The 230,686-nt window shown below is 33.2% G+C and carries 210 protein-coding genes and 6 tRNA genes (1 of these 216 running past the window's edge); 124 read left to right on the top strand and 92 right to left on the bottom strand.

The window, feature by feature from the left end; all coding sequences use genetic code 11:
- The 3 genes from LPB248_RS07730 to tsaB form a co-directional block, all read left to right on the top strand.
- A protein-coding gene (locus tag LPB248_RS07730; protein ID WP_177210924.1) for a TolC family protein crosses the window boundary here: on the top strand, positions 1 to 995 show its 3' portion. The gene continues 388 nt to the left of window position 1, outside the view; only the last 995 of its 1,383 coding nucleotides appear in the window; its start codon lies beyond the left edge, outside the window; its stop codon occupies positions 993 to 995.
- 6 nt (positions 996 to 1,001) lie between these two features.
- Positions 1,002 to 2,294: an efflux RND transporter periplasmic adaptor subunit gene (locus tag LPB248_RS07725; protein WP_177210923.1), complete on the top strand. Its 1,293-nt coding sequence runs from the start codon at positions 1,002 to 1,004 to the stop codon at positions 2,292 to 2,294.
- Between the two features lie 108 nt (positions 2,295 to 2,402).
- Positions 2,403 to 3,077: a tRNA (adenosine(37)-N6)-threonylcarbamoyltransferase complex dimerization subunit type 1 TsaB gene (gene tsaB, locus LPB248_RS07720; protein ID WP_177210922.1), complete on the top strand. Its 675-nt coding sequence runs from the start codon at positions 2,403 to 2,405 to the stop codon at positions 3,075 to 3,077.
- Between the two features lie 6 nt (positions 3,078 to 3,083).
- Here tsaB and LPB248_RS07715 read toward each other — a convergent pair whose 3' ends face one another.
- Both LPB248_RS07715 and LPB248_RS07710 read right to left on the bottom strand, forming a co-directional pair.
- Positions 3,084 to 3,896: a mechanosensitive ion channel family protein gene (locus LPB248_RS07715; protein WP_177210921.1), complete on the bottom strand. Its 813-nt coding sequence runs from the start codon at positions 3,894 to 3,896 to the stop codon at positions 3,084 to 3,086.
- A gap of 86 nt (positions 3,897 to 3,982) precedes the next feature.
- The gene (locus LPB248_RS07710; RefSeq protein WP_177210920.1) at positions 3,983 to 4,393 is read right to left on the bottom strand and encodes a YtxH domain-containing protein; all 411 of its coding nucleotides are present in this window, start codon (positions 4,391 to 4,393) and stop codon (positions 3,983 to 3,985) included.
- A 235-nt stretch (positions 4,394 to 4,628) separates the two neighbouring features.
- On the opposite strand from LPB248_RS07710, the gene LPB248_RS07705 reads away from it, so the two are divergent.
- The 6 genes from LPB248_RS07705 (at position 4,629) to LPB248_RS07680 (ending at position 10,709) form a co-directional block, all read left to right on the top strand.
- Positions 4,629 to 6,437: a type VI secretion system Vgr family protein gene (locus LPB248_RS07705; RefSeq protein WP_177210919.1), complete on the top strand. Its 1,809-nt coding sequence runs from the start codon at positions 4,629 to 4,631 to the stop codon at positions 6,435 to 6,437.
- A gap of 2 nt (positions 6,438 to 6,439) precedes the next feature.
- Complete coding sequence (locus LPB248_RS07700) at positions 6,440 to 6,928, top strand: hypothetical protein (protein ID WP_177210918.1); 489 nt, start codon at positions 6,440 to 6,442, stop codon at positions 6,926 to 6,928.
- 9 nt (positions 6,929 to 6,937) lie between these two features.
- Positions 6,938 to 8,074 carry a phospholipase effector Tle1 domain-containing protein gene (locus tag LPB248_RS07695; RefSeq protein WP_177210917.1) on the top strand — a complete coding sequence of 379 codons (1,137 nt, stop codon included), beginning with the start codon at positions 6,938 to 6,940 and terminating at the stop codon, positions 8,072 to 8,074.
- Positions 8,075 to 8,126: 52 nt separating this feature from the next.
- Positions 8,127 to 9,068: a DUF2931 family protein gene (locus LPB248_RS07690; protein ID WP_255463046.1), complete on the top strand. Its 942-nt coding sequence runs from the start codon at positions 8,127 to 8,129 to the stop codon at positions 9,066 to 9,068.
- 99 nt (positions 9,069 to 9,167) lie between these two features.
- Complete coding sequence (locus LPB248_RS07685; protein WP_255463045.1) at positions 9,168 to 10,109, top strand: DUF2931 family protein; 942 nt, start codon at positions 9,168 to 9,170, stop codon at positions 10,107 to 10,109.
- A gap of 189 nt (positions 10,110 to 10,298) precedes the next feature.
- Positions 10,299 to 10,709 (top strand): hypothetical protein, encoded by a 411-nt coding sequence (locus LPB248_RS07680; RefSeq protein ID WP_177210914.1) that lies wholly within the window; start codon positions 10,299 to 10,301, stop codon positions 10,707 to 10,709.
- Positions 10,710 to 10,791: 82 nt separating this feature from the next.
- Here the strand turns inward: LPB248_RS07680 and LPB248_RS07675 are convergent, their stop codons facing one another.
- Positions 10,792 to 11,691, bottom strand: coding sequence for a NifU family protein (locus LPB248_RS07675; RefSeq protein ID WP_111376655.1), 900 nt, complete (start codon positions 11,689 to 11,691; stop codon positions 10,792 to 10,794).
- Between the two features lie 143 nt (positions 11,692 to 11,834).
- On the opposite strand from LPB248_RS07675, the gene LPB248_RS07670 reads away from it, so the two are divergent.
- Positions 11,835 to 12,824: a type IX secretion system membrane protein PorP/SprF gene (locus tag LPB248_RS07670; protein WP_177210913.1), complete on the top strand. Its 990-nt coding sequence runs from the start codon at positions 11,835 to 11,837 to the stop codon at positions 12,822 to 12,824.
- An 11-nt stretch (positions 12,825 to 12,835) separates the two neighbouring features.
- The gene (locus LPB248_RS07665; RefSeq protein ID WP_111422435.1) at positions 12,836 to 13,354 is read left to right on the top strand and encodes a gamma carbonic anhydrase family protein; all 519 of its coding nucleotides are present in this window, start codon (positions 12,836 to 12,838) and stop codon (positions 13,352 to 13,354) included.
- 86 nt (positions 13,355 to 13,440) lie between these two features.
- On the opposite strand, the gene LPB248_RS07660 is transcribed toward LPB248_RS07665, so the two are convergent.
- The 6 genes from LPB248_RS07660 to LPB248_RS07635 form a co-directional block, all read right to left on the bottom strand.
- On the bottom strand, positions 13,441 to 14,154 hold the full coding sequence (locus LPB248_RS07660; protein ID WP_177210912.1) for a LytR/AlgR family response regulator transcription factor: 714 nt from the start codon (positions 14,152 to 14,154) through the stop codon (positions 13,441 to 13,443).
- Positions 14,155 to 14,261: 107 nt separating this feature from the next.
- The gene (locus LPB248_RS07655) at positions 14,262 to 14,972 is read right to left on the bottom strand and encodes an intradiol ring-cleavage dioxygenase (RefSeq protein ID WP_177210911.1); all 711 of its coding nucleotides are present in this window, start codon (positions 14,970 to 14,972) and stop codon (positions 14,262 to 14,264) included.
- A 12-nt stretch (positions 14,973 to 14,984) separates the two neighbouring features.
- The gene (locus tag LPB248_RS07650) at positions 14,985 to 16,100 is read right to left on the bottom strand and encodes a sensor histidine kinase (protein WP_177210910.1); all 1,116 of its coding nucleotides are present in this window, start codon (positions 16,098 to 16,100) and stop codon (positions 14,985 to 14,987) included.
- A complete protein-coding gene (locus LPB248_RS07645) occupies positions 16,101 to 16,433 on the bottom strand; it encodes a DUF4907 domain-containing protein (protein ID WP_177210909.1) in 333 nt (110 codons plus the stop codon).
- A complete protein-coding gene (locus tag LPB248_RS07640) occupies positions 16,420 to 17,427 on the bottom strand; it encodes a Kelch repeat-containing protein (RefSeq protein WP_177210908.1) in 1,008 nt (335 codons plus the stop codon). The genes LPB248_RS07645 and LPB248_RS07640 overlap by 14 nt, the downstream gene beginning before the upstream one ends.
- 14 nt (positions 17,428 to 17,441) lie before the next feature.
- Positions 17,442 to 18,284, bottom strand: a complete 843-nt coding sequence (locus tag LPB248_RS07635) for a DUF6268 family outer membrane beta-barrel protein (RefSeq protein ID WP_177210907.1) — start codon at positions 18,282 to 18,284, stop codon at positions 17,442 to 17,444.
- Between the two features lie 231 nt (positions 18,285 to 18,515).
- Between LPB248_RS07635 and LPB248_RS07630 the strand changes: the two genes are divergently transcribed.
- A complete protein-coding gene (locus tag LPB248_RS07630) occupies positions 18,516 to 19,841 on the top strand; it encodes a DUF4270 family protein (RefSeq protein WP_177210906.1) in 1,326 nt (441 codons plus the stop codon).
- A complete protein-coding gene (locus LPB248_RS07625; protein ID WP_177210905.1) occupies positions 19,842 to 21,077 on the top strand; it encodes an aromatic hydrocarbon degradation protein in 1,236 nt (411 codons plus the stop codon).
- A 4-nt stretch (positions 21,078 to 21,081) separates the two neighbouring features.
- Here the strand turns inward: LPB248_RS07625 and murI are convergent, their stop codons facing one another.
- The 8 genes from murI to LPB248_RS07585 all read right to left on the bottom strand — a co-directional run bounded on the left by murI (position 21,082) and on the right by LPB248_RS07585 (position 29,524).
- The gene (murI, locus tag LPB248_RS07620; RefSeq protein ID WP_177210904.1) at positions 21,082 to 21,858 is read right to left on the bottom strand and encodes a glutamate racemase; all 777 of its coding nucleotides are present in this window, start codon (positions 21,856 to 21,858) and stop codon (positions 21,082 to 21,084) included.
- 149 nt (positions 21,859 to 22,007) lie between these two features.
- On the bottom strand, positions 22,008 to 22,511 hold the full coding sequence (locus tag LPB248_RS07615) for an OmpH family outer membrane protein (protein WP_170830271.1): 504 nt from the start codon (positions 22,509 to 22,511) through the stop codon (positions 22,008 to 22,010).
- Positions 22,512 to 22,525: 14 nt separating this feature from the next.
- Positions 22,526 to 23,551, bottom strand: coding sequence for an OmpH family outer membrane protein (locus LPB248_RS07610; protein WP_177210903.1), 1,026 nt, complete (start codon positions 23,549 to 23,551; stop codon positions 22,526 to 22,528).
- Between the two features lie 42 nt (positions 23,552 to 23,593).
- Complete coding sequence (locus tag LPB248_RS07605; protein WP_177210902.1) at positions 23,594 to 26,341, bottom strand: outer membrane protein assembly factor; 2,748 nt, start codon at positions 26,339 to 26,341, stop codon at positions 23,594 to 23,596.
- Complete coding sequence (locus LPB248_RS07600) at positions 26,274 to 27,014, bottom strand: isoprenyl transferase (RefSeq protein ID WP_177210901.1); 741 nt, start codon at positions 27,012 to 27,014, stop codon at positions 26,274 to 26,276. The genes LPB248_RS07605 and LPB248_RS07600 overlap by 68 nt, the downstream gene beginning before the upstream one ends.
- 1 nt (position 27,015) lies before the next feature.
- Positions 27,016 to 27,708, bottom strand: coding sequence for a DUF6089 family protein (locus tag LPB248_RS07595; protein ID WP_177210900.1), 693 nt, complete (start codon positions 27,706 to 27,708; stop codon positions 27,016 to 27,018).
- 173 nt (positions 27,709 to 27,881) lie between these two features.
- Entirely contained in the window at positions 27,882 to 28,766 is an 885-nt protein-coding gene (locus LPB248_RS07590; protein ID WP_177210899.1) for an NAD kinase, read from the bottom strand.
- A gap of 98 nt (positions 28,767 to 28,864) precedes the next feature.
- Positions 28,865 to 29,524, bottom strand: coding sequence for a CBS domain-containing protein (locus LPB248_RS07585; protein WP_177210898.1), 660 nt, complete (start codon positions 29,522 to 29,524; stop codon positions 28,865 to 28,867).
- Positions 29,525 to 29,639: 115 nt separating this feature from the next.
- Between LPB248_RS07585 and LPB248_RS07580 the strand changes: the two genes are divergently transcribed.
- From LPB248_RS07580 to LPB248_RS07540, 9 genes are all read left to right on the top strand, one after another.
- Complete coding sequence (locus LPB248_RS07580) at positions 29,640 to 30,353, top strand: pyridoxine 5'-phosphate synthase (RefSeq protein WP_177210897.1); 714 nt, start codon at positions 29,640 to 29,642, stop codon at positions 30,351 to 30,353.
- 26 nt (positions 30,354 to 30,379) lie between these two features.
- Positions 30,380 to 31,144 (top strand): alpha/beta fold hydrolase, encoded by a 765-nt coding sequence (locus tag LPB248_RS07575; RefSeq protein ID WP_177210896.1) that lies wholly within the window; start codon positions 30,380 to 30,382, stop codon positions 31,142 to 31,144.
- Between the two features lie 54 nt (positions 31,145 to 31,198).
- The gene (locus LPB248_RS07570) at positions 31,199 to 31,543 is read left to right on the top strand and encodes a phage holin family protein (RefSeq protein ID WP_177210895.1); all 345 of its coding nucleotides are present in this window, start codon (positions 31,199 to 31,201) and stop codon (positions 31,541 to 31,543) included.
- Between the two features lie 113 nt (positions 31,544 to 31,656).
- Positions 31,657 to 32,979 (top strand): trigger factor, encoded by a 1,323-nt coding sequence (locus tag LPB248_RS07565; RefSeq protein ID WP_177210894.1) that lies wholly within the window; start codon positions 31,657 to 31,659, stop codon positions 32,977 to 32,979.
- Positions 32,980 to 33,300: 321 nt separating this feature from the next.
- Positions 33,301 to 33,975, top strand: a complete 675-nt coding sequence (gene clpP, locus LPB248_RS07560; RefSeq protein ID WP_129748748.1) for an ATP-dependent Clp endopeptidase proteolytic subunit ClpP — start codon at positions 33,301 to 33,303, stop codon at positions 33,973 to 33,975.
- 177 nt (positions 33,976 to 34,152) lie between these two features.
- Complete coding sequence (clpX, locus tag LPB248_RS07555; RefSeq protein WP_177210893.1) at positions 34,153 to 35,385, top strand: ATP-dependent Clp protease ATP-binding subunit ClpX; 1,233 nt, start codon at positions 34,153 to 34,155, stop codon at positions 35,383 to 35,385.
- Between the two features lie 205 nt (positions 35,386 to 35,590).
- Complete coding sequence (locus tag LPB248_RS07550; RefSeq protein WP_177210892.1) at positions 35,591 to 36,853, top strand: hypothetical protein; 1,263 nt, start codon at positions 35,591 to 35,593, stop codon at positions 36,851 to 36,853.
- A gap of 542 nt (positions 36,854 to 37,395) precedes the next feature.
- On the top strand, positions 37,396 to 37,782 hold the full coding sequence (locus tag LPB248_RS07545; RefSeq protein ID WP_177210891.1) for a hypothetical protein: 387 nt from the start codon (positions 37,396 to 37,398) through the stop codon (positions 37,780 to 37,782).
- A 574-nt stretch (positions 37,783 to 38,356) separates the two neighbouring features.
- The gene (locus tag LPB248_RS07540; RefSeq protein ID WP_255463041.1) at positions 38,357 to 38,998 is read left to right on the top strand and encodes a murein L,D-transpeptidase catalytic domain-containing protein; all 642 of its coding nucleotides are present in this window, start codon (positions 38,357 to 38,359) and stop codon (positions 38,996 to 38,998) included.
- 161 nt (positions 38,999 to 39,159) lie between these two features.
- Here LPB248_RS07540 and LPB248_RS07535 read toward each other — a convergent pair whose 3' ends face one another.
- Complete coding sequence (locus tag LPB248_RS07535) at positions 39,160 to 40,125, bottom strand: GlxA family transcriptional regulator (RefSeq protein WP_177210889.1); 966 nt, start codon at positions 40,123 to 40,125, stop codon at positions 39,160 to 39,162.
- Positions 40,126 to 40,266: 141 nt separating this feature from the next.
- Here LPB248_RS07535 and LPB248_RS07530 point away from each other — a divergent pair, with 141 nt between their 5' ends.
- From LPB248_RS07530 to serB, 6 genes are all read left to right on the top strand, one after another.
- Positions 40,267 to 40,677 (top strand): VOC family protein, encoded by a 411-nt coding sequence (locus LPB248_RS07530; protein ID WP_177210888.1) that lies wholly within the window; start codon positions 40,267 to 40,269, stop codon positions 40,675 to 40,677.
- 36 nt (positions 40,678 to 40,713) lie between these two features.
- A complete protein-coding gene (locus LPB248_RS07525) occupies positions 40,714 to 41,118 on the top strand; it encodes an SRPBCC family protein (RefSeq protein WP_177210887.1) in 405 nt (134 codons plus the stop codon).
- Between the two features lie 118 nt (positions 41,119 to 41,236).
- Positions 41,237 to 41,647 carry a VOC family protein gene (locus LPB248_RS07520; protein ID WP_177210886.1) on the top strand — a complete coding sequence of 137 codons (411 nt, stop codon included), beginning with the start codon at positions 41,237 to 41,239 and terminating at the stop codon, positions 41,645 to 41,647.
- Position 41,648: 1 nt separating this feature from the next.
- Positions 41,649 to 42,089, top strand: a complete 441-nt coding sequence (locus LPB248_RS07515; RefSeq protein WP_177210885.1) for an SRPBCC domain-containing protein — start codon at positions 41,649 to 41,651, stop codon at positions 42,087 to 42,089.
- A 70-nt stretch (positions 42,090 to 42,159) separates the two neighbouring features.
- Entirely contained in the window at positions 42,160 to 42,597 is a 438-nt protein-coding gene (locus LPB248_RS07510) for a VOC family protein (RefSeq protein WP_177210884.1), read from the top strand.
- Between the two features lie 156 nt (positions 42,598 to 42,753).
- Positions 42,754 to 43,983, top strand: coding sequence for a phosphoserine phosphatase SerB (gene serB, locus LPB248_RS07505; RefSeq protein WP_177210883.1), 1,230 nt, complete (start codon positions 42,754 to 42,756; stop codon positions 43,981 to 43,983).
- 363 nt (positions 43,984 to 44,346) lie between these two features.
- Here serB and LPB248_RS07500 read toward each other — a convergent pair whose 3' ends face one another.
- Together LPB248_RS07500 and LPB248_RS07495 are read right to left on the bottom strand one after the other, a co-directional pair.
- Positions 44,347 to 44,589: a redox-active disulfide protein 2 gene (locus tag LPB248_RS07500; RefSeq protein ID WP_177210882.1), complete on the bottom strand. Its 243-nt coding sequence runs from the start codon at positions 44,587 to 44,589 to the stop codon at positions 44,347 to 44,349.
- Positions 44,590 to 44,604: 15 nt separating this feature from the next.
- Entirely contained in the window at positions 44,605 to 46,116 is a 1,512-nt protein-coding gene (locus LPB248_RS07495) for a GH3 auxin-responsive promoter family protein (protein ID WP_177210881.1), read from the bottom strand.
- Between the two features lie 241 nt (positions 46,117 to 46,357).
- On the opposite strand from LPB248_RS07495, the gene LPB248_RS07490 reads away from it, so the two are divergent.
- A complete protein-coding gene (locus tag LPB248_RS07490) occupies positions 46,358 to 47,152 on the top strand; it encodes a DUF2797 domain-containing protein (RefSeq protein ID WP_177210880.1) in 795 nt (264 codons plus the stop codon).
- A gap of 255 nt (positions 47,153 to 47,407) precedes the next feature.
- Positions 47,408 to 48,490 carry a glycosyltransferase family 9 protein gene (locus tag LPB248_RS07485; protein WP_177210879.1) on the top strand — a complete coding sequence of 361 codons (1,083 nt, stop codon included), beginning with the start codon at positions 47,408 to 47,410 and terminating at the stop codon, positions 48,488 to 48,490.
- 129 nt (positions 48,491 to 48,619) lie between these two features.
- On the opposite strand, the gene LPB248_RS07480 is transcribed toward LPB248_RS07485, so the two are convergent.
- The 3 genes from LPB248_RS07480 to sppA form a co-directional block, all read right to left on the bottom strand.
- Complete coding sequence (locus tag LPB248_RS07480; protein ID WP_177210878.1) at positions 48,620 to 51,223, bottom strand: AsmA-like C-terminal region-containing protein; 2,604 nt, start codon at positions 51,221 to 51,223, stop codon at positions 48,620 to 48,622.
- Positions 51,224 to 51,396: 173 nt separating this feature from the next.
- Positions 51,397 to 52,344 carry an alpha/beta hydrolase family protein gene (locus LPB248_RS07475; protein WP_177210877.1) on the bottom strand — a complete coding sequence of 316 codons (948 nt, stop codon included), beginning with the start codon at positions 52,342 to 52,344 and terminating at the stop codon, positions 51,397 to 51,399.
- A gap of 11 nt (positions 52,345 to 52,355) precedes the next feature.
- Complete coding sequence (sppA, locus tag LPB248_RS07470; protein ID WP_177210876.1) at positions 52,356 to 54,113, bottom strand: signal peptide peptidase SppA; 1,758 nt, start codon at positions 54,111 to 54,113, stop codon at positions 52,356 to 52,358.
- 138 nt (positions 54,114 to 54,251) lie between these two features.
- On the opposite strand from sppA, the gene folK reads away from it, so the two are divergent.
- Positions 54,252 to 55,385 carry a 2-amino-4-hydroxy-6-hydroxymethyldihydropteridine diphosphokinase gene (gene folK / locus LPB248_RS07465; protein WP_177210875.1) on the top strand — a complete coding sequence of 378 codons (1,134 nt, stop codon included), beginning with the start codon at positions 54,252 to 54,254 and terminating at the stop codon, positions 55,383 to 55,385.
- An 86-nt stretch (positions 55,386 to 55,471) separates the two neighbouring features.
- Here folK and LPB248_RS07460 read toward each other — a convergent pair whose 3' ends face one another.
- From LPB248_RS07460 to LPB248_RS07450, 3 genes are all read right to left on the bottom strand, one after another.
- Positions 55,472 to 57,661, bottom strand: a complete 2,190-nt coding sequence (locus LPB248_RS07460; protein WP_177210874.1) for a T9SS type B sorting domain-containing protein — start codon at positions 57,659 to 57,661, stop codon at positions 55,472 to 55,474.
- Between the two features lie 42 nt (positions 57,662 to 57,703).
- Entirely contained in the window at positions 57,704 to 58,240 is a 537-nt protein-coding gene (locus LPB248_RS07455; RefSeq protein WP_177210873.1) for an RNA methyltransferase, read from the bottom strand.
- 75 nt (positions 58,241 to 58,315) lie between these two features.
- The gene (locus tag LPB248_RS07450) at positions 58,316 to 58,747 is read right to left on the bottom strand and encodes a DUF1573 domain-containing protein (RefSeq protein WP_129748767.1); all 432 of its coding nucleotides are present in this window, start codon (positions 58,745 to 58,747) and stop codon (positions 58,316 to 58,318) included.
- 159 nt (positions 58,748 to 58,906) lie between these two features.
- On the opposite strand from LPB248_RS07450, the gene mutS reads away from it, so the two are divergent.
- The 4 genes from mutS (at position 58,907) to LPB248_RS07430 (ending at position 62,587) form a co-directional block, all read left to right on the top strand.
- Positions 58,907 to 61,513, top strand: coding sequence for a DNA mismatch repair protein MutS (gene mutS, locus LPB248_RS07445; protein WP_177210872.1), 2,607 nt, complete (start codon positions 58,907 to 58,909; stop codon positions 61,511 to 61,513).
- A gap of 162 nt (positions 61,514 to 61,675) precedes the next feature.
- Positions 61,676 to 61,748, top strand: a tRNA-Gly gene (locus tag LPB248_RS07440).
- 15 nt (positions 61,749 to 61,763) lie between these two features.
- A tRNA-Leu gene (locus LPB248_RS07435) sits at positions 61,764 to 61,849 on the top strand.
- Positions 61,850 to 62,203: 354 nt separating this feature from the next.
- Complete coding sequence (locus LPB248_RS07430) at positions 62,204 to 62,587, top strand: DUF1508 domain-containing protein (RefSeq protein WP_177210871.1); 384 nt, start codon at positions 62,204 to 62,206, stop codon at positions 62,585 to 62,587.
- A 121-nt stretch (positions 62,588 to 62,708) separates the two neighbouring features.
- On the opposite strand, the gene LPB248_RS07425 is transcribed toward LPB248_RS07430, so the two are convergent.
- Both LPB248_RS07425 and LPB248_RS07420 read right to left on the bottom strand, forming a co-directional pair.
- A complete protein-coding gene (locus tag LPB248_RS07425; RefSeq protein WP_008467260.1) occupies positions 62,709 to 62,924 on the bottom strand; it encodes a hypothetical protein in 216 nt (71 codons plus the stop codon).
- A 317-nt stretch (positions 62,925 to 63,241) separates the two neighbouring features.
- Complete coding sequence (locus LPB248_RS07420; RefSeq protein WP_177210870.1) at positions 63,242 to 64,471, bottom strand: 3-deoxy-D-manno-octulosonic acid transferase; 1,230 nt, start codon at positions 64,469 to 64,471, stop codon at positions 63,242 to 63,244.
- Between the two features lie 136 nt (positions 64,472 to 64,607).
- Between LPB248_RS07420 and LPB248_RS07415 the strand changes: the two genes are divergently transcribed.
- The 5 genes from LPB248_RS07415 to LPB248_RS07395 all read left to right on the top strand — a co-directional run bounded on the left by LPB248_RS07415 (position 64,608) and on the right by LPB248_RS07395 (position 69,282).
- Positions 64,608 to 65,741 (top strand): DegT/DnrJ/EryC1/StrS family aminotransferase, encoded by a 1,134-nt coding sequence (locus LPB248_RS07415; RefSeq protein WP_177210869.1) that lies wholly within the window; start codon positions 64,608 to 64,610, stop codon positions 65,739 to 65,741.
- Between the two features lie 3 nt (positions 65,742 to 65,744).
- Positions 65,745 to 66,185, top strand: coding sequence for a nuclear transport factor 2 family protein (locus LPB248_RS07410; protein WP_177210868.1), 441 nt, complete (start codon positions 65,745 to 65,747; stop codon positions 66,183 to 66,185).
- 15 nt (positions 66,186 to 66,200) lie between these two features.
- Complete coding sequence (gene galE / locus LPB248_RS07405) at positions 66,201 to 67,217, top strand: UDP-glucose 4-epimerase GalE (protein WP_177210867.1); 1,017 nt, start codon at positions 66,201 to 66,203, stop codon at positions 67,215 to 67,217.
- A 77-nt stretch (positions 67,218 to 67,294) separates the two neighbouring features.
- Positions 67,295 to 68,200: a DMT family transporter gene (locus LPB248_RS07400; RefSeq protein ID WP_177210866.1), complete on the top strand. Its 906-nt coding sequence runs from the start codon at positions 67,295 to 67,297 to the stop codon at positions 68,198 to 68,200.
- 107 nt (positions 68,201 to 68,307) lie between these two features.
- Positions 68,308 to 69,282, top strand: coding sequence for an integrase core domain-containing protein (locus LPB248_RS07395; RefSeq protein ID WP_177210027.1), 975 nt, complete (start codon positions 68,308 to 68,310; stop codon positions 69,280 to 69,282).
- A 198-nt stretch (positions 69,283 to 69,480) separates the two neighbouring features.
- Here the strand turns inward: LPB248_RS07395 and fabD are convergent, their stop codons facing one another.
- Complete coding sequence (gene fabD / locus LPB248_RS07390) at positions 69,481 to 70,353, bottom strand: ACP S-malonyltransferase (RefSeq protein WP_177210865.1); 873 nt, start codon at positions 70,351 to 70,353, stop codon at positions 69,481 to 69,483.
- 71 nt (positions 70,354 to 70,424) lie between these two features.
- Positions 70,425 to 70,787 carry a DUF983 domain-containing protein gene (locus LPB248_RS07385; protein WP_177210864.1) on the bottom strand — a complete coding sequence of 121 codons (363 nt, stop codon included), beginning with the start codon at positions 70,785 to 70,787 and terminating at the stop codon, positions 70,425 to 70,427.
- Positions 70,788 to 70,882: 95 nt separating this feature from the next.
- On the opposite strand from LPB248_RS07385, the gene LPB248_RS07380 reads away from it, so the two are divergent.
- Positions 70,883 to 71,746, top strand: a complete 864-nt coding sequence (locus LPB248_RS07380; RefSeq protein ID WP_177210863.1) for a helix-turn-helix domain-containing protein — start codon at positions 70,883 to 70,885, stop codon at positions 71,744 to 71,746.
- Positions 71,747 to 71,934: 188 nt separating this feature from the next.
- Here LPB248_RS07380 and LPB248_RS07375 read toward each other — a convergent pair whose 3' ends face one another.
- From LPB248_RS07375 to LPB248_RS07365, 3 genes are all read right to left on the bottom strand, one after another.
- On the bottom strand, positions 71,935 to 72,468 hold the full coding sequence (locus LPB248_RS07375; RefSeq protein WP_177210862.1) for a YceI family protein: 534 nt from the start codon (positions 72,466 to 72,468) through the stop codon (positions 71,935 to 71,937).
- Positions 72,469 to 72,750: 282 nt separating this feature from the next.
- Positions 72,751 to 72,981 (bottom strand): (4Fe-4S)-binding protein, encoded by a 231-nt coding sequence (locus LPB248_RS07370; RefSeq protein ID WP_012023810.1) that lies wholly within the window; start codon positions 72,979 to 72,981, stop codon positions 72,751 to 72,753.
- Between the two features lie 166 nt (positions 72,982 to 73,147).
- Complete coding sequence (locus LPB248_RS07365; protein WP_149208427.1) at positions 73,148 to 73,864, bottom strand: pirin family protein; 717 nt, start codon at positions 73,862 to 73,864, stop codon at positions 73,148 to 73,150.
- Positions 73,865 to 74,237: 373 nt separating this feature from the next.
- Here LPB248_RS07365 and LPB248_RS07360 point away from each other — a divergent pair, with 373 nt between their 5' ends.
- A complete protein-coding gene (locus LPB248_RS07360) occupies positions 74,238 to 75,212 on the top strand; it encodes an integrase core domain-containing protein (RefSeq protein WP_177210027.1) in 975 nt (324 codons plus the stop codon).
- Positions 75,213 to 75,486: 274 nt separating this feature from the next.
- Here LPB248_RS07360 and LPB248_RS07355 read toward each other — a convergent pair whose 3' ends face one another.
- The gene (locus LPB248_RS07355) at positions 75,487 to 75,846 is read right to left on the bottom strand and encodes a hypothetical protein (RefSeq protein ID WP_177210861.1); all 360 of its coding nucleotides are present in this window, start codon (positions 75,844 to 75,846) and stop codon (positions 75,487 to 75,489) included.
- A gap of 6 nt (positions 75,847 to 75,852) precedes the next feature.
- The gene (locus LPB248_RS07350) at positions 75,853 to 77,334 is read right to left on the bottom strand and encodes a helix-turn-helix domain-containing protein (protein ID WP_177210860.1); all 1,482 of its coding nucleotides are present in this window, start codon (positions 77,332 to 77,334) and stop codon (positions 75,853 to 75,855) included.
- 197 nt (positions 77,335 to 77,531) lie between these two features.
- Between LPB248_RS07350 and aceB the strand changes: the two genes are divergently transcribed.
- A complete protein-coding gene (gene aceB, locus LPB248_RS07345; RefSeq protein ID WP_177210859.1) occupies positions 77,532 to 79,133 on the top strand; it encodes a malate synthase A in 1,602 nt (533 codons plus the stop codon).
- Positions 79,134 to 79,299: 166 nt separating this feature from the next.
- Complete coding sequence (aceA, locus tag LPB248_RS07340) at positions 79,300 to 80,580, top strand: isocitrate lyase (protein WP_177210858.1); 1,281 nt, start codon at positions 79,300 to 79,302, stop codon at positions 80,578 to 80,580.
- A gap of 107 nt (positions 80,581 to 80,687) precedes the next feature.
- Here aceA and LPB248_RS07335 read toward each other — a convergent pair whose 3' ends face one another.
- The 8 genes from LPB248_RS07335 to LPB248_RS07300 all read right to left on the bottom strand — a co-directional run bounded on the left by LPB248_RS07335 (position 80,688) and on the right by LPB248_RS07300 (position 89,175).
- On the bottom strand, positions 80,688 to 81,263 hold the full coding sequence (locus LPB248_RS07335) for a Crp/Fnr family transcriptional regulator (protein WP_066032734.1): 576 nt from the start codon (positions 81,261 to 81,263) through the stop codon (positions 80,688 to 80,690).
- Positions 81,263 to 81,583 carry a DUF6370 family protein gene (locus LPB248_RS07330; protein ID WP_177210857.1) on the bottom strand — a complete coding sequence of 107 codons (321 nt, stop codon included), beginning with the start codon at positions 81,581 to 81,583 and terminating at the stop codon, positions 81,263 to 81,265. The genes LPB248_RS07335 and LPB248_RS07330 overlap by 1 nt, the downstream gene beginning before the upstream one ends.
- A gap of 2 nt (positions 81,584 to 81,585) precedes the next feature.
- The gene (gene purT, locus LPB248_RS07325) at positions 81,586 to 82,746 is read right to left on the bottom strand and encodes a formate-dependent phosphoribosylglycinamide formyltransferase (protein WP_177210856.1); all 1,161 of its coding nucleotides are present in this window, start codon (positions 82,744 to 82,746) and stop codon (positions 81,586 to 81,588) included.
- 487 nt (positions 82,747 to 83,233) lie between these two features.
- The gene (locus LPB248_RS07320; protein WP_177210855.1) at positions 83,234 to 85,102 is read right to left on the bottom strand and encodes a peptidase U32 family protein; all 1,869 of its coding nucleotides are present in this window, start codon (positions 85,100 to 85,102) and stop codon (positions 83,234 to 83,236) included.
- 159 nt (positions 85,103 to 85,261) lie between these two features.
- Positions 85,262 to 85,852, bottom strand: coding sequence for a hypothetical protein (locus LPB248_RS07315; RefSeq protein WP_177210854.1), 591 nt, complete (start codon positions 85,850 to 85,852; stop codon positions 85,262 to 85,264).
- A gap of 123 nt (positions 85,853 to 85,975) precedes the next feature.
- Positions 85,976 to 86,431: a ferritin-like domain-containing protein gene (locus LPB248_RS07310; RefSeq protein WP_177210853.1), complete on the bottom strand. Its 456-nt coding sequence runs from the start codon at positions 86,429 to 86,431 to the stop codon at positions 85,976 to 85,978.
- Positions 86,432 to 86,811: 380 nt separating this feature from the next.
- The gene (locus LPB248_RS07305) at positions 86,812 to 88,002 is read right to left on the bottom strand and encodes a pyridoxal phosphate-dependent aminotransferase (RefSeq protein ID WP_177210852.1); all 1,191 of its coding nucleotides are present in this window, start codon (positions 88,000 to 88,002) and stop codon (positions 86,812 to 86,814) included.
- Positions 88,003 to 88,077: 75 nt separating this feature from the next.
- Positions 88,078 to 89,175 carry a fatty acid desaturase family protein gene (locus LPB248_RS07300; RefSeq protein WP_177210851.1) on the bottom strand — a complete coding sequence of 366 codons (1,098 nt, stop codon included), beginning with the start codon at positions 89,173 to 89,175 and terminating at the stop codon, positions 88,078 to 88,080.
- Between the two features lie 107 nt (positions 89,176 to 89,282).
- Here LPB248_RS07300 and rsmG point away from each other — a divergent pair, with 107 nt between their 5' ends.
- Positions 89,283 to 89,912, top strand: coding sequence for a 16S rRNA (guanine(527)-N(7))-methyltransferase RsmG (rsmG, locus tag LPB248_RS07295; protein ID WP_177210850.1), 630 nt, complete (start codon positions 89,283 to 89,285; stop codon positions 89,910 to 89,912).
- A 587-nt stretch (positions 89,913 to 90,499) separates the two neighbouring features.
- Here the strand turns inward: rsmG and LPB248_RS07290 are convergent.
- The 7 genes from LPB248_RS07290 to map form a co-directional block, all read right to left on the bottom strand.
- A complete protein-coding gene (locus LPB248_RS07290) occupies positions 90,500 to 91,231 on the bottom strand; it encodes a hypothetical protein (protein WP_177210849.1) in 732 nt (243 codons plus the stop codon).
- Positions 91,232 to 91,552: 321 nt separating this feature from the next.
- Entirely contained in the window at positions 91,553 to 93,178 is a 1,626-nt protein-coding gene (gene pruA / locus LPB248_RS07285; RefSeq protein WP_177210848.1) for an L-glutamate gamma-semialdehyde dehydrogenase, read from the bottom strand.
- Between the two features lie 154 nt (positions 93,179 to 93,332).
- The gene (apaG, locus tag LPB248_RS07280) at positions 93,333 to 93,719 is read right to left on the bottom strand and encodes a Co2+/Mg2+ efflux protein ApaG (protein ID WP_008467225.1); all 387 of its coding nucleotides are present in this window, start codon (positions 93,717 to 93,719) and stop codon (positions 93,333 to 93,335) included.
- A 79-nt stretch (positions 93,720 to 93,798) separates the two neighbouring features.
- Positions 93,799 to 95,052, bottom strand: coding sequence for a DUF5103 domain-containing protein (locus LPB248_RS07275; RefSeq protein ID WP_177210847.1), 1,254 nt, complete (start codon positions 95,050 to 95,052; stop codon positions 93,799 to 93,801).
- 74 nt (positions 95,053 to 95,126) lie between these two features.
- Entirely contained in the window at positions 95,127 to 98,033 is a 2,907-nt protein-coding gene (locus LPB248_RS07270; protein ID WP_177210846.1) for a DEAD/DEAH box helicase, read from the bottom strand.
- Positions 98,034 to 98,144: 111 nt separating this feature from the next.
- Entirely contained in the window at positions 98,145 to 98,918 is a 774-nt protein-coding gene (locus LPB248_RS07265) for a class I SAM-dependent methyltransferase (RefSeq protein ID WP_177210845.1), read from the bottom strand.
- Between the two features lie 19 nt (positions 98,919 to 98,937).
- Positions 98,938 to 99,756, bottom strand: a complete 819-nt coding sequence (map, locus tag LPB248_RS07260; protein ID WP_177210844.1) for a type I methionyl aminopeptidase — start codon at positions 99,754 to 99,756, stop codon at positions 98,938 to 98,940.
- Positions 99,757 to 99,991: 235 nt separating this feature from the next.
- Between map and LPB248_RS07255 the strand changes: the two genes are divergently transcribed.
- Complete coding sequence (locus tag LPB248_RS07255; protein WP_177210843.1) at positions 99,992 to 101,245, top strand: DUF445 domain-containing protein; 1,254 nt, start codon at positions 99,992 to 99,994, stop codon at positions 101,243 to 101,245.
- Between the two features lie 46 nt (positions 101,246 to 101,291).
- Here the strand turns inward: LPB248_RS07255 and LPB248_RS07250 are convergent, their stop codons facing one another.
- Both LPB248_RS07250 and gpmI read right to left on the bottom strand, forming a co-directional pair.
- Positions 101,292 to 102,266, bottom strand: a complete 975-nt coding sequence (locus LPB248_RS07250) for an integrase core domain-containing protein (protein WP_177210027.1) — start codon at positions 102,264 to 102,266, stop codon at positions 101,292 to 101,294.
- Positions 102,267 to 102,487: 221 nt separating this feature from the next.
- Positions 102,488 to 104,005 carry a 2,3-bisphosphoglycerate-independent phosphoglycerate mutase gene (gene gpmI / locus LPB248_RS07245; protein WP_177210842.1) on the bottom strand — a complete coding sequence of 506 codons (1,518 nt, stop codon included), beginning with the start codon at positions 104,003 to 104,005 and terminating at the stop codon, positions 102,488 to 102,490.
- Positions 104,006 to 104,527: 522 nt separating this feature from the next.
- Between gpmI and LPB248_RS07240 the strand changes: the two genes are divergently transcribed.
- Positions 104,528 to 105,253 carry a murein L,D-transpeptidase catalytic domain family protein gene (locus tag LPB248_RS07240; RefSeq protein WP_177210841.1) on the top strand — a complete coding sequence of 242 codons (726 nt, stop codon included), beginning with the start codon at positions 104,528 to 104,530 and terminating at the stop codon, positions 105,251 to 105,253.
- On the opposite strand, the gene LPB248_RS07235 is transcribed toward LPB248_RS07240, so the two are convergent.
- Both LPB248_RS07235 and LPB248_RS07230 read right to left on the bottom strand, forming a co-directional pair.
- Positions 105,242 to 106,825: a murein L,D-transpeptidase gene (locus tag LPB248_RS07235; RefSeq protein ID WP_177210840.1), complete on the bottom strand. Its 1,584-nt coding sequence runs from the start codon at positions 106,823 to 106,825 to the stop codon at positions 105,242 to 105,244. The genes LPB248_RS07240 and LPB248_RS07235 overlap by 12 nt on opposite strands.
- 1 nt (position 106,826) lies before the next feature.
- A complete protein-coding gene (locus LPB248_RS07230) occupies positions 106,827 to 107,264 on the bottom strand; it encodes a GNAT family N-acetyltransferase (protein ID WP_177210839.1) in 438 nt (145 codons plus the stop codon).
- 135 nt (positions 107,265 to 107,399) lie between these two features.
- Here LPB248_RS07230 and LPB248_RS07225 point away from each other — a divergent pair.
- Both LPB248_RS07225 and LPB248_RS07220 read left to right on the top strand, forming a co-directional pair.
- Positions 107,400 to 107,472: transfer RNA gene (locus LPB248_RS07225), tRNA-Gly, on the top strand.
- Between the two features lie 96 nt (positions 107,473 to 107,568).
- Positions 107,569 to 107,641 (top strand) — tRNA-Gly (locus tag LPB248_RS07220).
- Positions 107,642 to 107,774: 133 nt separating this feature from the next.
- On the opposite strand, the gene pepE is transcribed toward LPB248_RS07220, so the two are convergent.
- Entirely contained in the window at positions 107,775 to 108,482 is a 708-nt protein-coding gene (gene pepE / locus LPB248_RS07215) for a dipeptidase PepE (protein ID WP_177210838.1), read from the bottom strand.
- A gap of 163 nt (positions 108,483 to 108,645) precedes the next feature.
- On the opposite strand from pepE, the gene LPB248_RS07210 reads away from it, so the two are divergent.
- The 7 genes from LPB248_RS07210 to LPB248_RS07180 all read left to right on the top strand — a co-directional run bounded on the left by LPB248_RS07210 (position 108,646) and on the right by LPB248_RS07180 (position 114,750).
- Positions 108,646 to 109,413 (top strand): carboxypeptidase-like regulatory domain-containing protein, encoded by a 768-nt coding sequence (locus LPB248_RS07210; protein WP_177210837.1) that lies wholly within the window; start codon positions 108,646 to 108,648, stop codon positions 109,411 to 109,413.
- Positions 109,400 to 110,128, top strand: coding sequence for a carboxypeptidase-like regulatory domain-containing protein (locus LPB248_RS07205; protein ID WP_177210836.1), 729 nt, complete (start codon positions 109,400 to 109,402; stop codon positions 110,126 to 110,128). The genes LPB248_RS07210 and LPB248_RS07205 overlap by 14 nt, the downstream gene beginning before the upstream one ends.
- Positions 110,118 to 110,873, top strand: coding sequence for a hypothetical protein (locus LPB248_RS07200; protein ID WP_177210835.1), 756 nt, complete (start codon positions 110,118 to 110,120; stop codon positions 110,871 to 110,873). The genes LPB248_RS07205 and LPB248_RS07200 overlap by 11 nt, the downstream gene beginning before the upstream one ends.
- A complete protein-coding gene (locus LPB248_RS07195; protein ID WP_177210834.1) occupies positions 110,870 to 111,376 on the top strand; it encodes a DUF6702 family protein in 507 nt (168 codons plus the stop codon). Before LPB248_RS07200 ends, LPB248_RS07195 begins: the two co-directional genes overlap by 4 nt.
- A 66-nt stretch (positions 111,377 to 111,442) precedes the next feature.
- Complete coding sequence (locus LPB248_RS07190; RefSeq protein WP_177210833.1) at positions 111,443 to 113,686, top strand: M1 family metallopeptidase; 2,244 nt, start codon at positions 111,443 to 111,445, stop codon at positions 113,684 to 113,686.
- 153 nt (positions 113,687 to 113,839) lie between these two features.
- On the top strand, positions 113,840 to 114,187 hold the full coding sequence (locus tag LPB248_RS07185) for a twin-arginine translocase TatA/TatE family subunit (protein ID WP_111422740.1): 348 nt from the start codon (positions 113,840 to 113,842) through the stop codon (positions 114,185 to 114,187).
- Positions 114,187 to 114,750: a phosphatase PAP2 family protein gene (locus tag LPB248_RS07180; RefSeq protein WP_177210832.1), complete on the top strand. Its 564-nt coding sequence runs from the start codon at positions 114,187 to 114,189 to the stop codon at positions 114,748 to 114,750. Before LPB248_RS07185 ends, LPB248_RS07180 begins: the two co-directional genes overlap by 1 nt.
- Before the next feature lie 295 nt (positions 114,751 to 115,045).
- Here the strand turns inward: LPB248_RS07180 and LPB248_RS07175 are convergent, their stop codons facing one another.
- The 6 genes from LPB248_RS07175 to LPB248_RS07150 all read right to left on the bottom strand — a co-directional run bounded on the left by LPB248_RS07175 (position 115,046) and on the right by LPB248_RS07150 (position 119,816).
- Complete coding sequence (locus LPB248_RS07175) at positions 115,046 to 115,687, bottom strand: O-methyltransferase (protein ID WP_177210831.1); 642 nt, start codon at positions 115,685 to 115,687, stop codon at positions 115,046 to 115,048.
- A gap of 110 nt (positions 115,688 to 115,797) precedes the next feature.
- Positions 115,798 to 116,196, bottom strand: coding sequence for a hypothetical protein (locus tag LPB248_RS07170; RefSeq protein WP_177210830.1), 399 nt, complete (start codon positions 116,194 to 116,196; stop codon positions 115,798 to 115,800).
- A 177-nt stretch (positions 116,197 to 116,373) separates the two neighbouring features.
- The gene (locus LPB248_RS07165) at positions 116,374 to 116,925 is read right to left on the bottom strand and encodes a hypothetical protein (protein WP_177210829.1); all 552 of its coding nucleotides are present in this window, start codon (positions 116,923 to 116,925) and stop codon (positions 116,374 to 116,376) included.
- Positions 116,926 to 116,935: 10 nt separating this feature from the next.
- A complete protein-coding gene (locus tag LPB248_RS07160; RefSeq protein ID WP_177210828.1) occupies positions 116,936 to 118,387 on the bottom strand; it encodes a hypothetical protein in 1,452 nt (483 codons plus the stop codon).
- A 5-nt stretch (positions 118,388 to 118,392) separates the two neighbouring features.
- The gene (locus LPB248_RS07155; protein ID WP_255463038.1) at positions 118,393 to 118,962 is read right to left on the bottom strand and encodes a YceI family protein; all 570 of its coding nucleotides are present in this window, start codon (positions 118,960 to 118,962) and stop codon (positions 118,393 to 118,395) included.
- A gap of 293 nt (positions 118,963 to 119,255) precedes the next feature.
- Positions 119,256 to 119,816 carry a YceI family protein gene (locus LPB248_RS07150; RefSeq protein WP_177210826.1) on the bottom strand — a complete coding sequence of 187 codons (561 nt, stop codon included), beginning with the start codon at positions 119,814 to 119,816 and terminating at the stop codon, positions 119,256 to 119,258.
- Positions 119,817 to 120,263: 447 nt separating this feature from the next.
- Between LPB248_RS07150 and rlmN the strand changes: the two genes are divergently transcribed.
- Positions 120,264 to 121,310, top strand: coding sequence for a 23S rRNA (adenine(2503)-C(2))-methyltransferase RlmN (gene rlmN / locus LPB248_RS07145; protein WP_177210825.1), 1,047 nt, complete (start codon positions 120,264 to 120,266; stop codon positions 121,308 to 121,310).
- Positions 121,311 to 121,479: 169 nt separating this feature from the next.
- On the opposite strand, the gene LPB248_RS07140 is transcribed toward rlmN, so the two are convergent.
- Complete coding sequence (locus LPB248_RS07140; protein ID WP_177210824.1) at positions 121,480 to 122,346, bottom strand: hypothetical protein; 867 nt, start codon at positions 122,344 to 122,346, stop codon at positions 121,480 to 121,482.
- 158 nt (positions 122,347 to 122,504) lie between these two features.
- Here LPB248_RS07140 and LPB248_RS07135 point away from each other — a divergent pair, with 158 nt between their 5' ends.
- The gene (locus tag LPB248_RS07135; RefSeq protein WP_177210823.1) at positions 122,505 to 123,482 is read left to right on the top strand and encodes a polyprenyl synthetase family protein; all 978 of its coding nucleotides are present in this window, start codon (positions 122,505 to 122,507) and stop codon (positions 123,480 to 123,482) included.
- A gap of 52 nt (positions 123,483 to 123,534) precedes the next feature.
- Here LPB248_RS07135 and LPB248_RS07130 read toward each other — a convergent pair whose 3' ends face one another.
- Entirely contained in the window at positions 123,535 to 124,215 is a 681-nt protein-coding gene (locus tag LPB248_RS07130; protein ID WP_177210822.1) for a hypothetical protein, read from the bottom strand.
- A 227-nt stretch (positions 124,216 to 124,442) separates the two neighbouring features.
- Between LPB248_RS07130 and LPB248_RS07125 the strand changes: the two genes are divergently transcribed.
- The 4 genes from LPB248_RS07125 (at position 124,443) to dnaG (ending at position 129,010) form a co-directional block, all read left to right on the top strand.
- The gene (locus LPB248_RS07125; RefSeq protein ID WP_177210821.1) at positions 124,443 to 125,003 is read left to right on the top strand and encodes an RNA polymerase sigma factor; all 561 of its coding nucleotides are present in this window, start codon (positions 124,443 to 124,445) and stop codon (positions 125,001 to 125,003) included.
- Positions 124,990 to 125,712, top strand: coding sequence for a hypothetical protein (locus LPB248_RS07120; RefSeq protein WP_177210820.1), 723 nt, complete (start codon positions 124,990 to 124,992; stop codon positions 125,710 to 125,712). Before LPB248_RS07125 ends, LPB248_RS07120 begins: the two co-directional genes overlap by 14 nt.
- A gap of 68 nt (positions 125,713 to 125,780) precedes the next feature.
- The gene (locus LPB248_RS07115) at positions 125,781 to 126,809 is read left to right on the top strand and encodes a hypothetical protein (RefSeq protein ID WP_177210819.1); all 1,029 of its coding nucleotides are present in this window, start codon (positions 125,781 to 125,783) and stop codon (positions 126,807 to 126,809) included.
- A 128-nt stretch (positions 126,810 to 126,937) separates the two neighbouring features.
- Entirely contained in the window at positions 126,938 to 129,010 is a 2,073-nt protein-coding gene (gene dnaG / locus LPB248_RS07110) for a DNA primase (RefSeq protein ID WP_177210818.1), read from the top strand.
- Between the two features lie 93 nt (positions 129,011 to 129,103).
- Here the strand turns inward: dnaG and LPB248_RS07105 are convergent, their stop codons facing one another.
- A complete protein-coding gene (locus LPB248_RS07105; RefSeq protein WP_008467169.1) occupies positions 129,104 to 129,733 on the bottom strand; it encodes a response regulator transcription factor in 630 nt (209 codons plus the stop codon).
- A 92-nt stretch (positions 129,734 to 129,825) separates the two neighbouring features.
- The gene (gene nadE, locus LPB248_RS07100) at positions 129,826 to 130,632 is read right to left on the bottom strand and encodes an NAD(+) synthase (RefSeq protein ID WP_177210817.1); all 807 of its coding nucleotides are present in this window, start codon (positions 130,630 to 130,632) and stop codon (positions 129,826 to 129,828) included.
- Positions 130,633 to 130,731: 99 nt separating this feature from the next.
- Here nadE and gldB point away from each other — a divergent pair, with 99 nt between their 5' ends.
- The 3 genes from gldB to LPB248_RS07085 all read left to right on the top strand — a co-directional run bounded on the left by gldB (position 130,732) and on the right by LPB248_RS07085 (position 132,776).
- Positions 130,732 to 131,688 carry a gliding motility lipoprotein GldB gene (gene gldB, locus LPB248_RS07095; protein ID WP_177210816.1) on the top strand — a complete coding sequence of 319 codons (957 nt, stop codon included), beginning with the start codon at positions 130,732 to 130,734 and terminating at the stop codon, positions 131,686 to 131,688.
- Complete coding sequence (gene gldC, locus LPB248_RS07090) at positions 131,688 to 132,023, top strand: gliding motility protein GldC (protein ID WP_177210815.1); 336 nt, start codon at positions 131,688 to 131,690, stop codon at positions 132,021 to 132,023. Before gldB ends, gldC begins: the two co-directional genes overlap by 1 nt.
- Before the next feature lie 96 nt (positions 132,024 to 132,119).
- Positions 132,120 to 132,776: a hypothetical protein gene (locus LPB248_RS07085; RefSeq protein ID WP_177210814.1), complete on the top strand. Its 657-nt coding sequence runs from the start codon at positions 132,120 to 132,122 to the stop codon at positions 132,774 to 132,776.
- Between the two features lie 77 nt (positions 132,777 to 132,853).
- Here LPB248_RS07085 and yihA read toward each other — a convergent pair whose 3' ends face one another.
- Positions 132,854 to 133,474, bottom strand: a complete 621-nt coding sequence (yihA, locus tag LPB248_RS07080; protein WP_177210813.1) for a ribosome biogenesis GTP-binding protein YihA/YsxC — start codon at positions 133,472 to 133,474, stop codon at positions 132,854 to 132,856.
- A 42-nt stretch (positions 133,475 to 133,516) separates the two neighbouring features.
- A complete protein-coding gene (locus LPB248_RS07075) occupies positions 133,517 to 134,281 on the bottom strand; it encodes an alpha/beta fold hydrolase (RefSeq protein WP_177210812.1) in 765 nt (254 codons plus the stop codon).
- Positions 134,282 to 134,658: 377 nt separating this feature from the next.
- On the opposite strand from LPB248_RS07075, the gene LPB248_RS07070 reads away from it, so the two are divergent.
- The 18 genes from LPB248_RS07070 to LPB248_RS06985 all read left to right on the top strand — a co-directional run bounded on the left by LPB248_RS07070 (position 134,659) and on the right by LPB248_RS06985 (position 154,127).
- Positions 134,659 to 135,132 carry a division/cell wall cluster transcriptional repressor MraZ gene (locus LPB248_RS07070; RefSeq protein ID WP_035691746.1) on the top strand — a complete coding sequence of 158 codons (474 nt, stop codon included), beginning with the start codon at positions 134,659 to 134,661 and terminating at the stop codon, positions 135,130 to 135,132.
- On the top strand, positions 135,107 to 136,015 hold the full coding sequence (gene rsmH, locus LPB248_RS07065) for a 16S rRNA (cytosine(1402)-N(4))-methyltransferase RsmH (protein ID WP_177210811.1): 909 nt from the start codon (positions 135,107 to 135,109) through the stop codon (positions 136,013 to 136,015). The genes LPB248_RS07070 and rsmH overlap by 26 nt, the downstream gene beginning before the upstream one ends.
- 21 nt (positions 136,016 to 136,036) lie before the next feature.
- Complete coding sequence (locus tag LPB248_RS07060) at positions 136,037 to 136,384, top strand: FtsL-like putative cell division protein (protein WP_066032697.1); 348 nt, start codon at positions 136,037 to 136,039, stop codon at positions 136,382 to 136,384.
- Positions 136,375 to 138,381, top strand: coding sequence for a penicillin-binding protein (locus LPB248_RS07055; RefSeq protein WP_177210810.1), 2,007 nt, complete (start codon positions 136,375 to 136,377; stop codon positions 138,379 to 138,381). The genes LPB248_RS07060 and LPB248_RS07055 overlap by 10 nt, the downstream gene beginning before the upstream one ends.
- Entirely contained in the window at positions 138,378 to 139,841 is a 1,464-nt protein-coding gene (locus LPB248_RS07050; protein WP_177210809.1) for a UDP-N-acetylmuramoyl-L-alanyl-D-glutamate--2,6-diaminopimelate ligase, read from the top strand. Before LPB248_RS07055 ends, LPB248_RS07050 begins: the two co-directional genes overlap by 4 nt.
- A gap of 74 nt (positions 139,842 to 139,915) precedes the next feature.
- Entirely contained in the window at positions 139,916 to 141,148 is a 1,233-nt protein-coding gene (gene mraY / locus LPB248_RS07045) for a phospho-N-acetylmuramoyl-pentapeptide-transferase (protein ID WP_177210808.1), read from the top strand.
- Positions 141,149 to 142,480: a UDP-N-acetylmuramoyl-L-alanine--D-glutamate ligase gene (gene murD, locus LPB248_RS07040; protein WP_177210807.1), complete on the top strand. Its 1,332-nt coding sequence runs from the start codon at positions 141,149 to 141,151 to the stop codon at positions 142,478 to 142,480. It abuts the gene before it with no gap.
- Positions 142,481 to 142,558: 78 nt separating this feature from the next.
- Entirely contained in the window at positions 142,559 to 143,869 is a 1,311-nt protein-coding gene (locus LPB248_RS07035; protein WP_177210806.1) for an FtsW/RodA/SpoVE family cell cycle protein, read from the top strand.
- Positions 143,870 to 143,914: 45 nt separating this feature from the next.
- Positions 143,915 to 145,003, top strand: coding sequence for an undecaprenyldiphospho-muramoylpentapeptide beta-N-acetylglucosaminyltransferase (murG, locus tag LPB248_RS07030; protein WP_177210805.1), 1,089 nt, complete (start codon positions 143,915 to 143,917; stop codon positions 145,001 to 145,003).
- Between the two features lie 74 nt (positions 145,004 to 145,077).
- A complete protein-coding gene (murC, locus tag LPB248_RS07025; RefSeq protein WP_177210804.1) occupies positions 145,078 to 146,427 on the top strand; it encodes a UDP-N-acetylmuramate--L-alanine ligase in 1,350 nt (449 codons plus the stop codon).
- A complete protein-coding gene (locus LPB248_RS07020) occupies positions 146,414 to 147,136 on the top strand; it encodes a cell division protein FtsQ/DivIB (RefSeq protein ID WP_177210803.1) in 723 nt (240 codons plus the stop codon). The genes murC and LPB248_RS07020 overlap by 14 nt, the downstream gene beginning before the upstream one ends.
- 6 nt (positions 147,137 to 147,142) lie before the next feature.
- Complete coding sequence (gene ftsA / locus LPB248_RS07015) at positions 147,143 to 148,549, top strand: cell division protein FtsA (RefSeq protein ID WP_177210802.1); 1,407 nt, start codon at positions 147,143 to 147,145, stop codon at positions 148,547 to 148,549.
- 79 nt (positions 148,550 to 148,628) lie between these two features.
- The gene (ftsZ, locus tag LPB248_RS07010; RefSeq protein WP_177210801.1) at positions 148,629 to 150,617 is read left to right on the top strand and encodes a cell division protein FtsZ; all 1,989 of its coding nucleotides are present in this window, start codon (positions 148,629 to 148,631) and stop codon (positions 150,615 to 150,617) included.
- 199 nt (positions 150,618 to 150,816) lie between these two features.
- Positions 150,817 to 151,266, top strand: a complete 450-nt coding sequence (locus LPB248_RS07005) for a GatB/YqeY domain-containing protein (RefSeq protein WP_008467137.1) — start codon at positions 150,817 to 150,819, stop codon at positions 151,264 to 151,266.
- A 60-nt stretch (positions 151,267 to 151,326) separates the two neighbouring features.
- Positions 151,327 to 151,400, top strand: a tRNA-Arg gene (locus LPB248_RS07000).
- A gap of 254 nt (positions 151,401 to 151,654) precedes the next feature.
- Positions 151,655 to 152,212 (top strand): suppressor of fused domain protein, encoded by a 558-nt coding sequence (locus LPB248_RS06995; protein WP_177210800.1) that lies wholly within the window; start codon positions 151,655 to 151,657, stop codon positions 152,210 to 152,212.
- Positions 152,213 to 152,245: 33 nt separating this feature from the next.
- Complete coding sequence (locus tag LPB248_RS06990; RefSeq protein WP_177210799.1) at positions 152,246 to 152,983, top strand: hypothetical protein; 738 nt, start codon at positions 152,246 to 152,248, stop codon at positions 152,981 to 152,983.
- A 202-nt stretch (positions 152,984 to 153,185) separates the two neighbouring features.
- On the top strand, positions 153,186 to 154,127 hold the full coding sequence (locus tag LPB248_RS06985) for a GyrI-like domain-containing protein (protein WP_177210798.1): 942 nt from the start codon (positions 153,186 to 153,188) through the stop codon (positions 154,125 to 154,127).
- Positions 154,128 to 154,398: 271 nt separating this feature from the next.
- On the opposite strand, the gene LPB248_RS06980 is transcribed toward LPB248_RS06985, so the two are convergent.
- From LPB248_RS06980 to LPB248_RS06950, 7 genes are all read right to left on the bottom strand, one after another.
- Positions 154,399 to 154,950: a GNAT family N-acetyltransferase gene (locus LPB248_RS06980; protein WP_177210797.1), complete on the bottom strand. Its 552-nt coding sequence runs from the start codon at positions 154,948 to 154,950 to the stop codon at positions 154,399 to 154,401.
- A 153-nt stretch (positions 154,951 to 155,103) separates the two neighbouring features.
- Positions 155,104 to 155,292 (bottom strand): hypothetical protein, encoded by a 189-nt coding sequence (locus LPB248_RS06975; RefSeq protein WP_177210796.1) that lies wholly within the window; start codon positions 155,290 to 155,292, stop codon positions 155,104 to 155,106.
- 157 nt (positions 155,293 to 155,449) lie between these two features.
- Positions 155,450 to 155,956 carry a hypothetical protein gene (locus LPB248_RS06970; protein ID WP_177210795.1) on the bottom strand — a complete coding sequence of 169 codons (507 nt, stop codon included), beginning with the start codon at positions 155,954 to 155,956 and terminating at the stop codon, positions 155,450 to 155,452.
- Positions 155,957 to 156,057: 101 nt separating this feature from the next.
- Positions 156,058 to 156,522, bottom strand: a complete 465-nt coding sequence (locus tag LPB248_RS06965) for a DUF962 domain-containing protein (RefSeq protein ID WP_177210794.1) — start codon at positions 156,520 to 156,522, stop codon at positions 156,058 to 156,060.
- A gap of 46 nt (positions 156,523 to 156,568) precedes the next feature.
- Positions 156,569 to 157,084, bottom strand: coding sequence for a DUF2199 domain-containing protein (locus LPB248_RS06960; RefSeq protein WP_177210793.1), 516 nt, complete (start codon positions 157,082 to 157,084; stop codon positions 156,569 to 156,571).
- A 2-nt stretch (positions 157,085 to 157,086) separates the two neighbouring features.
- Positions 157,087 to 158,334: a TMEM143 family protein gene (locus LPB248_RS06955; protein ID WP_177210792.1), complete on the bottom strand. Its 1,248-nt coding sequence runs from the start codon at positions 158,332 to 158,334 to the stop codon at positions 157,087 to 157,089.
- A gap of 622 nt (positions 158,335 to 158,956) precedes the next feature.
- Positions 158,957 to 159,421, bottom strand: a complete 465-nt coding sequence (locus tag LPB248_RS06950) for a hypothetical protein (RefSeq protein WP_177210791.1) — start codon at positions 159,419 to 159,421, stop codon at positions 158,957 to 158,959.
- Between the two features lie 332 nt (positions 159,422 to 159,753).
- Between LPB248_RS06950 and LPB248_RS06945 the strand changes: the two genes are divergently transcribed.
- Positions 159,754 to 160,176, top strand: a complete 423-nt coding sequence (locus LPB248_RS06945; RefSeq protein WP_177210790.1) for a helix-turn-helix domain-containing protein — start codon at positions 159,754 to 159,756, stop codon at positions 160,174 to 160,176.
- A 140-nt stretch (positions 160,177 to 160,316) separates the two neighbouring features.
- Here the strand turns inward: LPB248_RS06945 and LPB248_RS06940 are convergent, their stop codons facing one another.
- Together LPB248_RS06940 and LPB248_RS06935 are read right to left on the bottom strand one after the other, a co-directional pair.
- On the bottom strand, positions 160,317 to 161,030 hold the full coding sequence (locus tag LPB248_RS06940; RefSeq protein WP_177210789.1) for a LytR/AlgR family response regulator transcription factor: 714 nt from the start codon (positions 161,028 to 161,030) through the stop codon (positions 160,317 to 160,319).
- Positions 161,006 to 162,088, bottom strand: coding sequence for a sensor histidine kinase (locus LPB248_RS06935; RefSeq protein ID WP_255463037.1), 1,083 nt, complete (start codon positions 162,086 to 162,088; stop codon positions 161,006 to 161,008). The genes LPB248_RS06940 and LPB248_RS06935 overlap by 25 nt, the downstream gene beginning before the upstream one ends.
- Positions 162,089 to 162,169: 81 nt before the next feature.
- On the opposite strand from LPB248_RS06935, the gene LPB248_RS06930 reads away from it, so the two are divergent.
- Both LPB248_RS06930 and LPB248_RS06925 read left to right on the top strand, forming a co-directional pair.
- Entirely contained in the window at positions 162,170 to 162,415 is a 246-nt protein-coding gene (locus LPB248_RS06930) for a hypothetical protein (protein WP_255463036.1), read from the top strand.
- 248 nt (positions 162,416 to 162,663) lie between these two features.
- The gene (locus tag LPB248_RS06925) at positions 162,664 to 164,193 is read left to right on the top strand and encodes a SulP family inorganic anion transporter (RefSeq protein ID WP_177210788.1); all 1,530 of its coding nucleotides are present in this window, start codon (positions 162,664 to 162,666) and stop codon (positions 164,191 to 164,193) included.
- A 176-nt stretch (positions 164,194 to 164,369) separates the two neighbouring features.
- On the opposite strand, the gene LPB248_RS06920 is transcribed toward LPB248_RS06925, so the two are convergent.
- The 9 genes from LPB248_RS06920 to miaB form a co-directional block, all read right to left on the bottom strand.
- Positions 164,370 to 166,733 carry a hypothetical protein gene (locus tag LPB248_RS06920; RefSeq protein WP_177210787.1) on the bottom strand — a complete coding sequence of 788 codons (2,364 nt, stop codon included), beginning with the start codon at positions 166,731 to 166,733 and terminating at the stop codon, positions 164,370 to 164,372.
- Positions 166,734 to 167,081: 348 nt separating this feature from the next.
- Entirely contained in the window at positions 167,082 to 168,281 is a 1,200-nt protein-coding gene (locus tag LPB248_RS06915) for an ectonucleotide pyrophosphatase/phosphodiesterase (RefSeq protein ID WP_177210786.1), read from the bottom strand.
- A 407-nt stretch (positions 168,282 to 168,688) separates the two neighbouring features.
- Positions 168,689 to 170,320 (bottom strand): chaperonin GroEL, encoded by a 1,632-nt coding sequence (groL, locus tag LPB248_RS06910; RefSeq protein ID WP_177210785.1) that lies wholly within the window; start codon positions 170,318 to 170,320, stop codon positions 168,689 to 168,691.
- Between the two features lie 76 nt (positions 170,321 to 170,396).
- The gene (gene groES, locus LPB248_RS06905; protein ID WP_008467105.1) at positions 170,397 to 170,672 is read right to left on the bottom strand and encodes a co-chaperone GroES; all 276 of its coding nucleotides are present in this window, start codon (positions 170,670 to 170,672) and stop codon (positions 170,397 to 170,399) included.
- A gap of 143 nt (positions 170,673 to 170,815) precedes the next feature.
- Positions 170,816 to 171,160 (bottom strand): preprotein translocase subunit SecG, encoded by a 345-nt coding sequence (gene secG, locus LPB248_RS06900; RefSeq protein WP_177210784.1) that lies wholly within the window; start codon positions 171,158 to 171,160, stop codon positions 170,816 to 170,818.
- 3 nt (positions 171,161 to 171,163) lie between these two features.
- On the bottom strand, positions 171,164 to 172,885 hold the full coding sequence (locus LPB248_RS06895) for a tetratricopeptide repeat protein (protein WP_177210783.1): 1,722 nt from the start codon (positions 172,883 to 172,885) through the stop codon (positions 171,164 to 171,166).
- Between the two features lie 108 nt (positions 172,886 to 172,993).
- Positions 172,994 to 173,497: an LptE family protein gene (locus LPB248_RS06890; RefSeq protein ID WP_177210782.1), complete on the bottom strand. Its 504-nt coding sequence runs from the start codon at positions 173,495 to 173,497 to the stop codon at positions 172,994 to 172,996.
- A 90-nt stretch (positions 173,498 to 173,587) separates the two neighbouring features.
- Entirely contained in the window at positions 173,588 to 174,847 is a 1,260-nt protein-coding gene (locus LPB248_RS06885; RefSeq protein WP_177210781.1) for a sigma-54 interaction domain-containing protein, read from the bottom strand.
- Between the two features lie 139 nt (positions 174,848 to 174,986).
- Positions 174,987 to 176,432 (bottom strand): tRNA (N6-isopentenyl adenosine(37)-C2)-methylthiotransferase MiaB, encoded by a 1,446-nt coding sequence (gene miaB / locus LPB248_RS06880; RefSeq protein ID WP_177210780.1) that lies wholly within the window; start codon positions 176,430 to 176,432, stop codon positions 174,987 to 174,989.
- Between the two features lie 549 nt (positions 176,433 to 176,981).
- Between miaB and topA the strand changes: the two genes are divergently transcribed.
- The 8 genes from topA to LPB248_RS06840 all read left to right on the top strand — a co-directional run bounded on the left by topA (position 176,982) and on the right by LPB248_RS06840 (position 187,976).
- Positions 176,982 to 179,510 carry a type I DNA topoisomerase gene (gene topA / locus LPB248_RS06875; RefSeq protein WP_177210779.1) on the top strand — a complete coding sequence of 843 codons (2,529 nt, stop codon included), beginning with the start codon at positions 176,982 to 176,984 and terminating at the stop codon, positions 179,508 to 179,510.
- Between the two features lie 6 nt (positions 179,511 to 179,516).
- Positions 179,517 to 180,668 (top strand): formimidoylglutamase, encoded by a 1,152-nt coding sequence (locus LPB248_RS06870; protein ID WP_177210778.1) that lies wholly within the window; start codon positions 179,517 to 179,519, stop codon positions 180,666 to 180,668.
- Between the two features lie 262 nt (positions 180,669 to 180,930).
- Positions 180,931 to 182,325 (top strand): gliding motility lipoprotein GldK, encoded by a 1,395-nt coding sequence (gene gldK / locus LPB248_RS06865; RefSeq protein ID WP_095928630.1) that lies wholly within the window; start codon positions 180,931 to 180,933, stop codon positions 182,323 to 182,325.
- A 56-nt stretch (positions 182,326 to 182,381) separates the two neighbouring features.
- Positions 182,382 to 183,029, top strand: a complete 648-nt coding sequence (gene gldL, locus LPB248_RS06860) for a gliding motility protein GldL (protein ID WP_008467092.1) — start codon at positions 182,382 to 182,384, stop codon at positions 183,027 to 183,029.
- A 51-nt stretch (positions 183,030 to 183,080) separates the two neighbouring features.
- Positions 183,081 to 184,622 carry a gliding motility protein GldM gene (gene gldM, locus LPB248_RS06855; RefSeq protein ID WP_177210777.1) on the top strand — a complete coding sequence of 514 codons (1,542 nt, stop codon included), beginning with the start codon at positions 183,081 to 183,083 and terminating at the stop codon, positions 184,620 to 184,622.
- Between the two features lie 44 nt (positions 184,623 to 184,666).
- A complete protein-coding gene (gldN, locus tag LPB248_RS06850) occupies positions 184,667 to 185,656 on the top strand; it encodes a gliding motility protein GldN (RefSeq protein ID WP_177210776.1) in 990 nt (329 codons plus the stop codon).
- Between the two features lie 178 nt (positions 185,657 to 185,834).
- Positions 185,835 to 186,824 (top strand): gliding motility protein GldN, encoded by a 990-nt coding sequence (gldN, locus tag LPB248_RS06845; RefSeq protein WP_177212522.1) that lies wholly within the window; start codon positions 185,835 to 185,837, stop codon positions 186,822 to 186,824.
- Positions 186,825 to 186,902: 78 nt separating this feature from the next.
- Complete coding sequence (locus tag LPB248_RS06840; RefSeq protein WP_177210775.1) at positions 186,903 to 187,976, top strand: NAD(P)/FAD-dependent oxidoreductase; 1,074 nt, start codon at positions 186,903 to 186,905, stop codon at positions 187,974 to 187,976.
- Here LPB248_RS06840 and LPB248_RS06835 read toward each other — a convergent pair.
- Complete coding sequence (locus LPB248_RS06835) at positions 187,957 to 188,340, bottom strand: DUF983 domain-containing protein (protein WP_177210774.1); 384 nt, start codon at positions 188,338 to 188,340, stop codon at positions 187,957 to 187,959. The genes LPB248_RS06840 and LPB248_RS06835 overlap by 20 nt on opposite strands.
- Positions 188,341 to 188,677: 337 nt before the next feature.
- Here LPB248_RS06835 and LPB248_RS06830 point away from each other — a divergent pair, with 337 nt between their 5' ends.
- The 18 genes from LPB248_RS06830 to LPB248_RS06750 all read left to right on the top strand — a co-directional run bounded on the left by LPB248_RS06830 (position 188,678) and on the right by LPB248_RS06750 (position 204,674).
- Positions 188,678 to 189,253 (top strand): TerD family protein, encoded by a 576-nt coding sequence (locus LPB248_RS06830; RefSeq protein ID WP_177210773.1) that lies wholly within the window; start codon positions 188,678 to 188,680, stop codon positions 189,251 to 189,253.
- Positions 189,254 to 189,262: 9 nt separating this feature from the next.
- Positions 189,263 to 189,928 carry an HAD family hydrolase gene (locus LPB248_RS06825; RefSeq protein ID WP_177210772.1) on the top strand — a complete coding sequence of 222 codons (666 nt, stop codon included), beginning with the start codon at positions 189,263 to 189,265 and terminating at the stop codon, positions 189,926 to 189,928.
- Between the two features lie 2 nt (positions 189,929 to 189,930).
- Positions 189,931 to 190,737 (top strand): phosphoribosyltransferase family protein, encoded by an 807-nt coding sequence (locus tag LPB248_RS06820; protein ID WP_177210771.1) that lies wholly within the window; start codon positions 189,931 to 189,933, stop codon positions 190,735 to 190,737.
- A gap of 3 nt (positions 190,738 to 190,740) precedes the next feature.
- Positions 190,741 to 191,295: a TerD family protein gene (locus LPB248_RS06815; protein WP_177210770.1), complete on the top strand. Its 555-nt coding sequence runs from the start codon at positions 190,741 to 190,743 to the stop codon at positions 191,293 to 191,295.
- Positions 191,296 to 191,298: 3 nt separating this feature from the next.
- Positions 191,299 to 191,907: a TerD family protein gene (locus LPB248_RS06810; RefSeq protein WP_177210769.1), complete on the top strand. Its 609-nt coding sequence runs from the start codon at positions 191,299 to 191,301 to the stop codon at positions 191,905 to 191,907.
- Positions 191,908 to 191,913: 6 nt separating this feature from the next.
- Positions 191,914 to 192,999, top strand: a complete 1,086-nt coding sequence (locus LPB248_RS06805) for a toxic anion resistance protein (RefSeq protein WP_177210768.1) — start codon at positions 191,914 to 191,916, stop codon at positions 192,997 to 192,999.
- 35 nt (positions 193,000 to 193,034) lie between these two features.
- Positions 193,035 to 194,000: a hypothetical protein gene (locus LPB248_RS06800; protein ID WP_177210767.1), complete on the top strand. Its 966-nt coding sequence runs from the start codon at positions 193,035 to 193,037 to the stop codon at positions 193,998 to 194,000.
- Between the two features lie 8 nt (positions 194,001 to 194,008).
- On the top strand, positions 194,009 to 194,560 hold the full coding sequence (locus tag LPB248_RS06795) for a TerD family protein (protein WP_177210766.1): 552 nt from the start codon (positions 194,009 to 194,011) through the stop codon (positions 194,558 to 194,560).
- Between the two features lie 19 nt (positions 194,561 to 194,579).
- Entirely contained in the window at positions 194,580 to 195,239 is a 660-nt protein-coding gene (locus LPB248_RS06790) for a TerD family protein (protein WP_095928645.1), read from the top strand.
- A 176-nt stretch (positions 195,240 to 195,415) separates the two neighbouring features.
- Positions 195,416 to 196,054: a vWA domain-containing protein gene (locus LPB248_RS06785; protein WP_177210765.1), complete on the top strand. Its 639-nt coding sequence runs from the start codon at positions 195,416 to 195,418 to the stop codon at positions 196,052 to 196,054.
- A 77-nt stretch (positions 196,055 to 196,131) separates the two neighbouring features.
- Positions 196,132 to 196,767 (top strand): vWA domain-containing protein, encoded by a 636-nt coding sequence (locus LPB248_RS06780; RefSeq protein WP_177210764.1) that lies wholly within the window; start codon positions 196,132 to 196,134, stop codon positions 196,765 to 196,767.
- 2 nt (positions 196,768 to 196,769) lie between these two features.
- On the top strand, positions 196,770 to 197,255 hold the full coding sequence (locus LPB248_RS06775) for a hypothetical protein (protein WP_177210763.1): 486 nt from the start codon (positions 196,770 to 196,772) through the stop codon (positions 197,253 to 197,255).
- A 254-nt stretch (positions 197,256 to 197,509) separates the two neighbouring features.
- Positions 197,510 to 198,562 carry a TerY-C metal binding domain-containing protein gene (locus LPB248_RS06770; RefSeq protein ID WP_177210762.1) on the top strand — a complete coding sequence of 351 codons (1,053 nt, stop codon included), beginning with the start codon at positions 197,510 to 197,512 and terminating at the stop codon, positions 198,560 to 198,562.
- A gap of 5 nt (positions 198,563 to 198,567) precedes the next feature.
- Positions 198,568 to 198,711, top strand: coding sequence for a hypothetical protein (locus LPB248_RS17055; RefSeq protein WP_255463035.1), 144 nt, complete (start codon positions 198,568 to 198,570; stop codon positions 198,709 to 198,711).
- Positions 198,712 to 199,977 (top strand): PP2C family serine/threonine-protein phosphatase, encoded by a 1,266-nt coding sequence (locus LPB248_RS06765; RefSeq protein WP_255463034.1) that lies wholly within the window; start codon positions 198,712 to 198,714, stop codon positions 199,975 to 199,977.
- Between the two features lie 2 nt (positions 199,978 to 199,979).
- Positions 199,980 to 201,491, top strand: coding sequence for a helix-hairpin-helix domain-containing protein (locus tag LPB248_RS06760; protein ID WP_177210761.1), 1,512 nt, complete (start codon positions 199,980 to 199,982; stop codon positions 201,489 to 201,491).
- Between the two features lie 29 nt (positions 201,492 to 201,520).
- Complete coding sequence (locus LPB248_RS06755; RefSeq protein ID WP_177210760.1) at positions 201,521 to 202,519, top strand: TerC/Alx family metal homeostasis membrane protein; 999 nt, start codon at positions 201,521 to 201,523, stop codon at positions 202,517 to 202,519.
- Between the two features lie 232 nt (positions 202,520 to 202,751).
- The gene (locus LPB248_RS06750; protein ID WP_177210759.1) at positions 202,752 to 204,674 is read left to right on the top strand and encodes an ABC-F family ATP-binding cassette domain-containing protein; all 1,923 of its coding nucleotides are present in this window, start codon (positions 202,752 to 202,754) and stop codon (positions 204,672 to 204,674) included.
- Positions 204,675 to 204,938: 264 nt separating this feature from the next.
- Here the strand turns inward: LPB248_RS06750 and LPB248_RS06745 are convergent, their stop codons facing one another.
- A complete protein-coding gene (locus LPB248_RS06745; RefSeq protein WP_177210758.1) occupies positions 204,939 to 205,901 on the bottom strand; it encodes an App1 family protein in 963 nt (320 codons plus the stop codon).
- A 61-nt stretch (positions 205,902 to 205,962) separates the two neighbouring features.
- Between LPB248_RS06745 and LPB248_RS06740 the strand changes: the two genes are divergently transcribed.
- On the top strand, positions 205,963 to 206,832 hold the full coding sequence (locus LPB248_RS06740; RefSeq protein ID WP_177210757.1) for a diacylglycerol/lipid kinase family protein: 870 nt from the start codon (positions 205,963 to 205,965) through the stop codon (positions 206,830 to 206,832).
- Positions 206,833 to 207,014: 182 nt separating this feature from the next.
- Here the strand turns inward: LPB248_RS06740 and LPB248_RS06735 are convergent, their stop codons facing one another.
- Positions 207,015 to 208,160 (bottom strand): GNAT family N-acetyltransferase, encoded by a 1,146-nt coding sequence (locus LPB248_RS06735; protein WP_177210756.1) that lies wholly within the window; start codon positions 208,158 to 208,160, stop codon positions 207,015 to 207,017.
- Between the two features lie 117 nt (positions 208,161 to 208,277).
- Positions 208,278 to 208,766, bottom strand: a complete 489-nt coding sequence (locus LPB248_RS06730; RefSeq protein WP_177210755.1) for a DUF1761 domain-containing protein — start codon at positions 208,764 to 208,766, stop codon at positions 208,278 to 208,280.
- 180 nt (positions 208,767 to 208,946) lie between these two features.
- Here LPB248_RS06730 and LPB248_RS06725 point away from each other — a divergent pair, with 180 nt between their 5' ends.
- Both LPB248_RS06725 and LPB248_RS06720 read left to right on the top strand, forming a co-directional pair.
- Positions 208,947 to 209,789: a Two component regulator three Y domain protein gene (locus tag LPB248_RS06725; RefSeq protein ID WP_177210754.1), complete on the top strand. Its 843-nt coding sequence runs from the start codon at positions 208,947 to 208,949 to the stop codon at positions 209,787 to 209,789.
- 260 nt (positions 209,790 to 210,049) lie between these two features.
- The gene (locus LPB248_RS06720; RefSeq protein ID WP_177210753.1) at positions 210,050 to 210,355 is read left to right on the top strand and encodes a hypothetical protein; all 306 of its coding nucleotides are present in this window, start codon (positions 210,050 to 210,052) and stop codon (positions 210,353 to 210,355) included.
- A 74-nt stretch (positions 210,356 to 210,429) separates the two neighbouring features.
- Here LPB248_RS06720 and LPB248_RS06715 read toward each other — a convergent pair whose 3' ends face one another.
- On the bottom strand, positions 210,430 to 211,629 hold the full coding sequence (locus LPB248_RS06715) for a PQQ-binding-like beta-propeller repeat protein (protein ID WP_177210752.1): 1,200 nt from the start codon (positions 211,627 to 211,629) through the stop codon (positions 210,430 to 210,432).
- 105 nt (positions 211,630 to 211,734) lie between these two features.
- Positions 211,735 to 211,806: transfer RNA gene (locus tag LPB248_RS06710), tRNA-Glu, on the bottom strand.
- Positions 211,807 to 212,238: 432 nt separating this feature from the next.
- Between LPB248_RS06710 and LPB248_RS06705 the strand changes: the two genes are divergently transcribed.
- From LPB248_RS06705 to LPB248_RS06680, 6 genes are all read left to right on the top strand, one after another.
- A complete protein-coding gene (locus LPB248_RS06705) occupies positions 212,239 to 212,955 on the top strand; it encodes an RHS repeat domain-containing protein (RefSeq protein WP_177210751.1) in 717 nt (238 codons plus the stop codon).
- Positions 212,956 to 213,013: 58 nt separating this feature from the next.
- Positions 213,014 to 213,790, top strand: a complete 777-nt coding sequence (locus LPB248_RS06700; RefSeq protein ID WP_177210750.1) for a hypothetical protein — start codon at positions 213,014 to 213,016, stop codon at positions 213,788 to 213,790.
- A gap of 163 nt (positions 213,791 to 213,953) precedes the next feature.
- Positions 213,954 to 214,754: an SDR family NAD(P)-dependent oxidoreductase gene (locus LPB248_RS06695; RefSeq protein ID WP_177210749.1), complete on the top strand. Its 801-nt coding sequence runs from the start codon at positions 213,954 to 213,956 to the stop codon at positions 214,752 to 214,754.
- Positions 214,755 to 214,847: 93 nt separating this feature from the next.
- Positions 214,848 to 215,225: a nuclear transport factor 2 family protein gene (locus LPB248_RS06690; protein WP_177210748.1), complete on the top strand. Its 378-nt coding sequence runs from the start codon at positions 214,848 to 214,850 to the stop codon at positions 215,223 to 215,225.
- Between the two features lie 57 nt (positions 215,226 to 215,282).
- Positions 215,283 to 215,813, top strand: coding sequence for a DUF6985 domain-containing protein (locus LPB248_RS06685; protein WP_177210747.1), 531 nt, complete (start codon positions 215,283 to 215,285; stop codon positions 215,811 to 215,813).
- Between the two features lie 232 nt (positions 215,814 to 216,045).
- On the top strand, positions 216,046 to 217,524 hold the full coding sequence (locus tag LPB248_RS06680) for a serine hydrolase domain-containing protein (protein WP_177210746.1): 1,479 nt from the start codon (positions 216,046 to 216,048) through the stop codon (positions 217,522 to 217,524).
- Between the two features lie 1,066 nt (positions 217,525 to 218,590).
- Here LPB248_RS06680 and LPB248_RS06675 read toward each other — a convergent pair.
- A complete protein-coding gene (locus tag LPB248_RS06675) occupies positions 218,591 to 222,736 on the bottom strand; it encodes a two-component regulator propeller domain-containing protein (protein WP_177210745.1) in 4,146 nt (1,381 codons plus the stop codon).
- A 174-nt stretch (positions 222,737 to 222,910) separates the two neighbouring features.
- Here LPB248_RS06675 and LPB248_RS06670 point away from each other — a divergent pair, with 174 nt between their 5' ends.
- From LPB248_RS06670 to LPB248_RS06660, 3 genes are all read left to right on the top strand, one after another.
- Entirely contained in the window at positions 222,911 to 225,991 is a 3,081-nt protein-coding gene (locus LPB248_RS06670; RefSeq protein ID WP_177210744.1) for a SusC/RagA family TonB-linked outer membrane protein, read from the top strand.
- Positions 225,992 to 226,044: 53 nt separating this feature from the next.
- Complete coding sequence (locus LPB248_RS06665; RefSeq protein ID WP_177210743.1) at positions 226,045 to 227,757, top strand: RagB/SusD family nutrient uptake outer membrane protein; 1,713 nt, start codon at positions 226,045 to 226,047, stop codon at positions 227,755 to 227,757.
- A 130-nt stretch (positions 227,758 to 227,887) separates the two neighbouring features.
- The gene (locus LPB248_RS06660) at positions 227,888 to 230,098 is read left to right on the top strand and encodes an alpha-N-acetylglucosaminidase (RefSeq protein ID WP_177210742.1); all 2,211 of its coding nucleotides are present in this window, start codon (positions 227,888 to 227,890) and stop codon (positions 230,096 to 230,098) included.
- Positions 230,099 to 230,686 lie beyond the last annotated feature (588 nt).

The following is a 230,686-nucleotide window of genomic DNA, read 5'->3' as shown; positions in this document are numbered from 1 at the left end:
ATCAATTGCTAAAAATGCAGGAAGACATTTCTCTAAATGTTGCTAGTGCATTTTTGCAGATTTTATCAAATAAAGAAGATCTAAAGGTTAAAAAAGAACAGTTAACTATCGACGAGAAAAGATATACGCGTTCTGAAGAAATGGTAAATGCAGGAACTATTCCGCGTGGAGATTTGTTTGATCTGAAGGCAACTGTAGCAACAGACAAACAAAATATAGCGGTTTCTGAAAATAATTTATTGATTTCTAAATTGAGTTTAGCCCAACTTTTGCAATTAAAAGAATTCGCAGATTTTGATGTTGTTGACGATACCAATGTAGCGGATGAAAATAATATTTTAGCTCAGACTCCAATTGAAATTTATAATAAGGCTAAAGAAACTAGAACAGAGTTAAAATTAGCACAGACTAATCTTGAAATCGCTGAAAAAAATGTTGCTATTGCAAAAGGAGCTTATCAGCCAAGACTTTCTGGTTTCTATGGGTTTAATACCAGAGCAAGTTATAGTGACCAGGTTAAGTTAGATGCAAGCGGTAATCCATATACTGTAGGTCCAGATCCTATATTCCAGCAGTTTAGTGATAATAAAGGACATAATTTTGGATTGCAGTTAGATGTGCCTATTTTTAACGGTTTCTCAGTTAAGAATAATGTAGAGCGTAATAAAGTAAGTTTAGAAAAATCTAAAATAGATTTAGAGCAAAAAAGTTTAGATTTGCAGCGTAACGTTTATACTGCGTTTACTGATGCAAGAGGAGCTCTAAATACATATGAATCTTCTACTGTAACTTTAGAGGCAAGACAGCAGGCTTACAATTATGCAAAAGAAAAATATGATGTTGGTTTAATGAATTCATTTGATTTCACACAAGCTCAAACATTATTGACCAATGCGCAGTCTGATGTTATCAGAACAAAATACGATTACATGTTCAAAATTAAAATATTAGAGTTTTATTTCGGAATTCCAATTGTTCCAATTATTACAAAATAATTTATTATGTCAAAAAAAACAGTTTATTTCTTATTAGGCGGTGCAATAGTTTTAATTGCAGCTTTGGTTGGTCTTTCTAAGGCTGGAGTAATAGGAAATAAGGACGAAGGAAAAGAAGTAGAAACTGCAAAAGTGATGGCTTCAACGATTGTTGAAACAGTGTCTGCAACAGGTAAAATTCAGCCTGAAATTGAGGTTAAAATTGCGTCGATGGTTTCGGGCGAGATAATTTCATTAAATGTAAAAGAAGGACAGGTAGTAAAAAAAGGTGATTTATTAGTAAAGATAAATCCCGATTTATATACCTCTGGATTAGATAGATCTGTTGCAAATTTAGCCGGAACAAAAGCAAGTCTTACTCAATCTGACGCTAGTTTTAAAGAGGCAAAAGCAAATTATGAGCGTAATAAAATATTATATGATAAGGGTGTAATCTCAAAATCAGATTGGGATAAAGCTATATCTACTTTTGAAGTTGCCAAAGCAACAAAACAAAGTGCTTATTATAATGTTCAAAGTGCTTCGGCGTCTGTTACCGAAGCTCGAGACAACTTAGGCCGTACAACGATTTATTCTCCAGCAGATGGAACTATTTCTGTATTAAATGTAGAATTAGGAGAAAGAGTTTTAGGAACGCAACAAATGGCTGGAACTGAGCTTTTGCGTGTAGCCAATTTAAACAATATGGAAGTTGAAGTTGATGTAAACGAAAATGACATTGTAAAAATTAAAATTGGTGACGAAGCAAATGTTGAAGTTGACGCCTATCTAAAAAAGAAATTTAAGGGAGTAGTAACGAGTATTTCAAACTCGGCAAGCACAACTTTGACTTCAGATCAGGTAACGAATTTTAAAGTTAAAGTTCGTATTCTGAAAGATTCTTATCAAGATTTGTTAGAAGGAAAGCCAAGTACATATTCTCCTTTTAGACCTGGAATGACGGCTACGGTTGATATAATTACAACAACAAGAACAAATGTTTTGGCTGTGCCAATTAGTTCTGTTGTGGTAAAGTCGGATACTACTGCCGTAAAAGATTTTAAGGTTGAAGATCCAAATGAAGATAAAAAAGCAGCTCCAAAAAGTGACAAAAAATTTGAATGTGTTTTTGTGAAAGTTGGAGATAAAGCTAAAATTAGAGTCATTAAAACTGGAATTCAGGACGATACTAATATTGAAGTGATGTCTGGTCTAAAATCTGGAGATGTTGTTATTACAGGTCCATACACAACAGTTTCTAAAGATCTTAATTCTGGAGACAAGGTAAAACTTAAGAAAGCCGAAACTCCAAAGAAATAAATATTTAAGCATATTGTCATCGTGAGCGAAGTCGAAGGCTTTAAAGCAAGAAAGACTTCGACTTCATTCAGGCTGACATAAAATAATTAATTTTTAAAATATAATACTTTGTCTTTTATTCTCAATATCGAAACGGCTACTAAAAATTGTTCTGTATCTATAGCAAAAGATGGTCAGACCATTGTTTGCAGTGAATTGGCTGATGAAGGATACTCGCATGCCGAAAAACTGCATGTTTTTATTGAAGAAGTAATCGCAAAATCGGGAATTTCGGTACATGAATTAAAGGCTGTTGCTGTTAGTCAAGGGCCGGGATCATATACAGGTTTAAGAATTGGTGTTTCGGCAGCAAAAGGCTTGTGTTATGCTTTAAATATCCCGTTGATTGCTGTTGATACGATGCAGACTTTAGCATCGCAAGCAGGAGTTGCAGACGGAAAAATTGTACCTATGTTAGATGCACGCCGTATGGAAGTGTACAGCGCTGTTTTTAATTCAGATTTGACATTGGAAAGAGCTATAAAGGCTGAAATTATTGATGAAAATTCATTTCAGGAATATACCGACAAACTTTACTTTGTTGGTGACTGTGCTGATAAATGCAAACCTGTTTTGACTAAAGACAATTTTGTATTTTTAGAAAATATAAAATATCCTTCTGCGCAAGCAATGAGCAAAATCAGTTTTGATAAGTATCAAAAAAGCGACACTGTAGATGTCGCTTATTTTGAACCTTATTATTTAAAAGATTTTATAATTACAGCTCCTTCAAAAAAGGAATAATACTTTTTATTTCTGTATTGTGTATGGCTGAATTGCAATTCCAGCCTCATCCAATGCTATTTTGCAATTCTCTAAAGTTTCAGAAAATACAGCCCCGTAATTGGCATTTTTAGCCCAAGGACGAACAGCAAAATCAATAGAACTTGCCGATAGATTTTTTACAAAAACCTCAGGAGCAGGTTTCTTCAATACTTTAGGGTTTTTATTCAAAACATCTAAAAGAATTTCTTTTGCTTTTTTGATGTCTGAATCGTAAGAAATAGCAAAAGTTAGATCGGCTCTTCTTTCTCCTTGCATGGAATAATTAATGATATTTCCATTAGACAAAGAGCCATTAGGAACAAATACAGTCTGGTTATTTGCCGTAAGCATTTTGGTTACAAAAATCTGGATTTCGAGAACTGTTGCAACAACGCCTTGAGCTTCTATCGTATCTCCAACTTTGAATGGTTTGAAAACGATAATAAGCATTCCTCCGGCAAAATTAGAAAGCGATCCTTGCAATGATAAACCTACAGCAAGACCCATTGCTCCTAAAATAGCGACGAACGACGAAGTTTCAATTCCTAATTTAGAAATAAAGGTTACGAATAATAATATTCGAAGCGCCCACAATAAAATATCAGATAAGAATTTTGTTAGTGTAGGATCTAAATTTCGCTGAATCATTACTTTCCTAATAATTCGATTAATCAATCTGATGGCGTATAAACCAACAAATAAGATTAAAAAAGCAGAAATCAGTTTTGGTGAATAATCAACTAAAATGTCAATAAAACGGCTTATGTATTTACTGACTTGTTCTGGACTAAGATTCATGATTTTAAAATAAAAAAACCTTCTCATAAGAGAAGGTATATTAGTGGTGCAAATATAAGAATATTTACATTATTCGAAAAGTGTGTTTATGCTTTCTCAGCAGCGTCATCAGCTATTTCTTCTACTTCCGCTACAGTTTTCTCGCTTTCGTCAACCACAGTTTCAGAAATAGTTTCTGGGGTATCGCTAGTTGCTAAAGAAGCTGTTTTTTCTTTAACAGAATCAACTACATCATTTACGACTTTAGCTGCTTTATCAGCATATTCGCTTACGGTGTCTTTTGCTTTTTCAGCATAATCTGATGCATTGTCAATAATTGGTTCCGAAACTTCTTTTACTTTTTCAATTGTTTCTTCTGCAAAAGCTTCTGCTTTCTCGATGTAAGGTGCTGCGGCTTCCTTTGCTTGTTCAAAAGTCTCTTCGGCATTATTTGCCAATTCAGTTACAGACTCTTTGGTTGAGCCAAACAAATTTTTAAAAAATGAAGATAATCCCATGGTTTTTAATTAATTGGTTAAGGATACAATATTAAGCCTTTTTAAATGATTTTAATAAAAAACTTGATGTAAAATACTGATTGTTAAAAAGATATAAATTATGTAAGATGTTTTTTAAGATTTTTTGATGTTTTTTTAGAAAAATCCCTAAATCTAGGTATTGCGTCAGTTAGTAAAACAGTCTAAATTGTGAGAATTTACTTTAGTATAAAAATAATATTTAAAAAATATTTTTATGGGACATTTCGCAGATCAGGTACATGTTACTATTGGCAGTTTTACACAAAACATTATTTATTACGATTTAAAGCTGTCACAAAAAATGGCAGACCATCACCATTTTTCGTTTGTATGGCAATACACTGCCAAAGCTGTAATAAACTCTGTTGAAGAGGCAAAGGCAGTGCGAAAATACATTGGCGATGAAGTTATTTTTACATTCAAAAGTCTGACTGGAATCAGACTTATGAGTAAAGGTATTATTACTGAAGTATCCTCCGTAGATAGACACGGCAGTGCCGCTGGTCTGCATATTAGCGGAATCAGTCACAGCAAAGTAATAGATGATCTGCCAAAATCCAGAACTTTTCTTGAGAGAGGTATGGATGATATTGTTCTATGCCTACTCTCAGAAGGACCTACAGAGTTTTATCAGAGAGATGCTGTCAGATCTACTTATCTGAAAGAATTCAATTATATGGCGCAGTACAATGAGACCAATTTTGAATTTCTTAAAAGACTGGCAACGCGATACGGGCAATGGTTCTATTTTGATGGAATGCGCATGCAGTTCGGACAGCTTAAAAGCTCAAAAATTAAACTGATCAACGGAGCTTCTATGCATAAATTTAAGATACAGGTAAATATGACTGCTCATGCTATTTCGCTGGCAGGCTATGATTATAATAATGCAGTAGGCATTCGAAATTCATCTGGAAGAACAGCCACAGGCAGTAAAGATGGTTTTGCTTCGATTGTAGGATTCAATCAGGGTACTGTAACACTAGGCGAATTAAGTGTTGGAGCTTATACTAACAACGCACAGAGTAGAGAAGAAATACAGGAAATGGTTATATTACAGACAGCGGGAAGTGATGCAAACAGCGTGTATTATAGCGGAATTTCTTATTTCCCTTTAGGGTTAGGACAGACTTTTACTATTATAGACCAAACCACAGAACACGATCTGGTTTGTATAGAAGCCATACATCGTTCAGAGGTGCATGGCAATTATGCTTGCGAGTTCAAAGCAATTCCTGTCGATGTTGGAGCACCTCATTATACAGATACTAAAGTTTTTGCGAAAGCTGAAACACAGCCTGCGAAAATAAAAGACAACAACGATCCTGAAGGTTTAGGACGCGTTAGAGTTGAATTTTTTTGGGCGTCAGGAAGCACAAAAAGCCAGTGGATTAGAATGATTCAACCGCATACAGGAGCCGGAAAAGGATTTTATTTTATCCCTGAAATTGGAGAAGAAGTGCTGGTTGGTTTTGAAGGAGGAAATGCACAAAATCCTTATGTAATAGGTGCGCATTATAACGGAAACGAATCTTCGGGTTACAACACACCAAAAAATGACATTAAAGCTATACACACACGATCTGGAATAAAAATCATTATGAATGATGCAGAAGGAAGTGTTTTAATTGAAGATCCAAGCGGTAACAAATATTTTATGGATGGAAACGGAAGTATCACTTGTGATGCTCCTAAAAATCTAACACTAAATGCAGGAGAAGACATTAATATAAATGCTGGCCAAAATATGACAACCAATGTTGGTTTTAACAAAACAAATACCGTTGGCGGAGATTGCACCGAGACTATTACTGGTTCGAAATACCTTACTATTGGAATTAATTTTATATTGAAAGTTACAAGCAATATGTTCGAATTGATAAAAGGAAATAAAGAAACAGAAAGCAAAGATATAAAAGAAATGGCTCAAGAAGTCTTTATAAATAGTACAGAAGATAGCATTAGTTTAAGAGGTTCAAAAAATGTTAGCAGTAATAGTGGCGAATCATCCAGAAATTTTTAATTATGAGCATTACCAGAATAATAGGTGGTACACTCAAAAAGACCGCCACAGGAAAAATAGATATACATGCCACAAATGGTAATGTAGATCTTGTTGCTGCTAAACATAATAATTGGCTAGGCGAGCAAGAGGGTGTTTTTTATAATGATTATGAGCCTTCGCATCCTGAAGACAAGAAGAGTAATAGTCTTGAACTGACACTAAATATTTTTTTTGACGGTACAGCAAACAACAGAAACAATACCGAAGCCAGAGAAAAAAACATGACTGCCTATCAGGAAAATTCGAATAAAAAGGATGATAGTTACGAGAACGATTACACTAACGTTGCAAGAGGTTACGATGCAATCTCAACACAAGAAACTACACAAAAATCAGTTTATGTTGAAGGAGTTGGTACTACCGATTTAAAATCAGATGATAAGCTGCCAAAAGGGCTTGCGCAGACGGGAATTTTTTGGCATACAGGGATCAAAGACAAGGTAAAATGAGGTTGTGAGTTGGGAGCTATAGAAATAAAATATGCGGCTGACGGAAAACCTATTGACAAGCTTACGATCAATGTTTTTGGCTTTAGTCGAGGGGCAGCAACAGCAAGACATTTTTTAAGTGTTACTGACAGTTCTCCTTATTCTGTAAAAGTTTCTCCCGATGGTTATTTCTGGTTCCCCGGAGATATGAAGCAGCAAAAATATCCGAAGAATGAAGACAAGACCAAACCTGCTTATCCTGAAAGTTTTGAAATTAAATATGGCTATTTTGGCAGATGTTTGGTTAATAATGGAGTATTTGAGGTAAAAGAAGTCTTTTTCAATTTTGTAGGCTTGTATGACACTGTTTCGTCTCATGGTTTTAATCATAATAACGATGTTAGAGATTTAGGACTAGATGCGGTAAAAAAAGCCAGAATGGTTTTACAGCTTTCTTCAGCCGATGAATACAGAGAGAATTTCGATTTGACTAATATTTGCAGTTGCGGTCACAGAGGATTGGAATTAATGCTGCCCGGAGTACACTCAGATATTGGAGGTTCTTACAGACATGGCGACAAAGAGCGTTCGGTTATATTTAAAGAAAGCTTCTTTTTAGGAACCCGCGATAAGAGTTTTAAGTTTACTCCCAGTACACCAAAATGTGATGCCTTTAAGAAAATAGTAATTTCCGAAGGCTGGTATGATGATGATCAGCTTAAGATGGAATATGATTATGATAAAGGGAAAGCCTATTTAGTAGGGACTCGTGTTTTAGAAAACACCTATGATAAAGTAGCACTGAACAAAATGGTTATGGTTTCGAAACAGAAACAGTTTGGAGTCATTTATGATGAAACAATTGAAAAGCAAAAAACCAATATTTCAGATCCATTTATTGCAAAGGTATTTGAACAGATAACGAGCTATAGCGCGGCTGTTATGACACACAGAAATGAAGCCATTAGAGAACAGAAACCAGCAGCCCAATATTTAAAAGAATCTGAACAAATAAGTTATCTCGATTATATAAAACCTGATGATTTAAAAAAATTACGCAACAGATACCTACACTGGTCTGTAAAGGCAGATGAATTTGGACTTGGGCCAAGATTTGATGATGTTCTGCTACTAGAAAAACGCAAAAGACAAATACAAAATGGATAAACTAAACAAGGTTTTGATTTTTTTAATCATTACATTAAACGTTAGCTGTCAAATGAGAAATAGATACGAATGGCAAAGTTACACCTGCCAGCCTAGGCAAAAACATAAAGATAATGAAAATATCTATCGAGTAGAATTTGTAAGGGGAGATATCCTTATACTTGAGGGAGAACCTGCCAGCCTGCCCTTTGGCGGATCTTCAGGACGCTGGGGAGAGTCTGGAAAAAGCTGGACTTCGCAGCATGGTACGCCTGTAGGAGCTGATGTTATTTATTATGCCGGTTATGAGGATAAATTCTATCATTTAAAAACGGAATTCCCTGTAGAAGAAATGAAAATAGCAATGGACACTACCCGTCGCTATAATGATTATGTTAACGAAAAACTTTCAGGTTTAATATTTGGTTTTGCCCCACAGGGCATGGTAGTGGTATGGAAACAGTACGGAGTTATGAGGATTGAGCTTGGCCGTTATCAGGCAGAAGTTATAAAAGATGACAAGAAGCTGGAAGAACAGCTTTTTAGAAACTGGTCTATGAACCGTAAAGAAGTAGCAGAAAGAGATTTTTTGCCCAATGCTTCTTGTGCAAAATGGGATATGTACCGCCAGCGCTACACCTTTAGGATAAAAATGGAGAACGAAAATCCAGCTTTGCGTTTGTTTAGGTATTGCTTTACCAACTATAATGGAGAAAAGGACATCATTTTTATGCCTCCACTGCCTGTAACCAGTTATGATAATCGAGCTTTGCCACAAATTCTAGAACTCGATTGGGAAACCAGTCCCGATGAACGTTTTAGAGGCAATATTTTTTTGAATGAAAAAGTAATATTTGAAAAGTTCAAAAATTTTAAAACAGAGGATAAGCAGGAATTTGAGGTAAAAATAAGCAAGGATAATCAAAAGTTAGAATTGTTTTTAAACCACGAACGTGTAGAAGTTGACAGTGTTCGTATTTATAAGGGATCGGTTATGTATGAAGGTTCATACTAGTTTTTAGTTTCTTATTAAAGCGTACAAAATAAATACAAAATGGATAAATTAAACAAGGTTTTGATTTTTTTAATCATTACACTAAACGTTAGCTGTCAAATGAGAAATAGATACGAATGGCAAAGTTACACCTGCCAGCCTAGGCAAAAACATAAAGATAATGAAAATATCTATCGAGTAGAATTTGTAAGGGGAGATATCCTTATACTTGAGGGAGAACCTGCCAGCCTGCCCTTTGGCGGGTCATCAGGAAGCTGGGGATCTACAAGTTCAGCATGGACTTCGCAGCATGGCACTCCAGTAGGGGCAGATGTAATTTATTATGCCGGTTATGAGGATAAATTTTATCATTTAAAAGCGCAGTTTCCTGTAGAAGAAATGAAAAAAGCAATGGACACTACCCGTCGCTATAATGATTATGTTAATGAAAAACTTTCAGGTTTGATATTTGGTTTTGCCCCACAGGGCATGGTAGTGGTATGGAAACAGTACGGAGTTATGAGGATTGAGCTTGGCCGTTATCAGGCAGAAGTTATAAAAGATGACAAGAAACTGGAGGAACAGCTTTTTAGAAACTGGTCTATGAACCGTAAAGAAGTAGCAGAAAGAGATTTTTTACCCAATGCTTCCTGTGCAAAATGGGATATGTACCGCCAGCGCTACACCTTTAGGATAAAAATGGAGAACGAAAATCCTGCTTTGCGTTTGTTTCAATATTGTTTTACCAATTACAACGGTGAACAGGATATTATTTTTATGCCATCGCTGCCTGCCACTACTTATGACAATCGTGCTTTGCCACAAATTCTAGAACTCGATTGGGAAACCAGTCCCGATGAACGTTTTCGAGGCAATATTTTTCTAAATGAAAAAGTAATATTTGAAAAGTTCAAAAATTTTAAAAAAGATGATAAGCAGGAATTTGAGGTAAAAATAAGTAAAGACAACCAAAAATTAGAATTGTTTTTAAACCACGAACGTGTAGAAGTTGACAGTGTTCGTATTTATAAGGGATCGGTTATGTATGAGGGGTCTTATTAGTTCTTAAGTGACAGTTTTATAATCAAAACGCAAAAGAAAAATTAAATTCGAAAAGGTCCTTTTGCGATTGTTCACATTAGATAAAAGTAATGATTTGAAGAATCAGATGTAGTTTGTTTTTTAGGCTTGTATAGTATTGCAGAAATTACTCGCCACGATTAAGGATAATTAATAAAATAAACAAAGATTATGTATTTTGAAAAAATATTAGACGGCATTCAGATTATATTACCTTTTGAAAGAAAATTTGAGTGCTATATAGTTATAAATATGCGAACAGAAGCAAAAATTATATTTAATAGAACTGTGATGTTTGGAGATGAAATATTGGTAACGTATACAGATTCTTTTGGTAATTTTATGTCAAACAATAAAAATTTAAAACTTACAATTGGTGAAAATGAAATAATACAATTTAAGAATTATAGGGATCAGTATGTCTTAAATAATAATTTGACAGTAACGACATTGCCAATGAAAGATATTCAGGAAATTGCTAACAGTACATTTTATCTTGATGATCAAAGACACGTTGTGGATTTTGTTAATCTAATAATAAAAGATGATGACGATAATATAGAACCGCTCTTTTTTAAATAGGAGGAACCCAAAAATGTTCTTGAAAAATGCAAAAAAAAGCGCCTCAATGAGACGCTTTGTATAATAATTTTGTCAAATTAAATTACGCATTTGATGCTTCTACTTTAATAGCATCATCGTTTAGCATGCTTTTCAACATATTTTCGATACCGCTTTTTAAAGTAAATGTAGATGAAGGGCAACCGCTGCAAGCACCTTGCAATAATACTTTTACCGTTTTATCATCTTCATTGTAAGATTCAAAAGCAATGTTTCCACCATCGGCAGCTACTGCTGGTTTTACGTATTCTTCTAAGATGTTTATAATTTGTTGTGATGTAACATCTAGTTTATCAAAAGCCTCATCTTTTGTTGCTTCTGTTTTGGCTTTAGTTTCAATTAAACTTTCGTCTAAAACAGTTCCTCCGTTTTCTATAAATTGTTTAATGAAAGTTCTTAATTCTAAAGTAATTTCATCCCAGTTATTGATCTCATATTTTGTAACCGAAATATAATTTTCATCAATAAAAATTTCTTTCACATAAGGGAATTTGAATAATTCCTGAGCTAATGGAGAAGAAGCTGTCTGGTCAATATTTTTGTATTCTACGGCATTACGAGTAAGCATTCTGCTTACTACAAATTTTAATGCAGAAGGATTTGGAGTTGTTTCTCCGTAAACTGTAATAGGCTGTTTTTTTGGTTTTGTTTCATCAATTTTAATGATAACGCCACCTTTATCAACAAAAGCACTGATTTGTTCAGCAACAGCATCTTTTACATCATCCCAATCTACAATACTATATCTTTCGATAGCGATAAAGTTTCCTGAAATATAAACTGTTTTAACAAACGGTAAATAGAATAATTGCTGAGCTAGAGGAGAAGCTTGTGCTTCGTCAATATTTTTAAACTCAAAGTTCTGGTTTTGAGTAATGAAATCCTCAAATTCAAACTTTAAAATAGTTGGATTTTGGGTTTCTTTTATAGTGATTTTAGTCATGGTAATATATTTTTCGCAAATTTACTAAAGTTATTTTCTACTAATGGCTATATTTGATTTTTTAATAAAATAATTAAGACTCTTTTCAAATAAATCGTGTTAAATTGCAAGAGTGAAAATTATATAGAAACAATATTGTCTTTATGAAATTAAAAATCAAGGTTTTATTAATTTTTCTCATTACTGCTTTTCATTCCTATTCCCAAGAGGGAATTCCTGTTTATTCAGATTATTTGTCTGATAATTATTATCTTATTCACCCCTCGATGGCTGGTGCGGCAAACTGTGCCAAAATTAGATTAACTGCCCGAAAACAATGGTTTGGCCAAGACGATGCACCATCTTTGCAGACACTAAGTTTTAACGGAAGAATAGGCGAACGTTCGGGAGCTGGTGTTATTCTTTTTAACGATAAAAATGGATATCATTCTCAAAAAGGCTTAAAAGCAACCTATGCACATCATATTATGTTTTCGAGAGATGAGATAGACTTAAATCAGTTGTCTTTTGGTATAAGTGGCGGAATAATGCAAAATCAGCTGGATGAAACTAAATTTGGTCCTACGCTTGATCCTTTGATTACAAATTCGGTACTTAACGATACTTATTTTACAATGGATGTTGGAGCTTCATATAATTTCATGGATTTTTATGCTCATGCTACTGTTCAAGGTTTAATAGAAAGCAGAAGAGATCTTTATTCAGATTATGAAAAAAACAATCTAAGAAAGTTTTTATTTAGTGCGGGTTACGTATTTGGAAAGAATGATAATTGGACATGGGAACCTTCTATCCTTTTTCAGTTATTTGATAAGACAAAAGAAAAAACAATTGACTTGAATATGAAAGCTTATAAAAACATGGATTTTGGAAGTCTATGGGCGGCTTTGTCTTATCGAAGAGGTTTTGAGGGGACAAATTATTTATCGGGAACTAGTGTTTCTTCTCAAAAACTACAATATTTTACTCCTATTGTTGGGGTTAATTTCAAGAACTTTATGTTTGCTTATACTTACACTCAAGTCGTAGGCGATGTAAAGTTTGATACAGGCGGTTATCATCAAATTACGTTGGGAATTAACTTGTTCTGTAAAAAAGAACGTTACGATTGTAATTGTCCTGCAATTAATTAAAATTTATTTTTATGCTGATTAAATCTGTAAACGGAAAATCGCCTCTTATTCCAGAGGATTGTTATGTGGCCGAAAATGCTACTATTGTTGGAGATGTTACTTTTGGAGAATCTTGCAGTGTTTGGTTTAATGCTGTTGTGAGAGGAGATGTTCATTTTATAAAAATCGGAAACAAAGTAAACATTCAGGATGGTGCAGTAATTCATTGTACGTATCAAAAACACCCTACGATTATAGGAAATAACGTTTCAATAGGTCATAATGCAATTGTGCACGGATGCACGATTCATGATAACGTTTTAATCGGAATGGGAGCAATTGTAATGGATAATTGCGTAGTAGAAAGCAATGCCATAATTGCTGCGGGTGCCGTAGTAACTCAAAATACGGTTGTAACTTCAGGAAGTATTTATGCTGGTGTTCCGGCAAAAAAGGTGAAAGATATTGACCAATCTGATTTTGCTGGCGAAATTGGACGTATATCTAATAATTATGTGATGTACTCGAGTTGGTTCAAAGAAGAAAAATAAAAATATAAAAGTTCCAAAACAGAAAGTTCCAAATTCCAAAGGTTAAGTTTTGGAATTTGGAATTTTCTGTTTTGGAATTTCATGAACTAAAGGTTGATTTTTTCGAAGAAAGTATTTTTATAGCTTTCGCTGATTGGAACTCTTTTATCGCTTATTAAAACCTTGTTTTTCTGAATCGATTTAACATGCTTGATATTGATAATATACGACCTGTGAATTCTAGCAAAACCTTTGCTCGAAAGTAAATTTTCAAGTTTGATTAAACTGATTAGCGTCAGCGTAAATTTATTGTCTGTAGTGTAAATTTTGACATAATCTTTAAGGCCTTCAATAAAAAGAATATCAGCAAAATTCAATTTTACATTTTCATATTCAGCTCGAACAAACATAAAATCCTGTTCAATTTCTGGAGTATTGTTGTTTTCGGCAAGTGTTTGAGTTGTTACAGGCTGTAAAACCTGCTGTGCTCTAACCACTGCTTTAAGAAATCTATGAAACGGAATTGGTTTTACTAAATAATCTACTGCACCAAGATTAAACCCTTCTACGGCATAATCAGAATAAGCCGTTGTAAAAATTACTAGAGGTTTTTTTTCTATGGTATTTAAAAAATCAATTCCTGAAAAATGAGGCATCTGAATATCCAGAAAAACCAAATCAACATTATTTTGGTTGATAAATGAAACGGCATCAATAGCATTGTTGAAAGTGCTCACCAACTCAAGAGTATCAACTTTTTTGACAAAATCCTGTAAAAGTTCTACAGCCAAAGGTTCGTCATCAATAATTACACATTTCATCTTTTCGGAATTAGTTTTTTAAAATTTATTTTGCAGTCAAAAGTAGTTTGAAACCAGTAAATTAAGTTTTAAAATTTTCATAAAATACTGGTTTTTACAAATCAAAATTATGCGTTAACGGTTATTATTTTTGTAAGCGTATAACCATCTGTTAAGTTACCAGTCATTGTAGCCAGTTCCTCAGATAAGCTGTCGGCAAATACATTGTCTTTTGCATTTGCAGTATCTGCTTGTCCGTGTGCCACATAATTGGTACTGGAGTAAACCTGACTCGAAATAGTTTCTGGAAATGCAATTTGAGTTACAAGTAAAGAAGTTCCCGCACTCGATAAAACTTCAACATGCACATGAGGAGCTCTTCCTTGGTACCAGCCTGGATAAATGGAGATAAAAGAAACTTCTCCGTTTGTGTTTGAAGTCTGTCTACCCCTCAAGAAATGAACAGAAGTATAATCGGTCTGCTGCATTTGCGTGCCTCCATATTCAGAATAGTTTCCGTCTTTATCACAATGCCAGACATCTACTAAAACTCCAGAAAGAGGTTCGCAATTATTCTTTTTATTTTCAATTTTTAAATTAATCAATAGCGCAATTCCAACACGGTCAGATTTAATGTTTTCTAAAACCAGTTGACTTGGCGTTTTAATCGGGAACGGACCTTTTGTTTCAGCTGGAGAAACAGTACAGCTTCCGTCTCCAGAATTGCTTGTACCAGTTTCGTCATTATCGCTTTTAGAACAAGATTCTAAAAATTTTGAAGCAGTTGCCAATGATGCAATGCCCAAAATACCATTTCGGATGAATTTCTTTCTGTCCATAATCGTTCTTTTTTAATGTATTGCGGTTTTAATTTCGTCTAACTTTAAATTTAAATGAACTCGGTAATATTCATTATCTTGAGTAATGGTCAGTTCGTGTGCGTTTGGATAAAGAAGGTCAAGGCGGCTTTGAATGTTTACCAACCCAATTCCTGAATTTTCAGGATCTTTTACATAGTTTTCAATTGTATTTTCGATCCAAAAGTCAAGATTATGATCTGTTATAAGAATCTTGATTTTTACGTGAGCGGCGCCTTTATAATCAGTTCCATATTTAAAGGCATTTTCAACAAAAGAAATCAACAGTAAAGGTTCAATAAACTTGTTTTTAGTGTCGCCATGAACGTTGATTACAATGTCTTCGATATTGTTTAATCGCAGTTTTTGCAATTCAATATAATTCTGGATATAATTGACCTCTTTTTCTAAAGCCACCGTTTTGTTGTCTGTCTCGTAGAGCATATAGCGCATAAGCTCAGACAAGGTTACGATGGCATCAGGGACCAAATCAGATTTTTTGTGTGCCAGCGAATAAATACTATTTAAGGAATTAAATAAAAAATGCGGATTGGTTTGTTTGCGCAAATAGATCAATTCGGTATTTGTTCGATGTGTTTCGGCAATCAGTTTGTTTTGCTGATTGTTATAAAATTCAGTTAATGTTCTAATAATTGCAGAAACCGTAATAATTAGGATGTAGAAAAATGAAGGGGCAATTTTAAAAAAAAACGGCTGTCTCATTTCTATTCTGTGATGCATTCTGTCGCCTTTCGGAAAAAAATGGGGGTCACGAATAATGGTTTCAGAATGCATCATTTTTTCGGGCCTTAAATGTCTAAATTCAGGAATAAAATAGTTTAGCCTTATTGCCATAAATAGGACAATTAGACCAATAGCAAATGTGCCATAGATCCAATATTTTTTTTGCAATAGATAATTTGGAACCAAATAAAAATAGTTCAGATAAAACAATAAAATTCCAGAAAGCCATTGGGCATAAAAATCGTTGTCGAGTTTAAATGGACTTTCGTAAAATTGAATTAGAGAAGTCAAAATAAAGAAAATCCATATCATAAAATGAAATAGTATTTTGTTGTAGCCTGTATTTTTAATGGTATCGATCTGCATTTACAATTTTATTTTTAATAAAATTAATTCATTTTTGGTTACCGTAGGAGATAAGTTTTCTTTGAGTTTCTGCTTTACAAGATCAGCAACTTTTAGAGCATCGTTTTCTGTTTCAAAGCTTTTAGTGTTGCTTATTACGGGAATAACTGACTGTTTAATTAAAATCTTTTCTTTGTAAGCTATTGTGTAACCCCATCCCGAATTTGTTTTAAAAGAAGCTGTTGTTAAAGCTTCTTTTTTTGTGCAAGCAGTAAAAAGTAAAAGAAGTGCAAAAACGATTAAAATCTTCTGGATAGTGCTCCAGAAGACTTTTTTAATATTAGTTATCATCATCGCTTTGCGTGTCTAATGGCTTAAATTCCCAAGCATCATCAAAGTAAGTAGAGCCAATTCTTCCTAACATATAGAATCCACGATTATTGATGGCAAAACCAACTGCATCGGTTCTTGTAGCACCCTCCATTGGGGTTCTTTCTGTCCATAAGTCGGTTGTCGGGTTGTATTCCCAAACTGTTTTTACGTTTTCGCCTCCTACAACATACCCTAAACCATTCATAGAAAAGCTTGATGCATTAGAACGTACAATAGCATAATCATCGTTGTAGCTGTAATCGTCGTCTGTATCTTTATCGATATCACGTTTTCTTGTCCAAACATCTGTTGCTGGATCAAATTCCCAGAAATCTTCCTGATATACACCATTGTTTACACCAGTCACCAAGTACGCTTTGTCTGCAATTGTAAAAACAGTCGCGTTACGTCTTTTATTTCCGCTAAAACCATTAACTAGAGTCCAAGTATTTGCTTGGTCATCATACTGATAAAAATCTTTCAAATAATTTCCGTCATAACCTGTTCCAAAATAGGCTTTACCGCCAACCTGAAAACCTACGGCAGCATAACGCGCTGTTCCAGCAAAATCTGTTTTTTGTGTCCAGCTATTTGCAGACGGGTCATATTGATAAAAATCTTTCAGTTTGTTTGTTCCGTCATAACCAAGACCTACATAGCCTTTGTCGTTTAATGCAAAACTAGAAGCAGAACTTCTTCCAACACCGCCAAAATCAGCTTTCTGTTCCCAATAATCTCCAGTTGAATTGTAAACCCACAAATCTTTCAAATAAACATCGCCTGTATATCCGCCTACTACATATGCGTAATCTCCGATAACAAAACTTGTGGCACTAGATCTTGCAGGGCCATCAAAGGCTGATTTTTTAATCCAGTTTCCTACCAAATCATCGTCATCATTATCATTGCTGCAGCTTATAAAAAAGAGGCTCGAAAAAAGCGCTGTGAATAAAATTCCTTTTTTTAGATTAATCATAGTGTATTTAAAATTTATTGTTTGTATTTGATCCCTATTCCTAAAACGTAACCATTTCCGGTATTATAGTCGTATATTTTATGGTCACTGTTGTCTAGTAAATTGTATTTTTTATTGAAATCGTAACCTGCTTTAAAATTTAAAAACCAATTGCCTGCAACATTTCTTTCATATTCTAATGCCGAAGTCATTTGCGATAAAACTGCTTTTGTGGCTTTGTTATCTGCATCGGCCGTTTCGTCTAAATGGTAAAAGTTTCCATTAAAACTATTCGTCAGACTAAATTTGTTTCGATCATTATTTGAATAAGAAATTTTCGAATCTGGAAATCCGATTCTAAAATCGATTTTCTCATTCATTTTATAATCAAAAGCAACAATCGGTGTAATTTTCGGAGCTCCGAAAATAGAGGTTCGTCCAGCTCCAACTATTACATTTGCTTTTGAACTTAGTCGTTGGCTTATTTCTAAATTTCCTAAAACAGTAATAGCTGAAAAATCTAGTTTGCTCTGAAAATTTGCTGTTGGAATTATAGAAAGCCTCCATTTTGTTTTTTCTCCTATTTCAGATAAATACTCAAATTTGTTTTGAACTTGGTTGAATTTCTCCTCATCTGCATAAAAGTTATAGGGATTTAATTCGTAATTCACCTTCAAATTAGAATATTCTAGCGTGTTTGCTATTTTGCTTTTTGCGCCTAATTTTTTCTGATAAAAAATAGCAATGTTTGTTTCATTAAAATTTATCTTTTCTGTCGGCTCGGTTTTAAAATTTATAGCATCGCTAAAATTCTCCTGAGCTTTTACACCTAAAAATGAAATCAAAAAAAGAGAACAAACTAAAAACCTTACTTTCATTATTTATTTTATTGGCTCAAAATTAGACGGATGACGCTCTTAAAAAAAAGAAGATATATATATGACGTGTTTTGATAGACAAAATCGTTGTTTTTAAGGTCGAATTAAAATTTTAGAATAGAATTTAGATTATAGATTGTTTTGTACAGTCTGTAGCTTAAAAAAGCGCGGTAGTATATGTTATAGTGTGTTGCCAAGGAGCACAATTTATATTTGCCCAAAAATTAAATTATGCGCAAGTTTATATTGATGCTGCTTTTTGTACTAACCTTATTTTCATGTGGTACAGATACTGATACTGGAGAATTTACTGTTGGGTCCGATTATTTGGCTTTGAGCAATAAAGTGATTTTGATTGATACGGTTACAGTCAATATGTCAACGATTAATTTTGATTCATTGGCAACTTCTAACCGAGGTAGAATCCTGATCGGAAATTATGATGATCCCATTTTTGGAAAAGTAAAATCGGATAGCTATTTTCAGCTTTCTACAGATATTTATGCATTAAACAGTATTGGATCAGATACCGAATCTACAAATTATGTTTTTGATTCTATTTCTATGATTCTTAAGTATGATAGGTATTTTTATGGAGATACTACAAAAGTTCAGACGTTTAATATTCACAGATTGACTCAAAAAGTTAAGCCAAATAAAGAGGATAATAATTTCTATAATAATTCGACACTGACTTACAGCTCGGAAAGTTTGGGTACGATATCATTTAAACCAAGACCCAAGGAAAAAGATTCTATCAATATTCAAATGAGTAAAGAATTTGGAGAAGCTCTTTTTCAAAAAATAAAGAAAAGAGAAGTTACAGATTTTGACAGTTTTACAGAATATCTCAAAGGATTTGTATTGGTTCCAGAAAATTCAAGTTCCTCCAATGTTATCGGATTTAGTGTTTCGAAAAGTAAGGTTAGGTTGTATTATTCGAAGTATCAGACAGATAGTGAAACTCCATATATAATCGATTTTTCGATTTTAGACACTTCTAAACAGTTTAATTCTATTTCGCTCGACAAAACAGGAACGATCCTGCAAAATCTCCCCATATCTACTGGCACATTATCAAGTACACTAGTCAACAACCAAGGATTTATCCAATCTGGAACAGGTGTTGCTTGTCGAGTCGATTTTCCAAATATAAAACAGTTTAAGAATATTTCGGCAAACGGCGCAATTGTAGATGCAGAATTAATTCTTAAACCAGTTAATAATACTTATTCAGAAAAATATCCTTTAGCTGATTCGCTAACTGTTTATGTGGGAGATAATTTAAATAGAATAAGCGGAACTCTTGTCAATGCCGCTGGCGCTTCGGTTTATGGAAAGCTGAGTAAAAGCAGTGATGAATTTAACGAAAATGTCGCATATTCAATTTCGGTCGGAGCCTTTCTTCAAAAGGAAATGCTAAAACAATCTGATTCAAGATCGTCGCTTATTTTGACATTGCCTGGAATTGCACAATCTGTAAACAGAATCGTTCTGGGTGATCAAAAACATTTCAACAATAAAATTCAGCTGAAAATTTATTACATCTCTTATTAAATGAAAAATAAAATTGTTTTATGGAGCTGCTTCCTTTTAATGTCGCTGACTTCGTTTTCTCAAAGTATTTCAAGTTCTCCATATTCGCTTTATGGCTTAGGAAGTCTGTATGATTCAGATTTTGGTTATCTGCCTTCAATTGGTGGCTCTGGAATTGCTTTGCCTTCAGATACCTTTATTAATAATTTAAATCCAGCTTCTTTAGGATTCATGTATCAGAATCATTTTCTTTTTGATATTGGAGGAAAAGCGATTGCGACAACATATCAGGGCAGTAATCGTACAGAAAAGCGAAATAATTTTCAGTTTTCTCATTTGGCTTTTGCTTTTCCAGTCACAAAAAATTCTGGCTTTAGTTTGGCGCTTCGCCCATATTCAAGTTCGGTATTTAAAATCTCAAATTTAAAACTTCCAATTGCCGATAGTCAGGAATATTATTACGTTACGGCACAAGGATCTGGAGGTTTAAATAATCTAGATTTTTCATACGGATATCGATTTGGAAAAAAAATAACAGTAGGGGCAACTGGAACGGTACTTTTTGGGAACACCGTTGACGATCGTGCCTTTTTGATTTCAAATGCGATTACTACCGTTCATAAGCAAACAGATTATAGAGGCGTTCGTGCAACATTAGGAGCCCAGTTTAAAATAGATTCTACATTTACAATTGGAACAACGTTTAAAGTTCCAACAAGAATAAATGCTTCCAAAGTACAATCTGTAACAAGTATTGCAGATGAAGTAGAATCTTCTATAGAAACCAATAAAGCTTCAGATACAGATGATTATTATATGCCACTAGAAATTGGTTTTGGAGCAAGTAAACGATTTAAAAATAATTTGAGTGTGACTTTAGATTATGAAAAAAGCTTCTGGAGTAATACAAACCAATCCGATCTTTATGGTGAATTTGTAAATCAAGATCGTTTTGCATTAGGGGTTACCTATAGTGCTAAAAAGAATGTTAGGAAATATTGGGATAGAGTGGGGTATGCTGCAGGTGTAAACTTTGATAATGGCTATCTGGAAATTGATAGACAACGTGTTAATAGCGCATCTATTTCTGTTGGACTAAATCTTCCAATCGAAAACACATTTTCATCACTTAATATTTCTTATTCTTACGGACAGAAAGGCAGAATTGCAAATGATCTAATAAAAGAAAACTACCACAAAATATCACTTAATCTATCGTTGGACGGAATTTGGTTCGTCAAGCGAAAGTTTGAATAATGCTTTAAAAGTCTTTTTTGATTACCGGATATTTATATTCTAAAATTGACTCTAAAACTTTTGGGTCAGAATTGACATAAAATACGGGGTCAATATCTGTACTTTCAGAAAAGCCAACTTTGTCTTTAAGTAGATTTTTAGTTTGGCGCGCAACAGCTTCTCCTGAGTCTATTATTTTAATATGATCTGGGAGAATTTTTTTTATCTGAGGAATTAGATAAGGGTAGTGGCTGCATCCTAATACCAAGTAGTCAATATTAGCTTCAATCATCGGCTGAAGATATGACTCTAACAATTGTGTCATTTCTGGTGAGTGCAAATTGCCATCTTCAATCAGCTGTACAAGTCCGTGACCAACCTGCTCTATGATTTTAGTGTTATGAAACATCTCGGCAGTTTTATTAAATAACTCACTGTTTAGCGTTCCTTTTGTAGCTAGAATCCCAATAACCTGAGTTTGGGAATTGTTTGCGGCAGGTTTAATGGCAGGTTCAATTCCAACAAACGGAATATCATAATCTGCACGAAGTTCTACTATAGCATTTGTGGTTGCAGTATTGCAGGCAACAACAATTAGTTTGCAATTATTCTCTAGTAAAAACTCTACATTTTTTTTGCTTAATGCAACAATTTCATCTTTGCTTCTTTGACCATATGGCGCATTTTTACTGTCAGCCAGATAAATGGTTTTTTCATTGGGAAGAAGGTCATGGATGGCGCTCCAAATGGAAGTTCCGCCAATACCAGAATCAAAAACGCCTATAGGATTATTGTTTGTCATAAAGCAAATTTACTATTTTTTAATAAAAATTCGATATTCTAAGTTAAGTGAAATCTTGAAATAATACCAAAGATTAGCTTTAATTTTTTGTAAAAAAAAACTGCTCAAATTATATCAATTGAGCAGTTTAAATTATGAGATTTAATTTCTTAGAATCCTAAATCTTTTTTAACATCAGCAGTGATGTTTGGACCATCAGCTAATAATAAAGTAGAACCGTCTAAAACGTATTGGAAACCTTTAGCTTTTCCAACTTTTTGGATAGAAGCTCTAACTTTTTCCATTAATGGTTTTACGATATCTGTTTCTTTTTGTTGTAATTCTTTTTGAGCATTGTCTCTGTAATCAACAATTCTCTTTTGCATATCTTGAACTTCTTTAGAACGTTCACCGTTTACAGCATCTGTTACAGTTGCAGCTTCAGCCTCGTACTTTTTAATTTTTACTTGATATTCGTCAACCATTTTTTTGTATTCAGCATCATATGTACCACTTAATTTTTGCAGTTGATTTTGAGCATCTAGCATAGCAGGCATTTTAGACATGATCTCGCTTACATCAACATGAGCTACCTTCGCTTGCGCGTTCATTGTGTTACTTGCTCCTAAAATAAGAATTGCAGCAATTAGTAAAGTTTTGATTTGTTTCATCATTTTTAAAATATTAATTAATTATTGGTCGTATTTGTTTTTTGTGTTTCGGCTTCTTTTGCTTTTTTAGCCGCTTCTCTTTCTTCTAAAATTTTCTTTCTTCTTTCTTCCAATTCTTTTTTACGCTGTTCGTAAAGTAATTGTCTTTCCTCTGCTTTCGTCATTGCCGGCTGCTCAGTAGCTGGAGTTTCTCCAGTTGATGTTGGCGCTGCAGTTTTAGCAGTCGAGCTAGTTTTAGCAGCATCAGGAGCTACTGTTGCTGGTGAGGCTGTTCCAGAAACCGTGCCATTTTTTTTAGCATCTCTTTCTTCTTGTAGAGCTTTTCTTCTGTCTTCATATTCTTTCCTCTTAGCATCTTGCTCTAGCTTTCGGTCTTGGATCAGTTTTTCTCTAGCAGCTCTTTTTTCATCTAGTGCTTTTTGACGATCGGCCATTGCTGGATTTTCATCAATTGCGTTCTCAATGTTTTCTTTAGCTTCCTGTTCTTTCAGTTGTTTTTTACTTAACTGCTCACGTTTTTCAGTACGGTTTAAAATTCTTAAAACCTGATCGCTGATATCAAATCTTTTATTGCTGAAAAGCATGGTAAGATCTGATGATTTATCAAAAACAAAATCATAATTTTTTGCTTCTGCTATATCTTGCACAGCAGTAAAAACCTGATCTTGTATAGGTTTTGCTAAAGCTGCTTTCTGTCTCATTAGATTTCCATCAGAACCAAATTGTTTCTGCTGATAATCCATCATTTCTTGTTCAAGAAACTTAATTTCTGTTTCTCTTTCTTCTATTAATTCCTTTGTAAGTAAAGCTTTTTCTGTTTTTAAGCTTTCTTTCAAATTATTTATATTTAATTTTTTGGCCTCAACTTCTTGTTTCCACTTTTGAGCTTTTTGCTCTAATTGTGATTTAGCTTCTTTATAATCGGAAACATTTTCTAAAATATATTCCATGTCGATGTAGCCAATTCGAGTAGTCTTACCTTGTGCCTGACTTGTATTTGCTACAATCAAGGCTAAAAATATAAATAAAAATTGTTTTCTCATAACATAACTTTATTTGATGATTTTTAACCAAACGTTATTTCACTAAAATTGTTGTCCAATAATAAAGTGTGTTTCCCATCCATTAGCTTTTGTTTGTCCTGGAAGAGCGTCAAATCCGTAACCAAAGTCAATACCCAATAATCCAAATGCAGGCATGAATACACGTAAACCAGCACCAGCAGAACGATTTAAATCAAATGGGTTGTAATCTTTGAACGTTGGATAAGATGAACCTGCTTCTAAGAACGTTAAAGCAAAAATAGATGCCGACGCTTTTAATGTAATTGGGTAACGTAATTCCATAGAGAATTTGTTATAAATCGTTGCTCCAATTGCATCACCATTTGCATTTACAGGAGTCAAAGAGTTGTTTGGATAACCTCTCAACTGAATTGTCTCTCTACCATCCATAGAGTAGTTAGCCATACCATCACCTCCTAAGTAAAAACGCTCAAACGGAATTACACCTCTTTCTTGGTTGTAAGCTCCTAAGAAACCAAACTCTGTTAAGGTTCTCAATACTAATTTTCCATAAACCTTAGTATACCAGTCTCCTTTAAATTTAATTTTATAGTACTCTAACCAGTTGTATTTTTTCTGATCGACTTTTGCTATGTCTGTATCGGCACTTGAATAATCAGATCCAACACTTACATAACCAGTTTGTCCGTTTACAGTCTCTGTTTTTACATAGTCACCATTGTTAAGTGGTTTTCCATCTACACCACTTCCAGATGTTCCTGTATATTGTGTTTTATAATCTTTTTGGTTATGTAAATCACCATAATCAATTCCATTAAATAATGAATATGGAGGTGTAACTTTTGCAGAAATACTAAATTCAGAACCATACATCGGGAATATTGGGTTTACCCCTTTATTACTTCTTGAAAGTCCGATAGTATACGCTAAGTTTCTTGATGCACCATTACCAAACGTAAACAAACCTGTGTTATAATTGTTCAAGTCATAGTGCTGATAACTTACAGATTGTGATAATACAAAGTAGTCATCAGGCACAGTTAATCTTTTTGCTAAACCAACTTGGACTGTAAAAATATTAAAACTTTTGCTTTTATCAACTGTTCGAGTGATGTAATTGTTAAGAAATTGCTTACTGTATGAAATAGATGAACTAAACTGCACAGGTTTCTTTCCTCCAAACCATGGTTCTGAGAATGATAAGCTATAAGTTTGGAAATAAGTACTTCCTTGAAGACGAAGCGCAACTTTTTGTCCATCTCCCATTGGTAAAGGCTTATAAGCTTCTTTATCAAATATTTTACGTGCCGAGAAGTTGTTAAACGAAAGTCCCAATGTCCCAATGAAACCACCACCACCGTAACCTCCTTGAAGCTCAACCTGGCTAGATCCTTTTTCTACTACATTGTATTCAATATCAACTGTTCCTGCTCCAGCATCAACATTTTTAAATTTAGGATCGATTGCCTCAGGATCAAAGAAACCTAATTGTCCAATTTCACGAATCGTTCTAACTAATTGCTCTTTGCTATATTTTTCACCTGGTTTTGTTCTTAACTCACGGTAGATAACATGGTCGTTTGTTTTGTCGTTTCCAACAACTGTAATTTTATTGAAATAAGCTATAGGACCTTCTGTAACTCTAATCTCAAAATCGATTGTGTCATTAACTGTTTTTACCTCTACAGCATTAATGTTAGAGAATAAATAACCGTTGTTTTGGTATAAGTTAGTAATATCTTCTGCATCAGGTTTACTCTTATCGGCAATTCTTTTTTCAAGTAAAACTCCGTTATAAGTTTCTCCTTTCTTGATTCCCAAATAACGGCTTAAAAGCTGATCTGAGTAAACTGTATTACCTAAGAATTTAATGTTTCCGAAGTAATATTTGTTTCCTTCTTCTACATCAATTTTAATGGCAAGTGTATTTTTCTTCTTATTATATTGTACAGAATCATAAATAATACGAGCGTCGCGGTATCCTTTTTCTTTATAGGCTGCGATTACTTTTTCTAAATCAGTTTTATATTTTTCTGGAATAAATTTAGATGCTTTAAATACGCGAATGAAGTTTTTCTGTTTTGTATCTTTCATTGCACCTCGCAACTGAGTGTCTGTGAGTTGTTTGTTTCCAGTGAAGTCAATGCTACTGATTTTTACTTTGTCTCCCTTGTCTATCCTGACAAGCATATTAACTTGATGCCCGTTTATAGTATCAGGAGTATTGGTGATTGTAACTTTAGTGTTATAAAAACCTTCTTTTTTGTATTTATTTTCGATGTAATTCTTAGTCGTAGTAATTAAGTTTTCATTGACAATTTTATTCTTTGTCAAGTTGTTATCCTTAATTAAGGCTTCAACTTTGCTTTTCTTGACACCAACAATTTTAACCTCGTTTAATTTAGGAAGTTCGACGATATCTAAGTCTAAATAGATACTGTCGTTTTCTACTTTATTAACATAGAAAGCGATCTCATCAAAAAGTCCCAGTTTTCCTAATTTTTTAATTGCGCTACTGATTTCTTCTCCAGGAACTGTAATTTCCTGTCCTTTCTGAAGCCCTGAAAAGGTTACAACCGTTTGTTCATTGAAGCTTATTTTACCAACAACAGAAACTTTAGCTAGAATATATTTTTTCCCTTGATCAAAAGGAACTCTTTCTTGTGCTTTAATTTGTGAAAAACTACCCAATAGTAAAAGGGTAAAGACTATTTGTATTTTTTTTTGCAACACTAAAAAATTATTTAATTTGTTCACTGGTTTTTCCAAATCTACGTTCTCTTTTTTGATAACTAATAATAGCCTCATATAAATCTTGGTCTTTAAAGTCTGGCCACAAGACATTAGTAAAATACAATTCTGCATAGGCAATCTGCCACAGCAAAAAATTACTTATTCTATGTTCTCCACTTGTTCGTATTAATAAATCTACGTCTGGTAAATTTTGCGTGTAAAGATGCTCATTTATAATTGAATCGTCAATAGTGTCTATTGAAATTATATTATTTTTAACTTTATCACTAATTGCCTTTACGGCATTTACCAATTCCTCTCTGGAGCCATAACTTAAAGCGAGGGTAAGAGTTAAACGAGTATTGTTTTTGGTTTTTTCCATAACATCCAAAAGTTCTTTTTGGGCTGTTTTTGGTAATTTATCAAGATTTCCAATTGCATTAAGTCTGATATTGTTTTCTTCAAGGGTTACAAGTTCTTTTTTTAATGAATTAATCAATATTTTCATTAATGCCTGCACCTCCAGTTTAGGACGATTCCAGTTTTCTGTAGAAAAAGCGTATAAAGTTAAATACTCAATTCCAAGTTTAGCCGAGGTTTTGATTATTTCTTTTACAGATTTGGTTCCATTTTCATGGCCAAATGCACGCAGGAAGCCTTGTTGTTTTGCCCAGCGTCCGTTGCCGTCCATGATAATGGCAAGGTGTTTAGGTAAGTTTTTGTGATCTATTGATTCTATTAAATTCATTTTATTCTGGGCAATAGCAAGGTTTCTGTCCAAAGGTATACGTTAAAGTAAGACCTGAGAAAACATACCAGTCATTATTATTTAAATTTCCAAATTTTAGGATTTGTGTATTGCTTGTATTAGGATTACTTCCGTCAATATTATCTGTAAATGTATAACGTGCTCCAACTTCGGCTCCTAAAACAAAACGAGGTGAGATATTTGATTTTATACCTAATATAAGTGGTATTGCTACAGAACTACGGTTTTTTTGAGTGTATATTACGTTTGGGTTTGAAATATATCTGTACAAGTTGTCAAAAATAAAGTAATTTAAACCAGTAAAGACATAAGGAGTTACCTTAGTGTGGTAATCATGCAGATTAAAATCAAAAAAATTGAATTCTAATCCAGCAGAAAATTCTTTAATGTCATTGTCAAAACGGTAGCCTCTTTGGTTTCTTCCTGTTTCATCTGATTTAAAATCATTTCCGCTAACGTTTGATTGCGTGTAAGAAAATCTCCAAGCATGCCTCGGACTTCTATTCCACTTGTAAAGAACGCCAAAAGCTGGTTTTTCTGGGGAGATGTAAGTTGTTTTTCCAACATCGCCTACAAAGTTACTTCCGCCAAAAAAGACACCAATCTCATTGATTTGAGCATTCAGTGTAATAAGGGGGAAAAAACATAACAATAAATTAAAAATTTTCTTCATTTAATTCAAAATTGCGTGCAAATATAATAATTATCAATACGAATCAAAGTTCCTTTAGTTAAATGTGCTTTTTTTTCAATTTACGTTATGATTTTGAGCCATTTAATGATGATTCACTACATGCAGAACGAGAAAATGTGGTATTATCGTATAGTGAAGAATCAGAAAAGAGTTTAATTTCTTTTATCTTCTCCCCATAGCAGTTTGTTTCTTAAGGTCTTTAAGAAAGTTTCGCCTGGTATTTCGACCATTTTAATTTTGTAATCTGTTTTTTTAATTTTTAATATAGACTCATTTTTTACAGAAGAAGTTCTTGAGTCTAAAGAAATCAAATATTGGTCTTCTCTTCCTGATACGCGCAATGTAATTTCTGTGTCGTCTGGAATAACAAGGGGTCTGGCGGTTAAATTATGTGGTGCAATTGGCGTAATAACTAAACTTTTGACATCTGGTGTTAAAATTGGTCCACCGCAACTTAAAGAATATCCTGTCGAACCCGTTGGTGTTGAAATGATTAAACCATCAGCCCAATAAGAATTTAGATATTCATTATTTAGATACGTTTCTACAGTAATCATCGAAGTGGTATCTTTCCTACTTACAGTAACTTCGTTCATCGCAAAATTAAGTTCCTCAAAAGCTTTGTTATAAGGTTCGCAAGTTAAGCCTAATAAGGTTCTTTCAGAAGTTGTATAATTTTGGCTAATAACATATTGAAGTAAAATATCAATGTTTTCTTTCTGAACTTTAGCCAAGAAACCTAATCTTCCAGCATTAATTCCTAATAAAGGAACGCCGGAATTTCGAACAAATGCAGCGGCTCTAAGAATCGTACCGTCACCTCCAATACTTATTAGCATTTCGAAGCTATTGTCTAAAGCAGTACTCGGAGAAAAAGTTTTGTAATCTTTTTTTACAAGCTGTTTTTCGTAAAGCATGTTCAAGAAATTTTCTTCAATTACCATTTCGACATTGTTGGCATTGAAGAAATTGAAAATGTCTTTTATAATAGGTTCGGTACTATTCTGATAATATTGTCCGTAAATGGCTATTTTCATTCGTTGTAAATTAGATAATTTGTCAATGTGTCAATTAGATAATTTGGAAATGCGAAAATTATCTAATTAACTAATTCTCTCATTGGCACATTCGTAATTTATATGTTGAGATATTTGTCTAAATAATCTGATCGCTCTTTTAGACTGTTAATATAGTTGTCTTCCTGATGTTCTGAAATAATTTCATATCCATATCTTCTATAGGTCTGAATGATTTCATTGATTGCTCCTAAACCAATTTTTACTGTAATTTGAACATTTTCTGTATCAGCTTCAGAAACAAAACATCCTAAAACTTTTCCATTATTGCTTTCTACAATTTGGGTCACTTCGCTCATAGAATAATCTAAAAGACCTTTTTGTACAATAATAATAGCACCAGGTTCTTTTAAAAATGGAGTTTCTTGAAAAAATTTCATGATGTCTTCCATTTCATAATAACCTACGTAATTATTATTCTCATCAAGAATTGGGAGAAGATTTGTATGGTTTTTAGCGAAAACTTCTAGAACATCAAGCCAAATCATTGATTTTCTCGCAAAAAAACGTTCTAAAGTATATTTGTAATCTATTGCTTTTTTTTCAGTGTCAAATGTTTCAACATCATCAGAAGAGATGTTTCCAATAAAGACACCATCTTCTAAAATAGGAAAATGAGAAAAATTTACATCGATAAAAAAGTCCTGAATCGAGGCTATCGCTTCCTGACTGTCAATCGCTCTGAAATCGTTTGTGATATAGTTTGTAATTTCTGTCATAAATCAATTGAAGATATTTGATGCAAAATAATCAAAAAATACCGAAAACCGCTCTGTTTTACTTTGTATTTTTGTCGTAACAAATATAATGTTACTAGAATTAATATCTATTTATATGACAAAATTAAGTGTAAATATCAATAAAATAGCAACGCTTCGAAATGCCCGTGGCGGAAATGTTCCAGATTTATTAAAAGTAGCTGCAGATATTCAGCGATTTGGAGGGCAGGGAATTACAATTCATCCTCGTCCAGACGAGCGTCATATTCGTTATCAGGATGCGCGCGATTTGAAAGCGGTTGTTACCACAGAATATAATATTGAAGGAAATCCACAGCATAATTTTATTGATTTGGTTTTAGAATGCAAACCAGATCAGGTTACATTAGTTCCAGATGCAATTGGAGCAATAACTTCTTCTGCAGGTTGGGATACGATTAAAAATCAAGAATATTTAACTGAGGTTATCCAAGAGTTTCAAAAAAATGGAATCAGAACATCGATTTTTGTTGATCCGATTTTAGAAATGATTGAAGGAGCAAAAAAAACAGGAACAGACAGAATTGAATTGTACACTGAATCTTTTGCACATCAATATAGTTTAGGAAACGAAAAAGGAATAGAGCCGTACACTAAAGCTGCAGAATTGGCAAACGAATTAGGTTTAGGAATCAATGCTGGACACGATTTAAGTTTAAATAATATCAAGTTTTTCAAACAGAATATTCCAGGTTTATTGGAAGTTTCTATTGGACATGCCTTGATTTCAGAGGCACTTTACCTTGGATTGGATAATACGGTAAATATGTATCTGAATAAGTTGAAATAATTTTTCAAAGTAAAACTAAAAAGTAAATGTTATACTCAAAAATAGAAGGCGAAGGAAAACCACTTGTCATTATGCACGGATTTCTCGGGATGTCTGACAATTGGAAAACTTTAGCAGGACAATATGTAGAAGCAGGATTTCAGGTTCATATTTTAGATTTAAGAAATCATGGACGCAGTTTTCATTCAGATGAATGGAGTTATGAAGCCATGGTTCAAGATGTTTATGAATATTGTCAGGCAAATAATCTAACACGAATTGATATTCTCGGACATTCAATGGGAGGGAAAGTAGCAATGCTTTTTGCAACTACGCATCCAGAGATTGTAGACAAATTAATTGTGGCAGATATTGGCCCGAGATTCTACAAACAACATCATCAGGAGATTTTGGCAGGATTAAATGCTGTCGATTTTTCGGTAAAACCAAGCCGAAATGATGTAGAAGAAATAGTATCTCAATACGTTCCAGATTTTGGAACACGTCAGTTTTTGCTAAAAAACTTATACTGGAAGGAACCTGGACAATTGGCTTTTAGATTTAATCTTGAAGCTTTTAATAATAATCTTGATGCAATTGGAAAACCTCTGCCAGAACATTTAGTTTTTGATAAGCCAACATTATTTATTAGAGGCGGAAATTCTGGCTATATTCAAGATGCTGATCTTGATGGAATTCGCAAGCATTTTCCAAATCTAAAATTAGAAACCATTCCAAATGCAGGGCATTGGCTTCATGCAGAAAATCCGAAAATGTTTTTCGAATTGACCGCTACGTTTTTAAAAGAGTAGTTATTTTTGATAAAAAAATTAGTACTTTTAAATAAATTTTAAACCAGAATAACTATGAAATTATTACTTAGACTCCTTGTTACTGCTGCCTTGGTTTTATTATTATCTAATATTTTGACTGGGGTTCATGTTGCTAGTTTTGGTACGGCTGTAATTGTTGCAGTAGTTTTAGGATTGCTGAACGTTTTTATAAAACCAATTTTAGTGATTTTAACCTTGCCGGTTACTTTTGTTACTTTAGGTTTGTTTTTACTGGTAATCAACGCGATAATTATTTTGCTGTGCACTAATATTGTGGGCGGTTTTGCAGTAAATTCATTTTGGACAGCATTGCTATTCAGTATTATTTTGTCTATACTTCAATCTATTACTTATAAAATACTTGGAGATGATAAATAAAACAAATGTAGCAGATTAAAACTGCTTCAAATACAATAGATTAAAAACTTGGTTGGGTTGCAAAAATTTTATAATTTTGCAACCCAATTTTATTATGTAAATTAAAGAAGAAGATGGATATTAAAAGAGTAGCAATAGACGCTGTAAACGAGACAATCGTTATGAACGTTGTTCATATGGATTATAAAGGTCAAGTAGCAAAAAGAATTAACGAAAAAATGCCTTTAGCGCAAGTAAAAGGATTTAGAAAAGGGGCAGTGCCTAAAGATCTTGTTGAAAAACAATACGGAAAAGCTATTAAGCAAGAAGAGATCAAAAAAGTAGTTGATTTGGCTTTAGAGCGTTATATTCAATCTGAAAGATTAAATCTTTTAGGAACTCCTCTTGCTAAAGTAAACGAAGATTTTAACTGGGATGCTGAAGAATTAACTTTCGAATACGAAATTGGTTTAGTGCCAAATTTTGAAATTGATCTTGAAGCTAAAAATAATATCGTAAAATATATCGTTACTGCTGACGATAAATTAATCGATGGACAAGTTGAGCGTATCCAAAAACAATTTGGAAAAGCAGTTCCTCAAGAAGTTTCTGATGCTAAATCTGATTTAACTGGAACTTTTTCAAACGAAGCAAACGGAATCAACAATACAACTACAATTGCTGTAGATGCATTCAGCAAAAAAGCTCAAAAACAATTCACAGGTAAGAAAGTTGGAGATGTTGTTACAGTAAGCACAAAAGGTTTATTTGAAGACGATCACCAATTAATGGATTACTTAAAAGTTGGTCACGAAGGTGTTCACGGTTTAGATGTTGAAGTAGACTTTACTATCAGCGCAATCAATGGTTCTGAGCCAGCTGAATTAAACCAAGAATTATTTGATAAACTTTTTGGTGAAGGAAAAGTAGCTTCTTTAGAAGATTTAAAAGCTAAAATTAAAGAAGATGCTGAATCTCAATTCGCTCAGCAAGCAGACCAAAAATTATTATTAGATGTTCAGGATTTCTTGATCGAAAACACAAAATTCGATTTGCCAGCTGAATTCCTTAAAAAATGGCTACAAACTGTTGGAGAGAAAAAACTTTCTGCAGAAGAAGCTGAAGTTGAATACGCAAGATCTGAAAAAGGTTTACGTTTCCAATTAATCGAAGGAAAAGCTTTAGCTCAAAGCAATATTCAAATTACATTTGATGACTTGAAAGAGTTTACATCGAACGCAATCAGACAGCAAATGGCTCAATTTGGTCAAACAAACCCAACTGACGAAGAAGTTCAAGGAATCGTGGCTAGAGTTTTATCTAACCAAGACGAAGTGAAAAGACTTTCTGAGCAAGTTGTAGCAGCTAAAATGTTAGATATCTTCAAAGAAAAAGCTAACCCAACAACTAAAGAGGTTACTTACGAAGAATTTATTGCAGCTTCTTACGGAGAATAAATTTTAGTCTGAAAGTTAAAAGTTCTAAAGTCGAAAGTTAAGAAGTATACTTTTTAAAAATTAAGATTTTATTACAGAAACTGAAAGATAAAAATAATTATATTTGAACGTCAATGGAATTTTTTATTCTGTTGACGTTCTTTTTTTGTTTCAAGTTTAAGATTTTAGGTTTCACGTTTTCTTCAGTTAACTTGAAACGTTAAACTTGAAACAAAAGAAACGTTTCAGACAAATTGGCATCTCTTATAAAAAGGTATGAACTTTGTTTAATTCGTTTAAGTCACATGCTGACTTTAGACTTTTCAACTTTAAACTAAAAATATGAACTACGGTAAAGAATTCAAAAAATTTGCTACAAAGCACCAAGGAGTAAACGCAATGTATTACGATAAAATCGTAGCAGCGATGACACCAACAAACATGACTCCATATATTATCGAAGAGCGTCAATTGAATATTTCTCAATTAGACGTTTTCTCAAGATTAATGATGGACAGAATTATCTTTTTAGGAACAGGTATTGACGATCAGATTGCTAATATTGTTCAGGCTCAGTTGTTATTTTTAGAAAGCGCTGATGCTTCAAAAGATATTCAAATTTATTTAAACTCTCCAGGAGGAAGTGTTTATGCAGGTTTAGGAATTTACGATACCATGCAATACATCAAGCCTGATGTAGCAACAATCTGTACAGGAATGGCAGCTTCAATGGGAGCAGTTCTATTATGCGCAGGAGCAGCAGGAAAACGTTCTGCATTGCCTCACTCAAGAGTAATGATTCACCAGCCATCTGGAGGAGCACAAGGAGTTGCAACAGATATGGAAATCAACTTACGCGAGATGTTGAAATTAAAAGATGAATTATACAACATTATTTCGCACCATTCAGGACAAACTTTTGACAAAGTGCACAAAGACAGTGAGCGTGATTACTGGATGAAAGCTGACGAGGCAAAAGAGTACGGAATGATTGATGAAGTATTAAGAAGAGGATAATTTTTTTAGGGTTCAAAGTTGCAAAGGAATTAAGGTTCTAAGATTAACTTGAAACTTGAAATAAATTAAACATTGAAACAAAAAATAAATATTAAGCTGTAAGGAGCTAAGTTTTTAAGTTTTAGGTAAAAAAGCTTAGAAACTTAGTATCTTTGCAGCTTAGTAACTAAATATAGAATGGCAAAAGTAGTATTAGAATGTTCGTTTTGTGGAAGAAAGAAGCCAGAAACTAATTTATTAATTGCAGGTATCAATGCACATATTTGTGATAAGTGTATTGAACAGGCACACGGAATTGTTTTAGAAGAATTAAAATCTAGCGGAAGCGCGAAACTAGTTGGTGACTTAATTTTAAAGAAACCAAAAGAAATTAGAGCTTTCCTAGATCAATATGTTATTGGTCAAGACCAGACTAAAAAAGTAATGTCGGTTGCGGTTTACAATCACTACAAGCGTTTAATGCAACAGCAATTAGACGATGAAGTAGAGATCGAAAAAAGTAACATCATCATGGTGGGTCAGACAGGAACAGGAAAAACATTAGTAGCAAAAACGATTGCTAAAATGTTAGATGTTCCGTTGGCTATTGTTGACGCGACAGTATTAACAGAAGCTGGATATGTTGGAGAAGATGTGGAAAGTATTTTAACTCGTTTGCTTCAGGCTGCAGATTATGATGTAGCAAAAGCAGAAAGAGGAATCGTATTTATTGATGAGATTGATAAAATTGCCCGTAAGAGCGATAATCCATCAATTACTCGTGACGTTTCTGGAGAAGGTGTTCAGCAGGCATTATTGAAGTTATTGGAAGGAACAGTGGTAAACGTACCGCCAAAAGGTGGACGTAAACACCCGGATCAGAAATTTGTTGAGGTAAATACTCAAAATATCTTATTTATTGCTGGTGGAGCTTTTGATGGAGTAGAGCGTATTATTTCAAAACGTCTAAACCGTCAGGCAGTTGGTTACTCAACTTCTAAAAATGTAGATAATATCGATAAAGATAATTTATTGCAATATATCATTCCAAAAGACATTAAAGACTTTGGTTTGATTCCTGAGATTATTGGACGTTTACCAGTTTTAACGCACATGGATCCTTTGGATAAAGCAACGCTTCGTGCAATTTTGACACAGCCTAAAAATGCGTTGATCAAACAATATCAGAAATTATTCTTAATGGATGATGTTGAGTTTACGATTACCGATGAAGCTTTAGATTTTATTGTAGATAAAGCTTTAGAGTACAAATTGGGTGCTCGTGGATTACGTTCTTTATGTGAAGCTATCTTAACAGATGCCATGTACGAACTGCCAACATCTGATGATATCAGTTTGACAATCGACAAAGAATATGCAGAACATACGTTAAGTAAAAACTTATTGAAACGTATGGAGATTGCTTCGTAAATCTTGATATTACTTTGTCACAGTTCAAAACTTTGACAAAGTTTTTTTTTAAAACCTGTTCATTTATTTGAACAGGTTTTTTTATGCTTTTTTAGAATTTCAACCCATTTTCGGGTAATTTAAATAAATTCTGACAAAACAAATTTATTGTAAGAATTTATTCTATATATTTGATTTGTAGCTTTAATCTTAAATATTATAAATTATGAAGCAAAAAATTCAAAAAATTATTATTTTAAGTACTGTAATGATAATTTCAGTCACTTTTTTGAGGTGTCAAAAAGAGGAGGATTTAGTAAGTCCAGAAATTAATAACGTTTCACGTGCCAAAGAGTGGTTCAAAAAATATGAATCCACAACTGACAATTACCCATTGTTTCAAAATCTCAAGTATGATTGGGCAAATGCTGAATTTAAAAAAAATAAAGATGGCACACAATTGGTTATTGTCCCAATCAATGAGCTAAAAAAAAATAAAGATGAAAACTGGGAACAGAAGCTTTATATCTATGAATTAAGTGAGAATAATTATAAAGCACTTTTGCACGAATTCTATCCAGAACGTTCTTTAAATGATGATGCTGACCTTTTAAAATTCAGTGGATATATTTCTGTTTGGGATTTAAAATTTGGGTTTATTAAAGCGGCGGAATTTGTAGATGATAAAATGATAAGTAGTGGTGTTGTAGAAATAATATTAAGTAAGAAAATAAATCCTAGTAACATTACTGGCAAAGCACCAATGGATCCTGATGATAATACTTATTTCAGTGCTCAAAATCAAGATGGTACCCATATCAATTTAAGACCAGTCTATGTCACAAGTAATGCATCTAAATATTATGATATTATTTATAATCCACGAGGTTCAGATATCACAGGAGGAAATTCTAGTGATTATACCTCTGGTTATGCAGGCGGTGGTGGTACAGGTGGAAGTGCAAGTGGAAATCCAATTATGCCTCCTCCTCCAAAATTACCCATAAGTGATATTAAAAAATTCTTAAGTTGCTTAAATACAGCAGCAAGTGCAAATTTAACCGTTTATGCAGAAAAAACTGATTTATCTAATCTAAATGTAGGTCATGCTTTTATATCTATTTCGCAAGGTAATAATATTATGACTTATGGCTTTTATCCAGAAAACGGATATGATAAATCATTTATTGGGCCAGGAATAATGGGTAATAATGGTGGGGATTTTTATAATGTATCAGGAAATATAGGACAAATTACTCCAAAGCAATTACAGCAAATTATTTCTTTGTCAGTAAAGTATCAAAATAGTTGGTACGATATAGATACTAATAATTGTTCAGATTTCGCAGCTGATGTATTGAATATTGTGGGAGTTGCAAGTAATAATTCGTTCGAGACTCCTAGTACAGTTGCAAACACATTGCAAAAAGTACCAAATCACACTTCTATTCCAAATTATGCACCAAAAACAAAAAGAACATGTCCGTAATAAAAATTCTAAAAATAGTAGCAATAATTTCATTATTAATGCTACCAGGGCTCAGTGAAAATGGAATTCCATTTTTTGCTTTTTTATTATATTGTTTATGGGTATTTATTATGGGCATATTAGGTAATTCAGATCCGATATTTTGGGAAGGACTTTTGGTTTTGCCTATATTGACAACTTTAATTGTTTTTCTTATTAGCAAAAGCTATAAAATTTTACTTTTTTGCTTTTTAATTTTGTTAATAACACAGATACCTAGTTTAATAACTAATTATAAAAGAATCGATTTTTTGTTTTTATTTCTTTATTTGACTTTTATAATATCGTCAATTTGTGTGATTGTATTAATAAAAAAGAAACAAACTTGAGATTTTTATTTTATGATCATTGAAGCGTAAGAGAATTGCTTCTTAGATATCTCAAGTAACTTTGTCAAAGTTTAAAACTTTGACAAAGTTCACTTCTAAATCTGCTCATTTCTTTGAGTAGAAACTTCCAAATCACACTTCTATTCCAAGTTATGCACCTAAAACGAAAAGAACATGTCCTTAACGATCAAAATTTTAAAAACAGGAGCAATAATTTCATTTTTATGGCTACCAGGGCTTGATGAAAATGGCTTTCCACATTTTGCCTTTTTATTATTCTGCTTACGTCAATTTATTACTAGTCTATCTGGTAATTCAGATTCGATATTTTGGGAAGGATTTCTTGTTTTGCCTATATTGGCAACTTTAATTGTTTTTCTTATTAGCAAAAGCTATAAAATTTTGTCTTTTTGCTTTTTAATTTTGTTAATTTCATCAATGTTTACAACTGGGCTAATTGCTAATTACAAGAGAATTGACTATTTGTATTTATTTATCTATTTGACTTTTATAATATCATCAATTTGTGTGATTGTCTTAATGAAAAAGAAACCTAATTGAACATGTCCCTAACGATCAAAATTTTAAAAACCGTAGCAATAATTTCATTATTAATGATACCTGGGCTTGGTGAAATTAGAATTCCATATTTTGCTTTTTTATTATTGTGTTTACGTGAATTTATTACTGATCTATTTGGTGACTCAGACTCGATATTTTGGCAGGGATTTCTTGTTTTGCCTATATTGGCAGCGTTAATTATTTTTCTTATTAGCAAAAGCTATAAAATTTTGTCTTTTTGCTTTTTAGTTTTATTAATGACACAGATACCTAGTTTAATAATTAATTATAAAGGAATCGATTTTTTGTTTTTATTTCTTTTTTTGACTTTTATAATATCGTCGATAAGTGTAATTGCGTTACTAAAAAAGAAACAGAGGTGAAATCTTCATTTTTATGATTATTCAAAAGCATGAAAATTGCTTCTTAGATATCTAAAACAACTTTGTCAAATTTTAAAACTTTGACAAAGTTCAATTATAGAACCTGTTCATTTATTTGAGCAGGTTTTTTTATATACTTTTTAAACCCTATTTTCGTTTGTGCTTTTGAGTAGATCGTTAATATGAAGAGAATGTTTTTTGTAATTTGTCTGGCATTTGCTTTTTCTTGTAATAAAGAAAGCAAAAGAATAACTGTTTCTGAAAATAAACAGAAAAGCGAAGCAGTTTCATTAGGAAAACCTCGTATTGAAGTTAATTACAGTAATTATTATAAGGAAGCAGCATACTATTGTAAGGTCAATAATTTAAATCAAGATAAATTTATTTTGATTGACCTCGGATTGCATTCTGGTTATAAACGTTTTTTTGTTTACGATTTTAAAAAGAAGGAAGTCTCAAAATCGTATATGGTAAGTCACGGTTGTGGAGACAATCAATGGGGAGGAACTTCTTCTAAAGATAACGCAAGGATGAGTAACGAATTTGATTCGCATTGTTCTTCAGTTGGAAAATATGTTGTTTTGGATCGTGGCGTAAGTCAGTGGGGAATAAAGGTAAATTATGTTTTGCAAGGAAAAGAAAAAAGCAATTTTAATGCACGAAAACGTGCCATTGTTTTGCATTCTTGGGAAGAAGTGTCAGATAATGAAGTTTATCCAAAAGGAACACCAGAGGGTTGGGGTTGTCCTGCGGTTTCAAACGAAAGCATGAGAGAAATCGATGAACTTTTGAAAGCCAATAAAAAGGTACTCCTTTGGATTGTTAAGTCTTAATGTAATACTGAAAAACAAAAGTTCTATTTTAGCCCTGATCGAAACGGCATCTCCCGATTTAGAAAAACAAGGCTTTTTAGCCGTAGTTTTTGTTTATCGGGAATACAGTGTAGAGCAGGACAAAACGTTCTTATGAAAACGAATAGATCTGCTTCTAAAAATTACTGCACTCTAAATTTTTCTCGATATTCAATTGGTTTCATGCCGACCATTTTATAAAACACTTTTCTAAATGCTTTTGGGTCGTTATAACCCGTTTTTTCGATAATTTCTGAAATCGAAAGTTGGGTTTGTTCTAAGTATTTCTTCGAACTTTCTACTCTGATATTCTGTAAATATTCAATAGGAGGAATTCCTGTCACTTGTTTGAAACGACGTGTCATGTTTCGGGCACTTGTTGGGATATCTTTTGTGATCTCTTCCAGTTTTTCGATAGAATGATACTGATTTTCTATTTTTTGCTGCAATAGAGCAACTAAAGAATCATTGTGCAAATGATTGGGTCTGAAGGTGCTGAAATAACTTTGTTTGTACCGGTTCAAATCGATTGAGAAGATTTTAGCAATTTTAACTGCCATTTCGTTACCACAGAATTTCTGAACCAAAAGAATCAATAGATGAAAAGTTGAGGTAGATCCGCCGCTGGTGTATAAACTTCCGTCTGCAGTCAAAGTTTCTTCAGGTTTTAATTTTACCATCGGAAAAGCTTTGGTAAAGGCACTGCAAGCGTCAACATGCGTTGTGGCTAATTTTTCGTTCAATAAACCAGAAGCGGCAAACAAAAAAGCTCCTGTGCAAAAACTGGCTAATTCGGCTCCAGCCTTATGCTGTTTTTGAAGCCACGGAATAAAGCTTTTATTCTTTTTAATCATCTCGCTCATATTATCAGTTGTAAAAGCGGGAATTAAAATTAAGTCTAGAATAATTTCTGAAGTTTCAATAGCGTTACTTTTATATCCAAATAAATTTCCTTGATCGTTTTGTTCTTGCGATTGAAAAATCATAATTTCAAATGGTTTTTCAGTTTCAGGAGTAAGTTTATTGGCAGTTTCGAATACCTCTAATATAGCTGCGATGCTTAGTAATTTATAATCGTGAGGTATGATTAATCCTAGTTTTGTGCTCATGATATTTTGGTTTTTTGGAATTTTAGTAAGATGCAAAAATAAGCAAATTGTCTCAAATGCCCCTAAAAATGACTTTTATTGGTATTTTTAAGTAATCTTAAAAAATTAAATTTGTTTTAATTAATTCGTAATTTTATAAAGATGAAAACAAAAATCTTCTTAAATCTTGCTGTAAAAGATTTAAACAGGGCAGTGTCTTTTTACAATGGACTTGGTTTTTCGACCAATCCAAAATTCTCAAATGAAAAAGGAGCTTGTTTGGTTATTGATGAAAATATATTTGTGATGATTTTGGTAGAAGAGTTTTATCAAACATTTACCAAAAAACAAATTTGTGATTCAAAAACAACTAGTGAAGCTCTTATTGCTATTTCTGTAGACACTAGAGAGCAGGTTGATGAAATGATGGACAAAGCGATTAAATCGGGCGGAACAGATTATAATCAGACAAATGATTATGGTTGGATGTATCAAAGAACTTTTTTAGATGTAGATGGTCATCACTGGGAAGTTTTCTTTATGGATGAAAGTCAGATTCCAGAGAACATGTAATAATTAAGTAAGAACAAATCAAACAAAAAATAAAAAATGATAACAATAAAGAACACCGTTAATGCATCTCTTGATAAAGTTTGGAATTTTTGGAATACTCCAGAACATATTACAAAATGGAGTTTTGCCTCTCCTGATTGGCACACGCCTTATGCAGAGGCTGATTTGAGAGAAGGAGGAAAATTCAAATCGACCATGGCTGCAAAAGACGGAAGCATGAGTTTTGATTTTGGAGGTGAATTTACTTTAGTAAAACCAAACGAAGCGTTATCTTATGTTTTGGGAGACGGAAGAAAGGTTGAAATCACTTTTACAGAAACGGCAGATGGCGTGGAGATAATTGAAAGTTTTGACCCAGAAACACAAAATCCAGAAGAAATGCAGCGCGCAGGATGGCAGGCAATTCTAGATAATTTTAAAAGTTACGTCGAGGCTAATTAATTTTAGATTCACAGACTCAAAATAACAAGGTTCAAAGATTACAACTTAAAATTAACTTACATCACTTATATGGTTTAAAAAAGAAATAAATATCTAACCCAACAAAAAAAAACAAAAAATGACAAAACAAATATGGTTGAATCTTCCTGTAAAGGATGTGGCAAAAGCGAAAGATTTTTTCTGGAAAATAGGTTTTTCGTTTAATGAACAGCATGATACGCCAAGTTCGACGTGCATGGTTGTAGGTGAAGGACATTTTGTGATAATGCTTTTTGAAGAAATGCTTTTTTCAAGCTTTTCTAAAAACAGTGTTACAGATACGAATTCAAGCTCCGAAGTCTTGATTTCTATCGACGCAGAAAGCAGGGAAGAAGTTGATGAATTAGCCGAAAAAGTCAAAGAAGCTGGCGGAAACGTTTTTGCTCCTCCTGCCGAAAGTCAGGGCTGGATGTATGGCTGCGGTTTTACCGATTTGGACGGTCATCGTTGGAATGTTTTATTTATGGATTTTAGTAAATTACCAGATTAAGATGGAAAAATTAGTGTTTAATGTTGAGATAAAGGCTTCCAAAGAAAAGATCTGGAAAGTCTTATGGGACGATGAAACGTATAGGAAATGGACAAGCGTTTTTGCCGAAGGAAGTTATGCTGAATCGACTTGGAATGAAGGGGACAAAATTTATTTTTTAGGACCTGGCGGAGCAGATGGAATGAATAGTTTGATTGAAACTAAAATTCCAAATGAATTTATGGCTTTTAAGCATCTTGGCGAAATCAAAGATCATAAAGAAGTGCCGCCAAATGCAGAAACAGAAAAATGGAGTGGTGCAATGGAAACTTACAAGTTAACTCAAAAAGGAGATGTTGTAAATCTTCATGTTGAAGTAGATGTAATTGAAAAACATATTGATTATTTCAAAGATGCGTTCCCTAAAGCGGTGGAATTGATTAAAGAATTGTCTGAGAAGTAAAAGCTAGAAGAAAGAGAATAGAGAATAGAATAAAGAAAGACAACTAACAATTTTAAAAAAAAAAAATATTATGGCAACAGTAAATCCTTATTTATTATTTAATGGAAATTGCGAACAAGCATTTCTGTTTTACAAATCCGTTTTTGGAGGTGAATTTCCCTATATAGGAAAATTTAAAGATATGCCAAAAGAAGAAGGATGTGACCAAGTTTCTGATGCAGATGCTGAAAGAATAATGCACGTTTCTCTTCCAATTGGAGATACTATTTTAATGGGAAGCGACAGTTCGACAAGATTTGGCGATTTGCCTATTGGAGAAAACTTTTCCGTTTCTATTAATACAGAAAGCACGGAAGAGGCAGATAGAATTTTTAACGGACTTTCTGCTGGAGGAAAAGTAGAAATGCCAATGAACAAAACTTTCTGGGGAGCTTATTTCGGAATGTTTAAAGACAAATTCGGAATCAATTGGATGGTAAATTTTGACGAAAATATGGGTAACAAATAACGTAAAAGTTATGTTATTTTAATAGTAGAGCATAATTGTTAAATTACTCAAAAAAGCACATGAAAATGTGCTTTTTCGTTTCAAAAAAACAAGGATTATTCTTTTTTATCAACGAGAGATTGTCGATTTTTGTCGCTTCATAATCAAGAAAGAAAAATGGCAGCAGAAGACAAAGAAATAATTTTATTAAAAGTTTCTGGACACGATAAAATTGGAGTTACAGCAGGATTAACAGCTGTATTGGCAGCATACGACGCCAATATTTTAGATATCGGGCAGGCAGATATTCATGATACGCTTTCTTTAGGAATTTTGTTCGAAATTGCTGCAGGTTCTTCTTCAGCGCCTGTTTTAAAAGATCTTTTGTTTAAAGCATACGAATTGGAAATTAAAGTGAAATTTATTCCGATTTCTATCGAAGATTACGAAACTTGGGTAAAATCACAATCAAAACAGCGTTATATCATCAATATTTTGGGAGAGACACTGGCGGCTTCGCAACTATCTGCAGTGACCCAAATATTATCAGATCAAAATTTAAATATTGATTCTATTATCCGATTAACAGGAAGAACTTCTGTTGTAGAAAAAGAAGAATATCCGCGTTCTTGTATTCAATTGTCAGTTACAGGTGAAATTGTCAACAAGATCGTCATGACAGCAAGTTTTATGGAAATTTCTAGAACGCTAAATGTTGATATCTCTTTTCAAGAAGATAATATTTATAGAAGAAACCGTCGTTTGGTTTGCTTCGATATGGATTCGACTTTAATTCAAACCGAGGTAATCGACGAGCTTGCTGAATTGAACGGAGTAGGAGATCAAGTACGAGCTATTACAGAATCGGCTATGAATGGTGAAATTGATTTCAACGAAAGCTTCAAAAAGCGTATGGCTCTTCTAGAAGGTTTAAGTGAAGAAGTTTTGCAAAATGTTGCTATCAATTTGCCAATCACACAAGGAGCACATCGTTTAATGAAAGCCTTAAAATACTACGGCTATAAAACCGCAATTCTTTCTGGAGGATTTACTTATTTTGGAGAATATCTTCAAAAAGAATTAGGAATAGACTACGTTCACGCCAATCAATTAGAAATAAAAGATGGTAAACTGACAGGTAAATATTTAGGCGATATTGTAGATGGTCAGAAAAAAGCAGAATTATTAAAAGCAATTGCAGAGAAAGAAGGAATTCACATCAACCAGACAATTGCGGTTGGAGATGGAGCAAACGATTTGCCAATGCTAAACTTAGCTGGTCTAGGAATTGCTTTCCACGCAAAACCAAAAGTAAAAGAAAGCGCCTCAACGTCAATTTCAAGTTTAGGTCTTGATGGTGTTTTGTATCTTTTAGGATACCATGATAGATATATCGATATGATGTAATTTACAAGTTGTCACCCTGAGCGAAGTCGAAGGGCTTTCATGTAGAAAAGGGCTTCGACTCCGCTCAGCCTGACAACCGAAATAAAGAGAAAATTCACCTCATTTTTGTCATTTCGACGTAAGGAGAAATCTTCGCAAGTAGCTCCGAAAAGAGAATCCAATCTTTGTCGAATTTCTCACGAAGATTTCTCCTTACGTCGAAATGACAATATTGAGAAAATCTTAGCAACTTAGAACCTCAGAATTTTAATAATGGCATGTCCCTCCGGGTCGGGCTATCCGTTGCAATCTTTTTATTTTTAAAGAAAAAATAAAAAGGATTTCCACTTCTATCCCTCATGCGGGTTTAATGGAATTAACGTTTTATTTTCTCGATTCCAATTCCTTTTTCATTTCCTTTAAATTCTTCAGATTCAAGAAAAGAATAGGCAATAACGCAACAGGAATAACATTCATAGCGCTAAACCCTTTCATAAAAACAATGAAGATATTAAGAACGAATAACATAAAAAGAACAACGCAAAAAATAGTATTCACGGTTTTTAATGTCTTCTGATTTTTAATCAGTTCTTCGTTGCTCATTTCGCTGAATTTTGTGTCTTTCATTTTTATAAGTTGTTATTAGCACATTTCCTTCAATTGCTCCAAATAATCTCTCTGATTTGAAAGCCTCGGAATCTTATGCTGACCTCCTAATTTATCTCTTTCTTTCAACCAATCATAAAAAAGATTTTCACGAGCCACATTAATCACCAAAGGATTTAAAGTCATATTGTTGTAGCGTTTCGCTTCGTAATCTGAGTTTAAAGTTTGCAGAGTTTCATCTAGTACTTTTTGGAAAAGACCAACATCAGCAGGATGTTTCTTAAATTCAATCATCCATTCGTGAGCGCCTTTTTCTTTATCATGCATAAAAATAGGAGCAACCGTATAATCGATAACTTCAGTTTGTGTTACTTGACAAGCTTTTGCAATCGCCTGATCGGTATTTTCTACCATTAATTCTTCGCCAAAAACATTGATATGATGTTTGGTTCTTCCCGTTACTCTAATTCTGTATGGATTTAAAGAAGTAAAACGAACCGTGTCGCCAATTAAATAACGCCACAAACCAGAATTTGTAGTGATAACAATAGCGTAATTTTTATTCAATTCAACATCGGCCAAGCGAACTACTTTTTGGTTTGGAGCCCCAAAAGTATCCATCGGAATAAATTCGTAGAAAATTCCGTAATCCAACATTAGCAATAAATCGCTTGAATTATTCAAATCTTGAATTGCAAAAAAGCCTTCAGAAGCATTGTATATTTCGTAATATCTAAAATCTTTGCTCGGCAAAAGTTTTTTATACTGTTCTCTATAAGGAGAAAAACTTACGCCTCCGTGAAAGTACACTTCCAGATTTGGCCAAAGTTCCAGTAGACTCTGTTTTCCTGTATTCTCTAAAACTTTATTCATTAAAACCAGCATCCAAGAAGGAACTCCTGCAAAACTGGTTACGTTTTCGTTTTTAGTTTCATTGATAATAGCTGCAATTTTCGTCTCCCATTCGCTCATTAGGGAAGTTTTGCTGCTTGGCGTACTGCTGAATTCAGCCCAAATAGGCATGTTTTCAATTAAAATAGCCGATAGATCGCCGAAGAAAGTATTGTTGTTTTCGTAAATCTGAGAGCTTCCTCCTAAACGAAGGCTTTTTCCTAGAAACAATTCAGAATCTTCATTATTATTTAAATAAAGACACAAAAGGTCTTTACTGCCTTTATAATGGCAATCTTCTAGAGCTTCATTACTTACAGGAATAAATTTACTTTTTGCATTTGTCGTACCGCTCGATTTGGCAAACCATTTAATAGGGCTTTCCCAAAAAACATTTTGTTCTCCCAAACGAGTGCGTTCAATAAGTGGCTGTAATTCTTCGTAAGTTGCAATCGGAACTCTTTCAGCAAATGTCTGGTAAGAATTAATACTCGAAAACTCATATTGTTTTCCAATAACTGTATTTTCAGATGCCGTCAATAAGTTGTGCAATAATTCTTCCTGAACTTCATTTGGGTATTTTAAAAAAAGCTCTATTTGGTGAATCCTTTGTTTGAGGACCCAAGATGCAAACGAATTGATAATAGATAAAGGCATGAATCTGTTTTTTAGTTAACTAATTTTAGGTTTTAAATCTTACAATCTGTGCAAAACAAAAAACTTAAAATTTGAATATCGATAGACAAATAGTAACTTTGTCTTCATATCAAAAATAATATTTTTTTGTAATAAACAATTCGATTTACGGTAAAGATTCTACCGAAAAAGTCGAATTTAACACAAAAAACTTTAAATCTTTTGAGAAGTCTAAATCAGCAATTATAAATAAAAAATACAAATGCAATATCAAGGTGTACTGACAAAAATGCAAACTGAACTTGGGAGTCCAATTCAATATTATTTGGTTTTCGAGGATAGTTTCTTAAATGTGAACCAATTATTAGATAAAGAAATTGAAATCAATTTTGTAGGCTTCCAATGTTTGAATTGCGGTAAAAAGAAAAAAATATATCGACAAGGCTTTTGTTACGAATGCTTTTATTCAAGTCCAGCTGTTGGAGATTGGATTATGAGACCAGAATTGAGTACGGCACATTTGGGAATTGCAGACAGGGATTTAGAATATGAATCTAAAGTCCAGTTACAACCGCACATTGTATATTTGGCTTCGGCATGCGAGATTAAAGTTGGTGTAACCCGTAAAACTCAAGTTCCAACCAGATGGATAGATCAAGGCGCTTCTCAAGCGATTGCTATTGTTGAGGTTCCAAACCGATATTTGGCCGGAATAACAGAGGTAGCATTAAAAGATCATTATACAGACAAAACCAATTGGAGAAAAATGCTTCAGAACTCTGTTGAGACTTTTGATCTGATTGCAGAGAAAGCTAAAATTGAAAGTTTAATTCCTGCAGAAGTTAAAGATTATTTTTATGCTGAAAAAAACGATGTTTACGAACTTCAATATCCGGTTTTGAGTTATCCTGCAAAAGTAAATAGTTTAAACTTGGATAAGACTCCTTCTTTCACTGGAAAATTGACAGGAATTAAAGGTCAGTACCTATTATTTGAAAACGGAACAGTTTTTAATGTGCGTGGTTCCGAAGGCTATGTTGTCACAATAAACGTCTAGGTTTATCGGGAAGTTGTCGATGTTTTTTAGCTAACTGTCTATAAATTTGTTGATTACGTAATAATTTATTGTAAATTTATCTCGCTTCCAAAAGCAAAAAATGTGAATATTGATACATTTCGTTACAATTTTGTAACAAATGCTTATTGGAAGAATTTATTTTTAGAAGATAAAAGAAATTAGATTTGAGACCTGCTCTTAATGCTAGTTTTCTAAAATTAAATTGAGATTTATAATCCGTAAATTATTCCATAAATGAGTGTTTTAAACAAAATAAATGTACACAGGCGCAGCATAATGCGAAACCTAACGAAGAATGTTGGAAAAGCAAATATGCAGGACGATTTTATTTTGGTCGATAAGAGCGAAATCAAAAAAGTTTTAATCTGTAGGCCAAACGGAAGATTAGGAAATCTTTTATTGATTACCCCACTTGTACAAGAAGTGTCCGAAATGTTTCCAAATTGTAAAATTGATTTGTTTGTGAAAGGAACAGTAGCTCCTATTATTTTTGAAAATTACGATGTCGTTGATAAAATAATTCACTTGCCTAAAAAGCCATTTAAAAGTTTAGTAGAATACTCAAAGGTTTGGATTTCATTAAAAAAAGCGCATTATGATTTAGCAATTAATGTGGACCAAAACTCTTCTTCGGGCCGACTGGCGGTTCAATTTTCAAATGCCAAATACAAGTTTTTCGGAGATTCAAATGAAGGACAAACAGAACAGAAGAAAGATTTTGACCACATTGCAAAGTATCCAGTATATAATTTTCGAAATTATTTGTCAAAACTGAGATTGCCAACAAACAGTAATAAAATTGTTGCTCCGATAGATCTCAAATTATCGGCTTCTGAAATTGCAGAAGGAAGAAAGAAACTAAGAGAGGTAACAAACAACGATAAAAAAACGATTTGCATTTTTACCTACGCAACAGGAACAAAATGTCTTTCGGAAGAGTGGTGGGAAAAGTTTTATGCTCAACTTACTGCCGAATATAAAGACTACAATATTATTGAAATTCTGCCTGTAGAAAACGTTTCTCAAATCGGATTTAAAGCACCATCATTTTATAGTAAAGATATACGAGAAATAGGATCTGTCATTGCAAATGCTGATTTGTTTATTGGTGCCGACAGCGGAATTATGCATTTATCGAGTGCGGTACATACGCCAACTATCGGGCTGTTTTCTGTTTCAAATTTGAGAAAATATGAGCCTTATGATAATTGCAGCATTGGTATAGATGTTAATTTGTACACGAAAAAGGAATATATAAAAACAATAAATTCTATTTTGAATAACGGTCGATTAAGTAGCTATTCAAAAGCAATATAAAAACAAAAAAACCTGTTCGAGTGAACAGGTTTTTTTGTTTTTTAAGATGCTAAGGTTCTAAGGCGCTGAGGTTCTAAGTTTTTTTTAAAACTTTAGAAAAGCTCTGCACCTTAGCATCTCAGGACCTTTTTAAGGATTCTTCTTCTTAAACAATCCGTTCAATAAATCACTAGCTTTTTTAGTCACTTCTTGAGTTTTTTGCTCTTTTTCAGTTTTTGCAGCCTGAGTTGTATCTTTTGCTTTTGTGTTTTTATTTATCAAATCAGTAAGCGCAGAAGTTCCTTTTTGAGTCAGTTTGTCTTTTTGCTGATTTACCAATTGTGTAGTCAAATTGCTAACAGCAGTTTTCATATCGGTACTAATCTTAGGATTTGAAAAGTTACCAGTCAAAGAAGCATTAATTGGAATATTATCCAGTTTTGCAGCATCTGCAGGAGACATTTTTGCAATTAAGTTGTTAGCCTCTGTTCCTAAATACTTAGCAGGAACATCAAATTTTAGAGTATAGTTCATAGTTTGATCGAAACCATGAGTTCCTCCAACCGTTACTTTAATATCTTGGTATTTAATATCAAAAGGTTTAACATTTACTTTTCCATTTTCAAAAGTTAAAGCAGCTTTAATGTCATTCAGATTCACTTTATTTAAATCAAGAAACTTAACATTAGAACTTAATGCAGTAAGTAAAGTAGAGTTACTCGAGTTTACTGTAGTAGATAGTAATTGGCCAATTAAATCTCCTGAAATTGATTTAAGATCTGGAGTCAATTCTTTTGCATCCAAATTACCATTCAGTTTGATTGTTGAATTCAGTTTCCCGTTAATGATTCCAGCAATTGGAGCAATTTTTTTCATCATGTCCAATTGCGTAAAAGTCTGTGCAATATCTACCTGATTGAATCCTAAATTCATGTCAAAAGTTGGCACTTTTTCTTTTGTAGAAACTGCTCCGTTAAGACCAATTGATCCTCCGAAAATATTTGTTTTAAAGTTTTCAAGAGTTGCTTTTTCATCTTTAATAAGCAGTCTTCCAGAAACATCTTTAAGTTTTAAATTATCATATAAAACCGTAGTCGCTTTTGCATTCAATGTACAATTTAAGAAAGCAGGAATCTTCATTGCATCAGCTGGTTTTGCAGGCGTTTTTGTCTCTTCTTTTGCAGGTTCGCCAGCAGTCATAAAATCATCAACAGCCAATTGGTTCGAACTCATATTGAAGTTTCCTTTAAGCTCTTGTTTCTTAAACATAAAGCCATAGAAATTCTCTAAAACTCCGTTAATGCTGATATCACTTTTTCCAGTCGTAGCATCAAACTGTTTTAAGTTAATTTTGCTCGGATTAAATTCAACCATCGCTGTGCTGATGTTCATCGATTTGTTGTTTTCGTCAGTATATTTAAATCCTGACAAACTCATTGTACCAGCATTTTTGATGTTTTGGTATTGGCTTTTTTCTACAGAAGCCATATCAAAATTGGTTGTAACATCAGCTTTTAAAATACCAGCCAAAGGTTTGTCCATTTTGATTGGATAAGCTTTTGAAAGATTAGCCAAGTTGATAGTTCCTTTTAAAGCCGCATCGATAATAGGATTTACCGTTATGTTTTTGATATTTGCTTTAGCGTTAAAAACATCCTGATCAATTCTAAAAGATAACTTATCTAGGTTTACATAAGTATCATTTAAAATTCCAGTCTCATTAATGATTTTAGTATCAATTACAATATTCTGAACCGATTTTGGAAGGTTAGGATATTGGAAAGAAGCATTGTTAGATGCGATTTCAATATTAAATTTTGGAACTGTTGTATCTGTCAGTTCTCCTTTTGCAAAACCATTTACTGTAAAATCTCCAGTAGTTTTTACTCCGTCTAAACCTGCTGCATAAGCCGAAGGAATTAAACCTAAGAAATTGGTAAAAGAAGAAGTTGGAGTTTTAAACTTTAAATCGTAAATCTGCGCTTTCTCTGCCATTTGAATGAATCCATCAAATTCTAAAGGCAATTGATTGATTAAAGCTTTGTTTTCTTTGAAAGTATATTTGCTTTTCTCTAAATCAATTCCAAGAACAGCGTCAAGAGTTAGTTTCACATTTTTCATGTAATTTATTTTATCCATGTCCAATGAAACTTTTGCAGTAGATTTTGTAGTTAAATCTAGCTTTGAATTGGTAAAATCTCCAGTTCCTTCATGATTTAAACTGTCAATTACCATTTTAATTTTAGAGCCTTGATCGATGTATCTAAAAGTAAAATTCTCGATTTTATAGTTTTGAATTTTCAATGCAAGAGGTTTGCTTGCTTCGTCTTTCTTATCTTCTTTTTTGTCTTTTAAAGCAATATCGAAGTTTCCAACACCATCTTTATTAAAAATAATGTTTACTAATCCGTTGGTAGAACTAATTCCCTGAATGCTTAAAGGCTCTTCTTTTCCTTTGAAAAGTTCTTTAATACTCATTTTTAAATTCAATTCTCCAAGAGAAACCAAAGTGTCGCCTTCAAAAGGAGCTTTGTTAATGATAACTAATTTCTCAATCCCAACTGTAGCGTTTGGAAAATTTTTAAATAAACTTAAATCGGCATCTGTAAAACTTACTTTGGCATCAACACTTTCATTGATGGCTTCGACAATTTTTGACTTGATTTGGTCTTTAAACAAAAATGGAATGGCAAATAATGCAGCAACAAATACCACAAGAACTATGGCACTTATTTTTAAAACTTTTTTTAGCATATAAATAGATTTGAGGGTTTACATCTTAAAATCGACTCCTGCAAAAATAGCTTTTTTTACTAGAGTTTGAAGATAAAGTTTTCTTAATTGTGTAAGAAATTTATTAAAATTGTTAGATAAAAAAATCCGTTAAGAACTATTTTCAAAACGGATTTTTTAGGGTGTTTATTTTATTATTTCTGAATAAATGAAACGATTTTTTCAACTAGGACTTCAGAAATAGGAAGTGTTTCATTGTTATAACTGGCTAAATTGTCTTCCTGATTGCCGTCAATAATTTTCATAATATGATTCATCTTATCAATAATCTGCAAATCTGCATTTTTATTGGCTTGCTTTAAATTTTCGGCATCTTTTACAGCAATCTGAATGTCATTATTTCCCTGTACTATTAAAACAGGAATTGTAAGTTTTTGTATTTCGGTCTGTGGATTGTATTTGAACCAAGAAATCAGATAAGGCTGAACGCTTGGTCTGAAAAGAGAATTCAGCATTGGATCGACTTTTTTTACCTCAAATCCATTTTTTAGACTATCAATAATTGGAAAAGTCATATCATTAAGCTGCTTCATTGACTTTGCACCAATCTGAGTTTTCAAAATCTGATCTGCTGGTTCGCCCGCACCGGCAATCGAAACAAATTTGTCTGCTTTTCCGCTCGCAACCATTCCAATCAAAGAACCTTCACTGTGACCAATTATAATTATTTTAGAAAAACGTTTGTCTTGTTTTAAATAATTAATCCAGCTTTTTGCATCTTGAATGTAGTTTTCAAAAACAAGACTGCTTTCAGATCCACCAGCAGCTTTACTTTCTCCGATTGCTCTTTTGTCGTATCTTAAAGATGCAATTCCGTTTTTTGCCAAAGCTTCTGCCAACATTTTCAGCGAATTGTTTTTCATCATCGGATTATTCCCGTTTCGGTCTGTTGGACCAGAACCGGCAATGATTAAAGCAACCGGAAATTTTTTGGTCAAATCTGGTGTTGTCAGTGTACCAAAAATCTGATCGTTATTTATTTTTAATATCGCTGGCGTTTCCTTAAACGTGATTTCTTTTTGGGTTTGAGCATTCAAGAAACTCCAAAATAAAATCGTTAAAAAAAGAATTACTTTATTCATCTTTTGTCCAATTAATAAATGTTGATTCCGTAAGGCAATATCGCTTGCACTCCTTTTTGTTTTTGGAATTTCTTAACCTGTTCAATCAGAAGATAATTTTCTTCTCCGAGCTCTTCTTTAATAAACGCTTCTTTAGATCTTGCAAAAGGCAGATTTGAAAGAAGATCGTTTAGTGTTTTTTCGTATTCAGGATAATTCTGAGTGCTGTATTTTTTTAATTTAGCGATTTTGGCAGCTTCGGCAATTGCATCATTCAATCCGCCTATTTTGTCAACTAAACCTATTTTTAAAGCTTCAGTTCCAGACCAAACTCTACCTTGCGCAATAGAGTCAACTTGTGCAAAAGTCATTTTACGTCCTTCAGCAACATGGGTTACAAAAGTGTTGTAGATTTTTTCGACTCCTTCTAGGGTAAATGCTTTAAACTTTTCATCGACTGGTAAAAACGGACTGTAATTTGCAGAATTCTCGTGCGTTTTAACCTGCTCAGAATTGATTCCTAATTTATTAGCCAATGGACTAAAATTTGGCAGCATTCCGAAAACCCCAATAGATCCTGTAATCGTATTGTTTTCGGCAAATATTTTATTAGCGTTACAGGCAATATAATAACCGCCAGAAGCAGCATAATTACCCATAGAAACGACAACTGGTTTAATTTTTTTGGTGATTTCGATTTCTCTCCAAATTAAATCAGAAGTCAAAGCGCTTCCGCCAGGACTGTCAATTCTAAGTACGATAGCTTTAACATCATCATTTTTTCTAGCCTCTTGAAGAGAACGTCTCATAGAACCTTCTCCAATAGTATTTACATCACCTTCGCCGCTTCCAATTTCGCCTTGAGCGTAAATAATAGCAATTTGATCTGTTGCTGAATTGGCCAAAGCAGTTGTAATATTGTTTTGAGTGTAATCTGTTATCGAAATTTTATTGTAATCTTCGTCTTTGTCTACTTTTAGGGCTTTTCTAATGGCATCATGATAAACATCTTCGTAAGCGATAATGTCAACTAAATGCTGTTGTTTGGCCATTTCTGGAGTTCTTGCCAAAAGTCCGTTTGCAATTTCGTTTAATTTAGGCAGCGGAATATTTCTGCTTTTTGAAATATCAGCAGAAACGGTAGACCAAATAGAGTTTAAAAGCGCAGTGATTTGTTCTCTGTTGGCATCACTCATTTTGTTGTCTAAGAAAGGTTCAACGGCACTTTTATATTTTCCGTGACGAATGACTTCCATATGAATGCCTGATTTATCCTGAAAATCTTTAAAAAACATAACTTCAGAAGAAAGACCTTTAAAATCTAAATCTCCAGCAGGATTGATATAAATGGTGTTGGCAACAGAATTTAAATAATATTCTTTCTGAGAATAAGTATTCGCGTAAGCCCAGACAAATTTTCCAGATTTTTTAAAGCTTTCAAGAGCATTTCGTAAATCTTTATATTGAGCAAGTCCAAGAGAAGACTCATCGTTTAAGATTGAGATTCCTTTAATGTTGTCGTCTGTTTTAGCTGCTTCAATAGCGTTAATAACATCAGTCAAACCAATGCCTTTTTGTTCAGAAAAACGAGTTACCCAAGGATCTTTATATTTTCCTGCGTAGTCGTTTTTAATTTCTTTTAAATTCAATTCAATAACCGAATCCGATTTAACAGAAACACTATCGTCTCCGCCAAAAACAACTCCGATAAAGATTACTCCAAAAAAGAAGAGCATAATAAATACAAAAATACCGATAACTGTGGCAATTACATTTCCTAAAAACTTCATATGTATATTTTTTTAATAAGTAGCGAAAAAGGGCAAATTGTTACAAATTAGACATCTAAATTAAAGATAAGATTTGAGACGTCGTTTCACAAATATATTGGTTAATTCTAAAATAGTTTTAGTTAATTTGCATTAATTATGAAATTACAGCATCAAGTCGTTTTATCGATAGGCAGCAACCAAGGCAGCAGACTAGAAAACATTGAAAAATGTATTGATTTAATACATCAAAATGTGGGGACTGTTATTGAGGTTTCAAAACTTTATGAAACTCCAGCATGGGGTTTTGAAAGTGATGCTTTTTATAATTGTGCACTTTTGCTGCACACCAATTCATCTGCACAAAAAATACTGAGTCAGGTATTAAAAATTGAAAAAGAGTTAGGAAGAATACGCTCTAATCAGGAAGGTTATCAGTCTAGAATTATTGATGTTGATTTGATTGCTTTTGATCATAAAATTATTGATTCGGAAAAACTTCAGATTCCGCATCCTTTAATGCAGAATAGAAATTTTGTTTTATTGCCAATGCAGGATTTAAAGTTAGATTGGAAACATCCGATTCTGCATAAAACAATTCCTGAATTGATTGCAGTTAGTCCAGATGAAAGTGTCTGTACGGTGGTTCAGGATTTGAAAAGTCCGATTAGTAAAATTCCGTTAAACGAATTTAATTATGTTGCTTTTGAAGGTAATATCGGAGCAGGAAAAACAACTTTAGTACATAAAATTGCAGAAGATTTTAACGGAAAAACAGTTTTAGAAAGATTTGCTGATAATCCGTTTTTGCCAAAATTTTATAAAGATCAAAATAGATATGCGTTTCCTTTAGAAATGTCTTTTTTAGCAGATCGTTATCAGCAATTAGCTGATGATTTGGCACAATTTGATTTGTTTAAAGATTTTATAGTTGCAGATTATCATATTTTTAAATCGCTGATTTTTGCAAAGATAACGCTTGCAGAAGACGAATATCGTTTGTATAGAAATCTGTTTGATATCATTTACAAAGAAATGCCTAAACCCGATTTGTATATTTATTTATATCAAAATACAGATCGTCTTTTGCAAAATATCAAAAAACGCGGACGAGTTTATGAACAGAATATTGAAGCTTCATATTTAGAAAAAATAAATAATGGTTACTTGGAATACATAAAATCCCAAACCGATTTGAATGTATTAATCATTGATGTTTCGGATCGTGATTTTGTAAAAAAACACGAAGATTATCTTTATATTTTGAATGAAATTAAGAAGAAGCTTAATTAAAATGCGGTAAATAGAAAATGAGACAATTAGATAATTTTTTTAGAATTATCTAATTATCAAATTGACACATTTTCTCATTATAAGAATTATCTTTTTAGCGTAAAGTGACCTCTTAAAACTGGCATAGAATCATCAACTTTTAAAGCGTACCAATAATCAGAAGAAGGAAGCGGAACTTGATTTAAAGTGCCATCCCAACTCATTTTGAATCGGCTTAATTGTGCTACTAGTTTTCCGTATCGGTCAAAAATCGTAACTACAGCTTGCGGATAATTTTCCATTCCGGTTACTTCCCAAACATCGTTGTAAGTATCATTGTTTGGAGTGAAAAATGGAGGAAAAACAAGCACTACAAATTGTTTAATGGTTCCGCCACATCCGCTTTTTTCTCGTGCATAAGCAGTTTGCAATCCGCCAGGGACATCGTAAAAAACAGTTGAATCTTGATAATTAACGCCATCAACAGAATATTCGAAATAGTTTTCTTCTTTTACAGGATAAATAATGGCTCTCGTTCCTTCAACATCAACACGTGCAATCTGTGGAACTTTGTGTTCTTCTACTACAATTTTTTTTGTGCTTTGACAGCCTTCGGAACTTGTAACAATGACGGTATATGTGCCTTCTTTGCTAACGGTAATTTGCTGGGTAGTTTCATTAGCATTTGACCATAAATAACTCATTCCAGAAATTCCTGCATCTAACGTTATAGATTGAAACTGGCATAAAGTCAAAGTTTCATCTGTAACAACTGGAGGTGTATATATTACAATGTTTACTGGAGTTCTAGTTGTATTTATGCATCCATTATTTGATGCTTCAGCATAGTAAGTCGTATTAGATGAAATTGTTGGAGTTGTAAAAGTGGTTCCTTGAGAAATATTTGTTCCACCAGTTGGTGAAGTAAACCAGCTTATAGTTCCAATATTTGAAGTGGCTTTAATCGTTACAGTTCCTGGTCCACAATTAGTATAAGTGTCTTTTTCTGCTATTGGAGTTGCAGGAGTTGCATATACATTTGCTTTTACTGATTTGCGGTTGGATTCACAACCAGCATCAACGTAATAATTTGTAGTTGCAGTTATTGTTGGAGTAGTATAAGTCGGACCTGTTGCCAATAAATTTCCGCCAACAAGAGCGTCAAACCATCTAATTGTTGATCCGACAGTTGCAGTTGCATTAAAGGTAAAACTTCCAGAATCGCATACTGGAGTTGGATCAATAGCTGGAGTTGCTAAAGGAATAGTTATTTTGGTACTCGCAGCAATTTGCAACGTAGGTTCTCCTGGCATTCCACCATATTCAACGATATATCCTTTTGGCTGATAAGCATCTCCAGAGGTAAGTGATCCTGTATTCGATAAGTCATTCCAAGAGCCTCGTATTCCTACACCGGGTTGTGTGATGTGGGCATAATCTTCATCGCCTTGCTGGTTGGGTTCTCCAGTATTCCAAAAGGCATAATTTGGCGTAGAACCATTTGCATTTCCTCTCCAAAAAATAGTTCCTGTTTCTGGGCCAGTAACCCATTTCCAGACACCTTCTGTTTCGGCATCACTTCCTCCAATCCATCCCGTTCCAGATGCTTGTTCGCCAATTAGCTTTGCTTCATCAGCAGATAATATCGTTGCTAAATATCCTTGAAGACCGTAATAAGTGCGGGCTGCAGCTGCGTCTCTTGCTGCTGTCCATGTTATTCCGATACTTGGAACATACTCGTAATAATGCTGTGTAGAGGGTAAATAGTTTGCTTTGCCCATGGTTATAGAAAATGTTCTAATTCCAGAAGCTGCAGCAGACGAATTTGTAAAGACAACATCTTTGATTGCATTCACAAAATCTGAATATAAAACATCGGCTCCCGTTGGACTAGATAATGTAAGTTTTCCTGCTGTTGCATCCCAACTTGTGGTAATAGTTGGGTGTAATGTAGGATTTGAAAGTTCTAGTTTGTCAAGGCCACTCGAATATCCTGAAGAAATCTGGATATAAAGTGCCTGTGTCCCGTTTTCGGCAATATCATGATCAATTCTAAAGTCGGTTACAATATTGATGGATGTCTGTGGACAGTAATTTTGATTTCCTTCGGCAGTAAGTTTTGGAGGATCAATTACGAAACTGCTTTTCTTTTGTTTTTTTATTTTTAAATTTTTGCTGTGTATTGAGAAGTGTGTATTCTTTTTGTTAAAAGTTTTTATATTTTCGCTTGCATGTGAAAAATTAAAACTTAAAACGGAAAATAAAAGGAAATTGATTGCTAATTTGATATTCTTCATTTGTTAAAAATATCAATTAATTGAGAATAAAAAAATAAATTTTTATTCAGGCCAATTTATTTTTTGAAACAAATCCCAAACCACAATTCCGGCACTTACAGAAATATTAAGAGAGTGTTTTGTTCCCAGCTGAGGAATTTCAATACATCCGTCACAGATTGCAACAGCTTCTTGTGATACACCATAAACCTCATTACCAAAAACCAAAGCATATTTCTGATTTTTTTCAACTTTAAAATCCTGAAGAAAAATCGCACTTTCAACTTGTTCAATAGCCAAAGTCAAAACATTTTCTTTCTTTAAGTTTTCAATAACTTCCAAAACATTATCATGATGTTCCCAAGCGACAGTTTCAGTTGCGCCAAGAGCGGTTTTATGAATTTCTTTATTTGGAGGGGTTGCAGTAATACCGCAAAGAATTATTTTTTCAATCAAAAACGCATCAGCAGTTCTAAAAACAGAACCAATATTATGCAGACTTCTAATATCGTCTAAAACTAATATTAAAGGTGTTTTCTCCGATTTTTTAAAATCTTCAATTGATTTACGTTCCAGTTCGCTGTTTTCAAGTTTTCTCATTGGTTTTAAATTCTAGTCATAAAAAAAGCTTCCAAAGATAAGGAAGCTTTTTGATTATTTTAAATGTTTCTCAGATTAGCTTTTTACTGGATCTGGTAAAACAGTACCTTTAATAGTAAGGATTTTTGTAGGTTGTCCTTCTGCGTTAGAAGTTACAGTTACAGTTTTTGTAAAAGCACCAACTCTGTCAGTAGCATATTTTACACCAATAACACCTTTAGCTCCTGGAGCAATTGGTTCTTTTGGAGTAGTAGGAACTGTACATCCGCAAGATCCTTGAGTGTTTGTAATGATTAATGGTTTTGTACCATTGTTAACAAAAACGAACTCACGTTTTCCATCTGCATTATGAGCGATAGTTCCGTAATCAATAGTTTCAGTTTCGAAAAGCATTCCTGCTCCTTCAACTTTTGCAACTTTAGCTGCTTTAGCTTTTTTAGTTGTTTGTGCATTCGTAACTGTGATACCAGCAACAGCTAACATAGCGAATAAAATTATTTTTTTCATCTTTAAGGGTCTTTTTTTAAATGATAAACAAAGCTATATAAAAAACTTAAACCACAACCTAAAAATGTCTTAAAAATATTTTAATTTTTGAAGCTTTCGATTTGCCACCAAAAAATCATAAATTCGCTGTCTTAATTTTTTCATTTAAAATATAATAATTTGGCAGCTAAAGAGAAAGTGGTGAAGGAAACACCTTTAATGAAGCAGTACAACGAAATCAAGGCTAAATATCCTGATGCATGTCTGCTTTTCAGAGTAGGAGATTTTTATGAAACCTTTGGAGAAGACGCCATTAGAGCTTCTAAAATTTTAGGGATAACCTTAACTAAAAGAGGAGCGGGTTCTGATACTGAAACAGCATTGGCTGGGTTTCCGCATCATTCTGTAAATACTTATTTGCCAAAATTGGTAAAAGCTGGACTTCGTGTTGCAATCTGCGATCAGTTGGAAGATCCAAAAATGACAAAGACCATTGTAAAAAGAGGAGTAACAGAGCTTGTAACTCCTGGAGTTTCTTTAAACGATGAGGTTTTACAATCAAAATCGAATAACTTCTTAGCATCTGTTTATTTTGCGAATAAAAATATCGGAATTTCTTTTTTAGATGTTTCTACAGGAGAGTTTTTAACAGCTCAAGGGAATGCTGAATATATTGATAAATTATTGCAGAATTTTAACCCAAGTGAGGTTTTAGTGCCAAAGAATAATAAAGGCGATTTTAAAACTGCTTTTGGAGAAGATTTTCATAGTTTCTATTTAGAAGATTGGATCTATAAAGAAGATTATGCATTAGAAACTTTGACAAAGCATTTTCAAACTAATTCTTTAAAAGGATTTGGTGTCGAAGAATTGAAAGAGGGGATTATTGCTTCCGGAGCAATTTTGTACTATTTGTCAGAAACGCAGCATAATCGTGTGCAACATATTACAGCGATTCAGCGTATTGCAGAAGATGCTTACGTTTGGATGGATCGTTTTACGATTAGAAACTTAGAATTATATCATAGCTATAATCCAAATGCGGTTACACTTTTGGATGTTATTGATAAAACACTTTCTCCAATGGGAGGACGTTTACTGAAGCGTTGGCTGGCTTTGCCATTGAAAGATGCGAATAAGGTAAAAGGCAGGCATGAAGTTGTGGCTTATTTAAAGTCAAATCCTGAAATCCTTCATAATATTCAATATCAAATCAAGCAGATTTCAGATTTAGAACGTTTAATTTCTAAAATTGCTGCTGGAAAAGTTTCTCCTCGTGAAATCGTGTATTTAAAGGAATCTTTGGATGCCATTATTCCAATTAAAACTCTTGCGTTGGAAAGTCCGCAGGAGGCGGTGAAAGTTATTGGAGACAGTTTGCATGCTTGCGATTTACTTCGTGAAAAAATTAAGACTACACTGAACCAAGATGCTCCAGTTGCCATTTCGAAAGGAAATGCTATTGCGAGTGGAATAAATGAGGAACTAGATGAGCTTCGTGCAATTTCGACTTCAGGAAAAGAATTTTTAGAAGGAATTGAAAAAAGAGAATCTGAAAGAACTGGTATCTCGTCATTGAAAATTTCTTTTAATAATGTTTTCGGATATTATATTGAAGTTAGAAACACACATAAAGATAAAGTTCCAGAAGAATGGATTCGTAAACAGACTTTGGTAAATGCGGAGCGTTATATTACCGAAGAATTAAAAGAATACGAAACTAAAATCTTAGGAGCTGAAGAAAAAATCTATAAAATAGAAAGCGAGCTTTTTGAGCAATTAGTAGCTTGGATTTCTACTTATATCAAGCCGGTTCAAATGAACGCGTATTTGGTTGCGCAATTAGATTGTTTGTGTTCGTTTACGCAAATGGCTGTCGAAAATCAATATGTGCAGCCCGAAATAGATGATACATTTGAATTGGATATCAAAAACGGAAGGCACCCTGTAATTGAAAAACAATTGCCAGTTGGAACGCCATATATTGCCAATGATGTTTTCTTAGACAGAGAAACACAGCAGATTATTATGATTACCGGACCTAACATGTCGGGTAAGTCGGCTATTTTAAGGCAAACGGCCTTGATTGTGCTTTTGGCTCAAATGGGAAGTTTTGTTCCTGCTGATAGTGTTAGAATGGGAATCGTAGATAAGATTTTTACTAGAGTAGGAGCTTCAGATAATATTTCGATGGGAGAATCTACTTTTATGGTAGAAATGAACGAAACAGCTTCTATTTTGAATAACCTATCAGATAGAAGTTTGGTATTGTTAGATGAGATTGGAAGAGGAACCAGTACTTATGATGGAATCTCGATTGCTTGGGCAATTGCCGAATTCTTGCACGAACATCCAGGAAGAGCTAAAACGCTTTTTGCTACGCATTATCATGAGCTGAATGAAATGACAGAATCGATGCCGAGAATCCAGAATTTCAATGTGGCCGTAAAAGAGCTTAAGGATACTGTTTTATTTGTTAGAAAACTGGTAAAAGGGGGAAGCGCTCATAGTTTTGGAATTCACGTGGCTAAAATGGCCGGAATGCCTCAATTGGTTATTTCAAAAGCGCAAAAGCTTTTAAAGAAATTAGAAAAGAATCATTCAAGTGATGCTTTAAACGGAATAAAATCGGCAAATGATGAAATGCAGATGAGTTTCTTTAATCTTGATGATCCTTTGCTGGAGGAAATAAAAGAAGAAATTTTAAATCTCGATATTAATGCAATTACGCCAGTAGAAGCATTAATGAAACTGAATGAGATCAAAAGAATGCTGGTTAAAAAATAAAATTTAAAAATTTTTCAAATTTAAACTTTAGGTTATCAGAAAGTTATAAAATAAGTAGATTTTTTTTTGAAAAAACGCTTGTGTAATTGAATAAATGTCCTAAATTTGCACTCGCAATACGAAACAAAATAAGTGTTGCGGTTCTTAATAAAATTTGAAAATGCGAAAATAGCTCAGTTGGTAGAGCGCGACCTTGCCAAGGTCGAGGTCGCGGGTTCGAGCCCCGTTTTTCGCTCTAAAACCATACAATGCTCGGATGGTGAAATTGGTAGACACGCTGGACTTAAAATCCAGTGAACAGCAATGTTCGTGCGGGTTCAAGTCCCGCTCTGAGTACTAAAGCCTCTTCTTTTGAAGAGGCTTTTTTTATTTGCAGACTTGCAGAAAATAAATTTACGCAGTAAATTTATTAGAATCTCAGAATCTCAGAATCTCAGAATCTCAGAATCTCAGAATCTCAGAATCTCAGAATCTCAGAATCTCAGAATCTCAGAATCTCAGAATCTCAGAATCTCAGAATCTCAGAATCTCAGAATCTCAGAATCTCAGAATCTCAGAATCTCAGAATCTCAGAATCTCAGAATCTCAGAATCTCAGAATCTCAGAATCTCAGAATCTCAGAATCTCAGAATCTCAGAATCTCAGAATCTCAGAAAAAAAAATCAACAATCTAATATCTAAATTTTATAAATGGGTGCTTTTGTAATTAGCAAGCGATTTAATGATGAATATAAGTTTACGTTTACTTCTCGAAAAGGGAAGGTTATTTTTACGAGTTTGAGTTATGAGTTGAGGTTTGAGTGTGAAGAGGATATTGAGAAGTTTAAAGCAAATGTAGAGCTTGCGAAATTTTTGAAGTTTAAGGGTTCTGGAGGAAAGTATTTTTTTAAATTGATGTTGGGTGAAGTTCATTTTGCTACAAGTCGAAAATACAGTACGGAATTGCTTTTGCAGAAAGGGATAAAAGAAATTGTAACGTATTCTTCTAGGTCGGAAATTTTGGATTTCTCTTCGAGTGAGTCGATTTTTGGTGATGAGAAGGTTGAGGAAGAAATGGAAGAGGCGGCTGAATAAATAAAAAAAGCGTTCATAATTTATGAACGCTTTTTTTATTGCTTTTGGATTAATGGAAAAATTAATCACAAAAAAAACCATCTAAAAGATGGTTTTAAAATCGTTAGAACTTAGGTTCTAATTATTTTTTTACTTCTTCTACTTTAGCAGCAGCAGAATCAACTTTAGCAGCAGCAGAATCAACAGTTGCAGCAGCAGAATCAACAACAGCAGCAGCTGAATCAACAGCAACAGCAGTAGAATCTACAGCAGGAGCTTCAGCAGCAGCGTCAGCTTTTTTACAAGATACAACAGTTAATACAGCAACAACAGCTAAACTTAAAAATACTTTTTTCATCTTACTTTATTATAAAAGGTTAATTATTAATTCGTGGCAAAGATATAAATTTTTTAATATGTAAAATATTTTTTCACTTTTTTTTTAAAATATTTTCCTTACTCACGTTTATCTTATTTATCAAAGAATATGCCAAAATTATAAATTTTTCTTAAATTATCTAATTTCTAGTCTAAATTATTTTTTATTGAATAATCTTTATGAAAATCAGCTATTTAGTTTCTTAGATTTAGGGTTTGTTTCGTTTTTTAAGAGTATTTAAGCAGAATCACTTTTGCTTATTTCTTCAAATTTAACACCTTTGTCAAATCAAAAGGTTATGAGATGCGCTTCATAATCGTTTCAGTGGCTCCTTTGTTGTCTTGAATAAACGATTTGCAGATTTTGCTTTTTTCTTCTAGAAAGTTTTTATCATTCAATAATTGGTCAAAAACTGCTTTAAGTTCTGCGTTTGTCGATATTGTTAAACAACCGCCAATTTCAACTAAAGCGATAGCTTCTGCAAAATTCGAATAGTTTGGGCCAATTACAATTGGAATTCCAAAAGTTGCAGGTTCTAATATATTATGTATTCCTGGGTTTCCAAATCCGCCTCCTACGTATGCGATTGTTCCATAGCTGTAAATCTTGGTCAAAATGCCAATTGTATCTATTATAAGAACATTATAATTACATAAATCTTTGTTTTCTTTTTCTGAGAATAAAATGGTTGATTTTGTGATCTTCGACAAAAGATCTAAAATTTGATCTGGCTTGATATTATGTGGAGCAATAATGAATTTTACATTTTCAGGAGCATGATTGATATACTCAGCAATTAATACTTCGTCTTTTGGCCATGAGCTACCAACGACAATTGTTGGTTGATTGTTTTTAAAATTCTCTACAAAATCTAAGCGATTGTCTCTTTCTAAAATAGTATTTACACGATCAAAACGGGTGTCGCCAGAAACAATTACATTTTTAAAACCAAGTGATTCTATTTTTTGTTTAGAGCTTTCATTCTGAACAAAAAAATAGGTGAAGGCATTTAATGCTTTTCGATAAAAACCGCCGTACCACTTAAAGAACATTTGATTGTCTCTGAAAATTCCGGAAATTAAATAAGTAGGAGTTTTGCTTTTTTCTAATTCCTTTAAATAGTTTAGCCAAAATTCGTATTTAATAAAAAATGCAAATTCAGGATGAACTAGTTTTAAAAATCTTTTTGCATTGCTTTTAGTGTCAAGCGGTAAATAAATGGTCACATCGGCAACTGTGTTATTTTTACGCACTTCGTATCCAGATGGTGAGAAAAAGGTTATAATAATTTTGTGAGATGGATATTTTTTTTTGATTTCTTCAATTACAGGAAGCCCTTGTTCGTACTCGCCCAATGAAGCAGAATGAAACCAGATGGTTTTATCGTTTGCTTTAATTTTTTCTTCTAAAATTGAAAATACATTTTTTCGGCCTTCAATAAAAAGCTTAATTTTCGGACTAAATAGCGCTACGATTTTTAAGAAAAATCCTGCTATGTAAATGGTTAGATTATATAAAAAAAGCATGTAATTTTTTTTGCAGCTAAATTACATTTCTTTCGACTATTTTCATTGGTTTGAAGCTATTAATAACTATTTTTGTTCTTCCTTTTAAAGATTTCTGTCCGAAAACAGTGTCTTTAATTTTTTAAATACATTCAAAATGAAAAAAATACAAATGGTTGACTTAAAGAGTCAATACGAAAAAATAAAATCTACTGTAGATGCTTCAATTCAAGAAGTTTTAGATACAAATACTTATATCAACGGACCTTTAGTTCATCAATTTCAAAAGAATCTTGAAGATTATTTAGGGGCAAAACATGTTATTCCTTGTGCCAATGGTACAGACGCGTTGCAGATTGCAATGATGGGATTAGATCTGAAACAAGGAGACGAAGTTATTACTGCCGATTTTACTTTTGCAGCAACTGTTGAGGTTATTGCATTGTTGCAATTAACTCCAGTTTTGGTTGATGTTGATTTACATAATATGAACATCGATATTGAAGCGGTTAAAAAAGCAATTACACCAAAAACAAAAGCGATTGTTCCAGTTCATTTATTTGGACGTGCAGCTAATATGGATGCAATTATGGAAATTGCTAAAGAGCATAATTTATATGTAATCGAAGATAACGCTCAAGCAATTGGTGCAGATTATATTTCTAAATCTGGATCAAAAGTGAAAGTAGGTACAATTGGTCACGTTGCGGCAACTTCATTCTTCCCTTCTAAAAACCTAGGTTGTTATGGAGATGGAGGAGCAATTTTTACAAATGATGATAAACTAGCGCACATCATCCGCGGAATTGTAAATCACGGAATGTATGAGCGTTACCACCATGATGTTGTGGGAGTGAATTCTCGTTTGGATAGTATTCAAGCTGGAGTTTTAAATGCTAAATTACCGTTGTTAGATGAGTATAATGCAGCGCGTCGTTTGGCGGCAACAAAATACAATGCAGCTTTTGCTGGAAATGCAAAAATTATTACTCCAGATTTTGATGCAAATGAGAATGATCACGTTTTTCATCAATACGTTTTAAGAATTTTAAACGCAGATAGAAATGCTTTAATGCAGCATTTATTAGATAAAGGAATTCCATGTGCAATTTATTATCCAATTCCATTGCATTCTCAAAAAGCATATTTAGATCCTCGTTATAAAGAGGAGCAATTTCCGGTTACAAATCAATTAGTACAGGAAGTAATTGCTTTGCCAATGCACACAGAACTTGACGACGAACAAATTAAATTTATTACCGATTCTGTTTTAGAATTTTTGAATAAATAAATAATGAAAAGAGTTGGTCTTTTACTTTTAATGATTTTTCTTCAGTTTTCGGTTTTTGCTCAAAAAACGAATTCTAAAGAAGAGAATGCCGTTAGCAGTCAGGTTGAGATTTTGCGTCAGGCAATGATTGATGCTGATGAAGCGAAATTGAAAGCGCTAACTTCCGACAAATTAAATTATGTCCACTCAAATGGTAATTTTCAAAACCAAGCTGAATTTATAGAAGGAATAGTAAGTGGAAAATCTGATTTTGTTTCGATCGATTTTCAGAACCAAACTATAACTATTCAGAACGATGTTGCCATAGTTCGACATGTTTTATCGGCTCATACCAAAGACGATGGAATAGATCGAGATATTAAAATAGGAATAATGCTCGTTTGGCAGAAACAAAAAGGCAAATGGGTTTTAATTGCTAGACAAGCTTATAAATTAACTACATAAAACAACCACAAAAAAATGAAAGTATTAGTAACAGGAGGATTAGGATTTATCGGTTCTCACACCGTAGTCGAATTACAAAATGAAGGCTTCGAAGTGGTGATTATTGATAATCTTTCGAATTCTTCAGAAGATGTTTTAAAAGGAATTACCGCGATTACAGGAAAAACGCCTTTATTCGAGAAAATTGATTTAAGAGAGAAAAGTGCCGTTCGGGATTTTTTTAAAAAACATAATGATGTTACTGGTGTCATTCATTTTGCAGCTTCAAAAGCGGTTGGTGAAAGTGTTGAGCAGCCTTTACTGTATTATGAAAACAACATTAGCAGTTTAGTTTACCTTTTACAAGAATTACAGCAAAAACCTGAAGCAAGTTTTATTTTTAGTTCTTCTTGTACAGTTTACGGTCAAGCCGAAAAAATGCCAATTACAGAAGATGCTCCGGTTCAGGCAGCGATGTCTCCTTACGGAAACACCAAACAGATTGGAGAAGAAATTATTACAGATACAGCTAAAGTTACCAATATCAGCGCTATTTTATTACGTTACTTTAATCCAGTAGGAGCACACGAATCTGTAGAGATTGGTGAGTTGCCATTAGGAGTTCCTCAAAATTTAGTGCCATTTATTACGCAAACTGGAGTAGGATTGCGTCAGGAATTATCGGTTTTTGGAAATGATTATCCAACACCAGACGGAACTGCTGTTCGTGATTACATTCACGTCGTAGATTTAGCAAAAGCACACGTAATTGCTTTACAGCGTTTGTTAAACAAAAAGAACTTGGCAAAAGTAGAAACTTTCAATTTAGGAACAGGAAAAGGAAGTTCTGTTCTGGAAGTCATTCACAGTTTTGAAAAAGTCAGCGGTAAAAAACTGCCTTATAAAATGATGCCTCGTCGTGAAGGTGATATTACTGAAGCTTACGCAAATACAGATAAGGCAAATAATGTCTTAGGATGGAAGGCTGAACTAAGTTTAGACGAAGCAATGGCAAGTGCTTGGAAATGGGAACAAAAAGTGAGGAATAAATAGTTTTTTAAATAAAATTATAAATTTTAAGATCCCAGATTATAGCAATATAGTTTGGGATTTTTTTTAACTGGCATTTTATGAAACAGAATTTAGATTATAAATTAATATTTGCCTTAGCGGCTGTTGGAATTGTTTGGGGTACAACATTTTTAGGAATTAAGGTGGCAGTTGAAACGATTCCGCCTTGGTTTGTAACTTCAATTCGTCAGGGATTGGCGGGATTGATTATGATGACGATTTTATTATTCAAAAAAGAATTAGAATGGATTGGTTGGGAGAATTTCAAACAACAGCTTATTGCTTCGGTTTTAATGCTTGTGATTGCAAATGGTTTTACAACAATTGCAGAGCAGAATATTCCAAGCGGACTAGCATCGGTCATAAATGCGGTGACTCCAATTCTTATTTTCTTGGGTAGTATTATGTTTGGATTGCAAAAAATGAGTTTAAAAGGATTTACAGGAGTGATTATTGGGTTTTCTGGTGTAGTTTTTATTTTTAAAGATGGACTTGTATCGTTTTTAGATGCTAATTACAGAACAGGAATGATGTTTATGGGATTTGCAATTTTGGCTTGGGCAGCAGGGACAATTTATACCAAAACGCATGCTAATAAATCGAAAAACATAACCCTCAATTTGTTTTATCAATTTACAATCGCATCTTGTATTCAGTTAGTTTTGGCTTCAATTTTTTCGCCAAATCCTGACTTTAGTTCGTGGAGTTCAAGAAGTATTTTTGCGGCTTTGTATTTATCAATCTTTGGATCTGTGATTGCTTTCTTCTGTTATAATTATGCTTTAAAACATGTTACAGCGGTTCAAGTTTCTATTTTGTCCTATATCAATACCATAATTGCGGTTTTCTTGGGCTGGTTGCTTTTGGATGAAGTAATTACAATTGATTTTATTATTGCTACAGCTCTTATTATCCTTGGAGTTTTTATTGTGAATTACAAAAAGAAGGAAAAGAAAACTTTATAATGTAAATTCTAAAAGCATATATCTTTTTTATTTTTCTTTTAGTATGTCATTTCTGTAAAGGTTAGATATTTCGGTAACAAAATTTAACTTTAATAAATTTTGTTGCGATGAGAAATAACAGTCAGGATTCAACATTAGAAAGAAACTATTTAGAGAAGTATCGATTTTTGATAAGAGAATATGAGCAGGTAAAAAGTAAAACTCATCCAGTGCATAAAAAGGCGATGGATTTTTATAAGGCAAATGACACCTGCAGAAAAAGTTTCTTAAAGTATTATAACCGCTATAAGCAGAGCGGTAAGTCTTTAGATTTACTGCCTCAAAAACGTGGTCCAAAATACAAGACAAGACGTCCTTTACCTTTTATAGAACAAAAAGTAATTGAATTAAGAGAAAAAGGAAACAATAAATATGAAATTGTTAGTATCTTAAATCCCAGATTAGGAAAACATACACCTTCATATTCTGGAGTTTATAATATTTTAAAACGGCATAGAATAAACAGGTTAACTCCGAAGATTAAAAAGAATCATCAGAAAATAATCAAGGAAAGAATGGGACAGCTGGGTCATATTGATTGTCATTATTTAAGTAAAAGTATAATTCGTGGAGAAAACAAAAAGCTTTATTTAGTCTGTGTAATTGATGATTACAGCCGGATTGCTTGGGCTGAATTAGTTTCAGATATTACCAGTTTAACAGTAATGTTTGCTTCATTAAAATGTTTAAATATCTTAAGCAGCCATTATGAAATAAAATTTGAAGAGATATTATCTGATAATGGAGCTGAATTTGGACCTAAAACAAGCAAAGTAAAAAGCCAGCATCCTTTTGAAAGAATGCTTATGGAATTAGGCATAGTGCACAGATATACAAAGCCATATAGACCACAGACAAACGGTAAAGTAGAGCGCTTTTGGAGAACTCTAGAAGAAGATTTATTAAGAGATACTGATTTTGATTCTCAAGAAGAACTAAAAGAAGAATTATTACAATACTTATATTATTATAATCATGAAAGACCGCATCAAGGTATTGATGGTAAAAAACCGATCGAAATGATAAATCCGTTACCGAAATAAGTGACTTTTACAATTTCGACGAAGGAGAAATCTTCGCAAGTAGCTCGGCAAAGTTTTTGGACTTTCTATGTAGAGTTTCTTACGAAGATTTCTCCTTCGTCGAAATGACAAAAAGCTCTGAAAAATCTATTTTTCAGAGCTTTTTTTATGTGTATTGTTTTTAACTGAAAACTGTAACTGCGACTGAACACTTAAAAATTAAGCATTAGCAACAGCAGCTTCTTTATCAATTTTATTAATCAATCCAGTTAATACTTTTCCTGGACCAACTTCAGTAAACAAAGTCGCACCGTCGGCGATCATTTGCTGAACAGACTGAGTCCATTTTACTGGAGCAGTCAATTGAATGATTAAGTTCTTTTTAATTTCATTAGCATCAGAAACTGCGCTTGCAGTTACGTTTTGATACACTGGGCAAATAGGAGCAGAGAAAGTAGTTGCTTCAATTGCAGCAGCCAATTCTTCTCTCGCTGGTTCCATCATTGGAGAGTGGAAAGCTCCTCCAACAGGTAAAATTAAAGCACGTTTTGCTCCGGCAGCTTTCATTGCTTCACAAGCTTTTTCAACAGCAGTAGTTTCACCAGAAATTACTAATTGTCCTGGGCAGTTATAGTTTGCAGCAACTACGATACCGTCAATAGAAGCGCAAACTTCTTCGACAACATTATCAGCTAAACCTAATACAGCAGCCATTATAGAAGGAGTGATCTCGCAAGCTTTTTGCATTGCAAGAGCACGTTGAGAAACTAATTTTAAACCATCTTCAAAAGATAAAGTTCCGTTAGCAACCAAAGCTGAAAATTCTCCTAATGAGTGCCCTGCAACCATTTCCGGTTTAAAATCCTCTAAAGTTTTCGCTAAAATAACAGAATGTAAAAATACTGCAGGCTGTGTAACTTTAGTTTCTTTTAGTTCTTCGGCAGTGCCTTCAAACATGATATCTGTAATTCTGAAACCTAATATTTCATTAGCTTTTTCGAATAATTCTTTGGCTAAAGCCGAATTTTCATAAAGGTCTTTACCCATTCCTGTGAATTGTGCACCTTGACCTGGAAATACGTATGCTTTCATTTGTCTAATTTGTTTTTTATTTTTTTGGAATTGAAAATTAGCTTCAATTGAAAGGCAAAAATAATACTTTTTTATTTCGTATAATCCTTAAACATGTAAATCCATGCTAATCGTGAAAATCGTAGATTGAAAGAAGTGAGCAAAGTAATCACAACAGCAATAATTGGAATGATTCGTAAATCGAAATTTTTCTCAAAGAAAAACTGTGCAATACAATAGGTGGCAATTCCTTGAGCGACTGTTAATCCGTAGTTTACATACATGGCGCCAAAGAAATAACCAGGTTCTTTTTGGAATTTATAATTGCAATGACTGCAGTATTCATTCATCTTTGGAAGACGAAAAGTCAGAAAAATATTTTTGTCTGTAAAGACTTTTCCTTTATGACAAACAGGACATTCGTTGCTTAAAATATGAGTTAGTGCATTTGACATGACTTTGATGTTTTTTATTTGCACAAAGGTAATTCGGAGTAGAATAAAAGTCTTTTTAGTATCTTCGCTTATTATAGCATAATAAAGACATTTTTATGAAAAGATATCCGATTTATAGTGTTCAGAATTTTAGCTGTAACGACATTCATCGCGATTTTTATGTGAATACTTTTAAAGAACATTTGAAAAGTCACAGTTTTGTCGAAGAACCGCATCGTCATGACTCGTATTTAATGGTTTTTTTTACAAAAGGTTCAGGATTGCATGAAGTCGATTTTGACCAGTTCGAAATTAAAAGAGGAAGCCTTTTTGTGCTACAGCCTGGACAAATGCATCATTGGAATTTATCTAAAGACGTTCAAGGTTTTGTAATTATCTTTTCACAGGAATTGTACAATCTGTATTTCGGACAGAAAAAAATCAACGACTATAGTTTTTATCACTCCATTCAAAACCGACCAGAAATGGTTTTTGAAGAAAAAGAAATCCCGAAAATCCAACCTTATTTCGATTTACTGATTCAGGAAAATAGCCAAGACAATAAATATCAATTAGATAAATTGTTGAATTTACTAGACTGTATTCACATCGAAGTGGCAAGAAAATATGGCGAAACGTATTCACATCAAACGCATTCTTACAATATCAAAATCAATAAGTTTGAATCACTTTTAGAAGAATATTTCAGAACTGAGAAATTGCCTTCGTTTTATGCAGAAAAACTAAATATTACACTGAAGCATTTAAACAGAATCTGCAACGAAATCCTTCAAAAAACAGCAACAGAAGTTATTACAGACCGAGTAATTCTGGAAATAAAAAGAATGCTGATCGACAAACAATTAGCAGTAAATGAAGTAGCATTCAAAGTCGGTTACGAAGATTATTCATATTTCTCTCGTTTCTTCAAAAAACAAACCGGAATGTCGCCGACTGAATTTAGAAACACGGTACGTTGATTTTTTATAGCCACGAATTCAAGAATTTTATTTGCCACAGATTAAAAAATCCAAATAATTATTTTAATCTGTGGCATTAAATATTTTCAGTGTTTAGGATAAATAAATTCGTGAATTCGTGGCTATAAAAAAAGCCCTGCAAAATGCAGAGCTTCAATAACCAACCAATTAAATCCGAGAATGCTTAATTAGGCTTGTTTTACAAATTGTAATTCAATGTTCAAACGAACTTCTTCTCCAACTAAAACACCACCTGTTTCAAGAGCCGAGTTCCAATTTAAACCCCAATCTTTACGATTGATTTTTCCTTCTATGCTTAAACCTACTTTTGTATTTCCCCAAGGATCAGTCATGATTCCGCTAAACTCAACTGGGAATTTTACTGTTTTAGAAACACCTTTGATGTTTAAATCTCCAGTTAATTCAAATTCACCATCGTTGATTTTTTTGAAAGAAGAAGATTTGAAAGTTAATTTTGGATGATTTTCAGCATCAAAGAAGTCACCGCTTCTTAAATGTCCGTCACGATCTGCATTTGCAGTATCTACTGAAGCGATATCAGCAGAAAAACTGAAATCTGCATTATCAAAACTATCTCCTTCTGTGATTGCAGAAGCTTCATAAGTTCCAAATTTTCCTGAAACATTTGTAAACATCATGTGTTTAACTTTAAAACCAATTTCTGAGTGAGTTGGGTCAATTGACCATTTTGTAGTTGCCATAATTTTATTTTTTTAAATATTTAATTTCATTTTGATAGGACAAAGTTACGGTGACAGTTGTCCTGAAGCACTTAACCTAGATTAAGAAATAAAAAATGTGATGTTTTTTGCCACAGATTACACAGATTAAAAGGATTAAAAGAAATATTGCCACGAATTTCCACAAATTTCAATTCAATTTATTTCGAGCAATTGCTACGCCTGTTCGCTATCGCTCAAGTCGTGGCGAAAAAAATCAATTTAATCCTTTTAATCTGTGGCGAAAAAACTAATGCTTAAAGCTTAGCTTTTGTTATTCATATAAAATGTCAGCGCTCCCGACGGACATTTATTAACAGTAGAAATTATTTTCTCAGTTGTAGACTGCTCTGGTGTAATCCACGGTTTTTCTTTTGGGCGAAAAACATCCGGATTGTTTTTGACACAATTTGCCGAGTGAATACATTTTCCAGATTGCCACACAATCGTAACTTCTCCGTTTGTATATTCTTTAGTGAGGTTGTTTGGATTCATGGTTTAAAATTTTAAGGATTAGTTTTAATTTTAAAGTCAGACCAATTTTCTTATTTATAAAGTTAGTCTTTCTTTTTTAAAATTGAGCAAAAAAAGAAACGATAATAGTCTGATTTTCAGATTTATTATCGTTTCGAGGTACAGGTATTAATTGTTTTTGTTTGAATTAATAATTCATCGGAATGTCCATTAATAAAAATTCAGCGTCTGTATTTGCTTTAATATTCAACGTATCAGTTCCTGAAATTCCAACCGCATCACGAGTATTTAATTCTTGACCGTTGATGGTTACATTTCCTTTTAAAACGAAAGCATAAACTCCGTTTCCTTCTTTTTTGATTTTATATTCTGTTGCAGTTCCTGCATCAAAATTCCCCATGTTGAACCAAGCATCTTGGTGAATCCAAACACCTTCGTCATCGGCATTTGGAGATAAAACTTGTGCCAATTTATTATGTCTGTCAGCAACGTTTAAAGTAATTTGCTGGTAACGTGGTGTAACGTTTCTTTTGTTTGGAAACAACCAAATCTGCAACAGTTTAGTCTGCTGATCTGCATTCGGGTTAAACTCGCTATGTTGAATTCCAGTTCCGGCACTCATTACCTGAATGTCTCCGTTTTTAATAACTTCAGTATTTCCCATACTGTCTTTGTGAGCCAAATCACCTTCTAACGGAATTGTAATAATTTCCATATTATCATGAGGGTGAGTTCCAAATCCCATTCCAGCAGCAATTGTATCGTCATTCAAAACACGAAGTGCTCCAAACTGAATTCTATCTGGATTGTACCAGCTCGCAAAACTAAAGCTATGATAAGCGTTTAACCATCCGTGATTTGCATTTCCTCTTGTGTCTGCTTTGTGCAATACTATATTTTCCATGATTTTGTCTTTTATTGATTTTGATAGTACAAAGATACAGCCGATGTAAACGAAAAGCACTTAATGTAGATTAAGAAAAGATTCTGAGGTTTTAAGGTGCTGAGATACTAAGTTTTTTTCTGGAGCAGAAAGAATCGTTTTCAAAAGACGTTTAGTCCCGCTATCCGTTACAATCTTTTGTGGTGAACCCCACCACAAAAGGATTTCCACTTCTATCGGGGCTATGCGAGAAGTTTCATTTTTATAAGAAGGTTCAAAGGTGCAAAGTTGCAGAGGTACAAAGGTTTTACCTCAAAGTAATCGCATGGTTTGTCATTTCTGTAAAGGTTAGATATTTCGGTAACAAAATTTAACTTTAATAAATTTTGTTGCGATGAGAAATAACAGTCAGGATTCAACATTAGAAAGAAACTATTTAGAGAAGTATCGATTTTTGATAAGAGAATATGAGCAGGTAAAAAGTAAAACTCATCCAGTGCATAAAAAGGCGATGGATTTTTATAAGGCAAATGACACCTGCAGAAAAAGTTTCTTAAAGTATTATAACCGCTATAAGCAGAGCGGTAAGTCTTTAGATTTACTGCCTCAAAAACGTGGTCCAAAATACAAGACAAGACGTCCTTTACCTTTTATAGAACAAAAAGTAATTGAATTAAGAGAAAAAGGAAACAATAAATATGAAATTGTTAGTATCTTAAATCCCAGATTAGGAAAACATACACCTTCATATTCTGGAGTTTATAATATTTTAAAACGGCATAGAATAAACAGGTTAACTCCGAAGATTAAAAAGAATCATCAGAAAATAATCAAGGAAAGAATGGGACAGCTGGGTCATATTGATTGTCATTATTTAAGTAAAAGTATAATTCGTGGAGAAAACAAAAAGCTTTATTTAGTCTGTGTAATTGATGATTACAGCCGGATTGCTTGGGCTGAATTAGTTTCAGATATTACCAGTTTAACAGTAATGTTTGCTTCATTAAAATGTTTAAATATCTTAAGCAGCCATTATGAAATAAAATTTGAAGAGATATTATCTGATAATGGAGCTGAATTTGGACCTAAAACAAGCAAAGTAAAAAGCCAGCATCCTTTTGAAAGAATGCTTATGGAATTAGGCATAGTGCACAGATATACAAAGCCATATAGACCACAGACAAACGGTAAAGTAGAGCGCTTTTGGAGAACTCTAGAAGAAGATTTATTAAGAGATACTGATTTTGATTCTCAAGAAGAACTAAAAGAAGAATTATTACAATACTTATATTATTATAATCATGAAAGACCGCATCAAGGTATTGATGGTAAAAAACCGATCGAAATGATAAATCCGTTACCGAAATAAGTGACTTTTACAATTTCGACGAAGGAGAAATCTTCGCAAGTAACTCCGCAAAGATTGAAATTATAAAATGATTTTTTGCTTCAGATTAATCGTATGGTTTGTCATCCTGAGGAACGAAGGATCGCACAAGAAATTCCGCCTGCATAATCGCCAATCTTTGTCGACTTCCGAGTGTGATCCTTCGTTCCTCAGGATGACAAGATTACGTTGAGTAATTGTATTGAAAGAAATAATCTTTAGGACTTAGGGGCATTGCGAGATTATTAAAAAACTTTTACTTAATCCTAACTAATTTCCCTTTTCCAACCACTTCATCAAGATAATTAGTAGAAGAACTTTTCTTGTCATGCATAAAAAAAGGAATAGTATCTTTTTCGATTTGATCTTTTGAAATACTTATAACTAAATCCGTATTAATGAAATTATCCAATACTATTTTGTTGCCATAAGAAACTTTTCCTTTTGGTAGATATTTGTTATCGAAGGCAAAAATGCTGTCCTTAAAAGTAATTTTATCTTTTTGGATATAAGTATTGTCCTCTTCAATCAAGTAATTGTAACGGCCAATAAGTTTGTCTGTTTTCTGAGTAAAACTAATTAAAAACAGTGTAGTTATTAAGGCAAAATATTTCATGGCATTCTAGCTATATTGATTCATAAATTGCTGTACAACAGCATCGGTATTCTCATGTCGTTTTTTTCTTTCTAAAACAATTGGCGGTGCTGTTCTTTCCAGACAATCCTGAACAGCACAGGTTTCGCAAGTTACACCAACAATTCGTTTCACCAAAGGTTTTCCATCAATGACCTTGAATTTCTTTTTCATTGTCGGATTAATTAAAATTCCAACCGAAATACTTCGAATAGTATCATGTAAAAAAGGATCTTTTGTAGCCGATGAAAATACTAGATATTCGTTTCCGCTATTCGCATAACTGGAAATTTGCGCATCAAAAAAATGAGATTTATTTTGTTTGATAGCTTCATCAATTGTTTTTACCGAAACCCATCTTCTGCAATAATGCTCGTTGGTTTCGTTGGCGTGCGGTTCCTGTTGATGTGTAATGTGTAATTCTTTATTAATTTGGTAAACATCAGAACCAATACGGTGAGATAATCTTAAAAAGAATAAATTTTTCAGCTGAAAATCTTTCGGTAATAAATTGGTCAATCGTTGATAAAAAGATTCAGGCGAAACTTCAAAACTTTCAATTAATTGAACAAATTCTTCAGGTTTCGGATTCTCATTTTCTAAAAAAGAATTGATTTTATCCACCACTAATTTTCTCGGTAATAATAGAGCACCGGCAAAATAAGAAGCGTAAAAATTATGCAGAACCTGATCGAAATTTTCAAACTTAATCCAACTGAAAGTCAGTAAACGATCGGATATTTTTAGATAGTTATAAGCAATTTCTTTAGCTAAAATAAAAGCTTTCTGCGGAGCATCAAGTTCAGTTGAAAGCAATAAAGTTCTGCTTTTTGGAACATAAATCGAACGCAAATCGCCCAAAGCTTCCTGATCTGTAAACGCTATTTCTCTGATGTTGTATTCGTATTCTTCTTTTAAAATTGCTTCCAGTTCTTCAATGCTAATTTTAGAATCTAAATTAATTTGAAAAGACTTCGAAAATGCAATTACTTTTTCTTCTAAATCTTCAAAATAATTGCTGTGCGCTTCCTGATACGAACGCAAAGCGGCTAAAAAGAAACTTTCACGACTTAAATTATAATGCTGTGCAATTTCGATAATCGTACTGATAAAAGCATTGACTTTTGCCGGAGCATTGGCTATAATATCAATTAAATCGGCTTCCTGAATTCCGAAAAGTTCCAGCGGAATTTCTTTTAAAATACCTGATTTTAAGATTTCGCCAATAGGAGCGAGGTTGTTATCGAGTTTTAAAGACACCATTTGGTCATAGGTCACGTCCAAATGTTCGCAGAGTAATAAAATTTTATCTGTTTTTGGATATTTTTTCCCCTTTTCAATCTCGTTTAAGTACGATTTTGAAAGATTGGTCAATTTGGCCAAGCCAAAAAGTGACAGATTTTTTTGGGTGCGGACTTGCTTCAGTTTTAATCCGAAGATCAGCTTTATATAGTCTTTTTCGATATCCATGAACCAAATATAGGTATTCTAAAAATAATCGCCAAAAAATTATTTTTCATTTTTAGCGAACGTTCGCTTGTTTTGTAAAAAACTTTTTTCTAATATTGTGGTGTAGAAAATATTAATTATCAGTTTGTTATGAATTTTTGTTTTTGAAAAACATAGAATCGATTCAATTACTGCTAATGAAATTAAAAACCACAGCTATGAAAAACCAATTAGAAATTACCGAAACGGCAATGGAATTTTTAGCCGAAAAGAAGCTTCGTTATCCAAAGATCTGGACAGAAGAAGCCATTGTTTTTATAACTGAATTGCATAGAAAATTCGAATCACAACGAAAACTATTGCTTTTACAGCGTGAGCAAAAACAAGTCACTTTTGATCAGGGAATTATGCCGGTTTTTATTCCAGAAACCAAAAGTGTGAGAGAAGGAAGTTGGAAAGCTGGAGAAATTCCGAAGGATTTACTGGATCGTAGAGTAGAAATTACTGGACCTGTTGATCGAAAAATGATCATCAATGCTTTGAATTCGGGAGCAAAAACCTTCATGGCCGATTTTGAAGATAGCACTTCGCCAACGTGGCAAAACTTGATGGACGGACAGGTAAATTTGATTGATGCGGTAAACAAAACAATCACGTTTACTGATTTGGTAAAACAGAAATCGTATCATTTAAATGAAAAAATCGCAACGTTAATTGTACGTCCGAGAGGTCTGCATTTGCCAGAAAAACATGTTCTAGTTGAAGGAAATGAAGTTTCGGGTTCTTTGATAGATTTTGGTTTATATGTTTTTCATAATCATAAACGACTTTTAGAAAACAATTCTGGACCGTATTTCTACATTCCGAAATTAGAGCATTATCTGGAAGCGCGTTGGTGGAATAATGTAATTGATTTTACCGAGGATTATTTAAAACTGAACAGAGGAACGATAAAAGTGACGGTTTTAATTGAAACTATAACGGCAAGTTTTCAGCTGGATGAAATTATTTACGAATTGAAAGAACATATCGTTGGCTTAAACTGCGGACGCTGGGATTATATTTTCTCTTATATCAAAAAGTTTAGAAAAAATCCAAGATTCATCGTTCCAGATCGTGATCAGGTAACTATGACTTCGCCTTTTATGAATGCGTACTCTAATCTGGTAATTCAAAGATGTCATAAAAGAGGAATTCATGCGATTGGTGGAATGGCAGCACAGATTCCGATTCGAAACGATGAAGAAGCCAATGCAGTCGCTTTCGCAAAAGTAAGAACCGATAAAGAGCGTGAAGTTAAAAATGGACATGACGGCACTTGGGTAGCGCATCCGGATTTAGTTGCAATAGCAAAAGAGATTTTTGATAAAGGAATGCCAACTCCAAATCAGATTCATGTAAAAAGAGAACATCGAAAAATTACAGAAGCCGATTTGATTGAACCACCAATTGGGCTGATAACTGAAAACGGTGTTCGCAAAAACATCAACGTTGGAGTTTTATATCTGGCTTCATGGCTAAACGGACAAGGCGCAGCTGCATTGCATAATTTGATGGAAGATGCCGCAACGGCCGAAATTTCGAGATCACAATTATGGCAATGGCTTCAGAATAAAGTGATTTTGGATAATGGACGAAAATTAGATTTGGCTTATTATCATGAATTGGCTTTAGATGAATTCAGAAAAATCAAGGAAGAACTAGGAGAGGAAAATTATGAAAAACAACAATTTCCATTAGCCGAAAAAATGCTGGAAAGACTGGTTGTAAACCTGCATTTTGTAGATTTTCTTACTCTTCCATGTTATAAATATCTATAAACTTTTAAAATCTGCTCAATCTGCCAGATCTGCGAGCGAATAAATTTTTCTCACAGATTTAGCAGATAAGGCAGATAAAATAAGAGAAAAAATCAGTCTGGTTAAGCTGAACACTTAAAACTTTGACTGAACACTAAAAAACGAACCACTTTAACTAAACTATATTATGAAAACAACAGAAGACAGAATTCAGGAATTGATTAACGATTGGATTACAAACCCGAGATGGAAAGGAGTAGAGCGTCCTTATACTGCGAGTGAAGTAGTTACGCTTCAAGGTTCGTATAAAATTGAGCATTCTATTGCCAAAATGGGGGCAGAAAAATTATGGAGAAAGTTAAAAAGTCAGGATTATGTTGCGGGTTTGGGAGCGTTGACTGGAAATCAAGCGATTCAGGAAGTCGATGCGGGTTTAGAAGCGATTTATTTAAGCGGATGGCAGGTTGCAGCTGATGCAAATCTGGCGGGAGAAATGTATCCTGACCAATCGCTTTACCCGGTAAACAGTGTTCCGATGGTGGTGAAAAAGATCAACAACGCTTTACTTCGTGCCGATCAGATTCAGACTGTAAATAATATTGAAGATAGAAAAGATTATTTAGTTCCAATTGTAGCTGATGCCGAAGCTGGTTTTGGAGGCAACTTAAATGCTTTCGAATTAATGAAATCTATGATTGAAGCTGGAGCTTCTGGAGTTCATTTTGAAGATCAGCTGAGTTCTGCTAAAAAATGCGGACACTTGGGCGGGAAGGTTTTAGTTCCCACTCAGGAAGCAATCAATAAATTAATTGCAGCACGACTGGCTTCAGATGTTATGGGTGTTTCAACTTTAATAGTTGCTCGAACAGATGCTGATGCTGCAAATTTACTAACAAGCGATGCCGATCCTAGAGACAAAAAATTTCTAACAGGAGAAAAAACGGCTGAAGGTTTCTTCTATGTGAAAAACGGAATTGATCAGGGAATTGCAAGAGGTTTAAGTTACGCGCCTTATGCCGATTTGATTTGGATGGAAACCAGTAATCCGGATTTGGATTATGCAAGGAAATTTGCAAAAGCAATGAAAAAAGAATTTCCTGATAAAATGCTGGCTTATAATTGTTCTCCGTCTTTTAATTGGGCAGCAAAATTAACAGTTGCTGAAATGGAAACATTTAGAGAAGATTTGGCTGCAATGGGATATAGTTTTCAGTTCATTACTTTAGCTGGATTCCATGCATTGAATACGAGTATGTTTGAATTGTCTAGAGCTTATAAAGAGCGAGGAATGGCAGGCTATTCTGAATTGCAGGAACGCGAATTCGCTTTGCAGAAAAACGGATTCAGAGCCGTAAAACACCAAGCTTTTGTTGGAACTTCTTATTTCGATGCGGTTCAAAATACGGTAATGTTAGGTAAATCAGCAATAACCGCAATGGAACATTCTACAGAGGTTGAGCAATTTTAATTCTTGTTTTACCATTAAGATATTAAGAAAGTTAAGCTTTATATCCTTAAAAAAATAAGGAAGATTAAGTCTAGCTTAATGAACCTTAATATCTTAATGGTTTAATTTTATTTTTTTAAAAGACGAGCTTTCATTTTGCTGAAAAATTCTGGTGTTACGCCAATGAAAGAAGCGATTTGTTTTTGAGGAACTTTGTGAACTAATGTTCCGTATTTTTTTGTGAATTTTTCAAAGCGTTCTTCCGCAGGTAAACTCAAATTATCCATTAATCTCTGCTGGTTGGCAACTAAAGAGTTTTCGATTAAAATTCTAAAAAATCGTTCCAATTTTGGAATCTCAAGATACAATTGTTCCTGATTTTCTTTAGACAAAGAAACCACTTCGGCTTCTTCCAGAACTTCAATAAAAAGCTGTCCTGGTTTCTGCGAAAAATAACTGTACATATCACTCATCCACCAGCCTTCGCAGGCAAATGATAAAACATGTTCAACAATATTATCGTTGATATTGAAACTTCTTAAAATACCTGAATTTACGAAATAGGAATGTTTGCAGACTTCGCCGGCATTTAATAAAAGTGTTTTGGCTTTGTAAGTGTTCGTTTCTAGTTTAGATAAAAAAAGCGCCTGTTCTTCTGGTGTAAGAGAAACGTGTTTGGCAATATTTTCGAGAATTAATGCCATTATTTTTTATCGTCGATTAAAGTAAATGAAGTTGCTTTGAATCTATCTCCTTTAATTTCTCCTGTAACTAAAGCTTTGCTTATTGCATTACAGAATCCTTTTTCAGCGTGAGCGTCTCCATGATCATGAATTGTCGTTCCGTCAACGAAATAAGATTTTCCGTCAATACGAACTGCTAAATCACAGCTTTTGCCTTTCATTCCGAATTGGCATTCCCCGCAAGATGCTTCAACGACTGTTGGTTTATCAAATTTCTTTTTAGTTTGAGCTTGTACTGCAATTCCAATAAAAAGGAATGTTGCTAATATTATATTTTTCATAATTAAGAATTTACTGTTATTAATTTTGCTGTTTCTTTGGCACGTTCTGTTACTTCAGTAATTGGAGTTGAAAGTGAATCATGGCTTAAAACAACTCCCATTCTGCGGTAAGGTCTTGAAGTTGGTTTACCAAAAATTCTGAAATCAGTTTTTGGTAATGCGGCTACTTTTTCAATTCCGGTAAAAGTTGGATTTGCTGAATCTTCTGATGCTAAAATTACAGCACTTGCACCAGCTTTTTCTAAAGTAATTTCAAAAATTGGAAGGCTCAAAATGGCTCTTAAATGCAATTCAAATTCGTTGAAGTTCTGTGTTCCAGCTAAAGTTACCATTCCGGTATCATGCGGACGCGGAGAAAGTTCAGAGAAATAAACGCCTTCATTCGTTAAGAAAAACTCTACACCAAACAGTCCGGCACCGCCAAGTGCTTCCGTGATTTTTTCGGCCATATCCTGAGCTTCATACAAATCTTTTTCTGAAACTAAAGCAGGCTGCCAGCTTTCCTGATAATCGCCTCTTTCTTGTCTGTGACCAATTGGAGCGCAGAATAAAGTTGGATTATTATTTTGAGTAATCGTTAAAAGTGTAATTTCTGAATGGAAATCTACAAATGCTTCGACAATTACTTCGATAACATCGCCACGCGAACCTGCAACAGCATATTGCCAAGCTTTTTCGATATCGCTTTCTATTTTGATTGTAGATTGTCCTTTTCCTGACGAAGACATTAATGGTTTTACCACGCAAGGAATTCCAACTTCCTGAACAGCTTTTTGTAGTTCTTCCGCTGAAGTTGCGTATTGATATTTTGCTGTTCTTAATCCCAATTCTTTTGCTGCTAAATCGCGAATAGCTTTACGATTCATAGTAAAGTTTGCCGCTTTCGCTGAAGGTACAACTGTTATTCCTTGCTTTTCGTAATCGTAAAAACGTTCGGTGCGAATGGCTTCTATTTCGGGAACTATAAAATCGGGTTGGTGTTTGGCTACGATTCGGTCAAGTGCTTCACCGTCGAGCATATTGATGACTTCAAAGCCGTGCGCAACCTGCATGGCTGGTGCGTTTTCGTAACTGTCAACTGCAATTATGGTTTGTCCGATTCGTTGTGCGGCAATGACAAATTCTTTGCCTAATTCGCCTGAACCTAGGAGTAGTATTTTCATTTTGGAGTAGTGTATTGTTTGAGTAGTAAAAGTAGGGAAAAAGGTTTTAACCGCAAAGTTCGCAATCCCGATAGCTATCGGGAACGCAAAGAGTGCTAAGTTTTTGTTTTTAAGACAAAAAAGATCGCAAAGAATTTCTCACGCAGATTTTGGAGATTCGGCAGATTTAATAACCAATTTACGTTTTAGAAATAGTAACCACACAGTTTGTCATTTCGAGGAACGAGAAATCACACTCGGGATTCGACAAAGATTGGCGATTTTGATTGTGGAGTTTCTAGTGTGATTTCTCGTTCCTCGAAATGACAAGATTTTGGGAATTATAAACGTTAAAGTTCTTCTGAAACCGTTCGCGTGAGGGATAGTAGTGGAAAGCCCACAGCCGTGAGGAACGAACAGGCGAGGACTTGGAACGGATAGCCCGACCCGGAGGGACACGCCCAAAATAAAAAACCGACACTTCTTTTAAAAGTATCGGTTTTGTATATTAATGAAAATGATCTTCTTCAATCTCAAATTCAGCATCTTTTTCCCAGATTTCCATTTCGCAAGGTTTGCAGTTGAATTTTAGTTTGTATTCTAATTCTCCCTGTTTTAATACTAATGGTTCTTTTACTTTTACACCAACGATGTCTTTTTGGTGTATCGGACATTTTTTCAACTCGTATTTGATGCAATATTTGGTTGTCATTACACGAGATTTTCCTGGATCCCATTGTAATTCGAATGCTTTCTCGATTTCGGTAACACCGTGACGTTCGTAGAATTTACGAGCCGTTTTGTTCGAAACGTTGTACATGAAATCCAGTTTAGTTTCAGGATATGGGTGTGACGTTTTTACTAATTGGTGTTCCTCGCGAACGTAATTTGCCAAACGAATTTCTGATAACTGATCGAAAACATTTCTTCTCATTTCGTTAATTTTTGAAATAGGAAGGAACCAGTTTTCAGAAAACATTACATTAATTTCATCGGCGCTATAAGGTGTAAAACCTGTTTTAGCCAATTGAACTTTGATGTTTTCTTCGATCGATTCGCCTGTTTTTGTTTTTTCTTTTGCGTGTTCTAGTTTTACAGTACTTACGTTTCCGTCTTCATCGGTTGCGATTAATTCAAAACCATTTTCATTTTCAGTAAGCAATAAAGTAGTTCCGATTTTACGGATGGCACTATCTTCCCTTTCTACGATTTTGATGAAAGCAGCGTCGTTATTTCTATAGATGAAAGTTCCGTCTTTGATTTCCTTTAAAACGTTTGGATAAACTTTTCCGTTTTCGGCTTTGTTTACGTAGATTCCGTCAGCTTCATTATTTTCGTTGATGAAGCAAAGTCCGTCGCCGTTGTTTAATAATTCACCGTTTTCGATTTCGTAAGCGTTTCCAACAGTTCGAATTAATTTACCAATATATTGTCCTTTCGATTTTGGACTTTCCCAAGAACCAATAGAACTGTGTCTTTCGTTTACAAAATAATCGGTATAACCACGATTGAAAGTTCTGCTTAATGTAGAATCAAAAGTATACGTACATTTTCCAGAAGAAGCTTTGATGTATTTATCACTTCCTTCTAAATAACTGTCTAATTTTTGACGCAAATATGATACGTTGTTTTTAACGTAAGCAACATCTTTTAATCTTCCTTCGATTTTGAAAGAAACGATTCCCGCTTCAATCAAATTCGGGATTTGATCTGAAACATCTAAATCTTTAATAGAAAGCAAGTGACTGTTTCTAATTAAAGTATCTCCGTTTCCGTCGATTAAGTTATAAGGTAAACGGCAGTTTTGTGCACAAGAACCACGGTTCGCGCTTCTTTCTCCGTTAGCCACACTCATATAGCAGTTTCCGCTGAAAGAAACACATAATGCTCCAGTTACGAAAAACTCTAATTCAACATCAGCGTGGTCGTATATTGTTTTAATTTGATGCAGATTTAATTCACGTGCTAAAACCACGCGCTTAATTCCAGCATCTTTTAAGAATTTAATTTTATCGGCGTCACGATTATTAGCTTGTGTACTGGCGTGAAGTATGATAGGAGGCAAGTCCATTTCCATAATCGCCATATCCTGAATGATCAATGCATCGACACCAATATCGTATAATTCCCAAATCATAGCACGACACGTTTCTAATTCGTTGTCGTATAAAATGGTATTCATAACCACAAAAACCTGCGCGTTAAATAAGTGCGCGTATTTTACCAGTTCAGCAACATCTTCGATTGAGTTGTTGGCATTAGAACGTGCACCAAACTGTGGCGCACCAATATATACTGCATCCGCGCCACTGTTTATGGCGGCGATTCCTCCAATTAAATCTCTAGCAGGAGCTAATATTTCGATTTTCTTCTTCATTTCTAAAACTTTAGACTTTTGTGGTATTCCCGAAAAAAAGTGTGCAAAGGTCTAATAAATTATTCGAGTTTGCTAGCGATGAAGCGTTTTTTTTGAATTTGTTAACTTAATATGGAATGAAGATAAATGAAGTTTTTAATTAAGAATGAAGAAATATAATTAATCAAGCGGAAAATTATACCCAAGTGCAAATACGGAGGTAGACTGTTTTGCAGCTGGATGAAAATACCCAGAAATTTCGATTTCGAAATTATTATGTCTGCCGACAGCCAATCCAATACTAAATGGAATATGTAGTAAAACATCACTTTTATTAAAATTAACGTTGGGTGTAAAGGTCTCGAATTTACCAATAGAAGTTCCAATGCCACCTTCAATAAATGGTGCAACCCACGGAATTGGTGCGCAAAGACGAATTTTGCTTCCCAATAAAAATGCATTAGTTGTTACTTTATACTGAGGTTGATTTTGTATGTTTTGATCTTTGTCAACAGATTCAAAAATAGCTCCAGCGTAAGGTCTTACGCTAAACCATGATTTTATTCCTATAATATATTCTCCTTGAAGATAAAGGCCACCTCCCATAACATCTATTTCGTCTTGACTTCCATAATCTTCAATATAATATGAAGCGCTGGATCCATAGCCTATTGAAGCCTTTATAGATTTTCCTATAGTTTGTGCTTTTAACTGATTTTGAAAGCACGTAAAAAGGATAAATGTAAATAAAAGACGAATTGTAAATTTCATGATTTTTGCTTGATTAGTTAAAAATTTTATCGCGCAAATGTAGGATTTTTTTTTCAAATTTAACAAATAAAAAACCGCCCAATCCGAAGACTAAGCAGTTTTCAAAAAAAAAGCATGAATCGTTTAGCTTGCTTTCATTTTAATTTGCGATAAAGTATTTTGAATGCTATTTAATTGTTTAGAAACAATGTAAATCTGATCATGTTCTAAATGATTTTCTTCGAGTGCTTTTTTGTATTTTTCAATTGCAGCTTCTTCACCTGTAATACAAGCATTTATAATGGCTTCTGTGTCACCTCCCGTAAATGCAGATTTAATATCAATCCATGCGCGGTGTAAAGCTCCAAGTGGGCCTCCGCCTGAATTGTCTGTTGATTTTCCCAGTTTATTGATTTGGTCCTGCAGTTCTACAATAAATAAAGCTCGTTCGCGGGCATATTCAAGGAAATCGGTTTTCATTGCCGGATTTTCTACATGTTCTGCTGCATCTGTATATCCTAGTTTTCCATCCTCAAGAATTGAAATTAATCCTTCTAAAGTTTTAACGGTTTCTTGTGTGGTTTCATCTGTATGTATCATAACTAATAGCTTTTAAATTAATATCACAAAGTTGACGATTTATAAAGAGTTATGTTTTACAGGATTACATTTGAGGTTTTATAATATTGTAGAATGGGAATTTTGAAACTGTTTTTTTGTTCGCCACGAATTTCACGAATTTTAAATGCTCAAAAATTTAGTTTTGAAAATGATATTTCTTGTATGCTGTTTGCGTGAGGGATAGAAGTGGAAAGCCCGGAGCCTGACGAAGGAAGTGCGAGGACTTGTAACGGATAGCCTCCCGATAACTATCGGGACAGGCTCACACCCAAAATAAACTCATAAAAAAAACAGCTTAAAGTATAAAAGTGATGAAACTTTTGAACCTTAAGCCGTTTTTAATAAAACTTAGAATATTGTTATGCAGTCAAAGCTTCTTTGATTCTGCGTAATGCTTCTTTTAAAATATCGTTGCTTGTTGCATAAGAGAAACGAATACAGTTTGGATTTCCGAAAGCGTCTCCAGTTACTGTTGCCACGTTTGCCTCAGCTAAAAGATACATCGAAACATCGTTTGCATCTTTAATTTCGTGTCCTTTTAATGTTTTTCCGAAGAAAGAAGAAACGTCTGGGAACACGTAGAATGCACCTTCTGGAACGTTGATTTTTACTCCTGGAATTTCTTTTAATAATCCAACTACTAAATCTCTACGCCCGTGGAAAGCTTCAACCATGTGGTTTAAAACGCTTGGATCAGCATCTACTGCAGTGATTGTAGCGCGTTGAGCCACAGAATTTGCACCAGAAGTTACTTGCCCTTGAATTTTTGTACACGCTTTTGCGATGAATTCAGGTGCTCCAATATAACCAATTCTGTATCCTGTCATTGCGAATGCTTTTGCAACTCCGTTTACAGTGATTGTTCTATCTAACATTCCAGGGATAGATCCGATGCTGCAGAAAGTTCCTGAGAAATTGATGTGCTCATAAATTTCGTCTGAAACTACATAGATATTTGGGTGTTTTTCTAAAACTTTTGCCAATGCTGTTAATTCTTCTCTGCTGTAAACAGAACCCGAAGGATTACAAGGAGAAGAGAACCACATCATTTTTGTTTTTGGTGTGATGGCAGCTTCTAATTGTTCTGGTGTCATTTTGAAATCTGTTTCTACAGAAGTTGGAACTTCAACAGGAACTCCGCCAGAAAGTTTTACGATTTCGAAGTAAGAAACCCAGTAAGGTGCTGGTAAAATAACTTCGTCACCGTCGTTTAACATTACTTGTGCAATGTTGTATAAAGATTGTTTTGCACCTGTAGAAACTACAATTTGAGTTGGTTTATAATCTAATCCGTTGTCTCTTTTGAATTTTCTGCAAATTGCTTCTCTCAATTCAAGGTAGCCTTCTACTGGAGAATAAGTGCTATAATTTTCGTTTACTGCTTTTATTACTGCTTCTTTAATAAAGTCTGGTGTGTTGAAATCTGGTTCACCTAAACTTAAGCTGATAATGTCTTTTCCTTGTGCTTTTAATTCTCTTGCCAAAGCGGCCATTGCTAATGTCTGCGAAGTCGCAAGATTGTTGATTCTGTCCGAAAGAATATGATTCATTATAAAATTTTTGAATGTCCTTAATTTGCTGTGCCTGTTAAGGAAGGTTAATTATTAATAGATTTTCTTTAGTTTTTAAACTGATAATTCTGGTTTCATTCCCAATTCACGTAAATGCTTAAAGTGAGCAACAACGGCACTTCGCATTGTTTTATACTCGTAATAAGGCAAGTTGCACTCTTTTGCTGTTTCTTTTACGATTTTTGCAATTTTACCATAGTGTATATGGCTGATATTTGGGAAAATATGATGTTCGATTTGATGATTTAATCCACCAGTATACCAGTTTACGATTGCATTTTTTGGTGCAAAATTAGTTGTAGTATACAATTGGTGAATTGCCCAAGTATTATCCATTTCTCCTAAATCATTTGGAGTTGGATTTGTAGTATGATCAACCACGTGAGCTAATTGAAAAACGATACTTAAGATTAATCCGGCTGTGTAATGCATTGCAAAAAATCCAACAAGAACTTTCCACCATGTAATTCCAATTACAATTGGCAAAACAATCCAAATCGAAACGTAAATCATTTTAGTAATGATAAGTGTTGTCCAAAGGATCTTAGGGTTTTTTGGTTCTCCGTAAGATAATTTTCTTTTCAGGTAATTTCTCATCTGCTTAAAATCAGTTGTTAAAGCCCAATTGAAAGTCAATAAGCCGTATAAGAAAACAGAATAATAATGTTGGAAACGGTGAAAACGATGCCATTCTGCATGTTCAGTAAAACGAATAATTCTTCCTGCATCTAAATCCTCGTCATGCCCTGGAATATTAGTATAAGTATGGTGCAATACATTATGTTGTACTTGCCAGTTGTAAACATTCCCAGCCAAAACGTAGATTGTTCCGCCCATAAATTTATTAATCCAACTTTTAGTAGAGTAAGAACCATGGTTACCATCGTGCATTACATTCATTCCAACGCCAGCCATTCCTATACCCATTACAATCGATAACAATAGCATTAACCAAAAAGGCATCTCGAGAGTAAGAATTAAAAAATAGGGAGTTAGAAAAACAGCAAATAGAATAACTGCTTTTAAGTGTAACTTCCAGTTTCCGGTTTTTTTGATATTGTTTTCTTTAAAGTAATTGTTAACGCGAGAGTTAAGCGTTCTAAAAAACTTTAAATTGTCTTGCCGTGCAAAAGTTGGAGCAGTGTTATTCATAATTAATTTAAATAGGTTTCAAAGGTAATTATTATAAATTCTCAATTTGCAAAATTGAGTTAAATATTTCAATCGTAAAGTAGTACTTTTGTTAAAAATTTACAGCAATGGATGAGATATTGAAATATTTTCCCAATTTGACCGATCTTCAAATCGAGCAATTTCAAAAATTAGACTTTTTATACCACGATTGGAACGAAAAAATCAATGTTATTTCGCGCAAAGACATTGATTCATTATATACAAAACACATTTTGCATTCTTTAGGAATTGCTAAAATTATGAAATTCGAACCTGGAGCTACTGTTCTGGATGTTGGAACAGGAGGCGGTTTTCCTGGAATTCCGTTAGCGATTCTTTTTCCCGAAACTCGTTTTTATTTGATTGATGTTATTGCAAAAAAAATAAAAGTTGTTCAAGGTGTTGTAGATGCATTAGAATTGAAGAACGTAAAAGCAGAACAAAAACGTGCTGAATTAGTAAAAGGTGACTTCGATTTTATTGTCAGCCGCGCCGTAACCAATATGCCAGATTTTGTTTCTTGGATAAAAGATAAGATTAAAAAGCAGCATAAGCATAAATTAAAGAATGGTATTCTGTATTTAAAAGGTGGTGACTTAGCAGAAGAACTAAAAGATTTTCCAAATGCTACTTTGTATGACTTGGCTGAAATCTTTGATGATGAATTTTTTGAAACTAAAAAAGTGGTTCATCTTCCTTTAAAGTTTAAACCTTAGATATTAGCATAAAAAAACCGAAAAGAATTTCTTTTCGGTTTTTTTGAATTAATAGTCATTATTGTAAACCTTTTGTTTGCAGGCATAAATTTTATTTTTAGTTAATCCCTAGTAAAACTTTTCTTTTTATCAAAAGGCTCTGATTCAACTAAAGTTTCATAATTTTTGTATTCATTTTTTAATGATGATGGTGTCCATTTGTTTTCAATCATTTCATAGCATTTTGCCCTATAATTGTATAAAGATACGATTTGTGTAATTTCTTTTTGAAAGCTTTGCTCTTCATGCCATATACTGCCACATTCTCCGCACCCAAAGAAACTAGAAGTGCTGTCTTCAATTAACTCTACGCAGCCTGTACAATGACTAACAGGACAACGATATGTGTATGAGTCGACTTCTATAGCTGAATTTTGGATGTCATCATTTTCTTGTTGATAGTTAGTTGCAAGTCCACAAAGAGAACATTCAAGGATAATAAACTTTTGACCTCTTTAATAAATCTGTTACCAGATTTATCTGTTTGTTAGATAATTCAAAAGTTTGATGACAGGATTGGCATTTACTCTTTTTAACTATTACCATATTTAAGATGCCTTTCTTGAAAAATTTAAAAAAGAATTTGCTTTAAGATCTAAATTGTCGATAAAATTATGAATTGCATTTTCTGATGCTTCAACAGTATATTGAAATTCTGAATCAAAGAAAAATTCTCTAGAAATCACAGGTTCGTTTGAAGAATCATAGACAGCTTCATCACTTTCATCCAATACATCGGTTTTATAGGTGTTAGGATGAGAGTTTGTTAAATTGCTAATAGTTTGGCTAAACCAGTTGTCAAAAATTTTCTTTTTTGGTGTAATATGCCGTGCTAGGAGAACCAATCCGACAAGGTCATTTTGTAAAAAGTATGATCCTTTTCTATATCGCGCATCAATCATTCTAACATTCATTAATGCAATCCAAAGTGCTCCATCGACTGGTCCATTTGCTGGTATTTCAAAATCGGTATCAAATAATAATGGATTTGTCTGTTCGCGATTATTGATAGAGCACCAAAGTGCTTCGATACGCTTTTTTGTATCGTGAGTGGCTTGACTATATCCCGTAAAGCGCCAGTAGATCCATTCTAACAAAGCTGCTGTCAGTCCTATAGAGCCTTTATGGTTAATCTGCATTAACGTGTTTTCAAGCTCGATATTTCCTTCTACGCAATCCAAAAGTTTGTTTATTTTCTTTTTTGTCCACTTAAAATTAATAGGATGTCCTATACTTTTTGATTCCATAATGACTTCAGGAACATTGTTTAAATTTCTCATTCTTATGCTATTTATTTTATTATATCTTTTAATGTTGTCTAATATTGAAACAAATTTAGGAGGATGAGTTTTTTTTGAGAGACACAAAAAGTTTTTAAAATATCAAAATAAGGCATTTAATTTTTTTAAAGCATTGATTTTTAAATAAATAAGAAAAGTATTACAAAAGTGTGTTCTTGCAAAAGAAGGAATATATAGGAGAAAATGAGGAAGTTTTGACGGAATTATTATTTTTCCATATTTCTAATCACATAAAAAGCAAAAGCAGGAATTTCAATCAAAATTCCTGCTTTTTTATAATTTAAACTCTTTAAAATCAGATTATCCTAAGAAAGGGTATCTGTAATCTTCTGGAGTTACAAAAGTTTCTTTAATAGTTCTTGGAGAAGCCCAACGTAATAGGTTTAATGCAGAACCTGCTTTATCATTAGTTCCAGAAGCTCTTGCTCCACCAAATGGTTGCATTCCTACAACTGCTCCGGTTGGTTTATCGTTGATATAGAAGTTACCAGCAGCGTTTTGCAATTTAGTTGTAGCTACTTCAATAGCATAACGATCTTGGCTGAAAACGGCTCCAGTTAAAGCATACTCAGAAGTGGTATCTACTAATTCTAAAGTTTCTTCCCATTTAGCATCTTCATAAACATAAATCGTGATAACTGGTCCAAACAACTCAGTTTCCATTGTAGTATATTTAGGGTTTGTCGTTACAATAACCGTTGGCTCAATAAAGTATCCAACAGATTTATCGTAATTTCCTCCAACGATGATTTCAGCATCAGCATCTTTTTTAGCTTGGTCAATATAACTTGCTAATTTATCAAAAGAACCTTCGTGGATAACTGCTGTAATGAAGTTTCCAAAATCTTCTGGAGAACCCATTTTCATAGATTTTACATCAGCAACTAATTGTTCTTTTACAGCTGGCCATAAACTTTGAGGAATATAAGCTCTAGAAGCTGCAGAACATTTTTGCCCTTGGAATTCGAAAGCTCCACGAGTAATTCCTGTAACAACTTGTTTTACATTTGCACTTGGGTGAGCAATGATAAAATCTTTACCTCCAGTTTCACCAACAATTCTTGGGTATGTTTTGTAATTGTGAATGTTTGCTCCAATTTTAGCCCAAATATCTTTAAATACATGAGTTGATCCTGTAAAATGAATACCAGCAAAATCACGACTAGCTAAAACAGTATCTGTAATCATTAAAGCGTCTCCAAAAACTACGTTGATAACGCCATCAGGAACTCCAGCTTCTTTGAAAACTTCTAAAATGATTTTTGTAGAAAATACTTGGCTATCACTTGGTTTCCAAACCACAACGTTACCCATCATTGCAGCACTTGCAGGAAGGTTTGCAGCGATTGCAGTAAAGTTGAAAGGAGTAATAGCGTAAACAAAACCTTCTAATGGTCTGTACTCTACACGATTCCAAACAGAAGAATCAGATTTTGGCTGATCGTTGTAGATTTGAGTCATAAACTCAACATTGTAACGTAAAAAGTCGATTAATTCGCAAGAAGCGTCAATTTCTGCTTGGTGAATATTTTTAGATTGACCAATCATTGTCGCAGCGTTAATACGAGCTCTGTATGGTCCAGCGATAAGTTCAGCTGCTTTTAAGAAAATAGCCGCACGCTGTTCCCATGCTAAGTTTGCCCATGCTTTTCTTGACTCAAGCGCATTTGCAATGGCTTTTTCGATATGTTGTTTTTCTGCCAAATGATACTTTCCAACTACGTGTTTGTGATCATGAGGTGCTGTAATGTTTCTTGTATTTCCAGTTCTAATTTCTTCGTTTCCAATATACAAAGGAACGTCAATTTGAGAATTCCACATTGTGGTATAAGCAGCCTGAACAGCAGCTTTTTCTGGTGAATTTGGTGCGTAGCTTTTTACAGGCTCGTTTACCGCTTTTGGTACATGAAAAAATCCTTTAAGCATGTTATTTAAAATTTTGTGAATTAGACAATTTAAAGTTAGACGATTTGTTTTGTTACGAATAATCTAACGCTGCACAAAAGTACAAAGGATAAATTAATAAATTGACAATTTTATGATTAAGATAACGATAAAAGCTATAGATGTAAACTATATCTTAATTTAATGCAAAAGGAGCACACATTCTAAAAGTAGGAACAATTACTTTGAATGTTTTTGTAGTAGTAAAATTGATCATGTTGAAATGACCTTTCATCGCGCCGTAAGGAGACGATAACAAACAGCCAGAACTGTAAGTGTGGTTTTCACCAGGTTTTAAAACTGGTTTTTTACCGATAACGCCTTCGCCATCTACAACTTCTAGATCATTTAAAGAATCAAAAATTTCCCAGTGGCGAGAAGTTAATTGAACAGAATCTTTACTATGATTTTCGATGGTAACTACGTAGCTAAAAGCAAAATGAATCTTGTAGTTTTTGAAATATGTACCTTCAAAACTAGTCAAAACAGATATTTTTATGCCTCGTGTAATTTGAGAAACCATACTAACGCCGTATATATGTGAGTGTTATAAAGGCAAAGCTACGAAAAAAAATCATTTAATCTAAAACCTTAACATTGTTTTAATTGACTATATTGATAGAGTTTGCATTTCCTTTCCCAATAACGCGCTGATAACGATCTGTTGCTTCTTTATAATAGACCAAGATGGTGTACTCGTTTTCAGTCTGATAAAAGTTTCCGTCAATGGCATTTTCAAAATCGATTACTCCTTTTTTGTCTGCAACGGTATATTGAAAATTAGTAAAACCTTGTTTGATCATAATGGCTTTTTCAAAAACTCCTTTGTCTGCATTGTAATCCATTTTGTATTCTGGCGAAAGACTATAATTATTAAACATTCCAGTAATATAAATGTCTTTGTTCATTCTAAAAGCAGGAGCAGAAAGAGTAAAATAAACCCAAGCATAATCGGCTTCAATGTCGTTATTAGAACCGTTGATATTCTTAACTACAAAATTTCCGTTTACGTCTTCATAATTGGTGTAAATCTGATTTCCTCTTGCAGCGTTAGTATATAAAAACGCATTGTAAATATCATTGTTTGAACCTATTTTGGCAACATTATTATTTGCTGCTCGAATGTCTTTGTTTTCAAAATATAAAAACTCGTTTCCGCCCCAAAACTGGGTTTCTTTGTCATATTTATAAACCAGCTGATTGCCTATTGTGTATTGGGGGACAACATTTTTTATCTCTGTATGAAAGTTGCCATTTTGCAGTAAAAGAACTTTTACATTTTGCAATGGAGTTTGAAAAACAATATCATTAGATAAAATGGCAAAATCAAGATTCTGTTTGTAATCAATATTACTCAGGTTACGGGTTCTTTTTACCTGCACACCAACCGTACAATGATTTTCATGCAAAATAAATTTTCTGGAGAAAACAACTTCTCTGTCTTCATTGAGAATTCGCAACATATAATTCCCCGAAAGCTTCAATAATTGTGTAAACTGGTTTGGAAAAGAGAGCCTATAGTGCGTATATACCTGCAATGTATTAAACGAATTCGAAAAATCGGTAATTCTCTGATTGTCCATACCAAGAATATAGTCTGTTTTTGGAATTTGTGTCGGAAACCAGTTGTAGTCGCAATGAATAACTTCAAAATAATAATTGGCTTCGTTGCCAAATAAATCATCAAATTGAAAGGTAAATGGAGAACCTAATTCGAAGATTGGCGGAACATTACTGCCATTTTGGATAAATGAAACAGTTTTAATATTATAAGGTGGATCGATTTCTTTTTCTTGAGCTTTCGCTAAAGTGAAAATGAAAAGAAAAATAAAGCTTGTATATAAAAATTTTGGCATCTTAAAACGTTGTAAGATTGTAAATATAACAATTTTATATAACGAAAAAGATGCCATTCTATTGGATTTAACGATTAAGAACCCAAAATATATTCTAAGTTGCCTTCAATTTCATCATTAATATAACTTTCTTCTAAAAGAGAATCTGACAATAATTTTTTGTTTTCCTGCAATTTGATGATTTTCTCTTCAACTGTATTTTTCGAGATAAAACGAATCACGTTTACTTTATTCAATTGACCAATTCGATGTGCTCGGCCAATACCTTGTTTTTCTGCAAAAGGATTCCACCAAGGATCTAAGAATAAAACGTAAGAAGCTTTTGTGATATTCAAACCAACGCCTCCCGCTTTAAGCGAAATAAAAAACAGCAGCGGATTTTCTTTTTCCTGAAACATTTTAACCTGCTGTTCTCTTTTGTCTGATGGGGTTTCGCCTGTAATTTCACAGAAATCTATTTTGTTTTCTTTACACCAATCGGTATAGAAATTTAAATTGGTAACAAACGAACTGAAAATGATTACTTTCTGTTTTGCTTTTACTAAATTTTCTAAATAATTGGTTACAGCAATATATTTTCCAGAATCAACTTCAGATTCCTGATCAACCATTTTCGGGTGATTACTCAGCTGTCGTAACATCATCAAAGTATTGATGATGTTTATTTTATCTGGACTCGATCCGTCGGTTTTAAGCAAGAAATTACGGGCTTTAGATTTCTCTTTTTCGTATAATTTTTCCTGTTCAGGATCCATGTCACAATAATAAATCTGCTCTGTCAATTCAGGAAGATCTTTTAAAACCTGTTCTTTAGTTCTTCTTAGAATATAAGGTTGGATAAGATTTTTTAATTCAGCAAGAACCTCTTCATTTTGTTTTTTCTCAATCGGATTTTTGAAATTTTCCATAAAGAAAGCATAACTGCCCAAAATATCTGGATTGATAAATTGCATTTGCGACCATAAATCGTCAAGCGAATTTTCGATTGGCGTTCCGCTCAAAGCAATTTTATGTCCAGTGCTTATTTTATTTATGGCTTTAAAAATCTTAGAATTTTTGTTTTTGATGTACTGACTTTCATCTAAAATTAAATAACGGAAATCGTATTTTTCTAAAATAGAAATATCTCGATGAACGATGCTATAGCTTGTAAAAATCAGATCGGTTGAATTGATGTTGCTTGCTAACATTTTTCGATCATTTCCGACATATTGCATTTTAGAAAAGTGAGGCGTAAACTTTCCAGCTTCATTAAACCAGTTAAAAACCAATGAGGAAGGCAGAACGATTAAAGCCTTAAGCGGTTCTCTTTCAATTGTGGTTTCGTTTGAAAATAAATCAAAATTGGTGGTTTTAGTGGTAAAACCTAATTGTTCCTTAACAGAAACCAAAGCAGATAATGTTTGCAAGGTTTTTCCAAGTCCCATATCATCGGCCAGACATGCACCCATATTGGAATTGAAATGACCTAAAAGCCATTTTACACCATCAACTTGATAAGGTCTTAAAGTTGCTTTTATTAAGTCTGAAGCTGTAAATTCAGCTTGATGAATCTGATCCAAATCATTGTCGATTTCCGAAATTCCGTCAAGAGCTGTAAAGTTGCTTTTACGTAAAAGCAAAACGCCGTTTTCTGTTTTGGCTAATTTCGCTAAAGAACCATATTTGCTGAACCATTCTAACGGAATCAAAAAGTAGTTTCCGTCAGGCAATGCAAAAAGTCTTTCTTTGCTTTTTATATTCGGAATTATTTCGCTGAAATTGATTTTATAATTTCCAACCGTAATGATTATCTTGATGTCAAACCAATCGCCAGTTGTTTCTTTTGAAGCAGAAATAGTATGGTTTTCTGTAATGATTTCTTTGCTTTCCAGTTTTAAATTTTCGATAGTAAAACCTAAACTTTTCAGTTCTTCTTTATGATCAATTATCAGTTGGATGTTTATATAAGGATCTGTATTTTCCGCTTCTGAATTTAGTCCAAATAATTCGTTTTTGATTTTTGATAAACCAATTTCATTTAATTTATCGGTATATAAATTCTCGTCTGGATTTCTTTTAAATTGAATTATTTTAGGTTCATTAGCAACACTGAAATCTACAAAAGAATGTGTTTTTTTAGTTTTGCTTGCATCAAATGAATATCCGTTATAATCAAAATAAAGATTAAGATAATAACAGTTTTTAAAGAAATCGTGAATAGGCTGAATCGTACAGGAAATGATTTTGTCTCGAAGCTCAATCTCAAAACCAGTAGCTTCAATATCTATTTTCTTTGCTATTTGCGGAATAAAACTTTTAAAGTAGTCATCAACTAATTTTGAAGGAATTTCAATCGACTTTTTCTTTAAAAAAGGCATTAGTTTTTTTGAGTTTAATTCCTTTAATTGCCCTAATTTTTTATTGATAATCAGCCAGCCTGGTTCGTCCAAAAGAATTTCTGCTTTGCTGTCTATTGGAGAAAAAGTGATTTTATTTTCTTTTAAAGAAAGGGTATAAGTAATTCCTTCGTCATGTTTGTCAAATTGAATTTGAGGTTCAAAATCAAGTGGATCAATACTAACTCTCGAACGATAAAAATCTTTTTCAGGTCCGAGGTTTAAAGACAAAGGAAATTGTTCTTTTACAATTAAATCGTAAAACGAGCTTAAATTGAATTTTAAGTGCTGACGAATCGCAAATTCAATTTTTGAATCTTTCTGTAGATCGGCAATTGTTTTGGCTGATTTAATTTTAGCACCAAACTTTTTAAAAATAAACTCAGGTTTAAGAGAATCACAAGCAGTTAATATTCTCTTTGTGTTAGAATCAAGATTTTCAAAAGCGATTCCGAAACTTTCAAGCACATCTGGACTTGCTTTTTTGTCTAAATATTTGATTTCGCTAGTATTCTCAACAATGTAGGCAGTTGGAATATAGACATTCAGATTTTTTTCCAAACTGATGTCAAAACAGAACTGAAAGGATTTTGTAGGTTCCAAGGTTTAGGGATTTGGTTAGGCTTATATTTTGGGGATTGGGCAAAAAAATAAAGAGTTTTCAAATCTCATATTTTGAAAACTCTTTATTAAATGAACTTATATGGTGAAAAATTAGTTTTCCTGTTTAAAGCAAAGCGGAATAATCTCGCCTTTTGCTAAACAGTATTTCTCAACTAATTCTGGTGCAATTTTGTTAGTGTAATCTTCTTCGATAACAATAAATCCAATACTTCTTAATTTATCGAAATAATCGCGTCCGTAAACACGAACGTGATCGTATTGTCCGAAGATTTTAGCGCGCTCTTTTTGATCTGTAATCGAATCATCGGCAAATGTAACTTCACGCGATAAATCCTGAGGAATCTGTAAAATTGCCATTCCGCCTGGTTTTAAAACACGAAATAATTCCTGCATTGCTTTTGTATCGTCTGGAATGTGCTCTAAAACGTGATTGCATAAAATAACGTCGTATTCATTGTCTTTGAAAGGCAAATTACAAATATCTGCTTTTACATCAGCCAATGGCGAAAGTAAGTCAGTTGTTGTGTAATCTAAATTTTTCTGCTTGCGAAATCTTTTGTAAAAAGCTTGTTCCGGAGCAAAATGCAATACTTTTTTTGGTGCTGTAAAAAAATCAGTCTGATCGTTTAAATACAGCCAAAGCAAACGGTGTCTCTCTAAAGAAAGTGTACTTGGTGAAAGTACATTATTACGCTGTTTTCCGTATCCGTAAGGTAAAAACGATTTAAAGCTTTTTCCGTCAATTGGATCTGTAAATTTATCTCCTTTTAAAGAGAAAGCTAAAATTGGACGCGCAATATAACTTAAACGAATTAATATTGGACGCGGGATTGTATTTAAAACTAATTTGAAAAGTTTTTTCACAGGGCTGATTCGGGTTGTATTATAGTACTAATGGAACTTGTCTAAATTCGTCTTCTTCATTGCTTTCGATTCCTAGAGCTTTGTAGATGTATTGGAAAGTTGATAATAATTCAGGTTTTCCATCAATTAAAGCTACGTCATGCTCGAAATGCGCGCTAGGTTTTCCGTCAGCAGTCAAGATTGTCCAGCCGTCTTTAAGTTGTTTGATGTTTCTAGTTCCCATGTTGATCATAGGTTCGATTGCTACAACCATTCCTTCAACAAAAAGTTTTCCACGACCACGTTTTCCGTAATTTGGCATCTCTGGCTCTTCGTGCATTTTTTGCCCAACACCATGTCCGACCAATTCACGAACAACTCCGTAACCGTGAGCTTCAGTGTATTTTTGAATTGCATTTCCAACATCTTCAACGCGATTTCCAGCTTTAAATTCTCTAATTCCAACGTAAAGAGATTCTTTAGTTACGCGTAAAAGTTTTTTAACTTCAGGAGCAACTTCTCCAATTTCGAAACTATAAGCGTGGTCTCCGTGGAAACCATTTTTAAAAGCTCCGCAGTCAACCGAAATTACATCACCGCTTTTTAGAGGTGTATTATTAGGAATACCGTGAACAACCTGAGCATTTGGACTCATGCAAAGTGAATTCGGAAAATCATACAATCCAAGGAAACTTGGAACCGCACCGTGATCACGAATAAATTCTTCGGCTAATTTGTCAAGATATAATGTAGTTACTCCTTCTTTGATTTCAGAAGCAATCATTCCTAATGTTTTTGATACGATTAAAGCACTTTCGCGCATTAATTCGATTTCTTCTCTAGTTTTTTGGATAATCATATTTTTTCCATTTTCAGTTGGCAAAAGTACAATTTTTATCTCATTTTTTATGTAATTTTTTTTCGCCACGAATTCACAAATTATCTCAAATAAAAATCTTAAAAATCGGATTTCGCAAACTTCATTAATAAAGAATTTAAACGTAAAGTTTTGATACAATTCGTGAATTCGTGGCTAATAACTCGTGAGGCTTTCAGAAAAAAGCCATAAATTAGTAGTGCAAATGTTTATAATTATGGAAATTTCAACTGATCAAGATATAGCTAAAGTAAAGGCATTAAAGAAAATGAAAGCAACTGCTTTGTCTCTTTTGGGTTTCGCGGTGCTTCTTTTTATAATTGCAATTTACTTCAAAATTCCAATACTTCAAGCTTTTAGCGAGGCGGCAATGGTTGGCGGAATTGCAGATTGGTTTGCTGTTGTGGCACTTTTTCGTCATCCAATGGGAATCCCGATTTGGCATACGGCTATTATTCCGACTAAAAAAAATGAAATAGGAGAGAACCTTGGAAATTTTGTTTCTGAGGAGTTTTTAGACCGAGAAAAATTAGAAATAAAATTGGATGAATTCAATTTTGCCACCAAAGCTTCAGATTGGCTTTCTAAGCAAGAAAATGCTAATAAAATTGCCAATGCAGTTGCTGTAAATATTATTCCTGGAATTTTAAGAACTATAAAAGATGAAGATGTCAGAAGATTTATTCAGGTTCAGTTTAAGGAAAAAATAGAGGGAATTAATTTTGGCGATTGGGTGGCGTTGGCATTAGAACCTTTGCAAAAAGGAAATTTAAAAAATCATATGCTGACAAATCTTTTGGAGGTAATGAGTACTGAATTGACTAACAATAAGGATTTAATTAGGCAAAAAGTTAAAGCTTCAACTCCGCTTTTAAGTTTCGGATTGGCGGATAAAAGCATCACAGAAGGTGTTTTTAATGGTTTGCAAGATTTTCTAAATGAAGCTAAAAAGCCGGAAAGCGCAGTACGCGTAAAAATTGACGAATACATTTTTAATTTCTTAGAAAAAGTAAAAAACTCAGAAGAAATGAGAATTAAAATCAATGATATGATTTTGAGTTTCGTTGGAAAAAAAGAGGTTCAGGATTACATCAATAGCATTTGGGATGAAATTAAATTGTCAATTACCAATGATTTAAATAAAGGTGACGATTCTTCAATTAAAAATAATATTGCAGGATTAATCCAGACTTTCGGAAACGGAATCAAAGAAGATCCTATTATGATTGACAAGATAAACGGTTTCATTAAAAATGATTTGTTATCGATGCTTTTGAATAATAAAAAAGTAATAGGAGATTTGATTTCGTCAACCGTAAAAAGTTGGGACGGAAAAGAGGTTTCTGAAAAACTAGAATTGGAAATTGGAAAAGATCTTCAATATATCAGGATCAACGGGACTTTGGTTGGAGGTGTTATTGGTCTTGTGATTTATGGAGTAGAGCAGCTTTATCATTATTTTATGGTTTAAGATTATCTAGAAGTGCACGCAGTTTTGTCATTTCTGTAAAAGTCACTTATTTCGGTAACGGATTTATCATTTCGATCGGTTTTTTACCATCAATACCTTGATGCGGTCTTTCATGATTATAATAATATAAGTATTGTAATAATTCTTCTTTTAGTTCTTCTTGAGAATCAAAATCAGTATCTCTTAATAAATCTTCTTCTAGAGTTCTCCAAAAGCGCTCTACTTTACCGTTTGTCTGTGGTCTATATGGCTTTGTATATCTGTGCACTATGCCTAATTCCATAAGCATTCTTTCAAAAGGATGCTGGCTTTTTACTTTGCTTGTTTTAGGTCCAAATTCAGCTCCATTATCAGATAATATCTCTTCAAATTTTATTTCATAATGGCTGCTTAAGATATTTAAACATTTTAATGAAGCAAACATTACTGTTAAACTGGTAATATCTGAAACTAATTCAGCCCAAGCAATCCGGCTGTAATCATCAATTACACAGACTAAATAAAGCTTTTTGTTTTCTCCACGAATTATACTTTTACTTAAATAATGACAATCAATATGACCCAGCTGTCCCATTCTTTCCTTGATTATTTTCTGATGATTCTTTTTAATCTTCGGAGTTAACCTGTTTATTCTATGCCGTTTTAAAATATTATAAACTCCAGAATATGAAGGTGTATGTTTTCCTAATCTGGGATTTAAGATACTAACAATTTCATATTTATTGTTTCCTTTTTCTCTTAATTCAATTACTTTTTGTTCTATAAAAGGTAAAGGACGTCTTGTCTTGTATTTTGGACCACGTTTTTGAGGCAGTAAATCTAAAGACTTACCGCTCTGCTTATAGCGGTTATAATACTTTAAGAAACTTTTTCTGCAGGTGTCATTTGCCTTATAAAAATCCATCGCCTTTTTATGCACTGGATGAGTTTTACTTTTTACCTGCTCATATTCTCTTATCAAAAATCGATACTTCTCTAAATAGTTTCTTTCTAATGTTGAATCCTGACTGTTATTTCTCATCGCAACAAAATTTATTAAAGTTAAATTTTGTTACCGAAATATCTAACCTTTACAATTTCGACGAAGGAGAAATCTCCACAAGCAACTCCGCAACGAAAAGCCAATCTATGGCGAGCTTCTCGCGGAGATTTTTCCTTCGTCGAAATGACAAAAAATACGCAAAAATAAAAAAGAGGCTAATTTTTTAATTAGCCTCTTTTTATATAGGAGAAAATATTTTTCTACAAAAGCGAATGACAAGTCATTGCATTTGGCTGCTGAATTCCCATTAATTCTAAAATAGTAGGAGCAATATCACCTAAAACACCATTTTGGATGTTTTTCAATTCTTTGTCAACTAAAATAATCGGCACTGGGTTTGTTGTGTGAGCTGTATTTGGAGATCCGTCAGGATTGATCATAGTTTCACAGTTTCCGTGATCGGCAATTACGATTGTAGTATAATCATTTGCAAGAGCGGCTTCGATTACTTTTTTCGCGCAAGCGTCAACAGCTTCACAAGCTTTAATTGCAGCTTCCATAATTCCAGTATGACCAACCATGTCTCCGTTTGCAAAGTTTAAACAAACAAAATCAACTTCACCTTTGTTCAATTCAGGAACAAGAGCATCGGCCAATTCGTAAGCGCTCATTTCTGGTTTCAAATCGTAAGTTGCTACTTTTGGAGAGTTTCTCAAAATTCTCTCTTCACCTTCAAAAGGAGTTTCTCTACCACCAGAAAAGAAGAAAGTTACGTGAGGATATTTCTCAGTTTCAGCAATTCTGATTTGTTTTTTGCCTGCTTTTTCTAAAACCTCACCAAGTGTTTCGGTGATATTATCTTTATTGTAAACTACTTTTACGTTTTGGTACGTTTCATCGTAGTTTGTCAATGTTACATAATATAGGTTTAGTTTGTGCATATTTTGCTCGTGGAAATCTTGCTGAGAAAGCGCTTCAGTAAGTTCGCGTCCTCTGTCTGTTCTAAAGTTAAAGAAAATTACAACATCACCTTCAACAATTGTAGCAAGAGGTTTTGCGTTATCATCCACGATAACAACAGGTTCGATAAATTCGTCTGTTACATCTTTTTCATAGCTAGCAAGAACACTTGCAACAGCATTTGTTGATGGAGTTCCAACGCCGTTAACAAGAAGATCGTAAGCCAATTTTACACGCTCCCAACGTTTGTCACGATCCATTGCATAGTAACGTCCAACAATCGAAGCAATTTTTACAGGAGTATCTTTAATATAATCTTCAAGATCATGAATGTATTTTGCTCCAGATTTTGGGTCAACGTCACGTCCGTCTGTAAAAGCGTGGACATATACCTGATCTAAGCCATATTCTTGAGACGCATCGATTAATCCGCGAAGGTGTGAAGTATGTGAGTGAACACCACCATCTGAAACTAATCCTAAAAAGTGTACTTTTTTATTATTGTCTTTAGCATAATTAAAAGCGTCAATTAAAACCTGCTCTTTTGCTAAAGTTTTATGTTCTACAGCTAAATTTATTTTGGCCAAATCTTGGTACACAATTCTTCCTGCACCTAGATTCATATGTCCAACCTCGCTATTTCCCATTTGTCCTTCTGGAAGACCAACATTTAATCCGTCAGTTCTAAGCTGTGCACTTGGGTAGTTTTTGTATAAACTGTTTATAAAAGGAACATTTGCATTGTCTATTGCAGATACTTTAGGGTCAGGAGATTTTCCCCAACCATCTAAAATCATAAGGATAACTTTTTTGTTCATTGCATTTTTGTTTTCTACAAATATAAGGCATTTCTAAAGTTTGGAACCTGAGTAATGTTACATTTATGTTTAATAAAATGAACGATAAAAAAAAATATTGATTTAATTGAAGAAGCCTTTATTTTTTAAAATTAATTCACGCTAAGCTCTTTTTATGACTTTATTTTTGACGGCAGTATGGTCAATAAAGCATTTTATGCTAGTAGAAAAGGTTTGTTTTAAAGCATCGTGGTTTAATAATCTGAAACATTAAGCCTGAAATCATATCAATAACTTCTTCAAAATTAGCTGCACTGTATGTTTTGAATTCAAGATTTTCATTTTTGTTTCATTTTTTTTAAGAAACGGATAAAAATGTTATGATTTTTTCTGTAAGATTTTATCTTAAAGAAAAAACGTTTTTATGTTAATAATGTTAAAGTTTAAGCAAAAAAGCCTTGAAAATCAGGCTTGTATTTTGCAAGGTATGATTTTTTTATATTTTTGCGATACCCAAATTTTTGTTTAACCTAAAGAAATTCAATGATTTACAAAATTTATCCGTTATTTGTGTTTTTGCTATTGTCTTTTGGAAAAGATTCAAAAAACACACCCGACCTTAAAAAAAATGCCACTGTAAAAGCGATTGCCAAAGTCGAAAAAGTCACAGTAGATTCTAAAATCGAGAGCGTTTATAATTCATTAAATTCTAACAACTTTAAAATGCCTGAGCTTAAAACTTTCTCGGAAGCTTTAAAAGGATTTTATTTGTTGAAAGAAAGAGGAGTGATTAAGAAAGATATCTTAACACTAATTGATTTCAGTTTGTCATCAAACGCTAAACGTTTGTGGGTGATAGATTTGACAACAAATACTATTTTATTCAATTCGCTTGTAGCTCACGGAAGAAATACTGGAGATGAATTCGCTTCTACATTTTCAAATCTAAATTCATCATTTAAAAGTAGTTTAGGCTTTTATGCAACAGGCGAGATATACCAAGGAAAACATGGTGCTTCTTTGCGTTTAGATGGTTTGGAAAACGGTGTCAATGACAATGCTCGCGAAAGAGGCGTTGTAATGCACGGTGCAGATTATGTATCTGAATCTTTTATTAGAGATCATAAAAGATTAGGCAGAAGCCAAGGCTGTCCAGCGGTTCCAGTTGAATTGACAAACGAAATCATTCAATTAATAAAAGATAAATCGTGTTTATATATCTACCATCCTTCAAGAAGTTTTGCGATGGAGGAGAGGTTAATTTCTTAATTGCGCATATAAATCCGAATCTAAATCATAAATATCAGCTCTAAAAAGGAGCTGATTTTTTTTGCTCCATGCTGTCCAATACCATTGGTAAAGAGCATATTTTTTGGCAATCTTAAAACTCATGGTTTTTTTGCTGGCAATAATGGTATCGATTCTGTCTTGAGGCCAGTTTCCGTCAACATCCAAAATGTGCTGTGCAAGTTCTATCGGATTTTCAACGCGTACGCATCCAGAACTCATAGAGCGGTTGTTTCGTCCAAAAATATTACGATGATTCGTGTCGTGCAGATAAACGCTATGGTGATTTGGAAATAAAATTTTCATTAATCCTAATGAATTATCGTAGCCAGGACTTTGTACATAACGATAATTATTTGGTTTGTTCTCATTCCATGACATCGGATTTACTACATTTCCAGAAGTATCATAAATCGTGATATTTTTATTAGCGAGATAATTTCTGTTTCTTTTCATTGCCGGAACGACATCTTCTTTCAAGATTGTCGGAGGAACAGTCCAAGTCGGATTAAAAACAACCGTTTTTAAAAACGAAGTAATAATAGGTGTTCTTCTTTTACTGGTTCCAACAACAACATTTCTAACTAAAGTTGTGTCTTGATTTTCGACAACATTCAGGCTATAATCAGGAATGTTGATTATGAAATAGTTTTCAGCCAATTCTGACGGATACCATCTCCAGCGTTCCAAATTGGCAATTATCTGTTTTTTTCTGCTTTCTTTTGAATAGTTTAAGGCACGAATGGTTCCTGCTCCAATAACTCCATCCGAAGCCAAACCGTGTCTTTCCTGAAATCTTTTAACGGCTTCAAAAGTTTTCTGATTGTAAATCTGTGTCAGGCTATCTTTTCCAGACATATCGTTCCAATATAAAAGTCTTTTTTTAATATTTATTAAAGCAGGATTAGTGTCATTTAAAACAATCTTATCGACAGACTCAATAGTTTTTACATTATCATCTGGAAAAGTATTGATGATTTCCAGTGCTTTTAATAGCTCTTTGTATGTTTGTGTTTTAGGCTGAATATTTTCAACAATGCTATCTAATTTGTTTTTGTTGAAACCTTTAATTAAAACAGAATTTACGTCAAATTCCTTTGCATCTAAATCCCAATTGGTATACAGTTTTTTAGGGTCTAACTTTCCTTTGTATATATGATTAAGATATTTTTCGAAATTATAAGTCAGTAAAATATCATACGTAGCCAAGTCTTTATCACTAAGCGAAGCGACTTTGCTTTCGAATTTTTTTAGCTGAGATATCTTGTAATCTTCGGGTTCTAAACCTAATTCTTCTGATTTTTCTAATTGCGTTAAAACAAAAGTTCTTTTTTTAAGATTCCCCCATATAGTTTGATTTTCAGATGCAATGTAAAATTGCTTTAAGGTTTCGCTTTTAAAAGTTCCTATTAATGCGGTGTCTATTTCGACAGTTCTCTCGTCAGTAAGTATAATTGCCGGCGCCTTTTTTTTGATAATAGGCGCGGGTTCTGGGCTTTCTTTTTTGCAGCCCACTAAAAGGCAGATTACTACTAAAGAGTAAAATATTTTCATTTTATAATTTTTTAAACATCAAATAATGTTCGCCAACATCTTTTATCTCAAATGCTTCGCCTAGTGGTTGATAGCTCATTTTTTGATAAAATCCGACAGCGGCAGTTCTGGCATTGAACCAAATTAATTCTATTTGGTTTTCAGTGCAATAAGCTTCGCAATGCCTTACCAAAGCTTCTCCAAATCCTTTTTTCTGATGTGTTTCTAAAACAGCCATCCCTCGAATCTGAGCTTGATTTTGAGCGGCAAATATAGGATTGATTTTTTCGAATAACGAAATAATTCCTGTTAAATTTTCGTTCTCAAATAGCCCGAAATGATGCGTAGATGTTAAATCGTCGCCTTCAAACACGCAACTTTCTATAGGCAGTCCATTTCTTAAAACAGGTTGACGAACGGCATAAGTTTCATTTGATGGAATTTCTTTAATTGTAATCATGATTTTTTGAAAAAATATTGCTTTTATAACTTTTTAATTTTAAATAAGTTATAAAAAAATGTTGATTTTTATTGATTTTTTTTGCTCAAAAGCTTGTTTTGAACTGAACTTTCTTTCTATATTTGCACAACCAATGCGAAAGTAGCTCAGTTGGTAGAGCTCCAGCCTTCCAAGCTGGTTGTCGCGAGTTCGAGCCTCGTCTTTCGCTCTAAAAGTAAACACGTTTTACTTATGTGAAAATAAATTTTTTTTGATTTTTATTTTGTTTTAAAAATTAAATTTTTTAAGTTTGCACCCGATTAATGCGAAAGTAGCTCAGTTGGTAGAGCTCCAGCCTTCCAAGCTGGTTGTCGCGAGTTCGAGCCTCGTCTTTCGCTCTTCAAAAGCCTCAAACATTGTTTGAGGCTTTTTTGTTTTTTATTCTTTTTAAAACCATATAAGTGATTTAAGTTGAGGTAAGTTTTTGAGCTTAGGTTTTAATAAACTTATATGACTTATATGGTTTTAAAATTATTTCAGATTGCTTAAGTCGCTTTCTGTTTCTAATTCCGTTGGAATCTCATTTTGTTTGAACAAACGGGCAGACAAATCTCCTTTTAAAGTGATTTTTTCACCTTTTACTTCTAGCCAGCTTCCTTCTCTTAAACCTAAAACAGGAATCGAATTAAATGCATGAAATTCTTTAATTCTTGTTTCGCGGGTCTCTCCCATGTGTTTAGATTGTAAATCGGCATCCAGATAATGCGGATTTAAGTTGAAAGGAATTAATCCTAATGTCTGAAAACTTGGAGGATAAATAATAGGCATGTCGTTTGTAGTCTGCATTGACAAACCGCAGATATTGCTTCCTGCGCTAGATCCTAGATAAGGAGTGCCACTTTTTACGGTTTCAGATAGTAACTGCATAATATTATTTTTATAAAGCTGAGTAACCAGCAAAAAAGTATTTCCTCCGCCTGTGAAGATTCCTTCGGCATTTTTTACAGCGTCTTGTGGATTTTCAAATTCATGAATTCCTTTAATATTGATATTGATTGTGTTAAAAGCTTCTGCTGCTTTTTTTGTATACTCGTCATGTGAAATACCGCTTGGGCGCGCATACGGAATAAATAAGATTGTTTTACAGTTTTTAAAATGCGTTTTTAAAGTAGGTAAAATATATTCTAAGTAATTGCCTCCGTGTAAAGTAGAAGTGCTTGCAATGATAATGCTTTTCATGATTTTTAGACTCAAAATTTGTTTGTTAAAGATATTAAAATCTCTGTTTTTGTGTGAATTATTAATGTTTTAATTAACAAATTTTTACCAAGTCATTAATATTAAATTTGGAACGACTTAGGATATTTTTACCGTTTTAAGAATATTTTTAAATTATTTTATTTTGTTTCAGAAAATTACTTGTTTTTTAATTATTGTAGCAGGGCAGGCTTGCTGGTCACAAAGTCAGGATCGCTCTATTTTTAACGGTAAAGTGGTTTCAAATACTTCAGATTTAGAAGGAATTCATGTAATCAATGCGCAAACAGAAGAAACTGTGACAACAAATGCTTTGGGGTCTTTTTCGATTTCTGCAAAACCAGATGATGTTCTGGTTTTTTCTTCGATAAGTTTTAAAGAAAAAAGAGTTTTATTGAAGCAAGAAGATTTTTCAAATCTGAATTTTTCTGTCAATCTTAATATGATTATGTATCAATTGCAAGAGGTTGTGGTTAAACGATATGATAATATTAATGCTGAAAATTTAGGTATAATTCCTTCTGGGCAAAAGAAATACACTGCAGCCGAACGCAAATTGCAAACAGCAACGGCGCTAAATGCGACAGCAAATGGAGGAACAATGGCAGGAGGTTCTATTTCTGCAGATCCATTGCTGAATTTTTTCTCGGGTAGAACGGCTATGCTTAAAAAAGAAGTTGCGGTAGAGAAAAAGGAATTTTTTATGAGGCTTTTGGAGAATATGTTTAGTTTGGAGCACTTTGTTGACCGTTTAAAGATTCCAGCAGATTATGTAAAAGGGTTTGAATATTACGCTATCGAAAATGATAAGTTTACGGTCATTTTAAATTCTAAAAATAAAACTTCGACAGAATTTCTTTTAGGGGAATTAGCTGTAAAATATAAAGAAATGATTGCTAGTGAAAATAAATAAAATCATATCAATAAATATTCTTTTGTTTTTTGTTCAGTTTACGTTTGGACAAAAAAATGATCTCAGACAATTGGTTGGAAAAGTGGTAGAGCACTCTACTCCGATTGAAGGGGTTAATATTATAAATAATACAACTCAAGCGGCAACAGTTTCTGATTCTGAAGGTAATTTTTTATTGATGGCTAAAGAAGGTGATGTTTTGGTTTTTTCTGCAGTAAATCTAGAACCGCAAAAGCGCAGAATTACAGTGGAAGACTTATATCCGAATACATTAGTCGTAAAAATGGAAGTTAAAGAGGTTGAGTTGAAGGAGGTTGTTGTAAATGAAAATGCGAATATAACTGCTGAAAATTTAGGAATTATTCCATACGGGCAGAAAAAATATACGCCTGCAGAACGAAAGGTTTATACAGCAACTTCAACATCAGTAGATAAGCTTTTAAATGCAATTTCGGGACGAACTGCAATGCTGAAAAAAGAAGTGAATGTAGAGAAAAAAGAAATGCTTTTTAGAAAGTTAGAATATCTTTTTGAGGAGAATTATTACACCGATCGATTGAAAATTCCTGTAGATGATATTAAAGGATTTCAATTATTTTGTATGGATGATGCTGATTTTGCTGTATCTTTGAATACTAAAAACAAAACAATGAGTATGTTTTTAATCACAGATCTAGCAAGAAAATATCTAACAATTCTCGAAAATGAAAAATAAATTAGGAGTACTCGTTGTCTGCTTATTTTGTCAATTTGTATTAGGACAAAACGGTTTTAGAAAACCATTACACGGTCAGGTTATTAATGATTTTTTAGCCATAGAAAGTGGTTATGTAATGAATATTAATGCTAATACTAGGACATTTATTGGTTCTGGTGGTTTGTTTGATATTGTTGCGCAACCAAAAGATACTTTGCTATTCTCTGGCTTGACCTTTCAATCAAAAAAAGTTGTTTTATCGGAAAAAGATTGTGATGAGGTTCTTTTAAAAGTAAAGCTGGATTTGGTTAATAATCAGCTTAAGGAAGTTGTAGTTCATAAAGAATTAAAGGTAAAAGCGCTGCAGGGCGGTTCTCAGAAATATGTGGACATGCAGTTTGAAGACGACAACCAGTCTACTGCAAAAAATAATGCCATGCTTTCTGATCAGACCATAAAATATGGAACCGATTTTGTTCGAATCTTTAAGGACGTCAAAAAACTTTTAAGTAAAAAAGACGAAGTAAAAGAAGAAGAAATTACAGATATTGCTTTTGTGGAATATGCTAAAGATAATTTTACAAAAGATTTTTATTCTAAAACACTTAATCTTAAAGATGACGAAGTAGAGCTTTTCTTGATGTATTGCTCAAACGATCCGCATTCTAAAGAAATGGTAGATCCAGATCAGAAGTTTCAGTTAATGGATTTTATGATTAATAAGAATAAAGAGTTTAAGAAAGCCGAGGCTAATCAAAAATGAAAAAAAAGTTAGTTTTCCCTTTGCTGGGAGTTTTATTTGTACTGTCTTCAGCATTTGCTTTTCACAAATTTTATGTTGGTGTTTTTCAGGTAAATTATGCGGCAGAAAAGAAAATGCTGCAAATTACTTCCCGCATTTTTATTGATGATTTGAATAATGCAATGGAGAAAAAGTATCACAAAAAGACATTTGTTGGTACAAGCAAAGAAACTCCGGCAGATGTTGAATTATTGAAAAAATATTTGTCAGAACACTTTCTGATTAAAGTAAATGGGCAATCAAAAGTGATAACTTTTTTATCTAAAGAAGTTGAAGCAGATGATGTTTTGGTTTGTTATTCTAGAATTAAGGATATAGATAAATTTAAAACGCTTGAGATTTCAAATACTATTTTAGTCGATTGGAATTCAGAGCAGCAAAACATTACACATATTTCAGCATTTGATACTAAAAGAAGTGTTCTTTTTACAGAATCTTCAAGGAAAGAATTGTTAAAATATTAATGTATTGACAAAATTAATGTTTTAATTACTATTTTCACAGCCTAAAGAAATTACCATTAAAATTTTATGAAAAAACTTTCATTATTATTACTTTTTCCTGCAATATTAGTAGCTCAGGATAAAGCAACAACCACACCTGCTAAACAACAGGGAAAGTATGATACGAACAAGTTTAGCCAGATGTACGATTTGTTGGCAACTCCAAATATGTTTCGTACGGCTTCTGGAGCACCGGGGCCAGCTTACTACCAACAGCAAGCAGATTACAAAATTGATGTTGAATTGGATGATAAAAATTCAAAATTAAGCGGATCAGAAACCATTACCTATACAAATAACTCACCAGATAGTTTGGAGTATTTATGGGTGCAGTTAGATCAAAATCAGGCAAAAGCAAATACGCAGACCTCATTAGCAGAAAGTGATAAGATTAGTCAAGTTTTGCCACTTGATGGTTTTTCTTCTAAATATTTGAAAAAAGATTTAGAGCGCGGTTTTAATATTGAGCAAGTTAAAGATGCTAAAGGAAGTCCAATGTCTTATACGATCAACGAAACCATGATGCGTATTAATTTGACTTCGCCATTAAAACCAGGAGAAAAAATTTCATTCTCTATTAAATGGTGGTACAATATCAATAATTATAGAAAAGAAGGTGGTCGTTCAGGATATGAATTATTTGAGAAAGACGGTAATAAATTATATGTAATTGCACAATTCTATCCAAGAATGGCAGTTTATAATGATGTTGAAGGATGGCAGAATATGCAGTTCTGGGGAAGCGGAGAGTTTGCGCTTCCATTTGGAAATTTTGACGTAAATATTACAGTACCTGCAGATCACGTAATCGACGCAACTGGTGAATTAATGAACAGAAGCGAAGTGTTTACTGCTGAACAAGTAAAAAGATACGAACAAGCACAAAAATCATTTGACAAACCTGTTGTTATTGTAACACAGGCAGAAGCAGAAGCAGCTGAAAAAGGTTTTTCTGAAAAGAAAAAAACTTGGAAATTCAGTGCTAAAAATGTTCGTGATTTCGGAATTGCTTCTTCAAGAAAATTCATTTACGATGCAATGGCTGTGAAAATTGGAAACAGAACTGTTATGGCAGAATCTGTTTATCCAAAAGAAGCAAATCCGCTTTGGGGAGAAACTTCTACAATGGTTGTGGCGCATACTTTAAAAAGCTATTCTTCTCATACTTTTGATTATCCTTACCCAAAAGCAGTTTCTGTTTCTGCAGAAGATCAAGGTATGGAATATCCAATGATTTGTTGGAACTATGGTCGTCCTGACGAAAATGGTGTAACAAGCAGAGAAGTTAAAAACGGAATGATTGGTGTAATTATCCACGAAGTTGGACATACTTTCTTTCCAATGATTGTAAACTCTGACGAGCGCCAGTGGACTTGGATGGATGAAGGTTTGAACTCATTTTTAGAATATTTGGCAGAACAGGAATTAGATCCAAATTTCCCTTCAAGAAGAGGGCCTGCAAAAAATATTGTTCCTTACATGAGTGGTGACCAAAAGTTTTTAGAGCCAATTATGTCGAATTCAGAAACAATTCACCAATTTGGAAATAATGCCTACGGAAAACCAGCTACAGGTCTTAATATTTTGAGAGAAGTAGTTATGGGAAGAGAATTATTCGATCACGCATTCAGAACGTATGCAAACAGATGGAAGTTTAAACACCCAACCCCAGAAGATTTCTTTAGAACAATGGAAGATGCTTCTGCAGTAGATTTGGATTGGTTCTGGAGAGGTTGGTTCTACTCAACAGATTTCGTAGATATCGGAATTAAAGATGTAAAACAATATTACGTTTCAGATACTCCAACTGCAGATATTAAAGATGTAAAAGTTAGAAAAGGACGTTTTGGATACGAAAAAGGACCTTTTGTTTACTTAGTTTCTGGAGATAATGCAGAAGTAAGCGATTCTAAGAAAAAAGCTTTAAAAGTAGAAGATTTTAAACCTTTGGCAGATTATGTAGATCAGACTTTTACAGCTGAAGAAAAAGCTAGTATTAAATCTCCGAAATATTTCTATGAAGTAGAATTCAATAAACCAGGCGGAATGATTATGCCGATTTTAGTTGAGATTACTTACGAAGATGGCTCTAAAGACAATTACAAATACCCAGCTCAAATCTGGAGAAAAAGTAATGATACAGCGAGAAAAGTTTATGCTACAACAAAAGCAATTAAGAGTATTCAAATTGATCCTCAATTGATGACAGCAGATATTGATGTAACCAATAACTCTTGGCCAAAAGTAGAAACAAAGTCAAAATTTGACTAAGAAAATAAAAAATGAATGAGAAGCTCATCAGGTTTATAAAAGCTTGATGAGCTTTTTTATTTTAATTAAATGCATTTTCAAGGACTTTTTAAGTTAATTTTAAAACTCTAAGCTGCAAAATTTAATATCTTTGCGACTACAAAATTAAAAGTTATGTTTGGTATAGGAGGAGGAGAATTAGTTTTTATATTATTTATAGTGCTTATGCTTTTTGGTTCTGATAAAGTGCCAGAAATCGCACGTACAATGGGAAAAGCTATGGCTCAATTAAAAAATGCAACTAATGATATTAAAAGCGAAATTCAGAAAGGAGCAGAGGCTAATGGTCTTGATGCAAAATCTCTGAATGATATTACTGGAAATATCAACGCAGAAATCAATAATGCAAAATCGAATTTACTAGGTGATACAGGAAATCTTTTAGGAGATACCGCAACTGAAATCGAAAAAGTAAAAGAAGATATTGACACTCTTTCTGGACCTATTAAACGCCAAATGTAATGCTTGAAAAAATACAGGAATTAGATAAAGATCTTTTAATCTTTCTTAACGGATTAGGTTCTGAAACATACGATAGATTATGGCTTATTATTACTAATCAGTTGTACTGGACGCCATTTTTCTTATTCCTTTTCTATCTTATTTATAAAAAAATAGGCGGTAAACAAACTTTATATTTATTGCTTTTTATTGCGGTTCTGATTGCTTTTACAGATCAGACTTGTAATTTATTCAAACATACTTTCCAGCGTTTGCGACCATGTAATGATCCGGAAGTAAACTCTATTATTAGAGTTGTTCAGGTTAGAAAATCATATAGCTTTTTCTCAGGACATGCGGCTAACACAATGGCTGTTGCAACTTTCTTATTTTTGATTTTAAAGCGCTATTTCAAATATTTCGGGTTAATATTTCTATGGCCTTTAATCTTTGCTTACAGCCGAATTTATTTAGGATTGCATTATCCAGGTGATATTCTTACTGGATATTTCTTTGGAGCACTTTTCGGATTTTTACTTTATTTAGTTTATAGAAAGTTAAAGCCACAGTATTTTCCCGGATAGATTTTTTTAAGATGCTAAGGTTCTGAGATACTAAGATACTAAGGTTTATATATTAATTGCCTCCAGCTTTAGCTGGAGGTTTTTTTATGAGCGAATAAAAAGGCTTTAGCTAAATTAAGATTACTTAATTTGGCTAAAGCCTTTCATTTTAAATTATGTTCCTCCAGCTAAAGCTGGAGGCAACCCAATAGTATATTTTTAGTTTAAAAACTTAGAATCTCAGAACCTTAGCGTCTTAGCATCTTTAAAAAGAACTTAGAATCTTAGCACCTCAGAACCTTAGAGGCTCAAAAAATTATAATACTCTCGAAACCGTCAATCCATCGCGAATTGGTAATAAAACCGTCTCTACTCTCGGATCATCTTTCAAAAGCTGATTGTATTCTAAAAGGACTTTTGTGCTAATATCATTAGGATGAACTGGTTCCAGAATTTTTCCGCTCCACAAAACATTGTCCGATAAAATAATACCTCCTTTGTTCATTTTTGGAACAATCATTTCCCAATAATTCAAGTAGTTTTCTTTATCAGCATCAATAAAAACCAAATCAAATTTTAAGTCTAAATCAGGAATAATGTTTACTGCTTCACCTAAATGCTGAAAAATTTGTGCTCCCCAAGGTGATGCATCAAAATATTTTCGCTGAAAATCAATTAATTCTTCTTTAATATCAATGGTGTGTAATTGACCATTTTCTTGCATTCCTTCGCATAAGCACAATGCGGCGTAGCCAGTGTAAGTTCCAATTTCAAGAATATTAACCGGACGAATCAATTTTGAGAGCATGCTTAAAACACGGCCTTGAAAATGCCCGCTAAGCATTCTTGGTAAAAGTATTTTTTGATAAGTTTCTTTATTAAGTTTTGCTAACAATTCTGGTTCGTTTTCAGAATGCTGTTCGATGTAATCTTCTAGTTCTTGAGATATAAAATGCATGTTGAAGTATCTTGTAATTTGAAGACAAAAATACAAAAATATCTGCTTGCGATTGGGCATAAAAAAACCATTCGTTTTACGAATGGTTTCTGTTAGGATTTAGATGAAGTTTATTTTTTCAAAGCCGCATCTACATCTTTTGCTGTTTTTACAGTTCCGTCTTTTGCAGCTTTCGCAGCATTTTCTACTTTTTCAGCTCCTTTTTTAGTAGCGTCTTTTACATCAGTCGCTGTTTTTTTTGCAGCGTTTTCAACATCATTAGCGGCTTTTTTAGTAGCATCTTTTACATCATTTGCTGCATTTTCTGTAGCGTCTTTAGCTTTTGTAGCGGCACTTTCTGCTTTGCTTACAGCGCTGTCTTTTACTTCTTTGATATCTGTTGTTAGAGAATCAACTTTGTTGCCTAGTGTTAATTCATCTTCTGCAGGTTTATTTTCTTTTTTCTCGCATGACTGAACAGCAAATGCTAATAAGGCAACAATAGCTAAACTTAAAATTTGTTTTTTCATAATTACATTTTTTTAGGTTGATAAAACTTAAAGGTTAAATGGCTGAAAATAAAATTACAAATTTTAAAATGATTGAGCTCTTTGTAAGATTATTTTTCTTTTAAGAGCTAGACAATTCTTGTGCCAAAATTTTGAAATTATGCTGTTGGGCATTAATTTTTTTTTAGCAGAAAAAAATTAGTTTTTATATAAACTGAAATTAATTACAATATCATCTTTTACTTTAATCAATCCGGCCATTTTTACGGGCGGTTCCATTTCAATATCAGAGAATTTTAAACTAAGTGTTCCTTGAATTTTATCATCAGTATTGTATAGTACGAAATCTTTGTATTTAAGAGTTTTATCGGTTATGAAAAAGTTTAGTCTGCATTTGTAATTTTTTCCCATTGGTTTTATGTCGCTGATAGAGACAGTACTGTTTGGGAATTGTTTGACTTTTACTGTTCCTTGCAAATCTTTCGTCAGTATCTTATTGCCACAATCAAAGTTTGACATTTTAATGTCGGTATTAAAAGTGTTTTTTTTAACGGAGTTTACATAAACAGTATCCTTTGTAGCAAAGGTATTAGAGCAATTATATTTGCCAACTGTAGATAGTCCTGTGATTTCTATTTTAATTTTATTAATTACCACAGCGTTATCTTCTGCGAAAAAAGTGGGTTTAGCACTTCCTAGTAAAAAGAACAATGCTAAACCCATTATTAATATTTGAAATCTCGTTTTCATTTTTTTTATATTAGAAAGCAATTGTTGCTTCGAATACTAAACCTTCAAATTTACCACCATAAAAGTTGTTTAGATTTCCAGTAGCAGGATCTCCTGTAAATTGTGAGTAATCTTTATATTTTTGATTCACGTAGTTTAGTTTAGCTAAAATGTTTTTAGTCATAAACCAACCAGCACTAGCTTCAAATTTATCTACACTAACCTTTTTAGCATCGGCATTAGATAATTTTCCAGATACTGTATTGTATTTTCCTCCGATATAGAACTGTTCAGTTCCTCCAAATCTGTAAATAAGCTCTGAAGCATATTGATTAGCAGTACGTTTATCGTCAGAACCAGCCTTATCTCCTCCTGAAGCTAATTCGATTGTTCCGAAGAATTCAAGTCCTTTATATTTCACAAAAGGGTTAATCATGTATGTTGTAGCCCAATTTTTGAAATTAGGATTGAAGGTAGCTTCTGGAGTAGATGTTTTATTGAAACTAGTTGGTACGTCAGTAGTAGTTGTAGAAATAACAGTACCACTAGCATCTGTCTTAGTAATCGTATTTTTATAAGCGTTATTATTCAAGATACCCCAATAACCAAATCCTGATCTATTAGCAGAATAGATATTGGCATTACCAAGATTAGCATTATGGTAATAAGAACCTGTTATTCTTACTCTCAAATCTTCATTAAGCTGTTTATCATAACCCAATTTAGCTAAGATTGAAGGGCTGTGTGTTGTATTGGCGTTTGGGCCAGAAGGATAAAAAACTTCTTCGTTACTTTGATTTAAATTACCATTTGTAACACCTAACATACTTACCAATCCATTTCTGTTATAGTAAACCTCCATACCCATTTCTGTAGTGAAAGAATACATAATGTTGTTTCCAACAAATGCATTTTTGATTGTATTACCATTATCAGAACCTCTGAAGTGAGCATCACCAAAATTGTTCTCCATTTGTCCAATTTTAATTGTAGCATATTTCATTACATCAGCTAAGAAGTCTTTTTTGATGAAATCTAACTTGTCAATTTGTAAATATCCACCTTTTACATAAGAATCATTGTGATGTCTTGAAGCTAAATAAACATCTAAATTCACTCTTACTCCATCAAACAATTGAGCACCAATATACATATCAGCAGCAGGAAGAGTAAAATTGTTTTCGGTATTCATTAAACGATATCCTGAAATTGTTCTAGTGGTAGTCCCAGTGGCTGTTGTAGTTGTAGTCGTAATGTTAGCCGGTTGATTGTTGAATGAATTTGTTGCTTGGAAATCCATGTTGAAAGCACCACCAAGATCAATACTAAGACCTTTAAATTCTCTAGTATCTTTTTGAACGTCGAAAACGTTGATACCGTCTTTTCCTCTAGAGATTTGATTTTGCATGTTTCCAAAACTAACTTGTGCCTGAACAGCAAATGTGCTGATCAATGTAACGAATAGAATATAAATTTTCTTCATGGCGTTTATAAATTAAAGTTTATATTAAATTTTATAGTCAGGTCTTGACCTGTTTTTATTGTTCCTAACATTGCTGTTGGAGATTTCATTCCGAAATCTGTAAAGGTGATCTTGTTGCTTCCCTGAAGATTTAGTCCATTTGCGGTAACAGTAGTTTTTACAGTAGTTTTGTAAGCTTTGCTAACTCCCGCGATGGTGTAAGTCCCAGTTAGTTCCCAAGTTGTTTCGTTTACTTTTTCGGCAGATTTAAGAACATATTTAATGTTTTTGTTTTTGTCTGTTTTTAATGTTTCATAAGCAACTTTATCCATACTTTTTTTCTCGCTTTTAATGCTTTCTGCTAAAAGAGTTATGGTTAAAGCTTCGATGTCTGTTAGTTTTCCGTTAGCAATATTTAAAGATGCCGTTCCAGTTCCAGAAGCTGATTTCATTTCCCAATCATGAAGGGTAGAAGTACCTGCAACAGAAAAAGTTGATTTGCTATCTAAAGTGTATGATTTTTGGGCTGTTGCTAATGAGCTGAATCCTAAAAATACTGTTACAAGGGCTAAAAGTTTTAGTGTATTTGTTTTCATTTTTGTCATGTTTTTATCGTAAAAAAAAAGTTAATAATCGGCCTGTTTTAATTTAGTACTAAGAATGTTGTTTTAACTTGTATCAAAGATCCCTTTATAAATCAGCTTAATACATGATAAAAATCATTGTTAAAATTTTATTAAATGGGTATTTAATAACTACAACGTTTTCATTTTTTGGAGAATCGGCCATTAAAGCAAAAAGAGGGTGTTGATATTATTAAATTCCTATTTTTTAACATTTAATTCGAAGAGATAAAATGTTAAAAAAGAGCGTTTTTTAACATCACGATTTAGCTTAGAATAATATTGAAGATTACAGTTAGATCTTTCCCTGCTTTTACAACTCCCAAAGCAGCTTTAGGAGGAGTCATTTCAAAATCGCCAAAGGTGATCTGATTAGAACCTTGCAGAACGAAACCTCCTTTACTTGCGGTTACTTTTACTTGGGTTTTATATTCTTTGCTTACTCCAGCAATAGTGTAAACTCCGGTTAGATTCCAAGTTGTATCATCAATTTTTTCGGCAGATTTTAAAACATATTCAATGTTTTTGTGTGTTTCAGTATCCATCGCTTCATAAGCGACCTTGTCCATGCTTGCTTTGTAGCTTTTTAAACTTTCTGCCAATAAGGAAACAGTTAGACTATTTATGCCAGCAAGTTTAGAATCTTTAATTATTAAGCTGGCGCTTCCTGTTCCTTCGGTAGATTTCATTACCCAATCGTGTACTGTAGATGTTCCTGCTACTTCAAAAGTGGAATTTGCATTTACAGTATATATTCTTTGTGCATTTGAATGAAATGAAAATGTTGTAAAAATTACTGTCAGTAAAATGGATTGAATTGTTTTCATGTTGATAAAGTATAGGTTAATCATTTAAACAAGGAGGTCTTAAAAATTCAGTTAGTGGTTCATGAATAAAAAGCTATCCTTATTTCTTAGACCAAAATTATCGCGCGCGAGAAGAAGACGAAATGATAAAAATCATGGCAAGATTTTTATTAAAGTGGTATAGTAAAGACTGTAAAGCCTTATTGCTGCTGGGATTGTAAAATTTTGAAAAGAATGTGTACTTGTAATTGATTGTTTTTTAGTTTGTTGTGTTTTTTGGAATGAAATGCCAGATTCTTTTTTTAGACTCATCTTTTTTGGGAAAAATCAAGAAAAAAAGAAGCATAAGAATGTAACTATTAGAAAATATTGGAAATAAAAGTGGTTTTCAGGCTGTTTTTTTGAGGTTTAACCAAGAATGAATGTAAAAACAAAAAAAAAAATGACAAAAGTGATTAACTTTGCAGCATGCAAATGGAGAAAAAAGACATACGAGCCTTATCAAAAGAACAGCTTCGCGATTTTTTTGTTGAAAATGGAGATAAAGCTTTTCGTGGAAATCAGGTTTATGAATGGTTGTGGAGCAAAGGTGCACACAGTTTTGAAGATATGACAAATGTAGCTAAAGCTACAAGATCTATGCTTGAGAACAATTTTGTGATCAATCATATTAAGGTTGACACAATGCAGAAAAGCAGTGATGGAACTGTAAAAAATGCTGTGCGACTTCACGATGGACTTGTAGTTGAATCTGTTTTAATTCCGACAGAAACTAGAACAACCGCCTGCGTATCTAGTCAGGTTGGCTGTAGTTTAGACTGTAATTTCTGTGCAACGGCAAGGTTAAAAAGAATGCGTAATCTTGAACCTGGAGAAATTTATGATCAAGTTCTGGCTATAGATAAAGAAAGTCGTCTGTATTACAATCATCCGCTTTCAAATATCGTTTTCATGGGAATGGGAGAACCTTTAATGAATTATAATAATGTCATTAAAGCAATTGACATGATTACTTCTGAAGAGGGATTGGGAATGTCTCCGAAGCGAATTATGGTTTCGACATCAGGAATTCCGAAAATGATCAAAAAAATGGCTGACGACGATGTGAAGTTTAAACTAGCAGTTTCTTTACACTCAGCAATAGACGAAACTCGTGCGCGCATTATGCCTTTCAGTAAAAACTTTCCTTTAAAAGATCTACGAGAAGCATTAGAATATTGGTATAGAAAAACAAAGAGCAAAATATCTTACGAGTATGTAGTTTGGAAAGGAATTAACGATGATAAAGCTTCAGTTGATGCTTTGGTTAAATTCTGTAAATATGTGCCTTGTAAAGTCAATTTGATAGAATATAATCCGATTGATGATGGCGAATTCCAACAAGCTTCTGAAGAATCGATTATGGCTTACATAAAAGCTTTAGAAAATATCGGGGTAGTTGTAAAAGTGAGAAGAAGCCGAGGAAAAGACATCGACGCTGCTTGTGGACAATTGGCAAATAAAGAAGCAGAATAATATTTGCAAAAAATATTCCGTTAGGAATATCTCGTTGGTAGAAAAAAAATATTCATAATGATAATTATGTCCCATAGGGACATTTGATCGGTTTTAAACGATAAAAAAAGCATTAAAAACGAGAAATAATTCTTGTTTTTAATGCTTTTTTCTTGGGCAAAAAGGATACTTATTTTTTCAAATCAACTTCTTCAGTAACACCATCTTTTGTTACTTTGGCAAGAGTATCGCATTCTCCATTTCCATAATCTATAATTGCCGAAGCGCCATTTTTAGTAATAGAAACAATTCCTTTTACGGCAAAAGATTTTCTGCAAGATGCATCAAACTCTAATGGAGTTGTAATTTCGGCCGAGAAAGTATCGCCGTTAGGAAAAGTAGTAGAACCGCTTCCGGTAACAACAAATACATTATCATCCCAATCAAACCATGTATCATAGCCAGAAGTCATTTCTTTTATCAGAGTTCCTTTTCTAGCATAAACCTTTCCGTCATCAAAAGTAATCGTTAAATCTATAGCCGCTGTTGATACTGGGTGCGGCGTTACCAATAAATTGGTTTCTTTAATTGTTCTGACAATACTTTTGCTTCCCTGAATTTTTTTGCCATTATGATAAAATCCTTCAAAAGTGTAACTGATCGTTTGTGTGGAAGAAGTAAAATCATTCGAAAAAGAAACGACCATTTTTCCTTTTACTGTATTACCGTTATTCAAAGTGCATCCTTCAGCACCAAAATCTACTGTTTTTGTCCAAGTATTATTGGTTAAAACAGTTGTAATTGTGGCACAGCTTGGAAGATAATTTTTTATAGGTCCGCCTGGTTTTGAATTTATGTTGAGCTGAGAGCTAAATTGGTCTTCCGCAATATTAGTAACATCCTCTACAGAGGCATCGATTTTAGAGTTGGTTATAATCTCATCGTTGGTAATCGCTGCTGTCGATCCCGATCCGTCATTTGTTTTTTCATCAGAATTACAGCTGACGAAAAAAGACATAGTAATAAAAGTACTAATTAATAAAAGCTTTGTTTTCATAAAATAATAATTTTGGGTTCTTTTAAGTTAATGAATTCAAATCAGTATTAGTTAGAGCTATTTTTGGAGGGTATTTTTAGGTTTCGACATAAAATATTACAATCGTAACCTAAAATACACAACGTATTTTTATTTAAAATAGTATATTTGGAGTCTAAATGAATATTACGTCTCAAATAAAGCAGCCTATTTTTAACGAGATGGAACTTTTCGAAAAAAAGTTCCATGAGTCGATGACTTCAAAGGTTGCGTTATTAAACAGAATCACTTATTATATCGTAAACCGTAAAGGAAAACAAATGCGTCCGATGTTTGTTTTTCTTACTGCAAAAATGGTTTCAGGCGGTACCGTAAACGAAAGAACGTATCGTGGAGCTTCTGTAATTGAGCTTATTCATACCGCAACTTTAGTACATGATGACGTTGTTGATGATAGTAATCGACGTCGCGGATTTTTCTCAATCAATGCACTTTGGAAAAATAAAATTGCTGTTTTAGTTGGAGATTATTTATTGTCTAAAGGCTTACTGCTTTCTATTGATAATGGTGATTTCGATTTATTAAGAATCATTTCTGTTGCCGTTCGCGAAATGAGCGAAGGAGAATTGCTTCAGATAGAAAAAGCAAGAAGACTCGATATTACCGAAGATGTTTATTACGAAATCATCAGAAAGAAAACCGCAACGCTTATTGCCGCTTGTTGTGCGCTTGGCGCGAAAGCCGTAATCGAAGATGATGTACAGGTAGAAAACATGCGTAAGTTCGGTGAGTTAATCGGAATGGCTTTCCAGATCAAAGATGATTTATTTGATTATAGCGAAGAAGCCATCGGAAAACCAACCGGAATAGATATTAAAGAGCAAAAAATGACTTTGCCTTTAATTCACGTTTTAAATACTTGTACTGAACAAGAAAAAAAGTGGCTGATAAACTCCATCAAAAACCACAACAAAGACAAAAAACGCGTAAAAGAAGTAATTGCCTTTGTAAAAAATAACAATGGTTTGGCTTACGCCGAAAACAAAATGGTGCAATTCCAGCAAGAAGCACTTGCATTACTTCAAAACTTTGATGATTCTGAGTATAAAGATGCGCTGACTTTAATGGTGAATTATGTTATTGAGAGAAAGAAATAACTTTTAATTTATCTTAAAAATAAATCATTTTTTGATAATTTATACTTCGATTTTAATGAACTACCTCCCAATAAGGTTCAAACTGTAAATCATTAAAAGGTACTTCGTGTATATTTTCTGTTTTGTAGATTCCGTAACTAATCGTGTCTTGAATAGAGTTTATAAATTGCCAAGTTTCAGCTTCGTCATGTTTACCTTTTCCCCATGAGCGAATGTTAAAAACAGCTCTTTTGGCATTTATTTTTTGAGATAAAGACTGAATAATTTCGGTACAATTTATGTCTAAATCTACTGCAATGCCAATTATAATTAAGAAACTAAAACCTCTATTTTGACTATCAGATTCATTAGTTAAAGGGGTTTCATTAGAGATTGAAATATAAATATCTGGAGAATTAACTATTTTTTCGCAAATGGTCCAAGTTGGCGTCCAAGATGCAAAATGTGTAAATTTTCTGTTGTCATTTGTTTTAAGAACCCATTTTTCATGCGATTTATCATTCCATGTCAATTTTCCTAATTTTTCGACGGAGAAGTATTGGTCTTCTTTATTTTTCTTCGAATATTCTAATACTCTTAAACCGGTTTTATCAAAATAAGTTGAAAAGTTTAAAATTTGTTTAAATGAAGGTTCGTAGATATTTTTCCATTGTTCCTCTTTCCACGGCTCATTATTTTCATTCTCATTACCAAAAACAAGGTAAAATTGAAATTTTCTTTCGCTAAAGCTCATCTATTATTTTTAGGGGATGTTTTTCTTATAAAAATATAAAAAGATTTTTTTTTTTGAAAAACATTTCTTCTTTATTTTAATGCTTCAGCCTAAGTTATACTTAAGTTTACAGTGAGTAAGGAAAAGCTAATCCTGTTTTTTTTGCCTCTCATGCAACCATTTCAAATCGACAATCGTCTATGCTAATAGAAGTCTGTTTCTAAAACCAAAAACCGAAAAGCTTATTAATGAAAATTATTGCATTGCATCAAGAAGAAACCAAAATCATAAAGCTGGCTGTCGAGAACAATCGTCAGGCACAGCAGCAGATTTATAGCAAGTTTTCTTCTAAAATGTTAAGTGTTTGTCGTCAATATATTAAAGACATTCAGCTTGCAGAAGATGTAATGATAACAGCTTTCATGAAAGTATTTATGAATCTCAAAAACTTTGAGCACAAAGGAAGTTTTGAAGGCTGGATTCGCCGAATTATGGTTAACGAATGCATTTCTTATCTAAGAGTGCAGAAAAAAGTAAAATTTGCCGAAGATGAATTTTTTGTTGAAGAAAGTTTTAATGAAATCGACAGCCAGTTTACCGTAGAACAGATTCAGTATTTAATAGATGCTTTACCAGACGGTTACAAAATGGTTTTCAATTTATATGCAATCGAAGGTTATAAACACAATGAAATTGCCAAGATGTTAGGAATTAATGAAGGAACATCGAAATCGCAATTATCGCACGCAAGAAAAATGCTGCAAACACAAATTACTATTTTAAAAAAACAAGATAATGGAACCGAATAATTTTGAAAAGGATTTCCGTGAAAAGCTAAATGAGAGAAAAATTGATCCCAGCAGTAAGGCATGGGATCGATTGGATGCGATGTTGACTGTAGCAGAAGAAAAAGAGCCGATTAAACTTAATTCTAAAAAATCAAAAAGAAAATGGCTATATATCGCAGCGAGTTTCATTGGATTTTTATTGGTTGGAACTTTGTTTTTCAATCAAAATAAAAAATCAATTGAAGTGCCAAAATCTATAGTTGTCGAGAAGGAAATTGAGAAAGATACTGCCGAACCAATTTTGAATGATAAAGATTCAGTTAGGACCGAAGTGGCCATTTCTGATAAGACTTCAAAGCAAAAAACAAATAAACAAGAAAAGGTAAATAATCAAGTTTCGAATAAAATCAATAAAAATAAATCAAGCCAAATAGCGGAGTCTTCAATCATCATCAAAAACAATCAGGAAGAGCAATCTTCAAACAATCAAAATCAAATTGCTGAAACATCAAAAAAAGAAAATGTTGATCAATTATTAGAAACAGCTGAAAATAAAGTTGTAGCTCAAAATCAGACAAAAAAAGCAAAAGTAAAAATCAATGCCAACGATTTACTTAATCAGGTAGATGGCGAATTGGAACTTTCGTTTAGAGAAAAAGTAATCACAAAAGTCAACAAAAATCTTCAAGAAGTTAAAGTCGCTTTGTCTAATAGAAATCAGCAAGAGTAAGAATTTACAATTCATAATTAAAGAATCATCATCAATCAAATATTCAATCATTTAAAAAACAATCAATCATGAAAAATTTTACCATTTATTTCATTCTTTTCTTTTTCCTTTTGGTGAGTAAAGTAATGGGACAGGAAACCTTTGAATCGGAGGCAAAAAGAATTGCCAATAAAATTGAGAAAATTACAAAAGAGGAGAAAGAAGCTTTGAAAGAAGAAGTCGAAGCAATAAATGTTCAATTATCTGAAGGGAAAATTACACAAGAGCAAGCGGACAAGCGTAAAAAAGAATTGGCAGAAGCAAGAGCTGTAATTATCGAAGAAAAAGTGACTCTAGCTCAGAACGAGTTAAATGATCTTGTGCAGAAAAAAGTAGACGGAAAAATAAAAGAAGATTCTGCAAAAGTGTATATGATTCGTTGGAAGTCATACAAACAGCATAAAGATTCTATTCATGGCGAAAAAAGAACAACATCGCAGTTTGTATTTGCAATGGGATTAAATAATATGATGGTCGATGGAAAGCTTCAGGATTCAAATTATAAATTTATGGGATCACATTTTTACGAATGGGGATTTACATATAATTCGAGGCTGATGAAAAATGATAATCTGCTTCATGCCAAATACGGACTATCGTTAATGTATAATAATATTCGTCCGACAGATAACAGAAGTTTTGTTGTAGATGGAGAACAGACTAATCTTGTAGAAAATCAGGTTCATTTAACCGAATCTCGTTTTAGAAATGTGTATTTGGTTGCACCAGTGCATTTAGAGTTTGATTTTACCAGACCTATAGAAAGTAACGGAAAAACGTATTTTAAAACTCATAAAAGTTTTCGTTTCGGAATTGGAGGCTATGCAGGAATTAACGTGAAATCAAAACAGATCTTAAAATTTGAAGAAGAAGACTTAAAATACAAAACCACTATAAAAGGCGATTACAATGTAAATAATTTTATTTATGGTTTGAGTTCGTATATCGGTTATCGAGAGTTGAGTTTATATTTTAAGTATGATTTAAACCCATTATTTCAGAATAATCTAGTAAAAGAGAATAACATTTCGTTAGGACTTCGCGTAGATTTAAACTAAAAGTATTGGTCGTTTAGTTAGTTAAAAAAGCATCTTAAACAAGATGCTTTTTTTGGTTTAAAATGATTAAAAGTCCAACAAGATTTGCGTATTTTTGCTAGCTCTCAACTTTTAAAATTTAATACACTTTGATTTCACAAAGCACCATTGACTCTGTTTTTGAAACTGCTCGAGTAGAGGAGGTTATCGGCGATTTTGTCAATTTAAAACGCGCAGGAAGTAATTTTAAAGGTTTGAGTCCATTCTCAGATGAGCGTTCGCCTTCGTTCATGGTGTCGCCTGCAAAAGGAATCTGGAAAGATTTTAGTACTGGAAAAGGAGGGAATTCTGTTAAATTTTTAATGGAGCACTCACAATTTACCTATCCAGAAGCCATTCGATATTTAGCCAAAAAATACAATATCGAAATTGAAGAAACCGAACAGACAGAAGCAGAAAAAGCAAATACAGATATTCGTGAAAGTATGTATCTGGTTTCTGAGTTTGCAGCCAAATATTTTCAGGATGTTTTGGTTAATTCTGAAGAAGGAAAAGCGATTGGTTTATCTTATTTTAAAGAAAGAGGATTTACCAATGAAACCATTAAAAAATTCAATCTAGGATATTCTCCAGAAACTTGGGATGCTTTGACTAAAGAAGCCTTAGGAAAAGGATACAAATTAGAATTTTTAGAAAGTACAGGTTTAACAATTCCAAGAGAAGATCGCCCCTTTGACCGATTTAAAGGACGCGTAATGTTTCCAATTCAAAGTATGTCGGGCCGTGTTTTAGGTTTTGGAGGGCGTATTTTAACCAATGATAAAAAAGCAGCAAAATATCTGAATTCACCAGAAAGCGACATTTACCATAAAAGTAAAGTCCTTTACGGAATTTATCACGCAAAACAATCTATAGCCAAACAGAATAATTGTTATTTGGTTGAAGGTTATACCGATGTGATTCAGTTCAGTCAAGCCGGAATAGAGAATGTTGTAGCTTCGTCTGGAACAGCTTTAACGCCAGATCAGATTCGTTTGATCAATCGTCTGACGCGAAATATCACCGTTCTTTTTGATGGAGATGCTGCGGGTTTGCGTGCTTCTATTCGAGGAATCGATTTAATTCTGGAAGAAGGAATGAACGTCCGAGTTTGTTCGTTTCCTGATGGAGAAGATCCCGACAGTTTTGCCCGTAAAAATTCGCATGATGATTTAGTTGCTTACTTAGAAAATAACAGTAAAGATTTTATACAGTTTAAGGCTTCGATCTTAATGGGCGAAGCTAAAAACGACCCAATTAAAAAAGCAGATCTAATTCGTGACATGGTAGCGAGTATTTCTAAAATACCAGATCGTATTCAGCGAGAAGTATATATTCAGGAATGTGCTCGAATTATGGATATTTCTGAGCAAGTTCTAACAAGTACTTTGGCGCAGCTGATCCAGAAAGATATTGCCGAAGCCAATAAAAAGCAAAAGCAGGAACAAAAGCCTTTTGAAGTAGTTAGAAACCAACCTCCGCAAGCAGGTACGTTTTCAGGAGGAGATCCAGAAGATCCAAGAACAGGACCGCCAGAAGGTTACGATTATCCTGGAGATCCCGGAAATTATCCGCCACAACAAACTCAAAAAGTTGATATTTTATATGGTTTTGAAAGGAAAGTCATTGAAGTTCTACTTTTGTATGGAAGCGTCGTTGAAGATTTTGAAGATGTATTCTTGAAAGCAGATGAAGAAGGAAATGTAAAAGAAGTTTCAGAAAAAAGACAATATAAAGTATTCGAAAAAATATATCTAAGTCTGCAGGAAGATGAGATAGAGCTGTCGAATGTTTTATTTAAAAATATTTACACTAATATTATTGATTTTTATAATCAGAATCAAACTTTTAGTTTAGATAAATATTTAATGCATTTAGAGCCTGAATTTGCTCAGGAAGTTACCAATATTTTAATGGAAGACGAAAGGCTGACCATTCATAATTGGGAAGGGCAGAATATTTTTCCAAAACAAAAAAGTGAAACGATTGAGCAGAATGTTTCTGAGACCATATTTGCTATGCGATGGTATTTGGTGTCTGCAATCATAGCAGAATTAAAGAATTCTATTTTAACCAATCCGCAAGAAGACAATTCAGAAATTTTAAGCATGGTGATAGATTATTCTAAGCTGCTGAATAATTTTTCGAAGAAACTTGGGCGTGTAGTGGTGCCTTATCATTAAAAAGAGAAAAACTCTATCTAATTTGATAAATCAAAAAAGATAGAGTTTTTATAAATTTTCGATTACTTAAATTTTTAAGTTAGTCGATCTGAATTAAATAATTTCTAAAGTCTTCGCTTTGTTTACTAAGTCAACTAAATTAGTAACATTCAATTTAGTTAATAATCTCAGTTTGTAGGTACTGATCGTTTTTTCGTTCAGATTTAAGATTTTAGAGATTTCATTGTTTTTCTTACCATCACTTAAGTAGCGTAAAACCTCGATTTCGCGGTTAGAAAGTTTTCTGTACAAACGCTCACTTTTGCTTTGTTTAGCAATAAGTGCCATGTTTTTACGTACTGTTTCGTTGATGATGATTTTTCCTTCGTGTACTTTAATAATAGAATGACCTAATGTTTCAAGTTTTTCTGTTTTGTGTACATACCCAGAAACTCCTGCTTTAATTGCGTTTGGAGCGTACATTTGCTCAGCAAGATCACTGAAAATAACAATTTTTGTTTTTGGGAAATTTTTCAGGATTGATTTGATTTCGAAGATACTAGAAAGACCTTCTAACTCTAAGTCTAAGATTAGAATATCGATTTCCTTAGTTTGAAGGATATCTCTAACCATTGAAAAATTGCCTACGTTGGCAACAATTGAAATTTGATCGTGGTCTTTAAAATAAGACTTAACGCCAAAGTGCGTCACAGGATGATTGTCTGCTAGACATACTTTAATCATAATTTTTACCTTTTTTAGAATTGTTCATGTTTTTGGAACGGTAAAATTAATAAATAAATTCTGTAATAACTCGCAGAGAATGTTAAAATGTATTATTTTAACGTTTTTGGTATTAAACAAACCGGAATTGGATCCATTTTATGCTTGTTGCTGGTGTTTAATCGTTTATAAATTTCAAAGACAGATTTTTCTCTCCCTTCAAAGTCAGATGCCGTCTTTCCTGACTCCGCGGCCAACATCGCCCATTCTAACTCGTCATAACTTGCGCCTAATTGGTCCTCATCAGTACGATTGTCTCCAAATAATCCATCAGTAGGAGCAGCTGTTAAAATGGATTGCGGAATTTGCAAAAACTCTCCTAAAGCGTATACATCAGATTTCATTAAATCAGCAATCGGACTTAAATCTACGCCGCCATCTCCATATTTAGTATAAAATCCTACGCCAAAATCTTCAACCTTGTTTCCTGTTCCTGCAACAAGTAAACCATGAATTCCTGCTAAATAATATAAAGAAGTCATTCTAATACGCGCACGTGTGTTTGCTAAAGCTAAATTTACTTTTGCTGTATCCTCAGTTGAAGGAACAGCACTTTTAAACGATTCAAAAGTTTCTGTCAAATCGGTCTTAACATCAGAAACATTTGGGAAACGTTTTTTTAGCTGATCAATATGCTCTCTTCCTCTTGTCACTTGGCTTTCTGCCTGATGAATTGGCATTTCTACACATAAAACGTCCAGTCCAGTCTGTGCGCATAAAGTTGAAGTTACTGCAGAATCTACACCACCAGAGATTCCAATTACAAAACCATTTACTTTTGCATTAGTAGCGTAATTTTTTAACCACTCTACAATGTGCGTATTTACTTTTTCTGTCTGAATTGTGCTTTTTTTAGCCATAATAGTTTAAGTTTTAAGATACAGGGATGTATATTTGCAGAATTATTTTGAGTATGCAACTGCTTAAAATTCTGATAACACAAATCTAATTAAAATAAAATGAAAATATATCGCTTTGCAGTGGTTCTATGCCTGTTTTTTTTGTCTTGCAATCAAAAAAGTAAGGTTGAAAAAGAAGTAGAAGAAATTCCTGTTGATATTAAAGTGGAAAGATTTGATAAGGTGTTTTTTGAGACTAAACCGCAAGATCTTCCGAAAATAAAAAAACAATACCCGTTTTTCTTTCCTGGCAACGATGATAATGTCTGGATTCAGAAAATGAATGATCCGATCTGGAGAGAAGTTTACGAGGAAGTTCAGAAAAAATACAGCAATTTTGAACCCGTTCGCAAAGAGTTTAATGAGCTATTTCAGCACGTAAAATATTATTTTCCTAAAACTAAAATTCCTAAAGTAATTACGGTTATAGGAGAAATGGATTATAATGCAAAATCAATTTATGCAGATAGTCTTGTGGTTGTAGCTTTAGAATTGTATTTAGGAAAAAATCATAAATTTTATGAGTTTCCAAATTACTTAAAAGAGAACTTTGAAGAAAGACAAATTATGCCAGACGTAGTTTCTAGTTTTTCGTATCGAAATATTCCAAATTCTATAGATAAGAGTTTGGTTGCACAAATGGTTTTTGAAGGGAAACAGCTTTATGCAAAAGATTTGCTGATTCCTGAATATACAGATGCAGAAAAAATGGGATATACTCCAGAGCAGATAAAATGGTGTGAAGAAAACGAAGCCTATATGTGGCGTTATTTCATAGAAAATGAAATGCTTTATAGTGAAGATCCAAAGTTGAGAGCGCGATTTATAGCTCCAGCACCTTTTTCTAAATTCTTTTTAGAAATAGATAACGATTCTCCAGGGCGAGTGGGAGCTTGGATTGGCTGGCAGATGGTACGTTCTTATATGAAAAATAATAGTGATGTTTCTTTGGCTGAATTGTTTAAGCTTGAGCCAAAAGAAATCTTCGAAAAATCAAAATATAAACCTAAGAAATAATGGCAAATATAAACTCAGAGATTAAATTTAATATAGAATTGGACGAAAACCGTGTTCCTGAAAAACTAACATGGAGTGCGCAAGACGGTGGAGTTCGAGCAGAGGAAGCAAAAGCAATAATGCTGTCAATTTGGGACAGTAAAGCAAAAGAAACCATGCGTATAGATTTGTGGACAAAAGACATGCCAGTAGACGAAATGAAAATTTTCTTCCACCAGACTTTAGTCGCTATGTCGGACACTTTTAAACGTGCAACAGATGACGAAAAAATGTCTGATACCATGAAAGACTTCTGCGACTACTTTGCAGAAAAACTGGAGCTTACAAAGCAATAGAAAATCCAATATAAAAAAATCCCAAATTCCAATTTCAAAGATTGGTTTTGGGATTTTTTGTTTTTTATTGTAAATTGTCTAGATAAATCAAATTATATGCTGTTTGCTTTTCTTGTAAGTCTTATCGGTTTGTTTTTTTTGCTAGCCAATGCGATACGCTTTTATGTGACCTGCAAGAACAGAGATGTATTGTATCGTATTATAACAGCTTATTTGGTGCTGCTGTTTGGTGTAGAATTATTTTGCAACATTATCGGATTTCTTTATCCTAATTCTAATTTCTTCCTTTCGCACTATTATTTTATTTTCCAGTTTATCACGCTTAATCTCTTTTTTTATAAAAGTTTTTCAAGTAAAGTGTTGAAGCAGATAATGGTAATCGTGTTTGTTTCAGTGATGTTTTTTTTAGGGTATCAATATTATAATGAACCTTCGCTTTATTGGGAGTTTAATTTGATAGAAATTGCCATAACATCAATTCCGCTTTTGTTTTATGCAATTTATTTTATTGTTTCGAATTTTAAAAAAGATAAGCATAATTATTTCTATTTCTGTAACGGACTCATTATTTATGTAACAAGCAGTGCCAGTATTTTTCTATCTGGAAATAGTGATTCGGTATTTTTTACAGAACCATTTGTGCTTGATTTCTGGTTCTTCAATTCACTTTTTTATATTCTGTATCAATTTTTGATATATAAAGAATGGAAAGCTTTAAACTTTAGAAGAACAACAAAAAGAAAGCTTCAATAAAAAATCCCAAATTCCAAGTTTGAAATTGGAATTTGGGATTTAAGCCGTTGTGTATTTTTAAAGCTGGAATTTAAACTTTAAAATTCCGAGTTGTTTTTAAAAACTTCTTGATTTACTTGATCGATATAAGACAAAAGTTCTTCTTTTCCGATAGATTCAGTAGATGAGGTAACAAAATACTGTGGCATTTCAGCCCAGTTGTTGGCAAACATCTGTTTTTTGTAAGCAGCAATATGCGAATCTATTTTCGTTTTACTTATTTTATCTGCTTTAGTAAAAATAATGCAGAACGGAATTTCACTTTCGCCCATATAAGACATAAATTCGATGTCGATATTTTGCGCTTCGTGGCGAATATCAATCAAAACAAAGGCGCAGACAAGCTGCTCTCTAGTTTCGAAATAATCGGTGATGAACTTCTGAAAAGTTGATTTCGTTTTCTTTGAAACTTTAGCGTATCCGTAACCAGGTAAATCGACCAAAAACCAATTGTTATTGATTTTAAAGTGATTAATTAATTGTGTTTTTCCCGGTTTTCCAGATGTTTTGGCTAAGTTTTTATTGTTGGTAAGCATATTGATTAATGATGACTTACCTACGTTTGATCTTCCTATAAAGGCATATTCGGGCAAAAAATCCTTTGGACATTTTGATGCGTCAGAATTGCTGACAATAAATTCGGCGGTGTTAATTTTCATATTCCTTCGTTTTAAAACCTCCTAAAAAATAAATTTTAACGGCTATAAATTCTTTTCAGTAAGCCATTTTTCAAGAACTTCGTTAAATTCTTGAGGGTGTTCCATCATTGCAGCGTGTCCGCATTTGTCAATCCAGTACAAATCAGAATTAGGTAGTAATTTATGGAACTCTTCTGCTACATTTGGAGGTGTTACAGAGTCATTTTTACCCCAAATAATGCAAGTTTCAACAGTCATTTTTGGCAAATCTTTAGCCATATTGTGACGAATTGCGCTCTTTGCAATAGTTAAGGTTTTGATTAATTTGATTCGGTCATTTGCCGTAGCGTATACTTCATCAATCAATTCGGGAGTTGCTATTTTCGGGTCGTAAAATACATCTTCGGCTTTCTTTTTAATGTACTCGTAATCGCCTCTTCTTGGGTAACTGTCTCCCATTGCGCTTTCGTAAAGTCCAGAACTTCCGGTAATTACAAGTCCGGCAACTTTTTCAGGATAAAGTTTTGTATGGTACAAAGCGATATGTCCTCCAAGAGAATTTCCTAAAAGAATTACTTTGTCAAAACCTTTAAAAGTGATAAAGTCTTTTACGTATTTCGCAAAACTTTTTACGTTCGTTTTTAAAATGCTTTGGGTGTATATTGGCAAATCTGGGATAACAACTTTATATCCTTTGTTTGGGAAATATTGTGCTACACCATCAAAGTTACTTAGACCTCCCATTAATCCATGCAGAATAACGATCGGAGTTCCTTCTCCAGCTTCAAAATAGCTGTATTTGCCTTCTTTTTTATAGTGTTTGTCCATCTAATCTAATGCCAATTTCAATTTCGACAAATATAGGGTTAATTCAACAAAAATGAATTTTTGATGTCATTTTTTAACTAGATAATTTGAGTAGAATTTATAAATGATTAAAAATCAGTAATTAAACTAGTATTTGTTAAAATATGCAAATGTTAAGAAAGGTGCATTATAATCAATTTTTTAAGAAAATTAGCGCATTATTTTTTTGAATAAATAATGTATTTAAGGATCTGTTAATTAATAGTTAAAGTATTGATTGATTGTGGATTATGGAATGTGGTAGTAAAGTGGTTAAACTTATTAACAAAGTGGTATAAAGTGGTAAAATGTGGTAATATTTTTTATATTTTTGCTGTATAACATGTTAACTAGTTTTTTTGAACACAATTGTTGGAACATATGAATGTAAAGTCGATGCTAAAGGAAGGCTAATGATGCCTGCGCCTTTAAAAAAGCAGTTGACGGCTTCTCTTCAAGACGGATTCGTTTTGAAGCGTTCTGTTTTTCAGCCGTGTTTAGAGTTGTATCCTATGGTAGAATGGGATGCGATGATGAAAAAAATCAACAAGCTTAATCGCTTTGTAAAAAAGAACAACGATTTCATTAGAAGGTTTACTGCTGGTGTTAAAGTAGTTGAGGTTGATGCATTAGGAAGATTGCTTGTTCCAAAAGATTTGGTAACGTTTGCAAGTATTTCTAAAGATGTCGTTTTTTCATCTGCGGTTAATATTGTTGAGATTTGGGACAAAGATTTATACGAGAAATCAATTAGCGGCGAAGATATGGATTTTGCAGATTTAGCCGAAGAAGTAATGGGAAATATTAATGACGACGAAGATGGAATATCATAATCCGGTTTTGCTTCATCCAACAGTAGATGGTTTAAATATTAAACCTGATGGTGTGTATGTAGATGTTACGTTTGGAGGCGGTGGTCATTCAAAAGAGATTTTAAAAAGATTAGGGCCAAACGGAAGGCTGTTTGCATTTGATCAAGACGAAGATGCGCTTGCCAATGCATTGCCAGACGAAAGGTTTACCCTGATAAATGAGAATTTTAGGTTCATAAAAAGATTTTTACGTTTTCACGGAGTAAAGTCGGTTGATGGAATCTTGGCAGATTTGGGAGTTTCGTCACATCAGTTTGATGTTCCTGAAAGAGGTTTCTCAACAAGATTTGATGCCGAGCTAGATATGCGGATGAGTCAAAGAAATGATTTAAATGCTTATCGAGTGGTTAACGAATATGAAGAACAGGATTTACGTCGTGTTTTTTTTGATTATGGGGAGTTGAAAAACGCACCAGTTTTGGCAAGAACAATTGTTGAGGCTAGAAAAGATTACCCAATCAAAACAACTGAAGAATTGAAAGAAGTTCTGAAAAAGTTTTTGCCGGAGAAAGTTCGAAACAAAGTTTTGGCTCAGATTTATCAGGCAATCAGAATCGAGGTAAATCAGGAAATGGATGTTCTAAAAGAATTTATTGAGCAATCATTGGAGATTTTAAAACCAGGAGGAAGGTTTTCTGTAATCTCATATCATTCTTTAGAAGATCGTTTGGTGAAAAGGTTCATTAAAAACGGAATGTTTGAAGGTGAGCCAGAAAGAGATTTTTACGGAAATTTTTCAGTTCCATACAAAACAATAGGGAAATTGATTGTTCCAGATGATGAAGAGATCAAGATTAATAATAGAGCAAGAAGTGCCAAATTAAGAGTTGCAGAAAAGCTATAATATATATTAAGGTAGGAAATAATGAAAAGTGGCGTATTTAGCATATTAAAAGCAAGATTCCTGATTCATGAAGATGCAGTAAAAAATTGGCGATTTATTGTCTTTATAATTCTGCTGGCCATTTTGATGATTGCCAATACACAGCGATACGAACAAAAGGTTTTTGAAATCGCGAAATTAAATAATGAAGTAAAAGAGCTGAGATCGGAATTTGTGGATCGACGTTCAGAATTGATGAAATTAAAAATGGAGTCAACTATTTCGGATAAAATGTTAGAAAAACAAATTTTTCCGTCGACAGTTCCTCCAGTTAAAATAGAAGTTACAAAAGAAGAAGAAAAAAGTTTCTTTAAAAGAATATGGCAGTAGACGATAAACATATATCCTACAGAATTTACCTCGTAGCAGTTTTCATCTTTTTGATGGCAATTGCTATTGTCGTTAAATTAACCAATATTCAGTGGGTTGAAGGAGATTATTACAGAAAACTAGCTAAACAGCGTACTGTGAGAAACTTCGTTATTCCTGCAAACAAAGGGAATATCTATTCTGCTGACGGAAGTTTATTGGCAACATCGATCCCGAATTATGAAATTCGTTTTGATGCTAAAGCGCCAAAAACAGAAACTTTCGAAAAATATGTAAAACCATTGTCAGATTCATTGGCAACAGTTTTAGATAAACCAAGCAGTTATTTTCAGAAAGAATTGCGAAAAGCACGTGAAAATAAAAACCGTTATTACCTGATTGCTCGCAATTTGAGTTATACTGAATATGTGAAAATTAAAGGTTTTCCGTTGTTCAGTTTAGGAGCTTTCAAAGGCGGAATCATCGTGGAACAAGAAACGGTTAGAAAACATCCGATCGGAAAAATTGCGGAAAGAACTATTGGCTATGACCGTATTGATCCAGCTACTGGAATAGAGGTAGGAAAAGGAATTGAATGGGCTTTTAAAAATTACCTGAACGGAAAAGATGGTAAAATTTTAAAGCAAAAAATCGCAAAAGGACAATGGAAACCAATTCGTGATGTAAACGAGGTAGATCCAATTGATGGTTACGATGTGATTTCGACTATAGATGTTTTTATACAAGATATTGCGCACCACGCTTTGTTGAAACAATTGGAAGATTACGAAGCAGATCACGGTTGCGTGGTTGTTATGGAAACGGAAACAGGATACATAAAAGCGATTTCAAATTTAGGAAGAGCAGAAGATGGTTCTTATTACGAAACAACAAATTATGCGGTTGCTGAATCTCACGAGCCTGGATCGACTTTTAAATTGGTTGATCTAATGGCGATTTTAGAAGATAAAGTAGCTGACACAAGTACGGTTTACGATAGCCATGGCGGGGAAATCAGATATTATGGAAGAGCCGTTCGTGATTCACATAGAGGTGGTTACGGAAAAGTTACTTTAGCACGCGGATTTGAACTTTCGTCTAATACAGTAATGGTTCAGGCAGTTTATGACAATTACAAAAGTAACCCGTCTAAGTTTGTAAATCATATTAATGAATTAGGTTTAAATAAACCATTAGGATTGCATTTTAAAGGAGAAGGAAGACCTTATATTCCGCAGCCTGGTGATAAACATTGGTCAGGAACTACGCTTCCGTGGATGGCTTTTGGATATAACGTTTCAGTTACGCCAATGCAGACTTTAACTTTATATAATGCGGTTGCGAATAATGGAGTAATGGTAAAACCGCAATTTGTATCAGAAATTAAAGAATGGAATAAGACCATTAAAAAGTTCGATACAGAAGTAATGAATCCAAAGGTTTGTTCGCCAGAAACGCTAAAAAAAGTAAAAGCAGTTTTAGCTAATGTGGTAAAAAAAGGAACAGGTTCTAAGTTGTATTCGAAAGATTTTTCTATGGCAGGAAAAACAGGAACAGCTATGGTGAATTATGGTAACGCAGGAAGAGAAGGAATGTATTATGCATCTTCTTTCGCAGGTTATTTCCCAGCCGATCATCCTAAATATTCTTGTATTGTAGTGGTTCATAAGCCAAATACATCTAGAAATAACTATTACGGAGCAGATGTTGCTGGACCAGTTTTCAAAAGAATCGCGCAAAAGATTTTTACTGATGCGCCTTCAACAAATAAAATTAAAAAATTAGATTCTAGGATTCCAAAACAGGATGCTAGTTATGATAAATATACGGCTGAAGCTAATAAAAAGCTGAACGAGATTCCGAATTTAAAAGGAATGCCAGGAATGGATGCGATTGCTTTATTGGAAAATTTAGGTTTGAAAGTAAAAGTAAATGGAATGGGGAAAGTGAAGAATCAATCAATTCAAGCGGGAACCAGTATTAGCAAAAACACAACAATTGTATTAGAATTATCGTGAAAGTATTAAAAGACATATTATATAAAGTGGCTATTGAATCGGTAAAAGGTTCAACAGATATTGCTATTCATAAAATTGAATTTGATTCACGCAAAGTAGAAGCAAATGATATTTTTGTAGCAATTCGCGGTTCACTTTCAGATGGACATGATTACATAGAGAAAGCAATCGAACTTGGAGCAAAAGCAATTATTTGTGATACGTTTCCTGAAACTGTTGCAAACGATGTTACTTATGTTCAAGTAAAAGATACCAATACCGCTTTAGCTTTTATGGCAGCTAATTATTTTGAAGATCCATCTGCAAAATTAAAATTAGTTGGAGTAACAGGAACAAATGGAAAAACGACAATTGCGTCATTATTGTTTCAGTTGTTTGAAAAAGCTGGTTTTAAAGTGGGATTGCTGTCAACTGTAAAAATCGTAGTAGACAAAACAGAATATCCTGCAACGCATACAACACCTGATTCTTTGACTATAAATCATTATTTGAATGAAATGGTTGAGGCTGGAGTTACGCATTGTTTTATGGAAGTAAGCTCGCATGGAATTCACCAAAAACGTACGGAAGCTCTACATTTTGTAGGCGGAATTTTTACGAACCTTTCTCACGATCATTTAGATTATCATCCAACATTTGCTGAATACAGAGATGTTAAAAAATCATTTTTTGACTCACTTCCAAAATCAGCTTTTGTTTTGTCAAACATTGATGATAAAAATGGTTCTGTAATGTTGCAGAATACTGTTGCTAAAAAACTGACATACGCTTTAAAATCTTATGCAGATTATAGAGCTCAAATTTTAGAAAGCCAATTGTCTGGATTATTGTTGAAAGTAAATGATAATGAAGTTTGGGTAAAACTGATTGGTACATTCAACGCATACAATGTTTTAGCAATTTATGGAACCGCAGTAGAGCTAGGAATTGATAGTCTTGAAGCGTTGCGTTTACTGTCTGATTTAGAGAGTGTTTCGGGACGTTTTCAGTATATCGTATCAGATGGAGGTATTACAGCTGTTGTAGATTATGCACATACGCCAGATGCATTGGAGAATGTTTTAAAAACGATAAATGATATCCGTACTAAAAATGAGCAGTTAATTACTGTTGTTGGATGTGGAGGAAATCGAGACAAAACAAAACGCCCGATTATGGCAAAGATTGCTTCAGATTTAAGTGATAAGGCGATTTTGACTTCAGATAATCCGAGAAATGAAGATCCAGAAGTTATTTTGGATGAAATGGAGCAAGGAGTTGAGCCACACAATTATAAAAAAATGCTGCGAATTACAGATAGAAAACAGGCAATTAAAACAGCTTGTCAATTGGCTCAGCCTAAAGATATCATTCTAATCGCAGGAAAAGGGCACGAAACGTATCAAGAAATAAATGGTGTTCGCCATCATTTTGATGATATGGAAACGGTAAGAGAAATTTTAGAACAACTGAATAAATAAAAAAATTAAGTTCAAATACCACCAAACAATTGGAATTTGGGATTTCAAAATTGGAATTTAAAAAATAAGAAAATATGCTGTACTATTTATTTGAATATTTTGATAAAACATTGGATCTTCCAGGAACAGGAGTTTTCCAGTACATCACATTTAGGTCAGCTTTGGCATTTATGCTTTCGTTGCTTCTATCGACTATTTATGGTAAAAGAGTGATTAACTTTTTGCGTCGTCAGCAAGTAGGAGAAACTGTGCGTGAACTTGGTCTTGCAGGTCAGAATGAAAAAGCTGGTACGCCTACAATGGGTGGATTAATCATCATTTTTGCTACTCTTATTCCGGTTCTATTATTTGCAAGATTGCATAACATTTATATTGTATTGCTAATTGTAACTACATTATGGATGGGAACAATTGGTTTTGTTGATGATTATATCAAAATATTCAAAAAAGATAAACAAGGTTTAAAAGGTATTTTTAAAGTAATTGGTCAAGTTGGTCTTGGAATTATCGTTGGTGCAGTTCTTTATTTTAATCCTGCAGTTACAGTAAGAACAGATACAGGCCGTGCAGATATTTTTAAGACAGCTGCAAATTCGACTGTTATTGTGCCAGCAGGAGTTGAAGAGAAATCTACAGCAACTACAATTCCTTTCGTGAAAAACAATGAATTTGACTATGCTGAAGTATTGTCTTTTATGGGTGATGGATATGAGAAATGGGCTTGGTTAGTATTTATTCCAGTTGTAATTTTTATCATAACAGCGGTTTCAAACGGAGCAAATTTAACAGATGGAATCGACGGACTCGCTGCAGGAACTTCCGCAATATCCGTACTCGCGCTCGGGATTTTTACATTCGTTTCGGGTAATATCATTTTCTCAAATTATCTGAACATTATGTATATTCCCAATTCGGGAGAAATGACGGTTTTTATTTCTGCCTTTGTGGGTGCGCTTATTGGATTTCTTTGGTACAACTCATTTCCAGCATCGGTTTTTATGGGTGATACGGGGAGTTTGACTATTGGAGGAATCATTGCGGTTCTAGCAATTGCTGTGCGTAAAGAGATATTAATCGTTTTATTCTGTGGAATTTTCTTGGCAGAAAGTGCTTCAGTAATTATTCAAGTAAGTTATTTTAAATATACGAAGAAGCGTTTCGGAGAAGGACGAAGAATTTTTCTGATGTCACCGCTTCATCATCATTATCAGAAAAAGGGATATCACGAAAGTAAAATTGTTACCCGTTTCTGGATTGTTGCCGTAATGTTAGCCATATTGTCAATCATTACCCTAAAATTAAGATAAATGAGATTAGTAGTTTTAGGTGGAGGAGAAAGCGGAGTAGGAACCGCGATCCTCGGTAAGAAACAAGGTTACGATGTTTTTGTATCGGATTTTGGAAAAATAAAGGAAAGCTATAAAGAAGTTCTTATCATTAATAAAATTGCTTGGGAAGAAGAGCAGCATACAGAAGATTTAATTCTAAATGCAGATGTGGTGATGAAAAGCCCTGGAATTCCCGATAAATCCCCGATAGTAAAAAAACTTATCGCGGCAGGAGTAAAGGTAATTTCGGAAATTGAATTTGCGATTCCTTACACAGAAGCAATGACCATCGGGATTACCGGAAGTAATGGTAAAACCACTACCACAATGTTGACACATCACTTGCTGAAATATGCAGGATTAAATGTAGGATTGGGTGGGAATATTGGAAAAAGCTTCGCTTGGCAGGTGGCGGAAAATAAATTTGATGCCTACGTTCTTGAGTTAAGCAGTTTTCAGTTAGACGGAATAATAAATTATAGGCCAGATATTGCCATTATAACCAATATAAGTCCGGACCATTTAGATCGATACGAATATAAATATGAAAATTATATCAATTCGAAGTTCCGAATAACGATGAACCAGACTGAGAACGATTATCTCATTTACGATGCAGACGATGAGGCAAGTACAGAATGGTTAAAGAAGAACAAAACAAAAGCAAAACTAATTCCTTTTTCATTGACGAAAAAATTTGATGAAGGGGCTTCTATAAATAACAACAAAATGGAAATAAAGATCAACCAAGAAGAGTTTACAATGGATACAGAACACATTGCGTTAGAAGGAAAACATAATATGAAAAACGCCATGGCAGCAAGCTCTGTAGCTAAATTGATGCAAATTAGAAATGCAACAATTCGTGAAAGTCTATCTAATTTCCAAGGTGTTGAGCACCGTTTAGAAAAAGTACTAAAAATACAAAACGTTCAATATATCAACGATTCGAAAGCAACAAATGTAAATGCTACTTTCTTTGCTTTGGATAGTATGAATGCACCAACAGTATGGATTGTTGGAGGTGTTGACAAAGGAAACGATTACAACGAACTAATGTCGTTGGTACGCGAAAAAGTAAAGGCAATTATCTGTCTTGGAATCGATAACCGTAAAATTATTGATGCTTTTGGAAATGTTGTTGATATTATGGTTGAAGTAAATAATATGAATGATGCAGTAAAAACTGCTCAAAGATTAACAGAAAAAGGCGATGTAGTTTTATTGTCTCCAGCCTGCGCAAGTTTCGATTTATTCGAAAACTACGAGGATCGTGGAAAACAATTTAAACAAGCTGTGCACAACTTGTAAAAAAAGTTCAAAGTTTCAAGTTTCAGGTTAAGTGAAGCTTGAAACATGAAACAAAAGAAAACCTGAAACAAAGAGATTATGAAAGAGCTGGTAAACAAACTAAAAGGAGATAGGGTAATATGGTCATTCGTGGCCTTATTGGCGCTGTTTTCGTTTATGCCTGTTTTTAGTGCGAGTAGTAATCTTGCCTATATCGGGCATGGGACAGGAAATACATTAGGGTATTTGGTAAAACATTTGGCGCATATCTGTATTGGTTTTTTAATTATTTACTGGGTGCATAGAGTTCCATATCACTATTTTAGAGCAATTTCTAAGATTGCACTTCCAGTGGTTTGGATTTTACTGCTTTACACACTTTTAAAAGGAACTGTTATTGCTGGTGCAAACGCGAGCCGTTGGATTCAGGTGCCTTTTATCGGGATTACGTTTCAGACATCAACATTGGCTGCTATTGTTTTGTTTATTTATGTGGCACGTTATTTATCTAAAACTAAAGAAGAAAATGAGCCTTTTCAAACCTCATTGATTCAGCTTTGGATTCCGGTATTTATCACATTAGTATTAATTCTGCCAGCAAACTTTTCGACTACGGCGTTAATTTTTGTAATGGTTTTGATGCTGACATTTATTGGTAAATATCCATTAAAATATATTGCTTTTATCATTGGTTCAGGAATTGCAATGTTGGCGTTTTTCCTTTTGGTAGCGAAAGCTTTTCCAGATTCAAGATTCTTTAGTAGGGTTTCAACTTGGGAAAGTCGTATTACGAATTTTACAACAGACAAACCTGATGAAGATGATTATCAGATTGAGAAAGCAAAAATTGCAATTGCATCTGGAAAATTAGGAGGATTAGGTCCTGGAAAAAGTGTTCAGAAAAACTTTTTGCCACAATCTTCTTCCGATTTTATCTACGCTATTATTGTAGAGGAATACGGTTTGGTTGGAGGGGTTTCGATAGTAATTCTGTACTTATTATTATTGTTTCGTTTTGTAATAGCTTCTCATAAAGCACCAACTATATTTGGAAAATTAGTTGTCGTAGGTGTTGGTTTTCCTATGATATTTCAGGCTATGATCAATATGGCGGTTGCTGTAGAATTATTGCCAGTTACAGGGCAGACGCTTCCCTTGATAAGTAGTGGAGGAAGTTCGATTTGGATGACTTGTCTTGGACTTGGAATTATCATTAGTGTGACAAGAAAAGAAGAGGAAATTGCTGAAGATAAGCTTGAGAGAGAAAAACGAAAAGAAGCTTTACAGCGATTAATAGATAAAGAAATGGCAGAGGAAGATTTGCCTGCCGATGAGATATATGAAGAAGAACCAATGTATTCCATCGAAGATAATTCAAGAAATCCGATGAATGCGGTTTTAAACAAATAGGATTAGAATATAAAAATTTTTTAAAAAGTTGTAATTTTTAGAAAGATGACAAAGTATAAATTCATACTTAGCGGAGGAGGAACAGGAGGGCATATCTATCCTGCAATTGCAATTGCAAACGAATTAAAATTACAATTTCCTGATGCAGAATTTCTTTTTGTAGGTGCCAAAGATAAAATGGAAATGCAAAAAGTGCCTCAGGCAGGTTATGAAATAAAAGGTCTTTGGATTGCTGGTTTGCAGCGAAAATTGACATTGCAAAATTTGATGTTTCCACTTAAACTGGCAAGCAGTTTATTGGAGTCAAAAAGAATAATAAAAAAGTTTAAGCCTAATGTGGTAATTGGAACGGGTGGTTTTGCCAGCGGACCCTTATTGCAAGCAGCGGGTTCGGCAGGAATCCCAACAGTGGTTCAAGAGCAGAATTCTTATCCGGGGATAACAAATAAATTGTTAAGCAAAAAAGCAAATGCAATTTGTGTGGCGTATCAAAATTTGGAACGCTTTTTTCCAAAAGAGAAAATTGTTTTAACAGGGAATCCAGTTCGTCAAGATTTAATTGACATTGAAAGCAAACGTGATGAAGCAATTGCTTTTTATGGTTTAGATCCTAATAAGAAAACATTACTGGTTTTAGGAGGAAGTTTAGGAGCCAGAAGAATCAATCAATTAATTGAAAAGGAACTTCAAAATTTTCTTTCTCAAGATGTACAGGTAATCTGGCAATGTGGGAAATTATATTTTGAAGATTATAAAAAATATAGCCAACCAAATGTAAAAGTGGTTGATTTTATTGAAAGAATGGATTTTGTCTACGCGGCATCAGATGTCATAATTTCACGTGCTGGAGCTTCGTCGGTGTCAGAATTGTGTATTGTGGGAAAACCAGTCATTTTTATTCCATCGCCGAATGTAGCTGAGGATCACCAAACTAAAAATGCACAGGCAATTGTGGAAGAAAAAGGTGCGATTTTGTTGAAAGAATCTGAGCTTGACAGTCAGTTTAGCATTGTTTTTGAAGCGCTGCTGAAAGATTTGGGAAAACAGAAACAATTAAGTGATAATATTAAGAAACTGGCAAAACCTAGAGCTACACAAGATATTGTAGCAGAGATTGTGAAGTTAATTAAATAGAAAAATTAAAAAGCTGAAGGCATATAGTTAAGAGACTTTAAAAACTTTAGACTTTAAGACATTAAGACTCAATTATGAATTTAAATCAAATACAAAACGTTTATTTTATTGGTATCGGAGGTATCGGAATGAGTGCCTTGGCTCGTTATTTCAAGTTTATTGGAAAACAAGTTTCAGGTTACGACAAAACACCTTCTATGCTAACTAATGAATTGATTGAAAGTGGTATAGGTATTCATTTTGAAGACAATATAAATTTGATTCCAACAGATTATTATGTTGAAAATACACTAGTAATTTACACACCAGCGGTTCCAAAAACACATTCTGAGTGGAATTATTTTGTTGAAAGGCATTTTGAGGTTAAAAAACGTGCCGAAGTTCTCGGAATTATAAGTAGAGATACTTTCTGTTTTGCAGTTGCAGGAACACACGGAAAAACTACTACATCTAGTATTTTGGGACATATTTTGTTTCAAAGTGGTGCTGATGTAACGGCTTTTATTGGAGGAATTGTTGAGAATTATAATTCTAATTTAATTGGAAGCGGAAAAACAGTAACAGTTGTAGAAGCAGACGAATTTGACAGATCGTTTTTGCATTTGCGTCCAGATATTGCTTGCGTAACTTCTATGGATGCAGATCATTTGGATATTTATGGAACGAGTGACGCAATTGAGGCTTCTTTTAGAGAATTTGCTTCAAAAGTTGAAGATAAAAACAATCTCTTTATAACCAAAGAATTGCCTTTAGATGGTGTTCAATGTGCTATAAATGAAGATGCTGTATATAAAGCTTATAATGTTCGAATAGAAGATGGAGCTTATGTTTTTGATGTGCAGACGCCTTCAGAAATTATGAAAGATTTACGTTTCGGACTGCCTGGCAAACATAATTTAATGAATGGATTAATGGCTATTGCGATGGCTAAGACTTTCGGCACCCCGACCGATTCTATTGCAAAAGCCATTGCTTCATTCAACGGAATCAGAAGACGTTTTTCATATCAGATTAAGAGTGAAAATTTAGTTTATATTGATGATTATGCACATCATCCAACAGAAATAAATGCTGTTCATCAGGCAGTTAGAGAATTGTATCCAGGACGTAAAGTGCTGGCAATTTTCCAACCGCATTTATTTAGTAGAACAAGAGATTTTGTTGACGGATTTGCAGCAAGCTTATCGCAGTTTGATGAAGTGTTTTTGATGGATATTTACCCTGCTAGAGAGCTTCCGATGGAAGGAGTGACCTCTGAATGGCTTTTGGGTAAAATGACAAATTCGAACAAAAAAATTGTTGCAAAAGATGATTTATTAGGTGAAATCAAAGCCAGTGATGCACCTATTATTGTAACAATTGGAGCTGGTGATCTGGGAGAGATGGTTCCGTCAATTAAAAAGGTTTTAAATGAAAATATTTAATTGGGCAAATATTAGATTAGTACTTATTTTCGGACTAGTTCTTTTTCTATATTCTTTCGCGCAGCATCGAAATGGCGATCGAAAATTGAAAAAATCTATGGTCGTTTTTGTAGGAGAAAATACGCTTTTTGTGAAGCCGGAAACGGTTAATAAATTGTTGATAGAAAATAAAAGAGACGCTTCCAGTATTAGAAAAGATGAACTAGATTTGAATAAGATAGAGAAAACCCTCGATACGCAAGAGATGATTGAGAAGTCAAACGTTTTTGTAAGTATCGATGGAGTTCTAAAAGCAGTAGTAAAACAGAAGACGCCCATAGCAAGAGTTTATGATGGCGCTGCTTCTTTTTATATTGACTATGAGGGAAATAAAATGCCCTTATCAGACAATTTCACTGCGCGAGTTCCTCTTGTTTCAGGGGCAATAAATGCAAAAAATAACGAAGATTTAGCAGCTTTATTTCGCACAATTTATGACGATGCGTTTTTGAAAAAAAACATCATTGCTATAGAGATTATGCCGAATGGAAGCTTAAAAATGTTTAATCGTAACTATGATTACTTCATAGATTTTGGCAGAACGATGAATGTTGATAAGAAATTTAGAAACTATAAAGCGTTTTTTCAAAAAGCGGTTTTAGATAGTTCGTTATACAAATACAAAAAAATTGACCTTAGGTTTACGGAACAAGTAGTTTGCACTAAATAATAGAAAATGGAAAAAGATAACATTGCAGTAGGTCTAGATATTGGAACAACCAAAATCGTTGCCATGATTGGCAAAAAAAATGAATATGGTAAGTTGGAGATTTTGGGCATTGGTAAATCCAAAAGTTTGGGTGTTGCCAGAGGAGTAGTAAACAACATTACGCAGACGATACAATCGATACAGCAAGCGATACTCGAAGCAGAAAATAATTCAGGTTACAAAATTAAAGATGTAGTTGTGGGTATTGCTGGACAGCACATCAGAAGTATTCAGCATACAGATTACATCAGCAGAAATAATCCAGAAGAAGTAATTGGCGAAAAAGATATTCAACTCCTAATCGATCAGGTAAACAAACTGGCGATGTTACCAGGAGAGGAAATTATTCACGTTTTACCACAAGAATTTAAAATTGATGGGCAATCTGAAATTAAAGAGCCAATCGGAATGTACGGCGGAAGATTAGAATCTAGTTTTCACGTTGTAGTTGGACAGGCATCTTCAATCAGAAACGTTGGAAGATGTATTCAGAGTTCCGGAATAGAATTATCTGGTTTAACATTAGAACCATTAGCTTCGGCAGATGCTGTTTTAAGTCAGGAAGAAAAAGAAGCTGGTGTTGCGCTTATCGATATTGGAGGTGGAACAACAGATTTGGCTATTTTCAAAGATGGGATCATTCGTCATACAGCTGTAATTCCTTTTGGAGGAAATGTCATTACAGATGATATCAAAGAAGGATGCTCGATTATTGAAAAACAAGCTGAACTTTTAAAAATCAAATTCGGATCTGCTTGGCCAGGAGAAAACAAAGACAACGAGATTGTTTCTATCCCAGGTTTAAGAGGAAGAGAGCCAAAAGAAATTTCGCTTAAAAACTTATCTAAAATTATCCATGCAAGAGTAGTGGAAATCGTAGAGCAGGTTTTTGCAGAAATTAAAGCTTACGGACACGAAGATCCTCGTAAAAAGCTAATAGCTGGAATTGTTTTAACGGGTGGAGGTGCACAACTAAAGCATATCAAGCAGCTGGTAGAATACATTACAGGAATGGATACTAGAATTGGTTATCCGAACGAGCATTTAGCAGGAAACTCTAGTGAAGAAATCTCTAGCCCGCTATATGCAACTGCAGTAGGATTAGTAATGAATAGTATCGAAAACAGTTCGCAAAGTGCTGTTAGATTGGAAATGGTTCAAGAACAGCCAAAAGTTGTTTATAGAACTGCTCCTCCAGTACAGCGATACGAAGTTGAAGAAAACTACGTTGAGAAAGTAGAAACTATTGAAGAGCCTAGAGAAACCGTAAGTCAAAGGGTGCCTAAAAATGAATCTACTGAGAACAAAATAAGAAGATCATTTTTTGATCGATATGTCGACAAAATCAAAGAATTTTTAGACAACGCAGAATAATAAAAAGAGAAGGATTATTTCTTGCCCCAAGTCAAGAAGTAAAAAATGTACTTAATAAGAATTTCAAAAAACCAAAAAGATGATGAGCAACTCAGAATTTGGAAGTATTTCATTTGATTTACCAAAAAATCAATCAAATGTAATCAAAGTAATAGGTGTAGGTGGAGGCGGAAGTAACGCAATTAACCACATGTTCAAACAAGGTATTAAAGGTGTAGATTTTATCGTTTGTAATACCGATTCGCAAGCGCTTCAAAATAGTTCAGTACCAAATAAGATTCAGTTAGGAGTTAATTTAACTGAAGGATTAGGAGCAGGAGCAAATCCAGACGTTGGACAGCAGTCGGCAATCGAAAGTATTTCGGATATTGAAAAAATGCTGGATAAAAATACTAAGATGGTATTTATTACTGCTGGTATGGGTGGAGGAACAGGAACTGGTGCAGCTCCGGTAATTGCTCAATTAGCAAAAGAAAGAGAAATATTAACTGTTGGTATCGTTACAATTCCGTTTCAATTTGAAGGGAAAGTACGTCAAGAGCAGGCGATTATTGGAATCGAGAAATTGCGTAAGCAGGTCGATTCTTTAATTGTAATCAACAACAATAAATTAAGAGAAGTATACGGAAATCTTGGATTTAAAGCAGGATTTTCTAAAGCGGATGAAGTTTTGGCAACAGCCTCTAGAGGTATTGCCGAAGTAATTACGCACCACTATACTCAGAATATCGATTTACGTGACGCGAAAACTGTTTTGGCTAACAGTGGAACTGCGATCATGGGGTCTTCTGTGGCTGAAGGCGACAACAGAGCTAAAGATGCTATTGTTTCTGCTTTGGATTCTCCATTGTTGAACGATAATAAAATTACAGGTGCCAAAAACGTATTGTTGCTTATCGTTTCTGGAACTAATGAGATTACTCTTGACGAAATTGGAGAAATCAACGATCACATTCAAGATGAAGCTGGTTACAATGCAAATATCATTATGGGGGTTGGTGAAGACGAAACTCTAGGTGAAGCTATTGCAGTAACTATTATTGCTACAGGTTTTGATGTGGAACAACAAAATGAAATTGTAAATACAGAACCAAAGAAAATCATTCATACGTTAGAAGATGAGCAGAGAAGTGTTCATAATTTAACTAATAAACCGCTTGCTTCTTTTGACCTAACTGTTGATACACCGACAGCAAAAGTAGAAGATAAAGTTGTTTTTGATTTAGTTGACGATGATGAAACATTTACTCCAACTGCACAAGCTGTTGCTCCAGCAATCAATCAGGAAGAGTTAGTGGTGATGTCTGAGTTTATCAAAAATCTAGATGTAACTTTCGAAATTGTTTCGCCAATTACAGATATCGATTTTACTATTTCATCTCCTGAGGCGCCAGCTGTTCAGCAAGTACAGCAACAACAGCCAATTCAACCAGTGCAACAACAAAGAGTTTTTGAAAAAGAAGAACAAACAACATTCTCTTTTGATCTTCCTTTGTTTAAGCAAGAGCCTGTAAGAAGAGAGCCAGTTATTGAGGATAACAGAGTTCTGTTTGAATTGACAAATGAAACTCGTGAAATTAAAGTAAACGATCCAGTGCAATTTGTTCCCGTAACTGAAGTTTCAGACAACGGAATTATTAAATATTCTCTAGAAGAATATATGGAAGTTGAAAACGATTTATTGGCTTCTAAACCAGTTGAAAAAGTAGTTGAACCTACAATTCCAGAGGAATTAAATATTACATTGAAACCAAGAGTTGATTTTGCAAGTCAGCCTGATATTTCAACAACTTCTGAAGTTTCTCCTTTAGAATTAACTATTGAAGAAACATTGCGTTTAAGAGCAGAAGAAAGAAGAAAGAAACTAAAAGAATTTAACTATAAATTCCATAACAATGTTTCTAGAATTGATGAGTTGGAAAAAGAGCCAGCTTACAAAAGATTAGGAATAGATTTATCTAATTCTCAGTCTAATAATACAAATTCTAGAATCTCTGTTGGAACAGACAGTAATAATGATTTACAATTACGTTCAAACAATTCATTTTTGCACGATAACGTAGATTAATTTTTAGAATCATAATATTGGGTAACCCGAAAATTGGATTTAATTTTCGGGTTATTTTTTTTATCTTCGCACAGAATTTCAAAATTTGACTTCCTAAATAGGTTTTTAAAGTGAATCTTGTTTTCACCCTGAGCGAAGTCGAAGGGTTAAATTAATATATCAATTAATAAGCACTAGCTTATTCAAATAAAATATAAACATGAGTTTACAAACACAAATCATGGACGAAATTAAAACGGCCATGAAAGCAAAAGACACAGTAGCTTTAGAAGCTTTAAGAGCTGTAAAATCAGAATTATTATTGGCTTCAACAGCTTCTGGATCTAAAGAAGATTTATCTGAAGACGAAGAAATTAAGTTACTTCAGAGATTGGTGAAAACTCGTAAAGAAAGCGCAAGAATCTTTACAGAACAAAACCGTCCAGATTTAGCAGAACCAGAATTGGCTCAAGTTGCTGTAATCGAAAAGTTTTTACCAGCTCAATTAAGCGAAGAAGAAGTAGAAGCTGTAGTAGCAAAAATCATTGCTGAAACAGGAGCTTCTGGAATTGCTTCAATGGGTAAAGTAATGGGATTAGCATCTGCTCAATTAGGAGGAACTGCTGAAGGAAAAACCATTTCTACAATTGTGAAAAAATTACTTTCGTAAATAATAATTTTAGAGTTCAGATTTTAGATTGAATCTGAATTCTAAAATCATAAATAAACTGACCTCGTAGTTCAACTGGATAGAATATCAGATTTCGGCTCTGAGGGTTGGGGGTTCGAACCCCTCCGGGGTCACTTTAAAATTGAAAAGCCTGCAAATTGTATATTTTGCAGGCTTTTTTATGGTTTAAAAATTATTTTGAAGTTTTATTTTTTTGCGATATCAATGTTTACGGCAATTTTTGTTTCGAACTCCGTTAAGTCTCTAAATTTCTAGAACATCATTATTATTTGCATATTGAAGATAAAGTTATTAAGTTCACTTTGTCAAATAATAGTCTAAAAGATTGATTTGACATAAACTGACTCTGTTTCATTATAAAAAACTAATGCAAAAGAATTATTCTGTGAAATTGACCGATCACTACAATTCCTATTATGGAATTTCTGGAAAAAAAATGAAATGGGAAATAGGTCCTACATGGAAAACCCATCCAGAGTTCTTCGTTTTAGAATTTGCTCCAAATAATGTTCACAACATGTGGGCATATTGTACCGTTGGAATGTCAGCCGACTTAATAGATGATAACTTAATTGAGTTAGTTATTTATTCTCCAAGAAAAGATAATTCTTTGGTTGAATTATTGACTGTTCATGCTTCTCATCACAGACTGAAACCTTTTAATATTCACCATACCTCAAATATTGGAAGGCCTTGGCTTGAAAATTCTATTTGTGACCATGCATTTATTTCATTACCTTATCTTGACGGAGATAATCTAGAAATTTTTCAATTTGAAGAAAAGATAATTCATTGTTGCTGGCTTATTCCTATTACACAACTAGAAAGAGATTATAAAATTAAGTATGGCTGTGAGGCATTAGAGGAATTGTTTGAAGAGAAACAACTGGATTACTTAAATCCATTGAGAAAGTCTTTAGTTTAAGTGATTAAAATCGGAAATATTATTAAAAAGCATATGTTATTTGGACTATTTAAAAGTTTAGATGAAAAAGTTAAAGAAGATAAAGAAAATCTAATAGCTAGATTAAAGGACTCTGAGTTAAAGACTTTGATTATAGAAATGGGAAATAACAAACCTATTTCAAATAACATAATTAAAAGGCAGAAACGAGATCAATCTTTTGAAAGCAAAGATTTTCCTAGTTGGTATGCTTACAGAATTTCTGATGAATTAAGTGATATAAAATTCAAGCCCGAACTTATAGAATTACTTAAAGACAAAGATTTTTTTCAATATAAACAGTACGTTTTAAGATGTTTAAGTAGCTTATGCGTAAACTGTAGTGATTATGAACTTTTTGAATTTTTGATTTCAGAACTCAAAAAAACTGACAAAGAAGAAGTAATTACAACTGTTTTAAGCAGGCTTAATAAGTTGAGAAAACCAGCCACTCTAAATATTGACTATCTTAAACAATTACTATTAAATGGAACATATCAGAATAGGATTGATGCACTTAGCGCCTTACAAAACTCAGAGCACAAAGATTTAGAAGAAATTTTAATACTAAAATTGAAGACTAGTGATCAGCATACTAAAGGTATGATTTGTGCAACCCTTAGATCTACTGGAACAATAAAGTCATTAGAACCATTGGAAGCCGAGTTTAAAAAAACAAGAAGTAATGATTTAAAATATTTTATTCAAAGTGCAATTGACGAAATAAATGAACGAGAAAATAGTAGAATCTAAACATTTAAATATGAACTAAAATCTCTAGATCTTCCGATAAATGGTTCGAATCCTGTACCGTCAAGATCACCATAAAAAAAGCCTGAGAATATAGATTCTCAGGCTTTTTTTATGGATTAAAAATACATTCTTAAATTTGGTCTTAATATTGGTTTTACACATCACGAATCTTTAGTTGAAACAATATCATAGATCCAAAAGCATGACAAAAGAAGAGTCTATTAAAGAGTATTACTTTAGAATTAATAAGAGTATAGATTATATAAAAGAAAACCTTCATGAAGAACTTTCTTTAGAGAAATTGGCCATTCTTTCGAATTTTTCAAAATTTCATTTTCATAGAATTTTCAAGTCAGTTACAGGAACAACAATTAATGATTTTATTAAAAATGCAAAAATTGAAAGAGCGCTATTCTTCTTAATGAACAATCCTTCAAAAACGATTAGTGAAATTGCAACTGATTGTGGCTTTTTAAGTATTTCGTCTTTTTCAAGAGCTTTTCGTGAAGTTAAACAGCAAACACCTAGTGAATGGCGAAAGTTGTATAAAAATAGCAATATTGGTATAATAGATAGCAATATTGGAAAAATGCAGTCCGAAATTGAAAACTACCTTGCACTCAAATTAAATAATTTAAAAAATAATGAAATGAGTGAAACTATAAAACTTGATTTTGAAGTCAAAAAGCTGGATGCATTTAATGTTATTTATATTCGAAATCTGAATATTCACAAACATGATAGTGAAACATTTGAAGATATGTTTAAACAGCTTTTTAGCTGGGCTTCTCCAAGAAATTTGGTAAATTTTCCTGAAACCAAAGCATTAACCGTCTATAGAAGCAATGCTAATTTAGAAGGAATGCTTCAAGCAGATGTTTGTTTGTCTGTTCCTGAAAAAATAGTAGGAGAAGGAATAATTGGCAATACTACCATAAGTGGCGGATTGTATGCTATTTTCCATAAAGAAGCGACAATGTCTGAATGTTTTAAAACATGGAATTACATTTACGAGGTATGGTTTGAAGAAAATGGCTATCAGCCAGATAATAGAAATTTCTTTTTAAGCCATTTAAATGATCCAAAACAGCATCCTCAAAATCATCACATTATTGATATCTACATACCAATAAAATTATTGTGATGATTATGAAATTGTCATTTAATGTCTCATTTTCCCTTTCGGGGATTGGCTTGCGATTTAATTTTAGAATAAATTATTTTTAAATATTATATCTAGGTACTTAAACTAAGATGTTGCTTAACTAGAAAATAGGCATTAGATTAAGCAGCTATTTAAAATCCTGAGAATGTAGATTCTCAGGACTTTTTTATGGTTTGAAAAATTTTTTAAATTTTCTTTAGTTTAAAAATGCCTATGATTAATGGAGATTTTGGTTCGAACCTTGGCAATTCTACTTATTAATTTGATTGTTTCTTAAAGTGTAAGTTACCAGATTTTTTATATTCTGATGGGTATTATTATACTTTTTATTTTCCAGTTCGAAGTTCAATTTTTTTAATATTGATACAGAATTAATATTGTCAGAAGATGGAAAAGCAGTTATTATTTTTGCTTTTATTTTTTGAAATGTATATTCTATAATTTTTTTGATTGCTTCGGTCATTATTCCTTTTCCTTGAAATTCACTTAACATTTCATATCCTATTTCTACAATTTCATTTTCAATATCAAAATTCCATAAGCAAACTGAACCAATTAGGTTGTTATTTCCTTTTTCGGTTATGACCCAATAAATGCATTCATTCTTCGCTATTAAATTTTGCATTTTAATTATGTATTCTTCTGCTTTTTTTAAGCTTGACGAATTGTCTCTTCCAACAAACGCATTTACAATTGCATCAGAATGTAATTTATGAATTAAAATAACATCCGTGTTTTCAATATTTCTCAATATTAATCTTTCGGTAATTAGTAAAGGGAAATCTTTAAAATTCAATTCCATTCTGCAATTTTTTTGATTATTTTTTTATGTGAAATTTTGACTTTCGTTTGATACTAAATAAGTTATAATTACTACATCAAGCATATTAATCCAAGCTGGATAGATGTCTGATAAACGTCACGGGTTTTATTTTCAAAAATAAGGATTTTTATTTCACTGCTTCTTTCCAGAATTTTTAATGATATAATAAACCGAAAATACAAAGACAATGCTATAGATAACTGCCATTGCTGGATTCTCAAATTTTAGATTCTTAAAATCAAATTGCTTGTATAAAGTGACGCCTAAAATGATGGCTACTACCCAAAATACAAATGTAATAGGTTGGTTTTTATTTTCCATAATTAGATTGTTGGTTGTTAGAGATGTTTCAGATTTCGCTTTATAGATTGAATTTTTAAACTATTTAGAAATGCTTTTTTAAATGAAAAGGACAAAAAAGATAACATTCTTCCTTGTCCTTATATTTTTTTAGAATTGATTTAGAATTTAAAGAATATTATAAAGAGGGTTTAAATTTGCTTATTCCGCTAAATTCTTTATACTCTGAATATATGTCAATACCAAGAAGTATCCATTTTCTAGTTCCTCCAGCTTGATATTCAAAGGTGTTTTTCTGTTTGGTTTTATTTATAGTAATGTACTCTGTAGACCATTCTGTACCAAAAGAGTATCCAGTTCTTGGAATCAATGCTGAACGAGCATTTTCGCCATCGCAAATAACGTACAATTCGATTTTTGAAAAGAGATCATCTTCAAGAGTAGTTTTTGAAAGATAAGTATTGCGATTTGAAGATTGTTTTTCGGTTTCGCTATTTTCAAATTCAAATTTTTTATCTTTTTGTTCATTGCCTGGTCTTGTGATAAAAGATAAAGCAAAAAAAGAAAAGAGAATGGCAACGGATAAGCCAACTTTTTTACGAATCTCTACTGCTTTTTTTGCACTAAAAATAATAAGCACTAAAACGAGTGCAAGGTTTAGTATTCCCCAGATTAACTCTATCATAATTTTATTTTAGATATATCAAAAGTACATTTTTATTTCAAAAAATAAGATAATCCTTATTTTTGATTATTCGTCGCAGTGTGGCATTATTTCGAAATGATTTATTTCCTAGAAAACAAATTCTCAACAACCCAAGCTGGACCAATCAATAAAAACTGAAGATCTTTTAAGAAAGAAGGTTTTTTGCCTTCAATATTATGCCCGTAAAATTGTCCGATCCAAGCGATAACAAAAACGCCGATTGAGAATGCCCACAACGGTACAACTTGTCCGATATAATAATTTAAGATTAAACAGATTCCCGAGAACAAAGCAATTTTAATAGCCATTGCAACCGATAATCTAATGTAGAAAACCAATACAAAAAGCAGAACCACAAAAGCCCAGTTTTCGATAATAGGTAAATTTAGGTTTAAAGTATGGGCAATAATTCCGCTAGGAATGCTCATTAACAAGCCAACGATAGAAAAGAAAATTGCGGGAACGCAAATGTAGTGAATCGCTTTATTGGTTGGGTTCTGATGACTTACGGCATATTCTGCAAACCATTGGTCTAATGTTCTCATTGTTTGTGGTTTTAGGGTTAGATGCGTAAATCTAATAAAATTTCTTTTAGCTTTTACCGTGCTGAATTTTCATTATTTCATCTACAATCGAAATGGCTTTTTCTAAAGTAATTCCGTTTTCCTGATCTAGGGTTAAAGGATGATTTTCTTCAATCATTTTTATTTCTGGAATTAATCCTAAACCTTGTTCAATGGCGATTGATTTTAGAGATATGGTTTTGCCGTAAGTAGGAACATCAGTCTGCATCCATCCAAAATAAGGCTCTTGGTGAATTCTATTTGGATCTTCCCATAAATCCATTCGAAGACAAAAATTTTCTTCGCTTATTGTTGTCCATACATTAAAAACCAAGTCTTCATGATAGTCGATTATCGGAATTGTTAATCTTCCACGATGAAAAAAATGTTCTTCATCTACATAACACCAATTTCCTCCAAATTCAATTCGTTGTTCTCTTTCTTCTGGCGGAATAGCAAAATAATAAGCAGGAAATTCGTTTCCAAAAGACAAAGGCATTTCGTCAAAAACTTCGCCGCAGCAAGAACATTTGTAAGTATACATTTTTAGTATTTTAGAGCATTTGCATTTTGATTGTATTGAAAAACATTGTCCCACAACTCATCAATAGCGATAAGCGCTTCATTTAACGGAATCACGTCCCATTTTCCATTAGTTTCTGTTCCTAATCCTATACTTTTTAGTTTCAGTAAAGCATCGTTTACATCAAAATCTAAATCGGTATTTAGTTTGGTTTGAAACCAAGATTCAATTTGATTGTCTAGTTCTTCGGCTGTTAACGATTCTTCGCTTTCGTGTAAAAATGTATAAGCAAGAATAGTTTCTTTCAAGGCTTCTTCTTCTGAAGAATTTAGTAAAGAATAAAACGCACCGCTATTGTTGCCGACATTCTTAAAATACAAACTGTCAGAAAGTGTTTTAGAATATCTAATTTTCTTGTTTACGAAGTTGTTGTATTGACGGAAACAATAAGCACCTAAAATTCCTAATGCAATTAAACCTTGATTTAAAGAAGTTTTACTGTTTAGTAAATCGATTGTTTCTCCAGTCTGATAAGCTTCATACATATTAATCAAGGCTGGAATTACTTTGGCGCTTAATAAAGAAAGTCCGCCAAAAAGACCTGGAACCCAAAGCAGCAATTTATCTTTGAGAGACATTTTCGGAATAGCATTCGGGAAAATAGTTTCAAGATCGTTTTTAGGAACACGCTTAAAAATTTTCAGTGCAATAGAACCCGGATCAATTGGCATTTTACCTAATTTGACTTTCTTTTCTTTCAGGTAATCTGCTTCGCTGTAATTGAGGTAAATTAAGACACGATCATAATATTCAATTTCAACTTCTTTGGTCCAGAAAAAGTATTTTTTGATCTTTTCTTTCGCTTTATGATGTCCGCGTGCATAAAGTTCGAAATCTTTAAAAGCATTAAAATCGATAGAAAGATGCAATCCAATCAAATCAGATTCGTTAAAAGCATCGTTTAAAGCTTGTTGATTAATTCTGTAATAATTACCACGCTCGAGAACTTTCAGTAATGTTTCTTTAAAAACGGGAAAATCGCTTTTATTGATAAACTGTTCACGTTCTTTTTCGCTTAAATCGGGATCATAAAGCGCGTAATGCTGTTTTAGATTTCGGTTAAGATTAAAAGATTCGTAATGATAATAATGTTCGATAATTTCGAATAACTTTTTAAAATCATCAGCCTTTTGTGCGTTTTCGGCAAACGCAGCAATTTGCTTTTCTAATAAGAATTCTTTGTTAAACGGAATATAATGTTCTCTAGTCATGCGGACTTTATTTCGTGGCTTTTACAGAACGCAAAAATAGTGCTTTTTTCTGAGGAGCAAAGGTGCAGAGGTACAAAGCAACAGAGGTTTGTCATCCTGAGGAACGAAGGATCACACAAGTAGCTCCGCAAAGATAATTAGATAGTAATTTCCTCATAGTTTTGTCATCCTGACGTAAGGAAGGATCACACAAGGAGCTCCGCAAAGAGGGTCGCCAAACTTTGTCGATCCCGAGTGTGATCCTTCGTTCCTCAGGATGACAGAATAGTGCGGATGTTCTTTATTAAGGGCTATTAGTTTTGTCATACTGACGCAAGGAAGGATCACACAAGTCGCTCCGCATAGAGAGTCACCAGACTTTGTCAATTCCCGAGTGTGATCCTTCGTTCCTCAGGATGGTAAACAAAAAAAAGTGAAATTTCCAATCGGTACCAGCGATTTGAAATTCCACTTTCTGTTCCAAAAAAAAAGTGACAAAAAATTAAAAAGCTCTCTATTAGAAAACCTTGCCTAAACTAAAAATTATTCACTACAATATTAACACAAAACAAAATGATGGCTACGAGTATTTATACCTGTTTTTGTAAATGGTCAAAGATTTTGAATAGTTAGAGCGCAAAGGTTATTGCAATACCGATTTCTTTAATTCGATTACACCTTGAATATATTTTATTAATTCTTCTTTAGTAACTGCAAAAGGAGCTTTTTCGGCTTCGAAGTTTAAATACAGATTGGCAATACTTTCGGCATCAAGATTTTGGGCGAGGTAATGATGCTCTGCATATTGTATAAGATGATCTACAAAACGTTCGCGCTGTTTTCCTTTTTCGACTGTTTCTAGATCGCCTTCTTTTATTTTTTCGATTACAGATTCTGGCAAATCGATTGTGAGATACATGCAGTCGACAGCAACTTTAGAAAGCAGTTCTTTGGGCACTCTTCCTGTTGCATCGCAATACGCGCAAGGCGCTGGAACCCATTTTAATTGACGGTTTAAACGGCGGATATCATCCCAATCAACAAATCTTTTTCCAAGACATCTCGGACATTTTGTATCTGATCTTCTAAAAAAATTAAAAATGCTCATTGGTTTGTAAATAGCTTAGTGGTTTGGTTGGCGCGAATTTAAATAATTAAGTAAGAAAAGTTTCTTGGTTTGCGATTTTTTTTAAGAAAATAATTCACAAAATCCCAATTTTACACAATTGACATTGATTTAAAACAAATAAAAATAACGATTGCTAAAATCTGAAATCCCTGTAATTACGTGCGATTCGAGATTTTGGTCTTGTATTAGATTTAGCACAAAAAGGAAATGCGTATTGCTTTTTTAGTTGTGAGAAAAACGATACTTTTGTTTGTTAGAAAGGTGTTTTATTGAAATAAAAAACTTTAAAGAATTTTAAATATCTTTGAATTATGAGCACAGCAACAAAACCAAAACATATTGGCAGAAATATCAGCCGAATTAGAGAGTTTAGAGGTATGAAACAAGAAGCACTAGCGATTGCCCTTGGCATGAGCCAGCAATATGTTTCTACTCTTGAAGGAAGTGAAACCATCGACGACGAAAGACTAAATAAAATTGCTGAAGCTTTAGGCGTTTCTGTAGAAACCATTAAGAATTTTAGTGATGAAGGGGTATTCAATTACTTTAATACTTTTAACGAACCTAATTTTGCAAATAGTAATGGCGCTTTTGGTCAAAATAATAATTGTTCATTCAATCCAATCGAAAAGCTGATTGAATCTTATGATGAAAATAAGAAACTTTATGAGCGTTTATTAGAATCTGAAAAAGAGAAAATTTCTTATTTGGAAAAGCTGCTTAAAGAGAAATAGGATTTTATAAAATATTATAAACAAAAAAAAGAGACTTTAAAAGTCTCTTTTTTTTGTTTCTGTTTTTCCTGAAATATATACAAATACTTCTCAAAAATTATCTAATTATCCAAAATGACAAATTATCTCATTAAAAAAGATTATCTCATTGACAAATTGTTCAACAGAATCTGATACTTTCTTCCCACAGGAATAATATCGCCATTTGACATTGTGAGATTTTTGGTCGTAACAGCAGAAATTTTAGTTGTATTTACAATATAAGATCTGTGTACTTGCAGAAAATGTGCACAATCAATTTCGGCGCTTATACTTGCGAGCGAACCGTAAATGACAATAGGAGATTTTAGTTTGCAATTGTACAATTTCATGTAATTGCCCAAACTTTCGATGTATAAAATATCAGAAAGAGGCGTTTCAATTACTTGACCGTTGGAGCGGTACGAAAGTACTTTTTCGTCGTCGCTACTTTCTTTCTTAAGATTATTTCCAGAATGATATGTTTTGGCTTTTTCGATTGCCTTTGAGAATTTATCAAACGAAATGGGTTTCATTAAATAATCGATCGCATCGTTTTGATAGGCCGAAAGCGCATAGTCAGAATAAGCCGTTGTCACAATTGTAATGGGGCGTTTGGGCTGAAGTTCCATTAATTCGACACCTGAAATTACAGGCATATTAATATCTAGAAAAATAATATCGTATTGGTTTTCGTTGAGCAGTTTTATGGCTTCCATACCATTAAAAGCACTTCCAGAATGTTCCAGTTCGTCAAATTTGGAGATATGCGAAATCAAGGCTTTATGCGCCGGCGATTCGTCATCAATTATTAGACAGCGGTAGGTAAGTGCCATATATTCAATTTTACGATAAACATCTCTTTATCTTTTTTGCAGCTCAAATCGTGTTTTAGGCCGTATACTTCTAGACGTCTTTTTAGGTTTTCAATTCCAATTCCGGTGCTCGAAAGACGTGATCCCGAATCGAGATAATTGTTTTTTAAAGTAAAAGTAACGCTTCGGCAATTTACCTTCAAATCAAGATTGATAAAAGGTTCGGCAGTTTCGGCAGAAAATTTCACCGCATTTTCTACCAAAGGCAGAAAGAACAAAGGCGGAATTTCGATTTGATCGTGAACACCTTCAATTTTTTGCGTTACAGCTAGTCTTTCGTTTCTAAACGTGTAATATTCAATGTATTTTTTTATAAACGCAATTTCTTCCTGCATTAAAACATAATCTTTCTTAGAAGCTTCAATCTGATAACGCAGCATGTCTGAAAGATTCAATATTCGATCTGGAACTTTTTCGGGTTCTGCCAAGGCTTCTCCGTAAAGATTATTCATTGCATTGAGTAAAAAATGCGGATTGAGCTGCTGTTTTAAAAACGAAAGTTCCGATTTGAAATTCATAATATCTTTATCGGCTTGGCTCATTTTTTTGCTAATAACAATATGCAGGAAATAAAAAAAACAGCCGTTTATAATAAGCGATACAATCTGAAGGGCTTTTAAATTTCCTAATTCCACAAGCGGAAGAAACCAATTCATGAAGAAATAAAAACAAGTCCAATACACCGCTAGAAGCGTGAAAAAGATTTTGAACCTTTTATGAAATAAAAAAGGCTTAATGATGCAGATGTTAAAAATCGTAATCCAGACAATACACGGAAAATAGCCCATGGCAATTTTGCTGAGAATAAAAGTCCAGCTATGTCCGTCGAGTTTTACTTCATCATAAATACAGGCGAAAATAACTAAATAAACAAGTGTGTTTACGATTAGGTTTCGTAGAAAAAAATTCTGGTAGATTTTTGCAATTGTCATAGTGGCAAAAATAATACAATCGTATAGTTTGTAAGTATTTATAAAGAAAAATTTATACCAACGCCATTCGTATAAATCGTACGCCATTGGTATAAAATTGCTGTTAAAATAGCGGTTTCTCCTTTATTTTTGAATTCGAATTTCTATACTCTTTTAAAAAAAATAAAAATGTACCAGTTTAAAGAATTAAAAGATGCCGATATGATCGTGGAGATTTTTAAAACAAATGTTCAGAATGAATCTGATCGAGATCATGTCATCGCAATGATGCAAAAGCATTTTCCAGAATATAAAATTAATTTTGATTTGGAAGACTGCGATAAAATTTTAAGAATTGAAGGTTTTGATTTGCAGTGTGATAACGTCGCAAATCATGTTTCTCGCTTAGGTTATACTTGCATAAGATTAGAATAATATTTAAAATAACTTCAAAATTAAATCAGGTAAAAATACGCAGCTGTATTTGCTTTTTTTGTAAGTATTTTGCAGAATATTTTAATTTAAAATTAAATACAGAAATGATCGGTTTTATACTTTCGATTTTCCTTTTTCTTTTAGAACAGCTAACTTAATCAAGCTGTTTAAATTCTTCTATCATTACTGCTTTTTCATTACGAAAAGGTTTGTGCTTTTTTGCATATTATTTTTCTAATTTTGTGCCCATGAAAAAAGCATTCCAACTCTTCGATTTTAGCCAGAAAGTCAACTATAAAAACGAAATTTTAGCAGGTTTAACTGTTGCAATGACTATGATTCCAGAATCGCTGTCGTTTGCTATTTTGGCTGGATTTCCGCCATTGGTTGGTTTATACGCTGCTTTTATTGCAGGATTGGTTACGGCTATTTTTGGCGGAAGACCTGGAATGATTTCGGGCGGAGCAGGAGCAACGGTCATTGTTTTGATCGCTTTAATGAAATCGCACGGAATTGAATATGTTTTTGCTGCTGTAGCTCTTGGCGGTGTCGTTCAGATTTGTATCGGACTTTTTAAACTCGGAAAATTTATTCGGTTAGTTCCACAGCCCGTTATGTTTGGTTTTGTAAACGGTTTGGCAGTTGTCATTTTTATGTCGCAGTTGGAGCAGTTTAAAACAGTTGTAAACGGACAGGTTTCTTGGCTTCAAGGAACTCCGCTATATATTATGTTGGGTTTGGTCGCTTTGACTATTGCCATTGTTCTAATTTTTCCGAAGATTACAAAAGCGGTTCCTGCATCTTTAGTAGCTATTATGGTCGTTTTTGCTTTGGTAATTGTTTTTAATATTGAAACCAAAACAGTAGAAGATATCGCTTCGGTTCAAGGCGGATTTCCTCCATTTCATATTCCAAATATTCCATTTTCTTTTGAAACTTTAAAAGTGATATTTCCGTATTCGGTCATTGTTGCGGCTGTTGGTTTGACGGAAGGTTTGCTTACGCTGAATTTGGTTGACGAAATCACAGGAACAAGAGGAAACAGCAATAGAGAATGTATCGCACAAGGAAGCTCAAACATCTTAAATGGTTTTTTCTACGGAATGGGAGGCTGCCCAATGATTGCACAGACTTTAGTAAATCTTGGTGCAGGATCAAGAGCCAGACTTTCGGGAATTATTGCAGCGCTGACCATTTTATTGATTATTCTTTTTGGAGCTCCTGTAATCGGGAAACTGCCAATGGCGGCTTTAGTTGGTGTAATGATGATGGTGGCGATTACGACTTTTGAATGGGCAAGTTTTAGGATTATTAATAAAATGCCACGACACGATATTTTTGTTGGAATTCTAGTGGCTGTAATTACGATTGTGTTGCATAATTTGGCTTTGGCGGTTTTAATTGGCGTAATTATTTCGGCTTTGGTTTTTGCTTGGGAAAGCGCTAAGCGAATTCGCGCAAGACATTATATTGATGAAAACGGAATAAAACATTACGAAATTTATGGACCCTTATTCTTTGGTTCAACAGCAGCTTTTTTAGAAAAATTTGATATTCCGAACGATCCAGATCATATTATAATAGATTTTAAAGAAAGCCGTGTTTCAGATATGTCGGCAATAGAAGTTTTAAATAATTTGACTAAGAAATACAATCAGCTCAATAAAACAGTAGAATTACAGCATTTAAGTGCCGATTGCAGGCAATTGCTAAAAAATGCTGATGCGGTTATAAATGTTAATGTTATTGAAGATCCAACTTATAAAGTGGTTAGTTAATTAGAGAATGTGCCAATTTGATAATTAGAAAATTAGAAAATGTGTCAATTAGAAAATTAGAGAATTGTTTTATCGTTGTGTATAAGCCGTATTGCTGGCGTTTTTACAATTATAAACCATCAATAAAATTATCTAATTGCCGTATTTTCTAATTGACACATTTTCAAATTGCCACATTAAAAAACTCCTTCAACCGAAACTTTTCTCACTTCTGAGATCAATTGTCCGTTATCAGTAAATCCTTCAATTAAAACCTGTATTTCTTTTTGCTGATTCTTTGGAATTTTAATTTGATAATCTGAACGATCATTTAATTCAATGTTTGGCATCCAGCTCAATGTGCCGAAATAATTAAATTCATCTTGATTTTCAAATGGAACTGTTTTATAATTAAAATCTTTTGCGAAGCCTTTTGTTACGATAAATGTTGTGAATTTTGGTTTGAAATAATTGTTTTTTTGTCCAGTTTTCATGAAAATTTTAATTGTACCGTGTCCTATCGTAGAAGTGTCAGAACTTCCAGTCTGATCAATATAAATTTCATCTATTTGATCTAATGTAAGATTGAAGAGTTGATTGAAATCGAATACTAAAAGATTGTCAATATATACATTTGGAGATTTCGCAGATTCGCCAAGATAAGAACTTCTTCTTTCTCTTATATATACGCTATAATCAGTTGGGTTAATACCCGTTTCATAGCCATTTGAAGATAGAAAACTCAATACAGTTCTAAATTCTTTGCCATCAAATTTAAAAGCTTTGGCCATAGGGCTCATGTCGTCTTTATGAGTAAAAACCTCTTTTTTGAAAGTGTTTTTTATTGCAACTTCTTTTAGTTCGCTAGCTTTCGTTTTGGGTGGCGGAAAATTAAAAACATTTTCAGAAGCTTTTAAAATGGGACAAAATGTTTTTTCAAATGATGGTCCCAAAACAAATCGAGGTTCATTTCGAGCTATTCGAGCTTCTATTTTTGTGGTTAAAGCAACATTTTTCTCATTGGTCATTTGTAAAGCCAAAACAGTTGAATCTTGGACAAAAAAATGTTCAAATTTAAAATCATTATTCTGATCTATATTGGTTTGATCAAATTGATTGTTTTTTAATGCAACGAGAGAAATTTTATTCTTAGAATTCGGTTTTATTTCTTTCTCTACTTTTCCGCTTATAGGAACTCCTTTTTCAAACTCAAAACTAATTTTTGGAGTACCTGATTTAATATTTTCCCATAAATATTTTCCTCTGCTCTGATTGAGCAGCAATAGTTCTATGTCTTGTCTTCGAGTTTTATTTTCTGGATTAAAATAAAAATAGGTATCAGCTTCAGGTTTTTCTAAATAGGCATTTAGGTAAAAAGTGCTTAAAATTGTCTTTTTTTGATTGAAACATACGCTCTTTTCGGGAAGAACACTAATGCTTAAATCTGCTTTATTAACGTCGGTTTTTCCAGATAATAGAATGCTGTCATTAGATGTTATTTTTGCTTCCAATGTTGTAGACGGAATCTTGTTTTCTTCAATATAGGTTAGCTTTTCTGTGATTTCATTTAAATCTTCATCCAACACTCTGATTACATTTACTCCATTTGGCAAATATTTTTTATCGAAATAAAAAGGCTGCTCCGTTTTATTATTTTTAAAGCTGACTTCTTGCTGCATTGAATTTCCATTTTGTTGAATCAGAACGGTGAATTTTTTATTTTGATACGATTGAAGTCCTTTTTCGTTTGTCTTTAAAACAACAAGCAAATTGTTTCTAGCGGGATTATTAGGAGCACTTAAAATAACTCCAGTTTCTGCAATTTTGCCTAGAGGCTGTGTTATTTTTACTTTATCAGTATTTATTTTAAGGGTATATTTTTCGTTTAAATCGGCTCTTAGGTAAAAAGCCCCATTTCCCATTTGGTTGGTATGAAAGTGAGTAATTTCATTTGATTTTGAATCCAAAATAACTCCATCGGCCACTTCTATTCCTATTTTATTGCAGTCTGTAATCTTAATTCCAATAGTATTAATAATATCATTTAAGATAATTCCTCCTTCCGGAAACAAGTTTACCTCTGCTGTTTTCCAATTAGGTTCAGTGGTTTGAAATGCATACGGAACGTTTTTATCAATAATTTCGATTGTCTCATTAAAGGAATCGTCTTCCTTAAAATTATTCATCCAGTTTGTGTAGAAATGAAAATGGTATTTGCCAGATTTAAATTTTTCGTTTAAATGAATTCCGCCAGAAAAAACGCCATATTGCGCAAAAAGTAATTGTTTCTGAACGATTTGGTCTTCGCCATTATAAACGATTAGTTGAACATTTGTAGTATTGCTGTTTGGAATGTTATAGTTTTTACTGAGAATATATCCTTTGAAGGCAATATCTTCATTATTTGTAAAAAGATTTTTATTGAATTGTACATGAATAACCTCGCGATCCTGAGAAAAATAATCATTAAGGTATTTGGTAATTTTGTCTTGATTGGATATAGCCTGTGCAAAAGATTGAAGGCAAAATAGAAAACTAAAAAACCTGATGATTAATTTCATAAATAGAAAATATTAGGCAATTATGATACTTATAATGGAGCTATAAAATTAATTGGAATGGTGTCCTGAAATGGTTAAAAGATTCATAATATTTTTAAAGTTTTAACAAAATAATTCAAGTAATGTGAAGCTTGTCAATTAAATAATTATACTGACCAAATTTTATATATGTTAGCAAACAATAGACCCGACAGGTTTTAAAACCTGTCGGGTCTATTGTTTATATCTATCTTTTTGTCAGGCAGAGCGGAGTCGAAGCCCACGTGCCGATTGAAGCGCCCTTCGACTTTGCTCAGGTTGACAATCATTGTCAAATTATCTAAATATCAAATTGACACATTATCTAATTTAGTGAAGCATTGACTCAACATCACTCAATTTTCCGTCAATTTCACCCGTTTGTAGGCCAAGAATATGAGCAATCAAAGGATAAACGGAAACATTCTGAAACGTTTTCACCTTTTTATTGACTTTAAAAGCAGGGCCTTTTGCGTAAAAAATAGCATGCATGTCTTTTTCGTTATTATCATAACCGTGAGTTCCGCCTTTTATATGTGTGCTTTCTTTGCTTACTAAACTCCAACCTTTATCTGCCTCAATGACAAAATCATGCACACGCGGATTCGTGCCGTAATGCAGTCTTTCGGGAACTTCGGTCGATTTCCAGAATTTAATATGAGGCACTTTTTTCAAAGCAGTAGCAATAGAATCTTGATAGCCAGGTTTTGCCTGTAAACTCATAATCGGATTAATTACGTCTTTGTAACCTAACCATTCCGGCTTTAGATAATCTAAAACGGCTACTTTTTTATCATTGCTAATATCGGCCATTCCATGATCTGAAACGATGATTAAATTGATTTGTTTTCCAATAGGTAATTGATCCAATCTTCGAGATATTTCACCCATTATAGAATCCATCTTGATGACCATTTTTTTATTTTCAGGCGAAAGTGGACCGAAATTATGACCTGTATGATCTGGTTCATCAAAATATAAAGTCACCAAATGCGGACGTTGTTTTTCGGGAAGCTGTAGCCATTTCATAACTGTATCGATTCTAGCTTCGTATGGAATTTTACCGTCGTAATTTTTAAAATAACTCGGATTTCTTTTGTCAATATCAGAACCTGGCCAAAAGAAAGAGGCTGTTTTTACGCCTTGCTGTTCGGCTAAATTCCAAATCGGATTTCCGCCATAAAATCTCGAATCATTTTTTGCGTTGCTTGATAATGAGAAAGACTGGTTTAAAGAAGCATCATAAAAAACATTATTGATGATTCCGTGATGATCTGGATAAAGTCCTGTTACAATCGAATAATGATTTGGGAAAGTCTTACTAGGATATGAAGGTTTCATTGATTTTGCATGAACGCCTTCTTTTTCAATTTGCTTCAAATTCGGAAGATTGAATTGTTTGCCGTAATCCCAGCGAAAGCCATCCATAGAAACTAAAACTACATAATTGTCTTTGCTATTTTGGGCTTGTAAAAAAGTAGTAAGAAGTAAAAATGTAAAAGATAAAAAGTGAGTTGTGAATTTTCTCATTGTGCAATTTTAAATAGAATTGCAAAGGTAGAGATAACATATTTTTTAAAGAAAAAGAGAATGTTAAATAAAAAGTTAGCCACGACTTGACAGAGGAGAATAGCCACGAATTCACGAATTATTTTTTTTATAATCTGTATCTTTTTATTAGCCACAGATTACACAGATTAAAAGGATTAAAATAAAATCTGCGAAATCTGTGAGAGTAAATTTTCACGCAGATTTAAAAAAGATTTAAGCAGATTTTTTTAAATTTTAATCTGCATAGATCTGCCAAAATCAGTGAAATCTGTGGCAAAAAATAAACACACAGATTTGAAAAAATAATTCGTGAATTCGTGGCGAACAAAACAAAAAAAAGCGCTAGAAGTAAATCCAGCGCTTTTAAGTTTTAAGAAGAGAATGAATTACATCATTCCTGGCATTCCGCCACCCATTGGCATTCCGCCTCCAGCATTTTCTTCTTTAATATCAATTAATGCACATTCTGTAGTTAAGATCATTCCAGAAACAGATGCAGCGTTTTCAAGAGCTACACGAGTTACTTTCTTAGGATCGATAATTCCAGCAGTAAGCATATCTACATATTCGTCAGTTTTTGCATTGTATCCAAAATCACCTGAACCTTCAGAAACTTTAGCTACAACAACAGAACCTTCAAGACCAGCGTTTTCAACGATAGTTCTTAATGGAGACTCAACAGCGCGAGAAACGATTTGGATTCCAGTTGCTTCGTCAGCGTTATCAGCTTTTAAATCAGCTAAAGCAAGTTTAGCTCTTAATAAAGCAACACCACCACCAGCAACGATTCCTTCTTCTACAGCAGCACGAGTTGCGTGTAAAGCATCATCAACTCTGTCTTTTTTCTCTTTCATTTCAACTTCAGAAGCAGCACCAACGTAAAGAACAGCAACACCACCAGCTAATTTAGCCAAGCGCTCTTGTAATTTTTCTTTATCGTAATCAGATGTAGTAGTTTCCATCTGACCTTTAATTTGGTTTACTCTGTTTTTGATGATATCAGCTTCACCAGCACCGCTTACGATAGTTGTATTGTCTTTATCGATAGAAACTCTTTTTGCGTTTCCTAACATTTCGATAGTTGTATTTTCAAGAGTATAACCTCTTTCTTCAGAAATTACAGTTCCACCAGTTAAGATTGCGATATCTTCTAACATTGCTTTTCTTCTGTCTCCAAAACCTGGAGCTTTTACAGCAGCAATTTTAAGAGCACCTCTTAATTTGTTTACTACTAATGTAGAAAGAGCTTCTCCGTCAACATCTTCAGCGATAATCAATAATGGTTTTCCTGATTGAGCAACTGGCTCTAAAACTGGAAGTAATTCTTTTAAAGAAGATACTTTTTTGTCGTATAATAAGATGTATGGAGAATCTAATTCAACTTCCATTTTCTCTGGATTTGTAACAAAGTAAGGAGAAAGATATCCTCTGTCAAACTGCATTCCTTCAACAACGTCAACGAAAGTATCAGTTCCTTTAGCTTCTTCAACAGTGATAACACCTTCTTTACCAACTTTAGCGAAAGCCGTAGCGATTAATTCACCAATAACTTCGTCATTGTTAGCAGAGATAGAAGCAATTTGTTTGATTTTGTCAGAATCACTTCCAACCACTTTAGCTTGTTTTGCTAAGTCAGCCACAATAGTTTCAACAGCTTTGTCGATACCACGTTTTAAATCCATTGGATTTGCACCTGCAGCAACGTTTTTAAGACCTTCTTTTACGATAGCTTGAGCTAAAACTGTAGCAGTTGTAGTTCCGTCTCCAGCTAAATCATTAGTTTTAGAAGCTACTTCTTTTACCATTTGCGCACCCATATTTTCTAGTGCGTCTTTTAATTCGATTTCTTTTGCAACAGAAACACCATCTTTAGTAACAGTTGGTCCACCAAATGATTTTCCGATAATTACGTTACGACCTTTTGGTCCAAGAGTTACTTTTACAGCATTTGCTAATGCATCAACACCACGTTTTAATCCGTCACGTGCTTCAATATCAAATTTTATATCTTTTGCCATTTTAATTTTTGTTTAAAGTTTGATTTGTTTCAAGTTAAATGAAGTTCTTTAACTTCATACCCAATACAATATATTTTTAGATAATTGCAAGGATATCGTCCTCACGCATAATCAAATAATCAGTACCTTCTAATTTTAATTCAGTACCAGCATATTTACCGTAAAGAACAGTATCTCCAACTTTTACAGTCATAGTGTGATCTTTAGTTCCGTTTCCTACTGCAACTACAGTTCCTTTTTGAGGTTTCTCTTTGGCAGTATCAGGAATAAAAATACCTGAGGCAGTTTTAGTTTCAGCTGCAACAGGCTCAATAAGTACGCGGTCTGAAAGCGGTTTAATGTTTAAAGCCATGATTTTATATTATTATAAGTTATACGTTTTTTTCTGTTCTATAAACTTTCAGAAACTGTGCCATGCTAGAAAAACTGACATTATTTCTTAAAAAAAATGCCAGCTTTGACAGGCTGGCATTAGATTGTATATCGAGCTACTTTTTATTTTGCTGGTGCAGGTGTCGCAGGCGCAGGAGTAGTTCCTTGTGCTGGAGCTGCAGGTGCATTTACAGGAGCTTCAGTTTTATCAATGATTTTAGATTCAGTATCGCTTAAAGATCCAGAGAAACTTAAGCTTGAAAGTAAAATTAGCACAATTAAAACAGTAGCCAAAGTCCAAGTACTTTTGTCTAAAAAGTCAGTTGTTTTTTGTACTCCACCTAACATCTGCGTTCCGCTGATTGTAGAAGACAATCCGCCTCCTTTAGGGTTTTGTACCATGATAACTACGATCAATAGAAAACAAACTATTGTGATTAAAACTAAAAAAATTGAAAATGTGCTCATTACTTAATTATTGTTATTGTTATTTTGTTGTAAAATCTTTATATCCGATATGCGGTCTGCAAAGAAAGTAATTTTTTCTGGATATTTCAAAATTAATATTTCATAAGCTTGAATTGCTTTTGTATATTTCTTTTGTTCCAGATATACTCTGGCCAAAGTCTCGGTCATTAAATACGAATTGTCCTCTATAGTGGCCTCAATTTGAACGACTGGGGCACTTGTTCCAGGTTTAATTGGAGATATTTTCGGATTGGTTTCGATAAATTTATCGATAATTTCAGCTTTCTTTTGTCTCTCTTCTTCTTTAGCAGCTTCAATTTTTGCTTGTTCTTCTGGAGAAAGTTCGTTTGAGCGGTCAATTGGTTCTGTTCGAGATAATTGAAGCCATTCTTGGAACGAATGTTTTTCGCTAAGAGAAAAATCCAAAGGTTTTCCAATTTCTAAATGTTCAGCAGCCGTTTTTGCAGGTTCATTAGGCTCTTCTTCTTCGATTATTTCTTCGATCGGCTCTTCATTTTCCTCTCTAATTTCTTCTTTTTTATCTTCTTCGCGATCCTCAGCTTTGATAACCTCTTGAATTGCTTCTTTTGGTTCTTCAGGTTTTTTTGTTTCAGCTTCTTTAATCGAAGAGAGAATAGATCGCTCAACAGAATTCATTTTAAATTCTGGAATAATCATTTCTTCGATAACGCTATCGTCTTCCTCTTCTTCAACCGAATTTAAAATAGGCTCTTCTATAATAGGTTCAGCTTTTATTTCCTCAGCTTTTGCAGATTGTTCAGTAGTTGCGGCTTCTGATTCTTTGATCGAACTTAAAATAGAATTTTCAATACGATCAAATTTATGCTCTTCAACTGTAATTATAGATTCAGGTTCAGTTATGGAAGGAGTTTCAGAAACTTTAATAGAGCTTAAAATAGAGTTTTCAATACGGTCTATTTTAGGTTCTTCTGTTATTATCGTTTCTTCTTTTATTTCTTCTTCTGATAAGATTTCATTTTCTTTCTCAATATTTGAGACTGAATCAACAACATCAATTTTATTTTCTATTTCGATTACTGGTTTTTCAAAACTAACGGAATGCGCTTCTTTAATAGCAAGAAAAATAGACGGATCTATTTCCGGAAGTTTTTTTGGCTCTTCTACTATTATTGGTTTTTCAAAAGTAACAGAATGTGCTTCTTTTATAACCAGAAAAATAGAAGGGTCAATTTCAGGAATTTTTTTAGGTTCTTCAATGATGACAGGTTCTTCCGCTTTTACTGGTTCCTGCGTTTTAATTGGCTCTTCGATTTTTGTAAATGAAGGAGTCTCTATAGTAGAAATTGGTGTTTCTTTTGTTATTTCAGAAACAGCTTGTTCTTCAACGTCTGTTTTTATTTCAATAGCTTTCTGAATTTGTTCAGGCGAAATGATTTCGCTGTCAAAAACAGTAATTTCAAGAAGATCTCTCAGTTTTTGTTCATAGAAATCATTCTGAATAGAAGTGAAAGCTTCAGAAGTAATAAAATCAAATAGAACAGAACGATCAGCAGTATGCGCTGCTGTTACCTTTAAAGCATAATTATACTTAAAACTGTTTTGATTGTAAAGTCCTTTTAATCGCAATGCGCGTGCACTTTGAAAATACGGAAATTCATTCAAAACACTGCCTAATGCATCCGCCTGCTTTTCAGTAATAGCATCGGGTTTGTTCATTAAGTAGGTATAATCGCTGACGTTCATTATTTGTTTTTTTTGTTTAATCGGTTAATTGTTTAATCGTTTATTTGTTTTTGGCTGTTTTATCGATTAAACGGTTTTACGATTTAACGATTAAACAAACAGGCAAAACTACCATTTTGCTAATGACTCATTAAAGATATCTTGTGTAATTCTTTCAAAAATAACTCTGATTGCTTCACTTAAAACAGATCCTGTTGGTAAATCTCTTCCGGGGAAATCATAATAGAATTCAAAAGATTTCTCAAAATCATCTGTTTCTTTCTTTTTATTCATAAATCGTACGTTGACACGAATCGATAAACGGTTTTGAGCAGCCTGCTGATCGGCAGTTGCTGTCATTGGAGTAATTCTGTAATCTGTAATTTCTCCTTCATAGACCAAATCACCTCCATTACTGACTAAGTTTAAATTGGTTTGATTCATAATCAAATCCTGCAAAGCCAAAGTAAAAGTTCTGTCGATTCCAGGTTCAATTAAATCAGCATTATTCTGAAAGAAGTTAACTTGAAATGTTTTAGCATCGATTTTTCCAGTTCCTGTAAAGTTGTAAACAGAACAGCCACTCAACATAAAAAGGCTTAAAAGTGCAAAAAGAGAATATATTTTTTTCATAATGTATATTAGTCAAATTCCAATATTTTGAAATTTCAAATTTCGCCAAATATACTAATTTGGGATTTGGAATTTAAAATTTGAGATTTATTATAAGTCGAATTGCTTGATTTTACGATACAAAGTTCTTTCAGAAATACCTAGTTCATCTGCCGCAGCTTTACGTTTTCCTTTGTTTTTTTCTAATGATTTTTTGATCATTTCGATTTCTTTTTGCTCTAAACGTAAAACTTCTTCTTCCTCGATAGTTTCAGCAAACAAGTAATTGTCATCTTGCATCTGATAATTATCTTCACGAACAGCAGGTGTTGTCATAACAGCGGTTCTTGGTTCTTCTTCAAAATCAATTTCGCTGTCATTCTGCTGATTTCCGTAGATTTTCTGAATCAGATTCGGATTAATATCCTGAACTTTAGATGTGCCATTCTTCATCAATTCTAAAGTCAGTTTTTTCAAATCGTTCAGATCACTTCTCATATCAAAAAGCACTTTGTATAAGATGTCTCTTTCGGTGCTAAAGTCGCTTTCTTTTTTACTGTCGTTAATAACAGAAGGCAAATTGCTTCCTTCAGCAGGCAAGTACGATTGTAAAGTAGCTAGATTAATATCGCGATTTGTTTCTAAAACAGAAATCTGCTCAGCTACATTTCGTAATTGACGAATGTTTCCGCTCCATCTGAATTTTTGTAAAAGCTGAACAGCATCATCGTCCAGTCTTAAAGGCGGCATTTTGTATTTATGGGCAAAATCAGCCACAAATTTTCTGAACAACAAATGAATATCGTCCTTCCTTTCTCTTAAAGGAGGTAAAGTAATTTCTACAGTACTTAAACGGTAGTACAAATCTTCACGGAATTTACCTTTTTCAATTGCATTAAATAAGTTCACGTTTGTTGCTGCAACGATTCTCACATTTGTTTTTTGAACCTGAGAAGAACCTACTTTTATAAATTCACCATTTTCCAAAACACGAAGTAATCTAACTTGAGTTGTTAAGGGTAATTCACCAACTTCATCCAAAAATATTGTTCCGCCGTCAGCCACTTCAAAATAACCTTCACGAGTACTTGTTGCACCTGTAAATGCACCTTTTTCGTGACCAAAAAGTTCACTGTCAATAGTTCCTTCCGGAATTGCACCGCAGTTGACAGCAATATATTTACCATGCTTTCTGTGCGAAAGCGAATGTATAATTCTTGGAATATTTTCTTTACCAACACCACTTTCCCCAGTTACCATAACCGAAATATCAGTTGGAGCAACCTGAATGGCTTTTTCAATGGCGCGATTTAATTTCGGATCATTTCCAATAATCTCAAATCGCTGTTTTATTGCTTGAACTGTTTCCATAGTTTTTTGTTTCAAAGTTTTTGTTTGTTTCAGGTTTCAAGTTTTAACCTTTAACTTTTAAACTTTTGGCTTATAGTTTTGTTTCAGATTTTTATTTTCAAGTTACGGAAATAACCTGAAACTTGAAACCTGAAACAATTTAATTCATATCAGAATATCCTACTGCTTCACCCTTTAAAGTTCCACTTGTGCAGCTTGTGATTTTTACTTTTACGAAATCTCCAATTTTGTAATTCTCTTTAGGGAAAACAACCGTAATACTTTGAGAATTTCTTCCTGAGAATTCATCTTTAGATTTTTTAGAAACTTTTTCTACTAAAACTTCAACTGTTTTTCCAACAAATTCCTCACTTCTAAACCAAGCATGTTTTTGTTGTAAATCGACAATTTCTTGTAATCTTCTTGCTTTAGTTTCTTCCTCGACATCATCTTTCATTTTTCTTCCAGCCAAAGTTCCTGGACGCTCAGAATACGAATACATATAACCGAAATTATATTTTACATATTCCATTAAACTCATTGTATCTAGATGATCTTCTTCGGTTTCTGTTGGGAAACCAGCAATCATATCTTGAGAGATCGAAGCATCTGGAATAATAGCTCTAATTTTATCAATCAAAGCCATATATTCTTCACGAGAATGCAGACGATTCATCTCTTTTAAAATTCTATTACTTCCAGACTGAACCGGTAAGTGAATATGTTTGCAGATATTTGGATATTTCGCAATAACATGCAAAATGCTTTCGTGCATATCCTGCGGATTTGAAGTCGAAAATCTAATACGCATTTTAGGAAAACCAACAGCAACCATTTCTAACAATTGATCAAAATCGACCGCAGTTGCTTTTTGCATTTCAGAAGCGTTTACAAAATCTTTTTTCAACCCGCCACCGTACCAAAGGTAACTGTCAACATTTTGTCCTAAAAGTGTAATTTCTTTAAAGCCTTTTTCCCAAAGATCTTTAATTTCATTCATAATACTTTGAGGCTCACGGCTACGCTCACGTCCGCGTGTAAACGGTACAACGCAGAATGTACACATATTATCGCATCCACGAGTGATTGAAACCAAAGCTGTAATTCCGTTGCTCATTAAACGAACAGGCGAAATATCTCCATACGTTTCTTCTTTTGATAAAATTACATTAATGGCGTCACGGCCTTCTTCAACTTCAGCCAATAAATTCGGAAGATCTTTATAAGCATCTGGCCCAACCACAAGATCAACTATTTTTTCTTCTTCCAAAAACTGACTTTTCAAACGCTCCGCCATACAGCCCAAAACGCCCACTTTCATTTTCGGATTAGTACGCTTTACTGCATTATATTTCTCTAAACGCTTGCGAATAGTTTGTTCTGCTTTATCGCGAATAGAACAAGTGTTCACTAAAACCAAATCGGCTTCTTCTAAAACAGAAGTGGTATTATAACCTCCGTCAGACAAAATGGAAGCTACTACTTCACTGTCCGAAAAATTCATCGCACAGCCGTAACTCTCTATAAATAGTTTTTTAGTATTCTCAGGTTTATTTTCCAAAACAAGACTTTCGCCTTGTTTGCTTTCTTCAATAATCTTTTCCATTGTAAAAATTCAAAGTGCAAAGATAGGGTAATTGAATCTAATATGACAAGATGTCAGATAAAGAATTAACAATGTTTTGAGAAATGTTCACAGCCAGTGTTTTGTGGGCTTTTAATGATAATTAGAAGCTATTTCCAGCTTTCCACTCCAAGTCCTCATAAAAAAAGCAAAGTTTCTAATGTTATAAAAAGAGCTTCCGTTGGTCGCTTTTTTAAAACAAGAAACTTTTGCTTTTTTTATTCCGGGCTTTCCGCTATAATCTGGGCTAGGAAATTCGATTTCAAAAGAAAACTTTACTAAAGTAAGTTGTAAATTGAATCAGAGATTTTAAGAAATGTTTTTTACAATTTAAAATTTTAGCTCTGAAATCTAAAATTAAAAGGGATTTCTTGGTTAAAAATCACTAAAAGTTATACCTATATATATTATCGAGATTATTACAGATAAATCTGCAATTTTAAGTTTCATAATATCAAAATACCTCAAAAATGCATTCGTAAGGTTAATATTTAAAAAAAATAAATACTTTTGTTGCAGAAAAATAGAGCAATGGCAAAGAATTTAGTAATAGTGGAGTCACCTGCAAAGGCGAAAACGATCGAGAAATTTCTTGGGAGTGATTTTCAGGTGGAGTCTAGTTATGGACACATAGCAGACTTACCATCAAAGGAAATAGGAGTAGATGTAGAAAATGGTTTTAAACCTAAATATGAAGTTTCTCCGGATAAAAAAGCCTTGGTAACGAAGCTGAAGTCACTTTCTAAAAATGCCGAAACGGTTTGGTTAGCATCCGATGAGGACCGCGAGGGAGAGGCTATTTCATGGCACTTGGCGGAAGAATTAAAACTGGATACTAAAAAAACTAAACGTATTGTTTTTCATGAGATTACAAAATCTGCGATTCTCAAAGCAATCGATAATCCAAGAGAAATTGACTATAATTTAGTAAACGCACAACAAGCACGTCGTGTTCTGGATCGTTTAGTGGGTTACGAATTATCTCCGGTTTTATGGAGAAAAATTAAAGGCGGACTTTCAGCGGGTCGTGTACAATCTGTTTCTGTACGTTTGATTGTTGAAAGAGAACGCGAAATACAAAGTTTTAATGCAGTTGCAACGTATTCTATTGTTGCAGAATTTGTAAACGAAGCAGGAAAAGCTTTTAAAGCAAAACTTCCAAAAAACTTCAATACTAAAAAAGAAGCCGAAGATTTCTTAAATCAAAACATCGGTTCTAAATATAAGGTAGCAGATTTAGAAACTAAGCCTACCAAAAAATCTCCAACTGCACCTTTTACAACTTCTACGTTACAGCAGGAAGCAGCAAGAAAATTATACTTGCCAGTTGGAATTACCATGCAATTAGCGCAGCGTTTATATGAAGCCGGACTTATTACTTATATGAGAACCGACTCGGTAAACCTTTCTAAAGAAGCAATGGATGCTGCGCAAGCAGAAATCATAAAATCGTACGGGAAAGAATTTTCTAAACCGAGAATTTTTGCAAATAAAAGTAAGGGAGCTCAAGAAGCGCACGAAGCAATTCGTCCGACAGATATGTCTCGTCACACCGTAAATATCGACCGTGACCAAGCTCGTTTATACGATTTGATCTGGAAAAGAACTTTGGCTTCGCAAATGAGCGATGCACAGCTTGAAAGAACAAACGTAAAAATTGAAGCAGACAATCATAGTGAGATTTTTACAGCTTCTGGAGAAGTATTGCTTTTTGAAGGTTTCTTAAAAGTTTACTTGGAAGGTCATGATGATGATGAGGAAGAGCAAGAAGGAATGCTTCCAGCTTTAAAAGTAAACGAGAAACTAGCAAATAACTATATTACAGCTACAGAACGATATTCAAGACCGCCTGCACGTTACACTGAGGCATCTCTGGTTAAAAAATTAGAGGAACTTGGAATCGGACGTCCGTCAACTTATGCACCAACAATTTCTACAATTATCAATAGAAATTATGTTGAAAAAGGAACGCTTGAAGGCGTAGAGCGTAATTATACACAGCTTACTTTGCAAAATAGTAAAGTAGGAGAAAAAGTTCTAAAAGAAAATACAGGTTCAGATAAAGGGAAATTGGTTCCTACAGATATCGGAACGATTGTTACTGATTTCTTGGTAAAGAATTTTGGAAACATTTTAGATTATAATTTTACTGCTAAAGTTGAGCAAGACTTTGACGAAATTGCCGAAGGAAATATTGACTGGGCAAAAATGATGCAGGATTTCTACAATAAATTTCACCCAAATGTAAAAGAAGTTGAAGCAAATGCTGAACGTGAAAGTGGAGAAAGAATTTTAGGGAAAGATGCAGATGGAAGACAGGTTTCTGTTCGTCTAGGAAAATTTGGTCCAATGGCTCAAATTGGAGAAGCAGACGATGAAGATAAGAAGTTTGCAAGCTTGATGGCAGACCAGAATATTGGAAACATTACACTTGAAGAAGCTCTGAATTTGTTCTTGCTTCCAAAAAGTTTAGGAGAATATAAGGGTGAAGAAGTTGAAGTAAACAATGGCCGTTATGGACCTTATGTTCGTCACGGAAGTGTTTTTATATCATTGCCAAGAGGAGAAGATCCGCTTAATGTTTCTAAAGAAAGAGCTCAGGAATTAATTGACGAAAAAGCACTTGCTGATGCGCCAATTGCAGTTTATAAAGGTGAAGCTGTTCAAAAAGGAGTGGGGCGTTTTGGACCATTCATTAAATGGAACGGACTTTTTGTAAATGTGAGTAAAAAGTACAATTTTGATAATCTTTCTCAAGCTGATGTTGAAGAATTGATTGAGGATAAACTTCAGAAAAACATCGATAAGGTTATCCATAACTGGGAAGAAGAAGGAATTGTAGTAGAAAAAGCCCGTTGGGGACGTTCTGTGATTCTGAAAGGTAAAGTCAAAATTGAATTAAGCAAAGATGTTGATGCAACAAAATTAACTCTGGCTCAAGTTCAAGAAATGATTGCTGCTAAAGCACCTGCAAAAAAAGCACCTGCAAAGAAAACTGCAGCTAAAACAACAACAGCTAAAAAGGCTCCAGCTAAAAAAACAACTGCTAAAAAGAAATAAATATAGATGGAATTTGATTTTCTAGAACCAGTTAATGATGCAATTGTAAGATTCGTCGGAGGACTGTCTTCACAAGAGCTTGGGAGTAAAGTTGTTTTTCATACCCAAGATCAGTTTCCTGATATTGCGCAAATAAATATTGCTATTATTGGTGTCTTAGAAGACCGCACAAATATCAATATGATTAACGAAGTTAATCTTTCTGCTGTACGCAAAAAGCTTTATAGTATGTTTCCGGGTAACTGGGATGCTTCAATAGCAGACCTTGGGGATATACTTGCAGGCGATTCTGTAGAGGATACTTATTTTGCATTAAAGAAGGTTACAGCTGCATTAATCAAGAATAAAGTCATACCTATAGTCCTAGGAGGTTCTCAGGATTTGACCTATGCTTTGTATCGTGCTTACGATGATTTAGAGCAGATGGTAAATTTGGTTGCGGTTGATAATAAATTTGATTTTGGTAAAGAAAATGAGTCGGTTTCTGCTAACTCTTACTTGACAAAAATCATTATTGATGAGCCTAATAATCTTTTTAATTACTGTAATATAGGATATCAAACTTATTATAATTCACAAGAAGAAATTGACTTGATCGAAAAGCTGTTTTTTGATGCTTATAGATTGGGTGAAATTTCTAATAAAATAACTTTAGCAGAGCCAGTTTTTAGAGATGCAGACTTGGTTAGTATAGATTTAAATTCTGTAAAATCTTCTGCTTCAGCCAATATGGTTACTTTTGAGCCAAACGGATTTAATGGAAAAGAGATTTGTGCTTTGGCTAGATATGCTGGTATCAGTGATAAAGTTTCTTCTTTTGGAGTATTCAATCATAACAGTACATTGGCCGAATCGGCTATTATTGCTCAGATTGTATGGTATTTTATTGAGGGATATCACTATCGCTCAAAAGAATATCCATTTGGAAGTAGGGCTAATTATTTAAAGTATATAGTTCCGCTAGAAGATGAAGAGCTGATATTCTATAAAAGTGATAAAACAGACCGTTGGTGGATCGAAATTCCATATGAATCAAATGGCAGCAATAAATTGAAAAGAAATACGTTATTACCTTGTTCTTATGAAGAATATTTGTCGGCTTGCAATCAAGAATTGCCAGAAAGATGGTGGAAAGCGCAACGAAAAAATGCTTTATAGATCAAAAAATTAAGTGAAATCTTAAAATTTTAAAACCTCTTAAAAAAGGTTAAATTTAATTAGTAGGAAAATTTGTCTAATATATAAAAATTAACGTTTTACATCGATTTTTTGGAACAGTTTATCGATAAAATATTTTTTTTTTATTTTATTTAACATTATTTTTGAACGATAAAATAAATTCGCAAGTAGTATTGTTTTTTAGATAAATAATAAATACGTTTACGGACTTTTAATAATGAATAGATAATCCCAAATTTATATGAAGAAGTTTATTGCATTTGCAGCAATGTTAACACTAGTAATCGGCTGTGGTAAGTCTGGTGACAAAGGTGAATTAGTCGGTGTTACAGGAGGGAAATGGCATCCCGAGAAGCCTTATGGAATGACATTAGTTCCGGGTGGATCTTTTATTATGGGTAAATCAGATGCTGATTTAGCTAACGTGGAAGATGCTCCAACTAAAACTGTAACTGTTCGTTCATTCTATATGGATGAAACTGAGATTACAAATAGTGAGTATCGTCAATTTGTGGAGTGGGTAAAAGACTCTACAATGAGAGTTCGTTTAGCGATCTTAGCAGACGAAACTGGACAGAAAGCTACTGATGGAAAAGGTAAAAAAGGCGGAAGTATTGCTGATTATGCTTTTAACGACTCTGATCCAGAAAAAATGACAGCTTATGATAAATATATGTATGACAACTACTATAGTGTTGGTACAAAAGATGATCCATATGCTGGAAGAAAATTAAACAGAAAAGTAAAATTAATTAAAGATACAAAAGCTTATCCAGACGAGTATTATGCTGAAGTAATGGATTCTATGTATTTACCAATTGAAGAATCATATAATGGTTTAAGAACAATTGACGTAAATAAATTGAAATTCCGTTATTCTTGGATGGATATTCAAGCTGCTGCAAAAGCTAAAGTTGGAAAAAGAAGTGACTTCGTAAAAACTGAACAGGTAAATGTTTATCCTGATACTGCAGTTTGGATTAAAGATTTCGCTTACTCGTACAATGAGCCAATGCATAACGATTATTTCTGGCACAAAGCTTATGGAGATTATCCAGTAGTGGGTGTGACTTGGAAACAAGCTAAAGCATTCTGCGCTTGGAGAACTTTAAACAAAAACAGCTACATTAAATCTAAGAAAAAAGGACGTGACTTAGTAAACTCTTTCAGATTACCAACTGAGGCAGAATGGGAGTATGCTGCTAGAGGAGGTCTAGAGTCTGCTACTTACCCATGGGGAGGTCCTTATACTAAGAGTGATAGAGGTTGTTTCTTAGCAAACTTCAAACCAAGTAGAGGAGATTATGCTGCTGACGAAGCGCTTTATACAGTTGAAGCTAAATCATACGATGTAAATGGTTACGGATTATACAATATGGCAGGAAACGTGTCTGAGTGGACAGATTCAGCTTATAATCCAAACGCATACGAGTATGTATCAACAATGAATCCAAACGTAATTGACGGAAAAAACCAAAGAAAAGTAGTTCGCGGTGGTTCTTGGAAAGACGTTGCTTATTTCCTACAGGTAAGTACTCGTGACCACGAATATGCTGATTCTGCAAGAAGTTATATCGGATTCAGAACTGTACAAGATTACATGGGTACTCAAGTTACAGGAAACAGAAAAAAGTAATTTTATAATTTTATCAATATCCAACAAATCTATTTTAAACCTAAAAAAAAAGTATTATGGCATTATTAAGTAAAAAAGCAATGAATTTCGCTTATGGTATGGGAGCGGCAGTGGTAATCGTTGGAGCGTTATTCAAAATTACTCACTTTGAGATTGGACCTTTAACAGGTACAGTTATGCTTTCAGTAGGATTAGTTACTGAGGCTTTAATTTTCGCGCTTTCTGCTTTCGAACCAGTTGAAGAAGAACTAGATTGGACTCTAGTTTACCCAGAATTAGCTAACGGACAAGCTAGAGAGAAAAAAGCTAAAGCTGAAACTCCAACTGACGCTCAAGGATTATTATCTCAAAAATTAGACACATTATTAAAAGAAGCTAAAATTGACGGTGAATTAATGTCAAGTTTAGGAAACAGCATCAAAAACTTCGAATCTGCTGCTAAAGGAATTGCTCCAACTGTAGATTCAATCGCTGGTCAAAAGAAATATTCTGAAGAATTATCTGTTGCTGCTGCTCAAATGGAGTCATTAAACAGCTTATATAAAGTTCAATTAGAAAGCGCTTCTAGAAATGCTGAGGCTAACAAAGAAATCGCTGAAAATGCTTCTAAATTAAAAGAACAAATGGCATCTATGACTGCAAACATTGCATCTTTAAACAGTGTTTACGGTGGTATGCTTTCTGCAATGAGTAACAAAGGATAATTAGTTTTTAACTAATATTAAATTTATTAATAAAGAACTAATTAGAAAAAAATGGCAGGAGGAAAATTAACCCCTAGACAGAAGATGATTAACCTGATGTATCTGGTTTTCATCGCGATGTTAGCAATGAACGTATCAAAAGAAGTTATTTCTGCTTTTGGTTTGATGAATGAGAAGTTTGAAGGTGCAAACACTACTTCAACAGAAACAAATGCAGGTTTATTAACATCTTTAGATCAAAAAGCTGCTGAAGCAAAAGGAGAATTCGCTATTGCTGCAGTAACAGCTCACAAAGTTGAAACAATTACAAAAGAATTTTATGATTATATAGGTACTCTTAAAGCTCAGGCTGTTAAAGGTTTTGAAGTTGATAAAGCAACTGGAAAAATGCCTTACGAATCTATGGATAGAGGAGATAATATCGATGACTGGTTTACAGGAGACGGTTACACTAAAAAAGGTAACGAAATTATTTCTAAAATCGAAAAATATAAAGCTGATATTAAAGCTGCTTTAGGAACAGACAAAAAATACGCTGCAATTATTGCGGAAGTTGAAAAGAAATTTGATGTTTCTGATGTTAAAAACAAAGAGGGAATTAAAGAAAAATACTTAGCGTACCACTTTAAAGGATTCCCTGCTATCGCATCTGCTGCTAAACTTTCAGCTTGGCAAAATGATGTTAAAAAAGTTGAAACTGACGTTTACAACAGTGCTTTAGGTAAAGCTGCGGTTGCTGCTGCTTCTTACAGCAACTATCAAGCAATTGTTGTTTTAGATAAAAATGCTTATTTCCAAGGTGAAAAAGTTACTGGTAAAGTTGTTTTAGGTCGTTATGACGAGAACACTACACCGACTTCTTTCCAAGGTCCTGGACAAATTGTAAACGGACAAGCTGTTATCTCTTTAACTGCTGGTGGAGTTGGAGAACAAGATATCAACGGACAATTTACTTTCTTAGAGGATGGAAAAAATATTCCATTAAAATTCTCAGGTAAATATGTTGTAGTTCCAAGACCTAACGCTGCTACAATTTCTGCAGACAAAATGAACGTAGTGTATAGAGGAGTTGTTAACCCAATCTCTGTATCTTTCGCTGGTGTTGATGCTAACAAAATTGTTGCTAGTGCTCCAGGATTAGTTTCAGCTGGAAAACCAGGAAAATATAATATGAGCCCAGGTCAAGGTACTGAAACTACAATTTCTGTTACTGGTACTTTACCAAACGGTGACAAAGTAACTGATAAGAAAACATTCAGAATTAAAGGTATTCCTGGTCCAACAGGAACAATTAGAGGTGAGATGGGAGTTGTTAAAGGTCCTAAATCTAACTTAGAGATTGCTACTATTGGAGCTAAACTTCTTGATTTTGATTTTGAAGTTGGTTTAGATGTTGTTGGATTCAATATGAAGATTGCTGGACAGCCTACAGTTGTTGTTACAGGAAACAAAATGAATGCACAATGTAAACAAGTACTTTCAAGAGCAGGTAAAGGAGACCAAGTTACTATTTCTGAAATTAAAACTAAACTTGTTGGAGCTGGTAGTTATTTATTGCCAAGAACTGCTCCAGTAATTTACGAAATACAATAATAAAGTAGTGCAGACTACATTCAATATCTTATAACGATACCACGATGAAAGTAAGAAATTTTTTAATAGCTATTGTTTCTATCGCTGGAGGTTTTGCTTCTCATGCGCAATCTAACTTGCTTAATGCTAAAACTCCTGCTCAGATTGGACTTAAAACTCCTGCTCAATTAATCTCTGATAATGATAAGCCTTTGGCTTATGGTTATGTAGATGATAGAGATATCCTGATGGGAAAAACAACATGGGAAATCATTGATTTAAATGAAAAAATCAACTTTCCAATGTATTTTCCGGTAGATACAGCTAATATTGGTCCTAACAGACGTTCTCTTTATGACGTTTTAACTAAAGCTATTAAAGGTGGAAAAATTACTGAAGTTTATACTGATAGTTATTTCAACACTAAAAAATCTATGAAAGACATCGAAGGATCATTATCTCGTATTGATACAACAGATGCAGGTAGAGAATTAATTAACCAATATCCTGATGACTACAAATCACGTGTTGTGAAGAAAAAAGTAGTTTCTGGTAAAGGTAAAAACAAATCAGTTTCTTATGTAGAAGAGACAGTTGGACCGACAAGAACGGTTCCTGCTGAATATATCTTGAAACAAGATCTTACTGCTGCTGATGTTACTCAGTATAAAATTAAAGGATACTGGTATTTTGATAAACGTCAAAGTGAATTAAAATATCGTTTACTAGGAATTTGTCCTGTAACTCCTGATGTATATACAATGAATAGTGATGAAAAGGATTATATTGAATTGTTTTGGGTATTTTTCCCAAATGCCAGAGAAGCACTGCATGAAGCAAAAGCTTTCAATGACAACAACTCAGCTCTTCCAATCTCATTTGATCAGATTTTAAATTCAAGACGCTTTAACGCTGTTGTTTACAAAGAAGAAAACCTTTATGGAGACAGAGCAATTAGCGATTATATGAAAGATAACGCTCAAAATCAGTTGTTGGAATCTGAAAGAGTGAAAGAGAAAATTCGCAATTTCGAACAAGATATGTGGAATTACTAAGTTGCACATAATCAAATATTTGAAAACTCTTACTACATTTGTAGTAAGAGTTTTTTTTATGTCAAAAAGTTTCAAAACAATCTGATATAGATTAATATTTGATTTCTTTTTAATTATGTAAGAAAAATAACAATATTTATAATAAAATTTCGTTTAATGTTCTGTAAAATTTATCATGATGAAAGTAAGAAATTTATTAATTGCTATTGTTACTGTTCTAGGAAGCCTATCTTCTAATGCTCAGTCTAATTTACTTAATGCCAAAACTGCAGATCAGATTGGGTATAAGACGCCCGCTCAAATGATATCTGATAATGATAAGCCTTTAGCGTATGGCTATGTTGATGATCGAGATATTTTGATGGGTAAAATGGTTTGGGAGATTATTGATTTGAACGAAAAAATCAATTTTCCATTGTATTTCCCTGTTGATACGGCTAATATTGGGCGAGATAGACGTTCGCTTTATGATATTTTGACCAAAGCAATCAGAAATGGTAAAATAACAGAAGTTTATGCAGATAGTTATTTCAATACAAAAAAGTCTTTAAAAGATATTCAAGGGGCTCTATCTCGAGTTGACACAACAGATGCTGGCCGAGAACTAATTAATCAGTATCCTGACGATTATAGAACGCGTGTTATTAAGAAAAAAGTAGTAACAGGTACAGGAAAAAATAAGAAAGTCAATTATGTTGATCAAACAGTAGGTCCAACTAGAACAGTTCCTGCCGAATATATTTTGAAACAAGATCTTACTGCTGCCGATGTAAGTCAGTATAAGATTAAAGGTTTCTGGTATTTTGATAAACGACAGAGTGATCTGAAATATCGTCTACTTGGAATTTGCCCAGTAACGCCTGATGTTTATACCATGAATAGTGATGAGAAAGATTACATTGAACTATTCTGGGTTTTCTTTCCCAATGCACGAGAAGTATTGCATGAAGGAAAAGCTTTTAATGACCAAAATTCGGCACTTCCGATTTCCTTTGATCAAATCCTAAACTCAAGACGTTTTAATGCTGTTATATACAAAGAAGAAAATGTTTATGGAGATCGTGAGATTAAGGATTATATCAAAGATAATGCACAGAGCCAATTGTTAGAATCTGAAAGAGTAAAAGAGAAGATTCGTAATTTTGAAGAAGATATGTGGAATTACTAAGTTCGTAAACTAAATTATAAGAAAAACTCTTGCTACCTTTGTAGTAAGAGTTTTTTTATTTTATTTATATACTTCACAATGCTTGATTATTTAATCGTCGGATCTGGATTGGCTGGAATTTCTTTTGCTGAAATTGCCTTAAAAAACAATAAATCTATTTTAGTTGTTGATGACAAATCTCAGAATTCTTCGAGAATTGCTGGCGGCTTGTACAATCCAGTTATTTTGAAACGTTTCAGTGAAGTATGGAATGCCAAAGAACATTTGGTTTTAATGAATGAATTTTACGAACAGGTTGAAGACAAGCTACAAGAGAAATTCAATTTTAAAATGCCCATTCTTCGAAAGTTTTTTTCGATAGAAGAACAGAATAATTGGTTTGCGGCTTCTGATAAAATAAACTTAGCCCCTTTTTTATCAACGAAATTAATTACCAAGAAATATCAAGGAATTGATTCTCCTTACGATTACGGAGAAGTTTTACATACGGGTTATGTTAAGACTGGACAGCTATTGGAAAGTTATAAAGCCTACTTAAAGGAAAATAATTTGCTTCTTGAAGAATCTTTCCATAGTTCTTTCTTAGAGATTCTTGATTCGGGAATTCAATATAAAAATATTAAAGCTCGCAATATCATATTTGCAGAAGGTTTTGGTCTGCATAAAAACCCTTATTTTAATTATCTGCCTTTGGATGGAACAAAAGGTGAACTGTTTTTAATAAAAGCGCCAGATTTGAAATTGGATTTAATTGTTAACACCAGCGTTTTTATTCTACCAGTAGGAGGTGATTTATTTAAAGTTGGCGCTACTTACAATTGGCATGATAAAACAGATCTTCCTACCGAAGAAGGAAAACAAGAGCTTTTAGATCGTATTAGAGAAATTATTACCTGTGATTTTGAAATTGTAAAGCATTTTGCAGGAGTTAGACCGACGGTTGCTGATAGAAGACCTTTGGTGGGCACTCATGAAGCATATCAATCCATTCATCTGCTTAATGGATTAGGAACACGTGGAGTAATGCTCGGACCAGCTTTAGCCAAAATGTTGTATGATAATATCGAAAATGGAACTCCAATAGATCGTGAAGCTGATATAAAACGCTTCCATAAAAGATACTTAAAATCTCTTACTCCTGACCGGCCTTAGGATCGTACGATACAAACATATTTATATATAGGTTTCTTGAAAGACGCAGTACAAAAGGAAATAATACAACTAATGTTAATATGATTGTAATAAAAGATTGCTCAATTGTGGCTCCAAAAAAAACAAAAGAGACAATAAAAGCAGCAATTCCTACTGCAACATTTAATCCGTAGCTTACATACATTGCGCCATAAAAAAATGAAGGTTCAATTTGGTATTTGAATCCACAGTGGCTGCAATGTTCATTCATTTTGAGAACTTTGCTTAAATGAAGCGCATTTTTGTCTTCATACATACTTTCTTTTTGGCATTTTGGACAACTTCCTGTTATTATGCTATTTAGTTTGGAACCTCTTTTAAACATTTTAATGCGCTGATATAATTTTAGAAATATTGTAAACTAGAATTGATCTTTAATTAATGCACTTGCATTTTCAATTTTGAGTTTTTAGAATAAAATGTAAATATAGCAATAATGTTTGTCTTTAGCTAGGTCTTGTATTCTCATTAATTTTCGATAAATCTTTGTCGTAATTTTTTGTTGGTAAATAATTTTTATGTAAAAATTTAATGAAGACAATTTTAATAGAATTGTGCTTTAATTTGTTGATAATTTTTTTGCTTTTACGGTTTTCCTCATTATTAATGGTCTTCTTTTTCGTATTATTGTGCAGGTTAATTTTTTAATATAAAATAGTATAATGGCAATAAATTTACAAAAAGGACAAAAAATTGATATCGGACTGTCTAATATTACTGTCGGTTTAGGGTGGGATCCAAATGAAGGAACTGGCCATGATTTTGATTTAGATGCTTCAGCTATTATGATTAATGCTGATAGAAAACTTTTAGGTGAAAGCTATTTTGTTTTTTATAATAATTTATCATCTCCAGATGGAGCTTTATTGCATACAGGTGACGATCCAACTGGAGGAAATAGTGATGGAGATGATGACGAAGCAATAAAGGTTGATTTAGCTAAAATTGACGATGCAGTAGAAGAAATTCTTTTTGTAGTTACAATTGAAGATTTTGAGCGCAGAAAACAAAACTTTGGGCAGGTTCGAAATTCTTATATTAGAATTGTAGACGATTTAAATGGTCAGGAGATTGCCAAATATGAATTAGGAGAAGATTTTTCTATTGAAACTGGTGTCGAATTCGGAAGATTATACAAGAGAAGCGGTAACTGGAGATTTGAGGCTTCAGGAATTGGCTATAGAGCTGATTTGGGTTTCTTTTTAGAGAAATATTATTTGGGAGAAATAATTAAATAAAGAGGATTCTTGAAAATAAATCATGAAAATTACAGCCATCTTTCTTTTGATTTGTGGCTGACATTAATAAAATCAAACCCAGAATTTAAACAAAAAAGAAATCTATTATTTAAGGATTTTTTTGAAATAGAGCATGGGATTGAAAGGATAAATGAAGTTGTAAGGTATTACGATGTTTTGTGTAATAATATTAATGAAAAAACTGGATTAAATATCGATACGTACGAAATTTATTACTTAATTTTAGGCGCTTTAAATGTTGATTTTGATAAAAATGGTACAGATCGTTTAAATGAGTTTTACAACCATACAGAAGAACTATTTTTAAAATATAAGCCGGTTTTAATTTATTCTGATATTGAAAAGATGTTTAAAGAAGTGACCAATCAAGGTAAATCGATAAATATTTTGAGTAATACAGCATTTATTAAAGGAAAGGTTTTAAGAAAAATATTAGAACATTATGATCTGGCTGAATATTTAAAATTTCAGATATATTCTGATGAAGTTGGATTTTCAAAACCAAATACTGAAATTTTTAAATTGGTATTTGATGAAGTTAATAAATATAAAAAAATAGAAAAAAAGGATGTTTTACATATTGGCGATAATAGTATTGCTGATTACAATGGAGCATTAAAATTTGGTTTTGATGCACATCTATTAAAAATATAAAAGTGAATATAAGCTATAGTTTACATAAAATTCTTGAAGAAGAAATCTGCCCTTTTAAAGAGGCAGAATACAGCAGATTTAAATTTGGAGATAAGTTTTTTGCAGAGAAATTTGCAGAAGATCTTTTTGACGGATTTGTTGCCCAACATGAAGATTTAATTTTATCAAATAGAGAAATTGTTATTTTACCAAGTCCTTATTTGTCTATCCCAACCGCATCAAACTTTTTGTGCTATTATTTTAAAAAAGAGCTAAACAGCTATTTGTTTAAAAATGGAAAAAAAGCTTGTATAGAATCTAAAATTTATAGAAATCAAACTTACGTAACAGATTACGGTAATTTAGATTTTGAACAAAGAGTAAAATTAATATCGAATGATACATATTACATCGATCGTAATTTTATTGAGGGCAAACTATGCATTTTTGTAGACGATATTAAAATAACAGGAAGCCACGAGCATACAGTAAATAAAATTTTGGACCAGTATAATGTGAAAGGAGATTTTCTATTTGTATACTACGCAGAATTGGCTAATAAAGAGATTCATCCGAAAATAGAAAATCACTACAATTATTTTGCGGTTAAAAATGTAGAAGACATTGTTTCTATTGTAAACAGTGAAGATTTTCAATACAATACGAGAATCGTAAAATATATATTAAGCCTTGACGATAAACAATTTGCTTATTTAATTTCTAATATTTCTAGAAAGAAAAGTAACGAATTATTTCATCTTGCAATTAGTAATAATTATCATCAGATTTTAGAATATAAAAACAATATTAACGTAATAAAAATAGATTAGATTATGGCTATTAATTTACAGAAAGGACAAAGAGAAAATATTAATGCACCAAAGTTTACAATTGGTCTAGGATGGGATACAAACAATAGTAGTACAGGTTCTAGTTTCGATCTTGATGCTTCGGCTTTTATTGTTGGTGCTAACGGAAAAATATTATCTGATTCTCATTTTATCTTTTACAATAATCTAAAAGCTCCAGACGAATCTGTTATTCATACAGGAGATAATTTAACAGGAGACGGAGACGGTGATGATGAGCAAATTAAAATTGACTTAACTAAAATAAATCCTGCTGTAAAAGAAATTTGTATCGTGGTTACCATTCACGATGCTCAAGAAAGAAGACAGAATTTTGGACAAGTACGTAATTCATTTATTCGTATTGTAGATGATTCTAACAATACAGAAATGGTTAAATACGAATTGGAAGAAGATTTCTCTATCGAAACTGCAGTTGAATTTGGAAGAATTTACAATAAAGACGGCCAGTGGAAATTTGAGGCAATGGGTGTTGGAATGAAAGGTGGATTGGAAGATTATTTAAATAAATATAACTAAGATATGGCAATTAATTTAGAAAAAGGACAACGTATTAATCTTGAAAAAAGTAACGGCTCTAAACTTGTAAACATCTGTGTAGGTGTAAACTGGGGAGCAATCGAGAAAAAAGGATTTTTTGGCATTAAAAAAGAAGCAGTAGATCTAGATGCTAGTTGTGCTGTTTACGACGACAAGAAAAACCATATTGATTCGGTAAACTTTAGAAAATTAATTTCTAACGATCGTGCAATTAAACACAGTGGAGACGATTTAACAGGAGATTTAAATGGTGATGACGGATTGGACAATGAAGTTATTACTTTAGATTTTTCTCAGTTAACGTCTTCTGCAAGTCATGTTGCGTTTTTTATAAACAGTTTTAGAGGTCAGGATTTTAAAGATATTCCTTTCGCATCTATCAGAATATATGAAGGAACTCCAACTAAAGTAACTCAAGAATTTGCACGTTATGATATTGCAAATGATGCTTCTTTTGCTGGAAATGTTTCTATGGTTTTAGGTGTTTTTTATAAAAGAAACGACGAATGGAAATTTAATGCAGTGGGTGTGCCAACAAACGATAAAAAATTAGAACAGACTATTGTTACAATTCAACAGAATCATTTATAAAAAATAATGGAAAATCAATTAGTTACTCAGGAGAATTCTGCTTTGATTGATAAAGATGGAAATGTAAACTTAGCTTCAATTACAGAAGCAGAAGTAAATAATTATCAAAGCATTTCGAATCAATTGAATGAAAATGACGCCAATTCTATTCTCAATTATGGCGCCGAAATTCAAAATTCTATCGCTAAACAAAGTGATAATTTCTTAACGAACGTTAGAACTTATAATTCTGGAGAAGTAGGAGGTTTGATTAATGATTTATTGACTGAATTGAACTATATAGACGTTGAACAGTTAAATCAAAGTCCGTTTAAAAGATTCATTTCAAAAATTCCGTTGCTTAATAAATTTATTATTGACGTAAAAAAACTATTCCAGGAATACGACAGGATTACTGTAAATATTGATAAAATCAGTAATAAGGTAAAAGCAGGAATGATTAATTCTGTGAAAGATAACAGCGCACTTCAAACTATGTTTGATGGAAATGTGAATCTTATCAAAGAAATGGAGAAACACATTATTGCAGGACAAATTCGTTTTAAAGAATTAAACGAAGAATTAGCTGTAATGGAAGCAAATAGTGCTCAATATCAGGATTATCAAATATCAGATAAGAGAACTTTCATCAATCGTTTAGACAAACGTCTGGCTGATATGAAGATTGTCCGTTTTATCATGTTACAATCTTTGGCACAAATTAGAGTGGTGCAAAACAACAATACTTCTATTGCAGAAAAAGCACAGTCTATCCTGACTACAACAATGCCAGTTTGGAAAAACCAACTTACGCTTGCAGTGGCACTTCAAAGGCAAAAACAAAATATCGAAGTACAAAGAAAAGTATCAGAAACAACAAATACTATTTTACAGAAGAATGCTGAAATGCTGAAACAAAATAGTATTGAAGTGGCTAAAGAAAACGAAAATACAGTAGTTTCTCTTGAAACACTTAAGATGACAACAAAATCTTTGATTGATACTTTGACAGAAGTGAAACAAATTCACGAGCAAGGTGCAGAAACAAGAAGACAGCTTGATGCCGGTTTACAAAGTCTAGAACAAGAATTGAAAAAAGGTGTTGTAAGCTAAGATTAATAAAAATTGAATGTTTGGAAATTAAATAAATGCAGGAGGAAGAGGAGAGATATCTTGAAATAATAAAAGAGAGTAATAGAAAATTAGTGGTTTTAGAATTGTTATCCAATTTCTTTAATCACAAGGATCTTGTTGGAGTTTTGGTAAGGACTAAAATCATTCACAAACTCTTTGAAAAAAATAGAATTTTAGATATTAATAAATTAGAACTCTTTCATATTCAGTATACTAATAGTTTAATTGATTTGTTTCAAAAACTAAAAAAATCAAAAGAACAACAGTATGTTTTAATTTCAGATGAGATTTATATTAACGAAGATATTTTAGCAAAATTAAAAGCGGAAATCGGGGAGACAAAGCTTGCAAAACAATTGCAGCTTCATGCTCAAAATATGTCAAGAAAGATAGAAGAACTCTATCAATTATTTGTCACAGAAAAAGATGTTTTTTTTAATTGGAATGATTTGCTGGCATACTCACAAAGTATACAAGCAGAATATTACAGAGAAATTACAATTGAACAATACGAAAAACTTTCGCAGTTTAATAAAAGTGTATATGAAAATGCACACGCACGATTTGAAAGAAAGCTTTTAGGACGATTAAATATTTTAGGTTTTAAGATCAAATTTTCTTGTGGATTGGTTTGTAATAATGAGATTATAGAAGTTTATGAATTCAGGGATTCTAATGACAAATTTGTTTTTGTTGCTAACGAAAAATCATTCTATTTCTTAAATGAAGAAGCCGTAAAAGGAATTGATCTTTCTAAAAATGATTCTTCTAAACAAATTATTATAAAAGGGCTGAAAAATAAAAATGCGGAACTAAAAAATGAACTTAGTACGATAAAAACAACACTGTCTGAAAGCGTTCTAGAAGTGCTAAATGAATATCTAGAAAAAATTTCGTCTGTAGATTTTCTGGATGAATTACAGAATGTTGATGAACAGACTAATATTTTAAAAACAATGTTGAATATTAATATTAATTAAAAAATAAAATGGCAATTAACTTAGAGAAAGGACAAAGACAAAGTATCGATGCTCCAAAATTTACTGTAGGATTAGGATGGGATAGTAATGCAAGCAGCACAGGATCAAGTTTTGATTTGGATGCTTCAGTTTTTTTAGTTGGTGCAAATGGAAAAATTCCAAATGACAATCATTTTATTTATTACAATAATTTAAAATCACCTGATCAAGCAGTTACTCACGCAGGTGATAATTTAACTGGAGATGGAGACGGAGATGATGAAAAAATCTACATCGACTTATCTAAAATTTCTCCAGATGTTCATGAGATCTGTTTTGTAGTTACGATTCATCATGCCGATACAAAAAGACAAAACTTCGGTCAAATTAGAAATTCATTTATCAGAATCTTAGATCAATCTAATGTTGAGTTAGTGAAATATGAACTTGATGAAGACTTTTCTATAGAAACAGCTGTAGAATTTGGAAGGATTTACAAAAGAAATGAAGAGTGGAAATTTGAAGCTGTTGGTATTGGAATGAAAGGCGGTCTACAAGATTACTTAAATAAATATAATTAATTTTAAAACATTAACTCAAATGGCGATTAACTTAACCAAAGGTCAAAAAATTGATTTAAGAAAAACTAGTGGTGAAACATTAACCAACTTCTGTGTTGGAGTAAACTGGGGAGCTATTGAAACAAAAGGCTTTTTAGGATTATCAAAAAATGTTGTGGATATTGATTTAGATTTAAGCTGTGTATTAATCGACGATCAAAACAAACTTTGCGATCATTTGTATTCTCCACTTTATAGAGTAGAGGTTTTACAACAATTTGGTTTGCCAAAAGGTAAATTGATAAGTGTAGATGGTGCATTGAAACATACTGGTGATGACCTTGCAGGAGATACAGGTGGTGATGACGGTTTGGATAATGAAATTATTACAGTTGACCTTTCTAAAGTTGATGCCAAAGTAAATCAGATATTTTTCTTTCTTAATAATGCAGGAAAAGAAGACTTTTCTCAAATTCCTTATGCGAAAATTAGAATGTATGAAGGAACTCCAACAAAAGTAGTTTCTGAATTTGCTTCGTATAATGTAGCCGCAGACCGTCAATACGTAAACAAGCGATCTATCATTATGGGAAAATTGTACAAACGTAATGGAGAATGGAAATTTAGCGCAATTGGAGATCCAACAGACGATACTTTTTTAGGACAAACCATTCATAAAATAGTTCAATCTTACCTATAAACTGAAAACATTAATGGATTAGAGTTTCTCAGGTGATAGATTTGTTGATCAAGCTGAGGAACTTGTAATATTAATATGCATTATTTCGTTTTTAGTAGCGATTTTAAAAAGAAGTTCTAATGTTTATAGCACTCCTGAACTCCAATCAATAAAATTCCTGTATAAATAGTTATATCATGAGAAGACTGCCTGTATATTTGCTTTTAGACACATCTGGTTCGATGACTGGCGAACCTATTGAAGCGGTTAAAAACGGTGTGCAAATGATGATCAGTTCATTGCGTCAAAATCCGCAAGCAATAGAAACTGCGTTTTTGAGTGTTATTACTTTTGATAGTACAGCTCAACAAATTATACCTTTAACTGATTTGGCTTCTTTTCAAATGGTCGATTTAAAAGCAAGTGGAGTAACCGCTTTAGGAGATGCTTTAAAATTGACTGCACAGAAAATAGAAACTGAAGTTGCAAAAACAACAACAGAGCAAAAAGGCGATTGGAAACCATTAGTATTTATTATGACTGACGGAATTCCGACAGATAATTGGGAAAGCGGTCTTGCAGAATTTAAAAAAGTAAAAACAGCTTTTACGGTTGCTTGTGCAGCGGGAGGCGGTGCAGATACCAATGTTCTAAAACAAATTACCGATACTGTGGTAAGTTTAGAAAACGCAGATAGCGCTAGTATTGGCAAGTTTTTTCAATGGGTAACAGCTTCAATTGGTGTAACTTCTACAAAAATTGAAGATTTAGGCAGAGAATTTACAAATGTAAAAGAATTACCTCCGCCGCCATCTGAATTAAATATTGTGGTTTAAATTCAGTATAAGGCGGAGTTATGCCATATAATTAATAGTTCACGAATTCATTGTTTTACTAGTTTTTAAAAATTATTATGAGAAGACTACCAGTATATTTTTTGCTAGATACTTCGGGTTCAATGTACGGAGAGCCAATTCAAGCTTTGAATAATGCTTTGAGCGGTATGATAAATACACTTCGGTCAGATGCCCAGGCATTAGATTCTCTTTGGATTAGTATTATAACGTATGACAGAGAAGTAAAAGAAATTGTGCCGTTGACGGAACTAGTGCATTTTCAGCTTCCTGAAATAACGTGTCCGCAAAGTGGTCCAACCAATACTGGTGCAGGATTAGATTTTGTAATTCAAAAAGTAAAAGCAGAAGTTATCAGAGGGTCTGCAACTCAAAAAGGCGATTGGAAACCATTGCTTTTTGTTTTTACAGATGGAAAACCGTCAGACATTCAGTTCTATAGAGAAAAAATACAAGAAGTTAAAGCCTTAGATTTTGGTGCTGTAGTGGGTTGCGCTGCTGGCCATATGGCAAACGATAGCATTTTGAAAGAACTTACAGATAATGTTGTTCATTTAGATTCTGCTGACAGTTCCACTTTGAAATCATTTTTTAAATGGGTTTCTGAAACTATAGAGCAAGGAAATAAAAGCCAAGGAACAGGAGAAAATGTAACATTGCCCCCGCCGCCAAGCGAAATAACTGTTGTGATTTAATCATGGAATTGCTAGGAACCTTGATAACAATTATTAGTTTAATTGTACATATAGTTCAAAAAGTAAATGAATCCTCGTATGGCAACGATAATAGAAGCTTTTACAGAGACGTAACTTATGAAGTTGTTCATGAATTTACACAGCAAGAAAAATTAGATAACATGAATATCGACAGTTTAAATATTTGCTATAAAACTGCCGGAATTAGTGGCTTTTCTATTGAAAAAGCGCGTCGTACGTTGTTAAACAGTTATGTGCAGAGTGATTTTTATATAGATGACGTTATTATATGTCATAATTGTATGTATATAAAAGTTATGCATGCTATACCATATAACAGCTCTAACAAATGTTATGGAGCTTCTTTTTCAATCAATTATATGACTGTAAATGATGGTGTTTCGGTATACGGATCAAGGAAAATAAATGCCGATGAAGAATTAGTTTTTAAAGAAATTGCTAACGAATTAATAAATGCAGTTTCATAATGTATTTATTAAAAATATTTATTCAAATTCTAATTGTAGGGCTGTTTTTATATTCCAAATTATTGCCTAATCAAGCCAAATTGAATCCAAAGTACAGAAGCATTTTTGATTTTTTCAATAGTATTTTTTTCACCCATATTCAATTTCCTAAAAACATTCATAAAACCTTTTTTAATTGAAGTAGTATTAATGGTTGATATGACACAAATATATACTCTTGATTATTTTTTTTATATTATTAAAATTCCTTTAAAATGAGAAGATTGCCAATATATTTTTTAATTGATATTTCTGAATCAATGGTTGGAGAACCAATCCAACAAGTTGAAGAAGGTTTGGCTACTATTATTCAGGCATTAAAAACAGATCCGCATGCTTTAGAAACCGTTTATGTTTCTATAATTGTATTTGCTGGACAGCCAAAAACTTTAGTGCCGTTGCAGGAAATAGTCAGCTTTTATCCGCCAAAATTTCCAATTGGAAGTGGTACGTCACTAAGTAAAGGTTTAGGTCATTTAATGTATGAATTAAGAAATAATATTGTTAAAACTACTTATGAGGTAAAAGGAGACTGGAAACCAATTATTTTTTTATTTACCGACGGAGTGCCGACAGATGATTCCCAAGCGGCAATAAACGAATGGAAAAATAATTGGCAGCGAACAGCAAATTTGATTGCGGTTTCATTTGGAAATGAAACAGATACAAAATTGTTAGGTCAATTGACAGAAAACGTACTTCATTTTAAAAATACAAATGTACAATCGTACAAAGAGTTTTTTAAATGGGTTACAGATTCTATTAAAACAAGTAGTATTAGTGTTGAAAATAATTCATCTGGATTTGAATTGGCAAAATTAGACGGAGAAACACTTTCTAAAATAGATCTAGCCAAAGAAGAACCAAATAAACGATATGTAGATGATAATTATGTGGTTTTAAGCGGTAAATGTCAAAATACGAAAAGGCCATATTTGATGAAATACCGCAAAAATATTGCACATTCTATATATGCAGGAATCGAATTGGCATCAAAAAATTACAAATTAGTTGGCGCTTACCAAGTTGATAATAATTATTTTGAATTGGCTGACAATAGTAATTTCAATACTAAAGTAAATACAGAAGAATTATTCGGTGCTCCAACTTGTCCTTGCTGCGGTAATCAAATTGCATTTGCAGTATGCGTTTGCGAAAAAATACATTGTATTGGCGACGAGCAGATTAGTACTTGTCCGTGGTGTAATAATCAGGGTTCTTATGGTTATAGAGAAGGTGGTTTTGATGTAAACAGAACACAAGGATAATACGCATGGAAGAGACCAAAAGATATCTTCAGTCTTTTTTATTCCAGAATAAAATCGATATTCCAAAAAGCAAACAATTGCTTTTTGAAGATTTTATTAGCAATGAAACCAATATTACAGCAGTAAAAATAATTAAAGAGAAACAGTAGATGATGATGCAAAATTGGAACTTAATAAATCGAATAGATGATATTGCGAATCAATCTGTTTTTCTGCCAAATGGTACTGTAAATAAAGCATACCAAGCAAAAATTGATTTTATTCAATTGGGCTGGGATGATATTATTTCGTATCAAATTGAAAATTTAGAAGAAACCGGACTTTCATTTGATTGCGAAGAAGGATTGCTTTCTGGAAATCCAAAAATAAGCGGTGACTTAAAAATGAAAATGCTTTTTAAAATTGATGGTGAATCTGAAGAAGCGCCTTTAAATGAAAAAGTTTTCACCTTAATTATAAATCCTGACCCGAAATCACTTTGGAAAAATATTGAAAGTGATAAAAATGCTCCATTTAGTAAAGAAGATAATGTAGCAGTTGCGAGTACTTTTTTAGATAAAAAAATAGTTGTGGCTTCCAAAAGAGGAAGAAGTCATGCTAATGTTGGCTCTTTTAGAGAAGACGATTTTGCATTCAAAAATTTTGATACAAATGGTTGGAGTGTTTTGGCTGTTTCAGATGGAGCGGGTTCGGCGGCTTTATCGAGAAAAGGTTCAAAATTAGCTTGCGATACTTTAATTGACTATTTTGAAGAAAATCTAGATAAAGAAAATTTAAAAGAATTTGACGAGATTTTACTTCATCATTACAATAAAACAGATTCAGATTCATCCAAAAAAATATCTCATTTTGGATACAATACTTTATTAAAAGCAGCTCATTTTGTCAATCAGAATATTGAAGAATTTGCGAAGGCGAATAACGAAGAGCTGAAAAAATTCCATGCAACTTTAATTTTCACTTTAGTTAAAAAATACGATTTTGGATATGCTGTTTTAACTTTTGGAGTTGGAGATTGTCCCATTGGTTTGCTAAATAAAGATTTAACCGAAATTACATTGATGAATGTTATCGATGTTGGTGAATTTGGTGGAGGAACACGTTTTATTACGATGCCTGAGATTTTTCAAAGTGATAAACTTTCATCACGTTTCGGCTTTAAATTGGTAGACGATTTCTCTTATCTGATGCTAATGACAGACGGAATTTATGATCCCAAATTTGTGGTTGAAGCCAATTTGGAAAAAATTGAAAAATGGAATGAATTTCTGTCTGATTTAGAAGGTAATAATGAAGATGGATATAAAGTTGATTTTGAAAATGAAAATGCAGATATTGCACAACAACTTTCGACTTGGATGGACTTTTGGAGTCCAGGCAATCATGACGACAGAACACTCGCTATAATTTACTAAACATGAGTACAGTTACAGTAAAATCAATAAACGACACTACAAAAACGTATCAATTTGTTGATAACGGAGACCCCATGCGTGGTGGAGTAAAAGACGTTTATTTTAGCCCAGACAGAAAATATGTTGTTGCTATTTTTAGAGATAAATTAGATTTCAATCAGAAAGAAAGACTGGAAAAGATTACCAATAAATATTATACTCAAATCCAAAATGGAGAAGCTGGAGATTATTATTTAAATGAAGTTTTTAGATGGCCAACAGATGTTATTGAATACAATGGTTTAACGGGAATTATTGTCCCTGTTTATAAGCCAAAATTCTTCTTTAAAAAAGGATACCAAACCAGTGAATTAATTCAAGGAAAAGAAAAAAACGGGAAATGGTTCGCTGGACCAAAATTTAGAAATCCGCATTTTCCGTTACGTGTTGCCAATTCTGAGTTGGGCGATTGGTTAAGCTATTTTCAGGTTTGCGTAAATCTTTCTAGAGGCGTTAAAAAAATGCATGCCATGGGATTGGCTCATTCTGATTTATCATACAATAATGTGTTGATCGATCCGATAGAAAGATCGGCTTGTATGATAGATTTGGACGGATTAGTTGTGCCAGGATTGTTTCCTGCAGAAGTAATCGGTACAGCCGAATTTATTGCACCAGAAGTACTTTCGAGCAAGCATTTGGATAAAAACGATCCGAATAGGAAATTGCCAAACAGATTGACAGATCTGCATGCGCTTCCAGTTTTGATTTATATGTTTCTATTGCATAGACATCCTTTAAAAGGAGGAAAAGTCCATGATTTAGATACTGAAATAGACGATTTATTATCAATGGGAGAAAAAGCGATGTTTATAGAACATCCTACAGATGCCACAAACAGACCAAAATTAAATCAAGTTTCTAAGTGGGATTTGCCGTGGGCTGATATAACAAAATTGCCATATACCATAACGGGTCCTTATTTGAAAGCCTTATTTGATAAAGTTTTTATCGACGGATTACATAATCCGATGCAAAGGCCAAATGCAGAAGAGTGGGAAATAGCGTTGCTTAAAACAACTGATTTAATGCAGAAATGCCATAACCCAACATGCGAGCAAAAATGGTATGTTTTTGACAATACTAACACGCCAAAGTGTCCTTTCTGTGGTACGGCGCATCAAGGCACGCTTCCTGTTTTAGATTTGTATTATCAATTTCAAGAAACGACTTGGAAGCCCGAGAACCATCGATTAATGGTTTATAATGATCAATATTTGTTTCAATGGCACGTTAATCGTAATGTTGTCAGAAATGAGAAGTTGATGCCACAGTACAAAGTGCCAGTTGGCTATTTTACTTTTTTTAATGGCAAATGGGTGTTAGTAAATCAAAAACTAACTTCATTGAAAGATTTAACGGAAGACAAGGAAATTCCAATAGGTACAATGGTGGAGCTTACACACGGAAAAAAAATACTTCTTTCGAATGAAGAAGGAGGAAGGGTCATTATGGTAACAATGGCCAATACATAATTCAAAATTAACTTAATTAATATCTCAAAATGAATCAACACCCAATCTTTTCGGAACATCCCGGTTTAATTATCGTTTTTGCGATTGCAGTAGTAATTATGCTGCTGTTAGATTTAGGAATCTTCAACAAAAAAAGCCACGTAGTAACAAATAAAGAAGCTGTAACCTGGTCATTAGTTTGGATTAGTTTAGCCATGATCTTTAGTGGTTTAGTGTACTATTTTGCAGGTGCAGCTAAATTCTATGAATTTCAATCGGCATATTGGATTGAAAAAGCACTTTCTGTAGATAACCTTTTTGTATTCATTTTAGTATTTAAGTTTTTTGATGTTGCCAATCAAAACAAACATAAAGTATTATTTTGGGGTATTATTGGAGCATTGGTTCTAAGAGCAATTTTCATTTTCTCTGGTGCTTTCTTAATCGAATTGACATATTTAAACAAACTCTTAAGCCTTGCAGGATTTGAAGGATTTAAATATGATATTAATTTAATCATGACAGCTTTCGGATTGTTCTTGGTATATGCGGGGGTAAAATCTTGGTCTTCTGGAAACGACGACGAAGATGAAGATTTCAACAATACAAGAGGAGCAAGATTGATTAGAAAGTTCTTTAAAGTTAGCGATAAATACGACGGAGATAAATTCTTTACATTCGAAAACGGAAAAAAATTGGCAACACCACTTTTAGTTGTTGTAGCGGTAATCGAGTTTACAGATTTATTGTTTGCGGTAGATTCTATTCCTGCAATTTTCGCAATTTCAAACGACCCTTTTATTCTTTACACTTCTAATATTTTTGCAATTTTAGGGCTTAGAGCATTGTTCTTCTTGTTAGATAACTTTATTCATTTGTTTAGTAAATTACAATACGGTCTAGCAATTATCTTGTCATTTATCGGAATAAAAATGATTATTTCTCCATTCTACCATATCGAATCTATTTATTCTTTACTAGTAATTGGAGGTGTACTTTTAATTTCTGTTTTAGCTTCGATCTTAATACCAGAGCCTAAAGAAGCTTAAAAAGTATTGAATAATTTAAATTTTAAAAAACGGATTGAAAAATCAATGTGATTTTCAATCCGTTTTTGGTTTTAGAATATTGCAAAAGCGATTGTTTTTCAGTGCCAAAACTTCAATTAAAAGTTATACTTTTGCACTTTCAAAATTGTAACAGGATAATTCGCTTGTTTACAGTTTATTTATTTAATGAATAAAAAAGGTTTTTTAACCTTTACATTTACAGCAATACATTATGCTTAATATACACAATCTTTCTGTTTCTTTTGGAGGAACCTATTTATTTGAAGAAGTTACTTTTCGTTTGGGTGCCGGCGACCGCGTAGGTCTTGTTGGTAAAAACGGAGCTGGTAAATCTACAATGCTAAAAATGCTTGCGGGAGATTTTAAACCAGATTCTGGGGTTATTTCTCAGGAGAAAGATATTAGAATGGGATTTCTACGTCAGGATATTGATTTTGAACAAGGAAGAACCGTTTTAGAAGAAGCGTATGAGGCTTTTACAGAGATTAAAGTTGTAGAGAAAAAACTAGAAGAAATCAATCATCAATTGGTTACTAGAACCGATTATGAAAGTGAGGAATACGGACAAATCATTGAAGATTTATCTGATTACACGCATCGTTTTGAACTTCTTGGAGGTTACAATTATGTGGGAGACACAGAGAAAATTCTTTTAGGTCTTGGTTTTAAAAGAGAAGTTTTCAATAACCAAACAGAAACATTTTCTGGTGGATGGAGAATGCGTATCGAATTGGCTAAGCTGTTATTGCAATCCAATGATGTATTGCTTCTGGATGAGCCTACTAACCACTTAGATATCGAAAGTATCATTTGGTTGGAGAATTTCCTTCGTAATTATCCTGGAGTTGTGGTAATTGTTTCGCACGATAAAATGTTCTTGGATAATGTAACGAATAGAACAATCGAAATTTCCTTAGGAAAAGCATACGATTTCAATAAGCCATATTCTCAATATTTAGAGTTGCGCCACGAAATTCGCGAAAAGCAATTGGCAACTCAAAAGAATCAGCAGAAAAAGATTGAAGAAACAGAAAAATTAATCGAGAAATTCCGTGCAAAAGCTTCAAAAGCTTCGATGGCGCAATCCTTGATTAAAAAATTAGATAAAGTAGAAAGAATCGAAGTTGATGAAGATGACAATTCGGTAATGAATATTTCATTTCCAGTTTCAAAAGAACCTGGAAAAGTAGTTATTGAAGCTGAACATGTGACAAAAGCTTACGGAGATAAAACGATTCTTAAAGATATTAGTTTATTGGTAGAAAGAGGAAGTAAAATTGCCTTTGTCGGTCAGAACGGACAAGGAAAATCGACTTTTATTAAAGCTCTAGTAAACGAATTTGAATACCAAGGAAATATCAAATTGGGACATAATGTACAATTAGGATATTTTGCTCAAAATCAAGCTGAATATTTAGACGGAGAAATCACTTTACTGCAAACAATGGAAGATGCAGCGACTGATACAAACCGAATGAAAGTTCGCGATATGTTAGGTTCGTTCTTGTTTCGTGGAGATGATGTGGAGAAAAAAGTGAAAGTGCTTTCTGGAGGAGAACGTAACCGTTTGGCACTTTGTAAGTTGTTATTGCAGCCAATCAACGTGTTGCTTATGGATGAGCCAACGAACCACTTAGATATTAAATCTAAAAACGTTTTAAAAGCCGCGCTTCAAAAATTCGGTGGAACTTTATTATTGGTTTCTCACGACAGGGATTTTCTTCAAGGAATGTCGAATATTGTTTACGAATTTAAAGATCAAAAGATTAAAGAATATTTAGGAGATATCAACTTTTTCTTAGAACAGCGTAATCTAGAAAACATGCGCGAAGTTGAGAAAAAAGATGTGGTAAAAAATGCACCTGCTCCGAAAGAAAAAGAGACTAGTAAATTGTCTTACGAAGATCAGAAGAAAGGAAAAGCACTTCAAAACAAGTTAAGCAAGATCGAAAGTCAGATTCAGCAATTAGAAAAACAAATCCAGCACGACGATAAGATGTTAGAAACCAATTATGACAAACATATCGAAGATGCATCATTTTTTACAGCTTACAACAGAAAGAAACAAGATTTAGAGCAATTGTTAATCGACTGGGAAGTTGTTTCAGAAGAAATTGAAGGGATGAATGCTTAGTTTTTTTGTTTCAGGTTTCAAGTTTCAAGTTTCAAGTTTCAGGTTTCAAATTGTAATCTTAACAGGTAAATTTAACCGCAAAGCACGCTAAGTTTTTTGTAGTTTGCATGCAATGTAAAAAGTTCGCAAAGCTTTATCGATAGATAGCTTTGCGAACTTTGCGTTTTATAAAAGCTTATAGAAACCTTAGCGTGCTTTGCGGTTAAATATTTATTCAGTTCAAAACTTGAAACTTGAAACTTGAAACTTGAAACTTGAAACAAACTACTTAATAATTCCAATCGATTTAGAATGTTCAATTGCTTTGCTGCTGTCTCTAAAATAGCAAACAGAAACATTTAGGCTTTCTAAATTTTGCAGAATCTTTTGAACTTCTTTTTTAGGAGATTTACCAGTTTGTCTAATATAAACCGCAACAACGGTAACGGGAAATATTTTGCAAATTCTTTCGTAAAGTATTGGGTCATGCTGTGAATCATCGCCCATTAAAACATATTTTAAAGTTGGGTAGAACTCTACAACATGTTTAATTTTCTCGTATTTATGATCGTGATTTCCTCTTCCGCTCATGAAAAAATCAGTAATTCCTCTTTTGATATCTTTTAGTAGAAAAACCGCTTTTGGGAGTTTGTTGATTCGCGTGAATTTGACAATAAATCGGTATAAATTCCATTCACTGCTAGAAATATAGAAAAATGCATTTACTTCTTCGGTATTATTTCTTCCAGCAGAACTTAATGCTTGGTAATGTGCTACAACATCATTAAAAACTTTACGATCGTTAACGTTTTTGAACAGTAAAATATAAATTTTTCTAAAGATGTTATTGGTATGCGAAATCAAAAAAGTATCATCAATATCGGATATAATTCCTAGTTTCCCTTTATGAGGCCGTATAAAGCTGCCTTTGCAGGTTGTGGTTTCATTTTGGTATTTTAAGCTTACTTCGTAAGGCATCCATCCAAAATGTGTTTCTTTTTCTAGTGGAATACAAAAGTTAAAGTACCCATCGTCTAGTGTTTTGGTATGAATTATTTCGTTGTTGTAATGAAGATATACGTCAAAATTTTTGATGGTTTTTATTCTGAACAATTTAAGGATCGAAGTGGCATTTTTTAATTTCCTGTTCTCAAAATTGTATTTGTGTTCCCTTTTAAAAACATGCCCCATTACAATTAACTCTTGTTCATTTGCATAACCGCGATATAATTGTAGAATTGGTTTCATTAATTACGTATATTTATGTAACTGTAAATTACTTAATTTAATTGGTTTTAAAAATAAAATTTTGAAAAAGAATATTCTGTTTGTGGTAAATCCTATTTCTGGAGACTTAGATAAATCGGATTTGATAGATGCTGTCGAAGAGTTTGCTGTAACTAATCATTTCGATTTGAAAGTGTATGAGACTACAGGGAAAAATGATTTAAAAGCAATACAATCTTTATATAGCGAATCGGAACCAGAACGAATTATTGTTGCGGGAGGAGACGGAACCATAAAAATGGTGGCTGAGGCGATGGAAGATCAAGATGTCATAATTGGGATTTTGCCGGCTGGCTCTGCAAACGGACTTTCAGTTGACTTAAATCTACCGACAGGAATAGAGGAGAACCTTAAAATAGCCTTTTTGCACCATTATATCGAAATGGATATGATTTGCATCAATGGCAAAAAAAGCATTCATTTAAGCGACTTAGGATTAAATGCCAATCTGGTTAAAAATTACGAGCAAAGCGATGTGCGTGGTTTTTGGGGCTATGCATTGCAGGCTTTTACGACGCTCAAAGAATCTGAAGAACCTTTTGTAGCTACGATTTCGGCAAATAATAAAACGGTCGAACATGTAGCAAGAATGATTGTAATTGCTAATTCGCAGAAATATGGAACAGGTGTAATTATCAATCCGAATGGTGCCATGAATGATGGGAAGTTTGAGCTGGTGATTTTAAAGAGCCTTGATCTGCTTTTAATTGGAAAAATAATTACGGGAAATATGCCAATTGATTCTGATGATATTGTAATTATCTCGACCGATAGAGCTGAAATTAAAACAGATTATCCCGTTAATTTTCAAATTGATGGTGAATATTGCGGTGCGCAGACTTCGTTAGAAATTCATATTCTGCATAAGCAGATGAAAATTGCTGTTCCGTGATTTTATTGAAGAAATATTGATGTTGAATTATGTCGCTCCGCTGGAGCTTTTATATTTTACAGCTAATTTTTTTATAAATATTTCGCTCTTCCAGAGCTAAAAAAAGCTCCGTTAGGAGCGAAATATTTGTAGAAAGTGTATGAGTCACAAGTTCTAAAAGCTCCAGCGGAGCGACACATTTTTTATTTAAACGGATTTCTCTCCTGCCATTCTGTTTTTGGTTCCAAATAATTAAAAAATCTAGAAATGTTATGATTAATTAAAGCATTGCTGTGCGTAATTAAACCGTACATTTTTACAGGTTTTGCTCCAACAGAACTTTTGATTTCAAGAGCGGTTCTGGCAAAAACAATTTCGTGGAAACCTTTTTTGATAGAATACGCAATCATATCGTAAAGCATATTTAAATACAGCATTTTTTCACGCTGCACACTTTCGTCATAGCCTAAAAAATAGGTATCCATTACATCTCCATTTTTTATTAAAGTATTGAAACCGATTAGTTTTTCATCCAAGAAATAACCATACAAAAGAAAATTTTCTCCCATTATTTCTTTGAAAAAGCTAAAGTGGTTGCGAGCTAGAAAAAAAGTGTTGAAAGGAGCATTTTTGGCCACATGAAAATAAAGATCGTAAATAATATCTTCATATTGTTTAATGTCAGAAAGTGACATTTGCTGTTTTACAATTCCTTCCGATTTTTTTCGTGCGCGTTTGTATTGATCTCGATATTTTTTGGACAATGCATCAATATAATCTTGTTCTGATTTCCAATTTTCATTGATTTTAAAAATCATATTGGGCTGAGTAGAAAACGTGTAATTGTTTTTGAATTCAGCTTGAAGCGGTTCGATTTCTTTTGCAGTAAAATCTTTTATGCTCGTAATGTGAACTTTTCTTCCGCTTTCTTTTAAGTCTTTTTTTAGTTGATTAATTGCTTTATGAAGCGTCTTAATTGCTTTGGATCCTTTAATGTTTTTATCAAAAATAAAAGCATTTTGTCCTGTTAGCATATTGTTTCCGACAAATAAAACATGCGAAGCAAAATTCTTTAAAGCAAAATTACGCACCGAAGTTTTTAAACATTTATCGCGCTCTCCAAAAGACTCGAGTTTTTCTGCAAATAAGAACTGCGTTAACACAATTCCGATTAATTTTTTCTCTTCAAAAAGACCAATAAAATGGCAAGTCATATTTACTGGACAAGAGTTTTCCAGCACTTCGAGATATTCGCGTGTCAAAAAAATGTTATTTGCTGCAAGCGAGTTCCATTCTACAGGCAGTAATGATGCGCTTTTGTAAATCTGGAAAGAATATGTTGTATTCAAAAGAGTGAGCTAATTTCTTCAAAATTAGAGAATATTTATAATAACTAAAGGGGTTTAAGTTATTATTAAGAAAACCCGTTTGAGATTATTCTTCAAACGGGTTTTTTATAAATGATATTAAGCAAATCCGCAAATGATTCCGCCCATAAGAGTTAGAGTAAGAATCCAGTATCCGCTATGGATGAAAATATATTTCCAAGATTTTCTTTCAAACAAACCATTGATTCCAATTAACGGAAAAGCAAAAAATAGTCCCGACATAAAGCCGTGAAGCGCACCATGTTTAAAAGTTCTGTAAGCCATTCCGTAATCTGCCATAAAAGCTGCAAAAGAAGGTTTTGCGCTATCCATTAAAGGAGGTCCGCCAACCATTCCGATTGCACCAGACTGATGAATAGTAAGAGACATTAAAGTCATTGTAATCATTAAAGAAAAAATATACGTAAGACCAAAAATTTTAAGCATATTTCCTTTTCTTAACTCTTCTTGAGTAAGATTATTTTCTTTCATCCAGATGGTTCCGAATACTTTTGGGCTGTACCAGATAAAACCAGTTACGAGTGTGACAATGGCTGCAATGAATAAAGCAACGAAGTTAATTTGCATAATGTGAGGTTTTTAGAATTAGTTGATCAAATGTAATCAAAAAAAATGCAGGTTTTTAAAAATATTAAAAAGCAGTACAAATCCTACAAGTAAAATTTTTATCAACAGTTTGCCGATATTTAGTGTATTTTACCTACGAATTGTATATTTTTACCCTTATAACAAATCCCCAAATCTGTTATGAAAATTGTATTTACTCTTTCGTTATTATTTGCCTTTTCGCTAAACGTTTTGGCAGATGCTGTTTCGGATAAAGAAAAAGAAGCGCTTATAAAATTGTACCATGCAACAAATGGTTTGCAATGGAAAAACAAATGGGACTTAAGTCTATCTGTTTCTACCTGGTACGGTGTTAAAGCTGAAAACGGAAAAGTTGTTGCATTAAATTTGGCAGACAATAATCTACAAGGAGAATTGCCCGAGGCTTTTTACGATCTTATAAATTTGGAATCGCTCAATTTGGAAAAGAATAAAATTGAAGGAGGTTTGTCTTCTTCCATTTTTAATCTAAAAGAATTGGAAGCGCTTAATATTGCCGATAATAAATTGTCAGGAACAATTCCGTCTTCGATTTGCCAATTGACAAAATTGAAAGATTTAGAGCTTTTTATGAATAAGATTTCAGGAGAGCTTCCGTTAGAAATTGGAAAGCTGAATCAGTTAGAAATTTTAGCTGTTTGCCATAATGAGATAAACGGAAAACTGCCTGTTTCGATTTATAAAATCGCTGGTCTAAAAGTATTGCTGCTGAATAATAATAAGCTGTCGGGAAATTTGACAAACGAAATTATTAATTGGAGTGCGTTAGAGAATTTTAGTTTATTTGACAATGAATTTTCAGGCGCGATTCCGCAAGAAATTGAAAAGCTTGGCAGTTTGGAAGAATTAAATCTTTCGTACAATAAATTTACAGGCGAAGTTTCAAAAAAGACAGCATTGTTAGATGCTTTAAATATGACCATGATGGACGAAAACGGAAATCCGTTTTTATTAGAAATAAACCAAGAAAATAAATTACAATAGTTACCCAAAATTAATCGATGCTTATGAATGAATTTTACACTCGTTAAACAAGTTGATTAAATATATTTAGTTAATTGCCAAAACCGTAACTATGTTACGGTTTTATGGTTTCTAGAGGTTTTGTCTTTTAAAAAAATAACATTTAATTTAGAATTGAATTCTTTATGTTTGTCTAAAATTTTATAACTTTAATAAAAGTATCCGGAGAACCAAAAACCGATTAATCAGCGGTATTACTAATTACTTAATAAGAAGAAATCATGACACTACAATATCAAGGTGAGCAGTACGGAAAACCAACAACTTTTACAATTAGAATTATTGGAAATAACTTGTCAAAAAGCAGTTCAAACTACCAGATTGATCTTTTGGTAGGCGACAAGAAACTGCCAACTTTTACAAGTGAAATTCACCAGAGTCTTTCTAATTGCTTGAAAGAAATTTACTTGTTTAGAAAGCACAACGGAATCACATTCAATGAATCAACAGAGAAAATAGTTTCGCTTTATGTTCCTTATGATGTAGTTTTGTTTAACTACAATAAATATGCTTTGTTTAGAGCATAAATTTTTCTCAAAAGAGGATAAAAAAGACCATTTGAAAAAATGGTCTTTTTTTTATTTCAAAAAGTAAGAAGTTCTTATCGAATTATCTTTAAATAGGCGCTATAAGCGTCATCTTTAATAGAAGTACGCATGTAGTATACGTTTTCGTCTTTTTCTTTTAAATCAAACTGAATTAAGCCTGCATCGCAATAATAGTAAAGCAAGTTGTCATCGGCAGGAAATTCAATATTAGAAATAGGCAGTGTAGTTAGTTTTTCTTCAAAAGCGATTTCTCCGTTTGTTAAGTCCAATTCAAAAAGTTTCTTTTTGCGCGTGTATCCCCAAAGGTTATCAACTTCTTTTACAATGTATTCTACATTATCACCTTTAAAATCTGTTTTCCAAAGCTGAGTTCCTGTTTTAGAATCTACAGCGTAAATAGATGAAACTTCAGGATCTTGTGCCGCAAAATATAATTTTTTGTCGTGGCATACTATGCGTTCTTTAACGCTGTTCTGGTTTTCGTCTATTTTAAATTGCCATAAAACATCTAAGCTGTTTGGTTTTAAAGCATAAAGCCAATTCTTGTCGCCTGCTATAAAAATGCTTTCACCATCTGTAACTGGTTTTCCAGTCATGGTTTCGTCAAAGCTTTTTTGGTAAAGCAGTTTTCCTGTATTAGCTTCAAAACAATACACATTGTTTGCGCTTTGGGTAAAGATCTTATTGTTGAAATAAAGTGGCTCAATATCGTTGTTTGGAGTGTCTAGTTTGTAGTTCCAAGCCAAGCTTCCATCTTTTAGATCCAAAGCATATAAATTACTGCTCTGATTCTGATTTTGGGCAGTGATAAAAAGTTTTCCATTAGCTATAATTGGAGTCTGATCTTTTAAAACAATTTGGTCTGTAATGTTTCCTATTCTAGATTTCCAGAAAATAGTTCCCGTTCCGTTATCTACGGCATAAATTTCTCCATTAATAAACGGAATATATACAACGCCATCGTGTATGGTTATTTTGTTGGCGCACATTTCGGTATGAGCATCTGAAGCTTTTACGGTCCAAACAATGCTTTCTACTTCTAAATCCCATGAAAAAAGAGAACCGTCGTAATCGTAAATTAAAATTGAGGAATCGTCTAGAGAAATCTTTTTAAGGGGTTTTAGAGACTTGTTAGTAACAGCTTCTTCTGCAGGTAATTTACTGTTTGTGTAATTGGTTTTGCTGGCGGGCGCTTGTCCAGACATATTTGCAAAGGCGAATACAAATAAAAGGGCTATTAATTTGTGTTTCATTTTAAGATTTGGGTTGATTTTTTGATTGTCTTCTTTAAAATATTTAACGGAGTAAATATAAACAAAAAAAGCTCCAGATTTCTCTGAAGCTTTTGTCTTAGTAAGTAGTCCGTGGGGGAATCGAACCCCCCTTACCAGGATGAAAACCTGGCGTCCTAACCGATAGACGAACGGACCTGCTTTGCTATTGCGGGTGCAAAAGTGCAACTATTTTTGAGATGTACAAAGGATTTTGAGAAAAAATTTTAATTTTTTTTTGATTGGAAATTATTTTAGATGATCGTTTTTTGAGTTTTAATCGAGTTAATGTGGTTGTATTTGTTTGATTAGTAATTTGTTGTTTTATGTGTATGCGAAGAAAAGGCTTGTTTTTTTGAGAGGAAAATATTTTTTCGAAATATTGGGTAATTTTGTTTTCGAAAGAATAATCCTATGTTTTTTATTGGTACGCAATCTTTCAAAACAAGTGTTTTTGTTGAATGTTTTCTTAATCAAGATCAATTGAACTAATTTCTAGAAAGAAAACAATATATTTGAAACAGCAACTCAGACGTTATTGTTCAGTTCATTTTTAAGTTCGCTGTAGCTCCAACTAAAACCAAATATTTAATGAAAAACACTATTACTTTATTGTTATTGCTCTTTTTGATGCAGAGCTGTTCAACCATTTCAAAAACAACTCGAGAGCAAAATAATCTTAAAGGAAATGTGAAATCGGTAACATTTAAAGTTTTTGAAGCAATTGATCAAGATGGTGTTTTAGTTAAAGGTAAAGAACATGCTGGTTTATTTATGGGAAATAGTGTGACAACATATAATAAAAAAGGATTTAAAAGCGAATATATTGTTTATTCGCTAAACAATGAGCTTGTAGAATATCATAAAAAATATAAATATAATTGGCGTGGACTTGTGAAAGAGGAAGAAGAGTTTCATTCGAATGGGGAACTAAAAAATACTAGGGTTTTTAATTATAAAGTCGAAAAAGATTCGCTAAGGATAATAGAAAAAAGTACAAGCGAAAAAGATAAAAACTATGCTAACAAGTATGATCGAAACAAAAATTTAGTCTATTATGGTGGCAATACGTTAATGTATGATAAAGATGGCAGACTTTTAAAAGAAAAAGATGCCTATACGACCAATAGCTATGAATATGACGCAAATGGAAATATGACTAGAAGATTGTATGTTGGTATGTATTCGTCAATAGATATGATTTTTAAGTATACTAAACTCGATGATAAAGGCAATTGGATAGAGCAAATTGAATCTAGAGATGGAAAAGCGAAATTTATTACGGAAAGAAAATTAGAGTATTATTAGGTAGAAAATTTATGGTCTATTTAGGAAATAAGAAAAACGTCAAATGAAGAATTAAACTATGGAAATAATAATTCGAAAATCATATTTGTTTTGGGATGGTGACGCTTACAAATATGGCGGATTTGGACAAATAATAGGAAAATGCTTTTCTGTTTCTGAAGCTGAAGATTTAATCGAAAAACTGACTATCGATTTTCTAAGAAATGACAATCCGATTATTAAAGATTTTGTTTTTTCGACTAACGATTATGATAAAGATCTTGAGTTGATAGAAAAGGTATCTTCTTTTTTCGAGCAAGAATTTGAACTGGATTTCGAAACCGATTTTTGGTTACCATCAAGTGCAACTGACAACCAAGTGTTGGAGTTGTCAAAACTTTTTCCGTTTCCTTTCTACTCCCTAATCGAAAAAGAGAATAATCATTTCTATATTAATGAACTTAATGATGCATTTTGGACGGAGGACGAAATAACCGCAATCAAAATCTCTGATTGGGATTTTACAAATATTTGTCCAGGAATGACTGGACCAATAAAGCAACTTTATAATGATGATGAAATGGCTAAAAAAGACGGAATCAAAAAAATGCTTTCACATCTTATTAATGAAAATCATGGGCTTTTTAGCAAGCTCGAAAATGTAAAAGAACAGCAATTTGTGCGTGATTGGCAGAATCAAATAAGTTATTATTCTGAAATTTTGCCAAACAATATTCAAAGTAAGAAGACAGAAGAAATTATTGAAAGAGTTAAAAGCATCGTTAATATAGAAAGTGTTTTTAAAACTAAAGAAATTTCATTTGAAGAAGCAATGTCTTTTGAAGAGATTATGTAAATAAAGCTCCAGATTTTCTCTAAAGTTTTATTCTTTTTAAAATAGAATTTCGTCCTCGTTAATACAGTCTTTCCAATCGCGAATATGTGAGTATGAAATTCCTGATTTTGTGTTATTTAGTTTGTAATGAATAAGTTATATCTTTGAGGTAAATGCTGCAAAAATGACAAACGCAAAAGAAGAAGTAATATGGATAACAGGTGCTTCATCTGGCATTGGAAAATCGATGGCTCTTGAATGTGCAAGATTAGGGTATAAAGTGGTTCTTTCTTCAAGGCGAAAAGAACTGCTGGATGAAGTTGCTGATTCGATTAGAGATTCAGGTGGAGAAGCGCTAGTGATTCCGTGTGACATAATGGAAGAAACTTCTATTGAAAATGCAGTCCAACAAATTATTAAAGAGTGGGAGCGTTTGGATGTGGTTGTAGCCAATGCTGGTTTTGGCATTTTTGGAAGTATCGAAAACCTAACAGCCAAGGATTGGAACAGGCAATTGCAAGGTAATGTTACAGGATTAGCCTTAACGGTAAAATACGCACTGCCACATTTAAAGGAAAACAAAGGGAGAATTGGTTTAGTTGGAAGCGTCGGCGCTTATCTTCCTAATCCTAATGTGGGCGCATATGGTGCTTCAAAAGCGGCTGTAAATTCTATTGGCCAAACTTTGCAGGTTGAATTAATGGGAACGGGTGTGAGCTGCACTACGATGCATCCCGGATTTGTGGTTTCGGAAATTGCAAGAATAGATAATGATGGAATTTGGCATCCAGAACAGACAGATCCGCGACCATCAAATTTAATGTGGCCTACTGATAAAGCTGCAAAAGTGATGGTAGAGGCTATTTTAAAACGAAAAAGAAATTACATCTTCACGGGACACGGCAAACTAGCCGTATGGCTGCAAAGATGGTTTCCTGGCGTAATAAGATCCATCATTTCAAAAGGTCCAAAATCAGATTTGTAAGTAAGTTGCTTGAATTAAATCTATGTTAAAAGAGCAGCTTTATTTCGATATTAATGTGAAATTTGTGAAATATCTAATTAACAACGAGATAATATGGAAGGACAAATTATAGAATTGGAAAAAAAATACTGGCACGGAGTTGAAAATAATAACTATGAAACGGTAAGAAATCTGACACTGTTTCCTTGCGTAGTTGCCGGAAAAAATGGTATTCAAAGTATCAGCGAGGCTGATTTCAAAAATATGTTCGATTCTGGACAGACCAATAAAATAAAAGTGCTGAACATCTATGATGTAAAAGAAAAGCTAATTGCCGAAAATACTGCCGTAATAGGATATCGCCTCGATTTTGAAATAGTAGATCAAGGTCAAAAAGCGCCCATAAAATGTGTCTGTACTTCTACTTGGGTGAAAGAAAATAATAAATGGGCATGTGCGATGCATACTGAAACGGAACTGGAAACAAAATAGTAGTCTGATATATTTCAAATTTAGAAAACAATTTAGACCAAACTTTAAAAACTATAAATGGGCGCACAAGAAACGTTTGATGAATGGCATAGAAGAGAATATTCAAGTCAATATATTTGGGAGAATTATACATATCCAAACTTCGGAATTAGCGATGACCAATTAGTGTGCAGATTGCCAATTAGAATTTTTAATTGTGATGATTGTCAATTAATAATTGATAATGAAGAGATTTCAGAAACTCATAAATCAACAATCGATTCTATTCTTAAAAATCAAGAATCATTTATTGAAGACATCCGAAAAGGTATTTTTGATTATTACACATTTCTATGGAACGATTATTTGAATGAATTTGAAGACGACATAAAATATCCTAATCCAATAAATAACGATGCTCAAATTATTGATTCAATGATAAAGCCGAAAGCAATTCATATGGCAGGAAAAATAGATGAAGGTTATTTTGGAATCTGTTTCAATTCTACATTTGAAGGAGATCACGGACTTGGGATAGAAATGAGAAATTATAAAGTGAAAAAGGTAGGAGCTGAATCTGTCGGATTCAATTTGCACTCTGTAGAATAATTTGACACAACGAATATAAAAAGTTTTAGAGAAATTCTAGAAAACAAAGAGCTTCAGAGAGATCTGAAGCTCTTTGTTTTAGTAGCGTGATTTTGTTTTTAGTTTGAAGAGAAATGTATAGTTGTAATATATATATATAAGGAATAGTTGTAGTAATAATATTTCATTATTTTCGTTTAAAAATCATCAATCAATCAATCAATCAATCAATCAATCAATCAAATCAATCAAAATGAAAAAACAAATCGTTCTTTATTTTACAACTTTACTTTTTGCAAGTAACATCTCAGGACAAGAGATAAAAGATTTCTTTTCAGCACTTGCTAAAAATAATCTTTTTAATGGCAGTGTTTTAGTTTCTAAATCGGGAGAAAAAGTTTTTTCTGATTTTTACGGATATTCTAATATCGAAAAGAGAGAAAAAATCAATGAAAAATCTCAATTTACAATTGCATCATTATCAAAAACGTTTACTTCGGTAGCAATACTGCAACTTAAGCAAAAAGGAAAATTGAATATTGATGATCCAGTCCAGAAATACCTTCTAGATTTTCCTTATCCAAATGTTAGTATTAGACATTTGCTGAATCATACATCTGGCGTAGTTAACTACTATCGTCTATTTGATAAAGCAATAAAAGAAAATCCAGAAAAAATATTTTCTAATGTGGATCTTATTCCTGCATTAATTGAGAATAAAGTACAGCTTTCGTTTGCTCCAGGAGACAAATGGGAATATAATAATGTCAATTATTGTCTTGCAGCTCTGATTGTGGAAAAAATAAGCGGAATTAGTTTTAGAGATTATCTGGAAAAAAATATTTTCGAGCCAGCTAAAATGAAAGATTCATTTCTGCCAAAGAATAGAAGACTTAAAGTATCGAATCAGGTAGAATTGTATACTTATCCAAACTTTTATTCTACAAGCGTAGTAAATGTCCAAACCTTAAAAGAAACTTTTTTAATAGATGAGAAAAGCAATTTCTATGGACCTGGAGGCATTGTAAGTACAGCTCTAGATTTATACAAGTACCAAAAAGCATTGTTTAGTCATCAGCTTTTGGGCAAGAATGAATTAGAAGAAGCGCTGACACCAGCAAAACTTAATGATGGAAAAATTGCTTCTTTTCGCGCGTATGAAAAAGAAATTGCTTATGGTTTGGGCTGGGCGATATATACTAACGATAATAAGGAAAAAATAGTTTTTCACGATGGACTCAATACTGGACTTACATCAATTTTGATGTATAATAGTACTAGAAACAATGCAGTCATTATGCTGTCCAATACTGCAAGTCCAGTTTTTATGATAGCCGATGAAGTTTTGAAATTAATTGATAATAAGCCTTATAAAATGCCTTTGCAGAGTCTTTCTAGAGTCTATGGCAGTTTGTTAGAAAGCGGGGACAAAGAAAAAGCAAATCTGTTAATTGAAGAATATTTAAAAAAGCCAGATAGTTACGAAGCATCAGAAAGAGATTTTAATAGAATGGGGTATCAATTTCTGAGATCTCAAAAAACAGACAATTCTTTGCAGACATTTGCTGCGGCAGCATTAATTTTTCCAAATAGCTCAAATGTATTTGATAGCTATGGAGAGGCATTGCTCCAAAGTGGTAAAAAAGAGGATGCGATTAAAATGTATCAAAAATCTGTTGAATTAAATCCCGATAATGAAAATGGGAAAAAGGTATTGAAAGAATTGCTGTAAATGATTAATATAAAAGCTTAGAAAACAAAAAAAGCTTCGGAGAAATCTGAAGCTTTTACTTTTTAGCGGAAACAAGACTCGAACTTGTATCCACCACCGCGGATATGAATTCAGCGTATTAGAAAACAAAAAAGCTTCAGATTTCTCTGAAGCTTTTTTCTTAGTAGCGGGAAGCATTCAAATATCTAACCAAATTATTACAGATTATTACGATATTGTAAAATATGCATCGTGATTTTTTATTTTTGTTGATATAGACTCTCATAAATATCAGAATAAGTGATTAAATTAAAAGATATAAACGAAATTGATTTGTCTTTTTTGATTAGCTTTCATAGACAATGATGATCTTATTAAGATAGTCTATTGTTTATAAATTTGAATCTATTTATTAATATGTAAAAAAGACTCTTATCTCTTACTGGACGATTTAGAAACCATATTATGTATTATTAAAAAAAAATGGCTTGTTTTTAATCCGAATTTATAAGATAAATATGTTGATATTTGTGATTAAGCGGTTTGGTTGTATCGTAAGGGCTAAATGTTAAAAAACTTTAAAAATCCAAACTCATTTTTCAAAGAACATGTTGTCTATTAAAAATTTAATACTCCAGATTTTTAAATTCAGATATAATATTTGTATTCTATTTGGAATTAAAATTAAAGAAATCTTTGTGAATAATAGCAATCAAAATATAGTCCGGAACATCATTCTGTTTTTGTTCAAACTTAAATTTGACAGATGGACAATACGATTATTTGATTTCCCTTTTTAAATTTTTTGAAAAATATGTTAATATATTTGTCTTAACTATAACTCCAGTTTTTGCTTGCAGATCCAGAGATTACATGCTTAGCTTTTGAACAAAAGCTGAAACACATTTAGGAAATGTAAAGCTTTATATCTGTTCTGTTATTGGTGTTCGAATCCTGTTAAAGATCGAATGCTAATTTTAAATTTATCTAATTTTAACCCAAGAAATCATCAGCAAAATAACTGTCCACTTTGCTCCGGAATGTGGTGTCCACTTTCATCGGAATAAGCACTTAGAAAAAGTCCAGATTAGTTTGAATGCATACATGAGGTTGATTTTTTTTCACGATACTGTGTTGGTGTAACTCCATATTTTGTTTTAAAACAAGTACTAAAATATTTTGGGTTGGCAAAACCGGTCATATCACTAATTTCATTGATGGAATATTCACTATCAATTATTAATTGGGTTGCCCTAGATAGTTTGACCGATTTTAAAAATTCATTGATGTTTTGACCAGTTAAAGCTATTAATTTTCTATACAGAACAGAATGACTCATGCCCATCTCAATGGCTAAGTTTTTAACTGTAAATTTTTGGTTTGTCATATTGTCTTCAATATATAACATGATTTTTTTCATGAATATTTCATCAACATTATTTATGGCAATATCCTTAGGTTTTAATAAAACTTCTTTTTTAAAGAATTCCCTCAAAACTTTTCTGGATTCGATTAAATTTTTAATTCTTACCCTAAGTAGTTCTAAATGAAATGGTTTAGTTACATAGTCATCTGCACCGTTTTCAAGGCCTTCTATTTGAAAAGTGTTAGAATCCCTTGCTGTTAAAAGGATTATTGGAATATGTGATGTCCTAGGATCAGTCTTTAGTTTATTGCAAAATTCTAAACCGTTCATTTCGGGCATCATGATGTCTGAGATAATAATATCAGGGATAGCTTCAAAAGCTTTTTCGCAACCATCAATACCGTTTGGGGAAACCATAACGTTATAATTGTCTATAAAATAGTTTTTAAGAAGGTTTCTAATTTCAAAATTATCCTCTACAATGAGTAATATTGGTTTTGTGCTAAAAACATCATATGTTGAATTTTTATCATCTAAAACAACTTCTGCCTCTATTTCATCCATTGAAATAATTTCTGTTATAGTTTCTGAATTTGTAATATCGGTATTAGAGTAAAAGTTTTTAGTGATTGGAATTTTGATATTGAAAACAGTATATTGATCCACTTCACTTTTAATCAAAATTTTACCATAATGTAAATCTACAAAGTTTTTACTTATGGCTAAACCAATTCCCGATCCGATGTTTGAAGTGTTTTTTTTTGACTCTACCTGATAAAATAGTTCAAAAATTTTGGGGATATCTGCTTTTGGAATCCCTTTGCCATTGTCTTTTATTTTGATAATAAGATGTTTATCATTTTCATCTAAGTCAACATTAATGTCAATTTTATTTTTGGCAAATTTGAATGCATTTGATAGAATATTATATACGATTATTTCAAGTTTGTTTGCGTCTAACCATCCTTTTTCACAACTATTTGAAACTGTTAGTTGGAATTGAATATTTTTTTTGTTTGCGTATTGAAAAAATGGGATGCAAAGTTCGTCAAAAAAATCTTTAATTACTAGATTTGATACTTTTAATTTTGTAGCATTGGATTCCATTTTTCTAAAATCCAAAATCTGATTTGTTAAATTTAAAAGACGTTGAGCATTTCTGTTCATGGTCATGATAAGATTGTTGACTCGGTTATTGGAGTTTTTGACTTTTGCTAATTCTTCAAGTGGTGTAAGTATAAGAGTTAGTGAAGTTCTGAGTTCATGGGAAATTGTGGTAAAAAAATTTATTTTGGATTGATGAAATTCTTCATCTTTTTCATGTTTGTATTTTTCTATTAGTAATTCATTCTTTAAACGAATCCTATTTTTAATACCAGAATATATAAAATAGATTAATGATATGGAAATAAAAGAATAGAAAAAGTATGCAAAATTTGTTTGCCACCATACTGGAGTGATATGTAAAGTTATATTTTTTTCTGCTGAAATAGTTGTATTAAAATTGTTCTCTTTAATGGCTTTTACTTTGAAGATATAAGTTCCTGGGGAGATGTTCGAAAAACTTGCAGCGTGTTGATTTGTTGGGACCGTAATCCATCTTTCGTCGAGACCTTCAAGCTTGTATTTATAATTTATGTTATGTGGAGCTTGATAGCCAGGAGTAGCAAATTCAAAAGAAAAATTGTTCAGGAAGTAAGGCAGTTCAATGTCTTTTGTATAGGTAATGGATTTGTTTAAAAGGATATGGTTGTCTATGGGCTTGTTGACATCCACAGTGTTGTTAAAAATTCGAAAATTAGTTACTAAAAGATTTATTGGGGTTGACGGAAAATCTAATTGATCTGGGTAAAATGATACTAGCCCTTTTTTGCTTCCAAAATACAGTTTGCCATCTGAAGAAATGGCTATGGCACCCGATTCAAAGTCATTTGTTGGAAGGCCGTCAAACGTGTTAAAAGTAAAAAATTTATCGTTTTTTACTTTTAATGTTGCAATGCCTTTATTGGTGCTAAACCAATAATTATTAGACTTATCTTGTATAATTCCATATACAGCATCACTAGGCAGGCCTGAATTTGTTGTATAGTGTTTTATTTTTTTGTTTTTAAGATCAAGTTTAAAAACAGCATCTCCTTCCGTAGCAATCCAAATATTTTTTTGAGCATCTTCAAAAATATCCCTAATGGGGTTTTTTATTTCAAATTTTTTGTCAAATCCTAAATTTTCAAGAGTTAAAAATTTATTTTTATCCCTATTGTAAATTTGGATACCAGAGTCAAGAGTACCCAACCAAAGTTGGTTTGTAGAATCTTGAAGAAGTCTTAATATTGAATTCGATTTTAGCCCATTTTTGGAGTTCTCTAAATAAGTGTAATGTTTAATTTTTTTATGGGTCAAATCATAGTAATACAGACCTTCGTCATAGGTCGCAATCCAAATATTTCCTAATTCATCCTCAGTTAGGTCAAAAACTAAGTTATTGATTAAGTTTTTAGCATTTTCAGTATCAAACTCTATAAATTTAAACCTGTTTGTGTTTTTTTGTTTAAAACTCAAACCCTTTTTTAAATTTCCAGTCCAAATATTACCTTTTCTATCCTCTAAAACACTCATCACGATATTAGTAGGTAACGAGCTTTCATCTTTGGGATGGTTTTTGTAATTATAAAAAGTTTCCGTTTGCATATTAAATTTATCTAATCCACCTCCTCCCGTGCCAATCCATAATATGTTGTTTTTTATATAGAGAGAAACAACGACATTAAAACTTAAACTATTGGTTAAATTTGAAGCCGAAAATTCATAAATTTTAAAAGGAGAATGTATTGTTTTATCTACAGAACCATCACCCATACCTATCCATAAATCATCATTAGAGTCTATGAAAAGACAATAGTAAGAATTATTTGTCGGGCTATTCTTGTTGTAAATATTGTTTTTGTAAATAGTGAAAATTTTAGTTTCAGTGTTTAATAAATTTAACCCACCGCCATCGGTAGTAATCCAAAGCTCGTTTGTTTTACCCTCTTTTAAATCGGTAATGATATTTGAACTTAAAGATGGTTTCCCTTTTTCATATTCAAAATGTTGAAATGTTTTATTAAAATTATTAAATTTAAAAAGACCATCACCCTCTGTGCCAATCCAAATGTTGTTTTTATGGTCAATGCATAGGCGTTGGCCAGTTCTTGTACTTAGGTATTTTTTTTTACTATATTTATAATGATTAAATAATTTGTTAGTTTTATTATAACAATCTAGAATTCCTTTATTGGAAGTAATCCATATATTGTCATTTTCTGTCATTACAGAAAAAATATTATTGTCACTTATCGTGTTAAGGTTGTCTTTTTTACATGTAATATGTTCGATTAAATTGTTTTTTTTGTTTAAAGAAAAAATACCATTTCCATTTGTTCCCACCCAAATAATACCCTGTGCATCTTCTGTTATTGAAGTCACATGATTTTTTCTAAAAAAGGAATTGCTTTTAGAATTAATGTAATTACTGAAGGATTCGTCTATTGGGTTGTATTTATTTATACCTCCTTGCCGAGTACCTATCCAGATATAACCATCTCTGTCTTCAAAAAGATACGTAATATTATTATTGCTTAATGAGAATAAATCTTTAGAGTTGGCAGTAAATATTTTAAATTTAAGTCCATCATACCTATATAAACCATGTGTGCCACCAAACCACATGAATCCATTTTTATCCCTTAAAATAGTATTAACTGAAGCTAATCCATCTTCTATAGTAAAGTTTTGAAAGTTTAAACTTTTCCTTTGAGAATATAAATTAAATGTAGCTAAATGTATCAGTATTAATAATACATTAAGTTTTTTAATGTTAGAATACATTAGTTTTCAAATTAGTTTATCGCTAAATTACAATAAAAACTTAATTGTGTGTAGAATTAAGGTGTGTTAAGATAGGAAAAGATTAATTATTGAACTATTTTGATTGAATTTAAAACCTGCCCAAGCTCGTATAAAAGTAATTTTACAATATCAAACCTTATAAATTTTATGTAAATGAAAAAAAAATATTGTAAATTAATTTTAATTGTTGTTTTGTTCTTTTTTGCATCAAGTATGTTTGGGCAAAAGCAAATTAAAGGAAAAGTAATCTCTAAGTCTAATGTGCCAGTGGCAGGGGTTTCTATTCTTGTAAAGGGGACTGTAAACGAAGTTTCTTCTGATTTTGATGGAAATTTTGTGTTGTCTAATGTGTCAGACAAGGATGTTGTTCTCTTTTCCTTTGTCGGATTCAAACCAAAAGAAGTTTTAGTGGGAAATCTGACCACTATTAATGTATCATTAGAAGAAGATGTTATGTCGTTGGCTGATGTTGTTGTTGTGGGTTATGGAGCTAAGAAAAAATCTGAAGTTATATCGTCAGTAGCAAAGATAAAGGGAGATGAAGTTAAAACGAGTCCTGCAGCCAATTATGCAACTTCACTTGCCGGAAGGTTGCCTGGTTTATTTATAAACCAGCGTAGTAGTGACCCGGGACAGGAGAATTTGGATATTTTAATCCGAGGACGAGGAACATTTGGCGATAATTCTGTTCTTATTGTTATAGATGGCGTTGTTGGTAGGGATGGTCTTTCTAGGCTTGATCCTCAAGATGTTGAAAGTATAAGTGTACTTAAAGATGCATCAGCTTCAATTTACGGTGCTAGGGCTGCTAATGGGGTTATTTTGGTAACAACCAAACGCGGAAAGGAAGGGAAGCCCATAATAAATTTCAATACAAACTATTCAGTTTCTGCACCTACAACTTTAGTAAAAGGAGCTACACCTTATAACTATGCGCGTCAGGTTAATGCTATGCGTGTAAGGGACGGTCAATCGGAGCTATATTCTCAAGCCGAGTTAGATGCTTTTCAGTCAGGATCATTTAAAGGTATTGATTTTTGGGACGAATTATTTAACCATCAATCTTCTCAACAGCGTCATAATTTAACTATAAGCGGAGGTAGTAAAAATATGAGATATTTTACTTCTTTAGGTTCAACAAATCAAGACCCCATTGTTAACTTTGATAAGGTAACGAATTTTAAACAGTATAATGTGCGTTCAAATTTAGATGTAGATATTAGTGACAATCTAACAGTTGGAATGGACATCGCTGGAAGGTTTGAGAATGTAGTTGCGCCACCATACATGTTTGAAGCTGTGGATAACACGTCAAAAACAATGCCAACCAATGAGCAATATATAGTTGATGACAAATTTATTAGACTCTTGGATAATCAGCCAAATCCGTTTGCATATATTCAGCAACAAGCAGGTAAAGTAGATAAGGAAAACACTCTTTTTAATGGAACATTAAAACTTAATTATAAATTCCCGTTTCTAAAAGGTTTATCGTTTAACACTTGGGGAGCAGTTGATTACATCCAGAATTATGTAAATACATTTAATAATGATCCAATACAATATATATTGGAAAGTGATGGGACATTAACTCCAGATAAATTAGGTTTGGACGTTTCTGTTAAGGAAGAATATTTTAGACAACGTTCTTTAACTTATTTTGCAAAATTGGCTTTTGAAAGAAGTTTTGAAGATCATAGTGTGAGTGCTTTTATCGGTTATGAAGAAAATAGAACTAAAAACAATGGCAACGTACTTTCTAGAAGAGGCGGATTGATTAGTGAAGATTTGCCTTATTTAAGTCAAGGAGACCCTAATACACAAACTGCAGATAGTGCACTAGGAGAGTCGGCAAGACAGGCCTATATTGGTAGAGTTACTTATGATTACGATAAAAAATACTTAGCAGAATTTGGGATGAGGTATGATGGTAGTTATATCTTTCCAGCAGGACAACGTTTCGGCTTTTTCCCTTATACTTCTGCTGGTTGGGTAGTTTCAAAAGAGAATTTTTTTAAGGATAACAATACCATTAGTTTGTTAAAATTAAGAGGGACTTGGGGGATAACTGGAAATGATAGGGTACAGCCATTCCAATATTTGCAAAGGTTCCAAAATCCAACACAAGGGGGAGGTGTTTTTTATCTGGATCCAAATGCAACAAATAATAGTGCAATTCCTTTAGAAGGAACTAATTTAATTATTTTGACACCTGCTGGGGTTGATCCTAATCCAAATATTACATGGGAAACAAAAAAATCTTGGGATTTAGGATTTGAATTAGGCTTGTTGTCTAATAAAATTAATTTGGAAGTTTCTTATTTCTCCGAGAAAAGAGAAAGTATTTTGGCACCCCGTAATGTAACCATTCCTACATATACAGGATTGAATCCTCCCTATGAAAATATTGGAAAAACAAAAAATCATGGTGTAGAGGCAATAGCCAGTTATAGAACCAAAATAGGAGAGTTAAATTTAAATTTAGGAGGTAATATTTCTTATGCTAAAAATGAACTTGTTTTCAATGATGCACCAAAACCTGAAGAACCTTACCAAGATTTACAAGGGCATCCAATAGGTAGTTCATTGGTTTATAATGCAGTAGGTATTTATAGAACACAAGAGGATTTAAATAAATATCCATCTATACCTTTGAGACCCAATGCCCGAATAGGTGATTTGATTTATGCAGATACAAATGGGGATGGGCAAATTACCACAGCAGATAGAATTGTTATGGAAAAATCAAGCATTCCAACTATTCAATACGGTTTTAATTTAGGATTTAATTATAAAAATTTTGAATTTACTAGTTTTTGGCAAGGCCAGTCAGGCTCTGCATTGCAAATCGCTTCCTTTTTAAATCAAGGAATTTCATCGGCGGATTATTTTGCAGCTAATGCATGGACACCTGATACGCCAAATGGGTCATTGCCTGCCATTGGTGGAACAAAATCTGAATTGAATGGTTATACCAGTTATGCTAATAATTATTTCACTTATAATACCAATTTTTTAAGGTTAAAAACACTTCAACTTGCTTATAATATACCAAAAGAAGCTTTAAAATCAAGTTTTATTAAAAATTGTAGAATCTATACAAGTGGTAGTAATTTACTTACATTTAGTAAATTTAATAATTTGAATTTTGCTGATCCCGAACAAACTGAAGGCTTAGGTTATGGAAGGCCACTACAAAAATTGTATAATTTAGGATTGGATATTAGTTTTTAAAATAAACAAAAAAATGGGTTTGTTTTAACCCAGTATTATTAAAATATACGATTATGAAACAAATATATATAAGTAAACTTATCCCTAAAGAAATTTTCTTAGGAATCCTGATTTTGGTAATTCTGTTAGCAACATCTTGCAGTGAAGATATTCTGGATATTAAGCCAACCACAGATATATCAGAAGCGGATATTTTTCAAAGTGAAGAGCTTTTAAAATTTTATGTGAATGGTAGATACTATGCCTTTCCTTCTTTCGATTTTGGTATTCAAAATACTGATCCTATGTCTGACGATGTAAATGCTCCTTCAAATGGAAGTGCCAAAGCTTATAATCAAGGAATAACAACATCGTCTTCTGGAATACCGCAAGATCGTTGGGCAGTAGATTATGGGGAAATACGGGATGCTAATTTTTTCTTTTTAAAAATAGGCAAAAGTAATATTGACCCAGCTGTTAAAACTACACTAACTGGAGAAATGCGCTTTATCAGAGCTTGGTTGTATGCTGATTTGGTTGGTTTGTATGGTGATGTGATATTGGTAACCGATTTGCCTCAATTGGGACAGGACAATTTTGATAAAGCAAAATCTCCTTACCATGAGGTAGTGAATTTTATCATCTCAGAATTGGATCAGGCCACTGTTGAACTACCAAACATTGCTTTTAATGGAAGGGCTAGTAAAGGTGCTGCATTAGCTCTAAAGGCAAGAACATTATTATATGCTGCTAGTCCATTGCACAATAATGGAAGTTATGATATGGCTAAATTAGCTTTGGCAAAGCAAGCTGCCCAAGAAGTTATCAATTTGAATACTTATAGTTTAGAAAATGATTTTGCGAATATTTTTAAAGCACCTAATTATTCAAATGAAATCATTTTTGCACGTACATTCAATGCCCAACATATACCTTTCAATTTGTTCGGTGTTACATCAGGTGACCGTTATTATTTGCCATATGCTTATAGTGATGTGGATTTAGGCTATTCACAACCATTACAATCGTTGGTTGACGCTTTTGAAATGGCAAATGGATTACCAATTGACAACATAGCTTCGGGTTATAATTTACAGAATCCTTATAGCAATAGAGATCCACGATTGAGTAAGAGCATTATCCACCAAGGGAGTATCATTCAAGCCTTGCCTAGTGTTACCGATAATTTTGATAATGGAGATGGGACTGTAACAATTAGATATGACAAAGATAAAGGAGGTGATTCTTCAAAAAATGGGAATTCTTATACTACAATTTTGAATTCAGGATATAATGTTTTAAAGCGAGCAAGTCCAGGTCAGCCTATGCGTGGAATTAGAGATGTTTATAAGCCATGTGTATATTTTAGGTTAGCTGAAATGTACTTGATTATTGCAGAAGCTGAGACTGAATTGGGCAATATTCAACCTGCTATAAATGCTTTAAATGTAGTGCGAAAACGAGCAGGAATGCCTAATCTTTCAGGATTGTCAAGTACTGAATTAAGAGCTCGATATAGGAATGAAAGACGTGTAGAGTTTGCTTTTGAAAATTTAAGATGGTATGATATTACTAGATGGATGATTGCTCCACAGGTGCTAGCTAAACCAGCACTTGGTATTCGAATCGATCGGAATAATTCTGTTTTGCCTGCAGTCGACGAATATATATATAATTCCAATGTTTTGGATAATAATAGAACCTGGCAGAACAAATTGTACTTCATGCCAATACCATTTTCAGAGTTACAATCTAATTCTTTATTGGTAGCAACTCCAGGATATTAGTAAGATTTATTTTAGGATAATTTGTTATTTGGGTTAACATTTTAGTAGTTGATCTTAGGGGGTATTGATTCTGATGTACCCTTTTTTATCCGTTCTAAAATATACTCAGTTTTAATATTAAAAAGTTTTTATGTTAAAAAGAATAGGAAGAATTTTTATATGTAATTTGTTTGTTCTTACGATTTTAAGTTGTAAAAGCAATATTTCAAGTGTTGTTTCGGTAAGAAAAACACCCATTGATTCATTGGCTATAAGGGTTTTAGGTAAAAATCATGCTCTTTTTGTATTCCTAAAGACTAATGATAGTTTGGATAATTTTTCATTAGAATCAAATCAAGGGAAGATTATAATAAAAGGTAATAATTATAATTCCATGGCTGTTGGGTTAAATTATTATCTTAAAAATTATTGTCATGCCTATGTGTCTTGGTATGTAAATGATAAAATTGATTTAGCTGGTAAGCTACCATCAATCCCTGATAAAATAACCAAATCAGCACGTATAAAAAACCGTTTTTTTCTAAATTATTGCACCTTTGGTTATACCATGCCTTGGTGGCAATGGAAGGATTGGGAGCGTCTTATAGATTGGATGGCATTAAATGGTGTTACTATGCCTCTAGCTATCACAGGTCAAGAAGCTATTTGGTATGATGTGTGGAAAGAGTATGGCTTATCAGATGAGCAAATAAGAACTTATTTTACTGGACCTGCACATTTGCCTTGGCATCGTATGTCAAACCTTGATAAATGGGGAGGCCCTTTACCAATGTCCTGGTTGAATAATCAAAAGGAATTACAAAAAAGGATTGTAAAAAGAGAACGGGAATTAGGAATGACCCCTGTCTTACCTGCATTTTCAGGTCACGTTCCTGAAGCCTTAAAATCAATTTTTCCAGACGCAAAAATCAATCAATTAACTTCTTGGGGGGGATTTAAAGACCAATATAGATCATTTTTTTTGGATCCTCTAGATCCAAAGTTTAAAGAAATTCAGCACAGGTTTCTTAAAAAACAAACTGAAGTTTTTGGCACAGACCATGTTTACGGTGCAGACCCCTTTAACGAAGTACATCCACCAAGTTGGGAGCCTGATTATTTGGCCACAGTATCTAGTGCAATTTATAGCTCTATGAAGGATATTGACTCCAAAGCAACTTGGTTACAAATGTCATGGATTTTTTATTTTGAAAGAGAACATTGGACCAACGAGCGTATAAAGGCTATGTTAAAAGCGGTACCTCAAAATAAAATGATGCTTTTAGATTACTATTGTGAAAACCAAGAGGTTTGGAAAATAACGAACTCTTTTTTCAATAAACCTTTTATTTGGTGCTATTTAGGAAATTTTGGAGGAAACACGATGTTGGCAGGAAATATAGATACTGTAGAGGAACGTATTGAAAATGCGATATCTAATAACAAAAATTTATGGGGTATAGGCTCTACTTTGGAGGCTTTCGATGTTAACCCTTTAATGTATGATTACTTGTTTGAAAAGGCATGGGGTGAAGGGAAAACGGATACTAAAGATTGGATTAAAAATTGGGCCGATTTGCGTTATGGGAGAGCACAAGAAAGCGCAAGAAAGTCATGGGATATACTGCATTATGGCATTTACAAAGATCCGGCAAAATTAGGACAAGGAACCTTGACAAATGCAAGACCCACTCTGTCAGGTAGTGGTAATTGGACTACTAATTCCACCATAGCCTATGATAATAATGTCTTATATAAATCTTGGAAACTGCTATTGGAAAATCCGAGTCAGACATCTAGCTATCAGTATGATGTAGTCAATATAGGTCGCCAGGTTTTAGGTAATTATTTTTTAATTCTCAGAGAAAAATTTACTAAAAGCTACAATGAAAAAAAATTAACCGAGCTCAAAGTAAATGGTAAGGCTATGGTAGCATTGTTTGATGATCTGGATAAGCTTCTTGCAACTCAATCGTCCTTTTTAGTTGGAAAATGGTTGGATGATGCCAAGGCATTTGGTGAAAATGAAGAAGAAAAAAAATATTATAATCATAATGCCCGGAATATTATCACTACTTGGGGAGACAAAGATCAAAGCTTAAACGATTATGCCAACCGCTCTTGGGCAGGATTGACCAAAAGTTATTATAAAAAAAGATGGGAAATGTTTATCAATGATATTACTCAAGCAGTAGAAAATAATAAACCATTTGATGAAAAAGTTTTTCATAATAAAGTAACTCAGTTTGAATGGGATTGGACACAAGGCAACGAGGTATATAGTTCTAAACCTGTTGGCAATTCAATTGATGTTGCCAAAGAAATAATTAAAAAATATGATGAGAATTTCGAAAATAAATAGGTACAATCATTTTGTTATGACATATTGTTTTCAAGCAGTTGTTCAAAAGACAGTCGTAAAAACAATCTAATGATATGCTTTTATCCCTAAAATGGATATAGAAATAGGTTGCATTCAAACCAAACAGGAAGCTTATGTCTATTTTAAGTTAATACCATTTAGAAATATAAATTAGACTTACTGTCAGTTCGGGTGTAGTCGAGAATTATTATGACATCTCGACTGCGCTCGATTTGACAAAAAGGATTAGACTTTTTTATACTTCTAAACGGCATAAGAGGTGGTTTAAGTGCAGAATATGTAGTAGAAAATATGTAACATCATTTGTTTCAAGCATTACAAATTCGTGGACGATACCAATAAAAAAGGTACCTTGAACCCCTGTTGAAACTGATATTATTTTTGCAGTAATTCTAGGGGGCAATATTTAGCAAACGGTATGAAAGCGATCGTGCTTCCTTTACATTATTTGGTATCATCCGTTACAATTAAAGGAGTCCAAGTCATATCTGGTATAGAAATAATAATTGATATAACATTTATACATAAGTAAGAGCAGTTTCTTTAATTTCAGGAATTTGTTAAAAA

This window comes from Flavobacterium sp. LPB0248 (assembly GCF_013388355.1).
In the GTDB taxonomy this organism is placed as follows: Bacteria; Bacteroidota; Bacteroidia; order Flavobacteriales; family Flavobacteriaceae; genus Flavobacterium.
This window is presented reverse-complemented; position numbering and strand designations above follow the sequence as displayed.

Coding starts and splice junctions, on each gene's coding strand:
- LPB248_RS07490 (WP_177210880.1), top strand. CDS start 46,358: ATGCAATATCAAGGTGTACTGACAAAAATGCAAACTGAACTTGGGAGT.
- LPB248_RS07705 (WP_177210919.1), top strand. CDS start 4,629: ATGGGACATTTCGCAGATCAGGTACATGTTACTATTGGCAGTTTTACA.
- LPB248_RS06840 (WP_177210775.1), top strand. CDS start 186,903: ATGCTTGATTATTTAATCGTCGGATCTGGATTGGCTGGAATTTCTTTT.
- LPB248_RS07690 (WP_255463046.1), top strand. CDS start 8,127: ATGAGAAATAGATACGAATGGCAAAGTTACACCTGCCAGCCTAGGCAA.
- murD (WP_177210807.1), top strand. CDS start 141,149: ATGAGATTAGTAGTTTTAGGTGGAGGAGAAAGCGGAGTAGGAACCGCG.
- LPB248_RS07160 (WP_177210828.1), bottom strand. CDS start 118,387: ATGAAGAAAATTTATATTCTATTCGTTACATTGATCAGCACATTTGCT.
- LPB248_RS06995 (WP_177210800.1), top strand. CDS start 151,655: ATGCAAAAGAATTATTCTGTGAAATTGACCGATCACTACAATTCCTAT.
- LPB248_RS06955 (WP_177210792.1), bottom strand. CDS start 158,334: ATGACTAGAGAACATTATATTCCGTTTAACAAAGAATTCTTATTAGAA.
- secG (WP_177210784.1), bottom strand. CDS start 171,160: ATGAGCACATTTTCAATTTTTTTAGTTTTAATCACAATAGTTTGTTTT.
- groES (WP_008467105.1), bottom strand. CDS start 170,672: ATGGCTTTAAACATTAAACCGCTTTCAGACCGCGTACTTATTGAGCCT.
- LPB248_RS07125 (WP_177210821.1), top strand. CDS start 124,443: ATGAAAATTATTGCATTGCATCAAGAAGAAACCAAAATCATAAAGCTG.
- LPB248_RS06940 (WP_177210789.1), bottom strand. CDS start 161,030: ATGGCACTTACCTACCGCTGTCTAATAATTGATGACGAATCGCCGGCG.
- LPB248_RS06785 (WP_177210765.1), top strand. CDS start 195,416: ATGAGAAGACTGCCTGTATATTTGCTTTTAGACACATCTGGTTCGATG.
- LPB248_RS07240 (WP_177210841.1), top strand. CDS start 104,528: ATGATTTACAAAATTTATCCGTTATTTGTGTTTTTGCTATTGTCTTTT.
- LPB248_RS07420 (WP_177210870.1), bottom strand. CDS start 64,471: ATGCTTTTTTTATATAATCTAACCATTTACATAGCAGGATTTTTCTTA.
- LPB248_RS07480 (WP_177210878.1), bottom strand. CDS start 51,223: ATGCTAAAAAAAGTTTTAAAAATAAGTGCCATAGTTCTTGTGGTATTT.
- LPB248_RS07410 (WP_177210868.1), top strand. CDS start 65,745: ATGAAAAGAGTTGGTCTTTTACTTTTAATGATTTTTCTTCAGTTTTCG.
- fabD (WP_177210865.1), bottom strand. CDS start 70,353: ATGAAAGCATACGTATTTCCAGGTCAAGGTGCACAATTCACAGGAATG.
- LPB248_RS07510 (WP_177210884.1), top strand. CDS start 42,160: ATGGCAACAGTAAATCCTTATTTATTATTTAATGGAAATTGCGAACAA.
- aceB (WP_177210859.1), top strand. CDS start 77,532: ATGAAAAACCAATTAGAAATTACCGAAACGGCAATGGAATTTTTAGCC.
- murC (WP_177210804.1), top strand. CDS start 145,078: ATGAATTTAAATCAAATACAAAACGTTTATTTTATTGGTATCGGAGGT.
- gldL (WP_008467092.1), top strand. CDS start 182,382: ATGGCATTATTAAGTAAAAAAGCAATGAATTTCGCTTATGGTATGGGA.
- LPB248_RS07495 (WP_177210881.1), bottom strand. CDS start 46,116: ATGCCTTTATCTATTATCAATTCGTTTGCATCTTGGGTCCTCAAACAA.
- LPB248_RS07580 (WP_177210897.1), top strand. CDS start 29,640: ATGACAAAATTAAGTGTAAATATCAATAAAATAGCAACGCTTCGAAAT.
- LPB248_RS06690 (WP_177210748.1), top strand. CDS start 214,848: ATGGAAGGACAAATTATAGAATTGGAAAAAAAATACTGGCACGGAGTT.
- LPB248_RS07615 (WP_170830271.1), bottom strand. CDS start 22,511: ATGATGAAACAAATCAAAACTTTACTAATTGCTGCAATTCTTATTTTA.
- LPB248_RS06800 (WP_177210767.1), top strand. CDS start 193,035: ATGCAGGAGGAAGAGGAGAGATATCTTGAAATAATAAAAGAGAGTAAT.
- LPB248_RS06870 (WP_177210778.1), top strand. CDS start 179,517: ATGGAATTTGATTTTCTAGAACCAGTTAATGATGCAATTGTAAGATTC.
- LPB248_RS06715 (WP_177210752.1), bottom strand. CDS start 211,629: ATGAAACACAAATTAATAGCCCTTTTATTTGTATTCGCCTTTGCAAAT.
- LPB248_RS07305 (WP_177210852.1), bottom strand. CDS start 88,002: ATGAATCATATTCTTTCGGACAGAATCAACAATCTTGCGACTTCGCAG.
- LPB248_RS07230 (WP_177210839.1), bottom strand. CDS start 107,264: ATGATTACAATTAAAGAAATTCCATCAAATGAAACTTATGCCGTTCGT.
- LPB248_RS07120 (WP_177210820.1), top strand. CDS start 124,990: ATGGAACCGAATAATTTTGAAAAGGATTTCCGTGAAAAGCTAAATGAG.
- LPB248_RS07430 (WP_177210871.1), top strand. CDS start 62,204: ATGGGTGCTTTTGTAATTAGCAAGCGATTTAATGATGAATATAAGTTT.
- LPB248_RS06970 (WP_177210795.1), bottom strand. CDS start 155,956: ATGATAGAGTTAATCTGGGGAATACTAAACCTTGCACTCGTTTTAGTG.
- LPB248_RS07360 (WP_177210027.1), top strand. CDS start 74,238: ATGAGAAATAACAGTCAGGATTCAACATTAGAAAGAAACTATTTAGAG.
- LPB248_RS06980 (WP_177210797.1), bottom strand. CDS start 154,950: ATGGAATTGAATTTTAAAGATTTCCCTTTACTAATTACCGAAAGATTA.
- LPB248_RS07625 (WP_177210905.1), top strand. CDS start 19,842: ATGAAAAATAAAATTGTTTTATGGAGCTGCTTCCTTTTAATGTCGCTG.
- LPB248_RS06950 (WP_177210791.1), bottom strand. CDS start 159,421: ATGAGCATTTTTAATTTTTTTAGAAGATCAGATACAAAATGTCCGAGA.
- serB (WP_177210883.1), top strand. CDS start 42,754: ATGGCAGCAGAAGACAAAGAAATAATTTTATTAAAAGTTTCTGGACAC.
- LPB248_RS06665 (WP_177210743.1), top strand. CDS start 226,045: ATGAAACAAATATATATAAGTAAACTTATCCCTAAAGAAATTTTCTTA.
- clpP (WP_129748748.1), top strand. CDS start 33,301: ATGAACTACGGTAAAGAATTCAAAAAATTTGCTACAAAGCACCAAGGA.
- nadE (WP_177210817.1), bottom strand. CDS start 130,632: ATGGCTAAAAAAAGCACAATTCAGACAGAAAAAGTAAATACGCACATT.
- LPB248_RS07685 (WP_255463045.1), top strand. CDS start 9,168: ATGAGAAATAGATACGAATGGCAAAGTTACACCTGCCAGCCTAGGCAA.
- LPB248_RS07135 (WP_177210823.1), top strand. CDS start 122,505: ATGAATATTACGTCTCAAATAAAGCAGCCTATTTTTAACGAGATGGAA.
- LPB248_RS06960 (WP_177210793.1), bottom strand. CDS start 157,084: ATGTATACTTACAAATGTTCTTGCTGCGGCGAAGTTTTTGACGAAATG.
- LPB248_RS07180 (WP_177210832.1), top strand. CDS start 114,187: ATGCTTGAAAAAATACAGGAATTAGATAAAGATCTTTTAATCTTTCTT.
- murG (WP_177210805.1), top strand. CDS start 143,915: ATGACAAAGTATAAATTCATACTTAGCGGAGGAGGAACAGGAGGGCAT.
- LPB248_RS07375 (WP_177210862.1), bottom strand. CDS start 72,468: ATGGCAACTACAAAATGGTCAATTGACCCAACTCACTCAGAAATTGGT.
- map (WP_177210844.1), bottom strand. CDS start 99,756: ATGATTATCCAAAAAACTAGAGAAGAAATCGAATTAATGCGCGAAAGT.
- LPB248_RS07320 (WP_177210855.1), bottom strand. CDS start 85,102: ATGAAGAAGAAAATCGAAATATTAGCTCCTGCTAGAGATTTAATTGGA.
- LPB248_RS07140 (WP_177210824.1), bottom strand. CDS start 122,346: ATGAAAACAAAGCTTTTATTAATTAGTACTTTTATTACTATGTCTTTT.
- LPB248_RS06660 (WP_177210742.1), top strand. CDS start 227,888: ATGTTAAAAAGAATAGGAAGAATTTTTATATGTAATTTGTTTGTTCTT.
- LPB248_RS07255 (WP_177210843.1), top strand. CDS start 99,992: ATGGAAATTTCAACTGATCAAGATATAGCTAAAGTAAAGGCATTAAAG.
- LPB248_RS06815 (WP_177210770.1), top strand. CDS start 190,741: ATGGCTATTAATTTACAGAAAGGACAAAGAGAAAATATTAATGCACCA.
- mraY (WP_177210808.1), top strand. CDS start 139,916: ATGCTGTACTATTTATTTGAATATTTTGATAAAACATTGGATCTTCCA.
- LPB248_RS07060 (WP_066032697.1), top strand. CDS start 136,037: ATGAAAAGTGGCGTATTTAGCATATTAAAAGCAAGATTCCTGATTCAT.
- LPB248_RS07515 (WP_177210885.1), top strand. CDS start 41,649: ATGGAAAAATTAGTGTTTAATGTTGAGATAAAGGCTTCCAAAGAAAAG.
- purT (WP_177210856.1), bottom strand. CDS start 82,746: ATGAAAATACTACTCCTAGGTTCAGGCGAATTAGGCAAAGAATTTGTC.
- LPB248_RS06885 (WP_177210781.1), bottom strand. CDS start 174,847: ATGGAAACAGTTCAAGCAATAAAACAGCGATTTGAGATTATTGGAAAT.
- sppA (WP_177210876.1), bottom strand. CDS start 54,113: ATGAAGTTTTTAGGAAATGTAATTGCCACAGTTATCGGTATTTTTGTA.
- LPB248_RS06945 (WP_177210790.1), top strand. CDS start 159,754: ATGAGCACAGCAACAAAACCAAAACATATTGGCAGAAATATCAGCCGA.
- LPB248_RS06930 (WP_255463036.1), top strand. CDS start 162,170: ATGTACCAGTTTAAAGAATTAAAAGATGCCGATATGATCGTGGAGATT.
- LPB248_RS07715 (WP_177210921.1), bottom strand. CDS start 3,896: ATGAATCTTAGTCCAGAACAAGTCAGTAAATACATAAGCCGTTTTATT.
- LPB248_RS07235 (WP_177210840.1), bottom strand. CDS start 106,825: ATGAAAATATTTTACTCTTTAGTAGTAATCTGCCTTTTAGTGGGCTGC.
- LPB248_RS06780 (WP_177210764.1), top strand. CDS start 196,132: ATGAGAAGACTACCAGTATATTTTTTGCTAGATACTTCGGGTTCAATG.
- LPB248_RS06775 (WP_177210763.1), top strand. CDS start 196,770: ATGGAATTGCTAGGAACCTTGATAACAATTATTAGTTTAATTGTACAT.
- LPB248_RS07640 (WP_177210908.1), bottom strand. CDS start 17,427: ATGATTAATCTAAAAAAAGGAATTTTATTCACAGCGCTTTTTTCGAGC.
- LPB248_RS07575 (WP_177210896.1), top strand. CDS start 30,380: ATGTTATACTCAAAAATAGAAGGCGAAGGAAAACCACTTGTCATTATG.
- LPB248_RS07530 (WP_177210888.1), top strand. CDS start 40,267: ATGAAAACAAAAATCTTCTTAAATCTTGCTGTAAAAGATTTAAACAGG.
- LPB248_RS06990 (WP_177210799.1), top strand. CDS start 152,246: ATGTTATTTGGACTATTTAAAAGTTTAGATGAAAAAGTTAAAGAAGAT.
- LPB248_RS07190 (WP_177210833.1), top strand. CDS start 111,443: ATGAAAAAACTTTCATTATTATTACTTTTTCCTGCAATATTAGTAGCT.
- LPB248_RS07675 (WP_111376655.1), bottom strand. CDS start 11,691: ATGACTAAAATCACTATAAAAGAAACCCAAAATCCAACTATTTTAAAG.
- LPB248_RS07130 (WP_177210822.1), bottom strand. CDS start 124,215: ATGAGCTTTAGCGAAAGAAAATTTCAATTTTACCTTGTTTTTGGTAAT.
- LPB248_RS07650 (WP_177210910.1), bottom strand. CDS start 16,100: ATGCAGATCGATACCATTAAAAATACAGGCTACAACAAAATACTATTT.
- ftsA (WP_177210802.1), top strand. CDS start 147,143: ATGGAAAAAGATAACATTGCAGTAGGTCTAGATATTGGAACAACCAAA.
- LPB248_RS07520 (WP_177210886.1), top strand. CDS start 41,237: ATGACAAAACAAATATGGTTGAATCTTCCTGTAAAGGATGTGGCAAAA.
- LPB248_RS07395 (WP_177210027.1), top strand. CDS start 68,308: ATGAGAAATAACAGTCAGGATTCAACATTAGAAAGAAACTATTTAGAG.
- LPB248_RS07170 (WP_177210830.1), bottom strand. CDS start 116,196: ATGAAAAAACAAATTTTAAGTTTAGCTATTGTTGCCTTATTAGCATTT.
- LPB248_RS07605 (WP_177210902.1), bottom strand. CDS start 26,341: ATGAGGCTATTATTAGTTATCAAAAAAGAGAACGTAGATTTGGAAAAA.
- LPB248_RS06750 (WP_177210759.1), top strand. CDS start 202,752: ATGCTTAATATACACAATCTTTCTGTTTCTTTTGGAGGAACCTATTTA.
- LPB248_RS06745 (WP_177210758.1), bottom strand. CDS start 205,901: ATGAAACCAATTCTACAATTATATCGCGGTTATGCAAATGAACAAGAG.
- LPB248_RS07475 (WP_177210877.1), bottom strand. CDS start 52,344: ATGAATAAAGTAATTCTTTTTTTAACGATTTTATTTTGGAGTTTCTTG.
- LPB248_RS07680 (WP_177210914.1), top strand. CDS start 10,299: ATGTATTTTGAAAAAATATTAGACGGCATTCAGATTATATTACCTTTT.
- LPB248_RS06810 (WP_177210769.1), top strand. CDS start 191,299: ATGGCAATTAATTTAGAAAAAGGACAACGTATTAATCTTGAAAAAAGT.
- LPB248_RS07585 (WP_177210898.1), bottom strand. CDS start 29,524: ATGACAGAAATTACAAACTATATCACAAACGATTTCAGAGCGATTGAC.
- LPB248_RS07610 (WP_177210903.1), bottom strand. CDS start 23,551: ATGAGAAAACAATTTTTATTTATATTTTTAGCCTTGATTGTAGCAAAT.
- gldN (WP_177212522.1), top strand. CDS start 185,835: ATGAAAGTAAGAAATTTATTAATTGCTATTGTTACTGTTCTAGGAAGC.
- LPB248_RS07105 (WP_008467169.1), bottom strand. CDS start 129,733: ATGATTAAAGTATGTCTAGCAGACAATCATCCTGTGACGCACTTTGGC.
- LPB248_RS07590 (WP_177210899.1), bottom strand. CDS start 28,766: ATGAAAATAGCCATTTACGGACAATATTATCAGAATAGTACCGAACCT.
- LPB248_RS07400 (WP_177210866.1), top strand. CDS start 67,295: ATGAAACAGAATTTAGATTATAAATTAATATTTGCCTTAGCGGCTGTT.
- LPB248_RS07290 (WP_177210849.1), bottom strand. CDS start 91,231: ATGAGAAATTTAAACAATGTTCCTGAAGTCATTATGGAATCAAAAAGT.
- LPB248_RS06695 (WP_177210749.1), top strand. CDS start 213,954: ATGACAAACGCAAAAGAAGAAGTAATATGGATAACAGGTGCTTCATCT.
- folK (WP_177210875.1), top strand. CDS start 54,252: ATGAAATTACAGCATCAAGTCGTTTTATCGATAGGCAGCAACCAAGGC.
- LPB248_RS07370 (WP_012023810.1), bottom strand. CDS start 72,981: ATGAATCCAAACAACCTCACTAAAGAATATACAAACGGAGAAGTTACG.
- LPB248_RS07660 (WP_177210912.1), bottom strand. CDS start 14,154: ATGAAATGTGTAATTATTGATGACGAACCTTTGGCTGTAGAACTTTTA.
- LPB248_RS06935 (WP_255463037.1), bottom strand. CDS start 162,088: ATGGCGTACGATTTATACGAATGGCGTTGGTATAAATTTTTCTTTATA.
- gldB (WP_177210816.1), top strand. CDS start 130,732: ATGAAAATATATCGCTTTGCAGTGGTTCTATGCCTGTTTTTTTTGTCT.
- LPB248_RS06790 (WP_095928645.1), top strand. CDS start 194,580: ATGGCGATTAACTTAACCAAAGGTCAAAAAATTGATTTAAGAAAAACT.
- LPB248_RS07630 (WP_177210906.1), top strand. CDS start 18,516: ATGCGCAAGTTTATATTGATGCTGCTTTTTGTACTAACCTTATTTTCA.
- LPB248_RS06765 (WP_255463034.1), top strand. CDS start 198,712: ATGATGATGCAAAATTGGAACTTAATAAATCGAATAGATGATATTGCG.
- rlmN (WP_177210825.1), top strand. CDS start 120,264: ATGCAAATGGAGAAAAAAGACATACGAGCCTTATCAAAAGAACAGCTT.
- LPB248_RS06830 (WP_177210773.1), top strand. CDS start 188,678: ATGGCAATAAATTTACAAAAAGGACAAAAAATTGATATCGGACTGTCT.
- LPB248_RS07565 (WP_177210894.1), top strand. CDS start 31,657: ATGGATATTAAAAGAGTAGCAATAGACGCTGTAAACGAGACAATCGTT.
- LPB248_RS07700 (WP_177210918.1), top strand. CDS start 6,440: ATGAGCATTACCAGAATAATAGGTGGTACACTCAAAAAGACCGCCACA.
- LPB248_RS07355 (WP_177210861.1), bottom strand. CDS start 75,846: ATGAAATATTTTGCCTTAATAACTACACTGTTTTTAATTAGTTTTACT.
- LPB248_RS07250 (WP_177210027.1), bottom strand. CDS start 102,266: ATGAGAAATAACAGTCAGGATTCAACATTAGAAAGAAACTATTTAGAG.
- LPB248_RS07365 (WP_149208427.1), bottom strand. CDS start 73,864: ATGGAAAATATAGTATTGCACAAAGCAGACACAAGAGGAAATGCAAAT.
- LPB248_RS17055 (WP_255463035.1), top strand. CDS start 198,568: ATGGAAGAGACCAAAAGATATCTTCAGTCTTTTTTATTCCAGAATAAA.
- LPB248_RS07450 (WP_129748767.1), bottom strand. CDS start 58,747: ATGAAAAAAATAATTTTATTCGCTATGTTAGCTGTTGCTGGTATCACA.
- LPB248_RS07545 (WP_177210891.1), top strand. CDS start 37,396: ATGTCCTTAACGATCAAAATTTTAAAAACAGGAGCAATAATTTCATTT.
- LPB248_RS06700 (WP_177210750.1), top strand. CDS start 213,014: ATGGAAATAATAATTCGAAAATCATATTTGTTTTGGGATGGTGACGCT.
- LPB248_RS07455 (WP_177210873.1), bottom strand. CDS start 58,240: ATGAGAAAACTTGAAAACAGCGAACTGGAACGTAAATCAATTGAAGAT.
- LPB248_RS07725 (WP_177210923.1), top strand. CDS start 1,002: ATGTCAAAAAAAACAGTTTATTTCTTATTAGGCGGTGCAATAGTTTTA.
- LPB248_RS07085 (WP_177210814.1), top strand. CDS start 132,120: ATGCTGTTTGCTTTTCTTGTAAGTCTTATCGGTTTGTTTTTTTTGCTA.
- LPB248_RS07020 (WP_177210803.1), top strand. CDS start 146,414: ATGAAAATATTTAATTGGGCAAATATTAGATTAGTACTTATTTTCGGA.
- LPB248_RS07185 (WP_111422740.1), top strand. CDS start 113,840: ATGTTTGGTATAGGAGGAGGAGAATTAGTTTTTATATTATTTATAGTG.
- LPB248_RS07535 (WP_177210889.1), bottom strand. CDS start 40,125: ATGAGCACAAAACTAGGATTAATCATACCTCACGATTATAAATTACTA.
- LPB248_RS07055 (WP_177210810.1), top strand. CDS start 136,375: ATGGCAGTAGACGATAAACATATATCCTACAGAATTTACCTCGTAGCA.
- LPB248_RS07460 (WP_177210874.1), bottom strand. CDS start 57,661: ATGAAGAATATCAAATTAGCAATCAATTTCCTTTTATTTTCCGTTTTA.
- LPB248_RS06755 (WP_177210760.1), top strand. CDS start 201,521: ATGAATCAACACCCAATCTTTTCGGAACATCCCGGTTTAATTATCGTT.
- LPB248_RS07330 (WP_177210857.1), bottom strand. CDS start 81,583: ATGAAAAATATAATATTAGCAACATTCCTTTTTATTGGAATTGCAGTA.
- LPB248_RS07350 (WP_177210860.1), bottom strand. CDS start 77,334: ATGGATATCGAAAAAGACTATATAAAGCTGATCTTCGGATTAAAACTG.
- LPB248_RS07500 (WP_177210882.1), bottom strand. CDS start 44,589: ATGAAAGACACAAAATTCAGCGAAATGAGCAACGAAGAACTGATTAAA.
- LPB248_RS07525 (WP_177210887.1), top strand. CDS start 40,714: ATGATAACAATAAAGAACACCGTTAATGCATCTCTTGATAAAGTTTGG.
- LPB248_RS07550 (WP_177210892.1), top strand. CDS start 35,591: ATGAAGCAAAAAATTCAAAAAATTATTATTTTAAGTACTGTAATGATA.
- LPB248_RS07415 (WP_177210869.1), top strand. CDS start 64,608: ATGAAAAAAATACAAATGGTTGACTTAAAGAGTCAATACGAAAAAATA.
- LPB248_RS06985 (WP_177210798.1), top strand. CDS start 153,186: ATGACAAAAGAAGAGTCTATTAAAGAGTATTACTTTAGAATTAATAAG.
- LPB248_RS07540 (WP_255463041.1), top strand. CDS start 38,357: ATGTTTTTTGTAATTTGTCTGGCATTTGCTTTTTCTTGTAATAAAGAA.
- LPB248_RS06720 (WP_177210753.1), top strand. CDS start 210,050: ATGACACTACAATATCAAGGTGAGCAGTACGGAAAACCAACAACTTTT.
- LPB248_RS06890 (WP_177210782.1), bottom strand. CDS start 173,497: ATGAAAAAAATATATTCTCTTTTTGCACTTTTAAGCCTTTTTATGTTG.
- LPB248_RS07155 (WP_255463038.1), bottom strand. CDS start 118,962: ATGAAAACAAATACACTAAAACTTTTAGCCCTTGTAACAGTATTTTTA.
- LPB248_RS07175 (WP_177210831.1), bottom strand. CDS start 115,687: ATGCATTTTATATCTCAAGAACTAGAAGATTACATCGAACAGCATTCT.
- LPB248_RS07195 (WP_177210834.1), top strand. CDS start 110,870: ATGAAAAAAAAGTTAGTTTTCCCTTTGCTGGGAGTTTTATTTGTACTG.
- LPB248_RS07570 (WP_177210895.1), top strand. CDS start 31,199: ATGAAATTATTACTTAGACTCCTTGTTACTGCTGCCTTGGTTTTATTA.
- LPB248_RS07635 (WP_177210907.1), bottom strand. CDS start 18,284: ATGAAAGTAAGGTTTTTAGTTTGTTCTCTTTTTTTGATTTCATTTTTA.
- topA (WP_177210779.1), top strand. CDS start 176,982: ATGGCAAAGAATTTAGTAATAGTGGAGTCACCTGCAAAGGCGAAAACG.
- LPB248_RS06805 (WP_177210768.1), top strand. CDS start 191,914: ATGGAAAATCAATTAGTTACTCAGGAGAATTCTGCTTTGATTGATAAA.
- LPB248_RS07670 (WP_177210913.1), top strand. CDS start 11,835: ATGAAATTAAAAATCAAGGTTTTATTAATTTTTCTCATTACTGCTTTT.
- LPB248_RS06685 (WP_177210747.1), top strand. CDS start 215,283: ATGGGCGCACAAGAAACGTTTGATGAATGGCATAGAAGAGAATATTCA.
- LPB248_RS06975 (WP_177210796.1), bottom strand. CDS start 155,292: ATGGAAAATAAAAACCAACCTATTACATTTGTATTTTGGGTAGTAGCC.
- gldK (WP_095928630.1), top strand. CDS start 180,931: ATGAAGAAGTTTATTGCATTTGCAGCAATGTTAACACTAGTAATCGGC.
- LPB248_RS06925 (WP_177210788.1), top strand. CDS start 162,664: ATGAAAAAAGCATTCCAACTCTTCGATTTTAGCCAGAAAGTCAACTAT.
- gldN (WP_177210776.1), top strand. CDS start 184,667: ATGAAAGTAAGAAATTTTTTAATAGCTATTGTTTCTATCGCTGGAGGT.
- LPB248_RS07665 (WP_111422435.1), top strand. CDS start 12,836: ATGCTGATTAAATCTGTAAACGGAAAATCGCCTCTTATTCCAGAGGAT.
- LPB248_RS06915 (WP_177210786.1), bottom strand. CDS start 168,281: ATGAGAAAATTCACAACTCACTTTTTATCTTTTACATTTTTACTTCTT.
- apaG (WP_008467225.1), bottom strand. CDS start 93,719: ATGGTTTCTCAAATTACACGAGGCATAAAAATATCTGTTTTGACTAGT.
- LPB248_RS07315 (WP_177210854.1), bottom strand. CDS start 85,852: ATGAAATTTACAATTCGTCTTTTATTTACATTTATCCTTTTTACGTGC.
- groL (WP_177210785.1), bottom strand. CDS start 170,320: ATGGCAAAAGATATAAAATTTGATATTGAAGCACGTGACGGATTAAAA.
- LPB248_RS07300 (WP_177210851.1), bottom strand. CDS start 89,175: ATGAATAACACTGCTCCAACTTTTGCACGGCAAGACAATTTAAAGTTT.
- LPB248_RS07150 (WP_177210826.1), bottom strand. CDS start 119,816: ATGAAAACAATTCAATCCATTTTACTGACAGTAATTTTTACAACATTT.
- LPB248_RS07310 (WP_177210853.1), bottom strand. CDS start 86,431: ATGATACATACAGATGAAACCACACAAGAAACCGTTAAAACTTTAGAA.
- clpX (WP_177210893.1), top strand. CDS start 34,153: ATGGCAAAAGTAGTATTAGAATGTTCGTTTTGTGGAAGAAAGAAGCCA.
- LPB248_RS06920 (WP_177210787.1), bottom strand. CDS start 166,733: ATGAAATTAATCATCAGGTTTTTTAGTTTTCTATTTTGCCTTCAATCT.
- LPB248_RS07200 (WP_177210835.1), top strand. CDS start 110,118: ATGAAAAATAAATTAGGAGTACTCGTTGTCTGCTTATTTTGTCAATTT.
- LPB248_RS06670 (WP_177210744.1), top strand. CDS start 222,911: ATGAAAAAAAAATATTGTAAATTAATTTTAATTGTTGTTTTGTTCTTT.
- LPB248_RS07115 (WP_177210819.1), top strand. CDS start 125,781: ATGAAAAATTTTACCATTTATTTCATTCTTTTCTTTTTCCTTTTGGTG.
- pepE (WP_177210838.1), bottom strand. CDS start 108,482: ATGAAAAGCATTATCATTGCAAGCACTTCTACTTTACACGGAGGCAAT.
- yihA (WP_177210813.1), bottom strand. CDS start 133,474: ATGAAAATTAACACCGCCGAATTTATTGTCAGCAATTCTGACGCATCA.
- LPB248_RS07075 (WP_177210812.1), bottom strand. CDS start 134,281: ATGGACAAACACTATAAAAAAGAAGGCAAATACAGCTATTTTGAAGCT.
- aceA (WP_177210858.1), top strand. CDS start 79,300: ATGAAAACAACAGAAGACAGAATTCAGGAATTGATTAACGATTGGATT.
- LPB248_RS06760 (WP_177210761.1), top strand. CDS start 199,980: ATGAGTACAGTTACAGTAAAATCAATAAACGACACTACAAAAACGTAT.
- LPB248_RS07005 (WP_008467137.1), top strand. CDS start 150,817: ATGAGTTTACAAACACAAATCATGGACGAAATTAAAACGGCCATGAAA.
- LPB248_RS07380 (WP_177210863.1), top strand. CDS start 70,883: ATGAAAAGATATCCGATTTATAGTGTTCAGAATTTTAGCTGTAACGAC.
- LPB248_RS07655 (WP_177210911.1), bottom strand. CDS start 14,972: ATGGACAGAAAGAAATTCATCCGAAATGGTATTTTGGGCATTGCATCA.
- LPB248_RS07335 (WP_066032734.1), bottom strand. CDS start 81,263: ATGGCATTAATTCTCGAAAATATTGCCAAACACGTTTCTCTTACACCA.
- LPB248_RS06730 (WP_177210755.1), bottom strand. CDS start 208,766: ATGCAAATTAACTTCGTTGCTTTATTCATTGCAGCCATTGTCACACTC.
- LPB248_RS06835 (WP_177210774.1), bottom strand. CDS start 188,340: ATGTTTAAAAGAGGTTCCAAACTAAATAGCATAATAACAGGAAGTTGT.
- LPB248_RS06795 (WP_177210766.1), top strand. CDS start 194,009: ATGGCAATTAACTTAGAGAAAGGACAAAGACAAAGTATCGATGCTCCA.
- LPB248_RS07600 (WP_177210901.1), bottom strand. CDS start 27,014: ATGAATTTAATAGAATCAATAGATCACAAAAACTTACCTAAACACCTT.
- LPB248_RS07275 (WP_177210847.1), bottom strand. CDS start 95,052: ATGCCAAAATTTTTATATACAAGCTTTATTTTTCTTTTCATTTTCACT.
- LPB248_RS06725 (WP_177210754.1), top strand. CDS start 208,947: ATGAAAATTGTATTTACTCTTTCGTTATTATTTGCCTTTTCGCTAAAC.
- LPB248_RS06770 (WP_177210762.1), top strand. CDS start 197,510: ATGAGAAGATTGCCAATATATTTTTTAATTGATATTTCTGAATCAATG.
- LPB248_RS07645 (WP_177210909.1), bottom strand. CDS start 16,433: ATGATGATAACTAATATTAAAAAAGTCTTCTGGAGCACTATCCAGAAG.
- LPB248_RS06680 (WP_177210746.1), top strand. CDS start 216,046: ATGAAAAAACAAATCGTTCTTTATTTTACAACTTTACTTTTTGCAAGT.
- pruA (WP_177210848.1), bottom strand. CDS start 93,178: ATGCTTAAAGGATTTTTTCATGTACCAAAAGCGGTAAACGAGCCTGTA.
- galE (WP_177210867.1), top strand. CDS start 66,201: ATGAAAGTATTAGTAACAGGAGGATTAGGATTTATCGGTTCTCACACC.
- LPB248_RS06675 (WP_177210745.1), bottom strand. CDS start 222,736: ATGTATTCTAACATTAAAAAACTTAATGTATTATTAATACTGATACAT.
- LPB248_RS06895 (WP_177210783.1), bottom strand. CDS start 172,885: ATGAACGTCAGCGATTATACCTACTTAATGAACAAACCCGATGCTATT.
- gldC (WP_177210815.1), top strand. CDS start 131,688: ATGGCAAATATAAACTCAGAGATTAAATTTAATATAGAATTGGACGAA.
- rsmG (WP_177210850.1), top strand. CDS start 89,283: ATGGATGAGATATTGAAATATTTTCCCAATTTGACCGATCTTCAAATC.
- LPB248_RS07595 (WP_177210900.1), bottom strand. CDS start 27,708: ATGAAGAAAATTTTTAATTTATTGTTATGTTTTTTCCCCCTTATTACA.
- ftsZ (WP_177210801.1), top strand. CDS start 148,629: ATGATGAGCAACTCAGAATTTGGAAGTATTTCATTTGATTTACCAAAA.
- gldM (WP_177210777.1), top strand. CDS start 183,081: ATGGCAGGAGGAAAATTAACCCCTAGACAGAAGATGATTAACCTGATG.
- LPB248_RS07035 (WP_177210806.1), top strand. CDS start 142,559: ATGAAAGAGCTGGTAAACAAACTAAAAGGAGATAGGGTAATATGGTCA.
- LPB248_RS07165 (WP_177210829.1), bottom strand. CDS start 116,925: ATGAAAACGAGATTTCAAATATTAATAATGGGTTTAGCATTGTTCTTT.
- gpmI (WP_177210842.1), bottom strand. CDS start 104,005: ATGAACAAAAAAGTTATCCTTATGATTTTAGATGGTTGGGGAAAATCT.
- LPB248_RS07485 (WP_177210879.1), top strand. CDS start 47,408: ATGAGTGTTTTAAACAAAATAAATGTACACAGGCGCAGCATAATGCGA.
- LPB248_RS07385 (WP_177210864.1), bottom strand. CDS start 70,787: ATGTCAAATGCACTAACTCATATTTTAAGCAACGAATGTCCTGTTTGT.
- miaB (WP_177210780.1), bottom strand. CDS start 176,432: ATGGAAAAGATTATTGAAGAAAGCAAACAAGGCGAAAGTCTTGTTTTG.
- murI (WP_177210904.1), bottom strand. CDS start 21,858: ATGACAAACAATAATCCTATAGGCGTTTTTGATTCTGGTATTGGCGGA.
- LPB248_RS06965 (WP_177210794.1), bottom strand. CDS start 156,522: ATGAGAACATTAGACCAATGGTTTGCAGAATATGCCGTAAGTCATCAG.
- LPB248_RS07710 (WP_177210920.1), bottom strand. CDS start 4,393: ATGGGATTATCTTCATTTTTTAAAAATTTGTTTGGCTCAACCAAAGAG.
- LPB248_RS07425 (WP_008467260.1), bottom strand. CDS start 62,924: ATGAAAAAAGTATTTTTAAGTTTAGCTGTTGTTGCTGTATTAACTGTT.
- LPB248_RS06705 (WP_177210751.1), top strand. CDS start 212,239: ATGAAAAACACTATTACTTTATTGTTATTGCTCTTTTTGATGCAGAGC.
- rsmH (WP_177210811.1), top strand. CDS start 135,107: ATGACGACGAAGATGGAATATCATAATCCGGTTTTGCTTCATCCAACA.